At 51.3% G+C, this 230,686-nt stretch carries 200 protein-coding genes, 7 tRNA genes, 6 rRNA genes and 1 riboswitch (1 of these 214 running past the window's edge); of the genes, 122 read left to right on the top strand and 91 right to left on the bottom strand.

Annotated elements, in window-relative coordinates; all coding sequences use genetic code 11:
• Positions 1 to 210: 210 nt before the first annotated feature.
• Both AB8809_RS23165 and gorA read left to right on the top strand, forming a co-directional pair.
• Entirely contained in the window at positions 211 to 1,053 is an 843-nt protein-coding gene (locus AB8809_RS23165) for a 23S rRNA (adenine(2030)-N(6))-methyltransferase RlmJ (protein WP_015842271.1), read from the top strand.
• 128 nt (positions 1,054 to 1,181) lie between these two features.
• Entirely contained in the window at positions 1,182 to 2,534 is a 1,353-nt protein-coding gene (gene gorA / locus AB8809_RS23160; protein WP_300996710.1) for a glutathione-disulfide reductase, read from the top strand.
• Positions 2,535 to 2,641: 107 nt separating this feature from the next.
• Here gorA and AB8809_RS23155 read toward each other — a convergent pair whose 3' ends face one another.
• Together AB8809_RS23155 and AB8809_RS23150 are read right to left on the bottom strand one after the other, a co-directional pair.
• The gene (locus AB8809_RS23155; RefSeq protein ID WP_015842269.1) at positions 2,642 to 2,929 is read right to left on the bottom strand and encodes a type II toxin-antitoxin system RelE/ParE family toxin; all 288 of its coding nucleotides are present in this window, start codon (positions 2,927 to 2,929) and stop codon (positions 2,642 to 2,644) included.
• A complete protein-coding gene (locus tag AB8809_RS23150) occupies positions 2,926 to 3,177 on the bottom strand; it encodes a type II toxin-antitoxin system Phd/YefM family antitoxin (protein WP_010281712.1) in 252 nt (83 codons plus the stop codon). Before AB8809_RS23150 ends, AB8809_RS23155 begins: the two co-directional genes overlap by 4 nt.
• A gap of 254 nt (positions 3,178 to 3,431) precedes the next feature.
• Here AB8809_RS23150 and AB8809_RS23145 point away from each other — a divergent pair, with 254 nt between their 5' ends.
• The gene (locus AB8809_RS23145) at positions 3,432 to 4,337 is read left to right on the top strand and encodes a siderophore-interacting protein (protein WP_349856902.1); all 906 of its coding nucleotides are present in this window, start codon (positions 3,432 to 3,434) and stop codon (positions 4,335 to 4,337) included.
• 34 nt (positions 4,338 to 4,371) lie between these two features.
• On the opposite strand, the gene dsbG is transcribed toward AB8809_RS23145, so the two are convergent.
• A complete protein-coding gene (dsbG, locus tag AB8809_RS23140; protein ID WP_181845543.1) occupies positions 4,372 to 5,127 on the bottom strand; it encodes a thiol:disulfide interchange protein DsbG in 756 nt (251 codons plus the stop codon).
• A 69-nt stretch (positions 5,128 to 5,196) separates the two neighbouring features.
• Positions 5,197 to 5,901: an SMI1/KNR4 family protein gene (locus tag AB8809_RS23135; protein WP_349856900.1), complete on the bottom strand. Its 705-nt coding sequence runs from the start codon at positions 5,899 to 5,901 to the stop codon at positions 5,197 to 5,199.
• A gap of 180 nt (positions 5,902 to 6,081) precedes the next feature.
• On the opposite strand from AB8809_RS23135, the gene AB8809_RS23130 reads away from it, so the two are divergent.
• Positions 6,082 to 6,705 (top strand): LysE family translocator, encoded by a 624-nt coding sequence (locus AB8809_RS23130; protein WP_180778779.1) that lies wholly within the window; start codon positions 6,082 to 6,084, stop codon positions 6,703 to 6,705.
• A gap of 41 nt (positions 6,706 to 6,746) precedes the next feature.
• Here AB8809_RS23130 and AB8809_RS23125 read toward each other — a convergent pair whose 3' ends face one another.
• From AB8809_RS23125 to ghrB, 9 genes are all read right to left on the bottom strand, one after another.
• Positions 6,747 to 7,058 (bottom strand): LysR substrate-binding domain-containing protein, encoded by a 312-nt coding sequence (locus AB8809_RS23125; RefSeq protein WP_349856898.1) that lies wholly within the window; start codon positions 7,056 to 7,058, stop codon positions 6,747 to 6,749.
• A 289-nt stretch (positions 7,059 to 7,347) separates the two neighbouring features.
• Complete coding sequence (locus tag AB8809_RS23120; protein ID WP_181830105.1) at positions 7,348 to 7,785, bottom strand: RICIN domain-containing protein; 438 nt, start codon at positions 7,783 to 7,785, stop codon at positions 7,348 to 7,350.
• Positions 7,786 to 8,187: 402 nt separating this feature from the next.
• Positions 8,188 to 9,321: an alkylhydroperoxidase domain protein gene (locus AB8809_RS23115; protein ID WP_349856896.1), complete on the bottom strand. Its 1,134-nt coding sequence runs from the start codon at positions 9,319 to 9,321 to the stop codon at positions 8,188 to 8,190.
• Positions 9,318 to 10,352, bottom strand: coding sequence for a putative FMN-dependent luciferase-like monooxygenase (locus AB8809_RS23110; protein ID WP_349856895.1), 1,035 nt, complete (start codon positions 10,350 to 10,352; stop codon positions 9,318 to 9,320). Before AB8809_RS23110 ends, AB8809_RS23115 begins: the two co-directional genes overlap by 4 nt.
• Position 10,353: 1 nt before the next feature.
• A complete protein-coding gene (locus tag AB8809_RS23105) occupies positions 10,354 to 12,039 on the bottom strand; it encodes an ABC transporter ATP-binding protein (RefSeq protein ID WP_349856894.1) in 1,686 nt (561 codons plus the stop codon).
• Entirely contained in the window at positions 12,036 to 12,896 is an 861-nt protein-coding gene (locus AB8809_RS23100; protein WP_181830108.1) for an ABC transporter permease, read from the bottom strand. Before AB8809_RS23100 ends, AB8809_RS23105 begins: the two co-directional genes overlap by 4 nt.
• On the bottom strand, positions 12,893 to 13,837 hold the full coding sequence (locus AB8809_RS23095; protein WP_349856892.1) for an ABC transporter permease: 945 nt from the start codon (positions 13,835 to 13,837) through the stop codon (positions 12,893 to 12,895). The genes AB8809_RS23100 and AB8809_RS23095 overlap by 4 nt, the downstream gene beginning before the upstream one ends.
• Before the next feature lie 27 nt (positions 13,838 to 13,864).
• Positions 13,865 to 15,502 (bottom strand): TIGR04028 family ABC transporter substrate-binding protein, encoded by a 1,638-nt coding sequence (locus AB8809_RS23090; protein ID WP_015842259.1) that lies wholly within the window; start codon positions 15,500 to 15,502, stop codon positions 13,865 to 13,867.
• A gap of 305 nt (positions 15,503 to 15,807) precedes the next feature.
• The gene (gene ghrB, locus AB8809_RS23085) at positions 15,808 to 16,770 is read right to left on the bottom strand and encodes a glyoxylate/hydroxypyruvate reductase GhrB (RefSeq protein WP_349856890.1); all 963 of its coding nucleotides are present in this window, start codon (positions 16,768 to 16,770) and stop codon (positions 15,808 to 15,810) included.
• 306 nt (positions 16,771 to 17,076) lie between these two features.
• Between ghrB and AB8809_RS23080 the strand changes: the two genes are divergently transcribed.
• Positions 17,077 to 19,038, top strand: coding sequence for a methyl-accepting chemotaxis protein (locus AB8809_RS23080; protein ID WP_349856889.1), 1,962 nt, complete (start codon positions 17,077 to 17,079; stop codon positions 19,036 to 19,038).
• A gap of 20 nt (positions 19,039 to 19,058) precedes the next feature.
• Here the strand turns inward: AB8809_RS23080 and AB8809_RS23075 are convergent, their stop codons facing one another.
• Both AB8809_RS23075 and AB8809_RS23070 read right to left on the bottom strand, forming a co-directional pair.
• A complete protein-coding gene (locus AB8809_RS23075; protein ID WP_256542599.1) occupies positions 19,059 to 19,532 on the bottom strand; it encodes an N-acetyltransferase in 474 nt (157 codons plus the stop codon).
• On the bottom strand, positions 19,529 to 20,092 hold the full coding sequence (locus AB8809_RS23070; RefSeq protein ID WP_349856888.1) for a DNA-3-methyladenine glycosylase I: 564 nt from the start codon (positions 20,090 to 20,092) through the stop codon (positions 19,529 to 19,531). The genes AB8809_RS23075 and AB8809_RS23070 overlap by 4 nt, the downstream gene beginning before the upstream one ends.
• A gap of 272 nt (positions 20,093 to 20,364) precedes the next feature.
• Between AB8809_RS23070 and AB8809_RS23065 the strand changes: the two genes are divergently transcribed.
• The 3 genes from AB8809_RS23065 to glyS all read left to right on the top strand — a co-directional run bounded on the left by AB8809_RS23065 (position 20,365) and on the right by glyS (position 24,291).
• Positions 20,365 to 21,171: a sulfite exporter TauE/SafE family protein gene (locus AB8809_RS23065; RefSeq protein WP_015842254.1), complete on the top strand. Its 807-nt coding sequence runs from the start codon at positions 20,365 to 20,367 to the stop codon at positions 21,169 to 21,171.
• A 126-nt stretch (positions 21,172 to 21,297) separates the two neighbouring features.
• Positions 21,298 to 22,212, top strand: coding sequence for a glycine--tRNA ligase subunit alpha (glyQ, locus tag AB8809_RS23060; RefSeq protein ID WP_010286428.1), 915 nt, complete (start codon positions 21,298 to 21,300; stop codon positions 22,210 to 22,212).
• Between the two features lie 9 nt (positions 22,213 to 22,221).
• Positions 22,222 to 24,291 carry a glycine--tRNA ligase subunit beta gene (gene glyS, locus AB8809_RS23055; RefSeq protein ID WP_194431393.1) on the top strand — a complete coding sequence of 690 codons (2,070 nt, stop codon included), beginning with the start codon at positions 22,222 to 22,224 and terminating at the stop codon, positions 24,289 to 24,291.
• Positions 24,292 to 24,349: 58 nt separating this feature from the next.
• Here glyS and AB8809_RS23050 read toward each other — a convergent pair whose 3' ends face one another.
• The 3 genes from AB8809_RS23050 to AB8809_RS23040 are packed head-to-tail and all read right to left on the bottom strand — an operon-like array spanning position 24,350 to position 27,339.
• Positions 24,350 to 25,225, bottom strand: coding sequence for a hypothetical protein (locus AB8809_RS23050; RefSeq protein ID WP_205947280.1), 876 nt, complete (start codon positions 25,223 to 25,225; stop codon positions 24,350 to 24,352).
• Positions 25,225 to 25,959 (bottom strand): OmpA family protein, encoded by a 735-nt coding sequence (locus AB8809_RS23045; protein ID WP_349856887.1) that lies wholly within the window; start codon positions 25,957 to 25,959, stop codon positions 25,225 to 25,227. The genes AB8809_RS23050 and AB8809_RS23045 overlap by 1 nt, the downstream gene beginning before the upstream one ends.
• Before the next feature lie 3 nt (positions 25,960 to 25,962).
• Complete coding sequence (locus tag AB8809_RS23040) at positions 25,963 to 27,339, bottom strand: hypothetical protein (RefSeq protein WP_349856886.1); 1,377 nt, start codon at positions 27,337 to 27,339, stop codon at positions 25,963 to 25,965.
• A gap of 403 nt (positions 27,340 to 27,742) precedes the next feature.
• Here AB8809_RS23040 and AB8809_RS23035 point away from each other — a divergent pair, with 403 nt between their 5' ends.
• The 5 genes from AB8809_RS23035 to AB8809_RS23015 all read left to right on the top strand — a co-directional run bounded on the left by AB8809_RS23035 (position 27,743) and on the right by AB8809_RS23015 (position 33,226).
• Positions 27,743 to 28,459 (top strand): DUF3053 domain-containing protein, encoded by a 717-nt coding sequence (locus AB8809_RS23035; RefSeq protein WP_349856885.1) that lies wholly within the window; start codon positions 27,743 to 27,745, stop codon positions 28,457 to 28,459.
• Between the two features lie 521 nt (positions 28,460 to 28,980).
• Positions 28,981 to 30,888: a PTS mannitol transporter subunit IICBA gene (locus AB8809_RS23030; protein ID WP_015842251.1), complete on the top strand. Its 1,908-nt coding sequence runs from the start codon at positions 28,981 to 28,983 to the stop codon at positions 30,886 to 30,888.
• 61 nt (positions 30,889 to 30,949) lie between these two features.
• Positions 30,950 to 32,098 carry a mannitol-1-phosphate 5-dehydrogenase gene (locus AB8809_RS23025; protein WP_015842250.1) on the top strand — a complete coding sequence of 383 codons (1,149 nt, stop codon included), beginning with the start codon at positions 30,950 to 30,952 and terminating at the stop codon, positions 32,096 to 32,098.
• Positions 32,099 to 32,205: 107 nt separating this feature from the next.
• Positions 32,206 to 32,772: an MltR family transcriptional regulator gene (locus tag AB8809_RS23020; RefSeq protein ID WP_015842249.1), complete on the top strand. Its 567-nt coding sequence runs from the start codon at positions 32,206 to 32,208 to the stop codon at positions 32,770 to 32,772.
• Positions 32,773 to 32,863: 91 nt separating this feature from the next.
• Positions 32,864 to 33,226 (top strand): YibL family ribosome-associated protein, encoded by a 363-nt coding sequence (locus AB8809_RS23015; protein WP_015842248.1) that lies wholly within the window; start codon positions 32,864 to 32,866, stop codon positions 33,224 to 33,226.
• Between the two features lie 117 nt (positions 33,227 to 33,343).
• Here the strand turns inward: AB8809_RS23015 and AB8809_RS23010 are convergent, their stop codons facing one another.
• From AB8809_RS23010 to fdhD, 3 genes are all read right to left on the bottom strand, one after another.
• Entirely contained in the window at positions 33,344 to 35,236 is a 1,893-nt protein-coding gene (locus tag AB8809_RS23010; RefSeq protein WP_043881849.1) for a methyl-accepting chemotaxis protein, read from the bottom strand.
• A 329-nt stretch (positions 35,237 to 35,565) separates the two neighbouring features.
• Complete coding sequence (gene sodA, locus AB8809_RS23005) at positions 35,566 to 36,192, bottom strand: superoxide dismutase [Mn] (protein ID WP_015842246.1); 627 nt, start codon at positions 36,190 to 36,192, stop codon at positions 35,566 to 35,568.
• A 235-nt stretch (positions 36,193 to 36,427) separates the two neighbouring features.
• Entirely contained in the window at positions 36,428 to 37,261 is an 834-nt protein-coding gene (fdhD, locus tag AB8809_RS23000) for a formate dehydrogenase accessory sulfurtransferase FdhD (RefSeq protein WP_349856884.1), read from the bottom strand.
• 492 nt (positions 37,262 to 37,753) lie between these two features.
• On the opposite strand from fdhD, the gene AB8809_RS22995 reads away from it, so the two are divergent.
• Positions 37,754 to 39,289: an aldehyde dehydrogenase family protein gene (locus AB8809_RS22995; RefSeq protein ID WP_180778794.1), complete on the top strand. Its 1,536-nt coding sequence runs from the start codon at positions 37,754 to 37,756 to the stop codon at positions 39,287 to 39,289.
• 203 nt (positions 39,290 to 39,492) lie between these two features.
• Positions 39,493 to 40,485 (top strand): acyltransferase, encoded by a 993-nt coding sequence (locus AB8809_RS22990; protein WP_349856883.1) that lies wholly within the window; start codon positions 39,493 to 39,495, stop codon positions 40,483 to 40,485.
• Between the two features lie 18 nt (positions 40,486 to 40,503).
• On the opposite strand, the gene xylB is transcribed toward AB8809_RS22990, so the two are convergent.
• Together xylB and xylA are read right to left on the bottom strand one after the other, a co-directional pair.
• On the bottom strand, positions 40,504 to 41,961 hold the full coding sequence (xylB, locus tag AB8809_RS22985) for a xylulokinase (protein WP_349856881.1): 1,458 nt from the start codon (positions 41,959 to 41,961) through the stop codon (positions 40,504 to 40,506).
• Between the two features lie 63 nt (positions 41,962 to 42,024).
• On the bottom strand, positions 42,025 to 43,344 hold the full coding sequence (gene xylA / locus AB8809_RS22980; RefSeq protein WP_349856880.1) for a xylose isomerase: 1,320 nt from the start codon (positions 43,342 to 43,344) through the stop codon (positions 42,025 to 42,027).
• Positions 43,345 to 43,703: 359 nt separating this feature from the next.
• Here xylA and xylF point away from each other — a divergent pair, with 359 nt between their 5' ends.
• The 4 genes from xylF (at position 43,704) to xylR (ending at position 48,832) form a co-directional block, all read left to right on the top strand.
• The gene (gene xylF, locus AB8809_RS22975) at positions 43,704 to 44,699 is read left to right on the top strand and encodes a D-xylose ABC transporter substrate-binding protein (protein WP_181845570.1); all 996 of its coding nucleotides are present in this window, start codon (positions 43,704 to 43,706) and stop codon (positions 44,697 to 44,699) included.
• Between the two features lie 120 nt (positions 44,700 to 44,819).
• The gene (locus AB8809_RS22970) at positions 44,820 to 46,361 is read left to right on the top strand and encodes a xylose ABC transporter ATP-binding protein (protein WP_181845532.1); all 1,542 of its coding nucleotides are present in this window, start codon (positions 44,820 to 44,822) and stop codon (positions 46,359 to 46,361) included.
• Positions 46,362 to 46,389: 28 nt separating this feature from the next.
• Complete coding sequence (xylH, locus tag AB8809_RS22965; protein WP_220274049.1) at positions 46,390 to 47,520, top strand: xylose ABC transporter permease XylH; 1,131 nt, start codon at positions 46,390 to 46,392, stop codon at positions 47,518 to 47,520.
• Positions 47,521 to 47,653: 133 nt separating this feature from the next.
• Positions 47,654 to 48,832: a D-xylose utilization transcriptional activator XylR gene (xylR, locus tag AB8809_RS22960; protein ID WP_015842237.1), complete on the top strand. Its 1,179-nt coding sequence runs from the start codon at positions 47,654 to 47,656 to the stop codon at positions 48,830 to 48,832.
• Between the two features lie 71 nt (positions 48,833 to 48,903).
• Here xylR and AB8809_RS22955 read toward each other — a convergent pair whose 3' ends face one another.
• Positions 48,904 to 49,479: a DJ-1/PfpI family protein gene (locus AB8809_RS22955; protein ID WP_180778800.1), complete on the bottom strand. Its 576-nt coding sequence runs from the start codon at positions 49,477 to 49,479 to the stop codon at positions 48,904 to 48,906.
• 411 nt (positions 49,480 to 49,890) lie between these two features.
• On the opposite strand from AB8809_RS22955, the gene argG reads away from it, so the two are divergent.
• On the top strand, positions 49,891 to 51,237 hold the full coding sequence (argG, locus tag AB8809_RS22950; RefSeq protein WP_015842235.1) for an argininosuccinate synthase: 1,347 nt from the start codon (positions 49,891 to 49,893) through the stop codon (positions 51,235 to 51,237).
• A gap of 268 nt (positions 51,238 to 51,505) precedes the next feature.
• The gene (carI, locus tag AB8809_RS22945) at positions 51,506 to 52,156 is read left to right on the top strand and encodes an acyl-homoserine-lactone synthase CarI (protein WP_015842234.1); all 651 of its coding nucleotides are present in this window, start codon (positions 51,506 to 51,508) and stop codon (positions 52,154 to 52,156) included.
• On the opposite strand, the gene AB8809_RS22940 is transcribed toward carI, so the two are convergent.
• From AB8809_RS22940 to AB8809_RS22930, 3 genes are all read right to left on the bottom strand, one after another.
• Positions 52,140 to 52,868: a LuxR family transcriptional regulator gene (locus AB8809_RS22940; RefSeq protein ID WP_015842233.1), complete on the bottom strand. Its 729-nt coding sequence runs from the start codon at positions 52,866 to 52,868 to the stop codon at positions 52,140 to 52,142. The genes carI and AB8809_RS22940 overlap by 17 nt on opposite strands.
• A gap of 351 nt (positions 52,869 to 53,219) precedes the next feature.
• Entirely contained in the window at positions 53,220 to 54,410 is a 1,191-nt protein-coding gene (gene pemB / locus AB8809_RS22935) for a pectinesterase PemB (RefSeq protein ID WP_349856878.1), read from the bottom strand.
• 649 nt (positions 54,411 to 55,059) lie between these two features.
• On the bottom strand, positions 55,060 to 56,022 hold the full coding sequence (locus tag AB8809_RS22930) for a LysR family transcriptional regulator (RefSeq protein WP_349856876.1): 963 nt from the start codon (positions 56,020 to 56,022) through the stop codon (positions 55,060 to 55,062).
• Positions 56,023 to 56,120: 98 nt separating this feature from the next.
• Between AB8809_RS22930 and AB8809_RS22925 the strand changes: the two genes are divergently transcribed.
• A complete protein-coding gene (locus tag AB8809_RS22925) occupies positions 56,121 to 57,671 on the top strand; it encodes an MFS transporter (protein ID WP_349856875.1) in 1,551 nt (516 codons plus the stop codon).
• Between the two features lie 124 nt (positions 57,672 to 57,795).
• On the opposite strand, the gene AB8809_RS22920 is transcribed toward AB8809_RS22925, so the two are convergent.
• Positions 57,796 to 58,137, bottom strand: coding sequence for a GlpM family protein (locus AB8809_RS22920; protein WP_015842229.1), 342 nt, complete (start codon positions 58,135 to 58,137; stop codon positions 57,796 to 57,798).
• A gap of 208 nt (positions 58,138 to 58,345) precedes the next feature.
• Here AB8809_RS22920 and AB8809_RS22915 point away from each other — a divergent pair, with 208 nt between their 5' ends.
• From AB8809_RS22915 to AB8809_RS22855, 13 genes are all read left to right on the top strand, one after another.
• Positions 58,346 to 59,353: a 3-oxoacyl-[acyl-carrier-protein] synthase III C-terminal domain-containing protein gene (locus AB8809_RS22915; protein WP_349856873.1), complete on the top strand. Its 1,008-nt coding sequence runs from the start codon at positions 58,346 to 58,348 to the stop codon at positions 59,351 to 59,353.
• The gene (locus AB8809_RS22910) at positions 59,350 to 60,378 is read left to right on the top strand and encodes an NAD(P)-dependent oxidoreductase (RefSeq protein WP_349856872.1); all 1,029 of its coding nucleotides are present in this window, start codon (positions 59,350 to 59,352) and stop codon (positions 60,376 to 60,378) included. The genes AB8809_RS22915 and AB8809_RS22910 overlap by 4 nt, the downstream gene beginning before the upstream one ends.
• Entirely contained in the window at positions 60,371 to 61,177 is an 807-nt protein-coding gene (locus tag AB8809_RS22905) for an MBL fold metallo-hydrolase (RefSeq protein WP_349856871.1), read from the top strand. Before AB8809_RS22910 ends, AB8809_RS22905 begins: the two co-directional genes overlap by 8 nt.
• Positions 61,174 to 62,460, top strand: coding sequence for a F390 synthetase-related protein (locus AB8809_RS22900; RefSeq protein WP_349856870.1), 1,287 nt, complete (start codon positions 61,174 to 61,176; stop codon positions 62,458 to 62,460). Before AB8809_RS22905 ends, AB8809_RS22900 begins: the two co-directional genes overlap by 4 nt.
• On the top strand, positions 62,460 to 63,113 hold the full coding sequence (locus AB8809_RS22895) for a phosphatase PAP2 family protein (protein WP_349856869.1): 654 nt from the start codon (positions 62,460 to 62,462) through the stop codon (positions 63,111 to 63,113). The genes AB8809_RS22900 and AB8809_RS22895 overlap by 1 nt, the downstream gene beginning before the upstream one ends.
• Positions 63,114 to 63,117: 4 nt before the next feature.
• Positions 63,118 to 64,242 (top strand): sterol desaturase family protein, encoded by a 1,125-nt coding sequence (locus tag AB8809_RS22890; RefSeq protein WP_349856868.1) that lies wholly within the window; start codon positions 63,118 to 63,120, stop codon positions 64,240 to 64,242.
• Complete coding sequence (locus AB8809_RS22885; protein WP_349856867.1) at positions 64,235 to 65,374, top strand: acyl-CoA desaturase; 1,140 nt, start codon at positions 64,235 to 64,237, stop codon at positions 65,372 to 65,374. The genes AB8809_RS22890 and AB8809_RS22885 overlap by 8 nt, the downstream gene beginning before the upstream one ends.
• The gene (locus AB8809_RS22880; protein ID WP_349856939.1) at positions 65,374 to 66,471 is read left to right on the top strand and encodes an acyl-CoA desaturase; all 1,098 of its coding nucleotides are present in this window, start codon (positions 65,374 to 65,376) and stop codon (positions 66,469 to 66,471) included. Before AB8809_RS22885 ends, AB8809_RS22880 begins: the two co-directional genes overlap by 1 nt.
• A gap of 56 nt (positions 66,472 to 66,527) precedes the next feature.
• Complete coding sequence (locus tag AB8809_RS22875; RefSeq protein ID WP_349856866.1) at positions 66,528 to 67,457, top strand: lysozyme inhibitor LprI family protein; 930 nt, start codon at positions 66,528 to 66,530, stop codon at positions 67,455 to 67,457.
• 288 nt (positions 67,458 to 67,745) lie between these two features.
• A complete protein-coding gene (gene aldA, locus AB8809_RS22870) occupies positions 67,746 to 69,185 on the top strand; it encodes an aldehyde dehydrogenase (protein WP_015842219.1) in 1,440 nt (479 codons plus the stop codon).
• Positions 69,186 to 69,396: 211 nt separating this feature from the next.
• Positions 69,397 to 70,557 carry an FMN-dependent L-lactate dehydrogenase LldD gene (lldD, locus tag AB8809_RS22865; RefSeq protein ID WP_205947267.1) on the top strand — a complete coding sequence of 387 codons (1,161 nt, stop codon included), beginning with the start codon at positions 69,397 to 69,399 and terminating at the stop codon, positions 70,555 to 70,557.
• 113 nt (positions 70,558 to 70,670) lie between these two features.
• Entirely contained in the window at positions 70,671 to 71,171 is a 501-nt protein-coding gene (locus tag AB8809_RS22860) for a GrpB family protein (RefSeq protein ID WP_349856864.1), read from the top strand.
• Positions 71,172 to 71,264: 93 nt separating this feature from the next.
• Positions 71,265 to 72,464 (top strand): AI-2E family transporter, encoded by a 1,200-nt coding sequence (locus tag AB8809_RS22855; protein WP_043881847.1) that lies wholly within the window; start codon positions 71,265 to 71,267, stop codon positions 72,462 to 72,464.
• Positions 72,465 to 72,474: 10 nt separating this feature from the next.
• Here AB8809_RS22855 and AB8809_RS22850 read toward each other — a convergent pair whose 3' ends face one another.
• Together AB8809_RS22850 and AB8809_RS22845 are read right to left on the bottom strand one after the other, a co-directional pair.
• Positions 72,475 to 72,585 carry a DUF596 domain-containing protein gene (locus tag AB8809_RS22850; protein ID WP_257981980.1) on the bottom strand — a complete coding sequence of 37 codons (111 nt, stop codon included), beginning with the start codon at positions 72,583 to 72,585 and terminating at the stop codon, positions 72,475 to 72,477.
• Positions 72,586 to 72,596: 11 nt separating this feature from the next.
• Positions 72,597 to 72,983 (bottom strand): hypothetical protein, encoded by a 387-nt coding sequence (locus tag AB8809_RS22845; RefSeq protein WP_349856863.1) that lies wholly within the window; start codon positions 72,981 to 72,983, stop codon positions 72,597 to 72,599.
• A 113-nt stretch (positions 72,984 to 73,096) separates the two neighbouring features.
• Between AB8809_RS22845 and AB8809_RS22840 the strand changes: the two genes are divergently transcribed.
• The gene (locus AB8809_RS22840) at positions 73,097 to 73,642 is read left to right on the top strand and encodes a hypothetical protein (protein WP_349856862.1); all 546 of its coding nucleotides are present in this window, start codon (positions 73,097 to 73,099) and stop codon (positions 73,640 to 73,642) included.
• A 47-nt stretch (positions 73,643 to 73,689) separates the two neighbouring features.
• Here AB8809_RS22840 and AB8809_RS22835 read toward each other — a convergent pair whose 3' ends face one another.
• A complete protein-coding gene (locus AB8809_RS22835) occupies positions 73,690 to 74,247 on the bottom strand; it encodes a hypothetical protein (protein ID WP_349856861.1) in 558 nt (185 codons plus the stop codon).
• A 262-nt stretch (positions 74,248 to 74,509) separates the two neighbouring features.
• On the opposite strand from AB8809_RS22835, the gene AB8809_RS22830 reads away from it, so the two are divergent.
• Both AB8809_RS22830 and AB8809_RS22825 read left to right on the top strand, forming a co-directional pair.
• Positions 74,510 to 74,872 carry a hypothetical protein gene (locus AB8809_RS22830; protein WP_342413478.1) on the top strand — a complete coding sequence of 121 codons (363 nt, stop codon included), beginning with the start codon at positions 74,510 to 74,512 and terminating at the stop codon, positions 74,870 to 74,872.
• Between the two features lie 565 nt (positions 74,873 to 75,437).
• Entirely contained in the window at positions 75,438 to 75,917 is a 480-nt protein-coding gene (locus tag AB8809_RS22825) for an Hcp family type VI secretion system effector (RefSeq protein ID WP_039550285.1), read from the top strand.
• A 17-nt stretch (positions 75,918 to 75,934) separates the two neighbouring features.
• On the opposite strand, the gene AB8809_RS22820 is transcribed toward AB8809_RS22825, so the two are convergent.
• From AB8809_RS22820 to ycjG, 12 genes are all read right to left on the bottom strand, one after another.
• On the bottom strand, positions 75,935 to 76,132 hold the full coding sequence (locus AB8809_RS22820; protein ID WP_182100935.1) for a hypothetical protein: 198 nt from the start codon (positions 76,130 to 76,132) through the stop codon (positions 75,935 to 75,937).
• Complete coding sequence (locus AB8809_RS22815; protein ID WP_182100936.1) at positions 76,129 to 76,824, bottom strand: hypothetical protein; 696 nt, start codon at positions 76,822 to 76,824, stop codon at positions 76,129 to 76,131. The genes AB8809_RS22820 and AB8809_RS22815 overlap by 4 nt, the downstream gene beginning before the upstream one ends.
• Positions 76,825 to 77,078: 254 nt before the next feature.
• Complete coding sequence (locus AB8809_RS22810; RefSeq protein ID WP_015842204.1) at positions 77,079 to 77,942, bottom strand: YicC/YloC family endoribonuclease; 864 nt, start codon at positions 77,940 to 77,942, stop codon at positions 77,079 to 77,081.
• A 91-nt stretch (positions 77,943 to 78,033) separates the two neighbouring features.
• Positions 78,034 to 78,942, bottom strand: a complete 909-nt coding sequence (locus AB8809_RS22805) for a LysR family transcriptional regulator (RefSeq protein ID WP_015842203.1) — start codon at positions 78,940 to 78,942, stop codon at positions 78,034 to 78,036.
• 204 nt (positions 78,943 to 79,146) lie between these two features.
• Positions 79,147 to 80,094: an isoaspartyl peptidase/L-asparaginase gene (locus tag AB8809_RS22800; RefSeq protein WP_349856860.1), complete on the bottom strand. Its 948-nt coding sequence runs from the start codon at positions 80,092 to 80,094 to the stop codon at positions 79,147 to 79,149.
• 59 nt (positions 80,095 to 80,153) lie between these two features.
• Entirely contained in the window at positions 80,154 to 80,975 is an 822-nt protein-coding gene (locus AB8809_RS22795) for a M55 family metallopeptidase (protein WP_015842201.1), read from the bottom strand.
• Positions 80,976 to 81,001: 26 nt separating this feature from the next.
• Positions 81,002 to 82,078 carry a P1 family peptidase gene (locus tag AB8809_RS22790; protein ID WP_369986825.1) on the bottom strand — a complete coding sequence of 359 codons (1,077 nt, stop codon included), beginning with the start codon at positions 82,076 to 82,078 and terminating at the stop codon, positions 81,002 to 81,004.
• Between the two features lie 8 nt (positions 82,079 to 82,086).
• Complete coding sequence (locus AB8809_RS22785) at positions 82,087 to 82,986, bottom strand: ABC transporter permease subunit (RefSeq protein ID WP_015842199.1); 900 nt, start codon at positions 82,984 to 82,986, stop codon at positions 82,087 to 82,089.
• Positions 82,987 to 82,994: 8 nt separating this feature from the next.
• Entirely contained in the window at positions 82,995 to 83,915 is a 921-nt protein-coding gene (locus tag AB8809_RS22780; RefSeq protein ID WP_014913740.1) for an ABC transporter permease, read from the bottom strand.
• A gap of 18 nt (positions 83,916 to 83,933) precedes the next feature.
• Positions 83,934 to 85,475 carry a glutathione ABC transporter substrate-binding protein gene (locus AB8809_RS22775; RefSeq protein ID WP_349856859.1) on the bottom strand — a complete coding sequence of 514 codons (1,542 nt, stop codon included), beginning with the start codon at positions 85,473 to 85,475 and terminating at the stop codon, positions 83,934 to 83,936.
• Between the two features lie 88 nt (positions 85,476 to 85,563).
• Positions 85,564 to 87,435 (bottom strand): ABC transporter ATP-binding protein, encoded by a 1,872-nt coding sequence (locus AB8809_RS22770; RefSeq protein ID WP_015842197.1) that lies wholly within the window; start codon positions 87,433 to 87,435, stop codon positions 85,564 to 85,566.
• A 44-nt stretch (positions 87,436 to 87,479) separates the two neighbouring features.
• Entirely contained in the window at positions 87,480 to 88,445 is a 966-nt protein-coding gene (gene ycjG / locus AB8809_RS22765; protein WP_349856935.1) for an L-Ala-D/L-Glu epimerase, read from the bottom strand.
• 444 nt (positions 88,446 to 88,889) lie between these two features.
• Here ycjG and rph point away from each other — a divergent pair, with 444 nt between their 5' ends.
• Both rph and pyrE read left to right on the top strand, forming a co-directional pair.
• Positions 88,890 to 89,606, top strand: a complete 717-nt coding sequence (gene rph, locus AB8809_RS22760; RefSeq protein ID WP_180742057.1) for a ribonuclease PH — start codon at positions 88,890 to 88,892, stop codon at positions 89,604 to 89,606.
• A 205-nt stretch (positions 89,607 to 89,811) separates the two neighbouring features.
• Positions 89,812 to 90,453 carry an orotate phosphoribosyltransferase gene (gene pyrE, locus AB8809_RS22755; RefSeq protein ID WP_015842194.1) on the top strand — a complete coding sequence of 214 codons (642 nt, stop codon included), beginning with the start codon at positions 89,812 to 89,814 and terminating at the stop codon, positions 90,451 to 90,453.
• A 187-nt stretch (positions 90,454 to 90,640) separates the two neighbouring features.
• Here the strand turns inward: pyrE and slmA are convergent, their stop codons facing one another.
• The 3 genes from slmA to coaBC form a co-directional block, all read right to left on the bottom strand.
• Positions 90,641 to 91,237 (bottom strand): nucleoid occlusion factor SlmA, encoded by a 597-nt coding sequence (gene slmA / locus AB8809_RS22750; protein ID WP_015842192.1) that lies wholly within the window; start codon positions 91,235 to 91,237, stop codon positions 90,641 to 90,643.
• Between the two features lie 114 nt (positions 91,238 to 91,351).
• Positions 91,352 to 91,810: a dUTP diphosphatase gene (gene dut / locus AB8809_RS22745; protein WP_349856858.1), complete on the bottom strand. Its 459-nt coding sequence runs from the start codon at positions 91,808 to 91,810 to the stop codon at positions 91,352 to 91,354.
• On the bottom strand, positions 91,788 to 93,065 hold the full coding sequence (coaBC, locus tag AB8809_RS22740; RefSeq protein ID WP_369986820.1) for a bifunctional phosphopantothenoylcysteine decarboxylase/phosphopantothenate--cysteine ligase CoaBC: 1,278 nt from the start codon (positions 93,063 to 93,065) through the stop codon (positions 91,788 to 91,790). The genes dut and coaBC overlap by 23 nt, the downstream gene beginning before the upstream one ends.
• A gap of 153 nt (positions 93,066 to 93,218) precedes the next feature.
• On the opposite strand from coaBC, the gene radC reads away from it, so the two are divergent.
• The 5 genes from radC to AB8809_RS22715 all read left to right on the top strand — a co-directional run bounded on the left by radC (position 93,219) and on the right by AB8809_RS22715 (position 96,608).
• Complete coding sequence (gene radC, locus AB8809_RS22735; RefSeq protein ID WP_015842189.1) at positions 93,219 to 93,884, top strand: DNA repair protein RadC; 666 nt, start codon at positions 93,219 to 93,221, stop codon at positions 93,882 to 93,884.
• A gap of 237 nt (positions 93,885 to 94,121) precedes the next feature.
• Positions 94,122 to 94,358 (top strand): 50S ribosomal protein L28, encoded by a 237-nt coding sequence (rpmB, locus tag AB8809_RS22730; RefSeq protein ID WP_005967968.1) that lies wholly within the window; start codon positions 94,122 to 94,124, stop codon positions 94,356 to 94,358.
• An 11-nt stretch (positions 94,359 to 94,369) separates the two neighbouring features.
• A complete protein-coding gene (rpmG, locus tag AB8809_RS22725) occupies positions 94,370 to 94,537 on the top strand; it encodes a 50S ribosomal protein L33 (RefSeq protein WP_002442576.1) in 168 nt (55 codons plus the stop codon).
• 221 nt (positions 94,538 to 94,758) lie between these two features.
• Complete coding sequence (mutM, locus tag AB8809_RS22720; protein ID WP_349856855.1) at positions 94,759 to 95,568, top strand: bifunctional DNA-formamidopyrimidine glycosylase/DNA-(apurinic or apyrimidinic site) lyase; 810 nt, start codon at positions 94,759 to 94,761, stop codon at positions 95,566 to 95,568.
• Between the two features lie 50 nt (positions 95,569 to 95,618).
• Positions 95,619 to 96,608 (top strand): glycosyltransferase, encoded by a 990-nt coding sequence (locus AB8809_RS22715; protein WP_349856853.1) that lies wholly within the window; start codon positions 95,619 to 95,621, stop codon positions 96,606 to 96,608.
• A 5-nt stretch (positions 96,609 to 96,613) separates the two neighbouring features.
• Here the strand turns inward: AB8809_RS22715 and coaD are convergent, their stop codons facing one another.
• From coaD to rfaD, 8 genes are all read right to left on the bottom strand, one after another.
• Positions 96,614 to 97,102: a pantetheine-phosphate adenylyltransferase gene (gene coaD / locus AB8809_RS22710; RefSeq protein ID WP_349856931.1), complete on the bottom strand. Its 489-nt coding sequence runs from the start codon at positions 97,100 to 97,102 to the stop codon at positions 96,614 to 96,616.
• A gap of 38 nt (positions 97,103 to 97,140) precedes the next feature.
• Positions 97,141 to 98,418: a lipid IV(A) 3-deoxy-D-manno-octulosonic acid transferase gene (gene waaA, locus AB8809_RS22705; RefSeq protein ID WP_349856852.1), complete on the bottom strand. Its 1,278-nt coding sequence runs from the start codon at positions 98,416 to 98,418 to the stop codon at positions 97,141 to 97,143.
• 84 nt (positions 98,419 to 98,502) lie between these two features.
• Entirely contained in the window at positions 98,503 to 99,276 is a 774-nt protein-coding gene (locus tag AB8809_RS22700) for a glycosyltransferase family 2 protein (protein WP_349856851.1), read from the bottom strand.
• Positions 99,277 to 99,420: 144 nt separating this feature from the next.
• Positions 99,421 to 100,668, bottom strand: coding sequence for an O-antigen ligase family protein (locus tag AB8809_RS22695; RefSeq protein WP_349856850.1), 1,248 nt, complete (start codon positions 100,666 to 100,668; stop codon positions 99,421 to 99,423).
• Between the two features lie 61 nt (positions 100,669 to 100,729).
• Positions 100,730 to 101,809 carry a putative lipopolysaccharide heptosyltransferase III gene (rfaQ, locus tag AB8809_RS22690; protein ID WP_369986816.1) on the bottom strand — a complete coding sequence of 360 codons (1,080 nt, stop codon included), beginning with the start codon at positions 101,807 to 101,809 and terminating at the stop codon, positions 100,730 to 100,732.
• Positions 101,810 to 101,831: 22 nt separating this feature from the next.
• Positions 101,832 to 102,794: a lipopolysaccharide heptosyltransferase RfaC gene (gene rfaC / locus AB8809_RS22685; RefSeq protein ID WP_349856847.1), complete on the bottom strand. Its 963-nt coding sequence runs from the start codon at positions 102,792 to 102,794 to the stop codon at positions 101,832 to 101,834.
• A complete protein-coding gene (gene rfaF, locus AB8809_RS22680; RefSeq protein ID WP_349856846.1) occupies positions 102,791 to 103,858 on the bottom strand; it encodes an ADP-heptose--LPS heptosyltransferase RfaF in 1,068 nt (355 codons plus the stop codon). Before rfaF ends, rfaC begins: the two co-directional genes overlap by 4 nt.
• A gap of 23 nt (positions 103,859 to 103,881) precedes the next feature.
• Entirely contained in the window at positions 103,882 to 104,814 is a 933-nt protein-coding gene (gene rfaD / locus AB8809_RS22675) for an ADP-glyceromanno-heptose 6-epimerase (protein ID WP_015842179.1), read from the bottom strand.
• Positions 104,815 to 105,056: 242 nt separating this feature from the next.
• Here rfaD and AB8809_RS22670 point away from each other — a divergent pair, with 242 nt between their 5' ends.
• Positions 105,057 to 106,253: a glycine C-acetyltransferase gene (locus AB8809_RS22670; protein ID WP_349856844.1), complete on the top strand. Its 1,197-nt coding sequence runs from the start codon at positions 105,057 to 105,059 to the stop codon at positions 106,251 to 106,253.
• Positions 106,254 to 106,263: 10 nt separating this feature from the next.
• Positions 106,264 to 107,295: an L-threonine 3-dehydrogenase gene (gene tdh, locus AB8809_RS22665; RefSeq protein WP_015842177.1), complete on the top strand. Its 1,032-nt coding sequence runs from the start codon at positions 106,264 to 106,266 to the stop codon at positions 107,293 to 107,295.
• Positions 107,296 to 107,345: 50 nt separating this feature from the next.
• Here the strand turns inward: tdh and AB8809_RS22660 are convergent, their stop codons facing one another.
• Positions 107,346 to 108,293, bottom strand: a complete 948-nt coding sequence (locus AB8809_RS22660) for a divergent polysaccharide deacetylase family protein (RefSeq protein ID WP_349856843.1) — start codon at positions 108,291 to 108,293, stop codon at positions 107,346 to 107,348.
• Between the two features lie 2 nt (positions 108,294 to 108,295).
• Positions 108,296 to 109,597, bottom strand: a complete 1,302-nt coding sequence (envC, locus tag AB8809_RS22655) for a murein hydrolase activator EnvC (protein ID WP_349856842.1) — start codon at positions 109,595 to 109,597, stop codon at positions 108,296 to 108,298.
• A 371-nt stretch (positions 109,598 to 109,968) separates the two neighbouring features.
• On the opposite strand from envC, the gene AB8809_RS22650 reads away from it, so the two are divergent.
• From AB8809_RS22650 to AB8809_RS22610, 9 genes are all read left to right on the top strand, one after another.
• Complete coding sequence (locus AB8809_RS22650) at positions 109,969 to 110,400, top strand: rhodanese-like domain-containing protein (RefSeq protein WP_015842174.1); 432 nt, start codon at positions 109,969 to 109,971, stop codon at positions 110,398 to 110,400.
• Positions 110,401 to 110,603: 203 nt separating this feature from the next.
• Positions 110,604 to 111,074 carry a protein-export chaperone SecB gene (gene secB / locus AB8809_RS22645; protein WP_014913761.1) on the top strand — a complete coding sequence of 157 codons (471 nt, stop codon included), beginning with the start codon at positions 110,604 to 110,606 and terminating at the stop codon, positions 111,072 to 111,074.
• A complete protein-coding gene (gene gpsA / locus AB8809_RS22640) occupies positions 111,074 to 112,093 on the top strand; it encodes an NAD(P)H-dependent glycerol-3-phosphate dehydrogenase (RefSeq protein WP_015842173.1) in 1,020 nt (339 codons plus the stop codon). The genes secB and gpsA overlap by 1 nt, the downstream gene beginning before the upstream one ends.
• A 267-nt stretch (positions 112,094 to 112,360) precedes the next feature.
• Positions 112,361 to 113,182, top strand: coding sequence for a serine O-acetyltransferase (gene cysE / locus AB8809_RS22635; RefSeq protein ID WP_015842172.1), 822 nt, complete (start codon positions 112,361 to 112,363; stop codon positions 113,180 to 113,182).
• Between the two features lie 310 nt (positions 113,183 to 113,492).
• Positions 113,493 to 114,131, top strand: coding sequence for a lipid IV(A) palmitoyltransferase PagP (gene pagP, locus AB8809_RS22630; RefSeq protein ID WP_349856840.1), 639 nt, complete (start codon positions 113,493 to 113,495; stop codon positions 114,129 to 114,131).
• A 409-nt stretch (positions 114,132 to 114,540) separates the two neighbouring features.
• Positions 114,541 to 115,020 (top strand): Hcp family type VI secretion system effector, encoded by a 480-nt coding sequence (locus tag AB8809_RS22625; protein WP_015842170.1) that lies wholly within the window; start codon positions 114,541 to 114,543, stop codon positions 115,018 to 115,020.
• A 16-nt stretch (positions 115,021 to 115,036) separates the two neighbouring features.
• Positions 115,037 to 115,753, top strand: a complete 717-nt coding sequence (locus tag AB8809_RS22620; protein ID WP_194431423.1) for a hypothetical protein — start codon at positions 115,037 to 115,039, stop codon at positions 115,751 to 115,753.
• Positions 115,754 to 116,086, top strand: coding sequence for a DUF2645 family protein (locus AB8809_RS22615; RefSeq protein ID WP_349856839.1), 333 nt, complete (start codon positions 115,754 to 115,756; stop codon positions 116,084 to 116,086).
• Between the two features lie 132 nt (positions 116,087 to 116,218).
• Positions 116,219 to 117,118 (top strand): carboxylate/amino acid/amine transporter, encoded by a 900-nt coding sequence (locus AB8809_RS22610; protein WP_180778835.1) that lies wholly within the window; start codon positions 116,219 to 116,221, stop codon positions 117,116 to 117,118.
• Here AB8809_RS22610 and metR read toward each other — a convergent pair.
• The gene (metR, locus tag AB8809_RS22605) at positions 117,024 to 117,959 is read right to left on the bottom strand and encodes an HTH-type transcriptional regulator MetR (protein ID WP_180778836.1); all 936 of its coding nucleotides are present in this window, start codon (positions 117,957 to 117,959) and stop codon (positions 117,024 to 117,026) included. The two genes, AB8809_RS22610 and metR, sit on opposite strands and share 95 nt — an antisense overlap.
• A gap of 104 nt (positions 117,960 to 118,063) precedes the next feature.
• On the opposite strand from metR, the gene metE reads away from it, so the two are divergent.
• From metE to AB8809_RS22590, 3 genes are all read left to right on the top strand, one after another.
• Positions 118,064 to 120,334 carry a 5-methyltetrahydropteroyltriglutamate--homocysteine S-methyltransferase gene (gene metE, locus AB8809_RS22600; protein WP_349856838.1) on the top strand — a complete coding sequence of 757 codons (2,271 nt, stop codon included), beginning with the start codon at positions 118,064 to 118,066 and terminating at the stop codon, positions 120,332 to 120,334.
• Between the two features lie 532 nt (positions 120,335 to 120,866).
• On the top strand, positions 120,867 to 122,489 hold the full coding sequence (locus AB8809_RS22595; RefSeq protein WP_349856836.1) for a methyl-accepting chemotaxis protein: 1,623 nt from the start codon (positions 120,867 to 120,869) through the stop codon (positions 122,487 to 122,489).
• A 751-nt stretch (positions 122,490 to 123,240) separates the two neighbouring features.
• Positions 123,241 to 124,902 (top strand): methyl-accepting chemotaxis protein, encoded by a 1,662-nt coding sequence (locus AB8809_RS22590; protein ID WP_015842163.1) that lies wholly within the window; start codon positions 123,241 to 123,243, stop codon positions 124,900 to 124,902.
• 102 nt (positions 124,903 to 125,004) lie between these two features.
• Here AB8809_RS22590 and AB8809_RS22585 read toward each other — a convergent pair whose 3' ends face one another.
• Positions 125,005 to 125,832, bottom strand: coding sequence for a dienelactone hydrolase family protein (locus AB8809_RS22585; RefSeq protein WP_015842162.1), 828 nt, complete (start codon positions 125,830 to 125,832; stop codon positions 125,005 to 125,007).
• Between the two features lie 46 nt (positions 125,833 to 125,878).
• Complete coding sequence (locus AB8809_RS22580) at positions 125,879 to 126,556, bottom strand: YafY family protein (RefSeq protein ID WP_015842161.1); 678 nt, start codon at positions 126,554 to 126,556, stop codon at positions 125,879 to 125,881.
• 87 nt (positions 126,557 to 126,643) lie between these two features.
• Here AB8809_RS22580 and AB8809_RS22575 point away from each other — a divergent pair, with 87 nt between their 5' ends.
• From AB8809_RS22575 to AB8809_RS22565, 3 genes are all read left to right on the top strand, one after another.
• Positions 126,644 to 127,240, top strand: coding sequence for a hypothetical protein (locus tag AB8809_RS22575; protein ID WP_349856834.1), 597 nt, complete (start codon positions 126,644 to 126,646; stop codon positions 127,238 to 127,240).
• A gap of 253 nt (positions 127,241 to 127,493) precedes the next feature.
• A complete protein-coding gene (udp, locus tag AB8809_RS22570; RefSeq protein WP_015842159.1) occupies positions 127,494 to 128,264 on the top strand; it encodes a uridine phosphorylase in 771 nt (256 codons plus the stop codon).
• A 149-nt stretch (positions 128,265 to 128,413) separates the two neighbouring features.
• The gene (locus tag AB8809_RS22565) at positions 128,414 to 129,196 is read left to right on the top strand and encodes a tyrosine-protein phosphatase (protein ID WP_349856832.1); all 783 of its coding nucleotides are present in this window, start codon (positions 128,414 to 128,416) and stop codon (positions 129,194 to 129,196) included.
• An 83-nt stretch (positions 129,197 to 129,279) separates the two neighbouring features.
• Here the strand turns inward: AB8809_RS22565 and ppc are convergent, their stop codons facing one another.
• Positions 129,280 to 131,919, bottom strand: a complete 2,640-nt coding sequence (gene ppc / locus AB8809_RS22560; RefSeq protein WP_180778841.1) for a phosphoenolpyruvate carboxylase — start codon at positions 131,917 to 131,919, stop codon at positions 129,280 to 129,282.
• Positions 131,920 to 132,433: 514 nt separating this feature from the next.
• Positions 132,434 to 133,822 carry a PTS transporter subunit EIIC gene (locus tag AB8809_RS22555; RefSeq protein ID WP_015842156.1) on the bottom strand — a complete coding sequence of 463 codons (1,389 nt, stop codon included), beginning with the start codon at positions 133,820 to 133,822 and terminating at the stop codon, positions 132,434 to 132,436.
• 322 nt (positions 133,823 to 134,144) lie between these two features.
• On the opposite strand from AB8809_RS22555, the gene AB8809_RS22550 reads away from it, so the two are divergent.
• Entirely contained in the window at positions 134,145 to 135,344 is a 1,200-nt protein-coding gene (locus AB8809_RS22550; RefSeq protein ID WP_349856831.1) for a starvation-sensing protein RspA, read from the top strand.
• Positions 135,345 to 135,426: 82 nt separating this feature from the next.
• Here the strand turns inward: AB8809_RS22550 and rdrB are convergent, their stop codons facing one another.
• From rdrB to AB8809_RS22535, 3 genes are all read right to left on the bottom strand, one after another.
• On the bottom strand, positions 135,427 to 137,994 hold the full coding sequence (rdrB, locus tag AB8809_RS22545; protein WP_349856830.1) for an antiviral RADAR system adenosine deaminase RdrB: 2,568 nt from the start codon (positions 137,992 to 137,994) through the stop codon (positions 135,427 to 135,429).
• Positions 137,995 to 137,996: 2 nt separating this feature from the next.
• Positions 137,997 to 138,629: a hypothetical protein gene (locus tag AB8809_RS22540; protein WP_349856828.1), complete on the bottom strand. Its 633-nt coding sequence runs from the start codon at positions 138,627 to 138,629 to the stop codon at positions 137,997 to 137,999.
• Positions 138,630 to 138,735: 106 nt separating this feature from the next.
• Positions 138,736 to 140,295: a P-loop NTPase fold protein gene (locus AB8809_RS22535; protein ID WP_349856827.1), complete on the bottom strand. Its 1,560-nt coding sequence runs from the start codon at positions 140,293 to 140,295 to the stop codon at positions 138,736 to 138,738.
• A gap of 575 nt (positions 140,296 to 140,870) precedes the next feature.
• Here AB8809_RS22535 and AB8809_RS22530 point away from each other — a divergent pair.
• From AB8809_RS22530 to AB8809_RS22520, 3 genes are read left to right on the top strand one after another with little or no spacing between them, the layout of a single operon-like run.
• Complete coding sequence (locus tag AB8809_RS22530; RefSeq protein WP_349856826.1) at positions 140,871 to 141,998, top strand: ThiF family adenylyltransferase; 1,128 nt, start codon at positions 140,871 to 140,873, stop codon at positions 141,996 to 141,998.
• Entirely contained in the window at positions 141,973 to 143,070 is a 1,098-nt protein-coding gene (locus AB8809_RS22525; protein WP_349856825.1) for a ThiF family adenylyltransferase, read from the top strand. Before AB8809_RS22530 ends, AB8809_RS22525 begins: the two co-directional genes overlap by 26 nt.
• The gene (locus AB8809_RS22520; protein WP_349856824.1) at positions 143,067 to 145,184 is read left to right on the top strand and encodes an ATP-binding cassette domain-containing protein; all 2,118 of its coding nucleotides are present in this window, start codon (positions 143,067 to 143,069) and stop codon (positions 145,182 to 145,184) included. The genes AB8809_RS22525 and AB8809_RS22520 overlap by 4 nt, the downstream gene beginning before the upstream one ends.
• A 3-nt stretch (positions 145,185 to 145,187) precedes the next feature.
• On the opposite strand, the gene AB8809_RS22515 is transcribed toward AB8809_RS22520, so the two are convergent.
• Both AB8809_RS22515 and argE read right to left on the bottom strand, forming a co-directional pair.
• Positions 145,188 to 145,901, bottom strand: coding sequence for a GntR family transcriptional regulator (locus AB8809_RS22515; protein ID WP_015842154.1), 714 nt, complete (start codon positions 145,899 to 145,901; stop codon positions 145,188 to 145,190).
• A 54-nt stretch (positions 145,902 to 145,955) separates the two neighbouring features.
• Positions 145,956 to 147,107 (bottom strand): acetylornithine deacetylase, encoded by a 1,152-nt coding sequence (gene argE, locus AB8809_RS22510; protein WP_349856823.1) that lies wholly within the window; start codon positions 147,105 to 147,107, stop codon positions 145,956 to 145,958.
• 202 nt (positions 147,108 to 147,309) lie between these two features.
• Between argE and argC the strand changes: the two genes are divergently transcribed.
• The 12 genes from argC to hemB all read left to right on the top strand — a co-directional run bounded on the left by argC (position 147,310) and on the right by hemB (position 159,141).
• Positions 147,310 to 148,314 (top strand): N-acetyl-gamma-glutamyl-phosphate reductase, encoded by a 1,005-nt coding sequence (gene argC, locus AB8809_RS22505; protein WP_349856822.1) that lies wholly within the window; start codon positions 147,310 to 147,312, stop codon positions 148,312 to 148,314.
• 37 nt (positions 148,315 to 148,351) lie between these two features.
• Positions 148,352 to 149,125, top strand: coding sequence for an acetylglutamate kinase (argB, locus tag AB8809_RS22500; protein WP_015842151.1), 774 nt, complete (start codon positions 148,352 to 148,354; stop codon positions 149,123 to 149,125).
• A gap of 62 nt (positions 149,126 to 149,187) precedes the next feature.
• Positions 149,188 to 150,561 (top strand): argininosuccinate lyase, encoded by a 1,374-nt coding sequence (gene argH / locus AB8809_RS22495; protein WP_349856821.1) that lies wholly within the window; start codon positions 149,188 to 149,190, stop codon positions 150,559 to 150,561.
• A gap of 213 nt (positions 150,562 to 150,774) precedes the next feature.
• Positions 150,775 to 152,337 carry a DNA recombination protein RmuC gene (rmuC, locus tag AB8809_RS22490; protein WP_349856820.1) on the top strand — a complete coding sequence of 521 codons (1,563 nt, stop codon included), beginning with the start codon at positions 150,775 to 150,777 and terminating at the stop codon, positions 152,335 to 152,337.
• A 132-nt stretch (positions 152,338 to 152,469) separates the two neighbouring features.
• Positions 152,470 to 153,225 carry a bifunctional demethylmenaquinone methyltransferase/2-methoxy-6-polyprenyl-1,4-benzoquinol methylase UbiE gene (ubiE, locus tag AB8809_RS22485; RefSeq protein ID WP_015842148.1) on the top strand — a complete coding sequence of 252 codons (756 nt, stop codon included), beginning with the start codon at positions 152,470 to 152,472 and terminating at the stop codon, positions 153,223 to 153,225.
• A 12-nt stretch (positions 153,226 to 153,237) separates the two neighbouring features.
• Entirely contained in the window at positions 153,238 to 153,879 is a 642-nt protein-coding gene (locus AB8809_RS22480; protein ID WP_015842147.1) for an SCP2 domain-containing protein, read from the top strand.
• On the top strand, positions 153,876 to 155,516 hold the full coding sequence (ubiB, locus tag AB8809_RS22475) for a ubiquinone biosynthesis regulatory protein kinase UbiB (RefSeq protein WP_349856819.1): 1,641 nt from the start codon (positions 153,876 to 153,878) through the stop codon (positions 155,514 to 155,516). The genes AB8809_RS22480 and ubiB overlap by 4 nt, the downstream gene beginning before the upstream one ends.
• An 82-nt stretch (positions 155,517 to 155,598) precedes the next feature.
• Entirely contained in the window at positions 155,599 to 155,859 is a 261-nt protein-coding gene (gene tatA, locus AB8809_RS22470; RefSeq protein WP_349856818.1) for a twin-arginine translocase TatA/TatE family subunit, read from the top strand.
• A gap of 3 nt (positions 155,860 to 155,862) precedes the next feature.
• Positions 155,863 to 156,456, top strand: a complete 594-nt coding sequence (tatB, locus tag AB8809_RS22465; protein WP_040033253.1) for a Sec-independent protein translocase protein TatB — start codon at positions 155,863 to 155,865, stop codon at positions 156,454 to 156,456.
• Between the two features lie 3 nt (positions 156,457 to 156,459).
• A complete protein-coding gene (gene tatC, locus AB8809_RS22460) occupies positions 156,460 to 157,212 on the top strand; it encodes a Sec-independent protein translocase subunit TatC (RefSeq protein WP_039521955.1) in 753 nt (250 codons plus the stop codon).
• A gap of 106 nt (positions 157,213 to 157,318) precedes the next feature.
• The gene (gene tatD / locus AB8809_RS22455) at positions 157,319 to 158,101 is read left to right on the top strand and encodes a 3'-5' ssDNA/RNA exonuclease TatD (protein WP_039521957.1); all 783 of its coding nucleotides are present in this window, start codon (positions 157,319 to 157,321) and stop codon (positions 158,099 to 158,101) included.
• Positions 158,102 to 158,118: 17 nt separating this feature from the next.
• On the top strand, positions 158,119 to 159,141 hold the full coding sequence (gene hemB, locus AB8809_RS22450) for a porphobilinogen synthase (RefSeq protein ID WP_015842141.1): 1,023 nt from the start codon (positions 158,119 to 158,121) through the stop codon (positions 159,139 to 159,141).
• 60 nt (positions 159,142 to 159,201) lie between these two features.
• Here hemB and rfaH read toward each other — a convergent pair whose 3' ends face one another.
• Positions 159,202 to 159,690, bottom strand: a complete 489-nt coding sequence (rfaH, locus tag AB8809_RS22445; protein WP_015842140.1) for a transcription/translation regulatory transformer protein RfaH — start codon at positions 159,688 to 159,690, stop codon at positions 159,202 to 159,204.
• A 200-nt stretch (positions 159,691 to 159,890) separates the two neighbouring features.
• Here rfaH and ubiD point away from each other — a divergent pair, with 200 nt between their 5' ends.
• Complete coding sequence (gene ubiD / locus AB8809_RS22440) at positions 159,891 to 161,387, top strand: 4-hydroxy-3-polyprenylbenzoate decarboxylase (RefSeq protein ID WP_180778850.1); 1,497 nt, start codon at positions 159,891 to 159,893, stop codon at positions 161,385 to 161,387.
• A gap of 49 nt (positions 161,388 to 161,436) precedes the next feature.
• A complete protein-coding gene (gene fre, locus AB8809_RS22435; protein ID WP_015842138.1) occupies positions 161,437 to 162,138 on the top strand; it encodes an NAD(P)H-flavin reductase in 702 nt (233 codons plus the stop codon).
• A 92-nt stretch (positions 162,139 to 162,230) separates the two neighbouring features.
• Here the strand turns inward: fre and fadA are convergent, their stop codons facing one another.
• Positions 162,231 to 163,394 (bottom strand): acetyl-CoA C-acyltransferase FadA, encoded by a 1,164-nt coding sequence (fadA, locus tag AB8809_RS22430; protein ID WP_015842137.1) that lies wholly within the window; start codon positions 163,392 to 163,394, stop codon positions 162,231 to 162,233.
• Between the two features lie 11 nt (positions 163,395 to 163,405).
• The gene (fadB, locus tag AB8809_RS22425) at positions 163,406 to 165,595 is read right to left on the bottom strand and encodes a fatty acid oxidation complex subunit alpha FadB (RefSeq protein WP_349856817.1); all 2,190 of its coding nucleotides are present in this window, start codon (positions 165,593 to 165,595) and stop codon (positions 163,406 to 163,408) included.
• A gap of 185 nt (positions 165,596 to 165,780) precedes the next feature.
• Here fadB and pepQ point away from each other — a divergent pair, with 185 nt between their 5' ends.
• The 11 genes from pepQ to birA all read left to right on the top strand — a co-directional run bounded on the left by pepQ (position 165,781) and on the right by birA (position 177,496).
• On the top strand, positions 165,781 to 167,112 hold the full coding sequence (gene pepQ / locus AB8809_RS22420; RefSeq protein ID WP_180778853.1) for a Xaa-Pro dipeptidase: 1,332 nt from the start codon (positions 165,781 to 165,783) through the stop codon (positions 167,110 to 167,112).
• Positions 167,112 to 167,723: an IMPACT family protein gene (locus AB8809_RS22415; RefSeq protein ID WP_015842134.1), complete on the top strand. Its 612-nt coding sequence runs from the start codon at positions 167,112 to 167,114 to the stop codon at positions 167,721 to 167,723. The genes pepQ and AB8809_RS22415 overlap by 1 nt, the downstream gene beginning before the upstream one ends.
• Positions 167,724 to 167,766: 43 nt before the next feature.
• Positions 167,767 to 169,218, top strand: a complete 1,452-nt coding sequence (gene trkH / locus AB8809_RS22410) for a Trk system potassium transporter TrkH (protein ID WP_015842133.1) — start codon at positions 167,767 to 167,769, stop codon at positions 169,216 to 169,218.
• Between the two features lie 21 nt (positions 169,219 to 169,239).
• A complete protein-coding gene (hemG, locus tag AB8809_RS22405; protein WP_181845481.1) occupies positions 169,240 to 169,779 on the top strand; it encodes a menaquinone-dependent protoporphyrinogen IX dehydrogenase in 540 nt (179 codons plus the stop codon).
• 391 nt (positions 169,780 to 170,170) lie between these two features.
• Positions 170,171 to 171,710: ribosomal RNA gene (locus AB8809_RS22400) — 16S ribosomal RNA — on the top strand.
• 73 nt (positions 171,711 to 171,783) lie between these two features.
• Positions 171,784 to 171,860, top strand: a tRNA-Ile gene (locus AB8809_RS22395).
• A gap of 42 nt (positions 171,861 to 171,902) precedes the next feature.
• Positions 171,903 to 171,978 (top strand) — tRNA-Ala (locus AB8809_RS22390).
• 209 nt (positions 171,979 to 172,187) lie between these two features.
• A 23S ribosomal RNA gene (locus AB8809_RS22385) occupies positions 172,188 to 175,094 on the top strand.
• Between the two features lie 134 nt (positions 175,095 to 175,228).
• A 5S ribosomal RNA gene (gene rrf / locus AB8809_RS22380) occupies positions 175,229 to 175,344 on the top strand.
• The 16S, 23S and 5S rRNA genes sit together here with 2 tRNA genes alongside, the layout of an rRNA operon.
• Before the next feature lie 158 nt (positions 175,345 to 175,502).
• Complete coding sequence (murB, locus tag AB8809_RS22375) at positions 175,503 to 176,540, top strand: UDP-N-acetylmuramate dehydrogenase (protein WP_349856688.1); 1,038 nt, start codon at positions 175,503 to 175,505, stop codon at positions 176,538 to 176,540.
• Positions 176,537 to 177,496, top strand: coding sequence for a bifunctional biotin--[acetyl-CoA-carboxylase] ligase/biotin operon repressor BirA (birA, locus tag AB8809_RS22370; protein WP_181846243.1), 960 nt, complete (start codon positions 176,537 to 176,539; stop codon positions 177,494 to 177,496). The genes murB and birA overlap by 4 nt, the downstream gene beginning before the upstream one ends.
• 41 nt (positions 177,497 to 177,537) lie before the next feature.
• On the opposite strand, the gene coaA is transcribed toward birA, so the two are convergent.
• Positions 177,538 to 178,488: a type I pantothenate kinase gene (gene coaA / locus AB8809_RS22365; protein WP_012772929.1), complete on the bottom strand. Its 951-nt coding sequence runs from the start codon at positions 178,486 to 178,488 to the stop codon at positions 177,538 to 177,540.
• Between the two features lie 210 nt (positions 178,489 to 178,698).
• On the bottom strand, positions 178,699 to 179,247 hold the full coding sequence (locus tag AB8809_RS22360; RefSeq protein WP_320701763.1) for a GNAT family N-acetyltransferase: 549 nt from the start codon (positions 179,245 to 179,247) through the stop codon (positions 178,699 to 178,701).
• Positions 179,248 to 179,579: 332 nt separating this feature from the next.
• Between AB8809_RS22360 and AB8809_RS22355 the strand changes: the two genes are divergently transcribed.
• From AB8809_RS22355 to shiA, 14 genes are all read left to right on the top strand, one after another.
• Positions 179,580 to 179,655, top strand: a tRNA-Thr gene (locus AB8809_RS22355).
• A 17-nt stretch (positions 179,656 to 179,672) separates the two neighbouring features.
• Positions 179,673 to 179,757, top strand: a tRNA-Tyr gene (locus AB8809_RS22350).
• A gap of 129 nt (positions 179,758 to 179,886) precedes the next feature.
• A tRNA-Gly gene (locus tag AB8809_RS22345) sits at positions 179,887 to 179,961 on the top strand.
• Between the two features lie 6 nt (positions 179,962 to 179,967).
• Positions 179,968 to 180,043 (top strand) — tRNA-Thr (locus AB8809_RS22340).
• Between the two features lie 107 nt (positions 180,044 to 180,150).
• Complete coding sequence (gene tuf, locus AB8809_RS22335; protein WP_012772931.1) at positions 180,151 to 181,335, top strand: elongation factor Tu; 1,185 nt, start codon at positions 180,151 to 180,153, stop codon at positions 181,333 to 181,335.
• A 237-nt stretch (positions 181,336 to 181,572) separates the two neighbouring features.
• Complete coding sequence (gene secE / locus AB8809_RS22330) at positions 181,573 to 181,956, top strand: preprotein translocase subunit SecE (RefSeq protein WP_010285488.1); 384 nt, start codon at positions 181,573 to 181,575, stop codon at positions 181,954 to 181,956.
• A gap of 1 nt (position 181,957) precedes the next feature.
• Complete coding sequence (nusG, locus tag AB8809_RS22325; protein ID WP_005970339.1) at positions 181,958 to 182,503, top strand: transcription termination/antitermination protein NusG; 546 nt, start codon at positions 181,958 to 181,960, stop codon at positions 182,501 to 182,503.
• Positions 182,504 to 182,673: 170 nt separating this feature from the next.
• Positions 182,674 to 183,102 carry a 50S ribosomal protein L11 gene (rplK, locus tag AB8809_RS22320; protein ID WP_012772932.1) on the top strand — a complete coding sequence of 143 codons (429 nt, stop codon included), beginning with the start codon at positions 182,674 to 182,676 and terminating at the stop codon, positions 183,100 to 183,102.
• A gap of 3 nt (positions 183,103 to 183,105) precedes the next feature.
• Positions 183,106 to 183,810, top strand: coding sequence for a 50S ribosomal protein L1 (gene rplA / locus AB8809_RS22315; protein ID WP_012772933.1), 705 nt, complete (start codon positions 183,106 to 183,108; stop codon positions 183,808 to 183,810).
• A gap of 316 nt (positions 183,811 to 184,126) precedes the next feature.
• Positions 184,127 to 184,624: a 50S ribosomal protein L10 gene (gene rplJ, locus AB8809_RS22310; protein ID WP_012772934.1), complete on the top strand. Its 498-nt coding sequence runs from the start codon at positions 184,127 to 184,129 to the stop codon at positions 184,622 to 184,624.
• A gap of 66 nt (positions 184,625 to 184,690) precedes the next feature.
• Positions 184,691 to 185,056, top strand: a complete 366-nt coding sequence (gene rplL / locus AB8809_RS22305; RefSeq protein WP_012772935.1) for a 50S ribosomal protein L7/L12 — start codon at positions 184,691 to 184,693, stop codon at positions 185,054 to 185,056.
• A 327-nt stretch (positions 185,057 to 185,383) separates the two neighbouring features.
• On the top strand, positions 185,384 to 189,412 hold the full coding sequence (rpoB, locus tag AB8809_RS22300) for a DNA-directed RNA polymerase subunit beta (RefSeq protein ID WP_012772936.1): 4,029 nt from the start codon (positions 185,384 to 185,386) through the stop codon (positions 189,410 to 189,412).
• Between the two features lie 106 nt (positions 189,413 to 189,518).
• A complete protein-coding gene (gene rpoC / locus AB8809_RS22295) occupies positions 189,519 to 193,742 on the top strand; it encodes a DNA-directed RNA polymerase subunit beta' (RefSeq protein ID WP_012772937.1) in 4,224 nt (1,407 codons plus the stop codon).
• Positions 193,743 to 194,068: 326 nt separating this feature from the next.
• Complete coding sequence (gene shiA / locus AB8809_RS22290; protein WP_220274105.1) at positions 194,069 to 195,466, top strand: shikimate transporter; 1,398 nt, start codon at positions 194,069 to 194,071, stop codon at positions 195,464 to 195,466.
• Between the two features lie 94 nt (positions 195,467 to 195,560).
• Here shiA and AB8809_RS22285 read toward each other — a convergent pair whose 3' ends face one another.
• On the bottom strand, positions 195,561 to 195,752 hold the full coding sequence (locus AB8809_RS22285) for a DUF1127 domain-containing protein (RefSeq protein WP_010285501.1): 192 nt from the start codon (positions 195,750 to 195,752) through the stop codon (positions 195,561 to 195,563).
• A gap of 173 nt (positions 195,753 to 195,925) precedes the next feature.
• Between AB8809_RS22285 and AB8809_RS22280 the strand changes: the two genes are divergently transcribed.
• The gene (locus tag AB8809_RS22280) at positions 195,926 to 197,350 is read left to right on the top strand and encodes a PLP-dependent aminotransferase family protein (protein ID WP_349854434.1); all 1,425 of its coding nucleotides are present in this window, start codon (positions 195,926 to 195,928) and stop codon (positions 197,348 to 197,350) included.
• On the opposite strand, the gene AB8809_RS22275 is transcribed toward AB8809_RS22280, so the two are convergent.
• The 8 genes from AB8809_RS22275 to rsd form a co-directional block, all read right to left on the bottom strand.
• Positions 197,347 to 197,598 (bottom strand): hypothetical protein, encoded by a 252-nt coding sequence (locus tag AB8809_RS22275; protein ID WP_349854433.1) that lies wholly within the window; start codon positions 197,596 to 197,598, stop codon positions 197,347 to 197,349. The two genes, AB8809_RS22280 and AB8809_RS22275, sit on opposite strands and share 4 nt — an antisense overlap.
• A 143-nt stretch (positions 197,599 to 197,741) precedes the next feature.
• On the bottom strand, positions 197,742 to 198,863 hold the full coding sequence (gene thiH, locus AB8809_RS22270; protein ID WP_181830630.1) for a 2-iminoacetate synthase ThiH: 1,122 nt from the start codon (positions 198,861 to 198,863) through the stop codon (positions 197,742 to 197,744).
• Positions 198,860 to 199,645: a thiazole synthase gene (locus AB8809_RS22265; protein ID WP_349854432.1), complete on the bottom strand. Its 786-nt coding sequence runs from the start codon at positions 199,643 to 199,645 to the stop codon at positions 198,860 to 198,862. The genes thiH and AB8809_RS22265 overlap by 4 nt, the downstream gene beginning before the upstream one ends.
• 1 nt (position 199,646) lies before the next feature.
• Complete coding sequence (thiS, locus tag AB8809_RS22260; RefSeq protein WP_010285513.1) at positions 199,647 to 199,847, bottom strand: sulfur carrier protein ThiS; 201 nt, start codon at positions 199,845 to 199,847, stop codon at positions 199,647 to 199,649.
• Positions 199,844 to 200,623 carry a HesA/MoeB/ThiF family protein gene (locus AB8809_RS22255; protein WP_349854431.1) on the bottom strand — a complete coding sequence of 260 codons (780 nt, stop codon included), beginning with the start codon at positions 200,621 to 200,623 and terminating at the stop codon, positions 199,844 to 199,846. The genes thiS and AB8809_RS22255 overlap by 4 nt, the downstream gene beginning before the upstream one ends.
• A 1-nt stretch (position 200,624) precedes the next feature.
• Entirely contained in the window at positions 200,625 to 201,266 is a 642-nt protein-coding gene (thiE, locus tag AB8809_RS22250) for a thiamine phosphate synthase (protein ID WP_349854430.1), read from the bottom strand.
• Complete coding sequence (thiC, locus tag AB8809_RS22245; RefSeq protein WP_349854429.1) at positions 201,263 to 203,218, bottom strand: phosphomethylpyrimidine synthase ThiC; 1,956 nt, start codon at positions 203,216 to 203,218, stop codon at positions 201,263 to 201,265. Before thiC ends, thiE begins: the two co-directional genes overlap by 4 nt.
• Before the next feature lie 122 nt (positions 203,219 to 203,340).
• Positions 203,341 to 203,494: riboswitch (TPP riboswitch) on the bottom strand.
• 122 nt (positions 203,495 to 203,616) lie between these two features.
• Complete coding sequence (gene rsd, locus AB8809_RS22240; RefSeq protein WP_349854428.1) at positions 203,617 to 204,078, bottom strand: sigma D regulator; 462 nt, start codon at positions 204,076 to 204,078, stop codon at positions 203,617 to 203,619.
• A gap of 108 nt (positions 204,079 to 204,186) precedes the next feature.
• Here rsd and nudC point away from each other — a divergent pair, with 108 nt between their 5' ends.
• The 6 genes from nudC to AB8809_RS22210 all read left to right on the top strand — a co-directional run bounded on the left by nudC (position 204,187) and on the right by AB8809_RS22210 (position 208,723).
• Positions 204,187 to 204,969 (top strand): NAD(+) diphosphatase, encoded by a 783-nt coding sequence (nudC, locus tag AB8809_RS22235; RefSeq protein ID WP_012772947.1) that lies wholly within the window; start codon positions 204,187 to 204,189, stop codon positions 204,967 to 204,969.
• 148 nt (positions 204,970 to 205,117) lie between these two features.
• The gene (hemE, locus tag AB8809_RS22230) at positions 205,118 to 206,182 is read left to right on the top strand and encodes a uroporphyrinogen decarboxylase (RefSeq protein WP_180779702.1); all 1,065 of its coding nucleotides are present in this window, start codon (positions 205,118 to 205,120) and stop codon (positions 206,180 to 206,182) included.
• A 15-nt stretch (positions 206,183 to 206,197) separates the two neighbouring features.
• A complete protein-coding gene (gene nfi, locus AB8809_RS22225) occupies positions 206,198 to 206,887 on the top strand; it encodes a deoxyribonuclease V (RefSeq protein WP_349854427.1) in 690 nt (229 codons plus the stop codon).
• A 77-nt stretch (positions 206,888 to 206,964) separates the two neighbouring features.
• Positions 206,965 to 207,555, top strand: coding sequence for a YjaG family protein (locus AB8809_RS22220; protein ID WP_012772950.1), 591 nt, complete (start codon positions 206,965 to 206,967; stop codon positions 207,553 to 207,555).
• Positions 207,556 to 207,759: 204 nt separating this feature from the next.
• Positions 207,760 to 208,032, top strand: coding sequence for a nucleoid-associated protein HU-alpha (hupA, locus tag AB8809_RS22215; protein WP_005970302.1), 273 nt, complete (start codon positions 207,760 to 207,762; stop codon positions 208,030 to 208,032).
• Between the two features lie 4 nt (positions 208,033 to 208,036).
• Positions 208,037 to 208,723: a DUF1481 domain-containing protein gene (locus AB8809_RS22210; protein WP_320701791.1), complete on the top strand. Its 687-nt coding sequence runs from the start codon at positions 208,037 to 208,039 to the stop codon at positions 208,721 to 208,723.
• Positions 208,724 to 208,792: 69 nt separating this feature from the next.
• On the opposite strand, the gene purD is transcribed toward AB8809_RS22210, so the two are convergent.
• The gene (purD, locus tag AB8809_RS22205; protein ID WP_349854426.1) at positions 208,793 to 210,079 is read right to left on the bottom strand and encodes a phosphoribosylamine--glycine ligase; all 1,287 of its coding nucleotides are present in this window, start codon (positions 210,077 to 210,079) and stop codon (positions 208,793 to 208,795) included.
• A gap of 17 nt (positions 210,080 to 210,096) precedes the next feature.
• Entirely contained in the window at positions 210,097 to 211,686 is a 1,590-nt protein-coding gene (gene purH / locus AB8809_RS22200; RefSeq protein ID WP_349854425.1) for a bifunctional phosphoribosylaminoimidazolecarboxamide formyltransferase/IMP cyclohydrolase, read from the bottom strand.
• A gap of 604 nt (positions 211,687 to 212,290) precedes the next feature.
• On the opposite strand from purH, the gene AB8809_RS22195 reads away from it, so the two are divergent.
• The 4 genes from AB8809_RS22195 to rrf (AB8809_RS22180) all read left to right on the top strand — a co-directional run bounded on the left by AB8809_RS22195 (position 212,291) and on the right by rrf (AB8809_RS22180) (position 217,408).
• Positions 212,291 to 213,830 (top strand): 16S ribosomal RNA (locus tag AB8809_RS22195).
• Between the two features lie 86 nt (positions 213,831 to 213,916).
• Positions 213,917 to 213,992, top strand: a tRNA-Glu gene (locus tag AB8809_RS22190).
• Positions 213,993 to 214,251: 259 nt separating this feature from the next.
• Positions 214,252 to 217,158, top strand: a 23S ribosomal RNA gene (locus AB8809_RS22185).
• Positions 217,159 to 217,292: 134 nt separating this feature from the next.
• Positions 217,293 to 217,408, top strand: a 5S ribosomal RNA gene (gene rrf, locus AB8809_RS22180).
• A 283-nt stretch (positions 217,409 to 217,691) separates the two neighbouring features.
• On the opposite strand, the gene AB8809_RS22175 is transcribed toward rrf (AB8809_RS22180), so the two are convergent.
• From AB8809_RS22175 to AB8809_RS22150, 6 genes are all read right to left on the bottom strand, one after another.
• Positions 217,692 to 218,453 carry an amino acid ABC transporter ATP-binding protein gene (locus tag AB8809_RS22175; protein ID WP_349856799.1) on the bottom strand — a complete coding sequence of 254 codons (762 nt, stop codon included), beginning with the start codon at positions 218,451 to 218,453 and terminating at the stop codon, positions 217,692 to 217,694.
• A gap of 8 nt (positions 218,454 to 218,461) precedes the next feature.
• Entirely contained in the window at positions 218,462 to 219,556 is a 1,095-nt protein-coding gene (locus AB8809_RS22170; protein WP_349856798.1) for an amino acid ABC transporter permease, read from the bottom strand.
• A gap of 9 nt (positions 219,557 to 219,565) precedes the next feature.
• Positions 219,566 to 220,744, bottom strand: coding sequence for an amino acid ABC transporter permease (locus tag AB8809_RS22165; RefSeq protein WP_349856797.1), 1,179 nt, complete (start codon positions 220,742 to 220,744; stop codon positions 219,566 to 219,568).
• Positions 220,745 to 220,809: 65 nt separating this feature from the next.
• The gene (locus tag AB8809_RS22160) at positions 220,810 to 221,835 is read right to left on the bottom strand and encodes an amino acid ABC transporter substrate-binding protein (protein ID WP_005975324.1); all 1,026 of its coding nucleotides are present in this window, start codon (positions 221,833 to 221,835) and stop codon (positions 220,810 to 220,812) included.
• Between the two features lie 366 nt (positions 221,836 to 222,201).
• The gene (locus tag AB8809_RS22155) at positions 222,202 to 222,867 is read right to left on the bottom strand and encodes an amino acid ABC transporter permease (protein WP_010681530.1); all 666 of its coding nucleotides are present in this window, start codon (positions 222,865 to 222,867) and stop codon (positions 222,202 to 222,204) included.
• A 42-nt stretch (positions 222,868 to 222,909) separates the two neighbouring features.
• Positions 222,910 to 223,677, bottom strand: a complete 768-nt coding sequence (locus tag AB8809_RS22150) for an amino acid ABC transporter substrate-binding protein (protein ID WP_180791993.1) — start codon at positions 223,675 to 223,677, stop codon at positions 222,910 to 222,912.
• A gap of 320 nt (positions 223,678 to 223,997) precedes the next feature.
• On the opposite strand from AB8809_RS22150, the gene AB8809_RS22145 reads away from it, so the two are divergent.
• Together AB8809_RS22145 and AB8809_RS22140 are read left to right on the top strand one after the other, a co-directional pair.
• Positions 223,998 to 225,143, top strand: coding sequence for an endonuclease/exonuclease/phosphatase family protein (locus AB8809_RS22145; RefSeq protein ID WP_349856796.1), 1,146 nt, complete (start codon positions 223,998 to 224,000; stop codon positions 225,141 to 225,143).
• 68 nt (positions 225,144 to 225,211) lie between these two features.
• Positions 225,212 to 225,613, top strand: a complete 402-nt coding sequence (locus tag AB8809_RS22140; RefSeq protein WP_349856795.1) for an ASCH domain-containing protein — start codon at positions 225,212 to 225,214, stop codon at positions 225,611 to 225,613.
• Between the two features lie 71 nt (positions 225,614 to 225,684).
• On the opposite strand, the gene AB8809_RS22135 is transcribed toward AB8809_RS22140, so the two are convergent.
• The 3 genes from AB8809_RS22135 to AB8809_RS22125 all read right to left on the bottom strand — a co-directional run bounded on the left by AB8809_RS22135 (position 225,685) and on the right by AB8809_RS22125 (position 227,733).
• Entirely contained in the window at positions 225,685 to 226,749 is a 1,065-nt protein-coding gene (locus AB8809_RS22135; RefSeq protein WP_349856794.1) for a methylated-DNA--[protein]-cysteine S-methyltransferase, read from the bottom strand.
• On the bottom strand, positions 226,733 to 227,509 hold the full coding sequence (locus AB8809_RS22130) for an isocitrate lyase/phosphoenolpyruvate mutase family protein (RefSeq protein WP_012772961.1): 777 nt from the start codon (positions 227,507 to 227,509) through the stop codon (positions 226,733 to 226,735). The genes AB8809_RS22135 and AB8809_RS22130 overlap by 17 nt, the downstream gene beginning before the upstream one ends.
• A gap of 65 nt (positions 227,510 to 227,574) precedes the next feature.
• Positions 227,575 to 227,733, bottom strand: a complete 159-nt coding sequence (locus tag AB8809_RS22125; RefSeq protein WP_196219331.1) for a hypothetical protein — start codon at positions 227,731 to 227,733, stop codon at positions 227,575 to 227,577.
• 209 nt (positions 227,734 to 227,942) lie between these two features.
• Here AB8809_RS22125 and AB8809_RS22120 point away from each other — a divergent pair, with 209 nt between their 5' ends.
• The 4 genes from AB8809_RS22120 to AB8809_RS22105 all read left to right on the top strand — a co-directional run.
• Positions 227,943 to 229,166, top strand: coding sequence for a site-specific integrase (locus AB8809_RS22120; protein ID WP_349856793.1), 1,224 nt, complete (start codon positions 227,943 to 227,945; stop codon positions 229,164 to 229,166).
• Positions 229,163 to 230,038 carry a DUF6387 family protein gene (locus tag AB8809_RS22115; RefSeq protein ID WP_349856792.1) on the top strand — a complete coding sequence of 292 codons (876 nt, stop codon included), beginning with the start codon at positions 229,163 to 229,165 and terminating at the stop codon, positions 230,036 to 230,038. Before AB8809_RS22120 ends, AB8809_RS22115 begins: the two co-directional genes overlap by 4 nt.
• 109 nt (positions 230,039 to 230,147) lie before the next feature.
• Positions 230,148 to 230,372 carry an AlpA family phage regulatory protein gene (locus AB8809_RS22110; RefSeq protein ID WP_349856791.1) on the top strand — a complete coding sequence of 75 codons (225 nt, stop codon included), beginning with the start codon at positions 230,148 to 230,150 and terminating at the stop codon, positions 230,370 to 230,372.
• A gap of 7 nt (positions 230,373 to 230,379) precedes the next feature.
• On the top strand, positions 230,380 to 230,686 hold the start of the coding sequence (locus tag AB8809_RS22105; RefSeq protein WP_349856790.1) for a phage antirepressor KilAC domain-containing protein. It continues 404 nt past the right edge of the window; the window shows 307 of its 711 coding nt (coding positions 1-307); it begins with the start codon at positions 230,380 to 230,382; the stop codon falls past the right edge of the window.

Raw genomic sequence — 230,686 nt, 5'->3', positions numbered from 1 at the left:
TGCGATCGTACTTTATGTACCTGAATATCGGTAGCTTTCAATCGAACGAAAAACGGCCATGTTTCACAATTTACTGATTTCATACGATAAAAATGGCGAGTTTGCGGAGCGGTTCGCAGGGTGAAGCGTTTGGCGGGATATTTTCCGCCGCAGACGGTTATACTGTCAGCTAATCGACGTTATTTATAAAAACTTCACCGGAAAGCAAGAATGCTAAGTTACCGCCACAGTTTCCATGCCGGCAATCACGCCGACGTGCTGAAGCACACCGTTCAGAGCCTGATCATCACTGCCCTGAAAGAGAAAGAAAAACCTTTCCTGTATCTGGATACCCACGCGGGTGCCGGCCGCTACCAGCTCAGCGGCGAACACGCCGAGCGCACGGGCGAGTATCTGGATGGCATCGCGAAAATCTGGCAGCGTGACGACATTCCGGCTGAACTCGAACCTTACATGCAGGCCGTACACACCTATAACCACAACGGCCAACTGCGTTATTACCCCGGTTCCCCGCTGATTGCGCGCCAGCTGCTGCGCGAGCAGGACAAGCTTCACCTGACCGAGCTGCACCCTAGCGATTTCCCGCTGCTGCGTAATGAGTTCCAGAAAGATTCGCGTACCAAAGTACTGCGCGACGATGGCTACCAGCAGTTGAAATCACAGTTGCCGCCGCTTTCTCGTCGCGGTTTCGTACTGATCGATCCACCGTATGAGTTGAAAACGGACTATCAGGCTGTGGTGAAAGGTATTCAGGAAGGGCATAAGCGTTTTGCCACTGGCGTCTTTGCGCTGTGGTATCCGGTGGTGCTGCGTCAGAATATCAAACGTATGCTGAAAGAGCTGGAAGCCACGGGCATTCGCAACATTCTGCAAATTGAGCTGGCGGTGCTGCCGGATAGCGATCGCTACGGTATGACGGCGTCGGGCATGATTGTGATTAACCCGCCGTGGAAGCTGGCATCGCAGATGAAAAGCGTGCTGCCGTGGCTGCATAGCGTGCTGGTACCGGAAGGCACCGGACATACGCTGGTGGAGCAAATCGTACCGGAGTAATGCACACGGTTGTGGTGGGGGAGCCGGTCGGTTTTTCCTATCGCAACCATAGGCATAACCTTTATTCGGCATAGGGCTCTGGCGTTACACTCTAGGCAAATTTTATTCACTTAAGCATGGATACACTGATGACCAAACACTATGACTACCTTGCTATTGGCGGCGGCAGCGGCGGTATCGCATCTATCAACCGCGCGGCGATGTATGGACAAAAATGTGCGTTGATCGAAGCGAAATATCTGGGCGGCACCTGCGTCAACGTCGGCTGCGTGCCGAAGAAAGTGATGTGGCATGCGGCGCAGATTGCCGAAGCGATCCATCAGTACGGCCCTGATTACGGGTTCGATACCACGGTGAACCAATTCAACTGGGGTACGCTAGTTAAGAACCGTAGCGCCTATATCGATCGCATCCACCAGTCGTACGATAACGTGCTGGGCAAGAATAAGGTCGATGTCATCCACGGTTTTGCCCGCTTTGTCGATGCGCACACGGTGGAAGTGAACGGCGAAAAAATTACGGCTGACCATATTCTGATCGCAACGGGTGGTCGTCCGGTTCATCCTGATATTCCCGGCGCGGAGTACGGTATTGATTCCGACGGCTTCTTTGAGTTGGATGCGTTGCCGAAGCGTACCGCGATTGTCGGTGCAGGCTATATCGCGGTGGAAATTGCTGGCGTGCTGAACGGACTGGGGTCTGAAACCCACCTGTTTGTACGCAAACACGCGCCGCTGCGCAGCTTTGATCCGTTGATTGTCGACACGCTGGTGGAAGTGATGAACACCGAAGGGCCGACGTTGCATACCGAGTCGATCCCGAAAGCGATTGTGAAGAATACGGATGGTAGCCTGACGCTGGAGCTGGAAAACGGTCAGTCACAAACCGTCGATTGCCTGATTTGGGCGATTGGTCGCGAACCGGCGACGGATAACCTGAACCTGAGCGTCACCGGCGTAGAGCTGAACGACAAAGGCTACATCAACGTCGATAAGTTCCAGAACACCAATGTCCCTGGTATTTACGCTGTTGGCGATAACACTGGTGCCGTCGAGCTTACGCCGGTTGCCGTCGCGGCGGGGCGTCGTTTGTCCGAACGTCTGTTTAACAACAAGCCGGACGAGCATCTGGACTACAGCAATATCCCAACCGTCGTCTTCAGCCACCCGCCGATTGGCACCGTTGGGCTGACCGAGCCGCAGGCGCGTGAGCAGTACGGCGACGATCAGGTGAAAGTGTATAAATCTGCCTTCACCGCGATGTACACCGCCGTCACACAGCACCGTCAGCCGTGCCGTATGAAGCTGGTCTGCGTGGGCAAAGAAGAAAAAATCGTCGGCATCCATGGCATCGGTTTTGGTATGGACGAAATGCTGCAAGGCTTCGCGGTCGCCGTCAAAATGGGCGCGACCAAAAAAGACTTCGACAACACCGTCGCCATCCATCCGACTGCGTCAGAAGAGTTTGTGACAATGCGGTAATGATGTTGGTAAGGAAAGCGAGCCTGACGGCTTTTCTGGAAGGTGAAAACATGCTGGCTGAATAGTGAACTATTTGCCGGCATTTTTTTATTCTCAGGTTAATGCGGTTATCTCATTCGCTCACTCGCCAAATGATAAACGCCACTACGTTCACGTTTACCTACCGCCACTACGGCGATAATCAATACATCGTCAATGACTTCATAAACCAAACGAAAGCCTGATGCTCGGAGCTTTATTTTGTAGCAGTCCTTCATCCCCCGTAACTTTGCCGAAGGAATATGGGGATTTTCGCAGCATTTTTTTAGTTTTTTGGCAAATTGCTGCTGGATGGTTTTATCGAGTTTGAGCCATTCTTTCAGCGCATCTTCCCTGAATTTGACGCTATAGCTCATAGGAAACTATCCAAATCCACGTCAACCAGCGGCTGGTTTTTGCGTTCACCGATTAGCTTAACCAGTTCCTGGTCGTCCAGCGCATCCAGCATTTTTTCGTAAAGATCCGCAGGAATGCAATAAAACGCAGGCTGGTTGCGGTTCAAAATAGCGACAGGTAGACCGTCGCCAGCATTGACCGTCGCCATCGGGTTCTTTTTCAATTCACTGACGCTGGCACTGGTATCACTCAATATAATATTCGGCATGGTAGACCCTTTATGACCGATTAACAGGTCTTTAAATTAATCAATCAAAGACCTGTTAACAAGTCTTTTGATAAGTTTTTATGCTCGCTCAGCATGTCCTCCGGCCTACGCAAGGGAGAAAATGCTGCTTTTATCATGACATTCATCTGAATGGTGATAATGATTATCGTTAGTATTTTGTTTATGGTAAGTTGCGGTAATGGGTTTTATCCCGCTGACCGATTTTCCCTTACAAAACATATGGCTTTCTCACTATGTCTTTAGCTAACCGCACAACGTCTTCAGCCTATCGGTTGTTCAACTTACGCCTCGAGAGTAAGACGTTGCTCTCACCTTCATTAGCTCGCTGTGTGTTCACCGGCCCGGAAGTGCGTCAGATGAAACTGGATGCGCCGGATCAGCGCATCAAGCTGCTGTTCGCCAGTGAAAGCGGGGAGCTGACGCCGATGGCCGTGAGCGATACCTGGTATCAGGATTATCTGGCGCTGCCGCGTGAGCGTCGCCCGATTTTGCGTACCTATACGCTGCGTTCCGTCTCACAGGAATCACAGCAGGCAGCGATCGATTTTGTGCTGCACGGTGATACCGGGCCAGCTTCAAGCTGGGCGAATCATGCTAAGCCGGGCGATGCGCTACAGATTGTTGCGCCTAATGCGGAGGCTGATGGCGACAGCGGCGGCTATGAATGGGCACCGCACGATGGCGTTGAGCAGGTGTTGCTGATTGCAGATGAAACGGCACTACCTGCGGCAATGGGGATTCTTGAACAATTGGCGAGTCAGTCTTCTCCACCGTCGGTGCAGGCTTTTTTTGAAGTGCCGAAAGCGGCTGACTGCGTAACGTCGGGCGATTTCCCGTTTGCGCAGATTCACTGGCTACCGCGTGAGGAAACCGGCAGTACAGTATGGGGTGAACGCCTGCTGGCAGCGGTGCAACAGGATGTAAAAATCCCTACCAGCGCCTGTACCAACCGCGATGAAATCGCGCAGGAGACGCCGGAAGACGAGCTACTGTGGGAAAGAGCAACAGCGCATCGCCCGTTTTACGCTTGGGTGGCGGGAGAGTCTTCTGCTATCAAACGGCTGCGCCGCTATCTGCTCGACGAGCGCCACCTTGATAAAGAGACGATCAACTTTATGGCGTACTGGTCGCATCGTTAAGAGACAACGGCAGGAGGGAGATTCCCTCCTGTGTTTATTTCCCCATCATCTCTGCCAGTTGCTTTTCATCTGGTAGCCCGACGACCTGCTGTAGTTCACTCTTATCATTCAGGTAATAGATAGCGGGCGTGACGTTTGCGCCGAGTTCATCCATCAGCCGCTGATTGTGCTGAATGTTATTCCAGATGTCGCGTGATGAGGACTCGGGGAACGGAGGCACCGTTTTACCATTCGAGAGTTCATACTCATGCCAGGCTTTGGCCGGATCGCTGGCGGCAAGAATGGCTGCGGCATAACGTCCGCTTTCCGGTTTGATGACGCCGACCAGCAGCGTTTGCAACTGCACTTTTCCTGCTTTCACCCACGGCTGCGCCTGCTGCCAGAACTGTTTGCAGTACGGGCAAAATGGGTCGGCAAAGACGATGATTTTACGCGGCGCATCCTTTGAGCCTTCGGTGATAAACGGTGCCTGCTGTAATTTCTGCCACATCTCCCGACCAGCAGGTACATACACTTCCTGCTGAATCAGCGCTTCGCTCAGGTTGTTGCCGTGTTCGTCGTACATATAGCCCGAAATAGCATGCTTACCATCCGGCGTTAAGTAGATGGTCACCCCCACGCCCTGATAGCTGCCCAACCAACCTTGCACGCCGCCGGGTGCGGTGAACGGTTTGATGATCGTAATGCCCTGTTTTTCGATACTCTTCACCGCGTCCGGCAGGGCATCCTGCGCCAGTGACGATGCGGAAAGCGTCAATAGGGAGAGCGTGAGGAAGACGCGTTTTATCATGTTATTACACCTGTATCGTGAATCATTGCCTGCCGGATAGCGTAGCGGAAGGTAATCGGCTGGGGGAGCTTATTTACGCTTCTTGAACCAGGACCAGATTGATTTTCCTGATGTTGCTGGGGGGCTTGCTGGCGATGGCGCATCGTCAAAAATGGCGGCCAATGCATCGAGGAAATGGTATTTCTCTGGACGCAGCGTGTTGAAACTCCGGCCTCCGTCATCCTCAAGACGGATATTGACGTTGCCAGCGTTGAGTTCCCCTATCATCCACTGGAGAAAGGCATCGAGACTGGGGGCGATGGCTATTTTTCTTTCTTCGTCGCGTCCACAGTTGATTACCTGTCCACGCGTACCTTGTACATCGGGATCCAGATCGACCGCCAGATAGTTGCCGCCCCAGTCATAGGCGAAGGGAATCCACAGTGGATTGGCATAGACGGGCTTCACGTAGTGAGGAGGCGTAGATGACATACCGTAATTCAAGCTGGTGAGATCGTCATCGCTTGATGTATTCACAATTTCTCGCCATCCATCGACTTCTTGCATGACACTAGCCAGCGGTAAAAAGCTCATGCCATACCACAGGCCGGTATTTTGTTCCATACGCTGCCCGTTGTGCCAGCGGTACAGCGCGAGAAAGTCATCCGGCACTGCCACGCCGATGTGTTGTATAAAAGCGTCGAGCTCGTTTTGCGTTGCGCCGGGGTTTAGGTCTTCTACTACTTCAGGTAACTGATTGATTAACCAGCTTTCTAGATCATCGAGTCTGCGCATCTCATTTTTCGCTGTCGTGGGGTGATGTTGCGTTGCATGGCCGGCTGAAGAGATGGATATAACCATGCCCTATCGTCTATGAGGTAGAGATTACTATAAGATAGCGCGTCCGCTCACTTGCCTCATTCTCGATAAGGATGATGCGTTTTGTGGTTTTCCCTGCTGGAGTGATGAATTACCGTGACGTTGACCGAATCGCTGATTGCTTTTACGTTTGCCGCGACGATATTAACCCTGACGCCGGGTTTGGATACGGCCTTGATTTTACGCACCGCGACCGTTGAAGGCAGTAAAAAAGCCTTCCATGCCGCGTTTGGTATTCAAGTCGGCTGCCTTATTTGGGGCGCGATGGTGGCGTTTGGTCTGGGGACGCTGATTGCGGCGTCGGAGCTGGCCTATAACATCCTGAAATGGTGCGGTGCGGCGTACCTCTGCTGGCTGGGTTTGCAAATGCTCCTGAAGCCCAGAACCGAGCTGGTGATGGCGGCATCACAAGACGCACCAAAGCATCAGAACTGGTTTCTCCGTGGCATGTTGGGTAACGTACTCAATCCGAAAATCGGCGTGTTCTATGTTTCATTCCTGCCGCAATTTATCCCTGCCGGCCATTCGGTCGTGTTGTGGACTTACCTGCTCGTTCTTATTCATGTCGTCATCGGCACGCTGTGGTCGTCTACGCTGATTGCTGCTACGCGCCCGCTGTCGCGTTTTCTACGGCGCGGCGCGGTCGTGAAATGGATGGACCGAACGACGGGCGTTCTCTTTTTGGCATTCGCCGCGCGTCTGGCTTTGTCCCGGCGGTAGGGCGGTATTAGCATCGATATTATCGATAAACCCCCCGTATCTCAGAGCCCGCCGAACAGTAGCGCGATGAGCGTGAGGATCTCTTTACTGAGCGGCTGCCCTTTCTCTTCGGTCAACAGATAGAGCGGGGTGGTGCGTCTTTCCCCTTGTTGTAACGGCAGTATTTGTAATTCGCCGTACGCAATGTGTTCTGCAATTCGTGCTTCCGGCAGCCAGCCGTAGCCCACCTGATGCAAAACGGCCTGAGTAGCGGCTTCAAACGTGGTGAATGTCCAACTCTTGGCAGAGGAAGGCTGCGTATGCGGCGTCGTGCGCGTAACGATGCAGTGAGACAGCGACTCGCACGCTTTCAACTGCTCTGGCGTTTCATTACGCAGAACTTCAGTCAGGTGGATACATTAAGATTTCATGGATAGAACTGGCGGGAATGGACGTCAGCCTGATTCGCTATCGTAGAATTTTAGGGAAAGGAACGAATCAGACAATGGTGAAGCAGTGATAGAATAAGTGCATCGTATTAATTTTAGATAATTTATTTATTATCAAGTCATGCTTATAAGCAGATTATAAAAACCAAAAACCATCTTATTTGAATAAGATGGTTTTTAAACTGATGTTGTGTGCTATATATGTCGATTTGTTTTATTCGCTCGCTAATGCAGAGATTCTATCAATAGGGGTGAATTTCCATTGCTGAGCGATTGAACCATTAAATTCATATAGCTGAACACGTGTTCCTGCACCACCACGGGTATCATCGTCGATAACATAGGATTTATTCGCCTGACTCAAAATAAAATCATGCTTGCTTGCAAAATCCCATTTTTGAGTTGGTTCATTTTTATTGGTTAACTGCAAAACGATATCTGTACCGTTAGTAATCGCTTTGTTTTTAATTGCCAGCGCTAGAGTTCCGTTACTCGCCGCCAGTGAAATTACCCCTGTGCTGCTATCCAAATTCCACAGGATTTTATCGAGAGAAGAGTCTGCACGGAGAAGAACGGCTTTGGCATCTTTTATCTGATCGGAGACACCTAATGCCAGTGTTGTATCTGCTGCATATTTTAAAATACCAATCATAATAATTTCCTTGCTATTTGGTTTAGTCGATAGTTTCTGACTGATTTAATTTAGCCAGTGATTAAACTGTAGTTTAATTTGTTTTTTTGCCATTCATTTCGTTGGTGAAAAATAACAAGTATTTGGTTTTTATATTTATTTAATTTTTTATTTTAAAATTTATTGTTTTTTATGTGAGTTTTTATGTGGGTTATTTGTTAAGTATTTTTGATTGTATAATGATGGATTTAATTATGTGTGTGGTAATCGTTTTTATATTCAGTGTATTCTTCGATGGATATATTTTATTAAAAATAATTCAGTCTATTTTGTTATTTAGTAAATAAGAATGTCATGAGGATAAGAATTTATTCCGAATGGTGCGGTCTGTTGGCTGAGGTAATAAAACAGACCGCTTGAGGATTAATGCTCTGGCCAGAAGGGTTCGCCTAGCGTCAGCATCAGTCGGTTGGCCCATGAGAAAAAGGCGGCTGACTGCACCACATCGACGATCTCCAGCGTATCTAACCCCTGTTCTTGCAGTTGCTTCAGATCGTTTGCGTTGACCTGCGCGGGCGTGGCGGAAAGGCGAGCCGAGAAATCGATAATTGCCTGCCAGCGTAGGCTTTGACCGATACCCAAATCACCGCCGGGAACGACATCCAGCAGCCGCTGCACATCGCTGTCCTGTTTGGAAAGCTGGCTGGCTTTACGTGCGTGTACAGAGGCGCAGTAGATGCAGCCGTTGACCTTGCTGGTGACGGCAGCGATCAGTTCGCGTTCTTTGCGCGGCAGGCCACCAGCGGTATAGAAAATCCCTTTATCCGTCAGCGTGCGCTGTTCCAGCACCGGAAGATTGCGGCCTAGCAGACGGAAATAGTCTGAATCGGTGTGGCCGAAGCGCGCCAGAATCGCCTGTTCATCGGCATTGAATTCGGCCAGCGGTTTGGGCGCGATCCACGGTTCCCAGCCCAGTTCTGCCTGAGTAAACGCCTGCGGCGCGGATTTGCCGCTGTGCGTCTGCGGTTGGGTATGCCACTGACCCGCAACAGCGGCCTGTGAATGCGGCTGGCCGACGCGGTGGCTGGCAATCAGGCGATAGCCACGCAGTAGCCGACTTTGAAAATTCACAAACGCGATGAGCTGCGACAGCGTCACGATATCGTCTACCGACCAGCCCGCATGTTCCAGCGCGCTGACGTGGGACGCCGAGGCGTGTACGGGGGTTTTCGTCAGGCGTTCGGCATGATCCAGCGCCAGCTGTAGCGCGGGTGTCAACGCGGGTTCCGGGAAGTCCGACAGCCGCTCGGCATAAAAACGCTGCAATTGCTCATCCTGCTGCCAGCCGCTGATCTTGGTCGCAAACCAGAAGCGCAGCGATAGCGGCAGCGTCGCGTCGTCTGCGGCGTTGGCGTTAAACAGCGCCTCGTAGCTGCCCTGAGTGTGGCGTGTCGCCGCATCACGGGTTTTTCTGGCTGCCGCGAGGGCGGAGTCTGGGCTAATTTCGGCCAGCGTATCCAGTACGTCAGGGGTGTGTAACGTGTTAGCGTGCGTCATGCAATCTCCTGCCCGATCGGGCTTTTCTGTTTGACGGCGGGTCTCCAGCCCAACGCGGGAGCCACCTGAGTGGCAATCAGTTCAAGCGAGCGCAGAATTAGCGCATGCGGCGGATCGATGGAGTGCACCTGGAATGTCACATCGGTCGCACGCTCCAGCGAGCTGTCTGCCCGAAGTGACGCGATGACATCCTGCGCGGTGCCGACATGGCTATCAAAGGAGGCGATCAGCGCTTCTATCGAGTCGTGAGGGATCGCACGGAACGTGCCGGAACGGGCGGCGGAACGAGTAAGCCCTTTCTCTGCCAGAGTCAGCGCTAATTGACGATCGTCAGCCACAAAAACGCTGCGTGAGCTGAGAATGCGCGGTGTGACGCCCGTAGGCAGTGCGGCCAGGTAGGCATCGATCATCGGGTTTTGCAGGTCAGTCAGCGTGGCGTCCGGGAAATGTTCTGGGCGCGGCTGGGTACGAGAGAGCATCAGGCCATCGCCTGCTTTACCGGCTCGTTCCGCCCCCTCGATGGAAAACGTAGCCTGCCAGACACGCTTATCCAAATGCGGGGCGGCAGGGTAGAGCTGATTACCGTCTTCGCTTAGGGCTTCTCCCCGCCATGCGGCGCGCAGTTTCTCCAGATAGCGCCCGAGGATCTGCCCGCGTTGCGCGCTGTCATGACCAAACGCGGCAAATGAGGACGGCGTGCCGCCGGAACCTACGCCGACTTCCAGTCTGCCGTTGCTGAGTAAATCAAGCACGGCGGTATCTTCCGCCACGCGCAGCGGCTCTTCCATTGGCAGCGTAATAACGCCAGTACCGAGTTGGATGCGCTGAGTGCGCGCGGCGACCAGCGCCAGAAACACCAGCGGTGAAGGTAGCCCGCCTTCATCAGCGTGAAAGTGGTGCTGCGCGACCCAGGCGCTGTCGAACCCGAGTTGTTCGGCTTTGACGATCTGTTCCGTCGCCAGCCGATAGCGCTGCTGGGCGGAGGTGTCATCCAGCAGCCGCGTGAAAAATCCCAGACGTTTCGTTGTCATTCTACTGTCCTTGGTTTAGTGCCACTTTGGTTTCAGAGTGATGCGGACGGGCAAAAGCCGGGTGTTGCTGCCCGGGGATGGCCTCGATGAGTTCACGGGTGTAGCGATGTTCGGGATGGGCGAAGATCTGCTCTACCGGGCCGGATTCAAGCTGCTTGCCGTGGTACAGCACGGAAACGGTGTCGGCGATCTGGCGTACGACCGCCAAATCGTGCGAAATGAACAGGTATGTCAGCCCAAGTGATTCCTGTAATTCAGCCAGCAAACGTAGAATCTGCGCCTGCACGGTGACATCCAGCGCCGAGACAGCCTCGTCCAGCACCAGTACCTGCGGTTCCAGCACCAGCGCCCGGGCGATGGCGACACGTTGTCGCTGGCCGCCGGACAGCTCACGCGGCTTGCGTGACAGCAACGCGGCGGGCAGGGCGACGCGCTCGAACATCTCATGAATTTTTTGCTCCCGCTGCGCGGCGGTATGGCGATTAAAATTGCGCAGCGGTTCCTCGACGATGTCGTATAACCGCTGTGAGGGATCGAGTGAACCAAAGGGATTTTGGTAGACCAACTGAATTTTCTGCCGGAACTGCCGTAGCGCTTCGCCTTTCAGGTGAGTGATATCGGTGCCGTCGATCAGAATGCGCCCGGCGCTGGGGTGATGAAACCCGAGCAGGCTGCGTGCCGTGGTGGTTTTACCCGAGCCGGATTCGCCGACAATGGCGTGCGTTGTGCCGCGTGCCACGCTGAAAGAGACGTCATCCACGGCCCGAAAATGTTCCCCTTTACGACCCGATAAGGGGAAGGTCTGTACCAGATTTTCGACCGAGACAATGATGTCGGATGCATGGTTGCGCGGTGGACGCGGCGTTGGGTTAAGCGACGGCACGTTCGCCAGCAGCGTGCGGGCATAGTGGCTTGAGGGCGCGCTTAGCACCTCAAGCGTTGGACCCTGTTCCTGAATGTAGCCGTTCTGGAAGACCAGCAGCCGATCGGCACGCTCGGCCGCGACCCCCAGGTCGTGCGTAACGAACAGCACCGCCGTCCCATTTTCGCGTCGCAGTTCATCAAGCAGATCGAGAATACGTTTCTGCACGGTGACATCCAGCGCGCTGGTGGGCTCATCAGCAATAATCAGCGCAGGTTTTAGCGCAATGGCAATCGCGATCAGGACGCGTTGTTTCATACCGCCGGACAGCTCGTGCGGATACTGTTTCGCTCGCAGCTCCGGCTGGTTTAGCCCCACGCGTTCCAGCAGCGCCAGCGTTTTCTGGCGGATAGTCTGGCGATCTTCCCGCTGATGAATGCGCAGAATTTCGTCCACTTGCTCGCCGATGGTCTGCACCGGATTCAGGGAACTGGTGGGATCCTGCGGGATCAGGCTGATCTGCGCACCGCGCACGCTGTCCAACCGCTTCTGCGACCAGTCGCTGATATCCACGCCGTTGAGCCGAATGGCGCCGCGTGTTAACCGTCCGTTCTCGGCCAGCAAACCGATAACCGCCTGTGCGGTGGTGGTTTTCCCTGAACCGGATTCCCCCACCAGTGCGACGACTTCACCGGGCTGAATATGAAAAGAGACGCCTTCCACGACGGTCTGCTCACGATCGTCACTACGGTAGGCAATCGTGACGTTTTCCAGAGCCAGTACGGGCACCGCCGAGCTGGTTTGTAAGCTGGCTGACAGGCTCATCGTTCCGTCCTTCTGATCGATTGGCTGATGCGGTTGGCGGACAACACAACGAGTACGACAACCAGACCGGGGAAGGTGGTTAACCACCACGCGGTGGCAATGTAGTTGCGGCCTTCGGCGATCAGCAGTCCCCATTCCGGCGTGGGCGGTGGTGCGCCGTAGCCGAGGAAGCTCAGCGTGGAGATGGCCAGAATCGCACTGCCGAATTGCAGCGCGGCAAAGGCGAAAACGGTGGTCAGTGAGTTCGGCAGGATGTGCCGCCATAACACGCTGAAAAAGGTGCCGCCGCTGCCATAGGCGGCTTCGACGTAGTCGCTGTGGCGCACGCGCAACACTTCTGAACGTACCAGCCGGGTGAAGCTAGCGACGGAGGTGACACCCACGGCAATCGCGGCGTTAACCGTGCCGAAACCCAACAGAATGATGACGCTCAGTGCCAGCAGCAGGCCGGGAATAGCCAGTAACACATCAATGCTGCGCATCACGACGCTATCCAGCCAGCCGCCCACCGCGCCCGCCAAGAGACCGAACAGGCTACCGAGCACCAGACCCAGCCCGACGGCGATAACGGCACCGGAAAGCGAGTGCACGGCGCCATAAACGATGCGCGCGTAGAGATCACGTCCCAGCTGGTCGGTGCCGAGCCAGTAGTCGGCGTCGGGTGCCAGCCGCTGTGCGCCCGCGATGCCCTCTGTCGGGCTATAGCCAGTAAACCAGCCGGGGAACAGCGCCCAAAGCGCGACGGTCAGCATCACCAGCCAGGCCAGCAATAGCCCCGGTTGGAAGGCGTAGCGACGCAGTAGAGGCCGCTTGCGCAGAAGAGGAAAGGTGATTTTTTCCAGCTGTACGGTAGTCATAGCGTGGCTCCTGGCGTTTTTTTCAGGCGCGGATCGAGAAGGGGATAGAGCAGGTCGACGGCCAGATTGACGACAACAAAGGCGGCAGCGGAAACCAGTACGATGGCCTGCAATACGCTGCTGTCCTGATAGTTCACAGCTTCCTGCGTCAACTGACCGAGTCCGTTACGGCCAAACACGGTTTCGGTAATCAGCGCTCCCGCAATCAGTTCGCCCAACAGCAGGCCAGCGATGGTCAGCGTGGGCAGCATCGCGTTGCGGGCGATATGTCGCCACAGCACGCCGCTGCGGCTGGCTCCTTTGGCGCGGGCGACGGCAACAAACGGCTGGGTTTGTACCTGATCGATGCTGCGCATCAGCACCTGAGCCAGCGGGGCGGAGATCGGTAGCGCCAGTGTGAGAACCGGTAAAATCAGCCCTTCCCATTCGCCGGGGTTAATCACCGGAATCAGCCCCAGACGGAAAGAGAAAATCTGAATCAGTACGATACCGAGCCAAAAGGTTGGGACGGAAATAAACAGCGACGGCAACGATTGCAGCGTGCTTCGTAGCCACTGAAACGGCGTCAGCGTCGATAAGAACGCCAGAGCAAACGCCAGCAGGCCAGCAGCGATGAAGCCCAGCACCGCGAGCAGCAGCGTGGGCGGCAGATTCGCGGCAATCAACTCGGTGACTGGCACGCCCGCCTGAAGAGAGAGGCCGAGATCGCCACGCAGTATCTGGGCTATCGCATGAAAATATTGCGTGAGTACCGGCGTATCGGCACCGTAAGACAAACGCAACTGCGCGATCTGCTCGGCACTCAGGCCGAGCTCCGGGTTTTGGAACTTGATCAGTACAGCATCACCCGGCATCGCCTGAAGCAGGATAAAAGACAGGGTAAATGCCGCCCACAAGACGAGCAGTGCCTGACCGATGCGCAGTGCCAGATATCGGTTCATGATGATCGCTTCCCTCTTTCTTCCGCGTTACTTATCCAGCCAGGTGTTGTAGAAACTCGGGCGACCGACGGCTTCAAACGCGATGCCTTTTGTCGTGGGGGCGCCGGCAAACACCTGCGGTTCTTCAAAAATGGGAATGACGTAGGCCTGATCGATCAGGTAGTTCTGTACCTCCCCGACCAGCGCCAGCCGCTTGCTGCGGTCGGTTTCAGCGGCGATGCCATCCAGCAGCGTATTCAGATGCGGATCAACAAAGTCCTTCACTTTGTCGCTGGAGCCACCTTTTTGCAGCAGGACGTTACGTACCGTCGGGTAATATTGGCTTTTCAGTACATCTGGGTCGGCACGGCCTACCATCGCTGGTGCAACGCCAGTTTTCAGCGGATCGAGGCTATCGACGGTTTTACTGCCCGCATCGCCCGCCAACACGTTCAGCTTCACGCCGACTTTTGCCCACTGCTGGGAAACCAACTGTAAGGTTTCTTTGTTCTGCGGCTGTGGCAGCGATTCATAAGCGGTCAGTTCCAGCGTTTTACCGTCTTTTTGCCGCAATCCCTGCGAACCGGTTTTCCACCCCGCTTCATCTAACAGTTTGTTGGCCTGCGCGGGATCGAAGGTGAGCTTGCTAGAGAGATCGACATAGCCTGCGGCGGTTTTGGCCAGCGGTGACGTAGCCTGTGGGTAGTTGTCAGAGAACAGCGTATTGATGATCTCTTTGGTGTTGGTGGCGTGCAGCAGCGCTTTACGCACGCGGATATCGGCGACCAGCGGGTTGTCCGGGCGGAAAACCACGCTGTTATTGACGCCGCGCGTAGGCGGGGCATAAAGATTGAAGTTCTGACTTTGCACCCGCTTTTCATCGTAGGCCTGAATCTGACGAATGAAATCCGCCTGACCGGATACCAACGCGCCAATACGTACGCTGTCTTCCGGGGTCACCAGATAGGTAATGCCGTCCAGATAGGCGCGTCCCTGATGCTTCGATTTAACCGGTGCCCAGTTGTAATCCTTACGGGCGGTCAGTTTCAGTTCGCGTCCTAGTTTCTCGCTGCTCACGACGAATGGACCGGAACCAATAATGTTTTTGGCATTGCCTAACTGATTGAAATTGCGCTCAAGCGTGCTGAGAGATACCAGACCGGAACCGATCGCTGAGGTGCCTTGCAGAAAGCCTGGAGAGGGCTTCTTAAAGTAAAACTTCACTGTGAGCGGGTCGATGACTTCACTGCGCAGGTAGTTATTGATGACTTCTGAAACCGGCTGGTTGAGCGCTGTGTTCCCCAAACCGTAGGTATCAAAGTTTTTCGCTACCGCGTTGGCATCCAGCGGAGTGCCATCAGAGAAGCTGATGCCGGGACGAATCTTGAACGTGTATTCGGTGTTATCCGCGTTGACGGTCCAGGATTCCGCAACCCACGGCTCGATCTCCAGCGTTTCCGGGTTCTGGTACGTCAGTTTGTCGGTAATCTGGTTGAGAATGCCGCCGTTCGGGTAAAACCCGCCTGCGGGCGTATAGAGATTGGTGTGTGCTTGCTGTTCCAGATAAATCAGCGTGCCGCCGATTTTCGGTGTGTCGTTCGCTGCCTGTGCACTCAGTGCACCGCCCAGAAGGAGCAACGAGGCAAAAATAGTGAGTTTCTGATGAGGATGCAAAAAAGTCGCCACGATGGTTGTTCCTACAGGTAATGGTTTTTATTAACGTTCTGTTTTATCAGGTGAATGTGCGGATCGGTTGCGTCCTGAAACGGGGAAATATGGCGGGGACGTTAACCGTTCGTTACAGCCGATACTTCCATAGGCAGTAGGAAACAGCAAAGAACAAAACTGGCATTGGTTATCCAGTTTTTAGGTAGGGAGAAGGGCGGTTTTTTGCGGAAAATAGCTGCGTTTCGCGTGTGATGGCGGGTTTATTGAGTGTGAGGGTAGCAGCGCTGCAAGCACGTCGTCGCAGCGCTAAGATCGCCTGAGGACTATTTCAAAACCTGCGGATTCACGCAGTTTTCTTTCACCTGACCGCTTAGGGCGGCAATCAGGTTATCAACGGCGCAGGCGGCCATATCGTAGCGTGTTTCGTGCGTGGCAGAACCGATATGTGGCAGCGCCACGACGTTAGGTAAATCCAGCAGCGGAGAATCGACGGGCAGCGGTTCTTTGACAAACACGTCCAAGCCTGCGCCCTGAATGGTTCCTTTCACCAGCGCTTCCGTCAGCGCGTCTTCATCCACGACAGCACCACGACCGATATTAATCAAAATGGCGCTGGGTTTCATTTTTGCCAGCTGCTCACGCCCAATCAGATGATGTGTTTCCGCCGTGAGTGGCAGCGTGATACAGAGGAAGTCAGACTCGGCCAGGAGCGTATCGAGATCGCAATGGCGAGCATTAAAGCGCTGCTCTGCTTCGGCGTGATGGCGGCGAGCGTTGTACAGAACCGGCATGCTAAAACCAAAGTGGGCGCGTTGTGCGACTGCCAGACCGATGCGACCCATCCCCAGAATGCCGATGGTCTTATGGTGAACGTCAGTGCCAAACCAGTCGCTGTCAACGCCACCTTTCCATTCGCCTGCTTTAACGCGTTCGGCCACTTCCACGACCCGTCGTGCGCTGGTGAGCATCAGCGCCAGAACCGTATCCGCCACGGTTTCTGTCAGCACGGTTGGGGTATGCATGAGAATCACCCCTTTTTCATTCAGTGCGTCGACGTTAAAGGTGTCGTAACCGACAGAAATGGTGGAGGCCGCACGTAAGCGTGGGGCGTGTTGCAGGAAGTCTTTATCGACTTTACCACCGGAACCAATGATGCCTTCGGCCGTTGCCAGAGCCGGGTGGTCGAGTGAAGGAAAGGCGTCAAGCTCAGTGACGGTGAAGTGTTGATCTAAACGAGCGCGTAGGTCGTCAGCAATTTTTTTATACAGGATAACGCTAGGTTTCATCACAAACTCCAGCAGATTAAGGAAGTTAACGTAGAAATAGCTCCTCGAATAATCGCGTAGCTGGCGAGAGACTGCAAGCGATACCGCCCCTGCATCTGCCCAAGGTTAATCGCAATTAATGGGGGATTTGCACGATGGATAGGATGAACGATCGCAGACCGATGCTTAGCGTGAGATTTTTATTTTTTGATTAATATATTTCCTTTGTGATTGCTGTCACTCATTTTCAGATAAAGCCTTACCGTGAAAAACCGATAACCCTATTTACGGGGATGTTTTAGAAATGGTGTTGTTACGGGGGCGGAAATGCATTTTTTTACCAGAGTTATGAGCAACCTTAAGGTTTCTCATAAGCTGTATGGCGGGTTTGGTATTGTCCTGCTGTTAGTGATGATGGCGTCTGGTGTTGGCGCTGTACGATTTTTTATCATTCACGATCTGTATGTTAAAACGACTATTTTGAATGAAATGAATCACTATCTCGATCAGTCAAAAATGGCGAGAGTGAAATATTCATTCACCTTTGCGGATGACAATATCAAGAATCTGAATACCTATATTAGTCAGGCAAATCAGCAAAAAGAAAAAGCGAAAGCGCTAACGTGGGAAGAGGGTTATCTCTCTGATTTTAATAATCTTGATCAAGATTTTAAAGATTATGATACCGATCTGAATACCCTGAAAGCCGCCGCCAATGCGGTCGTCGCGACAGCAAAAAAAATCGGCCAGATGAATGCCTCTGATGCATTAACGGCATTTATGACCAACTTTCCCGTCAGCGCGGATGAAAATGCGTTGGCGATGCAGAAAGACGCGTTCTCACTGCTGTTTCTGAAACTGGTCAACAGCACTTATATCTTACAAAAAGAGAACAGCGAAGCCGCGTTTAATGCACAGAAACAGGTCTATGCTGCCTCGAAGGCATCCTACGATGCGCTGGCATCGTCGGTTAGTGGCGATCGTCGTCGCGTCGTGGATTCGTTTTGGCAAGCATTTGAAAATTATCATCAAACGGCAGAGCAGTATTACGTACAACTCGGTCAGCTAAAGACCACAGATGTTAAATTCCGGGCAACCGGAGACAAAATGACGAGTGATATCGGCAATATTCTGCAAAAGCTCGGCGCGAAGAATGATGACATTATCAATAGCTCCGTACTGCAAACGCTGGTTTTAGGGGCGATAGCCATCGTATTCGGGTTATTGATCGCCTGGTCTGTCACGCGACAAATTACCCGACCCATTATTACCAACCTGAAGCTGGCGGAACGCATTGCGAGTGGCGATCTGTCCGCCAATGTTACGGTAGAGCGGCATGATGAGCTGGGGCAACTCACGACGGCAATGATGGTGATGACGGAGAAACTACGTCATTTAATGACTGATATTCGTCAAAGCGTGTACAGCGTTGAAAGTGCTGCTTCTGATATTGCCGTAGGCAATAATGATTTGTCATCACGTACCGAGCAGCAATCGGCGGCGATTGTAGAAACCGCAGCCAGTATGGAAGAGTTAACGGCTACGGTGAAGAACAATGCCGATAATGCCCGACATGCCAGCCAGATTGCCGGAGAAGCCTCAACCAATGCCAATCGCGGTGGGGATATTATTAACCGTGTCATTAACACTATGAGCGATATTTCGGGGAGTTCGAAGAAAATCTCTGATATTACGAGCGTCATTAATAGCATCGCTTTCCAGACCAATATTTTGGCATTGAATGCGGCAGTAGAAGCGGCGCGTGCCGGAGAGCAAGGACGGGGATTTGCGGTGGTTGCCAGTGAGGTGCGCAGTCTTGCCCAGCGCAGCTCTCAGGCGGCAAAAGAGATCGAAAGCCTGATTTCAGAGTCGGTTTCTCGCGTGGGTGCCGGAACAGATCTGGTTTCTCAGGCGGGAACGACGATGGATGACATTGTGGCTTCCGTGAGCCGAGTGAATGACATCATGGAGGAAATCTCTTCGGCATCGGATGAGCAGAGCCGCGGGATTGCACAAATCGGCAGTGCTGTCGCTGAAATGGATACGACCATTCAGCAGAATGCCGCTATGGTGAGTGAATCCTCCGTCGCGGCGAACTCATTGCAGGAACAGGCCTCGAAGCTGGCAAAACTGATGTCAGTTTTCCGCATATCCGATACGGATGTTGCCGGTCTGCCACGACTGCAAGGCTCGGGCACCGGTAATAGCAACTCGGGCAATAAGACAACGGCTCGTCTGCCAACGCTCGCATCGCGGGATAACGGCAGCGATAACTGGACAACGTTCTGATCGCTCGCTGAGTCGATGGCTCAGCGGTGATCGACGGAATCGGAGGGAGCGGCATTTACGGCTCCCTCATTCGCCCACTGCATGATCAGCGCCGTGGCTTGTGTATCCTGATTAACATTTTCCTCAACGATGATGAACCCCTGCTTATGGTAGAACCGGCAGGCGCGCGTATTCTGCTGATACACTTCCAGACTGAGTAAGGGAAACTGTGCCTGAACATGCTGGATGAGTAAGGTGCCAATCTGCTTTCCATAGTAGGCTTCTTCCACAAACAGTGCGCCGATGAACCGTGCTTCCAGCACGCTGATAAAGCCGATAAGGCTTCCTTGCTCCTCATAAACCCAGGTTTGCGACTGGGGAATATAGACGTCGCGTACCGCACTGGCGCTCTCTCGCCAGTAATCTTGACGAATAAACGGATGCGCCAGAATGGTGCTCTTTAGCCAAAGCTGCATCAGCGGTTCGAGATCGCGGTCGCAGTAAGGGCGGATCATGACGCGCTTTCCTGATGACAAAAACAGTCGGTGACATGGTCGTTGACCAATCCACCTGCTTGCATGAAGGCATAGCAGATAGTCGAACCGATAAATTTGAAGCCGCGTTTCTTCAGGGCTTTGGACATGGCATCTGAAACGTCCGTTTTAGCTGGGACTTCTGTCAGTGACGCGGGATGATTGAGACGTGGCTGGTGTCCGACAAAAGACCAAATGAAGTGCGAGAAGCTCTCTCCTTGGCTCTCCATTGCCACCCACACTTTTGCATTGGTGATAATGGCCTCGATTTTCCCGCGATGGCGGATAATACCGCTGTCCTGTACCAGCCGTTCTACGTCATCCTGCGTCATTTGTGCGACTTGCTCAGGGTTGAACTGGTGGAAACAGCGGCGATAGTGTTCGCGTTTTTTCAGAACCGTGATCCAGGAAAGGCCAGCCTGCTGGCCTTCCAGACACAGTAACTCAAACAGCTTCTGGCTGTCGGTACAGGGCTTTCCCCACTCGTTATCGTGGTAATCCTGATATAAGGTGTCTTGTGTAACCCAGCCGCAGCGTTGCATGCCTTTCTCCTGATTATGGTGATGCCGTTGATTGTAAGGCGGTCTGTCGCAATGTGGTGTGATGATGGCACTTAAAGTGCTGTATGGGCAACCAGTGTTTTGCGGGCGTGCTCGCAGATATGAAAGATCGCTGGCGGATGGGGCGGAAAGTCGTCGTGGAATCATGAATAATGTTTTGCCAGCAGCCCAGAGCGGTTTATTCGCTCAGGGCTGCTCATTGGCTCAGGGTTGTTAAATCAAAAATAAGAAAAGCAGACACAGGGGTACAGGGAATGGCAGTGGAGTGGATTGCAGCCTATCTGGCATTAGGTGCGGTGGTAGGCTTTATGGCGGGCTTATTGGGCATTGGCGGCGGCGGCATTATGGTGCCGGTGCTGACGGCGCTGTTTGCTGCACAAGGTGTGGAGAATACACATCTGGTGCATTTGGCGTTGGGAACATCAATGGCGGCGATTGTCGTCACGGCGATTTCCAGCTTGCGCACGCATCATCAACATCAGGCGGTGCTGTGGCCTGTCGTGATGAGGATTACGCCAGCCATCCTGATCGGGACATTCGCGGCCACCTGGCTGGCGACGCTGTTGCCGACGCGGGCGTTGGCGATCTTTTTCTCCTGTTTTATGGCTTACGTTTCGCTGCAAATGGTGCTGAATATCAAGCCAAAACCGCAGCGCCAGTTGCCCGGTACGGCAGGCATTTCACTGGCGGGGTTGGTGATTGGTAGCATATCAGCGCTGGTGGCGATTGGCGGTGGGTCGCTCACGGTGCCGTTCCTGACGTGGTGCAACGTTCGTATTCAGCAGGCGATCGGCACATCCGCAGCGGTTGGGCTACCGATTGCCGTTTCCGGCGCGTTGGGCTACCTGATCAACGGCTGGTCGACGACCGGATTGCCTGACTACAGCGTCGGCTATGTTTCTCTGCCCGCCGTTTTCCTGATTTCCGCCGTCAGCTTTTTCACCGCACCTGTCGGTGCCCGTCTGGCGCATCGTCTGCCTGTGGCAACGCTGAAAAAGGCCTTTGCGGCATTGTTACTGCTGCTAAGCCTGAAGATGTTGCAGACCGTTTTTTCCGGCTGATCCCGGAATTTGAAAGATGATAACGGGGATTTGCACTTGTTACCGCATTCTGGCTGTATATCTTGCGGTCAGAGGGTATACTGGCGCATTCCTTATAAATCCACTTGTATCGCGCGCGAATCCAACATGCAAAAGTTTGATACCAAGACCTTCCAGGGCCTGATCCTGACATTACAGGATTATTGGGCTCGCCAGGGCTGCACCATTGTTCAACCATTGGACATGGAAGTCGGCGCAGGCACTTCACATCCTATGACCTGCCTGCGGGCACTGGGGCCGGAGCCAATGGCCGCCGCCTATGTGCAGCCTTCTCGTCGTCCGACCGATGGGCGCTACGGCGAAAACCCGAACCGCTTACAGCACTATTACCAGTTTCAGGTCGTCATTAAGCCATCACCGGACAATATTCAGGAGCTGTACCTCGGTTCTCTGAAAGAGCTGGGTATGGATCCGACCATTCACGATATTCGTTTCGTGGAAGACAACTGGGAAAACCCGACGCTGGGTGCCTGGGGTCTGGGCTGGGAAGTCTGGCTGAACGGTATGGAAGTCACGCAGTTTACCTACTTCCAGCAGGTTGGCGGTTTGGAATGTAAACCGGTGACGGGTGAGATCACCTACGGTCTGGAACGTCTGGCGATGTACATTCAGGGCGTTGATAGCGTTTACGATCTGGTCTGGAGCGATGGCCCGTTAGGTAAAACCACCTACGGCGACGTGTTCCATCAAAACGAAGTCGAGCAGTCGACCTACAACTTTGAACACGCTGACGTTGATTTCCTGTTCAGCTGCTTCGAGCAATATGAGAAAGAAGCGCAGCACCTGCTGGCGCTGGAAAAACCGCTGCCTTTACCGGCTTACGAACGCATTCTGAAAGCGGCGCACAGCTTTAACCTGCTGGATGCGCGTAAAGCGATCTCGGTTACCGAGCGCCAGCGCTACATTCTGCGTATTCGTACCCTGACCAAAGCGGTTGCGGAAGCCTACTATGCCTCGCGTGAGGCACTGGGTTTCCCGATGTGTAATAAGAAAGAGAGCTAAGAGGCAGCCATGACTGACAAGACTTTTCTGGTGGAAATTGGCACGGAAGAGCTGCCGCCGAAGGCTCTCCGTAATCTGGCAGAATCCTTTGCCGCTAATTTCACGGCGGAGCTGGATGCCGCCAATCTGGCGCACGGTGAGGTGAGCTGGTTTGCTGCGCCGCGCCGTCTGGCGCTAAAAGTGGCACGCTTAAGCGCTTCTCAGCCCGATCGTGAAGTAGAAAAACGCGGCCCGGCGATTGCACAAGCATTTGATGCTGAAGGGAAACCCACCAAAGCGGCAGAAGGCTGGGCGCGTGGCTGTGGCATCACCGTTGAGCAAGCTGAGCGTTTGACGACCGATAAAGGCGAGTGGCTGCTGTATCGCGCCCACGCGAAAGGCGAGCAGGCGCAGGCGCTGCTGGCTGGCATGGTAAGCACCGCATTATCGAAGCTGCCAATTCCAAAGCTGATGCGCTGGAGCGACAAAGAAACGCAGTTTGTGCGTCCGGTACATACCGTAACTATGCTGCTGGGTGATGAATTGATCCCCGGTCAGGTATTGGGTATCCATTCTGCTCGTACCCTTCGCGGTCACCGCTTTATGGGTGAGGCTGAATTCACGATTGATAGCGCCGACCAGTATCCGCAGATTCTGTTGGAGCGCGGCAAAGTCGTCGCCGACTACGATGCGCGTAAAGCGAAAATCAAAGCCGATGCGGAAGAAGCCGCACGCAAGATTGGCGGTAATGCCGATCTGAGCGACAGCCTGCTGGAAGAAGTCACCTCGCTGGTGGAATGGCCAGTGGTGCTGACCGCGAAATTTGAAGAAAAATTCCTCGCTGTGCCGTCCGAAGCGCTGGTTTACACCATGAAAGGTGACCAGAAGTATTTCCCGGTTTACGACAACAGTGGCAATCTGCTGCCGAATTTCATCTTTGTTGCCAACATTGAATCCAAAGATCCACAGCAGATTATTTCCGGTAACGAAAAAGTGGTGCGCCCGCGTCTGGCGGATGCTGAATTCTTCTTCAATACCGACCGCAAAAAGCGTCTGGAAGATCACCTGCCGCGTCTGGAAACCGTTTTGTTCCAGCAGCAGTTGGGTACGCTGCGCGACAAAACCGATCGCATTCAGGCGCTGGCGGGCTGGGTAGCTGGTCAGATTGGTGCTGATGTGAATCACGCGACGCGTGCGGGGCTGCTGTCCAAGTGTGACCTGATGACCAACATGGTGTTTGAATTCACCGACACGCAGGGCGTGATGGGAATGCACTATGCGCGCCATGATGGCGAAGCAGAAGATGTTGCCGTCGCGCTGAATGAGCAATATCAGCCGCGCTTTGCGGGCGACGAACTGCCGTCTTCTGCGGTGGCCTGTGCGCTGGCGATTGCCGACAAGATGGATACGTTGGCAGGGATTTTTGGCATCGGCCAACACCCGAAAGGTGACAAGGATCCATTTGCGCTGCGTCGTGCCGCCCTTGGTGTACTGCGCATCATCGTCGAAAAACGCCTGCCGCTGGATTTGCAGACGCTGACCGAAGAAGCGGTGCGTTTGTATGGCGCCAAGCTGACTAACACCAACGTTGTGGATGACGTGATTGAGTTTATGCTCGGCCGTTTCCGCGCCTGGTATCAGGAAGAAGGCCACAGCGTAGATACCATTCAGGCGGTATTGGCGCGTCGTCCAACTCGTCCGGCAGATTTCGATGCCCGCGTGAAAGCCGTCAGCCACTTCCGTTCGCTGGATGCTGCTGCAGCGCTGGCTGCGGCTAACAAGCGCGTTTCCAACATTCTGGCGAAATCCACCGATACGCTGAACGAGAGCGTCAACGCTGCCGTATTGAAAGACGCGGCGGAAATTACGCTGGCAACTCACCTTGTTGTACTGCGCGATAAACTGACGCCACTGTTCGCTGAAGGCCGCTATCAGGAAGCGCTGGTTGAGCTGGCCTCACTGCGTGAACCTGTCGATGCATTCTTCGACCAGGTGATGGTCATGGCAGAAGATGAGCAGGTGCGTGTGAACCGCCTGACGCTGCTGAGCCAACTGCGTGAGCTGTTCTTGCAGGTAGCTGATATTTCCGTGCTGCAATAACGACGATAGCGTTACGTAATCTTTCCCCGGGTTGGAAACGGGCTCGGGGAAAGATCGTTTAGCTTGCAGCGAAGGCCATTTCACCTTTTATTTGAATGAATGATGTTAGTTGGGGACTATTTTTCATATGGCCGTGATTGTCTTGATTTGAATGACATTCAATGCAAAGTGCTTGTAAATTGTTTTTGTTATTATTATTTTTTTGTCCATCGCGGTGGTGGACATGTAAAAATTTATTTAAATCTTTACGTTCAAGAATTATTTTGCAAATTGCACATTGCCAATTAACTGACTCTCGATATTGTTTTGATATTATCTGGAAATCTTTGGAGTAATCATTAATCGGAGCAGTAACGTCATTATGCTCGACATTGTACGTCGTTGCTGAATTTGGATAAACGCTAAAAAACTCTCTTAGATCAAAAGTAGAAAAAATATTTTCTCTATCCTGATATTTTCTAGAGTAGTTTTTCCAATTTAATGTTTCGAGACAAAATTTACATACATCTAAACTTTCCTCTCTAGTGATCCACTCTGTTTTTTCAGTATTCTGTGATTTTATTGTAAAAATACCGTCACTGCGGGTGGCTGCAACGTATCTTCCACTTTTATTATTTTCCCACATTCTTTGTAATGTTTTACAGTTTGCCAAGTGATATTTTGGCAAACTCATACTCCCACCATAAGATGCAACATCTCTTATATGAAGAATAACGCGTTTATCTTTATAATTAATAGTGTTGTCACTATTAATTTCTATTTCTAATATATCAATGTCTTTTCCTGTTGTTGAAAGTATTTTATCAAGAACAAGTGCGTCCATTTTTATATTAGCAATTGGTGGGATAATCTCCGCTTTCATTTCCTTGCGTAGCTTATTGAAAATTGGCGATTCAAGAAAATCGGGAAGTTGAGAGACGAGAAACGAATCCATTATATTTTACTCCCTTTTTCTACAATATTGGCTACCTGGCGTTCAACATTCGTCCTGACACGAAATTCTACTCGTTGAGAACGCGCACTATCTTCAACCTGCTCTGGGGATGTGATCGTTTTCCCTTCTTTATCAATGGGCTTTGCTGAAGAAAACCCAATGGCGCGAACGTGATTTTTAAACCAACTTAAGGTACTTTTAGAGTCTGAAACAGCGGGCATATTCATAATATATGACAGAGTTGTCCGAGTTCTTGACTGAGACAGTTCCATGTTATGGAAATAAGCATCATTTTCACTTACACCAGTTCGCCACATCGTTGATGTATGTCCCTCAATGCGTATTTCCTCAATATTATTGATATATTTTTTATCAGTCATAATACTAAGGTAGCGAGGAATAAATTCATCTAAGATACTTTTAAATTCCGGTTTTAGCTCAGAGGAACTGGTCGTAAATAAAATATTTGGCTCTTGAAACCGCACTGTTAGATCTTCGTCGATTGTCGCGTGCCAACGTTTTAGATCGTCCTTGAATTCATGCTGTAAGGCTTGGCCGAGCCCTTGTAGGGTATTCTTATATACTGATGGGATTTTAACCATCTCCTGTACTTTTATCATATAGACAACGGAGATAAGTAAAAATATCATCATCAGGGAGGTCATTAAATCACTCAGGCTAATCCAAAAATCCTCTTTATCTGCTTTTGGGCGAGCCAGTAATGGGTTACTCATCTGTTATCCCCTTAAATTCTCTGATAGACGTACGACATCTCTTAGTTTTTCTGTTAGAGGATCGTAATCTTGTACAAATTTAGAGGACAGCGCTCCTAATTGTTGCCCGAGGCTATCGAGAGATTTTTTCAGCGCAGCAGCTAAGGCTGCATCTAATGTTTGAACTTGTTGTTCCGTTTTCTTACTCAGCTCGACAATATTATTCGTAACATCTTCATTGTGTCGCTGCATATATTTAGTGAGATCTTGAGAAAGACGTACTATTTGTTCTTGTAGCTCTTTTCCTGTTTGCTGAACAGATTTTTGCATTTCCTGATTTTGATTTTTTATCGCATCGGACATAGCTTTCGAGCTACCTATCATCTGGTTGCTAAAGTCTGCTGCTGAGGATTCCAATGTTTGCGTTACAGTATAAATACTATCTCCAATGACTGTGGCAGAGGCTGTAGCCCCGTTTCTCACATCCTCTATAATAGCCATGATTCCTTTTTCTATTTCGGGGATGCCTGTTTTTGATGATTCAATTAATTCTGCTAATTGTTTTAGATTTTCTTCTATACCTTTTTCTAAACTGGAGGCTGTACCAATCGTTTGATGAATATCTCTTGCAACTTGAGTAAACGATTCGGATTGTGTCATTATTTCGGTAAAGGATTGGGCCGCTTGCTGCATATTCGTAGTTGTTTGAGTTTGTTGCTCAATCATCTCTCGCATTTGCAGACTGTATTGTTGTTGCCATCCATTTATTTTACCGACAGCTTCATTTAACTGTTTGAAGTTATCGCCAAATTGCTCACCAATTTTCTCATTAAAATCATGAATAACTTCTTTTAATGCTTCAATTAATGCTTTTGAGTTGTTTTCAGTTTGATTTTTTGCAAACTCAGTAAATGCATTATGTATATTGGTCAGTTGAGTACTTTGATTACTGCTCATTTTTTGTATCTCTGCTAGCAGAGAAATACTATTTTTCTCTGTAGTAGAGTGTAATAGTTTAATCGATTCTGTAGAAAACTGTAGGTGTTGAACAATATCGTCAATTGTTGAATCAGTGGGTATCGGTTGATTGTTTTTTGTCCTTACACCACGAAACGCATAGCGCCATTTTATAATCAATGCGCAAGCAACACCTACAAAAGAGGCCCAAAATGCAGTTTTGATGCCATTAATCAGCGTAGGTAAGCTATTTTCCACATCATTCATATCGAATGATGCCAAGCCTAACGCAATCCCAAGGAAGGTTGCCAATATTCCTATAGTAATGAGGATCCCTGGTGACTCATGGGCTTTCTTCTCGGTAAAATTCCAGTTGCTATAAATGAAGTAGGCAAGGATTACAGCAATAAAAAACCATGTATCAAGGGGTAATATACTAAGCATAGAGTAGTCAAATTGTCCGTTTATTAAAAATAAAGCTATCGTGCTAAAAGAGTCACTTTTTATTTATTTAAGGTAGTAAATTGTATATTCGTTACCTTGTTAATAGTTTCATTTTGCAATCTATTTTTTCATATTGTCGAGTAACCTCATATTTTGGCGATTTTTATTATTCGGATGAAAAATGCGAGATGAAACGCAATTTTAATAATATGTGTTCGATTAAACAATAACCATACTGGTTTTTATTTCTCTTGAACGCCAGACCTGGCCTTTTTCTGCACAGCCAGCCTGATTCGACTATGCTTATGTCGTAGAAAATCTTGTCATGGAAAATCCAACGTCGGCGTGTTTCTGTCTGAAGAAGGCACGGCTGGCGGGGCAGTAAGCATAACAGGAGTAGGGAATGAGAAGGCTGATGATGTACCGTTCACGCTGGCTGCTGCCAGTTCTGGTTATTCTGGCGGCATTGCAGTTGGCTGCCTGTGGTGACAGCGAAGCGGAGCAGCGGAAGGCATTCATTGCATTCCTGCAAAGCGCACAGTCGCAGCAGGATGGGACGCTGCCCGCATTGACGGAAGAGCAGAAGAAGAGTTTTGGCAATTTTGCCAACGATTATGCGATTTTAACCACCTTTTCTCAGCAGTTTAATCAAGCCGTATCCGGCAGTCTGACGCCGATGCTGGGGCAAATTTCCCGTATTCGTGTCCCTAAAGACTATCTGACACAGCGTGATGGCCTTCGGCAATCTATCGGGGCAATGAACCTGCTGAGTCAGCATGTGCAGGCGGCGAAAGTGCAGGCGGACAATGCTCATCGGACGCTCAAGCAGCCTGAAGAGGTGCAGATACCCTATGAGCGGTTGTATGCACGCACGGTAATACAGCCAACCAACGCGCTGTTACCCGCCATTCCTAATGCCATTGCCTTCGCACAGAGCCTGACTCAAATCGGCGATTTCCTTCAGGTTCAGGGCGATCAGGCTGTGTTTAATGGCGCGTCTGTGCAATTCCGTACGCCGCAGCAGGTCGCGCAATATAACGGCATGGTGGCGGCGTTACCGATGCAACAGCAGAATTTAATAAATGCGCTCAGAGGGGTAAATGGCGTGAATTATCCCTAACCGTGTCGTTTTAGCGATGCGCGGTGACAGAGAGACATTCTGGATAAGAGGACTATGGGCTGGCGAGAGGGTAAAAATAAATTGTGACCAGTATCACATAAATAAAACAAATACAGCTCACTAAAATGTGATGCGTATCACATATAAGGGGCTGTGTTTATCTGAAATTTGGTTTAGTTTTTCATTTTTAACGGTTTTTTGTGAAGTAAATCACCTATTTGTATCGTTGATGTAGGGTGGTTGTGTGATTTTTGTCACATTCCCGCCATGGAGTTGCGGTATGAAAACAGCGTGTTAGAGTCCGCGCTGCATACAGTAATACTGACGGAAGCAATCGGTGTTTTTGTAACCGATATGTCTATAACAGCCGAGGTTTTGGTCACCGCTGATAGCTCGGTAAAAAATAAGACTGTCGGTTGTTGTTGCTAACCATCGCTGCAACTAACACATATTGCCACGCCGTCTCACGATAATTACCACGCGCTCTTATTGTCAGCGCGTTTCAATAGGGGTGTGTTTTTATGCTTTCACCAGATATTAAGATCAAAGTGCAAAACTTTGGTCGCTTCCTCAGCAATATGGTCATGCCCAATATTGGCGCTTTTATCGCCTGGGGTATTATTACCGCTCTGTTTATTCCTACCGGCTGGATTCCCAATGAAACGTTGGCGAAGCTCGTCGGCCCGATGATTACGTATTTGCTGCCATTGCTGATTGGTTATACCGGCGGACGTCTGGTATTCGGTGAGCGTGGTGGCGTGGTCGGTGCAATTACGACGATGGGTGTGATCGTCGGGACCGACATCCCGATGTTCCTCGGTGCGATGATCGTCGGTCCATTGGGCGGCTGGGCGATCAAACGTTTTGACCGCGTGGTCGACGGTAAAATCAAGAGTGGCTTTGAAATGCTGGTCAACAACTTCTCTGCCGGTATTATCGGTATGTTGTTGGCAATTCTGGCATTTTTGGCAATCGGTCCACTGGTTGAAGTGTTCTCTCAGGTGCTGGCTTCCGGCGTTAACCTGATGGTACAGAACAACCTGCTGCCGTTTACGTCCATCTTTGTTGAACCCGCGAAAATTCTGTTCCTGAATAACGCCATTAACCACGGTATTTTCTCACCGCTGGGCATTCAGCAGGCGACGGAAACGGGCAAATCTATTTTCTTCCTGATCGAAGCGAACCCAGGCCCAGGTATGGGCGTGCTGATGGCTTATATGTTCTTCGGTCGTGGTAACGCGAAAGAGTCAGCGCCAGGTGCGGCGATTATCCACTTCCTGGGCGGGATTCACGAAATCTACTTCCCTTATGTCCTGATGAATCCGCGTCTGATTATCGCGGTGATTCTGGGCGGGATGACCGGCGTGTTTACGCTGAGCGTGCTGGGCGGCGGTTTGGTTTCTCCTGCGTCACCGGGCTCCATTCTGGCGGTGCTGGCGATGACGCCAAAAGGTGCTTACTTCGCTAACCTTGCGGCCATTGCGGCGGCCTTCGCGGTCTCCTTCATCGTGTCGGCGATTCTGCTGAAAAGCACCAAGCAAAAAGAAGAAGACCTGAGCGACGCAACGCGCCGCGTACAGGAAATGAAAGCGTCTGCGAAAGGTACGGCGGCGAGCGCTGGCGTCAGCGGCGATATGAGCACCGTGCGTAAAATCATCGTAGCCTGTGACGCCGGTATGGGTTCCAGCGCGATGGGTGCGGGAGTGCTGCGCAAGAAAGTGCAGGATGCCGGGCTGACCAACATTTCGGTAACCAATAGCGCGATCAACAGTCTGCCGGACGATGTCGATCTGGTGATTACGCACCGTGACCTGACCGAGCGTGCGATGCGTCATGCGCCGCAGGCACAGCATATTTCGCTGACCAACTTTCTTGATAGCGGCCTGTATAGCGACCTGGCAGCGCGTCTGGTGGCTGCGCAGGGTGCCGCGAAGCCTGAAACCGTTGCGACGCCTGCGCCGGCTGTAGCCGATACGCAGACGAACCTGTTCCAACTGGGGGCGGGTAATGTGTTCCTGAATCAGCATGCGACACACAAAGAGCAGGCAATCCGTTTCGCTGGTGAGCAACTGGTGAAAGGCGGCTACGTCGAGCCTGAGTATGTTGAAGCGATGCTGGAGCGCGAGAAGCTGACCTCTACTTATCTGGGCGAATCGATCGCGGTACCGCACGGTACGATTGAAGCGAAAGATCGCGTACTGAAAACGGGCGTGGTTTTCTGTCAATACCCTGAAGGGGTTCGCTTTGGCGATGAAGAAGATGAGGTTGCACGTCTGGTTATCGGTATCGCTGCCCGTAACAACGAACACATTCAGGTTATCACCAGCCTGACCAACGCACTGGATGATGACGCTGTCATTGAACGTCTGGCGCATACGCAGGATGTTCAGGAAGTACTCGACTTACTCTCCGGTAAAAAGAGTGCCTAATTGATGTGGCTAGTGCCGCCTTCGGGCGGCCTCTTTTTATGTTCTTTTAAGGTTATGTCTCATGAAAGCATTACATTTTGGCGCGGGTAATATTGGCCGTGGATTTATTGGGAAGTTGTTGGCGGATGCCAACGTCGAACTGACATTCGCTGACGTCAATCAGCCGTTGTTGGATGCCCTGAACAGCCGTAAAAGCTATACAGTGCGGATTGTGGGCGATAACACACGCCTTGATACCGTTAGCAACGTGAGTGCCGTTCACAGCGGTAGTCAGGATGCCGTCGCGCTGATTGCCGTGGCCGATCTGGTGACCACTGCTGTCGGGCCGCAGATTCTGGAAAAAATCGCTGGAACTATCGCTCAGGGGCTGGTTAAACGTCATAACGACGGTACTACCCGGCCGTTGAACATTATTGCCTGTGAAAATATGGTGCGCGGCACCAGCCAGTTAAAACAGCATGTGTTGAAACTGCTGCCGGAAGGTCACCAGGAATGGGTTGTCGAGCATGTGGGATTTGTCGATTCCGCAGTGGATCGCATCGTTCCTCCTTCCGAAGCGGGCAGTGATGATGTGTTGGCGGTGACGGTAGAAACTTTCAGCGAATGGATTGTCGATAAAACCCAGTTCTGCGGTGAGCCGCCAGCGATTCCCGGTATGGAACTGACCGACAACCTGATGGCGTTTGTCGAACGTAAGCTCTTCACGCTTAATACCGGCCATGCGATTACGGCCTACCTCGGTCAGCAGGCGCGTCATCAAACGATTCGCGATGCGATTCTTGACCCAAAAGTCAGAGCCGTAGTCAAAGGCGCAATGGAAGAGAGTGGCGCAGTGCTCATCAAGCGCTACGGCTTTGATGCGGATAAACATGCTGCTTATATCAATAAGATTCTCAGCCGCTTTGAAAACCCTCATCTGCATGATGATGTAGAGCGTGTTGGCCGTCAGCCGCTGCGTAAACTGAGCGCAGGCGACCGTCTGATCAAGCCGCTGCTGGGAACATTGGAGTACCATTTGCCGCATGACAACCTGATTACCGGCATTGCCGCCGCGATGCATTATCGCAGCGAGCAGGATCCGCAGGCGCTGGAACTGGCGGAGTTACTCCGTGCTCAGGGGCCACAAGCGGCGCTGGCGCAGATTTCTGGTCTGGATGCTGACAGCGAGGTTGTCGCGCAAGCAGTGAATGTGTATAACGCCATGCAGTAATCGGCGCGTCTCGTCACCGGTCTTTTCGACACGGTGTAAAAGGTATAGGCGACGTCGGGGATGGGATGTCGCCACACCTGCCGGTAAGCATGCTACCGAGATGGGGTATGCTGTGTGCGGGTTTAAAGGGTCGAGAAGTGACGATGGAAGAAACACAGGCGTTTGAAAACCGGGTTCTGGAAGCGCTGAACTCAGGGAAGACCGTGCGCGATTTTATGCTTTGTGCCGTTGAATTGCTGGCTGAAGCGGTCAGTATCCTGATGTTGCAGGTGTTCCGTAAAGACGACTATGCAGTGAAATATGCCGTTGAACCCTTGATGACAGGAACGGGCCCGCTGGGTGACCTGTCTGTGCGCCTGAAACTGATTTATGGTCTGGGAATGATCAGTCGTAAAGAGTACGAAGATGCAGAGCTGTTAATGGCGCTGGGTGAAGAGCTGGCGCATGACGATCGGCATTACCGTTTTACCGACGATGAAATTCTGGGCCCCATCGGCGAACTGCATTGCGTTACGGCGCTGCCCGCAGAGCCAGCTTTGCCGCAGGGAGCTGACGCTGCCGATCCGCTTCTGGTGAACATGCAGCAGCAGCGCTATCAGCAGATGGTGCGTTCCACGCTAGTGTTATCTCTAACTACTCTGATTGCGCAAATTAGCCTGAAAAAGGCGTTTTAACCCTATTCCTCGGTATCACGTCACTGCGTCAGCCAAGAGTATAGTGTATGCTGTGCTCCGCATTATTCTCCCGTTATACAGGTTATCTTTTATGAAAGAGCAGGAAAAAGCAGAGATTAAACGCCTTAGCGACCAATTGGATAAGCTGACGCGTAAGCAGGCCACGCTGCTGGCACAAGGTGATGCTGAAGCTATCGCCCTCAATATGGAAGCGCGTGAGAAGCTAACGGTCGAAATTGAGCGCCTGCGTAACGTGAGAGAACAGAAACTCAGCAAAGAAGCGCAGAAACTGGCGAAGCTGCCTTTCAGCCGTGCGATTACTAAAAAAGAGCAGGCTGATATGGGGACGTTGAAGAAAAGCGTTCGCGGTTTGGTGGTGGTGCACCCGATGACCGCACTGGGGCGCGAGATGGGCTTAACAGAGATGACGGGCTACGCGCCGAAACCGTTCTGAGGTTTGTTTCTCTGCGCCGACAGAAGCTGATGATGGACGCGTTAGCGTAATGGATTCGTTGATGAAGCCCCTGTTTAACAGGGGCTTTGTTGTTTCTGGTACGTCGCTGTTTGGATATTAGCGCGGTGCGTGCAGACGATGCGTTGGGTTGGTAAATGCGATACTGGCAGGCGTCTCATCGTGCTGCGTGTTGGCCAGACGGAAGACGGAAACCGCCTGCTTCAGCAACCGTGCCTGTTCTTCCAGCGAGTCGGCGGCAGCAGAGGATTGTTCAACCAGCGCGGCGTTCTGCTGCGTGGTGCTGTCCATCTCCACAATCGCCTGGCTAACCTGACTGATACCCCGGCTTTGCTCATCCGATGCGGTGGCAATTTCACCCATGATGTCATGCACCTGTGTGATCGAGGTGACGATATCGTTCATCGTTTTTCCAGCGTTGCCGACCAGCGTCGCACCGTGCGATACCTGATTAACTGATTCAGAGATCAAGCCTTCGATTTCCTTCGCGGCTTGAGAACTGCGCTGTGCCAGATTGCGGACTTCGCTGGCAACCACGGCAAAGCCACGGCCCTGTTCACCGGCGCGAGCGGCTTCCACCGCGGCGTTCAATGCCAGAATGTTGGTCTGGAAGGCGATGCTGTTAATGACGGACGTGATTTCCGCGATACGTTTAGAGCTGTTCTCAATCGCGGTCATGGTTTGCACCACGTTATTCACCTGCTCGCCACCCTGTTTGGCCGTTTGGGAAGCGCTGATTGCCAATTTGTTGGCGTGGTGTGCGTTATCCGCGTTTTGCTTAACTGTCGCGGTGAGCTGCTCCATGCTGGCGGCGGTTTGTTCAACGGCTGCAGCCTGTTGCTCGGTGCGTGATGACAGGTCTGTATTGCCTGCGACGATCTCGCTGGAAGCATTAGAAATCTGGCTGACGCCGACGCGAATGTCGTCGATCATATTGTGCAGGTTGTCGTTCATTTTCGACATCGCACTCATCAACTGACCCAGCTCATCCTTACGCGTCGTGTTGATGGACATGGTGAGGTCGCCTGTCGCGATTTTTTCAGCCATGTTCAATGTGTTGCCCAACGGTGTGGTGATCTGGCGTGAAATGAACCAGGAAATCAGCAGACCAAGCAGCAGCGTAATCAGCGCCGCGATGCTCATTTGCAGCGTGGCATTGTGAATATCAGCCTGTGACGCCGCCAACTGATCGCTAAGCAGGGATTTCACCACGATGTTCAGCTGTTCGGCGACAGCCTGCATTTGCCCCGCCTGCGCCATTTCCTCCTGATAGGCTGGCATATAGGCCAGAACCTGCTCTTCATAGTTGTTCATGATCGTCATAACCGGTGCCAGCGTTTCACGCTGTTCGGCAGACAGACTCTGATACAGGAAGGTCAATGACGTTTGTGCCGCGTTGATGGCATCCGTCAGTTTTTCTTCGGATTCTTTATTGGTAGAAAGTAATAAACCACGAACGTGGTAGCGGACGGCAATCAGTTTTTGGTTCAGGTCGGAAAGTAATAATTGCAGGTTCGTGCTGTTGTTGTCTGTCTTTAATTGATCGTTGAGATCTTGTAGGGGTTTTTCCGTGGTTGAAATATTCCAGCTTTTTCTTACGGCATCCTTTTTGCTCACGGCATTAATATAATTATTTTGTTTTTCCTGATAGCTGGTAATTAATGTGGGGATGCTGGCTATTTTCTTGGCGTCGCTTTCAGGCCAGTGAAATTCTTTTGCTTTTTCAGCGAGTTTACTGACGCTGGCAATATGCTCAATGTTCCTTTTTATATCATCTGGGTTATAAGTGGTGCCGTATAATGCGCGGTAATATTTAGCCTGGTTAATTTCATCATTGATATTGTTGCTTAAATTAACTTTATCAATACTGTCTTTCAGCGAGCTAATATGCATAATGCCCGCACCGGCAATCACCATGGTCATCAGCAGAATCAGGAAAAAGCCTAATCCTAATTTTTTACCGACTTTTAGATTGTCAAAATTCATAGCCATCACATCCCACCACTATATCTTATTGAGTCAAATTCACTATCCTGATGCACACTTGATTAGCGGTGCTAGCATCTCGGATTACCGCTTGCCAAGCCTATTTTTGCAAAACAACATGATAAAAACCCGCAGTAGATATCGGCACTTTACTCTGGAACTTTACGCGCCAGTCAGCGGCGGCCTGTCGGGCAAGAGACAATGATGAACCAAATATTGCCAACGTGCATGCGGTTTGAAGTATGACGGATATAAAAAAACTGGAATAACAGACTGTTATTCCAGTTTTTATTCAAACGCAGAAGGTGCCTGATGAGATCAGGCATCCAACGGTTTTATTTTTTCGCGCTGGCGAAACGAGCTGCTGCTTCGTCCCAGTTCACCACGTTCCAGAATGCTTTCGCGTAATCTGGGCGACGGTTTTGGAATTTCAGGTAGTAAGCGTGTTCCCATACGTCCAGACCGACGATTGGGTAGCCAGAAGTACCAGAAATTGCTTCACCCATCAGCGGGCTGTCTTGGTTTGCAGTAGAGACTACAGCCAGTTTGCCGTCGTCTTTCAGCACCAGCCAGGCCCAGCCAGAACCAAAACGGGTTGCTGCTGCTTGCTCAAATTTCTCTTTAAATGCATCAACGCTGCCGAAATCACGTTCGATGGCGGCTTTCAGGTCGCCAGTCAGCGTCGTGCCTACTTTCAGGCCTTTCCAGAACAGGCTGTGGTTAGCATGGCCACCTGCGTTGTTACGCAGTGCTGCTTTTTTCTCAGCAGGAACTTTATCCAGTTGGGCGATCAGTTCTTCAACAGACAATTTAGCCAGCTCAGGCAGAGATTCCAGCGCGGCATTAGCATTATTGACGTAAGCCTGATGGTGTTTGGAATGGTGAATTTCCATCGTCTCTTTGTCGAAATGCGGTTCCAGTGCGTCATAAGCATAAGGCAGCGATGGCAGTGAATAACTCATGTTTAGCATCTCCATGGTAAAAAAATGTTACGGCACTGTTCTATGAGTACCGCGTAAGCAATACGTTCATTATAGTTAATTAAATGATATTGAAAATGATTATTCTCGTTCTGATGCCATGAACCATATTGTTTTACCTCATGATAACAAACGGTTATGTCATTATTGCATGATGTAAAAACAAATTAATCTATACCCTACCGCCTGTAAACCACGCTAACCCTGACGGCGTCGTTTACTCGCTTAGGCGCTGCGGATGCGTGTAGATCGTCGCGTGTCCTGGTCGACAAAAACCGACCAGCGTCAGGTTGCAGCGCTGGGCGACCTCAACCGCCAGTGACGTTGCTGCCGAGACAGCAAACAGGATTTCCACGCCGCACATGGCGGACTTCTGAACCATTTCATAGCTGGCGCGGCTGGAGACCAGCGCGGCGCCCTGTTGCCACTCTTGTTTTGCTCGAGCACCCAGCAGTTTATCCAGCGCGACATGGCGACCGACGTCTTCGCTCCCCCCGCACAGCGTGCCGTCTGGCGCAACCCAACTTGCGGCATGGGTGCAACCCGTTACCTGACCAATCTTCTGCACATCGCGCAGCCGTACCAGTGCGTTTTCAAGTTTGCTGAGGGAAAAGGTCTGCGTGAAGTGCAGGGGGGACACCGGCTTGCCGATCTCTGCGAGTTGCTCCACGCCACATACGCCACAGCCTGTGCGGCCATCCATTGCCCGGCGTCGTTCTTTTAGCCCGGCAAAGCGTCGGCTGGAAAGCTCAATTTGTACTTCGATGCCGTTACAGGCGGGCAGAACATCAATCCCGTAGATATCTGCTGGTGATTGAATAATGCCTTCAGACAAGGAAAACCCGAGGGCGAACAGTTCCAGTTCTTTCGGCGATGCCATCATGACGACATGCGATATGCCGTTGTAGACCAAGGCAACGGGCACCTCTTCTGCCAGCCAGTCAGGCTGCGGCTGATGCAGCGAGTCAGGATGATAGACCGAATGTTGCGTTGCGCCTTCAAGGGCGGTATCCGCGCGTAAATGAACCCCTTCCACCTGAAATACCTGCATGTTAGTAACCTTGGAAATTAAAAGTATTATACCCGTCATACTTCAAGTTGCATGTGCGTTGGCTGCGTTACTCGACACACTAGCGTGTGTCTCACCCCGTTGGGGCCGCTGCAAGCAGCGTTCAAACCTGCCTCTGGCAGATTTGTCAATCACCCGAATCACTTACTCAAGTAAGCTCATCGGGACTCCTTCGCTTGCCGTGTTACGATGCTCATTGATGAGCATCGCCCTAAAGGGCTAACGCTTCGCGTTATTCAAAACGAATACGTTTTGTCCTGAAACTCGAATTATTTAGGGTATACCTCACCGTGTCTGAAGGGATGCGACTTTTTCTCGCAAGAAACTGTGCGTCAACTCGAAGAGTTGTCTTCTTCTTTGGCCGAATCCTGTCGCTAACCTCATACCCCGTATAGGCTTAATTTAACTGCTTACTGTTTGCCTCTTTTTTCACTGCGGCACGGCCGCTCATCCGGAAATGAAAAGGAGACTGAAATGGCGCACGATAATTTTGAAGGCCGAGCCGCATCTGATGAATACGGCTCTCTCAACCTGAAAAAACGCTATGACAATTTTATCGGCGGAGCCTGGGTTCCACCTGATGCGGGTCAGTATTTTGTCAATTTGACGCCAGTAACGGGTCAGCCGATGTGTGAAGTAGCCAGTTCGTCAACGCGAGATATTGACCATGCGCTGGATGCCGCGCACAAGGCGAAAGCGGAATGGGGTGGCCTGTCGGTGCAGGATCGGGCACTGGTGCTGAACCGTATTGCCGACCGAATGGAACAAAACCTTGAGCTTCTGGCGAAGGTGGAAACCTGGGATAACGGCAAACCGATACGCGAAACCAGCGGAGCGGATGTGCCGCTGGCGATTGATCACTTTCGCTATTTCGCGGCCTGTATCCGGGCGCAGGAAGGGGCGATCAGTGAAATTGACGGCGATACCGTGGCCTACCATTTTCATGAACCTCTCGGCGTTGTCGGGCAAATCATTCCCTGGAATTTCCCGCTGCTGATGGCCTGTTGGAAAATGGCGCCTGCGCTGGCTGCCGGTAACTGTATTGTGCTGAAACCCGCCAAACTGACGCCGATGTCGGTGCTGATTTTGATGGAGCTGATTCAGGATCTGCTACCGCCGGGTGTCATTAATGTCGTTAACGGGTCGGGAAGTGAAATTGGTGAATACCTGGCGACGTCGAAACGCGTTGCGAAAGTTGCTTTCACCGGGTCGACTGAAGTGGGCCAGCAGATCATGAGCTATGCGGCGCAGAATGTGACGCCGGTAACGCTGGAACTGGGCGGTAAATCGCCGAATATCTTCTTTGCTGATGTGATGGATAAAGAAGACAGCTTCTTTGACAAAGTGCTCGAAGGTTTCACGCTGTTTGCCTTCAATCAGGGAGAGGTTTGCACCTGCCCGAGTCGCGCGCTGGTGCAGGAATCGATCTACGATCGCTTTATGGAACGAGCAATCAAGCGCGTTGAGGCTATCCGCATCGGCAATCCGCTGGACAGCAACACCATGATGGGTGCACAGGTGTCAGCAGGCCAGCTCGACACCATCCTTAACTACATTGATATCGGTAAGAAAGAGGGCGCACGGGTGCTCACGGGCGGTCAGCGCAAGGCGATGCCTGGTGGGCTGGCAGAGGGGTACTATCTGGAACCGACGATATTGTTCGGTAAAAACAGTATGCGCGTCTTCCAGGAGGAAATTTTTGGACCAGTATTGGCGGTCACGACCTTCAAAACGATGGATGACGCACTGGAGATAGCCAACGACACGGAATACGGTCTGGGGGCTGGCGTGTGGAGCCGTAACGGTAACATCGCCTACCGAATGGGGCGCGGTATTCAGGCCGGACGCGTCTGGACCAACTGTTATCACGCCTATCCGGCGCATGCGGCGTTCGGGGGTTACAAACAGTCCGGTATCGGGCGTGAAAACCATAAAATGATGCTGGAACATTACCAGCAAACCAAGTGCCTGTTGGTGAGTTACTCTGATAAGCCGATGGGGCTGTTCTAACGGCATACGTCCTTCAAACCCTGCGCGCCTGCCTGTGTAGGTGCGCAGACATAGCGTACATTGATGCGGGTTTCCCGTATGAATCCGTCCTTATCACTCAGATTTGCCCGATTGTTGATAGCTGATCATTGATAGTTGATTGTGCCAGCGCTTAACAACGGCTACGCTGTTTTGAATAGCGCTTTGCTTTCAAGAGGTTGTGCATGACGGATAAGATCGGCTGGATTGATAACCTGCGGGCGCTGGCCTGCATGATGGTCGTTCTGATTCATAGCACCACCTACTATATTACTGCGGGCGGCACGCCGGGCGACGGACACTGGGATGTGGCGAATATTCTGAACTCTGCCTCGCGCGTCTGCGTTCCGCTGTTTTTCATGATCTCGGGTTACTTATTTTTTGGCGAACGCAGCGCGGGGAAAAAGCATTTCCTGCGTATCGGTTTATGCCTGCTTTTTTATAGCACGGTCGCGCTGATCTATATTGCGACGCTCACGCCGATTAATGGCTTGAATTCATTGCACCATGCACTGCAAAAACCGGTCTTTTATCACTTATGGTTTTTCTACGCCATTATCGTGATTTATCTGCTCTCCCCGCTTATTACCATCAAGCCCGTATCGGGCAAATATTTAGCGGTCTTGATTGTCTTATTGGCCGTTGTCGCTAACCCCAATACGGGGCGGGTGGAATTTGAAGGGTTTAAGTTACTGCCTGTGAATCTCTATATTTACGGCGATACGTTTTACTATGTGCTGTATGTCGCGCTAGGGCGTGCGTTGGGGATGTTGGATGTGCCAAAGAAAGTCGCGCTGGCCGCTATCCCATTCTTTATTGCCTGTGTCGCGCTGGTCGCAATGGGGACGAAGCACCACACATTATTGAACGATACGTTTACTCAGACATTTTACATTTACTGTGGCCCGCTGGTGTTTCTGGCTGCAGTCAGCCTTCTCGTGGTGTTTAAACATTACTGTAGCCAGCGGATTTTACCGGGATTTGCCACTATTTCGCGTCATTCTTTGGCGATTTACGGCTTCCACGCGTTGATCATTCATTATCTGCGAACGCATGACGTGGCACTGCCATCCCACCCAGTTCTCGACATTTTGTATGTTTTCGCCATCGCGTTAGGTGCCAGCCTGTTGCTGTCGATGGCGCTACAGAAAATCGATGTGCGGCGCTGGGTGAGCTGACGATTCGGACGAACGGTGTCACATCAGCGGGCTAAGCTGTTGGTAGAGGGCTCTAAATGTGCGTCTCCGCTCGGCATAGTCGGCGTGACGCTGGGGATCCGGTTGATGAACCTGCTCCAGCGGTAACGGCGGCAGCAGGTCTGCCAGTGGCGTATGCGGATGCATGGCGATCTGTGCCAGACGTGCTGCCCCCAGCGCCGGACCAACGTCTCCTCCCGTGCGGTATTCCAGCGTTTGACCGCTGATATCCGCCAGCATTTGTCGCCAGTAGGCGCTGCGAGCACCGCCGCCAATCAGCGTGATGCTATCGGGTTTTAGCCCGGTCATATGCAGTGCGTCCATGCCATCGGCAAGCGCAAACCCCACGCCTTCCAGTACCGCTTTTGCCAGTTCCGGGCGACCGTGTTGATGGGTGAGCCCCCAGAATGCGCCTTTGGCATCGGGATTATTGTGCGGTGTACGTTCGCCGGAGAGATAGGGTAAGAACCACACTGGCGTTATTGTGTCATCGACTGGTGTCGAGGCGACTTCCTGCAACAGCGCGGGTACGCTCTCTGCGTGCGTCAGACGGGCAACCCAGTCGAGGCAGGATGCAGCGCTTAACATCACGGACATCAAGTGCCAGGTATTCGGCAGCGCGTGGCAGAAACTGTGGACGGCATGCTGTGGGTTGCTGAGAAAGCCGTCGCTGACAGCAAAGTAAACGCCGGATGTGCCGAGAGACAGCATTGCCTGTCCAGCTTGATATAGGCCAACGCCAATGGCTCCCGCCGCATTGTCCCCACCGCCAGCAATTACGGGGACGGGTTCCATGCCCCAGCGGCTGGCGATATCAGGCCGCAGATAACCGGTAATCTGATTGCCTTCATACAGTGCGGGCATATGTTCGCGGCTCAGCGCGCAGGCTTCCAGCAGCGTGTCGCTCCAGTCTCGTTTGGCGACATCCAGCCAGAGTGTGCCGGCTGCATCGGACATATCGCTGGCAAACTCTCCCGTCAGACGCCAGCGCAGATAGTCTTTTGGCAGCAGGACTTTGTCGATTTGGCGAAAGATCTCGCTTTCGTTTTCCTGCACCCATTTCAGTTTGGGCGCGGTAAAGCCCGGCATCATCAGGTTACCGGTAATCTGGCGCGATGTTGGCACCTGTTGCTCCAGCGTGCGGCATTGGGCCGCGCTGCGTCCGTCATTCCAGAGGATCGCGGGGCGTAGCACGTTCTGGCGGGCGTCCAGCAAGGTCGCCCCATGCATTTGCCCGGTTAGCCCCAGTGCTTTCACCGCACGAAGGTTGTGCGTCGCTGCTAATGCCTGTAACGCCCGATCGGTTGCCTGCCACCAATCTTCAGGTGCTTGCTCTGACCAGAGCGGATGCGGGCGGGAAATGTTCAATGCGGCGCTATGGCTGGCAACCACCTCGCCTGCTTCATCCAGCAGGATGGCTTTCACACCGGACGTACCCAGATCAATACCGATATACATAGTGGCTCCTGATAAGCCTCTGCGACAGGGGGTAGCCTGCCGCAGTAGATGAACGTATCGTTTTTAACCAAAGAGGTGGCGGTTGACCAGATTTTCCAGCAATTCCTGCTGACCACTCTGGTGCTGTGGTGCCAACTGATGGCTTTCTGCATAGTGGGCAAGTGATTCCAGCGAGGCCTTGCCTTGCAGGATTTGCTGACCCAGTTCTCCGTTCCAGCCTGCATAGCGTTTAGCAACCAGCTGATTGAGTTTATCATCTTCAATCATTCTGGCTGCGGCCTTGAGCGCCAGTGCCATTGTATCCATCGCGCCGATATGCGCGTGGAAAAGGTCATAGCGATCGGTGCTTTGGCGACGAACTTTGGCGTCAAAGTTCAGCCCACCCGTCGTGAAGCCACCCGCCTTGAGAATTTCATACATGATCAGCGTGTTCTCTTCCACGCTGTTAGGGAACTGATCGGTGTCCCAGCCGAGCTGCGGATCGCCGCGGTTCGCATCGACAGATCCGAATACGCCCAGTGCGACAGCGGTGGCGATTTCATGATGGAATGAATGGCCTGCCAGCGTAGCGTGGTTGGCTTCCACGTTGACTTTAATCTCTTTTTCCAGCCCAAACTGTTTCAGGAAACCATAAACGGTGGCGACATCGTAGTCGTACTGGTGCTTGGTTGGCTCCTGTGGCTTCGGCTCGATGAGCAGCGTGCCCTGAAAGCCGATTTTGTGTTTATGTTCGACGACCATCTGCATGAAGCGGCCGATTTGTTCACGCTCCTGACGCAGGTCGGTATTAAGCAGGGTTTCATACCCTTCACGCCCGCCCCACAGCACATAGTTCTCGCCACCCAGTTTTTTGGTCGCGTTCATTGCCGTGAACACCTGCGTAGCCGCCCAGGCAAAGACATCTGGGTCAGGGTTGGTGGCCGCGCCTGCGCCATAGCGAGGATGGGTAAAGCAGTTGGCGGTGCCCCACAGCAGCTTCACGCCGCTATCCTGCTGCTTTTCCGCCAGCACATCGGTGATAACCGCAAAATTATGCAGATACTCTTTCAGTGAGTTTCCTTCCGGTGCGATATCGACGTCATGAAAGCAGTAGTAAGGCACGCTCAGCTTTTGAAAGAATTCGAATGCGATGTCCGCCTTGCGCTTCGCTAGCTCCAGCGCATCGCCTGACTGTTGCCACGGCCGAGCAAAAGAGCCGACGCCGAACATATCCGCGCCGTTCCAGCAGAACGTGTGCCAATACGCGACGGCAAAACGCAAATGGTCCGCCATTCGTTTCCCAAGAATTTCCTGATCGGGATTGTAGTGACGAAAGGCGAAGGGATTGCCGCTTTGGCTACCTTCATAACGGACTTTTTCGATCTGTTCAAAATAGGCTTGCATCGTTAACTCCTTAGAAACCACCCAGACGGAAGAGATGGGAATGGGATTAATTTTCGGAGTGGATGAAGGTTTCCTCAATTACGTTATTTCACACTGAAATTCAGAGAATTATTAAATGTGCGCTGCGTCGCAAAAAATAACGGTATTTACTCTGAATACGCTTCGCAAGGTGTAACAAGGTGAAAATGTGACTCGACAATAAAATATGACCCGTATCAAAAAATGGAAATTAAACCAAAAAACATAATTGGAGGATAAAAATCTGTAATTGATGGAGGGATGTTTAGCGACAATACTCATCTGGCTATTGCTATTGGAGTCTTAGGCCCTGCATCTTAAATAAAAAAAGGTACGCTATGATGAAAGTTAAACATTTTTTACTCTCAGCTTGTGCCGTATTCACTTTAGCTTGTCAGCCCGGATTCGCGAAGGACGTTAAAATAGGCATGGCGATTGACGATCTACGTCTTGAACGCTGGCAGAAAGATCGCGATCTTTTTGTTGAGCAAGCCAAAAAGCAGGGTGCTGATGTGTTTGTTCAATCAGCAAACGGCAATGAGGCCACGCAGATTTCTCAAATAGAAAACATGATCAATCGCGGTGTCGATGTCTTGGTTATTATTCCTTATAACGGTCAAGTGCTTGGCAATGTTATTGCGGAAGCAAAACGTGAAGGAATAAAAGTGCTTGCTTATGACCGCATGATTAATAATGCGGATGTGGATTTTTATATTTCATTTGATAATGAAAAGGTTGGTGAGCTACAGGCGAAATATCTCGTCGATAAAGTGCCCGGCGGAAACTATTTCTTAATGGGCGGCTCACCTGTTGATAATAACGCGAAGCTGTTTCGTCAGGGGCAAATGAAAGTGCTCACGCCGCTGATCGAAAATGGGAAAATAAAAGTGGTCGGCGACCAATGGGTTGATGCCTGGTTACCAGAGAATGCGCTGAAAATTATGGAAAATGCGCTAACGGCGAACAGCAATAAGATTGATGCTGTTGTCGCATCGAACGATGCGACGGCGGGCGGGGCGATTCAGGCGCTTGCCGCACAGGGACTGGCTGGGAAAGTCGCCATTTCCGGTCAGGATGCCGATCTGGCCGCAATCAAACGTATTGTGGCAGGCACGCAAACCATGACGGTCTATAAACCGATCAGCAAGCTGGCCAAAGATGCCGCAGATATCGCTGTGGCGCTGGGTTCCGGCAAAACGCCGGAGTCTAATGCTAAATTAAACAATGGGTTGAAAGATATCCCTTCCTTCTTACTGACGCCGATTCCCGTCGATAAATCCAATATCGATTCCACCGTCATTGCCGATGGCTTCCACAAAAAAGCGGACGTGTATTAACGCACGTCGCAGCCACTAGAGTTCAGGATGCAGGAAAGACGTTCATCGAGCCACGACACGAGGTTGTGGCTCGCCACTGTCGCAGACGAGGTCTGAGATACCTGAATCACGGAGGCCTTGATGCCACATCTGTTGGAAATGAAAAACATCACCAAGGCGTTTGGCGCGGTGAAAGCCGTCGATAATGTCAGCCTGACGCTGGAGGCAGGTCAGGTTTTGTCGCTGTGCGGCGAGAATGGCTCGGGGAAATCTACCTTGATGAAGGTGCTGTGTGCCATCTATCCGCATGGCAGCTATGAGGGGCAGATCGTGTTTTCCGGTGACGAACTGCGCGCCAGCCATATTCGCGATACGGAGCAAAAAGGCATTGCGATTATTCATCAGGAACTGGCGCTGGTGAAAGAGATGACGGTGCTGGAGAACCTCTTTTTGGGTAACGAATGGACGCGTTTTGGCGTAATGGATTACGACAATATGTACCTTCGCTGCCAGCGTATGTTGGAGCAGGTCAAGCTGGCCGTCGATCCGAATACCAAAGTGGGTGAGCTTGGATTAGGCCAGCAACAGCTGGTGGAAATTGCCAAGGCTCTGAACAAGCAGGTGCGTCTGTTGGTGCTGGATGAGCCCACTGCGTCATTGACCGAACGTGAAACCGCAATCCTGCTGGAGATCATCCAGGATCTGCGCGATCACGGTATTGCCTGCATCTATATCTCGCACAAGCTCAACGAAGTTAAAGCCATTTCCGATGTGATTTGCGTGATTCGTGATGGGAAACCTATTGGCACGCGCCCTGCGGTCGAGCTGAGCGAAGACCAGATCATTGCCATGATGGTGGGACGGGAACTGACGGAGCTCTATCCCAATGAACCGCATACCATTGGTGAAGAAGTGCTGCGTGTAGAACACCTTACCGCCTGGCACCCAGTTAATCGCCACATTCGCCGGGTGGATGATGTCTCGTTTGCACTGCATCGAGGTGAGATTCTCGGCATTGCCGGACTGGTGGGGTCAGGGCGTACGGAAACGGTGCAATGCCTGTTTGGTGCCTATCACGGTCGTTGGCAGGGCGACATCTTTATTGACGGCGAGCAGGTGACCATCAGCAATTGCCAGCAGGCGATGGCGCAGGGTATTGCGATGGTGCCGGAGGATCGTAAGAAAGATGGCATTGTCCCGGTGATGAGCGTCGCGCAGAACATGACGCTGGCGGCACTCGATCAATTCACTGGGGCATTTTCCATGCTGGACGATGCGCGTGAACAGGACATCATCCGGCAGTCGCTAGCGAATCTGAAGGTGAAAACCTCCAGCCCGGAACTGGCGATCGCCCGGCTTAGCGGCGGAAACCAGCAAAAAGCGGTGCTGGCGAAATGTCTGCTGTTGAAACCCCGAATTCTGATTCTCGATGAACCCACGCGCGGCATTGATATCGGTGCCAAGTATGAAATCTACAAGCTCATTAATGCGCTGGTAAAACAGCATATTGCCGTCATTGTCATCTCTTCTGAGCTGCCCGAAGTGCTGGGGCTGAGTGATCGGGTGTTGGTGATGCATCAGGGGCGTATCAAAGCAGATTTGATCAATCGTGATTTAACCCAGGAACAGGTTATGGAAGCTGCATTGAGGAGTGAACATCGTGCTGAAAACATCGCAGTCTGAACAACAACATGTCGCTGGCTCTGTCTCGATGCTGCAACGGTTGAAAAGCATCAATCTTCAGGTCTACGTGATGATTGCCGCTATCATCGCCATCATGCTCTTTTTCACCTACATGACCGACGGGGCATATCTCAGCGCGCGTAACCTCTCCAACCTGTTAAGGCAAACGGCGATCACCGGCATTCTGGCGGTCGGTATGGTGTTTGTCATTATATCCGCTGAGATCGATCTGTCGGTTGGTTCGATGATGGGGCTATTGGGCGGCGCAGCGGCGATTTTTGATGTCTGGTTTGGCTGGCCTTTACCGTTGACCATCGTTGTGACACTTGCGCTGGGATTGCTGCTTGGCGCGTGGAATGGCTGGTGGGTCGCCTACCGGAAAGTCCCTTCTTTTATCGTGACGCTGGCGGGGATGCTGGCTTTTCGCGGCATTCTGATCGGCATTACCAATGGGACGACGGTTTCCCCGACGAGTGAAGCGATGTCGCAGATTGGGCAGAGCTATCTGCCTTCCGGCATCGGTTTTATGTTCGGTGCTATCGGGCTGATGGTGTTTATTGCCTGGCAGTGGCGTCGGCGCAGCAGCCGTGCGCGATTAGGGTTACCAATAAACCCACCCGCGGGAGATATTGGCCGCCAAACGGTGACGGCACTGGTGGTGCTGGGGGCGATTTATCTGCTGAATGACTATCGTGGTGTGCCAACGCCGGTTCTGGTACTGACGCTGTTGATGCTGGGCGGTATTTTTCTGGCGACGCGAACCGCATTCGGCCGCCGCATTTATGCCGTGGGCGGGAATATCGATGCTGCTCGCTTATCGGGTGTGAATGTCGAGCGCACCAAAATGGCGGTGTTCGCGATTAATGGTCTGATGGTCGCGGTCGCCGGGTTGATTCTCAGCTCGCGATTGGGGGCGGGTTCGCCATCCGCCGGAAACATTGCCGAATTGGATGCGATTGCCGCCTGCGTGATTGGTGGCACTAGTCTGGCGGGCGGTATCGGCAGCGTGGCGGGCGCGGTGATGGGGGCATTTATCATGGCGTCGCTGGATAACGGAATGAGCATGCTGGATGTGCCGACCTTCTGGCAATACGTCGTCAAAGGCGGAATCCTGCTATTGGCGGTGTGGATGGATACCGCAACAAAGCGGCGCGTATGACGTGATGTGGAGGTTGTGGAGGAAATACGTGGCGGCTCGCAATAATCAGCAAATTATTTTGGCCTCTGGGGGCGCTGTGCTATTCAAGGAAGAAGACTTTCAAGGAACTTGCGATTAATGAGTGCCGACTGCCATGTTTGAAAAACGCTATCGCATCACGCTGCTGTTCAACGCCAACAAAGTGTATGACCGTCAGGTGGTTGAAGGAGTTGGCGAATATTTACAGGCTTCTCAGTGTGACTGGGACATCTTCATCGAAGAGGACTTCCGTTGCCGCATTGATAACATCAAAGAGTGGCTGGGAGACGGCGTGATTGCCGATTTTGACGATGGTGAGATCAAGCAACTGCTACAGGATGTGAATGTGCCGCTGGTGGGCGTTGGCGGCTCCTACCATCGCCCCGAGGATTACCCGCCTGTGCATTATATCGCGACAGATAATTATGCACTGGTGGAAAGCGCGTTTATGCACCTCAAAGAGAAAGGGCTGAACCGCTTTGCCTTTTATGGCCTGCCAGTATCGGGCGGGAAAGGCTGGGCACAGGAGCGGGAATACGCTTTTCGACAGCTGGTTGCGGCAGAAAAGTATCAAGGTGTGGTGTATCAGGGAATGGAAACGTCGCCGGATAACTGGCAATACGCGCAAAACCGGCTGGCCGACTGGGTGCAGGGGCTTCCGCCGCAGACGGGGATTATCGCGGTGACCGATTCGCGCGCGCGCCACCTGTTGCAGGTCTGCGAACACCTGAATATTGCCGTACCGGAAAAGCTGTGCGTCATCGGGATCGATAACGAAGATCTGATTCGCTACCTGTCACGCGTCGCGCTCTCGTCGGTGGCGCAGGGTACGCGCCAAATGGGATATCGCGCAGCGAAGTTGCTGCATCAGCTGTTGTTGAACCAGACCGATTTGCCGCTGCAACGTATTTTGGTACCGCCAGTTCGGGTGGTGGAACGTCGCTCAACGGATTATCGCTCTGTGCACGATCCTGCTGTTATTCAAGCCATGCACTTTATCCGCTATCACGCCTGTAAAGGGATTAAGGTCGAGCAGGTGCTGGACGCGGTCGGGATTTCCCGATCGAATCTGGAAAAGCGCTTTAAAGATGAAGTCGGCCAGACGATCCACGGTGTGATTCACGCGGAGAAGCTGGATCGGGCGCGCAACTTGCTGATATCGACCTCACTCTCGATTGGGGAGATCTCGCTAATGTGCGGCTACCCTTCGTTGCCCTATTTTTATGCCGTCTTTAAGAAAGGGTATGACATCACGCCGAAGGAGTACCGTGAGCGTTATGGCGAAGGTTATTAAAAGGATTGGCTCAGGAAGGCGCGGCGGTGCGCGCCTTATCATTGGAGTAGTGAGGAGAGTCTGGTGAACGGTTACGCCGGCACGCGCCAGTAATCGTAATCGATATGCTCAACCTGGAAGTTGGCGTTCTCTTTGTCTCCAGTCAGACGGCTGGCGATGGTAAAGGCAAAATCGAATGTCACGCCTAACCCCTTGCCGCTGATCAGATTGCCGTCTTCCACGACTTTCTCGTCAACATAAACGCCATCGGTCACATCCTGCCATAACTTGCCGGAGCAAACGTAGCGACGGCCTTTTAGCAGGTTGTTACCACCCAGTACGCGTGCGGCCGCAGAGCACAATGGGCAAATCAGTTTTCCCGCCTCGTCATGGCGACGGATAAATTCGACAACCATTGGGTTGGCAGCCAGGTTTACCGTTCCCTGTGGGCCGCCGGGAATGACCACGGCATCAAACAGCGTGTCCTGGTTTCTTTCCAGCAGAGAATCGGCAAACATACGAATATTGTGATAACTGTGCAGTTCCAGTCTGTCATAGCATGACAGCATGGTGACTTCTATCTTCATACGGTGCAGTACATCAATCACCATGATCGCTTCTGCTTCTTCAAACCCAGGGGCCAGCAGAACGGCGACTTTCTTAGACATAGCATCTCCAGCAATATGCAAGGGAAGGTGTTAACCGCAAGAGGATAGCAAAGAAATTCCGACAAAATGAAACGATGTTTTATTAATGTCGAGTGGGTCGCGTAAACGATTTTTGCTACTTAGCCTGAAGCGAAGATAGCGCTATACTTGCTAACTTGGTCGTGAATCGGCCACGAATTTTTTTACACGAAAGCATGACTCTTCTCTTCCTGTCCCGCCAAAAAGATGTTTAAATTATCACTCACTTATTTTGCATAAATATGCATTTGTGAGTGTGTCGATTTTGGTTATCGACCGGCCCGTTTGATGTAGGATGTGCACAGGGCCCAAACGCTCATTAATGCATGGCGTAACATAATGGTGTGGGCTGCGAGGCTTCTATCCATAGATCTTTCGAGCAGGGATATATTTATGACAACGATTCTCAAGCATCTTCCGGTTGGTCAGCGTATTGGTATTGCGTTCTCGGGTGGTCTGGATACCAGCGCCGCGCTGCTTTGGATGCGTCAAAAGGGCGCGGTTCCTTATGCGTATACCGCAAATCTGGGGCAGCCAGATGAGGATGACTACGAGGAAATCCCTCGTCGGGCTATGGAATATGGTGCAGAAAATGCCCGCCTTATCGATTGCCGTAAGCAACTGGTTGCTGAAGGTATCGCTGCGATTCAATGTGGCGCATTCCACAACACGACGGCAGGCGTGACCTATTTCAACACTACGCCGCTGGGCCGTGCCGTTACCGGTACGATGCTGGTTGCTGCGATGAAAGAAGATGGCGTGAACATCTGGGGTGACGGCAGCACCTATAAAGGCAACGATATTGAGCGTTTCTATCGCTACGGCCTGCTGACCAATGCTGAACTGAAGATTTATAAACCGTGGCTGGATACCGATTTCATTGATGAACTGGGTGGCCGTCAGGAGATGTCCGAGTTCATGTCGCAGGCAGGGTTCGGCTATAAAATGTCTGCCGAGAAAGCCTATTCTACCGACTCCAACATTCTGGGTGCGACGCACGAAGCGAAGGATCTGGAATTCCTGAATTCCAGCGTCAAAATCGTTAACCCGATTATGGGCGTGAAGTTCTGGGATGAGAATGTCAAAGTTCCGGCAGAAGAAGTAACCATTCGCTTTGAGCGTGGTCATCCGGTCGCGCTGAACGGCAAGACCTTTGCTGATGATGTCGAACTGATGCTGGAAGCGAACCGTATCGGTGGACGCCACGGTCTGGGGATGAGCGATCAGATCGAAAACCGTATCATTGAAGCGAAAAGCCGTGGCATCTATGAAGCCCCGGGAATGGCGCTGTTGCACATTGCCTATGAGCGTCTGGTTACTGGTATCCACAACGAAGACACCATCGAGCAATACCACGCCAATGGTCGTCAACTGGGTCGCTTCCTGTATCAGGGTCGCTGGTTTGATTCTCAGGCGCTGATGCTGCGTGATGCTTCTCAGCGTTGGATCGCCAGCGCCATCACTGGCGAAGTAACGCTGGAACTGCGTCGTGGCAATGATTACTCCATCATGAATACCGTGTCTGACAATCTGACCTACAAACCAGAGCGTCTGACCATGGAGAAAGGCGACTCGGTCTTTTCGCCGGATGACCGTATCGGTCAGCTGACCATGCGCAATCTGGATATCACGGATACGCGTGAAAAACTGTTTAATTATGTTGAAACGGGCTTGCTCTCTTCCTCCGCTAGCACGGGTCTGCCACAGGTAGGCCAACTGCAGGATAAAACAGAGAAGTAACGTGCAGATTGAGTAATATAAGGATCCGGAATCGTCTCGCGTTTCCGGATTTTTTTTATCTGTTTATCATATATTTATGTTTGGTTTTCTCGCGGCGTTTTTTCATGTATGAACTCTTGCTGACAATGCAGGTTGCATCTGTACAACCGCCGTGGAAAGGGACAAAATACCTATAAATAATCAGCCAGGGTAATAGTCTGAAGGCGAAGGATCTATGAGATGGGGTATCGTTTTTGGGGTTATGTATTAACTTTTCAATGGAGGAAAAATGTTAGAGATATTTGATGTAAATCACGCCTTGCTGTCAGAAACGAAATCAGAAGAGCTATTTACCCTCAGAAAAGAGACGTTTAAAGATCGACTGAATTGGGCTGTGAATTGTACTGATGGAATGGAATTCGATCAGTATGATAATAATAATACGACTTATCTTTTTGGCATAAAAGATAACACGGTTATTTGTAGTCTGAGATTTATCGAAACAAAATACCCTAACATGATTACCGGGACATTTTTCCCTTACTTCAAGGAGATCAATATCCCTGAAGGGAATTATCTGGAATCTAGTCGGTTCTTTGTGGATAAATCACGAGCAAAAGATATCCTCGGCAATGAATATCCAATTAGTTCTATGCTGTTTCTTTCAATGATTAATTACTCAAGGGATAAAGGTTATGATGGAATATATACGATAGTGAGTCACCCTATGCTAACGATATTAAAACGTTCTGGCTGGGGAATCCGCGTTGTCGAGCAAGGTTTATCAGAAAAGCAGGAAAGAGTGTATTTAGTTTTCCTTCCCGTTGATGATGAGAATCAGGAAGCATTGGCGCGTCGTATTAACCGCAGTGGAACATTCATGGGCAACGAACTGAAGCAGTGGCCTCTACGAGTGCCTGCCGCTATTGTACAGGCTTAATGAGTTGTAATTCAACGCCGAGCCTGATGGCATGCTTGGCATTCAGGACACCAAGTTTTTTCACAACGTTGCCGATATGAAATTTTACCGTACTGGTTTTTATGCCGAGAATAATCGCAACTTCCAGATAGGTTTTACCCATACTGGCCCAGTAAAGAATTTCATTTTCTCGTTGAGAGAACATTTCTTTATTATTTAATTGTTTCTTACTTTCAATCATCTCTCTGCAAAGAGAGATGATTTTTTCATATGCATCAATTAACAGCATCTGAAAGGTGTCTTTCTTCTCTTCAATGAATTTTTCAACATTATCTGGATATGAACTGTCTACGATAATAGATAACATAGCCAAATTGTCACCATGATCGTGAAGCACAAAAGTATATCCGTTAATAATATTATATTTTTTAGAGAGATCAAATATCTTGGCCAGTTGCAATCGGGTGTTAATAACGAGACTTTTCTCCCAAGAGAAAGGCGATATCTTATTAAATGAAGCAAGAACAACAGGGTCGATATGCTGGTATTTGTTTTCTTTATAGAGGTTAACCCATTCATCGGGATAACTGGAAATGATGATCATTTGAGAAGGGTTCTTCTTATTGAGAACCATAAAAGAGAATTTTATGCCGTCGTAGCGATCCAGGTTTTTGTTGAAATGCTTTTTAATTACCCTGCTTATTATTTCGCTATCGGTGAATAATGGCGACATCTCATGACCTCAGTCTGAAGAATCAACATCCTTGTAATAGAAAAGTATATACCTACACCTGTACCTAAGTCTAATTGTTATGGGTGAGTGAAAAAACGTACAATTATAAGATAAGTCTGCAGACGTAATTAACATAATTCATATGCATTTAAATTCTGTTGATGATTGGCTAACATCAGGGAATGTTAATTCAGTCGACTTCATCAATAACATCATAAAAATCGGCGATTTTTTTTATCTACAGCCGTGACGCTTTACTGAGCTATCTCATGCTCCATCACATTAGAAAGATTAATCTGATTTCTGCACCTGCAACATTTTTCTTCATGTTGTGCTCGCCTTCGCGCTCTCTCATGCTTCGTTGATATTGTTGTATTCCCACAGCCGGTTGAAATGTACATCGTCGAGATTGCGGGTTGAATCCGCATTACCCGAGAAAGGACGCGCAGTGGTTGCGGCCGCTCCCCACGGCTGTTCTCTGTCATAGCTGGCGTCAATCGTGCTGTCGCGAATCACTAACTGGCCATTTGCCGTCTGACCCGGCTGATATCCCGTTTGCCTTGCACCCTGATCCCAGGCGCGGCCTAATCTGGCCTTTCTTACCCCGCTGAAGCCTTCGTCACCCGTAAAGCGGCACTGCGTTGCCAGAAAACCATATTGAACCCACGGCATGCTGTCAGGCGCAAAGACATGGATATCTTTCGCTCCACGGCTGGAAACCGTATGAAAGTGGACATGCTCGAATACTGCGGTTGCCCGCCCAAAAACGTAGTCGACATCCCCCTCGATGTAGCTGTCTTTAATGTAGGCGCGGCTGTAGCGATCCGTGACGTACTCGTTGCGAAGGTTGCTGGTATTGACGAAAAACGTATCCTGACGGCCGATGAGGCGGACCTTTTCAAGCTGCACCTTATCGCCGTCGGTGCGCAGCGCGACGGCCTGATGCGCGCGGCTATCTACCGAATCCAGCAAGGTATTCACCACCGTCAGGTTCTTCATCTGGAAATTGTCGCTTTGCGACCAGACCACGGCGGCACAAATGGTATCAATCGTTGCGTTCTGCTTTGACGCACAGAGATCGTACATATACCAGGCGGGATCGCCGGGCTGATATTCACCGTGAGGATTCACCGCTTCCCGGTAGGTTGTAGGTGAAAACATCGAATCAAGCGCGAGTTGAATCACCACGTCATTCGGTTGTTCTCCCGCTCCAAATAACGTCAGCGGTGGCGCATCGGCGGGGATGTAGACCGTGCCGGTATAGGTGCCTGGTAGCAATTTAATCGTAATGTGCGACTGACCCTGCGGTGCCCGCAACGCGGCGTTTATCGCCTGTTGAACATGAGTGTGTGTTGCGCCATCTATACCGATCTGTGGCCCGACAACCCACGGTGTAGCCAGTTCGACCGCAATGGGCGTGGGAAGCCAGACGTCAGTATCAGTGCGGTGCGGAGTAAAATAGTGCAGTAGCGTGAAGCGACTCGCTTCCTGTTCGGAAAGAATGGGGCGATGAACCGTGCCGGGGTACGTCGTTTTTATCATGATCTTATCCTGCTGACGGCGCTATCGGCGAGAAAAGGGATGTCATCGTTATATGCGCTTTCGTAAGATGATGGAGGTGTCCTTTCTTGCCAGGTCAATCAGTATGTTTGATGCTGTAGCACTGATGCTATAGGTATCCTCTTTATCTCTGGCATTGTTCACAGATTTTGCCAAACAGAATAAAAGTACTTAGTTCTACTGGTAATATGATTACGCTATTTTTGTATTGAAATAATATTTATCTATCAAATAATTACCACGATTTTTTATTAAGCCTGCATGAATCATTTTTCAGGCCGACTGTGTTCAACGGCACAACGCTTATTTCCTGCATATTTTCGTAAGTCACTTATTAATAAGTCTGTTATTACTACGCTAAAGGTGAGCTGCATGGCTGGAGCATATGCACATCTCGCCGTTGTTAATATTGCGAGTGAAATAGAGCGGCTGGAAGAAGCGAAAGCCCCTAAGGGAGATATCCTCGCATTATTGCGAGAGTGATAGCGTATATCGGAAATTTTTTGTTTCAGCATGACTCCAGCCCGGTAGCAGGTCGAATGGCTGGATCTGGATAAATCTGGCCCACATTGCCGAGTATCTGACCACCTTGCTGCGTGCGGGTGAGGTGCCTGGGTGGTCCAGATAACCGTCAGTCAGCTGATTTGTGGTTTAGCCATGGCGTTGCGTTAAGCTCCGATGCAATCCAGTCGCCAAACGCCCGTGTCTTAGCAGGAACTAATCGTGCGGATGGATGCACCAGATAGATCGTCTCGCTGTTCTCCACGGGATGGTCGGGCAGCACTGGCACCAGCCGACCGCTGCACAGTTCCGGGCCAGCCAGCCAGTCGGACACCATCGCAATGCCGACACCGGAAACGGCGGCTTGTACGAGGCTTTGCGCATCGTCCGTGACCAGCGGGCCTGTGATCCGAATCGCTGCCGTTTTGTCACCATCGCGCAGGTGCCAAAGGGGATGCGAGGCCAGACGAGAGAATCCCAGGCAAGCGTGCTGGCCAAGATCGGCAGGCCGGGAAGGCATACCGCGTGCTTGCAAATACGTGGGCGATGCGCAGAGCATACGCCGCGATGGCGCGAGCCGACGTGCTACCAGCCTGCTGTCGGTCAATGTTCCGATGCGGATGGCCACATCGAAAGACTCTGCCACCAAATCGACATAGCGATCCTCAAAAGCGGTTTCCACGACCAGATCAGGATAGGCAGCCAGGAACGCCGGAAGAATCGGTGCGATCCACATTCGGCCAAAGGTCGCAGGCAAGGCGATGCGCAGCGTGCCGCGAACGCTGGCCGCTGCCGCTGTGGTGTCCTGCTCGATCGCCTGCAAAACATTCAAGGCACCACGCATGCGCTGGTGGAAGGCTTCACCCGCTTCCGTCAATGCCAGCCGTCGCGTGGTGCGCTCCATGAGCCGTACTCCCAGACGCTTTTCCAATGCCGTGACGCGCCGCGAGAGAATGGAGCCATCGCGTCCTAACGCCTGACCCGCGGCGGTGAATCCGCCATGCTCGACGGCGGCCAGGAAAGCCGCGATCTGTTCGAATTCGGTGCCGTTCATCTTTGCATTATTTGCATCATTCATTTGCGATAAAGCCATATTATCAATTTCTGATGAATTAATTAACCTATAGAACAATCGTCAAGCCCTCGATTTTATGCGCATCCGGCGCGGACGGAGGGCGCATCGGAGTTGTTATGGAGAAGACACGTTCGGCGGTCGCGGTTGACGACCGATACAAGGTACTTGCGGCGATCTGCGTCTCCGCGATCATCATCCCTTTGGTATTCACTGGCCCGGCGATTTCTACGCCAGCGGTCGGGCGCGACCTGGGCGGAGACCAGTCCACCTTGAGCTGGATCGTCAACGCCTACGCTATCGCATTCGGCGGTTGCGTCATGGCGGCGGGTGCCATCGGTGACCAGATCGGCCGCAAGCGATGCTTCGTCGTGGGACTCTGGATCTTCGTCATCACGTCGTTACTGATCGGCCTGACCCCGAACTTGCTGCTGCTCAACCTGCTGCGCGCCGCCGAAGGTGTCGGCGGTGCTCTGGTGCTGACTTCGGCCACTTCGTTGCTGGCACAGGAGTTCGAGGGCGCAGAACGTACTCAGGCTTTCAGCTTTCTTGGTACCGCATTTGGCGTCGGTCTTGCGTTCGGGCCAATGGCCTCGGGATTCCTGATCGAGCATTTGGGTTGGCGTTCGCTCTACTTCGCCATCGCGTTGATTGCGTTCTTGATCCTGCTCTTGGGGACACGGCGGATCAGAGAGTCCCGTGACCCGGAGGCGCAAGGTATTGACTGGCTGGGCACCGTACTGTTCACGGCCGCGCTGGTGTCGTTGACGTTCGGCATCGTGCGGGGGCCGCAAGATGGCTGGGTGAGCCTGCGCGTGTTGCTGTTGCTGGGTGGTGCTGTCCTGCTGCTTGGTGTCTTCGTCACCGTGGAACTGCGGCGTCCGTGTCCCATGCTGGAGCTGTCCCTTTTCCGCTATCCGCGCTTCATTGGGGTGCAACTGCTGCCAGTGGCAACGGGTTTCAGCTTCATCGCCCTGATCGTTTATGTGCCGATCTGGTTCATCGCCATCCAGGGGCGGGATGCGTTCACGGCTGGTCTGGCGATCCTGCCGCTGACTGCGCCGATGCTGGTGGTGCCGTTGCTGGCCGGACGGATGGCCCAGCGTGTCTCGCCCGGCCTACTGTCGGGGATCGGCTTCCTTCTCTCCGCGCTCGGTGCTTGGCTGTTGATGCGCTTGTCGCCTGATGGAAGCCTATGGTCAATGGCGATTCCCATGCTGCTGGTCGGCATCGGCAATGGTCTGCCGTGGGGGTTGATGGATGCTTTATCGGTGAGCGTGGTTCCCAAGGCACGCGCAGGGATGGCCGCCGGCATCTTCACCACCATGCGCGTAGCAGGAGAAGCTATCGCCATTGCGGCCATCGGTGCCGTATTAGTTGGCTTAACGGCGGCGAATTTACGTACGGCAGCAGAGGTAGGGGCGATTTCGCTACCGGAAGGTGCTACGGCGATTGCCAGCCAGATCGGAGCCAGCGGTGGGCACGGTACTTTTATCGGTAGCGGCGGCGCGATGGACGGGGCTGTCATTGAACTTGCTCATCGCGCTTACACATCAGCTTTCCACAGCATCTTTGGCGTGCTGGCCGTACTCTCGATCCTGACTGCCATAGTCTGCATTGTGACACTACGACAGTCAGCCGATCGGCAAGATACAGACTTGGAGTCTTGAGCTGCTCAGTTCAGGAACCACTCAGCCACCATAGGAAGCCGTTTCATATAGATTTCCGGCCATCAGGCTGTTCTCGTTTATCGCCTGATGCCGGCCCTTCTTTGCCTGCTCGCTGTTTTTACACTTAATTCCCCTGATACCACGTCCAGACCTTGATCAGCAGTGCCGCTGACACACTCCAGCACACGACCGCGGCGAGCAGCGCCTGTGGCAACTTCATCCACGCGGTAAAGTAATAAAGTGAGATGAGATAAACCAGATAAGGAATAACGGACCAAATGCCAAACAGGATGGTGGCGCGTAGCGCCTCCAGCCCGCGCTCGGTGCCAACGATATAATGGGCAATCAGCGCGAATGTGGGAAATAGCGGCACCAACCCGGCAATATAATAGTTTCGACTTTTCGCCAGTACGCTGATGAGCAATACGATCAACGCGCCAATAACCGATTTGATAAACAATGACATAAGTATAACTTCTGGCTTAATTAAGCATCGTGAATGCACAGAGAATAGCGAAAAAGTATCGGGATGGAATAGTGTTACCGCACAGCTTAAGATTTCAATTCGTGGTGATTTCGTTATTCTTAGCAGAAGAATGAATAAATACTACGCACGATAGCCTTATCGTACGCAGGTAAAACGATAATAAATCTGGAAAGGATTGATATTGAAGATGCAACGTCACGCATTCACTAAGGGATTGGTTCCACTAAAGATTATTTCTACCGGCAGTGCGCTTCCTGCGCAGCGGGTGACCTCGGCTGAATTAGATGTGCGGCTCAATAAACCTGCTGGTTATGTCGAAAGCCGTTCCGGTATTCTCTATCGCCACCATGCGGACAATCATGCCAGCCAGGCCGAACTCGGTGTCGCGGCATTAAATGATGCGCTGACGCGGGGCGTTATTTCTCCGGCTTCCATTGACCTGCTGCTGTTTGCTTCTGCGATTCCCATTCAGGCGCTGCCTTATAGCGCCAGCCATGTATTAAAAGCGTCGTCTTTGCCGAAAGGGACAGCCTGTTTTGATATTAACAGCAGCTGCGTCAGCTTTATTTCCGCGCTTCAGGTGGCCGCTGGGCTGTTAAATACCGGCGCTTATCGACGCATTGCCATTGTGTCTACCGAACTTGCGTCGCGCGGTATTGATTGGGATGACGAAGAATCGTCGCTGATTTTTGGTGATGGTGCCGCGTGCGCGATTGTCGAACGCGGTGATGGCCACAGCGGTATTGCTGCATGTCTGCTGGAAACGTATCCGAAGGGCAATGAACTGTGCCAAATCCGCGCAGGCGGCACCTTGCGTAACCCGCGTGCAGGGATGGAATTGCATGACTTTCTGTTCCATATGCAGGGAAAACGGCTGTTCAGGCAGGCTTCTGCACTGATTGAGGGCTATCTGCAACGGCTGCTGGAGGCGAGTGGTTTCACGCTTGAGCAGATGGCGGTGGTGGTTCCGCATCAGGCCAGCCACCTGTCGCTGGAACACATGCGTAAGCGACTGGCGATCCCGACGGAAAGACTGATTGATATTTACCGCTATCACGGTAATCAGGTGGCGGCCTCAATTCCAACGGCGCTGCATCACGCCATCGTGACGCAACGCCTGCCTGAGGGGGAGCCCGCCATGCTGGTCGGCACGGCTGCCGGGTTGACGCTGGGCGGGATGGTTCTGATCCCATGAGAGTCTTCGTCACGGGTGCAACCAGCGGGCTGGGGCGTAACGCGGTGGACTGGCTGCTTCAGGCTGGGCATCAGGTGCTGGCGTGCGGGCGCGATCGCACGGTAGGCAAACAGCTTGAAGCTCAGGGCGCACAGTTCATCGGTATCGATTTGGTGGAAACCTCGGTAGACCTGTTTCGATCGCTGATGGCGGGCTGTGACGTGGTCTGGCACTGTGCCGCGAAATCATCGCCGTGGGGGCAATATCGCGATTTTTATCAGAATAATACCGAGGTGACGGCACGCCTGGCCGACGCCGCTGGGCAGTTGGGTATCCCGCGTTTTGTGCACATCTCCACGCCCGCGATTTACTTCGATTACCAGCACCACTTGAATATTGATGAAAGCTACCGCGCGGCGCGTTTTGCCAATCACTATGCGCAGACCAAATTTCTGGCGGAAGAGCGACTTCAGGCGCTGACGTCACGCTACCCGCAAACCACCTACGTGATTCTGCGCCCGCGCGGTCTGTTTGGTCCGCATGATCGCGTGATTCTGCCGCGAGTGCTGGAGCAGATCGCGGTGGGCGGCGGCGTGTTGCGACTTCCGCGCGGTGGTGAGGCGCTGCTGGATCTCACGTTTGTCGGCAACGTTGTGGAAGCGATGGCGCTTGCCAGCGAGCGAACGGGGTTAGTGTCTGGTTCGGTGTACAACATCACCAATCATGAGCCCGCACGCCTTGTCGATATGCTGGAGCAACTGCTGGCAGGGCAATTGGGGATGCATTATCGCGTCAAAGCGGTGCCGTATCCGTTGTTGCACACGGTGGCAGGTGGTATGGAGCTGCTCTCGTGCTTTAGTCGGAAAGAGCCGCTGCTAACGCGCTACAGTGCGGGAGCGGTGAATTTTGATATGACGCTCAGCGCGAAGAAAGCCAAACAGGAACTGGGGTATCAGCCGCGTTTCTCCCTTCAGCAGGGCATTGAGCTGACCGGCGACTGGTTCAGAGCGCATCTTGCACAGCGGAGCACGGACGGACATGGCTAATATTTCAACGTTTGAAGTCGGGTACTGCCTGCATCCAGGCTGTATGGCGCTGCGTGGCGCGGGGTGGAAGGTATGCCGTTTTCCGGCACGCGTCTGGATGCTGGAGAGTCAGGGTAAGCGCTGGTTGTGGGACACCGGCTATGCGCAGCATTTTACCGATGCCACGCGATCCGGCCTGTTCCAGCTGTACCGCAGAATGACGCCGGTGCATTTTGAGACGAAAGACACGCTGATTCACCAGCTACATGGGCAGGGGATTCAGCCTGCGGACATCGACGGCCTGATTATTTCCCATTTTCATGGCGACCATATTGCAGGGCTGCGGGATTTCCCCGACGTCCCGTTTATCTGTTCGGGACTGGGATGGCAGCAGACGCGGAATCTGCGCGGTTTCGCCGCTCTGAAACGGGCGTTTGTGCCTGCCCTGATCCCTGAGCATTTCGAGCAGGCGCTTCAGTTTGTCGAAAACTTCCCGCTTACCGATCTGCCAGCCGAGCTGGCACCCTTTACGCAAGGTTATGCGCTGCCGGGTAGCGATAAAGAGATCGTGCTGGTGCCACTGCCCGGTCATGCCGCCGGACACCTCGGCGCGTTTGTGCTGACTGAAAATGGCTGGGTGCTGCTGGCAAGCGATGCCGCCTGGTCGCCGCACAGTTATCGCGAAGGCCGCGGGCCGTCGCGTTTGGCGAATCTGGTGATGGACGATCCAAAAGCCTATTACCACACGTTGGATCAGCTACATCAGTTGCACCTGAACGGACAGGTTGAGATTCGACTGTGCCATGAGGGCGACCTATGATTCCGCTGATGACCCTCTGGCACTATTTCCGTGCCAGACGCCTCACCTTTTCTACTCGTCAGGGGCTTGAACACCATCAACAGCGCCAGCTTGCTCGCTTTGCACGGCGGGTGCTGGCGCGTAGTCCCTATTTCCGCCCGTACTGCCAGCTTCCGATTACCTCCTGGCCGATGATGGATAAAGCCGTGATGATGGCCGAATTCGATCGGATGAACACCGCGGGGCTTAAGCGGGATGAACTGCTCGCCTGCGCGCGCCGCAGTGAGGAGGATCGTGACTTCACGCCGAATGTGAACGGGTTCAGCGTCGGGCTGTCGTCCGGCACCTCCGGGCAGCGTGGGCTGTTTGTCGTTAGCCCGCGTGAACAGCAGGTGTGGGCGGGGGGCATGTTGGCGAAAATGCTGCCGGACGGCTTACGTGCTGGCGAGCGGGTAGCGCTGTTCCTGCGGGCGGATAACAATCTGTACCACAGTGTGGATAACCGCTGGCTCAGTCTGTCGTTTTACGATCTGTTTGCGCCGTTTTCCGAACATGTTTCGCGGCTGGAAACGTGGTCGCCGTCGATTATCGTTGCTCCTGCACAGGTGCTGCGCGAGTTGGCGCTGGCGGTGCAGCGCGGTGAACTGCGCCTGTCTGTCAAAAAGGTGATTTCCGTGGCCGAGGTGCTGGAGCCGCAGGATAAACAATTGCTCCAGCAGGTTTTCGGGCAGGTGGGGGAAGTGTATCAGGCGACGGAAGGCTTTCTGGCATCGACCTGTGAACACGGTACGCTGCATCTCAACGAGGAATTTGTGCACATTGAGCCGCAGTGGCTGGATGACGAACGCTTTACGCCCATCATTACCGATTTCACCCGCAGCACGCAGCCGATTGTGCGCTATCGGCTGGACGATGTATTGGTGAAGCAAAAAACACCCTGTGCGTGTGGCCGGGTGACGATGGCGATTGCCCGCATCGAAGGGCGCAGCGATGACTGCCTGCGACTGCCGGATAGTCACGGTGAGCCTCAGACCGTGTTTGCGGATCTCTGTAGCCGGATTATTGCCAATGCGCTGCCGCTACATGCCGACTATCGGCTGGTGCAGCAGGGGGAAACGACGCTGCGTTTGTCCGCCGCGTGCAGCCTACCGGAGCTGGAGGCCTGTCGGGACAGTCTGGCGCAGCAGTTTGCGTTGCAGGGCATTGAGGTGTCGCGTCTGCGGTGGCAGTTAATCGCCGGTGAGATTGCGCCAGCATTGACGCAAAAGCGCAGACGGATTACCCGCCTGAAGGGGGACGTATAATGCGACTTCCTCAAAGCACGATGCTATTACGGCTGAAAGCGCTGCTCTTCGGCTGGGGATCGGTCGGCGTGGTGTATCAACTGAGCGCGCAGTTTCAGGGGCAGGGAACGGTGCTGCCGACGTCATTCATTGATGAATGGATTCCCTTTAGCCCCTCGGCTATCTGGCTGTATCTCTCCTTTTTCATCATCGTGCCGCTGTCTTATTTATCCTGCCCGATAGCACGTCTGGCGGGGTTACGCCGGGCAACGCAGCTCACTGCGTTAATCGCGGGCGCGGTGTACCTGATTTTCCCGACCACGATGGTTTATCCTCAGGCTGTCGGGGACGATTTTTCCACTCGTTTGCTACAGCTTTTGCAGCGTATCGACTCACCGCAGAATTGCCTGCCGTCGCTGCATATTGCGCTAACGGTGCTGGCAGTTTGGGCGATGAGCGATAACCAGCAGAAGGTGAAAACCGGTGTGTATCTGCTGTGGGGGATGGCGATTGCCTTTTCCATCCTGCAACTACGTCGGCATCTGTTCATCGATCTGGTGACCGGGGCGATGTTGGCGGGCATGACCGGATGGATTTTTCTGCGTAGCCGGGAGACGGTGACGGCAGTTTCCCCACGAGCCCCGCTGCCTAACGATAAGCGCCATCAGGAATGAAATCATGATCGATTTGGCATTACCCATTGTCTTCATGCTGGTTGTAGTGATTGGTGAAGCGCTGGTTCTACAGTGGATGCGGCGTGAGACGGTGAACTGGCATGACGTGGTGTTCAACCTGAACTCAGGGCATATCATGCTGTGGCTGTTTCGCAGCGTGGAGATTTTTTGCTATGGCTATGTCGCGGCGCATTTCAGTTTGGGCTGGGTGGAAACCTGGCCACCGGTACTGATGTGGTTGTTCGCGCTACTCGCCTGGGATTTCGGCTTTTATTGGCTACATCGCCTGCACCATACCTTTGGCGTGCTGTGGGCGGTACATGTGGTGCACCATCAGGGCGAACATTTCAATCTGTCGCTGGGCGTGCGTAACTCCTGGTATTCCTCGCTGACCTCGATTCCGTTCTTCCTGATTCTGGCGCTACTTGGTGTGCCGCTGTACGTGTTTATCACCGTCTCCATCCTGCATTACAGCGTTCAGCTCTTCAACCATAACGCCATGACGCCCAAACTGGGCTGGCTGGAAAAGGTGCTGGTGACGCCAGCACACCATCGCGTCCACCACGTGAACGATCGCGCTTATGCCGATAAGAACTTCGGCGGCACCTTTATTTTTTGGGACAAGCTGTTCGGCAGCTTTTGCCCACAGTTGCCCGACACGCCTTTTCGCTATGGCGCAGGCAAAGACAGGCCATCAAACAATCCGTTTTGGGCCAGTAACCTGCCTTTTATGCAGTACCTGAAGCTGTCGGTGCGCCGTACGCGTCGGGCAACGTTTCACTGTACGCCAGTGGCGTTGCTTACCGGTGCGATGCTGCTGTTTGCGCTGGTCGTCGGTTATGTCTATCTGTATGGCTACGGTTATGAGTCCGCTAATCTGCCGCAGGTGGCGCTTTTCCTGCTGCTGGTGAGCGGGGCGGTCGCGTTGGGCGGAATTTCCGAAGGGCGGCGCTGGGGCATTTACGTTTGGTTATTCGTGGTGTTGCTATTCCCTGCGGTGTTTCTTGTCTATCTGGGCTGGGAAGCGCTTTACTGGAAGATCGCCATGTTGGCACTGGCGCTGCACGGGCTGGCGATGGTGTTCGGCTGGGGTCGACATCCTCTGACTGGAGAGCATGACAATGGCTAATGACCTTCCCGCCAGACCGTATCCGGCGCAGGGTGAACAGGCCTTTCATCGGGCGTTACAGCGCGAAACGTCGGCCTACCTGCGTGCTAATCACGATCATCGCTTTGCCGATAGCGGTCAGTTCGTGAAGGCCGGATTACTCTTTTTAGGCTGCATCGCCTGTTATTCCCTGAGCTTGATACAGCAGACGGCATGGGCATTCTTCCTGAGCTATTTTTCTTTCATCATGCTGTCGATGGTATTGAATATCATCGTGAATCATGACGCCTCCCATAATACGTTTTTCCGTAATCGAACGCTCAATCGCATCGTCGGGCGGATCGTGACGCTGCCGTTAGGCATCGATCCTGACTACTGGCGGTTGCGTCATGTGGACTTCCACCATATTTACCCGAATGTGGAGCATTACGATCTGGATACGGAAGAGAATGGGATTTTTCGTCAAACGCCTTTCCAGCGCCACCGTGCCTACATGCGCTATCAGCACCTTTACTGGCCGCTGGTGGCCTCCCTGTCGCTCCCCTATATCGCCTGGGTTTTTGACTGGGCCGATCGGTTGGGTAAAACCCCCGTTAACGCTCGTTCCGTGCAGTCAGGCTACCGTGGGTGGATGATTTTTATCGGCAGTAAAATCGGTCATATCGTGCTGCTACTGGTGATTCCTATCGTGGTGGGAGCTGCACAGGGCATTAGCCCAGGCATCGTGCTGTTAAGTTATTTGCTGGGCCAGATGTTGGCCTCACTGCTGGTGGTCTTTTTACTGCTGGGGTCGCACTGGGCGGAAACGGAATTTTATGCCGTGACCGATACGGAGGCCATGCCCCTGGGCTGGTATCAGCACAACTTTGCAACCGCCTGCGACTGGCTACCGACGCCGCGCTGGCTTGCGCACTGGACGGGAGGGCTGCACTTACACCTGACGCATCATCTTTTTCCGGGGTGGCACCATCGTCATTACCCTGCGCTCGCCGCTATTTTACGGCGCCTTGCCGCCGAGCATGGTATGGACTATCGCTGCATTACCTACCGCGAGCTATTGGCAAGCCAGCGTCGGTTTTTAAAATCGATGGGGGAAGGTTGCGATCAACGCACAGCGCAACGTGCCGAGGAAGAGGGAAGGGAGGAAGGATGATGCCCGCACCGCTGAAGCCGCTCCGCTATGAACAAGGTCGCGATCTGGCGTTACATCGAGCGCTGATGAAGGCGGCGAATGACTATCTGGCAGAAACGGGCGATCACCGTTTTGCCAACGCCGGATTTATCGGCAAGATGCTGTTTCTGGTGGCGCTGTGTCTGACGTTTTATGGCTTCAGCCTCCGGCAGATGACGCTATGGGGTTTTGCCGGCTGCTATTTTGGCTTTATTTTTACCGCTATGTTTCTGGCGGTGAACGTGGTGCATGACGCCTCGCATAACGTCTTTTTCCGGCAGCCGTGGGCGAATCGCCTGCTCAATATCGTAGTGAGTATTCCGCTCGGTATGGATTCCGACTGCTGGCGAGTGAGGCATGTGATTTTCCATCATGCACACGTGAATGTGCAGTACTACGACCTCGATATCGAAGAGAACGGTGTCTTGCGTCAATCGCCCTACCATCGGTTTCGCTTTTTTATGCGCGCCCAGCGCTATTACTGGCCGCTGGTGGCATCACTGACCTTCCCCTGCATCATCTGGTTTTTTGACTGGATCGATCGCGCGGGGAAAACGCAGGTAACGCGCAATATGACGCTTCAGGGTGTGAAGGGCTGGGGCATTTTCCTGCTTTCAAAAGCACTGCATGCCCTGCTGGCGCTGGCGATCCCTTACTGGCTGTTGTCGCCGACCATCATTAGCGTCGGCTCGCTGCTGCTGGTGTATCTGCTGAGCCAGATGCTGTCGTCGCTGATTTTTGTTGTCCTGATTCTGGGGTCGCACTGGGCAAAAGGAACGTTCTATCAGGCACCGGAAGATGGGTTATTCCGACATGGTCGCTATCAGCACACCTTTTCTACCACGGTGGATTGGTCTACCCGTCCCGCCTGGCTTGGTTATTGGCTAGGGCAGCTCAATATGCACCTGACCCACCATATTTTCCCCAACTGGAATCATCGGCACTATCCTGCGCTATCCAAAATTATTGCGGACGTCGCCCCGCGTTATGGCATTGATTATCAATGCATTACGTTGAAGGTGATTTTGGTTGAGCAGCAGCGGTTTCTTAAAAAGATGGGAAAGGGCAGCGAAAAATAACCATTACCCATTTTATCAGCTAGTTAGGTTTTTTATTTTTCAGGGAGCGATACGTTATGCGTTATTTATCTCTGGCCGTTTCATCCCTGCTGTGTCTTTTCACCTCATCCGTCTGGGCGATGGATTGCAGCAAGGCCAGTACAGACAGCGAGAAAATGATTTGCGCCAGCAGCCGCTTACAGCAGCTTGATACCGTCTTGAACAAGGCCTATCAGGGTTACGTGAAACAAGCAGACAAAGCGCAGGCGCGTCAGGAGCAGCGCGCCTGGTTGGCCGAACGTGACCGCTGTCAGGATGACGTTTGTCTGGGGAATGAGATGGTTTCCCGTATTCAGGCGCTGTCCGGTAGTGAAAATATCTCCCTGATTACGCAGGCATCAGACCAGTGGGACTTTGTGCTCAGTGTGGCGACGTGCGATCTCGACTCTTCTTACTCAACTTGTGAAGGCCCCGGCACGCTGGATATCTTTAAGAAAGGACGCGGCGACCTGTTCCAGCGTATCACGATGGAAAATATGTTCATCGAACTGAACAATAAAGGCGAAGTGACGGCGAATCTGATCGAGGTTTATGGTGAGAACAACAGTGGGCTGGTGATTGATGACGCTAACTTCGATCACCACGCGGATATTATGCTGCGCAATGGCAATAGCGGCGCTTACGGCGGGCCGTCTTACGATGTGTTCCTGTTCGATGTGGAAAAGCAGCAGTTTACCCAGAATGCGCCGCTGACCGAATTAGCCAGCTCCAACCTCGGCCTGTTCGAGATCGATGAAAAAAGTAAGACCATCACCACGTTTACCAAAAGCGGCTGCTGCTGGCACCAATGGTCGACCTACCAGATCGCTAACAATAACCCCGTCCTGATTGCCGAAACCACGGAAGCCTACTCCGAAGAGAAACAGGCGATGGTGGCCACCACTCGCGAACTGGTGGGCGGCACGTGGAAGGAGAGGGAAGAGATCGTTAAAACCGACGAACCCTAAGGTTTTCCTGCTTGAGAGACGGCGCCGTCGTTGAATGCGGCGCCTGTCACTGCTTCGCCTATTCCCCCATTGTCGTTATTCCCCAGCGTTCTCCGAGACTTTACAAAAGTGTTACGTCAGGCGTGCTCAGCATGGCTTTTTTGCCACTTGCTAGACTGAGATGGCAGCCATGAAAAGGTAAATGCCGCGCAAATCGCGCAGCATGGCAAAACTTCACAAAAAAAACGTGTTTTTTTAACAACTCGTTTATGCGTTGTATTCCCTTACCCTACTTTGGAGACGCCTGACATGAGCACCACCCAGAAACGTATGTACATCAACGGTGAGTTTGTTGAAAACAGCAGCGGGAAGTGGATTGATGTGGTGAATCCGGCCACAGAGCAGGTCATTTCGCAGATCCCGGAAGGCTCTGCTGACGATGCGAAGAGAGCGATAGACGCGGCAGAGGCCGCACAGCCGGGCTGGGAAGCGCTGCCTGCGGTTGAACGCGGCGTCTGGCTGCATAAGATCGCCGACGGTATCCGCGAGCGCGAAGCCGAACTGACCGATACCATCATTGCAGAAGGCGGTAAAACGCACGGTCTGGCGCAGACGGAAGTGCTGTTCACCGCTGACTACCTCGACTACATGGCGGAGTGGGCGCGCCGTTATGAAGGTGAAATTATTCAGAGTGACCGGCCGAACGAAAACATCTTCGTTTTCCGCAAAGCGATTGGCGTCACGACCGGTATTCTGCCGTGGAACTTCCCCTTCTTCCTGATTGCGCGTAAAGCGGCGCCTGCGCTGATCACCGGCAATACCATCGTCATCAAACCGAGCGAAATTACACCGAATAATGCAGTGATTTTCGCCGAAATCATTCACAAGATTGGTCTGCCGAAAGGCGTCATCAATTTCGTGACCGGCTACGGCCCGACGGTCGGGCAAGAGCTGGCCGCTAACCCGAAAGTCGGCATGGTTAGCCTGACTGGCAGCGTGGCGGCGGGGATTGCGACCATGACGGCGGCGGCGCAGAACGTCACCAAGGTGTCGCTGGAACTGGGCGGTAAAGCGCCAGCTATCGTGATGGACGATGCCGATCTCGATCTGGCCGTGAAAGCGATTGTCAGTTCCCGCGTCATCAATAGCGGGCAGGTGTGTAACTGCGCCGAGCGCGTTTACGTACAGAAAGGCATTTACGACGAATTTATCGCGCGTATTAAAGCTGCGATGGAGCAGGTGACTTTCGGCAACACGGCGGAGAAAAAAGCGCTGGATATGGGGCCACTGATCAGCGCGGCGGCGTTACAGCGTGTGGAAGACAAAGTCGCAAAAGCGGTATCGCAGGGCGCGAAAGTGTTGCTTGGTGGCAAGCGAGAAAGCGGTACGGGCTATTTCTACCCGCCCACGCTGCTGGTGGACGTGAAACAGGAGATGCCGATCATGCACGAAGAGGTGTTTGGTCCGGTGCTGCCCGTCGCCACCTTCGACACGCTGGAAGAGGCGATTAAAATGGCAAACGACAGCGAATACGGCCTGACGTCATCGATCTATACTCAAAACATCAACACCGCGATGAAAGCGCTGAAAGGGCTGAAGTTCGGCGAAACCTACATCAACCGTGAGAACTTCGAGGCGATGCAGGGATTCCATGCGGGCTGGCGTAAATCCGGTGTAGGTGGCGCGGACGGCAAACATGGCTTGCAGGAATACCTGCAAACGCATGTCGCGTACCTTCAATTTCACTAACAGGTAATTTCACCAAAGGTAATGCCGATCGTTTAAGCATCGAGATACACGGGGCGACCACTGGGGTGAGGTGTCCCTGCGGGAACCTCCCCCTGTGTTTCCCCTAAAAACGGGCTTACGTGAACAGCATAATTTCACTAAAAGCAGCTCCAGTAACGGTCATTACTGACCGCAAGAATGACACCAACAAGAAGAAGGATGGGAAAGGACGATGATCATCTCTGCTTCAACGGACTACCGGGCGGCGGCGCAGCGTAAGCTGCCGCCATTTCTTTTCCACTACGTCGATGGCGGTGCGTATGGCGAGCACACGCTCAGGCGTAATACCGCCGATCTGGCGGATATCGCGCTGCGTCAGCGTATCCTGAAAAATGTCTCCGACCTTAGCCTGGAAACACAGCTGTTTGGCGAAAAACTGGCGATGCCGGTGGTGTTGGCGCCCGTTGGCCTGACTGGAATGTACGCCCGACGCGGCGAGGTGCAGGCCGCCCGTGCGGCGGCGCAGAAGGGCATACCCTTTACGCTGTCTACCGTCTCTGTCTGCCCGATTGAGGAGGTGGCACCGACTATCGAGCGGCCGCTGTGGTTCCAGCTCTATGTGTTAAAAGATCGCGGTTTTATGCGCAACGTGCTGGAGCGCGCGCAGGCCGCCGGGGTCAAGACGCTGGTATTTACCGTGGATATGCCGACGCCGGGCGCGCGCTATCGCGATGCGCACTCTGGCATGAGCGGCCCGAATGCGGCGATACGCCGTGTTTTGCAGGCGATGGTGCATCCACAGTGGGCATGGGATGTTGGCCTGAACGGTAAACCGCACGATCTGGGCAACGTTTCCGCCTATCGCGGCACGCCGACGACGCTGGAAAACTATATCGGCTGGCTGGCGGAGAATTTCGATTCCTCTATTTCCTGGCAGGATTTGGCGTGGATCCGCGAGATGTGGAAAGGGCCGATGATCATCAAAGGCATTCTTGACCCGGAAGATGCCAAAGAAGCCGTGAAATTCGGTGCAGACGGCATCGTGGTCTCTAACCACGGCGGTCGCCAGTTGGACGGCGTGCTATCGACGGCACATGCGCTGCCAGCCATCGCCGATGCGGTGAAAGGCGATATCACCATTCTGGCGGATTCCGGTATTCGTACTGGTCTGGACGTGGTGCGCATGATTGCGCTGGGGGCGGATAGCGTGATGCTCGGGCGCGCGTTTGTCTACGCGTTAGCGGCGGCGGGCGAAGCGGGCGTGGTTAACCTGCTGAACCTGATCGAAAAAGAGATGCGTGTGGCGATGACGCTCACGGGTGCTAAGTCGATTGCTGATATCACCACCGATTCGCTGGTGCAGGCGACTCAGCGGCGTTTGGATGGCCTGTAAGCCCCCATCAAGCGGCGAGACGCTTCCTCTCGCCGCGTTTCCCGATGGCTTTTGAATCGTCCCCTGAACGTTGATACCCTTTACACGATAAGGCCGTGTTGGGAGAGCAGTGAATGGGTGGACGGACAATTACCGTAGTGGATTACGATCCACAGTGGGCGACAAATTATGCAACGGCGGCAAGGGAACTCACGCAGGCGCTCGGCGAAGTTGTGGTAAATGTGCATCACATCGGCAGCACGGCCGTGCTGGGGCTATCCGCTAAGCCGTTGATTGATATGCTGCTGGAAGTGGTTTCGTTATCCGCTTTGGACAGCTTCGATCATGTCATGGTCGATCTGGGCTATCGTCCTCGTGGCGAAAACGGAATAGCGGGACGTCGTTACTACACCAAAGGTGGCGATGTGCGCACGCACCATCTTCACGCTTTTGTTGTGGGTGATGGGCATATTCAGCGGCACCTGGCTTTCCGGGATTATCTGCGGGCAAACCCAGCCGTATGTGCCGAGTACACGGCAATAAAACGCGCCGCTGCACTGGCGTGCGACGATGATGCTGCCGTGTATAGCCAGTTAAAAAATGACTTTATTGCCACTCATGAGGCGCTCGCCTAGCCGTTTCCTCAGCACTATGCGCTCTTTCCGGTATTGCAAACGCCCCACTTCGTTCTATATTTCGAGAGCAGATTGAATGAAGGGGAAATCGTTGTGAATATTAAAGGGCTTACGAAGGGATTCTTCATCCTTATCTTATTTGTCGTCACGCTGGCGTTTTTTGACATACTGGCACCGTATTATTCCGCCATCTTGTGGGCGGCGGTGTTGGCCGTCATCTTCCATCCGCTGAAAAGCAAAATTCGGCAAAAACTGAATGATCGCAACGGTGTTGCCTCGCTGCTGACGGTGCTGATCATCTTCCTGATCGTCTTCATTCCATTGGGGGTCATTGTCTCCTCGCTGGTGGTTGAGATTAACGGGGTTTATACCCGATTGCAGGACAGCAATACGCAATTCCCGGTGGTGCTGGCGGAGCTGCTTCAACATCTGCCGAAGTGGGCGCGGCATTTCCTGGCGGAGCACAATCTGGATAACGCCGCCAAAATACAGCAAGAGCTGTCTCAGGTCGCGCTGAAAGGCGGGCAATATCTGGCGGGCAGCGTGTTACTGATCGGCAAAGGCACCTTCACCTTCTTCATTGGTTTCGGGGTGATGCTCTACCTGCTGTTCTTCCTCCTGAAAGACGGTTCCTATCTGGTAAACCTGATTCTGGAATCGCTGCCGCTTTCCACCCATGTGAAGCACCACCTGCTGGTGAAGTTTGCCGCGGTATCCCGGGCGACCGTAAAGGGCACCGCCGTGGTGGCGATTGTGCAGGGGACGCTGGGCGGCATTGCATTCTCCATCGCAGGGATAGAAGGTAGCCTGCTGTGGGGCTCGCTGATGGCGTTCCTGTCGCTGATTCCTGCCGTGGGCTCGGCGATTATCTGGGTGCCTGCTGCGGTCTTCCTGTTCGCCACGGATATGCTCTGGCAGGCGATCTTCATTGTCGCGTTCTTCGTGCTGGTGATTGGGCTGGTGGATAACATTCTGCGTCCGCTTCTGGTGGGGAAAGACACCAAAATGCCGGATTACCTGATTCTGATCGCCACGCTGGGCGGCATGGAAATCTACGGGATTAACGGTTTTGTGATTGGTCCGCTGATTGCTGCGCTGTTCATCGCCTGCTGGAACATCCTGTCCGGGCGTGACAATCAGGAAAATATTGAAGGTATCGACGAAGATTTTATCGAGGAAGGCCGTCTTTACGCGAGTACGATCACTCCCGAAGAGGCCGATGCCGCGGTGAACCAAACGGCAGATGATCGGGCTGTAGAATCTCAGAGTGTGGAGAATAAGAAGGCTGAGTGAGTCGCCTGCGCTAAGTCCAAATCTCTTGCCCTTCGGGCGTGATCCACACCACGCCTGCGGGGGCTTTGGCTAAGAACCACAGGCCAAATTCGTCTTTTGTCCCCTCTTCAGCACGCGTCAGAGGCTCAGATTTCAGCGCGTGGGGTCATACGCCTTTGCCTCGACGTCCCACGGTATGCTGTGGTCGTCGACCGCGACGTACCATTCACAGTGTGTCAGGGCGAGGCGTATTTCGGATAAACACTGGCACCAGTGCTGCACGCCAACCCAGGTGGCTTCCTCGTCATTATTGGGAAGTGTGGTTGAGCCAGAAAACACGATCCCTTTTCTGAATACGTTACCGGTTTTCACGTTGAGGGCGAAATCAAAGGATTCCCAATTCAGGCCCTCGCCAGTCGTCAGGTATTTCTCAATTTTTTCGTCAACGGAATGGCGTCGGATAATCTCCTTTACGGCAGAGATCTCTTGTGGGCTCAGGGATTTTTTGCGTCGCGCGGTGTAATAGAGCGAAATTGCCATGTTGCCTCGTTTATTAATAGTGTTTAAGGTGAGGTAATCCAGAATCAATTTTCGAATAAAAAACGACGTAAAATAATCAGGATGTTCTGATTTTATAAAGGTAAGGGATGGTTATGTTTGGGAAAATGCTTCTGATTGGAATGGGCGCGGTATTACTTAGCGGATGTTCGGTCGCAACCTATAGCCATAAGCTGGAAGATTATCAGGGTGCTGATCGTGTGGGTATCACGTTCGATAATCGCAATCTCGACTATATTCGCGTTTATCCGACGACTGACAGATGTATTAATATTGATGCACCAGAAAATGGCTATACCAATAATGCATTTGGGTTCCAAACTAAACTCAATAATAAAGAACTCGGCTTCCCAGCTATTCCAGAAACACCAACGATGATTCGTGAATTTTGGGTCAGCGCGCAACACAATATTGCAGTCAGAATGATTGCTGCGAATGGTGGATTTAGTTCCGTGACCTTTAAGCCCGTGGTGGGGAATTACTATTATGTTACTGGTAAATTTGTTGATACTTATTCGCCACGCCGCATTGAAGTCTACGAAGTGTTCAAGACGGAAAAAGGTTACTACGACCGTCGCCCCGTCAAAGATTTGATGCTGAAAAACTGCGGTGGATTTGATTCCAGAGTGCATAAGTTTTAATGCTGCTACTCGGCCAGACGCGATCTGTCTGGCCGCCTTCACTATGTTTAGGTGAGCTGTTTCCCGGAAAACGTGCCGGCATACCAGGCATCCATCACCGACAGCAGGTTTTTCACTTCTTCGACGGTCAGGCCATAAGAATTCGCGTTTTCATGCGGTTTAACGACGAGCAGCGGAACATCGGCACGCGTGTGCAGGTAATCGAACTGATATTCCACCTCTGTGTTGTAAAACAGACTTCCGCCAACGTTTCCGGCCTTACGTAATTGCTTGATCTGTTTATCTTGCGCATTCGGATCTTCTGCCCAAATCAGGAAATCACGCAGCGGCTGCGTCTGGCGTGCAAAATCATCACGCGTGAAGCCGAAATAGGCATAACGCTTTCCTACCACTAACGCAATTTTGCTCTTATCGTCAGTAATCCTGACATTAAAAGATCGCTTATCCACTGTGCAGTCACGAAACTGCGGTTTGTAATCACAGGCAGAAAGATTCTCTGCTTCATAAACTTCATAAAGACGCATCGTGGCGTATTTATCGAAGGTGGTGAGCGCCTTGCAGCCGGTTAACACAAGAAGAATAACGGGGAGGACGAGGTAACGCATGGCGGTTGTTTTTCCCTGTTTTGTTGCGGGTGAAGATATTCCTGAGATGGCATTAAGTGGTGACGGTGGTGTCGATAAATGCCATATGGCCTAGGGATAGGTAGTCAAAAGCACTATGCTTTAGAGCTTATTTGATTAAATAAAACTCTAGCTAATAATATATCTGTCATGGGTTGCCGATATGCAATTTATGATGCTTTCGTAAAAATATCACCTTAATTTATAAAGATTCTCTATCAATCGAAGACAGGAGTAAATCATTATGAATACCTCTAAAGTTGTTCGAACATTATTAGTTTCCTCTATTTTTATTTTTACCTCTACTGTTGCGCATGCGGGCTATCTGGATTTTTCATCAAACTGGAATGCAGTAAGCACTGTAGACATGAGTAAGCGCTCAGCTGAAAACGTTGTTAAACAATGTCCTACGGTCAGTGCTTATGCCAACATGGCAGGATCGACAACGGGTGCGATGGTCGTTGCTGGTCCCCATACTACGGCAACTGATAAAAATATGCATTTAACGGTAAGATTGTATAAAAATAATAAACATGAGAAGTCATGTCATGTTTATATTAATACTAAGCAGCAATACACTAGCTGTAATTGTGAATACACATCCTGATTTTATTTTGATTAAATTCTAAGACCCATCCTTTTCATTTTAAGGAAATATAAATTCAATCAACGCCATTGTATTGATATCTTGGATATGGATGGGTCACTAATATAGTTACTATTTTTATTCCAGATTTTATATTAAATGCCAAGAATAAATAGAAATCCTGATGCTTTTGTCAGAGAAGGTATGCTGAGTTTTCTGCTTATTCCCCACTGTTGCCATATCGAAAAATCAGTGATTATTTGATATGTAAAAGTCGGTTGAATAACGTTTTTGTATCACAGCTAGATGATTAATAATGTTGGAAGAATAGAACGAATTTACGTAAGTGAGAAAATCATGACAAAGATAGACTGATAAAATTATTAAAAAACGTCAGGAAGGTCGGCTGTCGATTATAATAGTATTTGTTGTAAAGGGTATCCTTTAAGCGATATTTCATGATTCATGAAATTACACGAAAACATTGGGTTTTTTATTTTAAATACTCACCTTAGGGCGTATTATATCCATGCAGTTGATACTACGGTTTTGTGCCGTAGAGTGGGATTTTTTGTATGGAGGCATAATGTCCAACCTTATTTATCTTAGCGTTACCGGGGAAAAGCAGGGACTGATATCAGCAGGTTGTTCGTCGCTGGATTCTATTGGAAACAAGTATCAATCCGCACATGAGAATGAAATTTTTGTTTATGAGTTGGTGAATAACATTAGTCGGGAAGAAAATATTTCTCTTCTTCCTGTAGAAATCAGAAAACCAATTGATAAAGCCACACCACTTTTCGCTCAGGCAATTAATGATAAGGAAAAACTGGAGTGCGTTTTTTCTTTCTATAGAACGGCTCAATCTGGTGGGAATGAACTTTATTTTAAGATGAAGCTTCGGGATGCGCTTATCAGCAATATCCGTTTTTTCTATCCTAACTCACTGACACATAATGAAGTTCAGCCACAGGAAAGCGTATCATTCAAATTTGCTTCTATTGAATGGGAACATGTTATTGCAAGAACAAGTGCATACATGCTTTGGCAGAATGTAGCCTACTGATAATATTAAAGGCCGATTTACTTTCGGCCTGATTTTTTTGAAAAGAATTTTACGTCAACATAAACAATAATGACAATAGAAAGAATAGTCAGTTTTCCCCAATGCTCAGGGATGAATTCGTAGAATAAAACACCTAAACCAATCATTAGCGCCATCGTGGTATATGTGTTAATAAACTCTTTAGCTGCATAAGAAAATATTTTCTTTAAGCTCATTTTTTTAGAATTCCATTTATTGCTTCTGTGATATCGATTTTGTCATAGGGATTTCTTGGCACGTAGGGGGACAGGCGTTCTTCAAATACGAAGTACAACATTTCAACCTGCATAGCATAGAGAGACCAATATAGCTCTGGGCATACATTATGTAGGTGTCGTGCAGACATCGCGGCTTTCTGAACCTTGCCATGAAAAGTGAGAGCACTTAATCCTATTAGTGAGTATTTATTAATCGATCGGCGAATCGATAGTGAAAAATTTAGCGAAGATGCAATATGTTTTGCAAGCAGATAAGCAACTGACATTTTTATTGCTCTATTTGTAGTCATGTCTGAAGCAATTGATATACCTAATATAGCTTTAGCTATTAATTTTTGCTCTCTTTCCTCAGTATCTTTTAATAAAATTTTTATATAAGCAACTAGAATATCAAGTATTACATCTCTTCTTTTGTATATTTGCTTTATGGCAAGGTACATCCTTCCATTTTCAGATTTCAATTGCTGACAATCGTCATTGTATTTCTCTATAAAACAAGATGAATACCATGTCACTCTTTCTATTCCACTATACAAATCAGAAGCAATGCTTACGGTGTTTTCTTTAAATTTATGCGCAATGCTATCTAAGTGAGTGGCGAGAGCTCTTTCAGATTCCATTTTGTATTTTAAATAATCTGATAATTGCATTACATATCCCTTTTACAAATTTTTTCTCCTTTTATGCAGGCAGCTTACCCGAATAACTGGCAATATTTCAATGTTTTTGCTTGTCTGATAATTTGCATTCTACTAATTATAGGGCGAAAGTATTGTTTTTTGAGAGAACACGATAATATATCCTGATATAAATAAAATTTATTTTTTTTATCGATTATGATGAAAAAGCCCGCGATATCGCAGGCTTCTTGGTTTTTTGACAGCAGGTGATTTTTCGTGAATCGTTACTCGATATTCTGAATCTGTTCCCGCATTTGCTCGATCAGTACTTTTAACTCAATAGCTGACGCGGTGACGTCGGCGTTGATGGATTTCGAGGCCAGCGTGTTCGATTCGCGGTTGAATTCCTGCATCATGAAGTCGAGGCGGCGGCCGACGGCTTCTTCTTTTTTCAGGATTTTGTAGGTTTCTTTAACGTGAGCGTCGAGGCGGTCGAGTTCTTCGGCGACATCGACGCGCTGCGCCATCAGCACCAGTTCCTGTTCCAGACGGTTATTTTCCAGTTGTACCTGTGCATCTTCCAGCTTGCTTTGCAGGCGCTCACGCTGCCAGAGCAGGATGTTCGGCATCTGGGCGCGGACTTTGACGACTTCGGCGCTGACACCCGCCAGACGCTGTTCGATCAGCGCTTTCAGCGCGTTGCCTTCGCTTTCACGCGCGGCGATGAAGTCATCCAGCGCGCCTTCCAGTGCGGTCAGCAGTTCGGCGCTGATAGCGTCCAGATCCTGCTCTTCCGCCGACATCACGCCGGGCCAGCGCAGGATATCAACTGGGTTGATTTCTCCTTCGTCGCTCTGCATTTTGACCCAGTTGGCGGCCTCAACAAGTTGCTTCGCCAGTTTCTCGTTCAGAATCAGCGCACTTTGCGCACTCGGGTCGAGCTCAAAACGCAGGTTGCATTCGATTTTGCCACGGGTCAAACGGGCGCGAATGCGCTCACGGGCGACGGGTTCGAGGCTGCGGAATTGTTCCGGTAAACGAAGATAGGTTTCCAGATAGCGCTGGTTAACGGAACGAAGTTCCCAGGCTGCGCTTCCCCAGTTGCCCTTGATTTCTCGGCGGGCGTAAGCGGTCATGCTGCGAATCATTGGTGCATACCTGTTAAGCAAATGATGAGGGGATTATAGCGTTGGGCTCCCGCAGGGGATAGAAAAAACCATCCGTGGTGTCTGTCGTGAATCAGGCGGCGTTAAGCAGGGCTTCGTTTTGTCTGGCGATGTCGCGACAGCGATTTTTCATCATCTGTTTCAGTTGCAGCGTTGCCTGTGACTGCGGGTTATCACGACGGCTGATCAGCGTGACTTCAAAAGGCAGCGGCTGGTCGATAGGGACGATTTTGAGCTGGTCGGCATAGCGGCAGGCGGTAAAGAGATCGACAATGCCCGCACCACCGCCCGCCAGCACCATGTCGGCGATCACCGAGTAGGTTTTGATATAGAGCGACGCCGCCGGCTGTAGCGCTTTGTCGCGCAGCGCACGGTGTACCACCTGACCGAGCGGGTCCTGATGCTGCATCATCAGCAGGTTGTTGTTGCACAGCCATTCCAGCGATACCGGGCCGTTTATCGGGCTATTTTTCGGCAGTAGGGCAACCATCGTGGATTGGAACAGTGGCTCAGCCAGTAGCTCAGACGGCACCTGCTGACCAAAGATCAGCGCGAAATCGAGCTGGTTTTGCAGGATGTTCTGGCACAGCGTGCTGAAGTGTTCGGTGACGAGTTCGACATTAACCGAGGCTGCTTGCTTATGAAATTCCACCAGCGTTGGCGCCACGATCATCTGCCCGAACGCGTGTGCTGCACCCAGCCGTACGGAGTGTGCCTTGCTGGTTTTGATTTGTTCGGTAAGGGAACTGATGCTTTGCAGATGGCTGAAAAGCTCCTGCACTTTCGGGATGAGGCGCAGCCCTTCTTCGGTGGCGACCATCCCCTGGGTTCGACGTTCAAACAGGGAAAAACCGAGCTGCTGTTCCGCGTGATTCAATACCCGACTGACGTTGGGCTGTGAAACGTTGAGCAAACGGGCGGCGCCGCTGATGGTGCCTGCCTGAACAATGGCCTGGAAGATTTCAATATGGCGTAATCGCATGGTTGCAGGCTCCGGCTGACGCTTTCTGGTGAGCATCGTATGAGTAATAACCAAAAAGTCTGCAATTATTACGCCAGATTATAAGGCCGCGATGAATGGTCGATAGATAAACGATGAGGGTGCGTTGTGCACCATTTTGATGCCCAATAATGGTGCGATTGCACCGATATTGGGCGATTTGGCTCTGTTTCGGCGGCTGATAGCTTAACGATAGATATCGGCGACGGGGGTTTCTCCCACGTAGCCGTAGCCGCGGTACATGCCTTCACTGTTAAACGGCAGGGCGATATTGCCCGCTTTGTCGACGGCAATCAGCCCACCGCTGCCGTCCATCCGCACCAGTTTCTCCATCACGACGCGATCGCTGGCTTGCTGTAGCGTGAGTCCGGCGTATTCCATCAGCGCCGAGACATCATAAGCGGCGACAGCACGCATAAAGACTTCGCCCGTACCGGTGCAGGAAACGGCGACCGTCTGGTTATTGGCGTAGCAGCCTGCGCCGATAATCGGGCTGTCGCCCACGCGTCCGGCCTGTTTGTTGGTCATGCCGCCCGTTGAGGTGGCTGCCGCAAGATTTCCTGCGCTGTCGAGCGCGACCGCGCCGACGGTACCAAATTTACGGTCGGGATCGATAGGGTCGCTCTGGCCGTCGTGGTCGAGAATGACGCGGCCCGCGCCTGCCTGCGCGTTATGCAACTGTTGGCGACGTTCGTCGGTGGAGAAAAATGCAGGGTCAACCCTTTCCAGACCGTGCTGTTCTGCAAATGCTTCCGCGCCGTCAGCGGTAAACATCACGTGCGGACTTGCTTCGAGAACGGTGCGGGCTGCCAGAATCGGGTTACGGATATGGCTGACGCAGCTCACCGCGCCAGCATCAAGCGAACGTCCGTCCATGATGCTGGCGTCCAGTTCGTGGGTTTCCGCGTGGGTGAAGACTGAGCCGTGTCCGGCGTTGAACAGCGGGCACTCTTCCAGCAGACGGACGGCCTCCGTCACGGCATCCAGCGCACTGCCGTTTTCGGCCAGAATGCGTTGTCCGCTGGCGACAATCTCGGACAGCTCGGCCAGATAGCGCTGTTCTTTTTCAGGGCTCATGGCCGAGCGGGTCAGCGCACCAGCGCCACCGTGGATCACAATCACGGGTTTCGTCATGCGATAAATTCTCTTTTCAGTCGGTTTACGCCTCTCTAAAAGAGGCGGATAGACCGGAATCAGTTTTGCGTTGTCGCCAGATAGGAAAACGCGCCCAGCAGGCTGGTGATTTCCCGCATGCTCTGCGCCGTATAACCTACGGTTATGGCATCCAAACGTTCAACGCTCGGCAGCAGACAGAATAGATCGGCCAGTACCGGTTTTGCCACCATCAGTTCGAGACGATAGGGCGCCTGAATCCGCGAATTCAGCGTCTGGTGGGCTTTTTCTACCGCCGCTTTTGCCGCGTCACGAATCACCTGACGCGCCTGTTCGGTGCTGAGGGATTCAGCCGCGTGCTGCGAGATGGCGCGTTTGACGCAGGCGTAGTCGGTGGCGGGGTAGTAGCGGGCGATCCAGCTCTGGAGCGTGTCGTCTCCACTGACCAACCAAAGTGGCGTCTTCTGTTCTACGCCAGCGGCAGCGTAGATGTCGCTCTCGCCCATGATTTCACCGTTGATACGCACGCGGTAGAACGCACGCCCGTTGATGGTATGCGACAGCACGCCAAACTCGCCCGCCGCGCTGTGGTAGCCGATGAACATCAGGCCGTCGAATTGCTGCTGTTCCAGCCCTTCAACCATCGAATAGCCGCGCGGTTTGCCCTGTACCAGCCGGGCGCGAGGGTCGATGTTCTCTGCGCGCAGGTTGACCATCGCCGCGTGGCTGTCGGCAACAACGACTTCTGTTGCGCCACCCGCGAACGCGCCGTCAATCGCGGCATTCACTTCCTGCTCCATTAGGCCGCGTGCCAACTGGTATTCCGCGGTGCCGGGGCTGCACTGCTCAGGGCGCATGACGCCCGCGATCCCTTCGATATCAGCAGAAATAAACACTTTCATAATCAGTTTCCTACGGAAGAATGGGCTTATGGATAAAGCGCTGCGGCCAGCCGATCCAACGCCTGTGGCAGCGTCGGGCGATGATGGCCGCGAAAACCGGTCACGGCGTCAGCCTGAAGCATGGCGTCGAGCACCGCGTGTTCGGTGGCGTCGGCGGCGGCGCTTAACAGCGGTTCAAGCTGCGCATCCTCCGGCGGCTGTGGCTGTGGGCGGGTAGAGAACGCGACGGCGATATCACCGGAACCGTGTCCCCAGTAACTGCCGAGTCGACCAAGCCCTGCGCCAGCGCGTTTGGCGATGCGCTTCAGCTGACGGGCGTCGAGTGGGACATCTGTTGCCATGATAATGATGATCGATCCGGCATCCTGCTGTGGCGCAAGCTCCGGCAGGATGGGCGCGATAGCGTTGCCCATCTGCACGCCGTCCAGCGTCAGTGAGGAAAGCGTACCGAAGTTTGCCAGCACCAGTACGCCGAGCGTGGCGTTCAATTCGGGGATCAGGCGTGATGCGGTGCCGATGCCGCCTTTCAGGCTAAAGCAGCTCATTCCGCGTCCTGCACCGACGCTGCCGCGAGCGAAGCGGTCTGCTGCACTGTCCAGCGCCTGTCGTGCCATGTGCTCTGTCACCGCCAGCGCCTGAATGTCGTTCAGCCAGCCGTCGTTGCACTCCAACGCCAGCGGGTTCACCGTCGGCAGCGTGCGACCCAGTTCAGGATTACGGGCAATGGCGTCGCGCACCAGCGTGGTAAACAGCGTGCCGGTCGCCAGCGTGTTGCTGAGCAGGATGGGCGTTTGCAGCTGTCCCAGTTCCTCAATCTGTACTAGTCCGACGGGCTTGGCGAAGCCGTTCAGCACTGCAGCGCCGCAGGGCAGAGGCTGGATGAACAGGTTCTCGCCGGGCGGCACAATCGCCGTGACGCCGGTTTGCACTTCCCCAGCCGCCAGCGTGTAGTGGCCGACGCGCACGCCTGCCACATCACTGATACTGTTCTGTGGTCCGCTAGCCGAGCGCGGCGTACCCAACTGCCGCGTCGTTTTCCAGCGTTGTAGCAACAGCGCCTGCTGCTGTTGGTGATAGTCGTTTATCTGGTGATCGCCGTGCATCGCCTTCCTCAGCTTTTCAGTTTGGGATCGAGCGTATCACGCAACGCATCCCCGAGCAGGTTAAACGCCAGCACGGTAAAGAAAATCGCGAGGCCGGGGAACACGCTGACGTGCCAGGCGCCTGCCATCATCAGGCTGCGGCTCATCGCCAGAATATTGCCCCATTCCGGTACGTCCGGTTCTGGGCCAAGGCCGATGAAGCTCAGCCCTGCCGCCGTCAGGATGCTGGTGCCGATACGCATGGTGAAATAGACGATCACGTTAGGCAGCGTACCGGGCAGGATGTGGCGCATCAGTATGATGCGATCCGGTGCACCGGCACAGCGTACCGCTTCTACATAGGCTGCCTGTTTCAGCGATAGCGTAGAGGCTCGCACGATTCGCGCGAAGACTGGTACGCTGAAGACGGCGACAGCGATAATCACGTTATTCAGGCCAGGGCCGAGGATGGCGACGACCGCAATCGCCAGCAGCATGCCGGGGAAGGCGAACAGCACGTCGGAACCGCGCATGATCAGCGTATCCACCCAGCGGCCGTAATAGCCTGCCAGCAGGCCGAGTACGATGCCGACCAGCATGCCGAGCGTGACGGAAAAGATACCGATGTATAACGAGATGCGTGCGCCGTAGATGATGCGGCTCATCACATCGCGTCCGAGATCGTCGGTGCCCATCCAGTGCGCTGCTGAAGGCGGTGAAGCCAGCGCCGTCCAGTCAGGCTCCATCGGGTTCCACGGTGCCAGCCAGGGCGCGAAAATCGCAACCAGTACCAGCAGCAGGACAAAGCCGCTGGACACCAGCGCCATTGGGTTACGGATAAAGACCTGAACGAAATCGCGCCACGGCGAACGTATCGTCTCTTCATCAAGCGTGGCTGCGGCCACGACGGGTTCGGAAGGCAGGTTCATCGTGTCTCCTAACGTAGGCGAATCGCCGGATTGACCACCGCGTACAGCAGGTCCACCAACAGGTTAATGACAATAAATTCAAACACGAACAGCATGACCAGCGCCTGAATGACCGGCTGATCCTGCGTCTTGATCGATTCAATCAGCAGCCAGCCCAATCCCGGCCAGCTAAATACGCTTTCTACCACGATGGAGCCACCGAGCAGGAAGCCGAATTGCAGCCCCAGCATGGTGATGACCGGAATCAGCGCGTTACGCATCACATGCTTCCAGGTGACCAGCCGATTGCGTAGCCCTTTGGATCGCGCGGTGCGCACGTAGTCTTCCTGTGCGACTTCCAGAAACGCGGAGCGGGTAAAGCGTGCCATGACGGCGGCTACCGAGGCCCCGAGCGTTAGCGCGGGCAGAATGATGTCGCTGGGCTGATTAAAACCGCTGACGGAAAAGACGCCGAATGGCATGGCCACAAACTGAATCAGCAGCAGGCCGAGCCAGAACGGAGGCATGGAAATTCCGCCAACCGCGAAGCTCATCAGCGTCCAGTCCTGCCATTTGCCCCGCTTGAGCGCGGATACCACGCCAATCAGCAGGCCGAGCAGCACCGACCAGACGAAGCCCGCCAGCGCCAGCCACATGGTAGGCATAAAGCTCTTGCTGATGACGTCGATGACCGGCTGCTGGGTGCGGTACGTCACACCCAGATCGCCGCTGAACAGGCCGCCGAGCCAGTGGACATACTGCTGCGGCAGTGGGTCATTCAAGCCTAACTGTTGACGAGCGGCTTCCACCGCCTCAATCGTCGCATCAGCACCCGCGTAAATACGTGCCGGATCACCCGGCAACAGCTTGATAAAACCGAACACTAACAGGGAGACCACCAGCAGAACCGGGATCATTTCCAGCAAACGTCGGACGATATAAGCAAACATGGCGTTCTCCCTGACCGATTACTTAAATTCAGCCTGATCGAAGATCAGCGAGCCGTCTGCTAGCATGTACACGCCGTCGAGGTTCTTGGTTTTACCGACAATGTTGTCCGGTGTACCCAGGAAGACCACAGGCGCGTCCTGCCAAATCTGGCGCTGGGCGTCAGCGTAAGCGGCGGCACGTTTGTCAGCATCGGCGGTGGCCAGGCCGGCGGTAATCGCTTTATCTGCTACCGGGTTGCTGTAATAGGAGACGTTGTACGCGACCGGCACCCAAGACTCGGTGGCGAACAGCGGACGCAGCGCCCAGTCGGCATCACCGGTGGATGGAGACCAGCCGTTGTAGAACAGGTCAAATTCGGCATCTTTCGGATCTTTCACGCCAAACAGTTTGGCGTTACGCATCCCGGAGTCCATCGGTGTGACGGTGACTTTGACGCCAACCTGCTCTAACTGTTGTTTGAAGAACTGCGCGCTGCGGATGTAGTCGGTGCGGTTCGTCGTCCACAGTTTCAGGTTCAGGCCGTTGGCATAGCCGGCTTCTTTCAGCAGCGCCTTAGCTTTCTCTGGGTTGTAGGTGTAGTTAGGTGAGGTTTGACGCGCGAAGAACTGCACGTCCGGTGCCATCGCGGATGTAGCAGGAACGCCCATACCGGCAAAGCCCACTTTCAGCCAGATGTCGCGGTTGATGGCGTAGTTAAGCGCCTGACGCACGCGGATATCGTTCAACGGCGGACGCAGGTTGTTCATCGCCAGCCAGAATTGATAGATGCTCGGGTCGCGCTGAATCGCCAGCTTGCTGTCGCTTTGTACGGTGGCGATCAGATCGGAAGGCAGCGGATACACGGCATCAACCTGACCGGATTTCAGTGACGCCACGCGGGTGGAATCTTCCGGCGTCGGGTAGAAGGTCACGCTGTCGACTTTCGGCCAGCCTTTCTGCCAGTAGTTGTCGAATTTTACCAACTTCACGTCTTTACCCTGCTGCCATTCGGTGAACTTGAATGGACCGGTACCGACCGGGTGTACGCGCAGCTGTGCTTCGTCTGGGTATTTCTTCAGGGCTTCCGGGCTGTGCATGACGGCAGACGGGTGCGCCAGCGTGTTCACAAAGGCACCGAAGGATTTGTTCAGCTCGATTTTAACCTGCGTCGGCGACAGCACGGTGACGGTTTGCACCATGTTAAACAGGCTGTTGCGCTTCAGACCTTTGCTCTGATCGGCCAGACGGTCGAGGTTGGCTTTAACGGCGTCGGCGTTGAACGGTGCGCCGTCCTGGAAGGTGATGCCTTCACGCAGCGTTACGACGAATTCGGTGGCGTTATCGTTACTGGTGTAGCCCGTCGCCAGACGCGGTACCAGCTTCATTTTATTATCGAACTGGAACAGACGCTCGAAGATGCCGCTCTGAATGGAGTAGCTCAGCGTGTCCGAGGTGTCGTGTGGGTCGAGCCCGGTGATGTCGGCATAGATAGAAATGCGAAGGTCTTGCGCCTGGGCAACAGCCGCCAGACACAGTGAGAGCCCGAGGGCAACGGCAGAGCGGCGAACAAATGGCTTCATGGTTATCTCTCCTGGTCAGCAATTAACGTGTGTTGTGTTTATCAATATGTCGTGTTTTTTCGCTATTCTTTTGTAACTACATCGTGTTTCAGGCTGCCGATTCGTTGTCGGCGACCCAGTGCTGCGGCGCGACCTCTCGGTAGCGCGTTTTGGCGACGGTCTCACCTGCTTTACGCAAAGGAGAGGGGATTTCGCTGTCGTCAAACTGGCGTGTACCGCGACGCGTTGGATCGGCAATTGGAACTGAGGCCAACAGGCGGCGGGTATACGGATGCTGCGGATCGTTAAACACCGACTGGCGCGGGCCGATCTCCACAATCTGGCCTAGGTACATCACCGCGACGCGGTTGGCGATGCGCTCAACAACGGCCATATCGTGCGAAATGAAAATCCACGACACGCCGGTTTTCTTCTGGAGATCCATCATCAGGTTGACGACCTGTGCCTGAATCGACACATCCAGCGCTGAAACGGCTTCATCAGCAATGATGACCTGCGGCTGTAGCGCCATCGCGCGAGCAATCGCGATACGCTGACGCTGCCCGCCGGAAAATTCGTGCGGATAACGGCGTGCGTGCTCAGGCAGCAGGCCGACGCTTTTTAGCAGCGCCTGCACCTGTGGTGTCGCTTCTTCCAGTGATTTCACCAATCCGTGGAGCAGCAGCGGTTCGGCGATGGTAAAGCCGACAGTCAGGCGCGGATTGAGTGAGGCATACGGGTCTTGAAACACCATCTGCATTTCCCGACGCAGCGGCTGGAAGTCACGCTCTTTCATCTGGGAAATTTCGTTGCCCTGAAAATGGATGCTTTCGGCTTCGCTCTGTACCAGACGTAGCAGGGCGCGTCCGGTGGTGGATTTGCCACAGCCACTTTCCCCAACGATAGCCAGCGTTTCGCCCGGCCAGACATTAAAATCGATCTGTTCTACCGCGTGAACGTGGTGAGTTACGGTGGACAAAATCCCGCTGCGCATCGGGTAATAAACCCGCAGCCCGCGAATATCTAACAGCGGCTCGGCGTCATAGCGTGCGGTGACCTGTTCAATATTCTCTGGGTCGGCAGCCTGCCCTAGCAGTGGGAAACGCTTCGGCCAGAGGCTGTCGCGCATGTCGCCCAGTTTCGGTACCGCGGCCAGCAGTGACTGGGTATACGGGTGCTGTGGTGCGGCAAAAATCTGTTCGACGGTGCCTTGCTCCACGATTTCGCCGCGATACATCACCACCACGCGATCGGCGATTTCCGCTACCACGCCCATATCGTGCGTAATAAACAGCACCGCCATGTCGCTCTGTTGTTGCAGGTCGCGCAGGATTTGCAAAATGCGCGCCTGCACGGTGACGTCCAGCGCAGTGGTCGGTTCATCGGCAATCAGCAGTTGTGGGTCGCAGGCCAGCGCCTGTGCGATCATCACGCGCTGGCGCATCCCGCCGGACAGCGAGTGCGGGTAGCTTTTCATCACACGGTCGACATCCGCGATACGGACCTTGTGCAGCAATTCACGGGCTTTTTTGTCCGCGCTGGCGGCATCGCAGATCTTATGGTCAAGCAGCGCTTCGGTGAGCTGGTCGCCGACTTTCAGCACCGGATTGAGCGAAGTCATCGGTTCCTGGAAAATCATGGCGAGATCGCGACCACGCAGCTTGCGGCGTGCTTCCGCTTTCATGCTCAACAGATCATGCTGCTGGCCGTCGCGTGCGGTAAAACGGAGCGCGCCGCGTTCGATGTTGGCAGAGTCCGCCAACAGCCCCATCACGGTGAGTGACGTCACGGACTTGCCTGAACCACTTTCGCCGACCACGGCGACCACTTCCCCTTTATTGACGGTAAAGGAAATGCCTTTTAGCGCCTGATGCGTGCCGGAACGGCCGCTAAAGCTGACGCTCAGGTCGTCGATTTCCAGCACAGGTCTGGGGGCGTTACCGGGTGCTGTGGCGGCACCCGCGTGCATGATATCCGTCATGGTCACTCCGGTTGAGGGTTGTAGGGTTACTGCGGTTGAGGACGTCATAGCCAGATTCGGCCAAGGTTATAGGTCAGATAAGGCGAGCTGTCGGCGGCCAGCCAGATAGGACCATCGAGATCGACATGTTCGGCATCGGCAGCGACGGGTAGGGCGGCTTCCATCGCCATTGATGAGCCCAGCGTACAGCCGACCATAATGCGCAGGCCGTGAAAGTGAGCCTCACGCACCATCGCCAGTGCTTCGGTCAGCCCGCCACACTTGTCCAGCTTGATGTTGATCATGTCGTAACGACGACGCAGCCCGACGATATCACCGCTGTGGCGGCAGCTTTCATCCGCGCAGATGGGAATCGGGTGGGCAAAACGCTGTAAATCCTCGTCTTTACCGACAGGCAGTGGTTGCTCAATCATGGCGACCTGATAGGGCAGCAGCGCCGTGGACAGGCTATGTAAATCCAGCCCGCTCCAGCTCGCTCTCGCGTCGATAATCAATCTGGCGTTGGGCGCGGCGGCACGAATGGCGGCGACTTTCTCCAGAATCAGTTCGCGATCCAGTTTAATTTTCAGCAGCAGTGCGCCGTGGGAAACAGCATTGGATGCGGCGGCGGCCATTTTCTCCACGCTGTCGAGCGCCAACGTTTGCGCACAGACCATGGAAGTGGGGGGATGAATATCGAGGCGCTGCCACAGCGTCTGTTTTTCCAATGCGGTATTGAGCCGCCACAGCGCGCAGTCCAATGCATTTCTGGCTGCGCCCGGCGCTAAGTCTTTCTGGAGTTGTTCGATGGTCAGGCCGTGTTCGATTGCCTCACGGATCGCAGAGAGCTGGTGACATACGCTGTCGGCGGACTCACCATAATGGGCGAGCGGCGTACATTCGCCTTGCCCAATAAATCCTTTTTCTTCCAACGCGACGCGGATAACGGTAATCGCGCGACGCGTACCGTTTTCAGCCGCCATAGGACGGGCTAGTGGCAGATTGACGGTTTCAATTTGCATATGCCGCATCATGATTTGTTCTCATCAACGCTCAGGGGATGAATGGACTATTTCATGATGCATCATCACTGACGAATACTTGTTTATGAGTAGGGTATAACCTGAGGTTATGGCATAAGAATAAGGTATGGCTGGTGACGAATTAATCGCTTCTGTTGCAAATTTATCGCGGCTGGCGCAGGGTAAGATTAGGCAGCGCGCGACGAAAACCGTATATACCCGTCATACTTCAAGCTGCATGTGCGTTGGCTTCCCTTAAATACTCGGCCCGTCGTGGGCCTCGCCCTGAAGAGCCGCTGCAAACAGCGTTCAAATCTGCTCCCGACAGATTTGTCACCCCAGTCACTTACTTTTGTAAGCTCCTGGGGACTCGTGCGGTTGCCATCTTCCTGCAACTCGAATTATTTAGTGTATAATGCGCGCCAGTTTTCATTGACCCGCCGGAGATGAGCCATGCGCCCAACAGGCCGAAGTGCACAGCAAGTACGCCCCCTTAAATTGACCCGTCATTACACGAAACACGCCGAAGGTTCCGTTTTAGTCGAATTTGGCGACACCAAAGTGTTATGCAATGCCACGGTAGAAGAGGGTGTTCCGCGCTTTCTGAAAGGCCAGGGGCAAGGATGGGTTACCGCCGAATACGGCATGCTGCCGCGCGCGACGCACAGCCGTAACGCCCGTGAAGCCGCCAAAGGCAAGCAGGGCGGGCGGACGCTGGAGATTCAGCGCCTGATTGCGCGCTCCCTGCGTGCAGCTATCGACCTGAAAGTGCTCGGCGAATACACCATTACGCTCGACTGCGATGTATTGCAGGCGGACGGCGGTACGCGTACGGCGTCCATCACCGGTGCCTGCGTGGCGCTGGCCGATGCGCTGAACCAGATGGTGGCCAACGGCAAGCTGAAAAAGAACCCGATGAAAGGCATGGTCGCCGCGGTTTCCGTCGGCATCGTGAACGGCGAAGCGCTGTGCGATCTGGAATATGTGGAAGATTCCGCCGCTGAGACCGACATGAATGTGGTCATGACCGAAGACGGTCGCATGATTGAAGTGCAAGGGACCGCCGAAGGCGAACCGTTCAGCCATGAAGAATTACTCTCCCTGCTGGCGTTAGCCCGAGGGGGAATCGATACCATCGTTCAGGCGCAGAAAGCCGCCTTAATCGATTGATTTTATAAGCGACCAATTGGTCGCTTTTTTATACCCGTCATACTTCAAGCTGCATGTGCGTTGGCTTTCCTCGCTCACCCCAGTCACTTACTGGTGTAAGCTCCTGGGGACTCACTGCGTCGCCGCCTTCCTGCAACTCGAATTATTTAGGGTATATATAAATGACCAACAACATGATTAACCCGTAAGACGAGGAGATGCAGTAATGAAAGCCTACCAGCGCCAGTTTATTGAGTTTGCACTCAGCAAGCAGGTATTGAAGTTCGGCGAATTTACCCTGAAATCCGGGCGCATCAGCCCCTATTTCTTCAATGCCGGGCTGTTTAATACCGGGCGCGATCTGGCCTTACTGGGGCGTTTTTATGCGGAAGCGCTGGTTGATTCCGGTGTAGAGTTCGACCTGCTGTTTGGACCAGCTTACAAAGGCATTCCAATTGCTACCACTGCGGCGGTAGCGCTGGCAGAACATCACGATCGCGACCTGCCATACTGCTTTAACCGCAAAGAAGCCAAAGATCACGGCGAGGGCGGCAGTCTGGTCGGCAGCCCATTACAGGGTCGCGTGATGCTGGTGGACGACGTGATTACGGCGGGGACGGCGATTCGCGAATCGATGGCAATCATCAGCGCACATGGGGCAACGCTGGCGGGGGTCATGATTGCGCTGGATCGTCAGGAGCGCGGTCGCGCTGATTTGTCTGCGATTCAGGAAGTGGAGCGCGACTATCAGTGCAAGGTGATTTCGATTATTACGCTGAAGGAGCTGATTGCCTATCTGGCGGAAAAACCAGAGATGGCGGCGCATCTGGATGCGGTGAAAGCCTATCGTGAGCAGTTCGGGGTTTAACAACGGTGTGAGTCAGGAGCCCGCCAGCGATGTCTGTCGGGTTCTTATACCCGTTATACTTCAAGCTGCATGTGTGTTGGCTGCGTTTAGTCACCCGAATCACTTACCTGAGTAAGCTCATCGGGATTCCCTCTCTTGCCGCCTTCCTGCAACTCGAATTATTTAGGGTATAAATTAAGGATGGTGCTTAGTTCAGCTGTGCGGCCAGCAGCGGCCAGCGGGTGTCGAATTCTTGCGTTGGGCGATAGCGGAATTCAGAGCGAATGAAGCGCGACAGCATCCCTTCGCAAAACGCTAACAGCTGGCTAGCCAGCAGCGTTTCGTCATGCTGGAAGCCTTTACCATCACGTAGCTTATGCTCGCGTAGCACCTGACGAAGCTGTGATTCAATGCGCTCAAACAGCTGGTTGATGCGATCCTGTAAGCGATCCTGTTCAAACATCAGCGCGTGACCGGTCATGATGCGAGTCAGACCGGGATTGCGTTCCGCAAACCCTAAAATCAGCAGCAAAATCAGACGAAGACGATTAAACGTTTCTTTTTCGTCTTGCAGAATCAGGTTAATGCGGGTGGTCAGGCTATCCTCAATAAATTCAATCAGGCTATCAAACATCCGCGTTTTACTGGGGAAATGTCGGTAGAGCGCCGCCTCGGACACGCCGACGTTCGCTGCCAGTTTTGCCGTGGTGATGCGTTGGCTGCCGTCGCTGGATTCCAGCATTTGTGCCAGCGCCTGCAAAATTTCCTCGCGGCGGTTCCTTTTCGTACTTTCTTTTTCTGCCATGTCTGAAAAGACCCTTGCTAAATATTTGACTGACAAGCACCCGGTAGCGCCACAGTCGCAATAGCACGCTGTGGCTTATATGAATTTTTTACACTATGGGGTGGCTGGAGCGCGTTAGCTACGGCCAGAGTGGCCGAAGCCGCCTTCTCCACGTTCGCTGCTGATGAAATCTTCGACCAGATTAAATTCGGCCTGCACGACGGGCACAAAGACCATCTGTGCGATACGCTCACCCGGCTCCACCGTAAACGTTTGTTGACCACGGTTCCAGACGGAAACCATCAGTTGCCCCTGATAGTCCGAATCAATCAGCCCAACCAGATTCCCCAGCACCACGCCGTGTTTGTGGCCTAGGCCGGAACGAGGAAGGATGACCGCCGCCAGCCCGGTATCGGCAATGTGAATCGCCAGTCCGGTTGGAATCAGGGTCGTTTCCCCTGCTTTGAGTTCAATCGCCTGATCCATACAGGCACGCAGATCGAGCCCGGCAGAACCCGGAGTGGCATAGGTTGGTAACGGGAATTGTTGCCCAACGCGTGGGTCAACAATCTTAACGTCGATTTTTTTCATCATAACGGCTGATAATCTCGTCGATTAATTTTTGGCCAAGAAGACGTTTGTCGCACTGCGGCAACGGCATGTCTCCATCGTGCCAAAAAAGGTGTAACGCATTGGTTTCACTGTTAAAACCATGCCCGGAAAGAGAGACGTTGTTCGCGCAAATCAGGTCCAGCTTTTTACGTGCCAGTTTTTGCCGGGCGTATTCTTCCACATTCTGGGTTTCGGCAGCAAACCCGACAACATAAGGACGATTTTTCGTCATGGCTGCGACACCGGCGATAATATCTGGATTTTTGACCAGAGTGAGAGTCATTTCATCGCCCTGCTGACTCTGTTTTTTGATCTTCTCATCGGCGATATGTTTGGCGCGATAGTCGGCAACCGCAGCGCAACCGATCACAATGTGTTGCTGTTCCGCATGTGCCATGACCACGTGTTCCATCTCCAGCGCGCTGCCGACGTCAATACGTGTGACGCCCTGCGGCGTGGCGAGCGAAACCGGACCGCTTACCAGAGTGACATTTGCGCCACGGGCAGCCGCGGCCTGCGCGATAGCAAAGCCCATTTTTCCGGAGCTATGATTGGAGATAAAGCGAACCGGATCCAGCGCTTCTCTCGTTGGCCCGGCGGTGACCAGAATGTTCAGATGTTGCAGATCGTTGATGGCAGAAAAATGACGCTGCGCTAACCCGACAATCTCCAGCGGGTCAATCATGCGGCCCGGCCCAACGTCGCCACATGCCTGGCTGCCGCTATCCGGTCCCCAGATCGGTAAACCGCGAGCGGCCAGCGTGCGCAGATTGTCCTGCGTGGGCTCCGCGCGATACATCTGTTGATTCATCGCAGGGACAACCGCGATAGGGGCGGATGTCGCCAGACAAATCGTGGTCAGCAGGTCGTTTGCCATGCCCGCAGCGACGCGGGCGATCAGATCGGCGGTGGCAGGAGCGAGAATGACTAAATCAGCCCATTTCCCCAGCTCGATGTGACCCATCGAGGCTTCCGCCGCAGGGTCGAGTAGGTCGTCTGATACTGGGTAGCCGGAGACGGCTTGCAGCGTGAGCGGGGTGATGAAAGCTTTAGCGGCAGATGTCATGACAACCCGTACATCAGCTCCAGCGTCGCGCAGGCGCCGCACCACTTCTGGGCACTTGTACGCGGCGATGCCGCCGCTGATACCCAGCACGATTCGTTTGCCGGAGAGTGCATTCAGGCTGGAAAATTCCGTCATCATCATGGTCCGATTGAAAGTCAGAAGATGCGCCATTTTACCATAACCTTGCAGCCAGATAGGAATCTTAAGGTTGTCGCTGTTGCTTCCCTAAGAAGATTGCGAAGCGCCTCGCAGCCTTTTAGTACCGCTATCGTCCTGTTTTTACGAGCGTGACATGATGACATCGAGCGGTATAGGGAGAGTGCGATGGGCTGGGAAAAGGGATTGGCACCGCGTGAAAAGCTGGTGCGTTTAGGGGCTGAATCGCTGACGGATGTCGAATTGCTGGCGATTTTTTTACGCACTGGGCTACCGGGCGTACATGTGATGCAGCTGGCAGAGGATTTGCTGGTGCAGTTCGGATCGTTATATCAACTGATGACGGCCGATCAGTCCGCATTTCGTACCGCCAAAGGGGTGGGAATATCAAAATATACGCAAATCAAGGCGATTGCGGAGCTATCGCGTCGGCTATTTTTCTCTCGTCTGGCGAAAGAGGATGCGATGCTGAATCCTCAGGCGACAGGTCAATATCTGCAATTATTGCTGTCCCGGCGTGAGCGTGAGGTTTTTTTAGTTCTGTTTTTGGACAATCAGCATCACGTTATTCGCCATCAGGAGATGTTTGTTGGTACGATTAACAGCGTGGAAGTACACCCGCGTGAGATTGTACGTGAAGCGCTAAAGGCTAATGCCGCCGCGCTGATTCTGGCGCATAATCATCCGTCGGGAAAAGCGGAGCCGAGTCAGGCTGACCGTGCGATAACCGAACAGATTGTTAAGGCCTGTCTGTTAATGGAGATCCGCGTGCTCGATCATTTGGTGATTGGACATGGCGAATACGTTTCTTTTGCCGAGCGCGGCTGGATTTAACAGATATTTCCGCGATCCAATGGGATCTTTAGCTGTTCGGGACTTGAGCACTTACGCTTCAGAGCGTATACTACGCCACCTTTGAGAATCTTGGGTGTGGCGTTAAGAGCCTATCTCAGCAGGTTTATCCTGATGACAGAGTCTTTTCAGTGAAGTTGCTGAGATGGGCTCTAAAGCCTGACGAGGCGGCCAAACCCTATACGAAGCTCGAGCTGATTTGATTTTTGGAGAATAGACATGTCCCGAGTCTGCCAAGTTACTGGCAAGCGTCCGGTGGCCGGGAACAACCGTTCCCACGCACTGAATGCGACCAAACGCCGTTTTCTGCCGAACCTGCATTCACACCGTTTCTGGGTTGAAGGCGAGAAGCGCTTTGTAACACTGCGTGTATCTGCTAAAGGTATGCGTGTTATCGATAAGAAGGGTATTGAGACGGTTCTGGCCGATCTGCGTGCCCGTGGTGAAAAGTATTAAGGAACTGAATCATGGCTAAGGGTGTTCGCGAGAAGATCAAGCTGGTTTCTTCTGCTGGTACTGGTCACTTCTATACCACTACGAAGAACAAACGTACTAAGCCGGAAAAATTGGAACTGAAGAAATTCGATCCAGTTGTCCGTCAGCACGTTGTCTACAAAGAAGCTAAAATTAAGTAATTTCTGCTTCTTGATAAAAACCCGGCCTTGGTCGGGTTTTTTTTCGTCATGTGCCAGCTAGCGTGTCGATTTGGTTTAACTGTTATGTGGTAAATACTGCGGGTAAAATTAAAATACGCCGGCAGTGACCCCGTTTCCCGTCGTATCCCCTGTCTTACGGATTGTCACAGAGGGTATCCTGTTGCTTATGCTAATGTAGCCACCTTTATCAGGAGACGCACATGCCTGAATTACCTGAGGTTGAAACCAGTCGTCGGGGAATTTCACCGTATCTTGTCGATCACACCATTCTGTATGCTGAGGTCAGGAACACGCGCCTGCGCTGGCCGGTGTCGGGTGAGATCCTCTCGCTGAGCGATGAGCCGGTGCTGAGTGTGCGTCGGCGGGCAAAGTATCTGCTGATTGAACTCACGCGTGGTTGGATTATTGTGCATCTCGGCATGTCTGGCAGCCTGCGAGTGTTGCCGGAATATAGCGAGCCGGAGAAACACGATCATGTTGATTTGGTGATGGACAGCGGTAAGGTGCTGCGTTACACCGATCCACGACGTTTTGGTGCCTGGCTGTGGACGGATAATCCAGAAACTTGCTCGGTCTTGGCGCATTTGGGGCCGGAGCCGTTAGAGGCGGAATTCTCCGCAGATTATCTCTATCAGGCCTCACGCGGCAAAAAGACGGCAATCAAACAGTGGATTATGGATAACAAAGTTGTCGTTGGCGTAGGCAATATCTACGCGAGTGAATCGCTGTTTGCTGCTGGCATCCACCCTGACAGAGCGGCCGGATCGTTAAATGAAAGCGACGCAGCCGTATTAGTGAGCGTGATTAAACAGGTGCTACAGCTTTCGATTGAGCAGGGCGGCACGACGCTACGCGACTTTTTGCAATCTGACGGTAAACCCGGCTATTTCGCGCAGGAACTACGAGTCTATGGCCGCAATGGTGAACCGTGCCGGACATGTGGAACACCCATCGAAACCGCGAAACATGGGCAGCGCAGTACGTTTTTCTGTCGCCGCTGCCAGAAGTAATACTATTTTTCAGTTTTATAGACTAAATATAAAAAATCTCAGAGGGAATTATGAGTCGTGTGGATATTAGCGTCATTGTTCCGATATATAACTGTGAAGAGTACATCAAGACTCTTTTTTTGTCGTTGCTTGCTCAGGAAAATGTCTCTTTTGAAATTATTGCGGTCAATGATGGTTCCACAGATGGCAGCCTGGTGAAATTGAATGAGATAGGCAAGTTGGCTACGAATTTGATTATTATAAGTCAGGAAAATAGAGGACTATCTGAAGCGAGAAATACAGGAATTCGGCACGCGAATGGAGAGTGGATTGCATTCGTTGATGGCGATGACTGGTTGGAAAAAGGTACGCTATCGACATGGCTTGAAAACGTTAAGGAACAACGTCTCGATCTATTGATAGGTAACGGTTTCAAGTTTAGTGAAAATCCTGAGCAAGAAATAAAAGAACCTATTCAGACGAAGCAGCCATGGGGTGAGGTAATCAGCGGGGATGAATGGATTATTCGCAGTGTAAAACATAACGAATGGTGCCACTTTGCATGGTTGCAGCTAATACGCCGCGATATCATTTTACTGAATGAGTTAAAATTTATTCCAGGCATGATGCACGAAGACATTCTATGGACAGCGAATTTAGCGTTGTTAGCCAAGCGAGTCGGTTTCTGTGAAAATATGAGTTATGGTTATCGCGTTGGCAATACGAATTCGATCACAAAATCATCATCCATTGAGAAAATAACACGTAGGGCAAGTAGCTATATTGACATCATGCAGGGTCTGATCGCTCTCGCTACTCGGAAAAAAGATAACGTTATTTTAAATAAAGCGCTAATTCGCCATGCGAATCGAGAGAGTCGTCATTTCTTTGGTCTGTTGCGTAAAAAAATATCATCGCCTGCTATCCGACAGCAACTATCTGAGAAATTTATCTCTACGGGGATGGGCGGCAATTTATTTAAAGGAATGACGTCATTTAATGATTTTTGGTATGCCCTGCGTTTTTATTTTACGGTTTATCAATACTCAAAGAAAAAATGATTCTTCTAGCTCTTCGTTGATAGTTTGTTTTGCAAGGCACTCACGATGGCATCGGGCAAGAAATGTGATACGTCACCGCCGTGACGAGCCACTTCTTTGACCAGTGAAGATGAAATAAACGACCACTCTTCTGACGGCATCAGAAAAACGCTTTCGAGCGTCGGCATCAGGTGGTGATTCATCTTTGCGAGCTGGAGTTCATATTCGAAATCGGCAACGGCTCGCAAACCGCGTACGAGAATATTGGCGTTTTGCTGCTGTGCGAAGTGCGCCATAAGATCGCTGAAGCCGATGACGTCGACATTCGATAGATGCTCTGTCGCGCCTTTTGCCAGCGCCACGCGTTCATCCAGTGTGAAAAGTGTCTGCTTGCTCGGGCTGGCGGCGATGGCCAGCACCACATGGTCGAACAGTCGTGATGCCCGCGTAAGCAGATCCAAATGGCCATTGGTTAATGGATCGAACGTTCCGGGATAAATCGCTTTGGTTGTCATCACGTCAGCCCTTCATTCAATGTATGGTAGCGACTGCCTTACTGTGTCCGCTGGGGCAAATAAGGTTCCAGAAGCGTAAGCAGCATCTGTAGTGCGCCCTGATTCTGGTGTAACACTTCCACGGCGTGTCGACCATAGTAGAGGCGATAGTCTTCGTCGGCGAGCAGTTTCCCTACTTCTTTGCCAAGTGAGTCTGCATCGGTCACGGTAATCAACCCGTCGGCCTGATCTAGCTTGTTGCAGATATCTTTGAAATTGAACGTATGTGGTCCCATCAATACCGGAATAGCATGGGCTGCGGCTTCTAACGGATTATGTCCGCCCCGTTCAACCAGACTGCCACCCACAAAAGCCAGATCGGCGATGCCGTACAGCAGCATCAGTTCGCCCATGGTGTCTCCAATGACCACCTGAGTATTGGCAGAAGGCTGTTCACCACTGCTGCGCAGCGTGTAGGAGAAACCCAGATTCTCTGTTAACGCCTGTGTCGTGGAGAAGCGTTCCGGGTGGCGAGGCACAAGAATTAGCAATAAGTCAGGATAGGTGGCAAGCAGTTGTCGGTGAGTCGCCAGAACGATCGCTTCTTCACCTTCATGCGTACTAGTGGCAATCCATACTGGACGATGTGGCGCCCATTGTCGGCGTAATGTAATGGCTCGGGCCGCCAGTTCTGGCGTCACGGAAATATCAAATTTGAGGCTGCCGGTCACTTTCAGGCTGGAGCGCTTCAGGCCAAGATCGATAAATCGATTCCCATCTTCCTGATTCTGCGCAGCGACGAGGGTAATGCGGCGTAGGATATGACGCATTAGCTTCCCGATCTTTTTATAGCCTGCAGCAGAACGTTCTGACAGCCTGGCATTCGCAATGACCAGCGGAATCTCGCGTTTATGCAGCTCTGCGATCATATTAGGCCACAGTTCGGTTTCCATTATGATGACGATTTTCGGACGAACCTGGTCAAAAAAGCGTTTCAGAGCGCAGGGTAAATCATAAGGCAGATAAACGTGATAGACCGTGTCGCCAAAAGCGGAGCGCACGCGCTCGGAGCCGGTTGGCGTCATGGTTGTTACTGTGATCGGCAGATTGGGGTAACGATGGCGCAGAGCTCTCACCAAAGGAATGGCGGCCAGCGTTTCACCCACCGAAACGGAATGCAGCATGATACCGTCTGGCTTAACCTTCTCTGCACAAAAACCGTAACGTTCACCCCAGCGCCGACGATAGGCGGGCGCTTTACGGCCACGAAGCCACAGGCGAAGCCAAATCAACGGTTGGATGAGGTACAGGATAATGGTGTAGAGAGTTTGTAGCATAAGGTTTACTGTTATCGGTTATCGCTGGGGTGATTTTATCGGGTTAGTGAGGATAAGGCTATGTTTGGTGGTATCACCCGTTCCTCACAACTTTATATTATTACGGGACCATAACCCAGCGTATTTATTGAATGTGTACTGTGCATTAATAATCGCGAGTAGAAAACCGTGTTTCCCATCTAAAAAACCGGCACGTAATATCCAGGTTTTTAAGAATGCCGAAGCAGTATGCGTCAGGATACTCAGGTAACGGCATTTTTTCCCCTGACGGTGTCGTTCTTCCGCCCATGCTGAAGCGTAGCGTAACTGTTTCTGTTGAAAAGCAGCGAAGTCTCGGCAGGTTAAATGCAATAAATCACCTGATAGATGCGTCAATGTGGCTGAGCCATAATCAAGAGATTCGTGCACGCTGTTGTCGTTATAGCGGTAGCGCTGATTCGCATAGAGGCGGATAACGTTATCGGGATACCATCCGCTATGTTTCATAAAACGACCAAGGAAAAAATTGCGCCGTGAGCAGTGGTAAACCGTATTATCGTCAGCGTCTGAGGCAGCAAGCACGGCTTCGATTGATTGCCGCAATTCGGGCGTCACTCGCTCATCAGCGTCAATCATGAAAACATAATCACCGCTGGCATAATTCTGCGCGCGCTGTCGCTGCTTGCCATATCCCGGCCAGTCGTCGTGTTGATAGACTTTGGCACCGTATTGATGCGCGATCTCTACCGTGTTATCTGTGCTGCCGGAATCGACGACAATGATTTCATCTGCCCATGCGACAGACTGGAGGCAATCGGCGATCAGCTCTGTTTCATTTTTGGTAATCATGACAACGGATAAACGTTTATGCGTGTTCACTATATGCCCTATGATGCTGGAAATGATGGAACAGGCAGAGAAAGGCGTTCTCTTGCCGCCTAAGCGTTAAACCCAATGGCACCGGTGTTTTTAAGTGCCATTGAGTGAGCAGCATGATGCTAACGTAACGCTATTCTGACGTAATTATGAAGCTGCGCCGTGCTGTGGCGCTGCGTTTTTATTGCGCTTCAGCAGTGGAATATGCTTTGCCAGCAGGAGTGCGGTCAGAATCACAAACAGGTGGCCTTCGGTTGAGTCCAACAGGAATGAGTTAAAGAGATTACCACTTAAATAAATGACCAGAAGCGTAACAAAAATGCTTTTCTCTCGAGGTGGCTGGTTCCATGCGGCGATAGCAAAACTGGCCATCCATAAAAGGAATATGACAAGGCCGACGGCACCATTCTGTATCGTTTCCAGTAAATACTGGTTGTGTGGGTTATTTACGCTGTAGCCTGTTTCAGGGTTGTGGTACCAGAAACTTCCTGCGCCGTTGCCCAACAGCGGAGCCTGCTCAATTAATTGCGCAGCCTGTAAAATAAATGCGGTGCGTTGCCCCATTGAGCTATCACAAGCAGAATAAGCATCGCCCGTTTTTTGCTGTAGACAGTTTTGTATTTCGTGGACACCAAGTGTAATGCGTTCGGCTGCGCGGTTAGGAATCGTAAACAACAGGCCAATGACGACAATGCCAGAGCCTAGTGCGAGCAGGGCCTGACGCGGTTTCAGAGAGAGCAATGCCCAAGCGCCAATACCTGCAATAAGGGCGATGTATCCGATTCTACCTTGCACCATAAACAGTATATTGCAGCAAGCGACTAGTGCTAATAGCAGGTAACCGATTCGTCCAGATCCCTGGCTGATTCTGGCTCGCTCAAGCCAGAGAAATACGGCCATGGCCATAAAAAAGTTTTGAGTAATCTGTAGCTTAAAAACGGTCGGGTTCGCAGGGTCGATATGCCCAGGAAATAGATGAAACAAACCGCCAGCGATACTCAGTGCAAGGACAATACCATTTCCCAAGAGAAAGCCGCTGAATAACGCCTTGCTCTGTGCTGATTGGAGCACAAAGAATAAAGCAAGAGGCAGGATGTACAGCAGCTTCTTATATTTTTCGACCATCTCCGGCCCTGCCTCATGATGATGAGTGAGCAGGGATAGCGCTAATAAGCCGATCATCAACGCGGGGAGGATCACCATCGGATGAATAATCATCTGACGCCAATACTTCATATCCCGGTATTTCAAGACGCAGATGAGCGCCAGGACCAACGCGACTTTCAACAGTTGATTAGAAAGCGGCAGAGAAAGCCCAAGCAAGAAGGCGGTAATCGTGGGGAAATTTCTCTTATCGGCGTCCGTAAAGCATGCGGGCAAAAAATCAAGTTTCATACAATCTCACAGGTGTAAAAAGCGACTTGTTGGCGTCTTCTTTATTTACATATTAAGGGGTTTAGGAAAGCCACTTGCTGGTCGCAGCAATCACGTCAGAGACCGGAATGGCATCAAGGTAACGCTCCTGTGTGTTGGTATCAATTTCCTCGGGCTTGGGGAGTGGGCGATAGTCGCCAGCCCATAATAATGTGTGTGGTGCCTGCCATGGATGCCACTGTTTCAGGTTGCTCGGGCCAAATAGCGCAACAGACGGCGTTTGTCGTGCTGCCGCCATGTGCATCGGTGCAGAATCCACGCCGATAAATAACTGTGCTTTATCAATCAGTATCGCGAGCTGAGGCAATTCCAGTTGTCCGGTCAGATTTACAATCTGCTCCGGGTTTGCCACGTTGTTGATGATGCTTGTCGCTATCTGCAATTCTTCGGCTGATGTCCCGCCAGCAAGAACCACGCGTTTTCCCTGATTTGTCAGATGATCAATTAATGCTGCGAAAGAGAGCGCAGACCAGGTTTTGAACGCCCAGCGAGCCCCTGGGTGGATCAATATGTAGTTAGATAGGTGGTACTGTTCGAGCAATTGGCTGACATGTTTTTCATCCTCCGGTCGCCAGAACATCTTCACTGAGGTATCCGTCTCAGGAAATTCCAAGGGGGCGAGGATAGAAAGATTGTTTAAAACAGTGTGTTGCTCGTTGTGTTGCGTCGTCTCAACCAACATATCATGGCAAGACTTCCATAAGAGGTTGTCCCTCTTTGGCCAACGGAAGCCAATGCTAATCGCAGGGGTGAGGAATTTACAGTAAAGTGCAGCGCGCCATTGATCGGAAAGATTGATGATGAGGTCGTATTGTTGTGCTTTCAACGCTTTCCAAAGCGTACTTTCTCCATGCCATTGTGCACGGATACCTTCATGTTTGAGATTCCTGTCAACGGTTAAACAGGTGTGAACATCTGGATTGCCGGATAGCATGACTTCTGTACCGCTATAAACCAGTACATCAATCTGGGCACTCTCGTAATGCTGTTTCAGCGTCCCTAATAACGGGGTGGTCAACAAGACGTCACCGAAATGCCGTAGTTTGATGACCAGAATTCGCTTAATGCGTTCTCTGGCTAGCCGTTTTTCTTTCGAATGCATATGCATTACCAAAACTCGTCGGTTATATAAGAGATTGTAATTGTTGAAAGATTGCTTGAGGTGAAATTGTATCCATGGAATTGTCACCAGACATTTCCACCACCTGATTCATCCCGTAGCCGCCAATCAGACCCGGGTCGGTTGGCCCATATAAGGTGATATTTGGACGATCCAGCGCTGCCGTCAGGTGGCTAAGCCCGGTATCGACGGAAACGACGGCTTTGGCGCCTGCTAATACCTCAGCGACCTGTTGCAGCATGAGGCGCGGTAAGACCTCAACGTGGGGGAACCCTTCCGCCAGCCGTAACGCGCGCTGGTGCTCATGTTCCGCTCCCCAGGGAAGTTTGATGCGTAGTCCGCTCGGTGCCAATAGGGCAATCAACTCGCGCCAGTGCGCTTCCGGCCAGTGTTTTTCATCGCGCGTTGTGGCGTGGAGAAACACCAGGTAGCGGTTGGCGTCTGCGGGCGGCTGGGAGGGGAAGCGCGAGGCAATGGCATAATCGCCGCGCTCGGCGGGTTTCCGATAGCCCAAGCTGGCGGCAAACAGTTCGCGTACGCGCTCAACGGCATGCTGTTGACGGCTGATCGGATGGCGATAGTTATAAAACCAGCTTGCCAGCGGCTCACGCGCGTTCTTGCAATCCAATCCGTGTTTCTTTCCATTGGCGAGTCGCGTTACCAGCAGCGCGCTTTTAATCAGCCCCTGCGCATCGATAACCGCATCATAGCGGTGCTGGCGTAGCTGGCGTTTAAAGTCTGCACGCTCCTGACGTGTCGGGGCGCTGAACCAGCTTTTGCGCCAGCGGCGTATCGCCACCGGAATAACGCGGGAAACCGCCGGGTGCCAACTGGGGATTTGCGCGAAACCTTCTTCAACCACCCAGTCGAACTGAATACCGGGTATAACCTGCATCGCATCGGTTAAGGCCGGTAACGTATGCAGCACATCACCCATCGACGATGTTTTCACGATCAGCACTCTCATGCGTCTGCTCCCGGCAGCGGGTTTTCTCTTTGCGTGAAATAGTTATTGAGCGCGCTGAGCACGCGTTCGGGCTGAATGTCGATCAAACTCTGGTGATAGCCTTGTTCAGCATCCCCTTTGCGCACACGGTGATAGCCGGTGATCAGCCGAATCACCTCGGCCTGATGGGACAGCGGCGGGGTAAAATCGGGGCTGCTCGGGCCGTAAAGCGCAACAAGCGGACGATGAAGCGCCGCAGCAACGTGCATGAGCCCGGAGTCGTTGCTGACGACGGCGTGGCAGGCGGCAATCAGCACCACTGCCTGTTCCAGCGAGGTTTTTCCCGCCAGACTGGCGCAATGTTGTCGTGCGTCTTCCGTCAATCCCTGAAGAATGTCGTCACAGGCTGAACGGTCATTGGCTGAACCGAACAGCGCGATCTGGTAGCCGCGCTCAATCAGTGATTGCGCCAGCGCAGCATAGTGATAATGCGGCCACCGTTTGGCGGGACCGAATTCGGCACCGGGGCAAAAGCCGATGATGGGGCGTGCATCTCTGAGGTCGAAGGCCTGCCTCATGTCCGCAATTTCGGCCTGATTGACCTGTAACTGTGGCCACAGTAACGGCTGCGGCAGATCCTCAGCACGACGAATACGGCTACTGTCATAAGCTAATGCGGCGTAACGCTGAACCATCAGCGGGAATGCCGCCTTATCCAGCACGCGTAAGTCGTTCAGCAGCCCGTAACGCATTTCTCCGCGCCAGCCTGTGCGCTGCGGAATGTTGGCAAAGAACGGGACAAGCGCGGATTTAAAGGAGTTGGGCAGCACGTAAGCGCGATCGTAACCTGCATCGCGCAGCGATACGCCAAGACGGCGACGTTCGCCCAGCTCAAGTGCGCCGTGACCTAGCGGCATGGCTAACGCCTGATTGACTTCCGGCATACGTGCCAGCAGCGGACGGCACCAGGCTGGCGCCATCACGTCAATAACCGCTTCCGGGTGTTCAGCCTTCAACGTGCGATAAAGGCTGTGCGACATCATCATATCGCCGACCCAGGAAGGGCCGATGACCAAAATTTTCATACCGCTTATGAATCCTTATTTGATTAAACGGTACGGTTCAGCCAGGCCATATATTCCGCCACGCCTTCGGCGACGGTTTTGAACGGCTTGTCATAACCTGCGGCACGCAAGTTGGTGAGGTCAGCCTGAGTGTAGGCCTGATAGCGACCTTTCAGCTTCTCGGGGAACTCGATGTATTCCACGCCGCCTTTCTTGTGGAACGCAAGCGTAGCGTCGGCAACAGCCTGGAAGGATTCGGCACGGCCAGTACCGCAGTTGAAGATGCCGGAAACACCGTTTTGCCAGAACCATAGGTTGACGGCTGCGACATCACCGACGTAGACGAAGTCACGCTTGAAGTTCTCGCTACCGGAGAACAGCTTCGGATTTTCACCCTGATTGATCTGGTTGTTCAGATGAAACGCGACGCTCGCCATGCTGCCTTTGTGACCTTCACGAGGTCCGTAGACGTTGAAATAGCGGAAACCGCAGATCTGCGATTCTGCTTCAGGGAGAATTTCACGCACGTACTGATCGAACAGGAATTTGGAGTAGCCATAGACGTTCAGCGGCTGCTCGTACTGACGTTCTTCGATAAAGTTATCGTTGCGACCACCGTAGGTTGCGGCGGAAGAGGCATACAGGAACGGAATGTTGCGATCGAGGCAATAGTGCAGCACATCTTTGGAATACTGATAGTTGTTATCCATCATGTACTTGCCATCCCACTCGGTGGTGGAAGAGCAGGCACCCTCATGGAATACGGCATCGATATCGCCCAGATCGTCGCCTGCAACGATGCTGGCGATAAAGTCTTCCTTATCCATGTAATCTGCGATATCCAGATCGACCAGATTGACGAATTTGGTGCCATCTTTCAGGTTATCGACAACCAGAATGTCCCGATAGCCGATGTCATTCAGAGATTTTACGATATTGCTGCCGATAAAACCGGCACCGCCAGTAACGATAATCATGGGCGCGACCTTTGTTAATCTTGCTGGTGAGGCACCGCGCCCCACACTGTTTATGACCGCTATAATAGCATTTCATTTTACCGCAAGCAGCCAGAGCTTAATTTATCCCGTGTTGCGCCAACTTTTTTAAGATGATTCAGGCCGTGACGAAGCCAGCATTTTCAGACTGTTTACCCCGCATTTCTGCCCACATCCGCTAGCTTAAAAACCATAAAGCGATCTTTGTATGGGAGAGTAACGCTATGCCTGCCGCATTTTATCAACAACTTACTACACAAATTATGGCAGCTCGCACCGAAGGGGTGTTCAAGGAGGAGCGCATCATTACCTCTGCGCAGCAGGCTGAAATTGAGGTGATGGACAGCAACCGCCTGCTCAACTTCTGCGCCAATAATTATCTTGGTCTGGCGGACAGCCCTGAGCTGATTGCCGCCGCAAAAGCCGGATTGGACAGCCACGGTTTCGGCATGGCCTCGGTGCGCTTCATCTGCGGCACGCAGGATATCCATAAACAGCTGGAGCGTAAGCTGGCGGATTTTCTGGGAATGGACGACGCGATTCTCTATTCCTCCTGTTTTGATGCCAACGGCGGGCTGTTTGAAACGCTGATGGGGCCGGAGGATGCGATTATTTCCGATGCGCTCAATCATGCCTCAATCATCGACGGTATTCGGCTATCGAAGGCGCGGCGCTACCGTTATGCCAATAACGATATGAACCAACTGGAAGCGCAACTGCAACTGGCCAGAGCGGAAGGAGCAAGGCACATCATGATCGCCACCGATGGCGTGTTCTCGATGGATGGTGTGATTGCGGATTTGCAGAGGATTTGCGATCTGGCGGATCGTTATGATGCGCTCGTGATGGTTGATGATTCCCATGCGGTGGGATTTGTGGGTGAACAAGGACGCGGAACGCATGAATACTGTGGGGTGATGGAGCGTGTCGACATCATTACTGGGACGCTAGGCAAGGCGCTGGGAGGCGCGTCGGGTGGTTATACGGCAGGCAAACGTGAGGTGATCGACTGGCTGCGCCAGCGCTCTCGGCCCTATCTGTTTTCCAACTCGCTTGCGCCAGCCATTGTTACTGCGTCGCTCAGCGTGCTGGATCTGCTGGAAAGAAGTGGGGAACGGCGTAAGCGGCTGTGGGAAAACGCCCGTCTGTTTCGTGAAAAGATGGCTGCCGCTGGGTTCACCTTGGCGGGGGCCGATCACGCCATTATCCCCGTAATGCTGGGTGAGGCACAGTTGGCGCAGGATTTTGCTCAGGCGCTACAGCGGGAAGGCGTGTACGTCGCAGGCTTTTTCTATCCTGTGGTTCCCCTCGGTCAGGCGCGCATTCGTACGCAAATGTCGGCCGCTCATACGCCGCAGCAAATCCAATTCGCCGTTGAGGCTTTTACCCGCGTGGGCAAACGTCTGGGTGTGATCATCTGAGGAAATCGTCATGAAAGCATTGGCAAAATTGCGGCCGGAAGAGGGCATCTGGATGGTGGACTCCCCCACGCCGGAGCTCGGGCATAACGACATCATGATTAAAATTCGCAAAAGCGCGATTTGCGGAACGGATGTGCATATCTATAACTGGGACGAATGGTCGCAGAAGACCATTCCCGTTCCGATGGTTGTCGGGCATGAATACGTGGGAGAAATTGTCGCTATCGGTCAGGAGGTTAACGGTTTTCATATTGGCGATCGGGTCTCTGGCGAAGGACATATTACCTGCGGATATTGCCGCAACTGCCGTGCCGGGCGGCGTCATTTATGCCGCAATGCCATCGGCGTCGGAGTAAATCGCCCCGGTTCATTCGCGGAGTATCTGGTGATTCCTGCCTACAACGCGTTTCGCATTCCCGACAATATTTCTGACGAGCTGGCCGCCATTTTCGATCCTTTCGGTAATGCGGTGCACACTGCGCTTTCTTTTGATTTAGTGGGTGAGGATGTCTTGATTGCTGGCGCAGGGCCGATAGGCATGATGGCGGCGGCGGTGTGTCGTCACGTTGGCGCAAGAAACGTCGTGATTACCGATGTGAATGCGTACCGTCTGGATCTTGCCAGGAAAATGGGGGCAACGCGGGCCGTCAATGTGGCAGAGGAAAGGCTGGCTGACGTCATGATAGAACTGGGCATGACCGAAGGGTTTGATATTGGGTTAGAGATGTCGGGTGCGCCATCGGCCTTTCGCGCCATGCTGAAAGCGATGAACCACGGTGGGCGCATCGCCATGCTGGGTATTCCGCACGAACCGATGTCGATTGACTGGGGAGAGGTGATTTTTAAAGGGCTGTTTATCAAAGGTATCTACGGACGGGAAATGTTCGAAACCTGGTACAAAATGTCGGCGCTGATTCAATCCGGGCTGGATTTGTCACCGATTATCACCCACCGCTTTCACATTGATGAGTTTCAAAAAGGCTTTGATGCCATGCGCTCGGGTCAATCTGGCAAGGTTATTCTCAATTGGGACGAGAGATAACCCTGCCGCCGCGAGTCAGCGTGATGACAAAAGGGAACGTGTCACTGAAACTACGGTTGTTTGTGCGTTTCGGTTTCTGCCGGTGCCACCCAGGTTTGCCAGCGGTGTTTGATAAACATCACTGGGGCGCTTTCCCGAATGCTGCTGCTCACTAGTTTGAAGAACATATCGTTCTTGACCGGTTCTGGCGGCTGCTTGACCCGACACTGCGGTATGCCACGGAACGGATTACGTGGTTTAACCGGCTGTTGCGGCTGAGGCTCGTACTGCCGCGTCGGCTCGTTCAGCAACTGGCTGGGGCGGACTAAGACGATATCGGCATCCAGCGTGGGCAGCATCTGCTGCAAAACGCGGATGGTTGAAGGATGTGGATGCCCGATAGCGATAGCTGAACCGCTGCGACGGGCAATTTGCACCGCGCGGGTAAACTGCTTACGAATCTCGGCTTCGTTTTGCGAATCATCCAGAAAGACTTTGCGTTTGATGACTTTGACGCCCGTTCCTGCCGCAGCCTGACTCGATTGGCTGCTGCCAATGGTCATGCTATCAAGGAAGTAGAGCTGATAGGCGCTCAGCGCCTGCATGACTTTTTGCATGCCGGGCAGGCTGGCGGTCATCGCGCTGCCCATATGATTGTTCAGCCCCACAGCGTAAGGCACGTTATTGACCGATTGGCGAATGATGCGCTGAATTTCATCGCTGCTCATGTCCGGGCGTAACGTGTCACGCTCCAGCGGCTGCTTGCTCATCGGTGCCATTGGTAGATGGATCAAGACTTCTCGCCCTTGCTGGTGGGCTTTTGTCGCCATGTCGCGGGCGTATGGCGCGTTGGGTAATACCGCGACAGAAATCGCCGTTGGCATTGCCAGAATCTGGTTCTCATTATGCGGACGATAGCCGAAATCATCGATGACGATGGACAGTTTCCCTGCCAGCGCGAAAGGAGACAACGCGAGCAGACTCAATGCCAGTAACGGTGTTTTGGTTAAATATGACAAGACTATCTTCCCAGCCAAGGTTGTGGGTTGACCGCCTGACCCTGACGACGGATTTCAAAATACAGCCCGGGCTGGCTCTGCCCGCCGCTGGTACCAACCAGCGCAATAGGTTGACCGGCTTTGACCTGAGCGCCAACGGAGACCAGCGCGCTCTGGTTATAGCCGTACAGGCTCATATCGCCTTTACCATGCTGCACAACAACAACTAACCCGTAGCCCTGTAACCAGTCGGCCATCAGTACGGTGCCGTCGGCGATGGCTTTCACTTCTGTTCCTTCCGGTGCGGCAATCACCAGACCTTTCCAGCGCAGTTCGCCCTGTAGCGGTTCGCCGAAGCGGTGTTCGATGCGGCCGTTAACCGGCCAGATGGCTTGACCTGAAGGTCGCCCTAAACCGCCGGTTCGCGCCATGAGTGAGCGTTCACCTTCAGTCGGTTTGTAGCTGCTGCCGCTGCGTTTGGCCTGTTCTTCTTTGGCGCGAACCTTGGCGGCTTCACGCGCTTCCCGTTCGGCACGGGCTTTCGCTTCTCGCTCGGCGCGGGCGATCTGGTCGCGCAGCCGGGTTTCATTCTGGCGCAGCTCCGTCAGTTGTTGCCGATCTTTTTCCAGCGAGCTTTCCAGCGTCGACAGCGTTTTCTTCCGATCGGACTGCGCCTGCTCCAGCGTCTGCTGTTGCTGCTGCTGGTCACTCAGCAGCGTTTTTTGCTGCGTCTGTTTTTGTTCCAACTGACGTTTTTGGTCAGCCAGTTCCACACGGGTTTGCTGTAAGTCGTGGATAGATTTCTGGCGTGCTTCATTCAGGTAGCCGAAGTAGGCGAGGATGCGCTCGTTGCGCTGGCTTTCCTCTCCGCTCAGCATTAATTGCAGCGCGCTGTGCTGACCTTGCCGGAAGGCGGCGTCGAGCTGGCGGGAGAGCAGCGTTTGTTGCTTATTCTGCTGAGACTGTAGCTTTGCGATAGAGGCGCTAAGGCTGGTTAGTTCTTTATTTAGCGTGGACAGCGTATTGCGCGTTTCATGCAGTTGGCGACTGGCCTGAGAGATAGACTGCTCTTGCTTTTTCAACTGCTGGACTAACGCACTGCGCTGCTTTTGTTGTTCCTGAACGCTTTTTTCTTTCGCGGCGATATCTTGTTGCAGGGTCTTGAGCTGTGCCTGATTATCTTCCGCCTGGCTGAGCGCGGGCAACAGCAAAACGCCAACGCAGAGTGCGCTGACGCAGCGGGTGAGCAGCCTTTGTAATGCGGATAAATGGCGATCGGCGCTACATGCCACTCGACTCTGTACAAATAACGCGTTTTTACTCATAGCGGTGAATTATTCCACGATGAACAGCGGCTTACCAGTTGTCTCTTGTCTGATTTCTATTTCCAGACGTGACAAGCATGGCACAAAGACGGGCATCTATGCGCATCAATAATGGATAAATGGAAAGCTCTGCGCATAAAATGAGGGAATGGCATTATTTGGTACGCCAGTTTCTGTGGCTGGCTATCTCTTGCTGGCGCTTACGGGCTTGCGCTGGGATAGCCTCAAACATCTATCCTGGTAATTTTTGGGTATCGCGCCGCAGATTCGATACGCTATGTTGGCTTACTGGCTGTAATTGCCGTATCGCGCAGGTATACTCAGGAACCTTTATTTTTGTTGCTTAACTGATCCGGGAGCCGTTACACCCCATGCAAGAGATTATGCCATTTGTTAGCAAGAACCCTATTTTGAGCATCGCCTGGGTTGCGCTGTTGGTTGCGGTAATTGTACTTACTGTGAAGAGTAAACTGTCGAACGTGAAAGAAGTGGTTCGCGGTGAAGCGATCCGACTGATTAATAAAGAAGATGCTGTCGTCGTTGATATCCGTAACCGTGATGATTATCGCCGTGGCCATATTGCCAGCGCATTTAACCTGTTGCCGAACGACATCAAAAACGGCAGCGTAGGTGAACTTGAAAAACATAAGTCGCAGCCGATTATCGTGGTATGCGCCAACGGCCTCTCTTCACGCGAAGCGGCCGAGAATTTGCACAAAGCCGGTTTTGAGCGTGTGCAGGTATTGAAAGACGGCCTGGCTGGCTGGAGCGGTGAGAATCTGCCTTTAGTCCGCGGCAAATAAAACGGTTTGTGGTAAAACTATCCTCGTCGTGCCGTATGTGATAGGTCATAGTGTGATCGGTCATATGCAGCGAAAATGGCAACGATTTGGCAGGATAACCGACAGGCTGATTGCAGTACGACAATGACATAAATGTGCTGACGTCCGCCTACTTATGACGACGGAAGACGTCAAGAAAATCTAACAAAAGGGTATTACTTAACATGTCTGAACAAAACAACACAGAAATGGCTTTCCAAATCCAGCGTATCTACACCAAAGATATCTCTTTTGAAGCGCCGAACGCGCCTCAGGTGTTCCAGCAGGAATGGCAGCCGGAAGTAAAACTGGATCTGGATACGGCGTCCAGCCAACTGGCTGATGACATCTATGAAGTTGTTCTGCGCGTGACCGTAACGGCTTCTCTGGGCGAAGAAACTGCGTTTCTGTGTGAAGTTCAGCAAGGTGGTATCTTTACCGTTGGCGGCATTGAAGGAACTCAACTGGCGCACTGCCTGGGTGCTTACTGCCCGAACATTCTGTTCCCTTACGCGCGTGAGTGCATCACCAGCCTGGTTTCTCGCGGCACCTTCCCGCAACTGAATCTGGCTCCGGTTAACTTTGATGCGCTGTTCATGAATTACCTGCAGCAGCAGACCGAAGGTGAAGGCGCTGCGCAGCATCAGGATGCCTGATGAACGCGTCTGACGCTTCCATGACCGTCATCGGTGCCGGTTCATACGGCACCGCTCTGGCCATTACGCTGGCGCGTAATGGCCATCGAGTCGTGCTGTGGGGCCACAACCCCGCGCACATTCAGGCATTACAGGCCGCTCGCTGTAATCAGGCATTCCTGCCTGATGTCCCTTTCCCCGATTCACTACAGTTGGAAACCAATCTGGGGCAGGCGCTTGCTGCCAGCAGAAACGTGCTGGTTGTTGTGCCGAGCCATGTGTTTGGTGATGTTCTGCGTCAGTTGAAACCGCATTTGCGTGCCGATGCGCGTATCGTGTGGGCGACGAAAGGGCTGGAAGCGGAAACGGGACGGTTGTTGCAGGATGTCGCTCGCGAAGCGCTGGGCGAAACCATTCCGCTCGCGGTGGTATCCGGCCCGACATTCGCTAAAGAATTAGCAGCTGGCATGCCGACGGCTATTGCTCTGGCATCGACGGACCGTGAATTTGCTGACGATCTGCAACGTCTACTGCACTGTGGAAAGAGCTTCCGCGTATACAGCAACCCAGATTTTATCGGTGTGCAGCTGGGCGGGGCGGTGAAGAACGTCATTGCTATCGGTGCCGGGATGTCTGACGGCATTGGGTTTGGCGCAAATGCACGCACCGCATTGATCACCCGTGGGCTGGCTGAAATGACTCGGCTTGGTACGGCGCTGGGGGCGGATCCCACCACCTTCATGGGGATGGCTGGGCTGGGCGATCTGGTGCTGACCTGTACTGATAATCAGTCCCGTAACCGACGCTTTGGTATGATGCTGGGGCAGGGAATGGATGTGCAGAGCGCGCAGGATAGCATTGGCCAGGTTGTTGAAGGGTATCGCAATACAAAAGAGGTTCTGGCATTAGCGCAGCGCTACGGCGTTGAAATGCCGATTACCGAACAACTCTGGCAAGTTCTCTATTGCGGAAAAGACGCCCGAGAGGCGGCACTGAGCCTGTTGGGGCGCACGCGTAAAGACGAAACCGCCAAATTATAAAACACGTCGTTCTATGCTCTAAATAATTCGAGTTTCAGGAAGGCGGCAAGAGAAGGAATCCCGATGAGCTTACTCAGGTAAGTGACCCGGGTGACTGAACGTAGCCAACGCACATGCAACTTGAAGTATGACGAGTATATGCTGGGCTTCCTAATCTTGGAGGCTCATAGTATCTTCATTTTCTTGTATGTGAGCGGTGGTGCTAATCAGTCCGCCGTTTGAGAACAGATATACGTTGTGGTGTGTGGCATCTCGGAGAGTATGGCAATGTCGACAGAAGAACTGGAACTGGTCTGGACCAATATCAAGGCAGAAGCGCGCAGTCTCGCAGATTGTGAACCGATGCTGGCCAGCTTTTTTCATGCCACATTGCTGAAACACGAGAATCTGGGGAGTGCGCTGAGCTATATGCTGGCGAATAAGTTAGCCAATTCGATTATGCCTGCGATTGCTATTCGTGAGGTGGTCGAAGAAGCCTATAGCGCCGATCCACAGATGATCGTTTCTGCCGCGCGCGATATTCAGGCGGTCTGCCTGCGCGATCCAGCAGTAGATAAATACTCGACGCCGCTACTCTACCTGAAAGGGTTTCATGCATTACAGGCGTATCGTATTGGTCACTGGCTTTGGTCGCAGGATCGTCAAGCGCTGGCGGTCTATTTCCAGAACCAGATCTCGGTCTCTTTTGGTGTCGATATTCACCCAGCGGCGAGAATCGGCTGCGGGATCATGCTCGATCACGCAACCGGTATTGTGATCGGCGAAACCGCCGTCGTTGAAAATGATGTCTCCATTCTGCAGTCCGTGACGCTGGGCGGTACGGGCAAAACCAGTGGCGATCGTCACCCTAAAATTCGCGAAGGCGTAATGATTGGCGCAGGCGCGAAAATTCTGGGGAACATTGAAGTCGGCTGTGGTGCGAAAATTGGTGCCGGTTCTGTCGTGTTGCAATCCGTTCCTCCACACACGACGGCGGCAGGTGTGCCAGCTCGTATCGTCGGTCGCCCGGAAAGCGATAAACCCGCTATGGATATGGATCAGTATTTCAACGGCATCAATCGCGGTTTTGAATACGGTGATGGCATCTAACACCCGTGGTGTAGGTGATTCACCGTCTCTTGCTATCTATCCCGAAAAGGTTCTCCATCAGAGCATAAACCACCAACAAATAAGGTGTTTTTTTGTTATTCTTCCTAAGAAACATCTGAAAACCACGCTGAATTCACTATCTATTTAAGTACAGCCACTGTTTATCCCTTCATAATAGGCTGCTTTAGTTTCCTGTTGATGTAGGCAGGTTGCGTAAACTGAACTATATATTTTGGTAACAACCAAGAATAGCTTTGCCTGGATTACCTTTTTTTGAATGGAATCGTGACGCCGTTACAGAGAATCTTATATGTATTTGAAGCGAACTTTAATCACGTTGAGTTTGATTACACTACCCATTGTTCCTTTTTTGAGCTACGCAGCAGAAAGCATAAATAATACGAGCAGCACCGAAAATCTTGCCCCTGTCACGGTGGATTCCAGTGATCCGGTATCGGATAAGCAGGGGGAAAGCTGGTGGCAGAGAAGTAAAAATAACCTGTCCACTACTTGGAACGCGCCGCAGAGCCACGATATTTATATCCCGGCGATTACCTGGCATAACCGCTGGACATACGATAAAGAAAAGACTGATAGATATAATGAAAGGCCGTGGGGCGCGGGTTACGGTGTTTCCCGTTTGGATAAGGATGGGGATTGGCACGGGATTTATATCATGGCTTTTAAAGATTCCTTTAATAAATGGGAACCTATCGGTGGCTATGGTTATGAAAAGCGTTGGCGGCCAACCAGCGATCAGGATTTTCAACTGGGTCTGGGTTTTACGGCTGGCGTAACGATGCGTGATAACTGGAACTATATCCCTATTCCGGTTTTGTTGCCTTTGGCATCGATAAGCTATAACAAGCTCTCTTTCCAGGCGACTTACATTCCCGGTACATACAATAACGGCAATGTTTTCTTTGCATGGTTAAGATGGCAGATTTAGTAGCCTTTTCTTTTCATCAAGAATATTTTGATGTAAAGAAATGAATCCTAATACAGCCTGTTAACGATCCCGTATTACTGGGGTCGTTACTGCTTCGAACGGTACTATATCTATAGTATAGGTTAACGAAATCGTATCACTCCACAATGATTTACTAAGCATTTATATTTATTAATACTATTATAATTTTTATTATATGGCGTAGTTATTGAGTTTTTTATTGACGAAACTATAATCAGTCATTAGTTTGGGTTTGTTAAATTCCGGATAAAAATTATAGTATGCTATAGTTTGGTGATATTTATTAATCATGGATGTATCTAATAGATATTTAAAGTGTATTTTTAACGCATTCTATTAATGAGTAAAAGTAAGGTTTTATGGATTAACTGAGATAAAGGGATTTTATATGGCAAATAATATTTATCTAACGTTGACGGGAAATCAACAAGGGAAAATATCTGCTGAGTGTGGCACCATCGACTCGATTGGTAATAAGTATCAGATAAGGCATCAAGACCAAATTTTTGTTTTGCAATTCGATCATGCTATCAGTCGTAACCAAAATATTAATCATCAACCTATAACGTTCTGTAAACCCATTGATAAATCATCTCCGCTCTTGGGTAATGCTATAGCAAATAATGAAAAACTTGAGCTTTTGTTCGACTTTTACCGAACCGCGCAGACTGGAGTACAGGAGAAATATTATTCTGTTAAACTTATTGGAGCAGTTATAAGAAACATTGCCGTTTCCTATCCACACGCTTTAACCCATGCAGAGAACCAACCAGAAGAAATGATATCTGTTGCTTATCAAAGCATAGATTGGCAACACCACATTGCTGGAACTGGTGGCTATAGTTTATGGGAAGAACAGGTGTATTAATATAAAAGGAACGATGGTGAAAGAAAATATTATCGTAAGAAATAAATTTTGTGATATTTCTAAAGTTAGATTTAGAAAATGGGACGAAATTGATGTTCTTTTCTGGAAGTTTGGTAAAAGCAATCCTGAAAGAAAGAGTGGTGGGTATTATTTAAATGCATATAAAGATTCATATATTCAGTACAATAAAGAAAAAATAATAAAGTACTCCCATCAGGCTGGAATCCTTCCTGAGCTACTCGGTGGTGTTGCTTGGATTGAGTCCGGTGGAATGCCAGAAGAATATAAATTTCAGGTTTTTGAGATAAAACGGATTTTGAGATTAAAGTCATCCCCTGAAAATAAAACCTCTTTTGGTTCTGTTGCTATGCAAATTCAAGTTGCAGCGAGAACGTTAGGATTAAATCCGGACACTTTGACGACGCGAGATCAGCTTGAATTAGCTACTTGTCTGATGGAGGACGATTTTAATCTCTGGATTGTTGCCCAGCATCTAAGAGATATGATTCTCTATGATTATCCTGATGTAGCAGCGCTTTACTTGAATGATGAACAGTACATGATGGCAGGAGTCCGTTACAACCGGGGTATACAGAGAAAACTGAGTGAGTTTATTCGTTTCATTGATGCTAAACCGGAACGTGGTTCTATTGAGTTCGACTACATTTCTTATGGAATACGGTTACTGCAAATTAGAAACCATATAAGAAAACTTCTGGGGCTTGATATCTGAATGAAAATACGTAAGGGAAATATCGTAGATGTTATCACTATGGTGGGGTATTTTTTATTCGCCTATTTTATAATGGAGTTACTTTCGATCAACAAATATGACTGGATGATGGAGCCGGGAGACTCTATCTGTAGTATTCCCCATCAGTCTTTCCGTAATCGAACTTTACAGGCAGGGGCGGCGGCTCTATTGTTAGTGACGCCTTTATTTATTGCATTAGCACGTAATCTTTACATTAAAAATCGCTATAAAACAGTTTATTACATGATTGGTATACTGTGCGTCACGGTATACGGTGGCTGGCTTTTTTTTGGTCGATTTGCGCTATGCTAATCGATGAATTTTGTCAGAATGGTCCGATGCTTTCATTTGTCTATTATTTACCCTAATGTAAACCACATTGACTGAAATTCATTCAGTCATCTCCGTTACAATGGCGCTACTTTTTTCTAAGCGGATGCTGTTGTGCCATTACTTACTATCACCACTATCTTGTGGGCATTTTCATTCAGTCTGATTGGCGAATATCTTGCGGGTCAGGTTGATAGCTGGTTTTCTGCGATGTTCCGTCTGACGGCGGCGGCAGTGGTGTTTTTGCCATTTTTACGCCTGCGCGGCTATGCGCCACGCGTTATTTTCTTGTATCTGTTAGTGGGTGCTTGCCAACTGGGTATCATGTACCTGTTCGTGTTCCAGGCTTACCTGTACCTGACCGTACCTGAGTTTTTACTCTTTACGGTGATGACGCCGCTGTACGTCACGCTGATTTACGATCTGCTCGCTCGGCAGCGCTTGCGCTGGGGCTATGTCATGAGCGCTCTGCTGGCGGTATTCGGCGCAGCCGTTATCCACTATCACGGCGTGAGTGAGCATTTCTGGTGGGGATTCCTGCTGGTGCAGGCGGCTAACGTATGTTTTGCAGCAGGTCAGGTTGGCTATAAGCGCTTGATGGAGCTCTATCCGGTGCCGCAGCACTGTGCATTTTCCTGGTTTTATCTGGGGGCGGCGATCGTGACGATAACCGCGTGGTTGCTCTTCGGCAATCTGGATAAATTACCCACCACAACCTTGCAGTGGGGCGTGCTGGTCTGGCTGGGGATTGGCGCTTCCGGCCTGGGTTATTTCATGTGGAACTACGGCGCCACTCAGGTGGATGCCGGAACGCTCAGCATAATGAACAACTTTCATGTGCCTGCTGGGCTCTTGGTCAACTTCGCTATCTGGCATAAAACGCCAGACTGGCTGAGTTTTATCGTGGGAACGGTCATTATCACGTCCTCGCTGTGGGTACACCAGCGTTGGGTCGTGAAGCGTCCTTCACAAACGGTAAGTGCTCACAAGCGTGCTGACGCGCCGAACGAATAAACGCATCAATCACCGGTTGGCGCTGCTCTCCGTCGCGGACGGCGGCGTACAACCGGCTCCACAGTCCATCACCCAGCGATTTGGTGACAATCAGCCCCTGACGCTCGAAACTTTCCACCACCCAGTGCGGTAGTGCGGCGATGCCCATGCGGGCGGCAACCATCTGAATCAGCAGCAGCGTATTATCCACGCTTTTCAGCGCAGGGCTGACGCCTGCCGGCTGCAAAAAGTGACGCCAGACGTCCAGACGCTGCCGCTGTACCGGATAGATCATCAGGGTTTCGGCGGTGAAATCCTCCGGTTCGATTTTCTCTTTCTGAGCTAGTGGATGCTCGGGAGCCAGCGCCAGCCTGACTTCAAAATCAAACAGAGGCGAATAGTGCAGGCCACTGCGCGGCATGATGTCGGAGGTCATGACCAGATCCAGCTCGCCTTGCTGGAGCGCTGGCTGAGGGTCGAATGTCACGCCCGATTTAAAGTCCATCGCCACCTGCGGCCAATGTTGATGGAACTCGTCTAGCGCAGGCGTCAGCCACTGAATACAGCTATGGCACTCAATAGCCAGACGCAGCGTGGTTTGGTGCGGCTCATGGCAGGCCTGCAACGCCTGCTGGATCTGTGGTAACACCTGCTCTGCCAACTGCAACAGAATGTCTCCCTGAGGCGTAAAGCGCAGCGGCTGGCTTTTGCGCACGAATAGCCTGAACCCAAGGCGTTGTTCCAGATCGCTGAACTGGTGGGATAACGCCGATTGAGTTTGGTGAAGCGCAGCGGCAGCGGCGGCTAACGATCCGGTATTGCGCAGTGCTTGCAGCGTTCGCAGGTGTTTGAATTCGATCATGAGAGTCCTTCACAGTGACAGTGAATAAATTGCGCTTGTGGTTACTACACTACCTGCGGATTATGGATGTGTAAACATCTGGACGGCTAAATGAGGAATTAACGATGGCGATTGTGAATCACACACTGGGTTTTCCGCGCGTTGGATTACGCCGTGAACTGAAAAAAGCGCAGGAAAGCTACTGGGCAGGTAACGCGACACAGGAAGAGTTGCTGACCGTTGGACGCGAGCTGCGTGCGCGTCATTGGCAACAACAGAAGGATGCTGGCGTTGATCTGCTGCCGGTGGGTGATTTCGCCTGGTACGACCATGTACTGACCACCAGTCTGCTGCTGGGTAACGTACCTGCTCGTCATCAGAATGAAGACGGTTCGGTCGATCTGGATACGCTGTTCCGTATTGGTCGTGGACGTGCGCCAACGGGTCAACCCGCTGCGGCGGCGGAAATGACCAAGTGGTTTAACACTAACTACCACTACATGGTGCCGGAGTTTACCAAAGGGCAGCAGTTTAAGCTGACCTGGACACAACTGCTGGATGAAGTTGATGAAGCACTGGCGCTGGGCCATAAAGTGAAGCCCGTTCTGTTAGGCCCGGTTACCTACCTGTGGCTGGGTAAAGTGAAAGGTGAGCAGTTTGACCGCCTGTCGCTGCTGCAGGATATTCTGCCGGTTTATCAGCAGGTGCTGGCTGAGCTGGCGAAACGCGGTATTGAGTGGGTGCAGATCGATGAGCCTGCACTGGTGCTGGAATTGCCGCAAGCGTGGCTGGCCGCGTTTAAACCGGCCTACGATGCACTACAGGGGCAGGTGAAACTGCTGCTGACGACTTATTTTGATAGCGTTAGCCAGAATCTGGAAACGATTAAGGTGCTGCCGGTTCAGGGACTGCATGTCGATCTGGTTCACGGTAAGGATGATGCCGCTACGCTGAGCGCCCAACTGCCTGCTAACTGGGTACTGTCTCTGGGGGCGATTAACGGCCGTAACGTTTGGCGAGCCGATCTAAGTAGCTGGTTCGAGCGTCTGCAACCGCTGGTGGGGACGCGCGATCTGTGGCTGGGCAGCTCCTGCTCGCTGCTGCATAGCCCTATCGATCTGAGTGTGGAAGTGCGTCTGGATGATGAAGTGAAGAGCTGGTTTGCCTTTGCGATTCAGAAATGTGCGGAGCTGTCACTGTTGTCTCAGGCGCTGAACAGCGGCAACGGTCAGGCTCTGGAAGCCTACAGCGCACCGATTCGCGCCCGCCGTACCTCGACGCGTGTGAATAACGCCGCCGTTGCGCAGCGTTTGGCAGCGATTACCGCCCAAGACAGCCAACGTCAGAACGTCTATTCGGTGCGTGCAGAGGCTCAGCGTGAGCGCTTTAATCTGCCGGCATGGCCGACGACCACGATCGGTTCTTTCCCGCAAACCACTGAAATTCGCGGTCTGCGTCTGGATTTCAAGCAGGGCCGTCTGGATAGCAATAACTATCGTACCGGTATTGCCGAGCACATTAAGCAAGCGGTGATTGAACAAGAGCGTCTGGGTCTGGACGTGCTGGTGCACGGTGAAGCCGAGCGTAACGACATGGTGGAGTATTTCGGTGAGCATCTGGATGGGTTTATCTTTACCCAGAACGGCTGGGTGCAGAGCTACGGTTCACGCTGTGTGAAGCCGCCAGTCATTATTGGTGATGTAAGCCGTCCAGAAGCGATCACCGTTGAGTGGGCGAAATACGCACAGTCCCTGACTGACAAGCCAATGAAAGGCATGCTGACAGGCCCGGTGACCATTTTGTGCTGGTCGTTCCCGCGCGAAGACGTCACGCGTGAAACCATCGCTAAGCAGATTGCTCTGGCGCTGCGGGATGAAGTCGCGGATTTGGAAGCCGCAGGTATTGGCATCATCCAGATTGACGAACCGGCACTGCGTGAAGGTCTGCCGCTGCACCGCTCTGACTGGGACGCGTATCTGTCCTGGGCTGTGGATGCTTTCCGCCTGAATGCCGCCGTGGCGAAAGATGATACGCAGATCCATACCCATATGTGTTACTGCGAGTTCAACGACATCATGGATTCTATCGCCGCGCTGGATGCAGACGTGATTACGATTGAAACCTCCCGTTCCGACATGGAATTGCTGGAGTCGTTTGAAGAATTCGAATACCCGAATGAAATCGGCCCTGGCGTTTATGATATCCACTCCCCGAACATACCAAGCGTGGAATGGATAGAAGCCCTGCTGAAGAAAGCGGCGCAGCGTATTCCCGCTGAACGCCTGTGGGTGAACCCGGATTGCGGTCTGAAAACTCGCGGCTGGCCGGAAACGCGTCAGGCTCTGGCGAATATGGTTCAGGCAGCACAGCGTTTGCGTGAACCCAGTAATGTTTAATTGCTGATGGCATCAGGGAGGCAATGGCCTCCCTGATTTTTATATCTTACGAATAGATAAAGTTCGCATTATTTCCTCCTCTCAACTTATTCTTATTTCTCCGTCGTGTTTTCTTCCTTCCCGAAAATTAACGATATTGTCTTTCCTTTAATAAAATTGCCGTGTTATCCCGCTTGTTTCTCTGCATCGACTAGCTGGTTATTTGTCAAAAATGAATATTCATCCACTATCGACATCTCTATTTATTAAAGGATTTAATCAACGCCGTCATAAAGCTCAGAAATCTTGTGCCGATAAGGTAAACGGCATGGAGGTGGCTCAGGATGTATGAATAGCGCGAAGTTTCTTGTATTTCTCTAACGCTTTACTGATGTTAAAAGTGCGCCTGTAATTACTCTCTTATGAGTATTTAATATACCCATAAAGCATATTTATTTTCCCGGATAATGATTATTTTCCCCATTCTGCGAGGTTATTAGACGATAACTGTGCGCAGTAGTCATTATTATGTATTACCTAAAAGGAGTGAGATGTGAATTTAGCGAATTGGCGTATTGGCTATCGATTAGGAGGCGGGTTCGCCATCTTAATCCTGATGCTGTTTACCGTGAGTATTTTTTCTCTGTCCAAACTTTCTGGTTTTCAGGATGGCGCCAGAGATATCGTCAAAGACGTTTACCCACAAACGGTGGATGCTAATGACCTCATCGATAATGTGAATGGGCACTTTGTCGCTTATTTGCAGATGATGCTGGTATCCGGCCAGGAACAGCGGCAGGGATATGTCGATCGGATTATGGCGTACCGCAAGGAGATTAGTCGCCTGCTTGATAATCTGGAAAGGAATACCTCAGGAGAGCTTGCCCGCAAGCAGGTAGGGGTTGTCCGCGGGTTTCGTGCTGAGTTCATCAAGTCCGGCGATAAAATTATTAGTGATGCACTGGCGGGTAATAACGACGTCGCCGTAGCGGAATTCAATAACACCCTGAACGTGATTCAGCGCAATTACCGCGACTCGGTGAAGCAGTTGGTGAACTACCAAAATGATGCGATGGATAACTCTGTCGAAACCATGGCTGAGGTGTACAACAGCACTCGCATGATTTTACTGCTTATTTTGGCTCTGGGTGCGGTATTTGGAGCGCTGATTGCCTGGGCGATCACGCGTAGCGTAACCCGCCCGATAGCGCAGGCGCTGCAAGTGGCAGACAGAGTGGCGCAGGGCGATTTGACCTCACACATCACGGTGACCAGCAAGGATGAGACCGGGTTGCTGCTGCAATCGTTAGATCGCATGAACACCAGTTTGAGTTCGATTGTCGGCCAGGTTCGTGATGGGGCGGAAACCATCTCGACGGCAGCGTCGCAAATCACGGCGGGTAATCAGGATCTGTCATCGCGTACCGAAGAACAGGCGAGTTCGCTGGAAGAAACGGCAGCTTCAATGGAGCAATTGGCCTCTACCATCAAAAACACGGCTGAGAACACCCAACAGGCGACGGAGATTGCCAATAAGGCGACTGGTGCAGCGAAACAGAGCGGCGATGTCATGCTTTCCGTGACACAGAAAATGCGCGGTATTCGTGATTCGTCCCAGCGTATGGCGGAGATCATCGGTGTGATTGACGGTATTGCGTTCCAGACCAATATTCTGGCGCTGAACGCAGCGGTTGAAGCGGCGCGTGCAGGCGAGCAGGGGCGTGGTTTTGCGGTGGTAGCGGGAGAAGTCCGTTCACTGGCGCAGCGCAGTGCGACCGCCGCGCGGGAGATTAAGGATTTGATCGACGACTCCGTGGGTAAAATTCGCGAAGGCATGGATCTTGTCGATACCGCTGAAGAAACCATGGGCGGGTTGACGGCCCATGTGAAGGACGTACACGACATTATCAGCGAGATTTCGCAGGCTAGTCGTGAACAGAGTGAAGGGATTAACCAGATGAATCTGGCGATTGGGCAGATTGATACTACGACCCAGCAGAACGCGGCTCTGGTTGAAGAATCCGCCTCTGCGGCTCTGTCTCTGCAAGCACAGGCTTCCGTTCTGGCGGAGGCCGTGAGCGCGTTCAAAATACAGTCTTACAGCGGTAGTAATGGCGGATCTTATGTGCCGATGCGCACACCAACGCTGTCTCTGGCACTAGCAAGTAAAGAGTAAATTTACGGCTATCGTTTGATCGCGTTGCAGCGCAGCGCCTACCTCTATAGGGGAGCAACCGCTCCCCTGATTCGCTCTATATAGGGTATATACCCTAAATAATTCGAGTTGCGTGAAGGCGGGCAACGCACAAGCAGCTTGAAGTATGACGGTATAGAGCAAATATGATTTTTTCTCTTCTTATTCAGCTTGTTATTCTTTACTAAGAAATATTCTCATCTCTTTATTTTTAATATCAAATATGTCTGACTATCCTTTTATGTAATTGAGGCGTTATTCATGTTAATTATTGGTTGATTAATCTGTGATTTTTCCGATCGAAACTTAACTTTCGATAGTTAATATCTATTTATTGTATGTTTTTGAATGATTTAAACGATCAATTTGTAAAGTTCAGAAACACATTGCCGATAAAGATGGATAACACAGGAGCGGCCATGGCTGCATGAGTCCGGAGAGGGAAGACCACTATTATCACTTCAATCACGCCTCTGCGGTCTTATCAGTTGTATTTGTAGCATTGTTAGATTTATTTCCACTTTTGCACCTCAACACCCGAGGGAAACTATTTGATTTTTGATAGCGCCTCTCATGCTGAGAGCGTGCGTAAAAATGCCTGCCTTAAGGTATCTCTGGCGCGTCAGAAGGCTTTTCCCCTTCGGAGCGTCAATCATTCTCCGCCCTGTGGTTCCATCAAGCTGCGACATGTGCGCAATTGACATTGCTATGCATTACCTAAAAGGAGTGAGACATGAGTTTAGCGAATTGGCGTATTGGCTATCGACTGGGAGCCGGATTTGCCATCCTGATTTTGATGTTGTTTGTCGTGAGTATTTTTTCCCTGTCTAAGCTATCCAGTTTTCAAGATAGTGCCAGAAGTATTGTGAAAGATGTTTACCCTCAAACTGTTGATTCTAATAGCCTTATCGATAATGTGAACAGCATTCTGGTGGCATATCAGCGGCTGATGCTGGTTTCGGATCAGACGCAGATCCAGACAAACGTCGCTCGCGTGAACGAATTCCGTCAGGAGATTGGCCGCCTGTTGGACAAGCTGGAAAGCCAAACCGTTGAAGAGCGTTCCGTTTCCCAACTGCGTGATATTCGCGCGATTCGTAACGAATTTTTGAAATCCGGTGACAAAATCATCAGCGAAGTGGTGGCGGGCAACCGGGATGCGGCGATTGAGGAGTTCAACAACAACCTGAATGTCACCCAGCGTCAGTACCGCGATGCGGTAAGACAACTGGTTAACTATCAGGATGATGCGATGGACACCTCTGTTGAAGCCATGGCTGAGGTATACAGCGAAACCCGTATTATTTTGCTGCTTATTTTGGCGTTGGGCGCCGTATTTGGGGCGCTGATTGCCTGGTCAATTACGCGCAGTGTAACCCAACCGATTCAGCAGGCTTTGCAAGTAGCAGACCGAGTGGCGCAGGGCGATCTGACCTCGCGCATCACTGTTACCAGCAAAGATGAAACCGGATTGCTGCTGCAATCGTTAGATCACATGAACACCAGCCTGAGCACGATTGTCGGACAGGTACGTGATGGGGCGGAAACTATCTCGACAGCAGCGTCGCAAATCGCCGCAGGTAATCAGGATCTGTCAGCGCGCACGGAAGAACAGGCCAGCTCGCTGGAAGAAACCGCTGCGTCAATGGAACAGCTGACATCCACCATTAAAAACACGGCGGAAAACACCCAGCAGGCGACGGAGATTGCGAATAAAGCCTCTGGTGCAGCGAAGCAAAGCGGTGATGTTATGGTTTCCGTGACGCAGAAAATGCGCGGCATTCGCGATTCATCCCAGCGTATGGCGGAGATCATCGGTGTGATTGACGGCATTGCATTCCAGACCAATATTCTGGCGCTGAACGCGGCGGTTGAAGCGGCGCGTGCGGGCGAACAGGGGCGTGGTTTTGCGGTGGTGGCAGGGGAGGTTCGTTCTCTGGCACAGCGTAGTGCGACTGCCGCGCGGGAGATCAAGGATTTGATCGACGACTCCGTGAGCAAAATTCAGGAAGGCATGTCGCTGGTGGATACAGCTGAAGAAACCATGGGCGGGTTAACGGGCTATGTGCGGGATGTGAATGAGATTATCAGTGAAATCTCGCAGGCCAGCCGTGAACAGAGCGACGGGATTAACCAGATGAACCTGGCGGTGGGACAGATTGATACCACGACCCAGCAGAACGCGGCTCTGGTTGAAGAATCTGCCTCTGCGGCCCTGTCTCTGCAAGCACAGGCCTCCGTTCTGGCGGAAGCGGTAAGTGCGTTTAAACTTCTGTCTTATGGCAGTGGTAAAACCGCCTCGTATGCCTCAGCGCCAGTGCGCACGCCAACGCTGTCTTTAGCGCCTGCTGCTGCGAAAGATCAGGGTAATAACAGCGACTGGACGTCGTTCTAAGGCTGCCTGACTTTGTCATGTGGTAAAACGATAAAACACAAACGCCACCGACCTCCGGTGGCGTTTTAGCGAATAGCTAAGTACGAAAACGGTGTGGTGACGTTACGCCACGCCGTTTTTCTGGAACCACGCCAGCATACGCTGCCAGCCGTCTTGTGCAGATTCTTCATGGTAGCTTGGCCGATAATCGGCATGGAAAGCATGGCCGGCATCGGGGTAGACGATGATATCTGCCTCCGCATTGGCAGCGCGTAGCGCCTGCCGCATGATATCAACCTGTGTCAACGGAATCCCTTCGTCCTTCGCGCCATATAACCCCAGCACAGGGGCTTCCAATTCCGTTGCAATATCGACCGGATGTTTGGGGCTATTCAACGTTTTCTCACCCGTAAACTTACCATACCAGGCAACGGCTGCCTTGAGCTGCGGGTTGTGCGCGGCGTAGAGCCAGGTGATGCGTCCGCCCCAGCAGAAACCGGTGATCGCCAGCTTACTGGCATCACCGCCCTGTTTAATCGCCCAGTTGGCCGTGTGATCAAGATCGGACAGCACCTGTGTATCGGGCACCTTATAAACCAGCTCGGTCAGGATTCGCTGAATATTGTCATATTGGCTGGGGTCACCCTGACGAAAATACAGCTCTGGCGCAATGGCCATGTAGCCCTGTTTGGCCAGCCTGCGGCACACGTCCTGAATATGTTGATGAACGCCGAAAATCTCCTGCACCACCAAAACGATAGGAAGCGGCTTCTCATGATTTGCCGGTCTGGCGATATACGCGGGCAACTGCTCACCCTGAGAAGGAATGGTGGTTTCACTGGCAATGATACCGACAGAATCTGTGGTAACGATGGAGGAGGTCTGCGGCTCCACTGCTGGGGATAGCCCCTGGGGAAGATGTTTGAAGGTCGTCTGTTCATCAGTCTTCATTACGCGCTCTCCTGTTATCGATGAATCGTAGTTAGCCGTATTCTGCCTACAGCGTATTGAGATAGTCTTCGAAGCGTTTCCCTTTCTCTGGTCTGAAGTATAGGCCGGTCTCCGCCACGGAAGTGATGTTATCGACCCTTAGATTGCGAAAGTCTGAGCGAGTTTCACACCATATCGTGAGTAACCACACGGCATCAAACAGGGTTAACCCGAGAGGACGAGCGATTCTATCGCTCTCTCTGCCTTGCAGGTCAACATAGGCAATACGTAGTTGAAGCTTGTTACGGATAGCAAGGCGAATAAAAGCCAGGTGTTTTATGGCTTTCTCACTTTCCTCGGTATGTCGGGAAACCGCTCTGAGAGGAAGCGACTTATAGCTATCAGATTTTTTGACATCAATCACGGCGCTGATTTTTGCTGAAACCCGTCTGGCTGCTGCGGAAAGCATGTCATCGCCCCTGGCACCTATCAGCCGCATTCCCAGCATAATGGCGTCCAATTCATCTGGATCAAAATTCAGCGGGGGCAGGAAGTAGTCTTTTTCAAGTAGGTAACCGAGCCCCGATTCTCCGCGAATAGGGGCGCCGATGGTTTGTAGTGCCGCCATATCCCTGTAGATCGTTCTGACCGATACATTCAACGCTTGGGCTAATATTTCCGCTGATACCGGGTGCACACGGCCGCGAAGATGATCGAGTAGAGAGAATAGCCGAATAGTTTTCATGAGAAGAGAGTACACCACCCTGACAAGTTCTGTCAGGGTGGTGTAATACGATTCGGGCTTCATATCATCATGATTACGGAGTTCACAATGGCTACCCCATGTTACGAAATCGTCACTTATACAGTGAAAACCCAGCAAGAGGCCGATGCAGCGCGCGTATCAGCACAACGTCTGTTAAAGCATTTCCCTGGGTTTATCGACTGGATCGCATTTTCAGGCATCGATATTTCCGCCGAGCGTGTCGATCTTGTGGTGTGGAATAGTCTTGAAGCAGCACGTGCTGCGGCAAAAGCGGTTGAAAGCCAACCGGAATTTTCCTGCTTCAGATCTTCGGTCAGTGCGCTGCACAGCATGGGGCACTATACCGTTCAAATGGCGGACGCACCGCCAGTAACAAGCAGAGGCGGTATCGAAATAGGGCGATTTCGTCTCAAGCAGGGGATTCAGGAGAGTGACATGCGCCAGGCATATAATCAGATGGTAGAACGTCACCTTTCACTTCAGCCGGGCTGGAAAAGCCAGCATTTAGTCAGTCTGGATAATGGCGTTTTTATCGATCTCGCCTTTGCCGACAATCAGCAGTACGCAGAAGCCATTTGTGCATCCTGGCAAGGGGAAATTCTATGTGATGCCTTTCTGGCAATGATTGAACCAGAGAGTATTGAGTTTGGTTCGTTGTCGTAACTGATAAGGCTAAAGAATCTACACTAGAAGACAATTAAGCGGCAAAAATGCATTCATCACCTGATAAATAGTGATTCATATCACGTTTTTTATGTATGTTGATGTTTGTTTCTTTTTTATAGGTGATTTTAGTCACTTAAAAAAACGTAATGATGCGCTAGAGTCTTTTTATTAAACGGACGCTCATAGACTACGTTATGAGGCGTCCGGTGTGATTTCTCTGAATACCCAATTGATTGCCCGGGAGGCAGTTATGTCTACATCTGATGTGTTCCATCTTGGTCTGGTCAAGAACGATTTACAGGGTGCGACGCTGGCTATCGTGCCCGGCGATCCTGAGCGTGTCGAAAAAATTGCTCGCCTGATGGATAACCCGGTACATCTGGCGTCACACCGTGAATTTACGTCCTGGCGTGCGGAACTGGACGGCAAGGCAGTCATTGTTTGCTCGACCGGTATTGGCGGCCCGTCAACGTCCATCGCGGTAGAAGAGTTGGCACAGCTCGGCATCCGTACTTTCCTGCGCGTCGGTACAACAGGGGCGATTCAGTCTGGTATCAATGTGGGTGATGTGCTGGTGACCACTGCCGCCGTCCGTCTTGACGGTGCAAGCCTGCACTTCGCGCCGATGGAATTCCCAGCCGTGGCTGATTTCGGCTGTACCACTGCGCTGGTGGACGCAGCGAAGGCGTCGGGGGCGGCGTTGCACGTGGGCATCACGGCGTCTTCTGATACGTTTTACCCGGGTCAGGAACGTTACGACACCTTCTCTGGACGCGTGGTGCGTCGCTTCCGCGGTTCGATGGAAGAGTGGCAGAGCATGGGCGTGCTGAACTATGAAATGGAATCTGCCACGCTGCTGACCATGTGCGCCAGTCAGGGGCTAAAAGCGGGCATGATCGCGGGCGTGATCGTGAACCGTACCCAGCAGGAAATCCCGGATGCAGCAACCATGAAGCTGGCCGAAACCACCGTGATCAAGGTGTTGCTGGATGCCACACGCCGTTTGTTAGCGGCTGAATAAGCACAAAAGTTGATGTTATTTTGGGCTGGTCATCGCAGAGACCAGCCTTTATCCTAATCACTTGTTCTGGTTTATTGGGTTAACCTGCGACGCGCTCTGCGTGTGTAATACGGTTGCCTTGCTCGCCTTTCAACCTCGCAAGGAGATGTATGACCGAACCAATGTTGCTTCATCCCTCTTTATTACCGCTGGACGGCGGAATCAACTTCCGTGATTTAGGCGGTAACCGTGCTGCTGATGGGCGGCTTATCCGACACGGTAAACTTTTTCGCTCCGGCTCGCTGGATCTGCTGAGTCAGGCTGACTGCGAACATCTTGCGGGTGTGCCTATTTCCCATGTGGTGGACTATCGGGATGCCGATGAAATTGCGCAGAAGCCTGATGTCTTGTGGACGGGCGCTAATTATCACGCCTATCCGGCCAACCCATTGCGTCACGAAGTGACGGCCAATCTGGACTCGCTGGGATCTGATGTGCTGGCGGCGTTTGATTCCCGGGCGTTTATGTTGGAGCTTTATCGCCGTTTGCCTTTCAATAATTCTGCCTATAAACAGCTGGTGTCGCTGCTATTACGGCCAGATGAGGGCGGGTTGGTACAGCACTGTGCCGTGGGTAAAGATCGTACGGGTATTGGTTCAGCATTAGTGATGTTTGCGCTGGGTGCGGATGAACAGACGGTAATGGAAGATTACCTGCTGACGGAAACAACGCTGACGCCATTTCGCCAGCAACTGTTGACGCATTTGTCGGCAACGCTGAATGAGAAAGCGCTGGGACAGTTCTCTTATGTGCTGTCGGTGCAGGAAGAGTTCATCGTGACGGCGTTGCAGGCTATCTACGAACGACACGGCTCGATCGATAGCTGGCTTGAGGTGGAATACGGTCTGGATAATCGTGCGCGGAACTATTTGCAGGATAAATATCTGGCGTAAGGTTCTGTTTTAGGCCGGTCGACTGACCGGCCTTTGTTTTGTTGTGTATAGTTTTGCTGTGTGTAGCTTTGCTGCCTGGGTGATTAACCCGTATTACGCATACCCGCTGCAACACCGGCGATGGTGACCATCAGCGCCAGCTCCAGATCGGCATCCGGTTTTTCCTGCTGACGTGAACGATGCAGCAACTCTGCCTGCAACACGTTCAGGGGATCGGTGTAGACGTTACGCAAGGCGATCGATTCCGCGATCCACGGCAGATCCGCCATCAGGTGATCGTCGTTAGAGATCGCCAGCACGATGTTGATGTCGGCGGCCAGCTGATCGCGCAGCTGTTTCCCTAACGGCCACAGCTTCTCTTCGACCAGACGCTGATCGTAATATTCCGCCAGCCACAGGTCGGCTTTGGCGAACACCATCTCCAGCATACCGATACGCGTTGAGAAGAACGGCCAGTCGCGACACATCTCTTCCAGCTGTTCCTGTTTGCCGTCATCCACCACTTTCTGCAACGCGGCACCCGCGCCGAGCCAGGCTGGCAGCATCAGACGGTTCTGCGTCCAGGCGAAAATCCACGGGATAGCGCGCAGGCTTTCTACACCGCCGTTCGGACGACGCTTGGCCGGACGTGACCCCAGCGGCAGTTTGCCCAGTTCCAGCTCTGGCGTCGCAGCGCGGAAGTAAGGAACGAAATCCGGGTTCTCACGCACGTATCCACGGTACATATCACAGGACACGCGGGACAGTTCATCCATCACCTCGTGCCATTCTTGTTTTGGTTCCGGTGGTGGCAGCAGGTTCGCTTCCAGAATCGCACCGGTATACAACGCCAGACTGCTGATGGTGACTTCCGGCAGGCCGTATTTAAAGCGGATCATCTCGCCCTGTTCGGTCACGCGCAGGCCGCCTTTCAGGCTGCCCGGCGGTTGTGACAGCAGCGCGGCATGAGCCGGCGCGCCGCCGCGACCGATGGAACCGCCACGTCCGTGGAACAGCGTCAGTGCGATACCCGCTTTCTCGCAGGTTTTGATCAGGGCGTCCTGTGCACGGTACTGCGCCCAGGAAGCGGCCATCACGCCCGCGTCTTTTGCAGAGTCGGAATAACCGATCATGACCATCTGCTTGCCCTGAATAAAGCCGCGATACCAGTCGATGCTTAGCAATTGCGTCATGACATCATCGGCGTTGTTCAGGTCGTCCAGCGTTTCAAACAGCGGCGCGACTGGCAGAGCAAACGGGCAGCCCGCTTCTTTGAGCAGCAGGTGAACGGCCAACACGTCGGAAGGCGTGCGTGCCATTGAAATAACGTAGGCGGCGATAGAGCCCTGCGGCGCTTTAGCGATGACCCGACAGGTATCAAGCACTTCTTTGGTATCCGCACTGGGTTCCCAGTAGCGCGGCAGAAGCGGGCGCTTGGAGCTAAGTTCGCGGATCAGGAAGGCTTGCTTGTCGGACTCTGACCAGCTTTCGTAGTCGCCCAGACCCAGATAGCGGGTAATTTCAGCCAGCGCTTCGGTGTGACGGGTGCTTTCCTGACGGACATCGATGCGGACCAAAGGCACGCCGAAGCAGCGCACGCGACGTAGCGTATCCAGCAGGCGACCATCGGCGATGATGCCCATGCCGCAGGATTTCAGCGATTGGTAACAGGCGTGGAGCGGTTCCCAAAGCTGTTCGTTGGTAATCAGCAGGTCTTTGGGGGGCAGACGTTCTTCGCCTGTCAGACGCGCTTCCAGATAGCTCAGCGTACTGCTCAGCTGTGAACGCAGTGATTTCATGATGGCGCGGTACGGTTCCTGGACTTCGCTACCACCAGCCAGCTCCAGCAGCTCCGGCGTACATTCGGACATCGACAGCTCGGAAACCAGCACCTGAATATCACGCAGGAACAGATCGGCGGCTTTCCAGCGGCTGAGTAACAGCACATGGCGAGTCACTTCCGCCGTCACGTTCGGGTTACCGTCACGGTCACCGCCCATCCAGGAAGTAAAGCGCACCGGAACGGCGTCAACGGGCAGACGGTAGCCGAAAGCCTGTTCCAACTGCTCATCCAGCTCGCGTAAAAACGCGGGGACGCCTTCCCACAGGCTGTTTTCCACCACGGCGAAGCCCCATTTGGCTTCATCTACCGGGGTAGGACGAATTTTACGGATCTCATCGGTGTGCCAGGACTGCGCGATCAGCTGGCGCAAGCGACGCATGATCTGATTGCGTTCATAATCAGCCAGATCGTTATGGTCGAGCTGCTTGAGGCAGGTATTCACTTCCACCAGCTTGTGGATCAGCGTCCGGCGGGTAATTTCGGTCGGGTGTGCGGTCAGCACCAGTTCGATCGACAGCGATTCCACGGCGTCACGGATATCTCGCTCGGTCAGATCTTTACTTTCTTTCAGACGCTCAAAGGCGCTGGAAAGCTGTGCCGGGTTGCTCGCTGCCTCACCGTGCGGTGAAATCGTATGATATTGCTCAGCGGTATTGGTCAGGTTAAGGAACTGGCTGAATGCGCGGGCAACGGGCAACAGTTCATCGTTAGACAGGTTTTGCAGCGTGGTCAGCAACTCCTGACGATGTTTTTCATTACCTGCGCGGGAAGACTTTGACAGCTTGCGGATTGTTTCGACTTTATCAAGGATATTTTCACCCAGCGCTTCCTTGATGGTGTCGCCGAGCAGTTTGCCGAGCATACTGACGTTACTGCGCATTGCGGAATATTGTTCGTTCATAGTTACCCTGACCCATCCCTACCATTTTTGTAAGTTTATTTCACTTGACATATTTTGACGCACTGCCTCCATCTAGCCACGATAAGGCGGGTTCGTCAATTGACGATTTTTTCTTCTCCTTATTCTTTGTACTTGCATTAAGGCGGGCTTGGCAATTTGTGAAATTTAATTACAGGGGCGCGGATATTAGGCTAACTAATATACTCGTCATACTTCAAGTTGCATGTGCGTTGGCTACGTTACTCGACACACTAGCGTGTGTCTCACCCCGTTGGGGCCGCTGCAAGCAGCGTTCAAACCTGCCTCTGGCAGATTTGTCAGTCACCCGAATCACTTACCTGAGTAAGCTCATCGGGATTCCTTCGCTTGCCGCGTTACGAGGCGCATAAATGAGCCTCACCATGCGGGCCAACGCTTTGCGTTGTTCAAAACGCTAACGTTTTGTCCTGAAACTCGAATTATTTAGAGTATCGCGGAGGGGGGATGGCGGGGCGCAACGGCCCCGCGAGTGCGGTTACGACTGTTTGGAGGCTCTGACAACCAGGATGTAGGTCAGCGTGAAGGAAAGCACGATGGCGATGGCCATGCCGGAAACGGCGTAGCTAAAGTACGGGCCGATGTAGGCTGGCAGGCTGAAAATACTCGAGAGAATGTAGCCATACAGCCGGACACCGAAGAACGCGATAAAGGCCGACGCAATAGAGCTGGCAACGGTGGCGGCGATAAACGCTTTTTTGTACTTGGTCAGCACGCCGAAGAGTGCGGGTTCCGTGATTCCGAGCAGTGCAGACACCCCAGCAGACAGCACGACAGATTTATCCTGACGGGTTTTGGCGTGGAAATAGATGGCAAACGTGGAACCTGCAATCGCCATGTTAGCCATACACATCATCGGCATCAGCATATCAAAACCCTGATCGGCGAAGTTTTGCAGCGCAATAGGCGTCATGGCGTGATGCATACCAGTCAGGATGGCGACAGGCCGAATTGCACCCACCACGAAACCGGCAAAGATAGATGACACATCGAACAGGCTCTGAATAAACAGCGCCAGCAGTTTACCAAGGTAGATCCCGAATGGCCCGATCACCGTGAGCGACACCAGCGCGGTGATAAACAGCGTCAGCGTTGGCGTAAATACGGTTTTCAGCACCGAAGGCATTATGCGATCGACCCAGCGGTGGATATAGCTCAATGCCAGCACGGAGAAAATGACCGGGATGACGCTGGCAGAGTAGTTGAACACCGAAATGGGCAATATGCCCATGAAGTAAAACGCGCTGACCGCATCGGGGCTGTGGCTGGCTAAGGCTTTCGCCGCTTCCATCAAAGACGGATACATCAGGCAGGCCGCAACGGCCGCCGCCAGATATTCGTTCGTTTTAAATATCTTGGCAGCCGAGACCGCAAGGAAGAACGGAAGGAAATAGAACACACCGCTGGCGATCAGATCGAGGACGATCACCGTATCGGTTTTCGCGGAGATCACTTTCATGGCGATCAATCCAGCCAGCAGCCCTTTGATCATCCCTGCGCCAGCGATGGCGGGAACGATCGGGCCGAACACGCCAGAAACTGTATCCATGAACAGCGAAACCAGCCCCTTTTTTGACTTCTGCGCGTCTGGCTGCGCTGGTGCGTCGGAGGAAAGTGCCGTCGGGGAAAGCTGTGCGCTCAGCAGTTCGTAATACTCGTTGACCTGTGGCCCGATAATAATCTGAAATTGCTCACTTTGGTGTTGAGCACCTAATATTCCTGGCAGATTCTTGATGGCCTCAGTTTGCACTTTACTTTCATCAATTAAATCAAACCGAAGCCGCGTCATACAGTGCCAGGCTTTATTAATGTTTTCGTTTCCGCCAACCAGTTTAATGATTGACTGAATAACGTCATTTTTTCCCATGGAATAAACCCCCAACATGACCTTATGTTATTTTTGGCCGAATTATTTCCTCAGATAGTAAAATCTTAAAAAATAAAAAACAAACCAATAAAACATGAGATTCATCACATGATTAGCCTGTAAAGGAGTGTTTATTGCAATTATTCCATAATTGGTCTGGTTTTTTTATCAATTAGATGGATTTTTCAAACCAAAATAATTATTTTAAATAAGAGATTTACAATAAAAGAAAAAATAAGTAGAAAACAAAAAAGAAACTGATTTTTAGACTGCATCTTTACCGGTTATCGCTATTCCGGGAAATGCGTCGGAGGATATTTTTTTGTTACCGACAATCATTACTGACATTGAATGTCTTGTTACCCGCCCTGACCGCCATAATTTAGTGACGGTGGTGGTTCGTACAGATAAAGGTATCACGGGTTATGGCTGTGCGACCTTCCAGCAGCGCCCGCTGGCTGTAAAAGCGATGGTCGACGAGTACCTCAAACCGCTTTTAGTCGGAAGGGATGCTAACCATATCGAAGATCTCTGGCACATGATGATGGTTAACGCCTACTGGCGTAACGGGCCGGTGATCAACAATGCGGTGGCGGGCGTCGATATGGCGCTGTGGGACATCAAGGGCAAGCTGGCGGATATGCCGCTCTATCACCTGTTTGGTGGGAAATCCCGCGATGCGATCGCGGCCTACAGTCATGCTGCCAGCGATACGCTGGATGGGCTGTATCAGGACGTAGAACGGCTGTATGCGCAGGGTTATCGCCATATCCGCTGCCAGTTAGGGTTCTATGGTGGCAATCCTGACGCGCTGCACAGTACGCGCCAGCCAACGGAAGGAGCCTATTACGATCAAGATCAGTACATGGCTAACACGATCGGCATGTTCCGTGCGTTGCGCGAGAAATACGGCGATCGTTTCCACATTCTGCATGATGTCCATGAGCGCCTGTTCCCGAATCAGGCCGTGCAGTTCGCCAAAGCAGTAGAAGCCTATCGTCCCTATTTCATCGAAGATATTTTGCCGCCTGCGCAAAACGAGTGGCTGGCGCAGATCCGCAGCCAGAGCGCGGTGCCGCTGGCGACTGGGGAGCTATTTAATAATCCTGCCGAGTGGCAGAATCTGGTGATTAACCGGCAGATTGATTTCATTCGCTGCCATGTCTCACAGATTGGCGGGATTACACCTGCACTGAAGCTGGGTGCGTTCTGTCAGAACTTTGGCGTTCGGCTGGCGTGGCACTGCCCACCGGATATGACGCCTATCGGCGCGGCGGTCAACATTCACCTCAATATCCACCTGCACAATGCAGCCATTCAGGAGTTTGTCGCTTACCCGGAAAATACCCGTAAGGTCTTCCCGCAGGCGGTAGAGCCGGAGAATGGCTATCTGTATCCGATTGAGCGCCCCGGCATTGGTGTCGGGATCGATCTGGACGCGGCGCGGCAGTTCCCCGTCGTCTATCGTCCGCACGAATGGACACAGAGCCGCCTGCCTGATGGCACGATGCATACGCCCTAAGCCAGCGTTACGGCGACTGGCGGAAGGTTAGGTTATCGAGGTTGACGCCTTGCCCATAAGAAGCAAGGCAATGTTGAGCGAGTTATTCTTGTGAATAGTCGGACTTCATGTTTTGTTTTATGTGGTTGGTTTTAAAAAGCGAAACACCTTTTTCCCGTATCGCCGAAATCCATATGTCAGCCATCCAGCTACCAATATCAAAGCACCGTATGGCGGTTTCTCTCATAATACGGTGTTCGTTCGCTATGGTGGTTGGCATGAGGGCACTGTCATCAGTATTAATACAGATTGATAATGGTCCAGAGCGTAAACCATAGCGATTATATTTTCCGCCAGGTTTCAACCAATCCGGTTGTGGCGGGTTCCAGCGAAACAGAGGATGCTCGTGGTATTTTTCAAGACGCCCAATATAAATATTTGAGGTTGGGCATGCTTCAATGACCAGGCCGAGTCGACTGTATTTTTCCATCAGAAAATCCTGTATTGCTTCGTACAACCGAAGTTCTCCTGATGAAAGTAGATCCTCATCTTCTTGTATTTGGGGCGAAAAACACTCTCCGCTGTCTGGTTGGCAGTTAACGGAAATGATACGGTTGATCCAGTCTTGTTCATGTTCTTCTAGCCCACTATTCAGATAGCGTTGCCAGAGCGTTTTTGCTGTTTTACGATCTTTATCGTTCCCCTTATCTTCCAGTAACAACGCTATATCAGGGGCCCACTCCGTGCGATTAGCCAAATCAGCCTGCATATCCTGATAATCAATCCAGTTGCGCCTTAACAACCAGGCACGATAAAGTTGATTAGGTGTATAGATATCGTTGAATATCTGCTGTGACCAGTGATGAATTTTGTCACGTAGCTGGTGCATCACTGGAATATGTTCAACAGTATGTTGAGAGAGCTGTACTGCCTGATGGTACGCCCACACTAAATTATCCAGATGTTGCCCCGCAGTAAGATACGCACGGCGTTGGCGTTGTGCCCAAAGCGTGACATCTATCCCCAGTGCTAACCCGTGTCCGATTCGATCCCCTTCACGTAACTGACAAAACTCTACCGCTTCGTCTATCGCCCGAAGGCCACTGAGCAGGTGGCTGTAATCCTCACCGGCGTGTACGGTAATGAAAGGGCGTGGCAAGCGAATGGATGACAACATGCCAGCGGGGTGTTTAGCGGCGCGTAATACGCGCAAAACGGGAGCAAACACTTCGATGGGCAGTTCATTTTCATTACCTGCAACATCATAGCCACGCACCAGACGGCGTACATCAATGGTTTTTGCTGGCTGGTTGATATCCGGCTGGTAGGGAACTTCCTGAAGCGTCACTGATGCCGAGAACTTTTCAAACTCGCGGATTTGCTGTAATAATTTGGTGCGAAAATATTGCCAACGTTTATCGTATTGAGATGAGTTTTTAGGGATGCTGCGGGTAAAATGAACGACTAAATGTGCTTGTTCAGGCACATGCCAGCGCTGGTGTTGTGCAAAAAAATCTCTCAGCTTATGGTGATAAATATTGGGTCGCCGTTCAATATCTCCTATCACTTCGTCCGGTGAGACGCGATATTCACGCGATACAGTAGCGGATAGATCGTAACGCACGACCTGCCCTTTGGAATAGGACTTATTGGCGCGGCGAATGTCTGTAGTGAAAAATTCAACAAACTGACCTAATCCAACCGCAGAAACTACCATATAGTTACGCAGAATCATACAAGCTCGAATCAGGTTATCCAGGCCGCTTTGATAACTGACAGTGCGTCTTTGTAGCATTAGGCCGCAGCAGAACAAGAGCCATCGCTGGTGACCGGGGTAGTCGGTTGGCGATGCGGCATGATGCAGTAACCGTTGTTGGGCATTATTGACACCATAAGACTCAACGTACTCACGCAGCAGCCACTTTTGCTGTTCGGGCAGACCAAGTGAGGTGAAATCGATCTCTGCTGTTGTGCCGGAGTAAATCTGTTCCAGCAGACCGGCGCTGTACCCTGCAATCCACACGGGTAACTGGTTTTTCTTCAGGCGTTCACTTTCAAACAGGCGATACTCTTCACGCTGTGGCCAGATGAGCGTCGGTTTTAAACGCGCATCTCCCATCATAAAACTGAGCATGGATAATGAGGTATAGCCATGTCCGTTAAAGTGCACATGGTTATCGGCATAATGCGTATCGCTTTGGTCTGCGGGAAACGCAAAGGCGCACTGACGTGTGGTCAATAGCGTAACCAGCTCCCATTCATCCAACACCTGCTGTTGCACTAATTGCACATAAGCACGGGCAATGATCCACGCGGGGTCAATCACTGAGCAGAGTTTTAGCCAAGCATCCAGATGCTCCTGACGGACTTCAAAACAGTCTCCTTGCCAAATGAGAAAGGTATCAGCAAGCTGAGCGAATAGGCTGAAACTATCCTGTTGAGCGGAGGGTAATCGCCACTGTTCCAGATTACTGGCAATATCCTCTTTACGCAGATGGCTACCAAAAGAAAATTGGTAGTCTTTTACTGCCAGAGTCAACAGACGTTTTTCTTCAGAGGTCACATCCAGATTGATGACTTGGTGAATATGCTGTTGCAAATGGAAATGAAATAGCCTGTCCGATGCCAGATAAGCACAAGGCACGAGCCAACGTGGATCTTGGGTATACATTGCTAGGCCTTCCGTGCAGGGTTAAGCTGTATACGGTAATTTGAAGTTTCTTTACATTCTTCTGTCAGTTTAAAAATCGGATGTTCCCACATGATTTCAAGTAGCTGGCCAATATCAGACAATGGTTCTTTCGCCACATTTTTTAAAAATGCCTCAGGTTTTTCTGTATTTATTTCTAAAATATTAGAGAAGTTTATTTTTATATTTTTGTTTGAATTGAAAAAGTCATTTCTATTTTCTATTTTTTCTGATGGGTCAGTGATTGCAACATCTATGAACATTATTTTATTGGTATTCATACAGCATAATAGAGAATTCATGAAAATATATTCAAATCGACGCAATATATGATTTAAATGTTCATTTTTAGTGTCATTTATGTTTTTTAACTTCATCCTATGGAGTTGTGAGAAAACATTATAAAATACTTCAACCAATAATGGAATTAAATTTTTGTTTTTAAATGCCTCAAGTGAATTTCTATTTTTATTAATCCATTCAATGATGTCATGAGTTATTTTATTTGAAATAGATAAGTCGACATTTTCATTTTTAATGTTTTTAAGACCGATATCATCAGTATCAAAAACTAAGTGTGAAAAAAATGGATGACGTTTAAAAATTTCCGATAACAACCCATGGTGATATTCTTCTTTTATATTGTTTGTGACTGATAATAACGACCAAAATAGAATTTCAAATGCGCGACCAAAAAGAACTTCATAACGATTATTTTCGTTTTCATGCGTGTAAATTAATTTTATTTTTTTTCATTCCTTCTTTTTCATTTTTTAAATCAAAAACTCTGCTCTCGAAATAAAATTTCTTAAACTCTACCGGAGGCATTTCCCACAATGTGTTAACTTGGCTGACTCTTTCTATTGAGGAGTTCTCTTTATCGATATTCTTGTTGTCATTTTTTATTCCATTAACTATTCTGCGATAACGATTTTGCATTTCATAGTAGTTATGCTCTCCCCAAGAATATACCTCACTCTGCATTATTGGGTTGAATGATATTAATTTATAAAGAGAGAACTCTTCTGGATTTGATATTTCATGCATATAAAGATATGATATGGAATCGACCAACGCTTGTCCTTTCCTTTTTATTTCTGCGAATCCTTTAAACCGTTGCCATAATTTATTATTATCTTCTATATTATTAATATTTTTTAAATCAATAGGATGAAATAACCTTACGCGCTGCACTAATTCTCGAGAATTTTGGGGTTCCAACCATCCCGTTTTGCTTGCCACCTTAATTTTTTCTCTATATTCGGCATCATGGCAAAAGGCATAAAATAATGAAATAAATTTTTCGTGGTACGTTTTATACTCTTCTGGTTTATTATCTTTGCTCCCATTATATTGTATAGATAAGTTGGGTAATAGTTGGATTATCGGTTGAAGTGGTAGTCGGTTCTGAATCGGAAAAATTTTTGTCAGATAGGCATGTGATAGATTTTTGGCTGCTGTTTTACCCTCTTCAAAATTACTGGCATCTTTATTTTTTGCTAGAATACTTTCAAATTCCATTGTGGTGGTATGCTGGTAAAGATCGTCATCACCGCTCACGATAGGTAATATTAACGGACAAGAAAGTAAGCAGCGGATCTCATCCAAGACACCAAATGCTTTATCGATCTTCATGTCAAGGTCATCAATAGGGAGTACCAGAGCATCGCAATCCAGTATATTTACACTAGCGATTAAGAACTGATGAAAGTACCGTTCTAGATGGATACCGGAACGGTACTTTTGAATACGGTCAATTCCCCTAAGATCTTCAAAATCAGATTTTTTTCCTAATGCATTTGATAGCTGTTTTAATGTCTGTAGAAATGTATCTTTATAACACTCTTTATGGACAAAATTTTTAAATTTCTGCTCTACTGCTGCATAAATCGATGCAACCACTACCTCAGAGAAATTATCTTCGATATGTAGCAATGTAGGATCTATGGTGTCAATGAAAAATAATTTAGGTGGATTTGAACGATATTCTTTTTTTTTATTCCAAATACTTTCAATATTACGTAAGAAAATTGTTTTCCCAGCCCCTCGAGTGCCACTGATAAAAATGGCATGATGGTAACAGCTTAATTTTTCTTTCTGATCTTTGCTATCTACTCTCTTTTCCTTATATTCCTTTGCTGTAAGCCCCATTTCTCTTAGTCTATCGGCTAATCTCGCGCTTGCTGCCTGTTGCCACAAACCACTATTTTCCACTGTAGAATTTTCTGAAATAAAGTCGCTTTCATATTCATTCAAATCGAGGTCAAGAATTATTCCTTCCATGATAATTTCACTCCTAATTATTTTTTATGAAATAATAATTAAATGTATTTAATGTAGAAGGTTAAACTAACATAAAAAACGTATCTGAAGTTATATTAATAAATTTTTAATATCACAATGAAATTAATAGCTTGGTAAATATTTATCTTAAACATTATCTATTATATCGGACGTGAGCATTTAATCAACGACGCCAATATGCTAGCATCTTACTGATAGCCGTTTTGTGTTCCTATCATCGTCTTCGGGCTGAGGTCTTTTCTTTTTATCGAATATGCGTTAAAGAACAGATCTGAATCATGTAACTGATTAAAATATAAAAGGTTTTATCATGGAATGTTTAGATTTGTCATTTGAGGTCGTTAGCAACACTAATGCGACAGCACAGTATACCGGTGGGTGTTCCGGCGAACGTAGCGATTGCTGCACGCGAGTTTGCACGCGCGCAGGCAATGATGACCAAAACTCCGGTCTTGATGCGTGGGAGAAGTACCTTGAGGTGAATGCTGGTGTGCTTCAGTATTAATCTCTAGTTTGGAATCGCCCTTAACGGGCGATTTTATTAGGAAGAAGGGATGAATAGCAGAAAATATAAAATAAAAGAAACGGTTGATGTTTTTATATCAGAGAATGAGCAGCGCAGTACTGTTCTATTAACGTTCCATATTATGACTACGCGTGACAGAATAGAAATAAAAACGAATAAGAATGTTGCGAGTTTTATTGCCAACTTAGATGGTGAGAAAAGTATTGATGATATTATTCATTCCATGGGAAATCTTCGACTGGATGAGATATCTAAACTGATGGATTTTCTTCTAAATCAGCACCTAATTTTCGATGTGGAAAATAAAGAGAATGATAATTTACGCTTCTCCAGGCAAATTACATTTTGGGATGATTTTGTTCTGGATCGTTCAGGGAAAGAAACACAATCTATCTTAGAAAATAAAAAAATTGTTTTATTTGGTTGTGGTGCCGTAGGCGCTAAAATTATTGAGATTCTTGTTCGTGCAGGTATTAATAATGTCACGTTGATAGATTATAAATCCATGTCCGCTTCGAATGCAGTAAGACATTGCTATTATAGTGATGATTACATTGGAAAGCCTAAGGTAGAGGCGCTTTCTGAGTTCTTAACCAAGATTAATAAAAATATTAAAATTCATACAAGCTTTGAGAAATTTGTACCTAATAGTGATTTATCAACCTTAATTCCTGATGATGCTGACTTAGTTATTAACACATGTGATGAGCCTTATATAGGCCATACTTCATTGAAGTTGGGACGATATGCTCAATCAAAAAATATACCATTTTATGTTGCTGGCGGATTTGATGCCCATTTGATGAGCTCTGGGGAGTTAATTTTTCCACCGAGAACGCCCTGTATTGACTGTGCACAGAGCACTTTTTCAAAGGCATTAAAAGAGTGGAAGCCAGTTTACAGTATGGTAGAGAGCCAGTATTCGGCCTCTTTAACTGCAGCGCAGAGTAATCACTATATTCCTGGTGGTCCAGGGGGGCTGGCAATGATGAGCGGTTTTTCCGCTAATCTATGTTGTATGCAGTTGTTACACTTTCTTTTAGATGACTCCGCATTTTCTTACAATAATCATCGCCATGAATATCTTCCAAACAGCGGTCTGATGACTCAATTCGAATTGGTAAAGCAAAATGGATGCAAAATCTGTAATGGATAATTTTAGATTGCGTCAAAGTGTTGGCATTGTTGTTCAAGACGACATGGTGGAATTTTTTAAATCTAATGTCAGAGAAAGTGTAAAGATAAAAATTAAATTCCCAAAATTAATTTCTCTGTTACAAATGTTTGATGGAAAAACCTCATTAAAATCAATAGTAGAAAAGTTTCCTGGCTTGAATGTTGAACAGCTCGAAAATATTGCTAATTTTTTAAATGTAAATAATGTCCTGATTCACCAGGACTGTTCATATCCTGATGAGATTACGGATAATAAATATAGATTGATTAATACATTTGAAGATTACTGTCATACAACCAGTGAAGTGCTTTCCTGTATTAATCGAATTAAATCCTCAAAGGTTATGATTGTTGGTGTTGGCGCAGTCGGGAGCAATGTGGCAACCTATTTTGCGCATTGTGACGTAGGAACACTGCTTTTTGTTGATCATGACGGTGTTGATCTCAGTAATTTACATCGTCAATATTTTTTTGAGAATGATATTGGAATAAAAAAAAGTGAATCGCTATGTGAAAGTTTAAAAAATATTTCACCGAATATTAACGTTGAAACGATTTTTGATACGATTGATGATGGCTTCTTTCAAAGAAATGAATTGCCATTGGATATTGATTTAATTATTAATTGTGCTGATGAACCTAATGTTGATTATACTAGCAAAATAATTTCATCTTATTGCATGCTTCATCGTATACCGCATATTGTCGGCGGTGGATATAACTTGCATCAAACGTTGATTGGCCAGACTATTATCCCCTATGAGACGTCATGCTTTAACTGCTTTAATCGTTATTTAAATCAAATAAACAGCAAAGATCTCGCTAATGTTAAGAAATTACATCGAACAAAGCGTAAGCTGGGATCGTATTCTCCATTATCTGGCATGGCCGCAAGCCTTGCGAGTCTGGATGCAATAAAATTACTCAGTGGAAAGAAAGAATATTTGCAACAAGCAAGCAAAAGAGTTGAGTTTAACCTACGGACGCTATCTTTTAATGTCAAGGATGTTCCCCGTGATCCGCTGTGTGAATGGTGTGGAGATAAAAAATGAGCGAAATTATTTTTGAAGGTATAGAAACACACAATCTGAAAAATATAAGTGTTAAGATACCAGTAAATAAAATAACGGTTATCTATGGGCGCTCAGGTGCGGGGAAAAGTTCTTTAGCATTCTCATCCATTTATCAATTATGTAAAGATGAGTTTGATGCCATAGAGAATGGTTATTTGAATGAGGGTGATTATAAGATTACACACTATGATGGGTTAAAGTCAGCAGTTGCGTTGCCGCAGCGAAATACGAATAATAATCCTCGTTCAACAATATATTCATATTTAAATATTCCACAAGCATTGTCGTCGTTAAAGGTTAAGAGTAATTTATCAATACCTGATTATCATCAGCTAAAATTGAATAAGTATGAGAATGCTTGCACACATTGCTTTGGCCGTGGTGAAGTTGAGGTGGTTGATGAGGGTTTGTTAATAAATGAAAATTGTCGATTAGATGAGGGGCCTTTTTCATGTTGGAACGGTGGGCCTCTATCTGATTATCGAAAACAAATTTTATTATCTTATTGTCATAGGGAAGGGATAAATATAGAAAGAACCTTCTCATCGCTCTTAAAAAAAGAAAAAGATCTTATTCTTTACGGAATGGAAGCAAGCGGAAAATTATTAGTAAAATATAATCATAAAGGGAAAATAAAGAAAAAAGAATGCTATTATGAAGGTGTAGTGCCCTATGTATTCAGTCAAGAAAATAGTAAATACAAAAAAGAAGTAACGTGTCCTTCATGTAAAGGCATTAGAATAAATAAAAAACTATCAAGTTTAAATATTATAACATTAAGTTTTGATGATTTTCTATCATTGCCAATATCAAAATTATGCACGGTGCTTGAAAGTGATTTTAGTGAATCAACATTGTTTAGAGTCTTATCCTCAATTAACAATATCGGGTTAGGATATTTGAGTTTATCACGATCGATTCCTAGCCTTTCAGGTGGTGAATTGCAAAAACTCATGTTTAGTCGGTTACTGACCTCAAATACAACCGGTATGCTTATTGTTATTGATGAAATATCATCTCAGATTAACCCTGTGGATTACCCTGATATTTTATCAAAAATACGGAAAATAGCAGAAAAGAATACTGTAGTACTAGTGGAACATAGCCAGTACTTTATTGATCATGCAGATAAAACTATTCATATTGGTAAGTTCGCAGGTTCTGCGGGTGGCGAAATATGTGAAGATGAAATTATTCAACCATTAAAAAACACAAATAGCAGGAATAAAATTTCTGACTTCCATCATTTTAAAGATCTTAATAAAAATAATATAATTAATCAAAATGTAAGCTTCCCGAAGGGAGGTGTTACTATTTTTTCTGGAATATCGGGTTCTGGAAAATCATCTTTGGCGAAGGCTATCCTTGATGCTACTGAATCAACTTACATTAGCCAAAAATTACCCTCTTATACTGGCCGTTCTTCAGTGGCATCTATAGCTGGATTAAATAAATCTATTGCCAGCTATTTTGCAAAAAAAACAGGAGTAAATGATGTTTTTTTTCTTCCTGGCATAGATAAAAACGGGCATGGAGGCAGGTGTAAGGTCTGCGAAGGTAAAGGTGTTATAAAATATGAAAGAGGGTTTGAAAAAGACATCTACATTACTTGTCATGAATGTAATGGGATGCTTTTTGATGCACACTTGGATGAGGTAAATATGGATGTCAATGGTATAAATATCATTGACATTTATAATACTGAGTTGAAGGATCTTCTTAGCTATTTTAACGATCCAAAAATTGATCACATACTTGTGACGCTCGACACCTTAGGATTATCTCATTTAAAACTAAATAGAAAAACGCAATCACTCTCTGGGGGAGAGATGCGTAGAATAAAGCTGTGCGAGATGTTATCGAAAAAAAGGAAAAGTAATAAGCTACTCTTTATCGATGAGCCAACTGCTGGCCTTGATCCCGAGACAGCGTCGAAAGTCTTGGATTTTATCTACCAAAAAGCTTCGTTATTTGGTGCAATCGTCGTGATTGAACATCGGCCTGAGGCGGAAGATTATGCTGACTTTAAGGTCTCTATTGGTCCAGGTTCCGGTGAACAAGGTGGACAAATCTTGGCTCAGGAAAAAATTTAAGTCTTACGGCGACTGGCGGAAGGTTAGGTTATCGAGGTTTAAGGGGATGACGTAGGTACAGGTGTAGTTGATGTCGATGATATCGCTCGATTCGTACACGCGACCGCCCTGTAAAATGCCGCGATTAAGAATATGCATCGCGGCCGTGCCTTTCTTGCAGTCCAGCAGCTCAGCCTGAGCTTTGGTGACGTTCACTGCCTGATAATGCGTCAGGTAGTGTGAAATCGCATAGCCCTTGCTGAGTACATACTGCTGAATAGAACCTTCAATAATCTTCTGATTCATCTCCGGGAAGTCTGCGGCAGGCATTTTCGATATCTCGATCTGTACCTTACGGTTATCGACATAACGTAATCGGCTGAATTCCCAGATAAACTCTTTATCACTGATAGCAAATACCTGCTGCTCCTCTCGGTTCGGCAGGCGCTTATGTAGGCTAAGCAGGCGGGATGAAATCTGATTAAATTTCTTTTCGGTAATCGAGTTGTACACCAGCGGGTTACTGCGTACGCCCTGATTAATAAAATTACCTGAACCCTGCACCATATGGATCGCACCAATACTGGCGAGCTTTTCCAACGCCTGGCGGATAGTGAAGCGTGACACACCGTATTCCTCCGCCAACTGGCGTTCCGGCGGCAGCTTTTCCGGCAGTGGGTCGGTGTGCTGATAGATTTTGCTCAGTAAATCCTGCGCGATGAAATCTTTCTTTTTCATGGACGGTCTCAAAATAGCCCTGCCAGCGTAGCTGACAAGGCCGTTTGCGTTGGATCAGTGATGGCAGAAGTGGTGAATCACCTGCGAAATCAGCTCCCGCGTTGGTTTGATAAACTTGGTATCAATGTATTCATCCGGCTGGTGCGCCTGTTCGATCGATCCCGGCCCCAGAACCAGCGTCGGGCACAGGGTCTGAATAAACGGCGCTTCGGTGCAGTAGTTCACGATTTCCGTTTTCGTCCCCAGTAACTTCTCTACGACCGAGACCAAGCGGTGATCCGGTGGGCATTCATAGCCAGGAATCGGCGGGTGCAGTTCGCTAATGGTCAACCGACCCGGCCAGCGCTGGCTGACGGGCTCAAGCGCTTCTGACAGCAGTCCGTCCAGATCGTTAAGCGTGATACCCGGCAGTGGGCGGATATCCATATGCAATTCACAGCAGCCGCAGATGCGGTTAGCAGCATCGCCACCGCGAATGTGGCCGAGATTCATGGTGGGGTGAGGAATGTGGAAAATCGGGTTGTGATAGCGTTCCTGTAGGGTGTTGCGTAGCACCAGCAGGTGGGAAATCGCCTCATGCATCAGCTCAATCGCGTTCACGCCGCGTGAAGGATCGCTGGAATGGCCGGACTGTCCCTGAATACGGATCGCGTTGGACATATGGCCTTTGTGTGCCCGCACTGGCTGCAACGAAGTCGGTTCGCCAATGATGGCGCAGTCCGGGCGAATCTGCGTAGATTCGGAGAAATATTTGGCACCGGCCATGGTTGTCTCTTCATCCGCTGTCGCCAGCACATAAAGCGGCTTCGTCAGTTTGGTCGGATCGATATCGCGCAAGGCATCCAGAATAAAGGCAAAGAACCCTTTCATATCCGCGGTGCCCAGACCGTACAGCTTATTGTCGTGTTCGGTCAGCGTGAAAGGGTCGCGCGTCCAGCGGCCGTCGTCGAACGGGACGGTGTCGGTGTGCCCTGCCAACAATAAGCCACCTTTTCCTTCACCAATCCGCGCCAGCATATTAAATTTATTGAGGGTGCCGGGAACCGGTTGGACCTCTACATGGAAGCCGAGATCGCCGAACCAGCCTGCCAGCAGGTTGATTAAGGTATGATTACTTTGATCGAGCGCGCTGTCGGTGGCACTGATGGACGGTGTAGCGATCAATGCCCGATATAGCTCAATAAAAGGGGGTAAATTCATCTTCACTGTTGACAGCCTCTGGTTAGGATAGTATCAATATTCATGCATTTATTTTGAATAAAAATACAATATTGCTCGGCGAAAGGAAACCCAAAGGTACGGCGATGGCGATTCGTCACTTTCACTGAGTTTCGCGGGTGAACAGCGTACCGACGCTGGTGAGCCCTGTTACCTGTTCCATAGATAAATAAGAAGGTATACGGATCCCATGCTGAATACGCTGATTGTTGGTGCAAGTGGTTATACCGGCGCTGAGCTTGCGCTCTACCTGAACCGTCACCCACAGATGAACATAACCGCTTTGATGGTTTCTGCGCAAAGTGTCGATGCAGGAAAATTGATTTCTGATTTACATCCGCAGCTCAAAGGCATCATCGACGTACCGGTAAAACCGCTGACCGATGCTGAAGAAGCAGCGAAAGGCGTGGATGTCGTTTTTCTGGCGACTGACCACAAAGTCAGCCACGATCTGGCCCCGGTTTTTCTGGCAGCTGGCTGCACTGTTTTTGATTTGTCCGGCGCGTTCCGCGTACAGGACGCCGAGTTTTATCGTCGCTATTATGGTTTTGAGCATCAGCATCCTGACTGGCTGGCAAAAGCGGTTTATGGGCTGGCCGAATGGCGCGCGGAAAGCGTAAAACAGGCACAACTGATTGCCGTTCCGGGCTGTTATCCCACGGCCGCGCAGCTGGCGCTGAAGCCGCTGCTGGACGCACAACTGCTGAATCCGGCTCAGTGGCCAGTGATTAATGCCGTCAGCGGCGTGAGCGGGGCGGGGCGTAAAGCGTCAATGACCAACAGCTTCTGCGAAGTCAGCTTTCAACCGTACGGCATTTTCAACCACCGCCATGAGCCTGAAATTTCAACGCACCTCGGCACCCCGGTGATCTTCACACCGCATTTGGGCAACTTCGCCCGCGGCATTCTGGAAACCATCACCTGCCGCCTGCAATCGGGTGTAACCCAGCAGGATGTCGCCGAAGCCTATCACAACGCCTATCACGATAAGCCACTGGTGCGTTTGTATGATAAGGGTGTTCCGGCGCTGAAATCTGTTGTTGGCCTGCCGTTCTGCGATATCGGTTTCTCCGTTGACGGTGAGCACCTGATCGTGGTGGCAACCGAAGATAACCTGCTGAAAGGCGCAGCGGCACAGGCCGTGCAATGCATGAACATTCGTTTTGGTTTCCCTGAAACCCAATCGTTAATTTAATGACTACTGGTCCCGACATTTCGAGGCGTGAAGCATAATGAATCCGTTAATTATCAAGTTAGGTGGCGTTTTACTGGATAGCGAAGAAGCGCTGGAGCGTCTGTTCACCGCGCTGGTGGCTTACCGTCAGGAACATCAGCGCCCTCTGGTGATTGTGCACGGCGGCGGCTGTCTGGTGGATGACCTGATGAAAAAGCTGTCGCTGCCTGTTGTGAAGAAAAATGGCCTGCGTGTCACGCCTGCCGATCAGATCGATATCATCACCGGTGCGCTGGCGGGGTCTGCTAACAAAACGCTGCTGTCATGGGCGAAGAAGCATGACATCAACGCGGTCGGCCTGTGTCTGGGCGATGGTGGCAGCACGACGGTCACGCAGTTAGATGAAGCGCTGGGCTTTGTGGGTAAAGCGGAAGCGGGATCGCCTGCGCTGCTGAACACGCTGCTGTCTGCGGGTTATCTGCCTGTCGTCAGCTCTATCGGGATTACGGCGCAGGGCGACCTGATGAACGTCAACGCCGATCAGGCGGCGACGGCGCTGGCGCAAACGCTAGGCGCGGATTTAATCCTGCTGTCTGACGTGAGCGGCATTCTGGACGGTAAAGGTCAGCGTATTGCCGAAATGACGGCGGAAAAAGCCGAACAGCTGATTGCTCAGGGCATCATCACCGATGGCATGATTGTTAAGGTTAACGCCGCGCTGGATGCCGCTCGTGCGCTGGGTCGTCCGGTTGATATCGCCAGCTGGCGTCATGCTGAACAGCTACCTGCGCTGTTCAACGGTGTGGCGATTGGTACGCGTATTCTGGCGTAAGTCGTTTCTGGGTATGGCATGATGCCATACCAACGTAAATGATATTTTTGGGAGTAAGGGTTATGGCTTTGTGGGGCGGTCGGTTTAGTCAGGCAGCAGATCAGCGTTTTAAACAATTTAATGACTCACTGCGGTTTGATTACCGTCTGGCGGAACAGGACATCGTTGGCTCGATCGGCTGGTCGAAAGCGCTGGTGACGGTCAATGTGCTCAGCGAGCAGGAGCAGCAACAGCTGGAACAGGCGCTGAATGCGCTGTTGGTTGAGGTACAAGCTGACCCTGAGATGATCCTGCAAAGCGATGCAGAAGACATTCACAGCTGGGTTGAACAGCGTCTGATCGAGAAAGTGGGCGATTTAGGTAAAAAGCTGCATACCGGTCGTAGTCGTAACGATCAGGTCGCCACCGACCTGAAACTCTGGTGTAAGGCGCAGATTGCAGAACTGCTGCTGTCGGTACGTCATCTGCGTCAGGCGCTGGTCACGACGGCGGAAGCGAATCAGGATGCGGTAATGCCGGGTTACACCCACTTGCAGCGCGCACAGCCGGTGACGTTTGCACATTGGTGTCTGGCTTACCACGAGATGTTGGCGCGTGATGAAAGCCGTCTGGAAGATACGCTGAAGCGTCTGGATGTCAGCCCGCTGGGCTGTGGCGCACTGGCGGGAACGGCTTATCCGATTGACCGTGAGCAGTTAGCTGGCTGGTTGGGTTTTGCATCCGCCACGCGTAACAGTCTGGACACGGTTTCCGATCGCGATCATGTACTGGAACTGTTGTCCGATGCTTCGATCGGCATGATCCACCTGTCGCGTTTTGCCGAAGATCTGATCTTCTTCAACAGCGGTGAAGCGGCGTTCGTTGAGCTGTCTGACCGTGTGACATCCGGTTCTTCCCTGATGCCGCAGAAGAAAAACCCGGATGCGCTGGAGTTGATTCGCGGTAAATGTGGCCGCGTACAGGGTGCATTGACCGGCATGATGATGACACTCAAAGGCCTGCCGCTGGCGTATAACAAAGACATGCAGGAAGACAAAGAAGGGCTGTTTGACGCGCTGGACACCTGGCACGACTGCCTGATGATGGCGGCGCTGGTGCTGGAAGGCATTCAGGTGAAACGTCCGCGTTGTAAAGAGGCCGCTGAGCAAGGCTACGCGAACTCGACAGAGCTGGCGGATTATCTGGTCGCAAAAGGCGTCCCATTCCGTGAAGCGCACCATATCGTGGGTGAAGCGGTGGTTGAAGCCATCCGTCAGGGTAAGGCATTGGAAGCACTGCCGCTGGCCGATCTGCAAAAATTCAGCGCCGTGATTGGCGAGGATGTCTACCCGATTCTGGCGTTGCAATCCTGTCTGGATAAGCGTGCTGCACAAGGTGGCGTGTCACCGCAGCAGGTCGCTAAAGCGATTAGTGATGCGAAACAGCGCTTAGCCTAAGTTGTGCCTCTCTTTCCCCCAACGTGGTGTTCCTCGTTGGGGGAATTTCAGTGTTACCCCTCTGATTCTTCTGCAAATTATCGTATGCCCATACTCATATGGAATGCGGCTCGCATTTTTCTGCTCAACCTACTCCCCATCAGAATTGTTTCTGGACATCCATACAGTATCATTTTACCTTGACCGACAGCGTGAAAGGCCTGCGGAGGCAAAGTGGATATCAGCATATTTTATGGTCTGGGCGGCGGCGCGGTGGGGCTACTGATAGGGTGGTTGATTGCCTGCCTGATTCATCAACAGAAGCTGTCGCAGCATGGCACCGAACAGCGGTTGCTGGCACAGACATTACAGCAGACTCAACAGTCGCTCAGCGAACAGCAGCAGGCAAGGCAATTGGACGAACAGCGGCTGCGGCAAAACGAGCTGGAACTGCGCACGGTTCACGCTCAGCTTTCTGCCAGCCATGAAAAGCTGCAACAGCTGAGTGAGCTCCGCGCAGAGTGCGTGCAGTTAAATCAAGAACTGAGGACGCTACGTGAAATAAATAGCGCGCAGGAAGCTGAGCTGCGGGAAGTCACCATTCGGCTGGAAGAAACCCGTATGGCGGCGGAAGAGAAGCAGCGGCTTCTGGCAAATAGCGAACAGCGGTTGACGACGCAGTTTGAGAATCTGGCGAACCGGATTTTTGAACACAGCGGGCGCAAGGTGGATGAGCAAAATAAACAGAGTCTGGATAAGCTGTTGATGCCGCTGCGTGAACAGCTTGATGGCTTCCGCCGTCAGGTTCAGGACAGTTTTGGTGCGGAAGCGCGTGAGCGCCACACGCTGGCGCATGAAATCCGCAATCTGCAACAGCTTAACGCGCAGATGGCACACGAGGCCATCAACCTGACGAAAGCGCTGAAAGGCGATAACAAAACGCAGGGTAACTGGGGCGAAGTGGTTCTCAGCCGCGTGCTGGAAGCTTCCGGCCTGCGTGAAGGCTATGAGTATCAGACACAGGTCAGCGTGCAAACAGGGGCGAATAGCCGCCTGCAGCCGGATGTCATTGTGCGTTTACCACAGGGCAAAGATGTCGTGATCGATGCCAAGATGTCGCTGGTAGCTTATGAGCGCTATTTCAATAGCGATGATGACATCGAACGTAATGCGGCGCTGAACGAACATTTGCTCTCGGTACGCAGCCATATCAGGCAACTGAGTAGCAAAGATTACCAGCAGCTTCCGGGGCTGCGTTCGCTAGATTACGTGCTGATGTTTATCCCGGTCGAACCCGCTTTTCTGGTCGCTATCGATCGCCAGCCCGAATTGATTAACGAGGCGCTAAAGCACAATATTATGCTGGTCAGCCCGACCACGCTGTTGGTGGCGTTACGTACCATCAACAACTTATGGCGCTATGAACAACAGAGCCGCAATGCACAGCACATCGCTGAAAAAGCATCACGGCTGTACGATAAGCTGCGGTTGTTCGTCGATGATATGGAAGCGATGGGGCAGAGTCTGGATAAAGCACAGGGCACTTATCGTCAGGCGATGAATAAACTTTCCTCTGGGCGTGGTAACCTTATTGGCCAGGCTGAGGGGTTTCGCGCGCTGGGCGTTGAAATTAAACGCACGATCAGCCCGTCATTGGCTGAAAAAGCAACGGCCCATGAGCACGCTGAACGTGATGAATTAACGGGTTCAGCCGCCCCCGACGGTGTCTCACCACCTGTGAAAGCAGAGAGTGAAGCAGCAGAAACCCCCTCCGCTAACCGTACTAACTCGTACTAAATCGATATGGATTTCGCGGGCTTGGCATCCATGCTATGCGAAATTAGTGCAGTGGGGTTTTTATCTGGGTCTGGTACACTCTCACCATAAATGGGTAGACCCGAAATTTGACTGAAATAGTAGGCGGATAAGATGGCAAGTGAGCAGGAGAATACGGCCGACTTTGGTTTTCGGACTGTCGCCAGGGATGAAAAAGAAGTCATGGTGGCTGAAGTTTTTCATTCTGTAGCAGCAAAGTATGACTTGATGAATGACCTGATGTCCTTTGGTATCCACCGTATCTGGAAGCGTTTCACCATTGAATGCAGTGGGGTAAGACGTAACCAGCGTGTGCTGGATCTTGCCGGAGGAACAGGGGATTTAACCGCAAAATTCTCCCGTATGGTTGGTGAAGGTGGTGAAGTCATTCTGGCAGACATCAATGCATCCATGCTGAAAGTTGGCCGTGAGAAACTGCGTAACAAAGGCATTATCGACAACATCAGCTACGTGCAGGCCAATGCAGAAGCGCTGCCGTTCCCTGATGACTTCTTCGACTGCATTACTATCTCCTTTGGTCTGCGCAACGTGACGGACAAAAACAAAGCGCTGCGCTCAATGTACCGTGTTCTGAAGCCGGGTGGTCGGTTGCTGGTGTTGGAGTTTTCCAAGCCGATCATTAAACAGCTGAGCACCGTTTACGATGCGTATTCATTTCATATCCTGCCGAGGATTGGCGAAGCCGTGGCGAGTGATGCCGGGAGCTACCGCTATCTGGCGGAATCTATCCGCATGCATCCCGATCAGGAAACGCTGAAAGGGATGATGAGCGATGCCGGTTTTGACAGTGTTAACTATTTCAACCTCACTGGTGGAATCGTTGCACTGCATCGTGGGTTTAAATTCTGATTGGAAATGCCAATGCTGATAACGTCTTTTCTGACTGCTACGCTGGAAACCGCGCTGAATCAGCTGCTTTTTCACGATACTGTTTCTGGCGATCGTCGTTTTTCTTGCGATCGAAGCATGAAGTCTGCCCGCCAGCGCTTACAGGGAAAAACACTTCAGATCGAGCTGGCTGAACTGGATGTGCCTCTGGTGCTGGTGTTTAACGAACAGCGCCTGGACGTTGTCAGCCAGTGGGACGAATTGGCGGATTGCCGCCTGAAAACACGCGTTCCGGTTCTGATGAAATTACGCGATCGTCAACAGCTATCGTCGCTGATGCGCAGCGGCGAACTGGTGATTGAGGGTGATATTCAAGTCGTTCAACAGTTCATTGTGCTGGTTGATCTGGCGGAGTTCGATCCTGCGGAATGGCTGTCTCCCTACCTGGGCGATATTGTTGCTCAAGGTCTTAGCCAGACGGCACAGAAAACCCTGAGTTTCCTGAGACGGTCATTACATCAGCAACAACATTTCCTGTCCGAGACGTTAACGGAAGAGTGGCGACTGGCACCGGGAAAACTGGAAAATGCCTGGTTCCATGAGGAAATTGTTGCGCTGGATAAATCCGCCGATGTGTTGTCCGAACGGCTGGCAAAGCTGGAGGCTTTACGATGACACCCAGTGAATTACGCCGCCTTTACAGCATTGTGCGTGTGCTGTTGAGCTATGGTCTGGACGAGCTCATTCCTAAAATGCGTCTGACGTTTCCGCTGCGTGCGGGGCGCCGTCTGCTGTTCTGGTTACCCAATCGTCACCGCAACATGCCTTTAGGGGAACGTCTACGTTTGGCGCTCCAGGAACTGGGGCCCGTGTGGATCAAGTTCGGACAAATGATGTCTACGCGCCGCGATCTCTTCCCACCAGCTATCGCCGACCAGTTGGCGATGTTGCAGGATAAGGTTGAGCCGTTTGATGGCAAGCTGGCTCGCGAGCAAATTGAGCTGTCGATGGGGGGGATTCCTCTCGAAGAGTGGTTTGATGATTTTGACATTAAACCGCTGGCTTCTGCCTCAATTGCACAGGTGCATACCGCCTGTCTGAAAAGCACGGGAAAAGAGATCGTTATCAAGGTTATCCGCCCGGATATCTTGCCTGTCATCAAGGCGGATATGCGCCTGATGAAGCGCCTAGCTGGCTGGTTGCCTCGTCTGTTGCCGGATGGTCGTCGCCTGCGGCCGCGTGAAGTGGTGCTGGAATACGAAAAAACGTTGCTTGATGAGCTGAATTTGCTGCGAGAAGCAGCCAATGCCATTCAGCTGCGGCGGAATTTCGAGAACAGCCCGATGCTGTATGTGCCGGAAATCTATTCGGATTATTGCAGCGAAGGCATGTTGGTGATGGAACGCATCTACGGTATTCCTGTTTCTGATGTCGATGCGCTGAAGGCCAATGGTACAGATATGAAGCTGCTGGCAGAACGCGGCGTTCAGGTTTTCTTCACGCAGGTATTTCGCGACAGTTTCTTCCATGCGGATATGCATCCCGGCAATATCTTTATCAGCTACGAGCACCCGGAAGACCCCCAATATATCGGCATTGACTGCGGGATCGTCGGTTCGTTGAATAAAGAAGATAAGCGCTATCTGGCCGAGAATTTCATCGCCTTCTTCAACCGTGATTATCGTAAAGTCGCCGAACTGCATGTGGACTCGGGCTGGGTGCCTGCGGATACCAATGTTGCTGATTTTGAATTCGCTATTCGTACGGTCTGTGAACCGATCTTCGAGAAGCCGTTGGCGGAAATTTCGTTCGGCCATGTATTATTGAATTTGTTTAATACGGCACGCCGCTTCAACATGGAAGTACAGCCCCAATTGGTGTTGCTGCAAAAAACGCTGTTGTATATTGAAGGCGTTGGTCGGCAGCTTTATCCGCAGCTCGATCTGTGGAAAACCGCCAAGCCGTTTCTGGAAACCTGGATGAAGCAGCAGGTCGGTTTACCTGCGGTTTTCCGTGCGCTCAAAGAAAAAGCGCCGTTCTGGGCCGAAAAACTGCCGGAAGTGCCTGAATTGTTTTATGACGGGCTGCGTCAGCATAAGATGTTAAAGCACAGCGTCGACCAACTGGCCTATGAGTTGAAAACGCAGCAGGCGCGTCAAGGACAATCACGATATCTTTTGGGTATTGGCGCAACGCTGCTAATCAGTGGTACGTTGTTACTGATCAGCCGTGTTGAAGCCGATATGGTTCCCGCAGGGCTGATGGCAGCAGGAATTGTTACCTGGATTATCGGTTGGCGTCGAACTCGTTGAAGCAGATCATGATGCACGCCAGAATTACCCGATATAATAATAGGAATTCTGTCGTTCCCCTTTTTGAAAAGAGGTAAATGTTATGGGTGGTATTAGTATCTGGCAGTTGCTGATTGTTGTCGTTCTCGTCGTGCTGGTGTTCGGGACCGGAAAATTAAAAACACTGGGTTCAGATTTGGGGGCGTCCATCAAAGGTTTTAAGAAAGCGATGGGTGATGATCAAGCCTCTAATCATGCAGATAAAACTCAGCAAGATGCGGATTTTTCGACTAAGTCGATCACTGACCACCCATCAGAAACCAAACAGCATGATACGAAGAGCCAGAATAAAGAGCAGGTGTAATCTGTGTTCGATATCGGTTTTGGTGAATTGCTATTGGTGATGGTTCTTGGCCTGATTGTTCTCGGGCCGGAGCGTTTACCTGTGGCAGTCAAGACGGTTGCAGGCTGGATCAGGACGCTGCGTGCGCTGGCGTCTACCGTTCAGAATGAGCTGTCGCAGGAGCTGAAACTCCAGGAGTTTCAGGAAAGCCTGAAAAAAGTCGAAAAAGCCAGTTTGCAGAATCTGTCGCCTGAGTTGAAAGCCTCAATGGATGAACTCAAAGAGGCGGCGGAAGCGATGAAACGTGGCTATACCGAAACAACGTCGCCGCAAAAGTCGGATGGTCACCAAAAGTCAGACGATCAGAACGCGACGTCGGAACAGCCTCGTAACGCTCCGCTAAACGATCCTGAAGCGGCCTACGATGGCGTGATTGAAGTAGAAACCGCAGTACGTCCGGCAGACGGCCAGCCTAAACCTGAAAATGGTGCTGCTGCTGAACATCACCATGATAGCGACAGCGCTGCACGTGCTGAAGCTGTCGGCAACGATAATGTCAAACCTGAGCAGTCCCAGTCTTCTGCTGTTTCTGCCCGCCAACCGAGCGATAGTCGTTAGTTTATGGCCGATGAAGATACTCAACCGCTAATTAGCCACCTGATTGAGCTGCGCAAACGGCTACTGAACAGCATTATCTGTGTGCTGGCGGTATTTGTTGTGCTGGTGTTCTTTGCCAATGACATTTACCAGGTGGTTTCCGCCCCGCTCATCAAGCAATTGCCTGCGGGTGCCAGCATGATTGCGACCGATGTCGCCTCGCCTTTCTTTACACCGATAAAGCTGACGATGATTGTCTCAGTGTTTGTTGCTGCACCGCTGGTGCTGTATCAGGTGTGGGCGTTTGTGGCTCCTGCCCTGTATAAACACGAGCGTCGTTTAATGATGCCGCTGTTGGTCTCCAGCAGTTTGCTGTTTTATGCGGGTATGGCATTCGCGTACTTTGTGGTGTTCCCGCTAGCGTTTGGCTTTTTTGCTAAAACCGCGCCCGTTGGCGTGCTGATTGCGACCGATATTAATAACTACCTCGATTTTGTTATGGCACTGTTCATGGCGTTCGGGGTATCGTTTGAAGTGCCGGTTGCCATTGTTCTTCTCTGCTGGAGTGGTGTGGTGACGCCGGAAGATCTGAAAAGAAAGCGCCCCTATATTCTGGTTGGCGCGTTCGTTGTTGGCATGCTGCTAACGCCGCCGGATGTTTTCTCACAGACACTGCTGGCCATTCCCATGTATCTGCTGTTTGAAATCGGCGTCTTCTTCTCACGGTTTTACGTTGGCAAAGGCCGGCGGACTGAAACCGAAGAGCCATCGCAGTAACAAACGGTTTCCTGCGGTAGGACGGTAAAATGACCTCTCTTTGAGAGGTCTTATTTTTTTATTCGCCAGAGTGAAATCGGCGAACGGTCACGAGCAGGTAAGAGTCATGTTTGATATTGGCGTTAACCTAACCAGTTCTCAGTTTGAAAAAGACAGAGAGCAGGTCGTCATTCGGGCGAAGCAAGCGGGTGTCAGTGGTATCTTGATCACTGGAACCAACGCTCAGGAAAGCCAGCAGGCCATGTTACTGGCGCAAGCCTATCCCGATTATTGCTGGTCAACGGCGGGTGTTCACCCACACGATGCCAGCCAGTGGAATGATGCTGTCGCCGAACAGATTCATCACATGGCAAGCGCCGACTGCGTGGTTGCCATCGGCGAATGCGGGCTGGATTTCAACCGTAACTTTTCGACGCCAGAAGAACAGGAACGAGCATTTAGCGCGCAACTAGCGATCGCGGCTGAACGGTCTATGCCGGTTTTTCTTCACTGTCGTGACGCGCATTCCCGTTTTATCTCTTTGCTCACACCCTGGCTGAACCGGTTGCCTGCAGCCGTGGTTCACTGTTTTACCGGCAATCGTCATGAATTAGATGAATGCTTAGCTGCGGGATTGATGGTGGGCATTACCGGCTGGGTTTGCGATGAGCGTCGCGGGCTGGAGCTACGTGCTTTACTGCCGCATATTCCTGCCGATCGGCTGTTGGTGGAAACCGACGCACCTTATCTGTTACCCCGGGATTTACGCCCTAAACCGGCATCCCGCCGTAACGAACCCTGTTATCTGCCTCATATTATTCGCCAGATTGCGGAGTGGCGTGGAGAAGATGCCACATGGTTGGGACAGACAACAGATGAAAATGCCCGCCGGGTTTTCCGGCTGGCCTGATTCAGGAGAATAATGACATGAGCACTGCTTTTCCCGGCACTTTTCCCGGCCGACGTATGCGTCGCATTCGTCGCCATGATTTCAGCCGTCGCCTTGTTGCTGAGAATCAACTGACGGTGAACGATTTGATTTATCCCGTTTTCGTAATGGAAGGGACAAATCATCGTCAGGAAGTGCCTTCAATGCCGGGGGTATACCGGATGACTATCGACGTGCTTCTGAAAGAAGCCGAAGAGATCGCTAAGCTTGGCGTTCCGGTGCTGTCGCTGTTCCCCGTTATTGAAGCGGATAAGAAATCGCTCTATGCCGAAGAAGCCTATAACTCGGATGGCTTGGTTCCCCGCACGATCCGCGCGCTGAAAGATGCCGTTCCTGAGTTGGGTTTGCTGACGGATGTGGCGCTCGATCCCTACACGACGCATGGGCAGGACGGGATTATTGATGAAGACGGTTATGTGGTTAACGATGTCACCAAGGAGATTTTGGTGCGTCAGGCGCTGTCTCATGCTGAAGCCGGAGCCGAAATTATTGCGCCCAGCGATATGATGGATGGTCGTATCGGTGCTATCCGCGACATGCTTGAAGCGCAGAACCTGATCAATACCCAGATCATGGCGTACTCGGCTAAGTATGCATCGTGTTACTACGGGCCTTTCCGCGACGCTGTGGGTTCAGCCAGCAATCTGAAAGGCGGCAACAAGAAAACCTACCAGATGGATCCCGCCAACAGCGATGAAGCCCTGCAGGAAATTGCGCAGGATTTGCAGGAAGGTGCGGATATGGTGATGGTGAAACCGGGCATGCCTTATCTGGATGTGGTGCGTCGCGTCAAGGATACGTTCGGCGTACCGACCTTTGCCTATCAGGTCTCTGGCGAATATGCGATGCACATGGCGGCGATTCAAAACGGCTGGTTACAGGAACAACCAGTGGTGATGGAGTCTCTACTGTGCTTTAAACGTGCGGGTGCAGATGGAGTGCTGACCTATTTTGCCAAACGTGTCGCTCAGTGGCTGCACGATCAACACATGCAACGCTAAGACTGCCTCATCCGGCGCGGTATAAACGCGCCGGATAGGGTTAAAGAAGGAAGCATCAGGCTAGGCTTTGCGAAACTCGCGGTTATCGATGCTCTGCCTGACCTGCTTGTTCAACATATTCAGCAACAGCATCGACCGAGCTTCGCCATCAGGTTCGGTGTAAATAGCCTGAAGACCAGAGAAAATACCGTCGGTGATGACCACGCTATCGCCGGGCTGCGGCGTCAGCGGATCAGTGATAACCTGCAAGGGACGAAGTGACAACTCATCGATAACCTGCTGCGGAATGGTCGCGGGTAGTGCGCCAAATCGCACGAAATTGCTCACCCCACGCGTTGCGCTGATGGTGGTGGTGTGGATACGTTCGGGATCGAATTCCACAAACAGATAGTTTGGGAACAGCGGCTCACACACTTCCGTTCGTTTACCACGAACGATTTTATCTAGCGTGATCATCGGGCTCACGCAGGTCACATCCTGACGTTCCAGATGCTCTTTCGCGCGCAGCAGTTGACCACGTTTACAATACAGTAAGTACCAGGCTTCCATAATTTCGCAGACTTATGATTCCGACGAGCAAGCATAACAAAAGCGAGCACGGATAAAAAATTTTCGGCAGATATTTTTGTTACCACATTATGGTAATCGGATTCTTGATGGTGATTGGATTCTTACCATAAATAGGCGCTGCGGGAAGCGACAGGTGGGTGAAGAGACTTTATAATAGCCACAACGATAGACTGCCCCCGATGAATAGCATGAAATACCGTGACTTACGCGAATTCCTCTCGCTGCTGGAAGAAAGAGGGGAGTTGAAACGCATTACCCAGCCCATCGATCCTTACCTTGAAATGACGGAAATTGCTGACCGAACACTGCGTGCGGAAGGCCCGGCTCTCCTGTTTGAAAACCCCAAAGGCTATGACATGCCAGTGCTGTGCAATTTATTCGGCACGCCGAAACGTGTTGCATTGGGAATGGGGCAAGAAGAGGTCAGCGCACTGCGTGAGGTAGGTAAACTGCTGGCGTTTCTGAAAGAGCCGGAGCCGCCCAAAGGGTTCCGCGATCTGGTGGATAAAATGCCGAAGTTCCGTCAGGTGCTGAATATGCCGACGAAGCGACTGTCTTCGGCGCCGTGTCAGGAACAGGTTTGGCAGGGTGACGACGTTGACCTACGTCGGATTCCGGTGATGCAGTGTTGGCCGGAAGATGCCGCGCCGCTCATTACCTGGGGGCTTACCGTGACGCGGGGGCCGCACAAAGAACGGCAGAATCTGGGGATCTATCGCCAACAGGTACTGGGTAAAAATAAACTGATCATGCGCTGGCTATCTCATCGTGGTGGCGCGCTGGATTTTCAGGAGTGGTGTCAGGAAAATCCCGGACAGCGTTTTCCGGTGTCTGTCGCATTAGGCGCTGATCCCGCGACGATCCTCGGTGCGGTGACGCCTGTCCCCGATACGCTATCGGAATATGCCTTTGCGGGTTTGCTGCGCGGGCACAAGACCGAAGTGGTGAAGTGCCTATCGAACGAACTGGAAGTACCCGCCAGTGCAGAAATTGTTCTGGAAGGTTATATTGAACCCGGAGAAATGGCGGCTGAAGGACCTTATGGTGACCATACCGGCTATTACAATGAAGTCGACCACTTTCCGGTCTTTACCGTCACGCATATTACTCAGCGTCAGAATGCCATTTATCACTCGACGTACACGGGGCGGCCACCGGATGAGCCCGCTGTACTGGGCGTGGCGCTGAACGAAGTTTTTGTGCCAATCCTGCAAAAGCAGTTTCCTGAGATTGTTGATTTTTATTTGCCACCGGAGGGTTGCTCTTACCGTCTGGCGGTCGTTACCATGAAGAAACAGTACGCGGGCCATGCTAAACGCGTCATGATGGGCGTCTGGTCTTTTTTACGCCAGTTCATGTATACGAAATTTGTTATTGTCTGCGATGATGACGTTAATGCCCGTGACTGGAACGACGTGATATGGGCGATCACGACGCGTATGGATCCGGCACGTGATACGGTATTAGTGGAAAATACGCCGATCGACTATCTTGATTTCGCCTCGCCGGTTTCTGGCCTGGGTTCCAAAATGGGCCTGGATGCCACCAATAAATGGCCTGGCGAGACACAGCGCGAGTGGGGACACCCTATCAAGAAAGACCCACAGGTTTGTGCCCGCATCGATGAAATATGGGACGAGTTGGCCATTTTTAGTGACAGAGAGCCCCGGCGTTAGCGGCTGCCCTGTTCTCGGTTTTGCTTTTATGACCCTATAGAGGGAATGCATGACAACATTGAGCTGTAAAGTGACTTCGGTCGAAGCCATAACCGATACGGTCTATCGCGTTCGTTTATTACCTGAAGCGCCGTTTTCCTTTCGGGCTGGCCAGTATTTGATGGTGGTGATGGGCGATCGAGACAAACGTCCTTTCTCACTGGCATCGACCCCGATGGATAAAAATTTTATCGAATTGCACATTGGGGCGTCCGAACTGAATCTTTACGCGATGGCCGTAATGGAACGTATTCATAAGGAAAAATCCCTGACGGTCGATATTCCGCACGGCGAAGCCTGGCTGCGGGAAGAAAGTACGCGTCCGCTGGTGCTGATTGCGGGCGGAACCGGATTTTCATACGTGCGTTCTATCCTGCTGACCGCGCTGGCGCAGCAACCCAATCGCGATATCTCCATTTACTGGGGCGGGCGTGAATCCCAGCACCTGTATGATTTAGCCGAGCTGGAAGGCTTCGCGGCCAAGCACCCCAACCTGCGGGTGGTGCCGGTAGTAGAACAGCCGGAGGCCGGATGGAATGGCAGAACGGGCACCGTTCTGAGCGCGGTATTGCAGGATTACGGTTCGCTGGCAGAGCAGGATATCTATATTGCTGGTCGCTTTGAAATGGCGAAAATTGCACGTGAGCGTTTTTGTAACGAGCGCGGTGCGCTGGCTGCTCACATGTTCAGCGATGCGTTTTCGTTTATTTAAAACGGTCGATGGCAGTCAGAATGTAAAAGTAAAAATCCCACGTCTGTGGGATTTTTGGTTTCTGGTATAGCTCTGGCAAAATGCGCCTATATTCAGACGCGCTCAAACACCGTTGCAATACCCTGTCCCAGCCCGATGCACATTGTCGCCACGCCAAACTGAACATCGCGGCTTTCCATCAAATTAATCAATGTGGTAGAGATGCGTGCGCCTGAGCAACCGAGCGGGTGACCTAGCGCAATCGCACCACCGTTGAGATTGACCTTTTCATCGATCTGTTCCAGCAAACCCAGATCTTTAATGCAGGGTAGCGTCTGGGCGGCGAAGGCCTCATTGAGCTCAAAGAGGCCGATATCGGACAGGCTCAATCCTGCCCGTTTCAGCGCCAGTTTTGTCGCCGGAACCGGGCCGTAGCCCATAATCGAGGGATCGCAGCCAACTACGGCCATCGCCCGGATGCGAGCCCGTACGGGTAAACCTAATGATGCCGCGCGGGATTCGCTCATGATCAACATGGCTGCTGCACCATCGGACAGCGCCGAGGATGATCCGGCCGTCACTGTGCCGTTAACCGGATCGAACGCCGGTTTGAGCGCCGCAAGGCTATCGACGGTGGTGTCTGGGCGAATGACTTCATCATAATCGAAGCGTTGCAGTGCGCCGTCTGCATCATGCCCTGCCGTAGGGATGATTTCATGGCGAAACGCCCCTGACTGGGTGGCGTGATGGGCCCGTTGGTGTGAGCGAGCGGCGAACTGATCCTGCATCTCACGGCTAATATTGTGCATACGCCCCAGCATCTCGGCCGTGAGCCCCATCATTCCTGCCGCTTTAGCTATGGTGCGGCTCAGTCCCGGATGAAAATCGACGCCATGATTCATCGGCACATGTCCCATATGCTCAACGCCACCGATTAAGCAAACGTCCGCGTCGCCAACCATAATGGTGCGGGCAGCATCGTGGAGCGCCTGCATGGAAGAGCCGCACAGCCGGTTAACCGTAGTCGCGGGGACATTCATCGGGATTTCTGCCAGCAAGGCAGCATTGCGGGCGACGTTGAACCCTTGCTCCAGCGTCTGTTGCACACATCCCCAATAGATATCGTCGATCTCACGGGCGTCCAGCGCCGCGTTACGGCTTAATAGGCTGCGCATCAGGTGTGCGGACAGGTCTTCGGCTCTTACCTGACGGAAGGCACCACCTTTGGAGCGTCCCATCGGCGTGCGAACGGCATCAACAATCACTACCTTTTCCATATTTCCTGTCCTCATGCCGGTTGACCGTGGGAAACGTCCGCGTGTGGCGCGACCGATGGGTAATAGCTTTCATTGCTTCTGGCTTTTTGCTGCAAGCCGTCTGGCACCTGATAGATTGCGCCGAGGTGCGCCAACTGTTGCGCCATCTCGACATAACGTTCGCTGCCCAAAGTGTCCAGATAGCGGCAGGCGCCGCCGTGGAAGGGAGGGAAGCCCAGCCCGTATACCAGCGCCATGTCCGCTTCGGCCGGGCTGGCGACGATGCCTTCCTCCAAACAGCGTGCGACTTCATTAATCATCGGGATCATCATACGAGCGATAATATCTTCTGCACTGAACGCTTTTGTCGGTTGGCTAATGTCTTTAAGGAGCGTGTTTACGGCTTCATCCTGCTCTTTACGCGGCTTGCCTTTGCTATCGGTTTGATAGCGGTAGAAGCCCTGACCGTTTTTCTGCCCAAAGCGCTGATGCTCAAACAATACATCAATCGCATCGCGGTAATCTTTTGCCATACGCTGTGGAAAGCCAGCAGCCATGACGGCCTGAGCATGGTGAGCGGTGTCAATGCCGACTACATCCAGCAGATAAGCTGGGCCCATCGGCCAACCGAATTTTTTCTCCATGACGTTATCGATCTCGCGGAAATCGGCACCGTCTCTGAGCAGTAAGCTGAATGCAGCAAAGTAGGGGAACAGCACCCGATTCACGAAGAATCCGGGGCAGTCGTTCACGACAATCGGCGTTTTCCCCATTTTGCTGGCGTAAGCCACTACGCTGGCGATGGTGCTGTCGCTGGTTTTAGGGCCGCGAATAATTTCGACCAGCGGCATGCGGTGTACCGGGTTGAAGAAGTGCATTCCGCAGAAATTTTGCGGCCGTTTTAGCGATGCGGCGAGCGAAGCAATCGGGATGGTGGAGGTATTCGAAGCCAGAATCGTATTCTCGCTAACGTGCGATTCAGTTTCGGCGAGTACACTGGCTTTGATTTTTGGGTTCTCAACCACGGCCTCAACCACGATGTTGGTGCGCTCAAAGCCGGTGTAATCCAGCGTTGGCTGAATGCTGGCCAGAATCGTCGCCATTTTCATTCCATCCAGCTTGCCTCGTTCCATTTGTTTATTCAGGAGCTTGGCGGCTTCATTCATCCCCAGCGCAAGCGGCTTCTCATTGATATCTTTCATTCGAATCGGCACGCCTTTGAACGCGGATTGGTAGGCAATTCCGCCGCCCATAATGCCTGCACCCAGAACGGCCGCTTGCTGCGGCACCGGTGTCTCGCCAATCAACTTCTTCGCTTTACCTTTAACATACTGATCGTTGAGGAAAATGCCGACGAGTGCCCGAGCTTCATTGGAACGCGCCAACTGAACGAAGTGCTGCGTTTCGAGTTGCAATGCGTCATCGCGCGTCATGGTCGCGGCGGCTTCGATAGTTTTGACCGCTAACATGGGCGCTGGATAGTGCTTCCCGGCGGTTTGTAGCACCATCGCTTTGGCGGTGGTAAAGCTCATCATGGCTTCAATCTTATTGAGCTTCAGCGCTTCAAGTTTCGGGCGCCGATAAGCCTGCCAGTCCAGTGAGCCGTTAATCGCCTGTTTCAACATCTTGATGGCAGCGGGAACCAGTTTGTCATTGGTCACCACGGCCTGAACCAGTCCCACTTTTAAGGCATCGGCTGCGCTGACGTCTTTACCGGCGGCGATAATTTCCAATGCGCTATCTGTACCCAGCAGGCGCGGCAATCTGACCGTGCCGCCAAAACCCGGCATGATCCCTAGCTTCGTTTCTGGTAAGCCGATACGCGCATCCGGCGTCGCTAAACGAAAGTCGGTTGCCAGTACACATTCACAACCGCCTCCCAGTGCATAGCTATTAATCGCGGACAGCGTGGGAACGGGTAAGTCCTCAAGGCGGCTAAAAATGCGGTTGGCGAAGACAAGCCATTCATGCAGCTTTTCGGCCGGTGCGGCAAAAAGGGAAAGGAATTCCGTGATATCGGCACCGACAATAAATGCAGGTTTGTCAGAGCGTAGCAGTAAGCCCTTCAGATTCGGCTGTTCCGCCAGAACGTCCAGCGCCTTACCCAGGCTGGCAACCGTGCGGGTATCTAGCTTGTTTACGGAGCCAGGGGCAGAAAATACCAGCTCGGCAATGCCGTCCTCAAGCCAGTTAAGGTAGAGGGATTCACCTTGATAAAGCATGTTTATCTCCGCTGTTTGTGTGAGTGATCTGGTATGACCAGATAATCGAATTGTGGTTTTAATGTTAATTTTTTGCAAACGAGAGATTAATTTTTTGCCGAATCGATCACAAAGCACCGGACGCTGCCCTTGGGGGATGCCTGTGTTAAAATGGAGAGATCATGTCGTGACGTACAAGGATACTCATGGAAAAGCTGGCTTCTTTATATCATCACCATCTGGCGACGCTGCAAGCGCGTGCCCAGACGGTTTTAGCGCGCCATCAGCTTGATGCATTACTGATTCATTCTGGTGAGCTGTTGACCGTTTTTCTGGACGATCACGACTATCCTTTCAAGGTTAACCCACAGTTTAAAGCCTGGGTGCCCGTCACGCAGGTGCCGAATTGCTGGCTATGGGTTGATGGCGTTAATCCACCGAAGCTGTGGTTCTACTCACCGGTGGATTACTGGCATAACGTAGCGCCGGTTCCTGAGAGTTTCTGGACTGAAGAAATTGATATTACCGTGCTGCGAAATGCCGATGATATTGGGCAACTGCTCCCATCGCAGCGTGAGCGTGTTGCCTATATCGGCTACGCACCGCAACGTGCGCAGGATTTAGGGATTCGTGCAGATAATATCAATCCTCAGGGCGTGCTGGATTATCTGCACTACCATCGCGCTTATAAAACCGATTACGAGCTGGCCTGCATGCGTGAAGCGCAAAAGACGGCTGTTATCGGTCATCGGGCGGCGCATGAAGCGTTTCTGTCCGGTATGAGCGAATTTGATATTAATCTGGCGTATCTGACGGCTACTGGTCATCGTGATATCGATGTCCCTTACGGCAATATCATTGCGCTAAATGAACACGCTGCGGTGTTGCACTATACCCAGCTCGATCATCAGGTGCCTTCCGATGTCCGCAGCTTCCTGATCGATGCCGGAGCTGAATATAACGGATATGCCGCCGATCTGACGCGTACCTATTCCGCGCAGAGCGACGGCGCATTTGCCCTGCTGATTAAAGATCTCAATCAGGAAATGCTCGCATTGATTGATACCGTTCAGGCGGGAGTACGCTATACCGATTACCATATTCAGATGCATCAGCGGATTGCGAAGCTGCTGAAATCACATCAGCTGGTGCGAGACATCAGTGAAGAGGCGATGGTGGAGCAGGGACTTACGTCGCCTTTCCTGCCGCACGGTCTTGGTCATCCGCTAGGGTTGCAGGTGCATGATGTCGCTGGGTTTATGCAAGACGATCGCGGCACACATCTGGCGGCACCGTCTCAATATCCTTACCTGCGTTGTACCCGTGTACTTGAACCCGGTATGGTCATGACGATCGAACCGGGCATCTATTTCATCGAGTCCTTACTCGCTCCGTGGCGCGAGGGCGAATTGCGTCAACACTTTGACTGGCAAAAAATCGATGCGCTGAAACCGTTTGGCGGTATCCGTATTGAGGATAATATTGTCATTCATGACGGGCGTGTGGAGAACATGACGCGCGACCTGAATCTGGCCTGATGCAAGCGTATCCAATCCCTGCTGCGCCAGTGAGCTTCAGCGAGGAAATCAAGAAAAGCCGCTTTACGACGATCCTGGCGGCAACGCCAGGAATCGACGCGGCAAAAGCGTTTATCCAGCACGTCAGGGAAGAACACGCCTCGGCGGGCCACCACTGCTGGGCGTTTGTTGCGGGTGCGCCCGATGATTCGCAGCAACTGGGTTTTTCTGACGATGGTGAGCCTTCCGGCACGGCAGGTAAGCCGATGCTGTCGCAACTGATGGGAAGTGGCATCGGTGAAATTACGGCTGTGGTGGTGCGCTACTATGGTGGAATCCCGTTGGGCACCGGTGGGTTGGTGAAGGCCTATGGCGGTGGCGTTCAGCAAGCGCTGAAGCTGATATCGCTGCAAGAGAAAGTGTTGCAAAAAGAGTATGGCTTACAATGTGACTATGCACTGTTGCCTCAGGTGGAATCCCTGATCTTCCAGCTTGGCGGAAAGGTTTTGCATAGTGAGTATGGTGTGGACGTCGTATTGCGGTTCTCTATCCCCGTTAGGGGAACCGAGGAAGCGGCAATGAAATTGCGTGATTTAAGCCGCGGTGCGTTGCATTTATTGCCGATTCCATAATAATCCCAGCGCTTTTTCATGAATCATTAAGGAATTCCTCGCGATGCACTTGCGCGCCATAACTCGTATTGTCGGCCAGTTGGTTATCCTGTTTTCTGGGACGATGGTTATTCCCGGACTGGTGGCGTTAATTTATCGTGATGGCGCAGGCCGGGCGTTTACGCAGACCTTTATTGTCGCGCTGGCGATTGGCATCATGCTGTGGCTACCAAACCGCAAACAGAAGCATGAACTGAAGTCTCGTGAAGGGTTCCTCATCGTTGTTCTCTTCTGGACGGTGCTGGGAAGCGTCGGTGCACTGCCTTTCCTGTTTGCTGAACATCCTAATCTGGGCGTGACGGATGCTTTCTTCGAGTCGTTCTCTGGGTTAACGACAACGGGTGCAACCACGTTGGTCGGACTGGATTCTCTGCCTAAAGCTATCCTGTTTTATCGACAAATGCTGCAATGGTTTGGTGGGATGGGGATCATCGTACTCGCCGTTGCCATCCTGCCGATCCTTGGTGTTGGTGGGATGCAGCTTTATCGTGCGGAGATGCCGGGGCCGTTGAAGGAAAACAAAATGCGCCCGCGTATTGCCGATACGGCAAAAACGCTGTGGCTGATTTATCTCTTACTCACCATCGCCTGCGCTGTCTCGCTTTGGCTGGCTGGGATGCCGGTATTTGATGCGATTGGGCACAGCTTCTCTACGGTGTCTGTCGGCGGGTTCTCCACTCACGATGCCAGCATCGGTTACTTCAACAGCCCAACGATCAATACCATCATCGCGATATTCCTGCTGATTTCCGGCTGTAACTTTGGCTTGCACTTTGCTCTGCTGAGCGGCCGCAGCCTGAAGGTATACTGGCGCGACCCAGAATTCCGCATGTTTATTTTTGTTCAGCTGTCGCTGGTGGCCGTATGTACGATTGTCCTGTGGTTCCACCACGTTTATGACAGCGGTATGCAGACAATCAATCAGGCATTTTTCCAGGTCGTTTCCATGGCGACAACGGCAGGGTTTACGACAGACAGCATCGCATCGTGGCCGCTTTTTTTGCCGGTTTTGCTTCTGTGCTCTGCGTTTATTGGCGGATGTGCGGGCTCAACAGGGGGCGGTCTGAAAGTGATCCGTATCCTGCTGCTTTTCCTGCAAGGATCGCGTGAGCTGAAGCGTCTAGTGCATCCGAATGCCGTTTATACGATTAAGCTCGGTCATCGGGCGCTGCCAGAACGTATCCTTGAAGCCGTGTGGGGATTCTTTTCCGCATATGCGCTGGTTTTTATTGTCAGTATGCTGGCCGTCATTGCGACAGGCGTTGATGATTTCTCCGCATTTGCCGCGGTCGCTGCCACATTGAATAATCTGGGGCCGGGGCTAGGTGTTGTCGCCGAGAACTTTACGTCGATGAATGATACGGCGAAATGGATTCTCATAATGACAATGCTGTTTGGTCGTTTGGAAGTGTTCACGCTTTTAGTGCTGTTTACGCCAACCTTCTGGCGCGAATAGTCCCCATAAGGATAAAGAACAATGAAAGCTTTGATCGTGTTTTCGAGTCGGGATGGGCAAACAAGAGCCATTGCCTCATCTATTGCAAATACGCTGAAAGGAACCCTGGAGTGTGATGTTGTTAATGTACTCAATGCGAATGATATCGATCTTGGCCAATACGATCGGGTGATGATTGGGGCATCGATTCGATATGGGCGCTTTCATCCTGCGGTAAATCAATTTATCCGTAAACACCTGGATTCTCTGCAACAGTTGCCCAGCGCATTCTTCTCCGTGAACCTCACTGCACGTAAGCCAGAAAAGCGCACAATACAAACCAATGCTTATACACGTAAATTCCTGCTGAGCTCTCCGTGGCAGCCAGATTTGTGTTGTGTGTTTGCGGGTGCTCTGCGCTATCCACGTTACCGATGGTTTGATCGGGTAATGATTCAACTGATTATGCGTATGACGGGGGGCGAAACGGATAGCACGAAAGAGATTGAATATACGGACTGGCAGCAGGTTGCCCGTTTCGCACAGGATTTTGCCCAATTAGCGGCGAAAAATCCCGCATAACGGCGTCTTTTACTGCGCTTTGCTGAAAAAATCCCCATTCGAAAATTATTTTGCATTTAGCGCTTGTCAGGCGGCGAGAAGTCCCTATAATGCGCCTCCACTGACACGGCAACTGCGACTTACGAAGTTGGTGTGACAGAAAAAGATTCAACGAAGGCGGTCAGTAATGACTTGACTTCACAGCGGAAACGCATAATATATGCGGCCCGCGCCACGGAAGATGTGGCACTGCTCTTTAACAATTTAATCAGACAATCTGTGTGGGCACTCACAAGACCGTATCTTAACGATATAAAAAGTCTTGAAGAGTGAACAACAGTAAATTCATTACGAATAAACAGTTTTAATTCTTTGAGCATCGCTGACGAGTTCAGCAAATCAAACAAATCTTAAATTGAAGAGTTTGATCATGGCTCAGATTGAACGCTGGCGGCAGGCCTAACACATGCAAGTCGAGCGGTAGCACAGAGAGCTTGCTCTCGGGTGACGAGCGGCGGACGGGTGAGTAATGTCTGGGAAACTGCCTGATGGAGGGGGATAACTACTGGAAACGGTAGCTAATACCGCATAACGTCTTCGGACCAAAGAGGGGGACCTTCGGGCCTCTTGCCATCAGATGTGCCCAGATGGGATTAGCTAGTAGGTGAGGTAATGGCTCACCTAGGCGACGATCCCTAGCTGGTCTGAGAGGATGACCAGCCACACTGGAACTGAGACACGGTCCAGACTCCTACGGGAGGCAGCAGTGGGGAATATTGCACAATGGGCGCAAGCCTGATGCAGCCATGCCGCGTGTGTGAAGAAGGCCTTCGGGTTGTAAAGCACTTTCAGCGGGGAGGAAGGCGGTGAGATTAATACTCTCACCGATTGACGTTACCCGCAGAAGAAGCACCGGCTAACTCCGTGCCAGCAGCCGCGGTAATACGGAGGGTGCAAGCGTTAATCGGAATGACTGGGCGTAAAGCGCACGCAGGCGGTTTGTTAAGTCAGATGTGAAATCCCCGAGCTTAACTTGGGAACTGCATTTGAAACTGGCAAGCTAGAGTCTTGTAGAGGGGGGTAGAATTCCAGGTGTAGCGGTGAAATGCGTAGAGATCTGGAGGAATACCGGTGGCGAAGGCGGCCCCCTGGACAAAGACTGACGCTCAGGTGCGAAAGCGTGGGGAGCAAACAGGATTAGATACCCTGGTAGTCCACGCTGTAAACGATGTCGATTTGGAGGTTGTGCCCTTGAGGCGTGGCTTCCGGAGCTAACGCGTTAAATCGACCGCCTGGGGAGTACGGCCGCAAGGTTAAAACTCAAATGAATTGACGGGGGCCCGCACAAGCGGTGGAGCATGTGGTTTAATTCGATGCAACGCGAAGAACCTTACCTACTCTTGACATCCAGAGAACTTAGCAGAGATGCTTTGGTGCCTTCGGGAACTCTGAGACAGGTGCTGCATGGCTGTCGTCAGCTCGTGTTGTGAAATGTTGGGTTAAGTCCCGCAACGAGCGCAACCCTTATCCTTTGTTGCCAGCGGTTCGGCCGGGAACTCAAAGGAGACTGCCAGTGATAAACTGGAGGAAGGTGGGGATGACGTCAAGTCATCATGGCCCTTACGAGTAGGGCTACACACGTGCTACAATGGCGTATACAAAGAGAAGCGACCTCGCGAGAGCAAGCGGACCTCATAAAGTACGTCGTAGTCCGGATTGGAGTCTGCAACTCGACTCCATGAAGTCGGAATCGCTAGTAATCGTAGATCAGAATGCTACGGTGAATACGTTCCCGGGCCTTGTACACACCGCCCGTCACACCATGGGAGTGGGTTGCAAAAGAAGTAGGTAGCTTAACCTTCGGGAGGGCGCTTACCACTTTGTGATTCATGACTGGGGTGAAGTCGTAACAAGGTAACCGTAGGGGAACCTGCGGTTGGATCACCTCCTTACCAAGAAGATGTGCGTTAAGTGAAGTGCTCACACAGATTGTCTGATGAAAATAACGAGCAGAAATACCTTAATAGGCTTGTAGCTCAGGTGGTTAGAGCGCACCCCTGATAAGGGTGAGGTCGGTGGTTCAAGTCCACTCAGGCCTACCAACTCTTCCGTGAGTGGTATCTAAGGTATCTGTAAGCAACGATGGGGCTATAGCTCAGCTGGGAGAGCGCCTGCTTTGCACGCAGGAGGTCTGCGGTTCGATCCCGCATAGCTCCACCATTAAAAAGACTTCAGAGCGTATTGGAAACAGTATGCTGCGAAGTATTTTGCTCTTTAACAATCTGGAACAAGCTGAAAATTGAAACATGACAGCTGAACGTGCGTTGATACCTTTGGGTGTCGATGGCGATGCAGTCTGTCAATGAGTCTCTCAAATAATCGCAGCGCGACAGTGACTTTGATTTATCAAAGACACCTTCGGGTTGTGAGGTTAAGCGACTAAGCGTACACGGTGGATGCCTAGGCAGTCAGAGGCGATGAAGGGCGTGCTAATCTGCGATAAGCGTCGGTAAGCTGATATGAAGCGTTATACCCGACGATACCCGAATGGGGAAACCCAGTGTGTTTCGACACACTATCATTATGTGAATACATAGCGTAATGAGGCGAACCGGGGGAACTGAAACATCTCAGTACCCCGAGGAAAAGAAATCAACCGAGATTCCCCTAGTAGCGGCGAGCGAACGGGGAAGAGCCCAGAACCTGAATCAGTTTGTGTGTTAGTGGAAGCGTCTGGAAAGTCGCACAGTAAAGGGTGATAGTCCCGTACACAAAAATGCACAAGTTGTGAGTTCGATGAGTAGGGCGGGACACGTGACATCCTGTCTGAATATGGGGGGACCATCCTCCAAGGCTAAATACTCCTGACTGACCGATAGTGAACCAGTACCGTGAGGGAAAGGCGAAAAGAACCCCGGCGAGGGGAGTGAAATAGAACCTGAAACCGTGTACGTACAAGCAGTGGGAGCATCCTTCGGGGTGTGACTGCGTACCTTTTGTATAATGGGTCAGCGACTTATATTCTGTAGCAAGGTTAACCGAATAGGGGAGCCGCAGGGAAACCGAGTCTTAACTGGGCGTTAAGTTGCAGGGTATAGACCCGAAACCCGGTGATCTAGCCATGGGCAGGTTGAAGGTTGGGTAACACTAACTGGAGGACCGAACCGACTAATGTTGAAAAATTAGCGGATGACTTGTGGCTGGGGGTGAAAGGCCAATCAAACCGGGAGATAGCTGGTTCTCCCCGAAAGCTATTTAGGTAGCGCCTCGTGAACTCATCTTCGGGGGTAGAGCACTGTTTCGGCTAGGGGGTCATCCCGACTTACCAACCCGATGCAAACTACGAATACCGAAGAATGTTATCACGGGAGACACACGGCGGGTGCTAACGTTCGTCGTGAAGAGGGAAACAACCCAGACCGCCAGCTAAGGTCCCAAAGTCATGGTTAAGTGGGAAACGATGTGGGAAGGCATAGACAGCCAGGATGTTGGCTTAGAAGCAGCCATCATTTAAAGAAAGCGTAATAGCTCACTGGTCGAGTCGGCCTGCGCGGAAGATGTAACGGGGCTAAACCATGCACCGAAGCTGCGGCAGCGACACTTAGTGTTGTTGGGTAGGGGAGCGTTCTGTAAGCCTGCGAAGGTGGCCTGTGAGGGTTGCTGGAGGTATCAGAAGTGCGAATGCTGACATAAGTAACGATAATGCGGGTGAAAAACCCGCACGCCGGAAGACCAAGGGTTCCTGTCCAACGTTAATCGGGGCAGGGTGAGTCGACCCCTAAGGCGAGGCTGAAAAGCGTAGTCGATGGGAAACAGGTTAATATTCCTGTACTGGGTGTTACTGCGAAGGGGGGACGGAGAAAGCTAGGTTATCCGGGCGACGGTTGTCCCGGTTTAAGCGTGAAGGTGGGTGACTTTGGTAAATCCGGGTCATCATTAACACTGAGGCGTGATGACGAGTCACTACGGTGATGAAGTAACTGATGCTACGCTTCCAGGAAAAGCCTCTAAGCTCCAGGTAACACCGAATCGTACCCCAAACCGACACAGGTGGTCAGGTAGAGAATACTCAGGCGCTTGAGAGAACTCGGGTGAAGGAACTAGGCAAAATGGTGCCGTAACTTCGGGAGAAGGCACGCTGATGGTAAGTGAAGTGACTTGCTCATGGAGCTGAAATCAGTCGAAGATACCAGCTGGCTGCAACTGTTTAATAAAAACACAGCACTGTGCAAACACGAAAGTGGACGTATACGGTGTGACGCCTGCCCGGTGCCGGAAGGTTAATTGATGGGGTCAGCCGCAAGGCGAAGCTCTTGATCGAAGCCCCGGTAAACGGCGGCCGTAACTATAACGGTCCTAAGGTAGCGAAATTCCTTGTCGGGTAAGTTCCGACCTGCACGAATGGCGTAATGATGGCCAGGCTGTCTCCACCCGAGACTCAGTGAAATTGAACTCGCTGTGAAGATGCAGTGTACCCGCGGCAAGACGGAAAGACCCCGTGAACCTTTACTATAGCTTGACACTGAACCTTGAGCCTTGATGTGTAGGATAGGTGGGAGGCTTTGAAGTGTGGACGCCAGTCTGCATGGAGCCAACCTTGAAATACCACCCTTTAATGTTTGATGTTCTAACGTAGACCCGTAATCCGGGTTGCGGACAGTGTCTGGTGGGTAGTTTGACTGGGGCGGTCTCCTCCCAAAGCGTAACGGAGGAGCACGAAGGTTAGCTAATCCTGGTCGGACATCAGGAGGTTAGTGCAAAGGCATAAGCTAGCTTGACTGCGAGAGTGACAGCTCGAGCAGGTGCGAAAGCAGGTCTTAGTGATCCGGTGGTTCTGAATGGAAGGGCCATCGCTCAACGGATAAAAGGTACTCCGGGGATAACAGGCTGATACCGCCCAAGAGTTCATATCGACGGCGGTGTTTGGCACCTCGATGTCGGCTCATCACATCCTGGGGCTGAAGTAGGTCCCAAGGGTATGGCTGTTCGCCATTTAAAGTGGTACGCGAGCTGGGTTTAGAACGTCGTGAGACAGTTCGGTCCCTATCTGCCGTGGGCGTTGGAAGATTGAGAGGGGTTGCTCCTAGTACGAGAGGACCGGAGTGAACGCACCACTGGTGTACGGGTTGTGATGCCAATTGCATTGCCCGGTAGCTAAGTGCGGAAGAGATAACCGCTGAAAGCATCTAAGCGGGAAACTTGCCTCGAGATGAGTCTTCCCTGGGCACTAGATGCCCCTGAAGGGCCGTTGAAGACGACGACGTAGATAGGCTGGGTGTGTAAGCGTAGCGATACGTTGAGCTAACCAGTACTAATGACCCGAGAGGCTTAACCTTACAACACCGAAGGTGTTTTGTGAGACGACTCATAGAGAACGATATTCAGCTTGTTCAAAGATTGGTTCTGATGGTTACGGAGATGACAAAGAAAAAAGTCATGTTAAGTAACGGTCGGAATAAAACAGAATTTGCCTGGCGGCGATAGCGCGGTGGTCCCACCTGACCCCATGCCGAACTCAGAAGTGAAACGCCGTAGCGCCGATGGTAGTGTGGGGCTTCCCCATGTGAGAGTAGGGAACTGCCAGGCATCAAACAAGTGGAAAGCCCCTGTCGGAAGACAGGGGCTTTTTGCTGTGCGCGTTGCGGAGAGTACTTCTTTACGCGTGTCCCGTGGCGAAAGACCGCCGATAATCTTGCGTAGATCAGGTAGACTATGTGATATCTGAATTCGTAGGTATTTCTATCATGGCGTCGAGCATTATTTCATTAAAGTCTTATAACTCTTTCTCATTACCTGTTTCCGCATCTTGTATTAAGGTTGCGGATACTCAGGAGAAATTGATTGAAGGATGGCGCGTCGCCAGCGCATTACAAGAGCCGATTTTATTGCTAGGGGAAGGGAGTAATGTCCTTTTTCTTGAGGATTTTTTAGGCACTATTCTGTTAAATCGGCTCAAGGGTATAGATATTCGAGAAGAAAGTGACGGCTGGTATATTCATGTCGGTGCTGGCGAGAACTGGCATCAATTAGTTGAATATACGCTCAAGTGTGGTATTGCAGGGTTAGAGAATCTGGCATTAATCCCTGGATGCGTGGGCTCTGCACCGATACAGAATATTGGTGCGTACGGTATCGAATTACAGCATGTTTGTGATTATGTTGACGTGTTGGATCTGACTGAAGGTAACGTCATGCGTTTTACCTCCGAGGAATGTCAGTTCGATTACCGTGAAAGCATATTTAAGCATCAATACCGCTCTGGGTTTGCGATTATCGCAGTAGGGCTCTTTTTAAAGAAAGAGTGGAACCCGATACTTAACTACGGTGATTTGGTCAAGCTGGACCCTACAACTGTTACGCCACAGCAGATATTTGATTCCGTATGCCATATGCGCCGCAGTAAACTTCCGGATCCTACCGTAACAGGTAATGCCGGTAGCTTCTTCAAAAACCCAATAATTACACCGCAGCATGCTGAACGTGTTTTACGAGAGTATCAGGATGCCCCTCAGTATTTACAAACCGATGGCAACGTTAAATTGGCCGCTGGATGGTTGATCGATCAGTGCGAGCTTAAAGGGTTTCAGCTTGGTGGTGCGGCTGTACATGAGAAACAGGCATTAGTTCTAATTAATAAAAATAATGCAAAAAGCTCCGATGTTGTCGAATTAGCACGTTATGTCCGCAGTCAGGTTGCTGCAAAATTCTCCATAGAGCTGGAGCCTGAAGTTCGCTTTATTGCTGCACATGGTGAGGTCAATGCCATCGAGGTATTATCATGAAAGATATTACGGTTCCTCTTAAACTAATTAAAATCCTCTCTGATGGCGAATTTTATTCCGGTGAATTACTGGGTGAAATGATGGGGATGAGTCGAGCGGCGATTAACAAACATATCCAAACGATACGTGATTGGGGAATAGATGTTTTTACTGTGACGGGTAAGGGCTATTCATTACCAGCACCTATGCAGTTATTGGACGAAGACGTTATTCTTAAGCACCTACCGGAAGGTGGAGTGACAGTCTTACCTGTCGTTGATTCTACTAATCAGTATATTTTAGATCGATTGGATATTTTATCCTCCGGTGATGCATGCCTTGCTGAATATCAGCAATCTGGGCGTGGTCGTCGAGGTCGGCAATGGTTTTCGCCCTTTGGGGCGAATTTATATTTATCCTTATATTGGCGTCTAGAACAGGGGCCAGCCGCGGCTGTTGGTGTTAGCCTGGTTATCGGTATCGTAATGGCAGAAGTACTTCACAAGCTTGGTGCTGATGGTGTCCGAGTCAAATGGCCCAATGATTTATATCTGAAGGATAGAAAATTAGCAGGTATTCTTGTCGAGCTTACCGGAAAAACAGGGGATGCGGCTAACCTGGTCATTGGCGCGGGCATTAATCTACAGATGAGAGAGCCCGCTCCAGATACGATTAGTCAAGGCTGGATAAATTTACAAGAAGCAGGTATAGATATTAATCGCAATACACTCGCTTCGACTCTTATTTCTGAATTAAGAGGGGCTCTGGCTATCTTTGAACTACAAGGCCTTGAGCCATTTATTCCCAGATGGGAAAAATTGGATAACTATTTTAATCGCCCGGTTCGTTTGATTATCGGTAATCGTGAAATATATGGAATCGACCGAGGAATAGATCGTCAAGGGGCGCTGCTCTTAGAAAACGATGGGTTGGTCACGCCATATATTGGTGGGGAGATTTCTCTGCGTGGTGCGTGAAAAAAAGGGGGGTAACCCCCTTTTATATATTTATTCGCTTTTCACTTTCTCAATCGCACACATTCAACGGCATGATTAGCGCTTTTAGTCATAATCAGACTGGCTCTCTCCCGTGTGGGTAGAATATTTTCTTTTAGATTAAGTCCGTTTATTTCCTTCCATAGTTGAGAAGCAATACCGACAGCTTCTTCTTCTGTCAATTTTGCATAGTTATGGAAATACGAATTTGGATTTGAGAATGCACCCTGCCTGAATTTCAAAAAACGATTTATATACCATGTTTGTAGTAGTGTTTCTGGTGCATCGACATAGATAGAGAAATCAACAAAGTCAGAGACGAAAACTCTATGTGGATCATGTGGATAGTCCATTCCACTCTGTAGAACATTCAAGCCTTCTAATATTAAAATATCAGGTTGTTCCAACACTTTATTGTTATTAGGAACGATATCGTATGTTAGATGAGAATATGTTGGAGCGGTGACTTTGTGTGTTCCTGATTTTATATCAGAAACGAATTTTACTAGGCTATGCATATCATATGATTGCGGAAAGCCTTTTTTCTTCATCAAATCACGTTCTTTTAACACCTTATTTGGATGAAGAAACCCATCGGTTGTAATGAGCTCTACACTGCGATGTTCCGGCCAACGGCTTAATAATGCCTGCAGCACACGGGCTGTGGTACTTTTTCCGACGGCGACACTACCCGCAATACCGATTATGTAAGGTATCTTTTGGCCATCAGTCCCTAAGAACTGCTCGAGTACCGCCTGACGGCGTAAATTAGAGCTGATATAGAAATTAAGCAGGCGAGATAGCGGCAGATAAATTTCTGCGACCTCGTCTAATGAGAGGTCTTCGTTAATCCCTTTGAGCTTAACGATTTCTTCCTCTGTCAGCGTTAACGGGACGGAATCGCGCAAGGCGGCCCATTGGCTGCGGTTAAATTGTAGATATGGCGTGGCCAAGGATTGCTCTCTATTGCTCATAAGTCGTGTTCTGCCTGCTTCACAGGTAAGAAAAGGGACTCTCAGCCAGCGAAGAAAACGGGCTATTAGTCTAGCCAACGCTATGATCGCGACACCTTTTCTTATGTAATAAATTTTTGATAATGGGCAGGTTAACACTTTGCTGATAGAAAGAAGAAGAGAAAATCGGTTCTGTACCCGATGCTTCTATGTTGATGCATCGGGTACATGCTAGCTGGCGATTGCTTTACCTAATCCATTCACGGCAAAGAGGCGCTTATAATAGATAGCGGTTGGATGGTAATAGCCATCGGGCGTGCATGCGTAATCAGGCAATTCTCCCAGATGTCGATAGCCTAATGCGCGGTAGAACGCTTCTGCTGGGGAGCCTGCTTGAGTATCTAAGTAGAGTAATCCCCTCTGCTGGAAAAGCGCGTGCTTTTCCAGTAAATGAATGAGCTGTCGGCCTACCCCGGTTCTCCTTGCTCGGCTATGAACTAATAGCTTTTGAATTTCAGCTCTGTTTCTTCCGTTTGGTTTTTGACATAACTCCAACTGTACGCTTCCGACGATACCTTCCTCGTCGCGTGCGACCCAAAGTATGCGTTCACCGCTGGCGACAGATATCTGTAAGCTATGAAAATATTCAATAGCTTCTTTGTGGTGTAGGGGCGATTGATATCCAACAGAGGCACCTTTCTCTACGGCATCTATCAATAGATTGGCCAGTTCTTCACGATAGACAGGTAAGGTTGCCGCATTGAGTTGAACTGTTTTCATCGTATTTTTCCTGTTCGTCAGACATTTCCTTCTAATAAGCAAAATGCATTCCAAGTCTATTTTCTTAGAAAAGTGAGCAAAATAGCATCTGTCAGTGCGGAGTCTGCTCCCCCAGAGGGCAAAAACTTCATTATTGGTGCAAGAGACATATGAGGGAAAGTTGATGGCGAATCCCCCGTTTTATTAGATGGAACTGGTGGTTCTTTGCGCTAATTCTGACTGCCACTCTAGATTTATGGCTGAATTTGGATAAAATCTAAGCGATAGCGCATTTTACGCAATTTTTTTGTTGCATCGAGCGTTCTGTCTACCTAGAATGCGCAGCACTTGAAGCCGGCTTAGCTCAGTAGGTAGAGCAACTGACTTGTAATCAGTAGGTCACCAGTTCGATTCCGGTAGCCGGCACCATCAAGTACAAAAAATCAGGTGGGGTTCCCGAGCGGTCAAAGGGAGCAGACTGTAAATCTGCCGTCACAGACTTCGAAGGTTCGAATCCTTCCCCCACCACCAAATTCAATCTTGGAAACAAGATAATCGATACGGTAGTAAGAGTAAGCCGGATCGAAGAATGCGGGGCCTGTAAGTATCATTCCCCAATTTCAAAATCTACAGAAAAATTAGGTAGCCGAGTTCCAGGATGCGGGCATCGTATAATGGCTATTACCTCAGCCTTCCAAGCTGATGATGTGGGTTCGATTCCCACTGCCCGCTCCAAGATGTGCTGATATAGCTCAGTTGGTAGAGCGCACCCTTGGTAAGGGTGAGGTCGGCAGTTCGAATCTGCCTATCAGCACCACTTCCTTTTCCTCCTCCTGATTTTCTTTCTGTGAATAAATTCAGCAAGCTATCGCTTGGTTGATGTGGTGATACCACCGATTTATCCGTGTCTTAGAGGGACAATCGATGTCTAAAGAAAAATTTGAACGTACAAAACCGCACGTTAACGTCGGTACTATCGGCCACGTTGACCATGGTAAAACAACGCTGACCGCTGCAATCACTACCGTTCTGGCTAAAACCTACGGTGGTAACGCACGTGCATTCGACCAGATCGATAACGCACCAGAAGAAAAAGCACGTGGTATCACCATCAACACGTCTCACGTTGAATACGATACCCCGTCTCGCCACTACGCGCACGTTGACTGCCCAGGACACGCCGACTATGTGAAAAACATGATCACCGGTGCTGCTCAGATGGACGGCGCTATCCTGGTTGTTGCTGCGACTGACGGCCCAATGCCTCAGACGCGTGAGCACATCCTGCTGGGTCGTCAGGTTGGCGTTCCTTTCATCATCGTGTTCCTGAACAAGTGTGACATGGTTGATGACGAAGAGCTGCTGGAACTGGTTGAGATGGAAGTACGTGAGCTGCTGTCTCAGTACGACTTCCCAGGCGACGACACCCCAGTGGTTCGTGGTTCAGCTCTGAAAGCGCTGGAAGGCGAAGCTGAGTGGGAAGCTAAAATCATCGAACTGGCAGAGCACCTGGATTCTTATATCCCAGAGCCAGAGCGTGCAATTGACAAGCCGTTCCTGCTGCCAATCGAAGACGTATTCTCCATCTCCGGTCGTGGTACCGTTGTTACCGGTCGTGTAGAGCGCGGTATCGTTAAAGTTGGTGAAGAAGTTGAAATCGTTGGTATCAAAGACACCGCGAAATCTACCTGTACTGGCGTAGAAATGTTCCGCAAACTGCTGGACGAAGGCCGTGCGGGTGAGAACGTTGGTGTTCTGCTGCGTGGTATCAAGCGTGAAGAAATCGAGCGTGGTCAGGTACTGGCTAAGCCGGGTTCAATCAAGCCACACACCAAGTTCGAATCAGAAGTGTATATCCTGAGCAAGGATGAAGGCGGCCGTCATACTCCGTTCTTCAAAGGCTACCGTCCTCAGTTCTACTTCCGTACGACTGACGTAACGGGCACCATCGAACTGCCAGAAGGCGTAGAGATGGTAATGCCGGGCGACAACATCAAAATGGTTGTTACCCTGATCCACCCAATCGCGATGGATGACGGTTTGCGTTTCGCAATCCGTGAAGGCGGCCGTACAGTAGGCGCGGGCGTTGTTGCTAAAGTTATCGCTTAATCGCTGATAACGTTTGACGCGACACGCGATAAAAGGGCATCATTTGATGCCCTTTTTCTACGCTGTCATGGTAGAACCTATCTCATCAGCGATTGTGAGATATAATCATTGGTGAGATAGGCTCTGTAGATACGGCGTAAATACCGAATTATTCGTTTTACAGAACATCTTTCGGTTTGGTTGCCCCGTGGTTACGGGGCAAAGTTATTTGTCTGAATCATTGTGACAGGTTGGTTTATGAGTGCGAATACCGAAGCTCAGGATAGTGGGCGTGGCCTGGAAGTGATTAAGTGGCTGGTAGTAGGTGCCTTGCTGGTTGTTGCGATTGTTGGCAATTATTATTACCGCGAATTTAGTCTTCCCCTGCGTGCATTGGCCGTTGTTATCCTGATCGCCGCAGCCGGTGGTGTGGCACTGCTGACCACGAAAGGCAAAGCAACCGTAGCGTTTGCTCGCGAAGCGCGCACTGAAGTGCGCAAAGTAATTTGGCCGACTCGTCAGGAAACGTTACACACCACGTTAATCGTTGCCGCGGTGACTGCCGTGATGTCACTGATTTTGTGGGGACTGGATGGTATTCTGGTCCGTTTGGTATCGTTTATCACTGGCCTGAGGTTCTAAGATGTCTGAAGCTCCAAAAAAACGTTGGTACGTCGTTCAGGCGTTCTCTGGTTTTGAAGGTCGCGTAGCACAATCACTGCGTGAACATATCAAACTCCATAATATGGAAGAACTGTTTGGCGAAGTCATGGTTCCTACTGAAGAAGTAGTCGAAATTCGTGGTGGCCAGCGTCGCAAGAGCGAGCGCAAGTTTTTCCCTGGTTATGTCTTGGTACAGATGGTGATGGAAGATGCTAGCTGGCATCTTGTACGCAGCGTACCTCGCGTTATGGGGTTCATTGGCGGTACTTCTGACCGTCCTGCGCCAATCAGTGACAAAGAAGTGGATGCGATTATGAATCGTCTCCAGCAGGTTGGTGACAAACCTCGTCCTAAAACGCTGTTTGAACCGGGTGAAATGGTTCGTGTTAACGACGGTCCATTTGCTGACTTTAACGGTGTTGTTGAAGAAGTTGATTATGAGAAGAGTCGCCTGAAGGTGTCTGTCTCTATCTTTGGCCGTGCAACGCCAGTTGAGCTGGACTTTGCTCAGGTCGAAAAAGGCTAATTATCCGACAGGACCTGTTGGAAATAGCTACTTGCCTATGGCGCGAAATTAACCTATAATTTCGCGCCTTTTGTTTTTCAGGTGTCTTAATGGCGGCATGGCGGCTGAAACGTAATACAAACCACGGGGAGCCTTTCGCTAGGCGCTATTACCCAATTGAGGAAAGTTAAATGGCCAAGAAAGTACAAGCCTATGTCAAGCTGCAAGTTGCAGCTGGTATGGCTAACCCAAGCCCACCGGTAGGTCCGGCTCTGGGTCAGCAGGGTGTGAACATCATGGAATTCTGTAAGGCGTTCAATGCTAAAACTGAAAGCGTTGAAAAAGGTCTGCCGATTCCTGTTGTTATTACCGTTTATTCTGACCGTTCTTTCACCTTCGTTACCAAAACGCCTCCAGCAGCTGTTCTGCTGAAGAAAGCGGCTGGTATTAAGTCTGGTTCCGGTAAGCCGAACAAAGACAAAGTCGGTAAAGTAACGAGCGCTCAGGTTCGTGAAATCGCAGAAACTAAAGCTGCGGACATGACTGGTTCTGACGTAGACGCCATGGCGCGTTCTATCGCAGGTACCGCTCGTTCCATGGGCCTGGTAGTGGAGGATTAATAAATGGCTAAGCTGACCAAGCGCATGCGCGTGATCCGTGACAAAGTTGATGTAACTAAACAGTATGACATCAACGAAGCTGTTGCTCTGCTCAAAGAGCTGGCCACTGCTAAATTCGTAGAAAGTGTAGACGTAGCTGTTAACCTCGGCATCGATGCACGTAAATCTGACCAAAACGTTCGCGGTGCAACCGTTCTGCCTCACGGCACCGGTCGTTCTGTTCGCGTAGCTGTCTTCACCCAAGGTGCAAACGCTGAAGCTGCTAAAGCTGCTGGCGCTGAATTCGTGGGCATGGAAGATCTGGCTGAACAGATCAAGAAAGGCGAAATGGGCTTTGACGTCGTTATCGCATCTCCAGATGCAATGCGCGTTGTTGGTCAATTGGGTCAGGTTCTGGGTCCACGTGGCCTGATGCCAAACCCGAAAGTGGGTACTGTAACACCTAACGTTGCTGAAGCTGTTAACAATGCTAAAGCAGGTCAGGTTCGTTACCGTAACGACAAGAACGGTATCATCCATACCACTATCGGTAAGGTTGATTTCGACTCTAACAAATTGAAAGAAAACCTGGAAGCCCTGCTGGTTGCGCTGAAAAAAGCAAAACCATCTCAGGCGAAAGGCGTGTACATCAAGAAAGTTAGCCTGTCTACCACTATGGGCGCTGGCGTTGCTGTCGACCAGAGCGGTCTGAACGCTGCTGCTAACTAATAGCTTTTGTTCCGCTTTACTCGGGTGTGAGATTTACCTATAATTTTACGCCCGTTGTTCCTGAAGTGGGATAACGCAAGAATTTTCGGTTGGAGCCTGGCCTATCCAGGCCTCCGTCCAAGACCGCAGGTGTTTCGAAAGAAACTTAATCTTCCTGCGTAGACGGTGACAGAGCCTAAATAACGTTTTTCTTTTTTATAAAGAATAATTTTTTACTGGATTCTGCTCACCGTGTTTTAACGCTTATCTCTAATTTTGGCGATAAGTGAAGTGAGTTCCGGAGATTTTCTCCGGCTAAATCCAGGAGCAAAAGCTAATGGCATTAAATCTTCAAGACAAACAAGCGATTGTTGCTGAAGTCAGCGAAGTAGCCAAAGGTGCGCTGTCTGCGGTTGTTGCGGATTCCCGTGGCGTTACCGTTGATAAAATGACCGAACTGCGTAAAGCAGGTCGTGAAGCTGGCGTTTACATGCGTGTTGTTCGTAACACCCTGCTGCGCCGCGTCGTTGAAGGCACTCAATTTGAATGCCTGAAAGACACGTTTGTTGGTCCGACCCTGATTGCATATTCTATGGAACACCCGGGCGCTGCTGCTCGTCTGTTCAAAGAGTTCGCGAAAGCGAATGCAAAATTTGAGGTCAAAGCTGCAGCCTTTGAAGGTGAGCTGATCCCGGCGGCTCAAATTGACCGTCTGGCAACGCTGCCGACTTACGAAGAAGCACTGGCACGTCTGATGTCGACCATGAAAGAAGCCGCTGCAGGCAAACTGGTCCGCACTCTGGCTGCTGTTCGCGATGCAAAAGAAGCTGCGTAATAGCGCTTTCTTTTCTAACGCACTTGCTAACGTATAAACTATTTCTGATTCTTAGGAACAATTGTTATGTCTATCACTAAAGATCAAATTCTGGAAGCAGTAGCAGCTATGTCTGTAATGGATGTTGTTGAGCTGGTTTCTGCTATGGAAGAAAAATTCGGTGTTTCTGCTGCTGCTGCTGTAGCTGTTGCTGCTGGCCCAGCTGAAGTTGCTGAAGAAAAAACTGAGTTCGACGTTGTGCTGAAAGGCATCGGCGCTAACAAAGTTGCTGTAATCAAAGCTGTTCGTGGTGCAACTGGTCTGGGCCTGAAAGAAGCCAAAGATCTGGTTGAATCTGCACCAGCAGTTCTGAAAGAAGGCGTGAGCAAAGATGACGCTGAAGCACTGAAAAAATCACTGGAAGAAGCTGGCGCAGAAGTTGAAGTTAAATAAGCCAATCTTTCAGGTTGCAGCCTGATTTATTAGGCTGATGGCTGGTGACTTTTTAGTCACCAGCCTTTTTGCGCTGTAGGGTATCAATGGGATTTCACACTGTTTAGCCATTGATTTCTCCCAATATTTTTTTCTATTGACGACTTAATATACTGCTTTCCTGCATTGGCTCCTTGCCTAAGCAAGAGCAGCGAAATGGTTTAAGAGTAATAGAAAGACGTATTACGGAAAGTTGTCTATTTTCCGACCAACGTAAATAGTGTTGCATGAACTGTCCTTGTTAGGGCAGACAGAGTGGTTCGACTTGTCAGCTAGCTGAGGAACCCTATGGTTTACTCCTATACCGAGAAAAAACGCATTCGTAAGGATTTTGGTAAACGTCCACAGGTTTTGGACATACCTTATCTCCTTTCTATCCAACTTGACTCGTTCCAGAAGTTTATCGAGCAAGACCCGGAAGGTCAGTACGGTTTGGAAGCTGCATTCCGTTCTGTTTTCCCCATAAAAAGCTATAGCGGTAATTCAGAGCTGCAATACGTTAGCTATCGCTTGGGCGAGCCAGTATTTGACGTTAAAGAATGTCAGATCCGTGGTGTGACGTTCTCTGCGCCGCTGCGCGTTAAACTGCGCCTGGTGATCTACGAGCGCGAAGCGCCTGAAGGCACCGTTAAAGACATCAAAGAACAAGAAGTTTACATGGGCGAAATTCCGCTCATGACCGATAACGGTACCTTCGTGATCAACGGTACTGAGCGCGTAATCGTGTCTCAGTTGCACCGTAGTCCTGGTGTGTTCTTCGATAGCGACAAAGGTAAAACCCACTCTTCAGGTAAGGTGCTGTATAACGCACGTATTATTCCTTACCGTGGTTCCTGGTTGGATTTCGAGTTTGATCCGAAGGATAACCTGTTTGTTCGTATCGACCGTCGCCGCAAACTGCCTGCGACCATTATCCTGCGTGCGCTGGGTTACTCCACCGAGCAGATTCTCGATCTTTTCTTCGATAAAATTGTCTATGAAATCAATGGCAATAAATTGCAGATGGATCTGGTTCCTGAGCGCCTGCGTGGTGAAACCGCCTCGTTTGATATCGAAGCGAACGGTAAAGTTTATATCGAAAAAGGCCGCCGTATCACTGCACGCCATATCCGTCAGTTAGAGAAAGACGGTATTGAACGCATTGAAGTGCCTGTTGAATATATCGCTGGCAAAGTTCTGTCCAAAGACTATATCGACGAGAGCACCGGTGAACTGATCGGCGCAGCTAACATGGAGCTGTCGCTGGATCTGCTGGCTAAACTGAGCCAGTCTGGCCACAAACGTATTGAGACTCTGTTCACTAACGATCTTGATCATGGTGCATACATGTCTGAAACCGTGCGTGTCGATCCGTCAAACGATCGCCTGAGCGCACTGGTTGAAATCTATCGCATGATGCGTCCTGGTGAGCCGCCAACGCGTGAAGCAGCAGAAACGCTGTTCGAGAACCTGTTCTTCTCTGAAGACCGCTACGATCTGTCTGCGGTTGGTCGTATGAAGTTCAACCGTTCTCTGTTACGTGATGAGATCGAAGGTTCTGGTATCCTGAGCAAAGATGACATCATCGAAGTGATGAAGAAGCTCATTGATATCCGTAACGGTAAAGGCGAAGTGGACGATATCGACCACCTCGGCAACCGTCGTATCCGTTCCGTCGGCGAAATGGCAGAAAACCAATTCCGTGTTGGTCTGGTGCGTGTAGAACGTGCTGTAAAAGAGCGTCTGTCTCTGGGCGACCTCGATACGCTGATGCCACAGGACATGATCAACGCCAAGCCGATTTCGGCTGCCGTGAAAGAGTTCTTCGGTTCTAGCCAGCTGTCACAGTTTATGGACCAGAACAACCCGCTGTCCGAGATTACGCACAAACGTCGTATCTCTGCATTGGGCCCAGGTGGTCTGACGCGTGAACGCGCCGGCTTTGAAGTCCGTGACGTACACCCAACTCACTACGGCCGTGTTTGTCCTATCGAAACGCCGGAAGGTCCGAACATCGGTCTGATCAACTCCCTGTCCGTTTATGCGCAAACGAACGAGTATGGTTTCCTTGAAACCCCATATCGTCGTGTGCGTGACAACGTGGTGACGGATGAGATCCATTACCTGTCTGCGATTGAAGAAGGTAACTTCGTTATCGCACAGGCAAACACCAATTTGGACGAAGAAGGCCGCTTCATCGACGAACTGGTTACCTGCCGTAACAAAGGCGAGTCCAGCTTGTTCAGCCGCGATCAGGTTGAATACATGGACGTTTCCACACAGCAGGTGGTTTCCGTCGGTGCATCCCTGATTCCGTTCCTGGAACACGATGACGCCAACCGTGCTCTGATGGGTGCGAACATGCAACGTCAGGCCGTTCCGACCCTGCGCGCTGATAAGCCGCTGGTTGGTACCGGTATGGAACGTGCTGTTGCGGTTGACTCCGGTGTAACTGCCGTAGCCAAACGTGGTGGTACAGTACAGTACGTGGATGCATCCCGTATTGTAATTCGCGTTAATGACGATGAAATGTATCCGGGCGAAGCCGGGATCGACATCTATAACCTGACCAAATATACCCGTTCTAACCAGAACACCTGCATCAGCCAGATGCCGTGTGTTTCTCTGGGTGAGCCGGTAGAACGTGGTGACGTTCTGGCAGATGGCCCGTCCACCGATCTGGGTGAACTGGCGCTGGGCCAGAACATGCGCGTGGCATTCATGCCATGGAATGGTTACAACTTCGAAGACTCCATCCTCGTTTCCGAGCGTGTGGTTCAGGAAGATCGCTTTACGACTATCCATATTCAGGAACTTGCCTGTGTGTCTCGTGACACCAAGTTAGGGCCTGAAGAAATTACTGCGGACATCCCGAACGTGGGTGAAGCAGCACTTTCCAAACTGGATGAGTCCGGCATTGTTTACATCGGTGCGGAAGTGACCGGTGGTGACATTCTGGTTGGTAAGGTTACGCCGAAAGGTGAAACTCAGCTGACGCCAGAAGAAAAACTGCTGCGTGCGATCTTCGGTGAGAAAGCGTCTGACGTTAAAGACTCTTCTCTGCGTGTACCAAACGGTGTTTCCGGTACGATTATCGACGTACAGGTCTTTACCCGCGATGGCGTGGAAAAAGACAAGCGTGCGTTGGAAATCGAAGAAATGCAGCTGAAGCAGGCGAAGAAAGACCTGACTGAAGAATTGCAGATTCTGGAAGCGGGCCTGTTTGCACGTATCCACGCTGTGCTGGTTTCCGGCGGCGTAGAAGCCGACAAACTGGACAAACTGCCGCGTGAGCGCTGGTTGGAACTGGGTCTGACTGATGAAGATAAACAGAATCAGTTGGAACAGTTGGCAGAACAGTATGATGAGCTGAAGCACGAGTTTGAGAAAAAACTCGAAGCTAAGCGCCGTAAAATCACTCAGGGCGATGATCTGGCACCAGGCGTGCTGAAAATCGTTAAGGTTTATCTGGCTGTTAAACGTCAGATCCAACCGGGTGACAAAATGGCAGGTCGTCACGGGAACAAAGGTGTTATCTCCAAGATCAACCCGATCGAAGATATGCCTTACGATGAGAACGGTACGCCGGTCGATATCGTACTGAACCCGCTGGGCGTACCTTCACGTATGAACATTGGTCAGATTCTGGAAACCCACCTGGGTATGGCTGCGAAAGGTATCGGCGAGAAAATCAACGCCATGCTCAAGCAGCACGAAGAAGTGACTAAACTGCGTGAGTTCATCCAGAGAGCCTACGATCTGGGCGACGATGTGCGTCAGAAAGTCGACCTGAGCACTTTCTCAGACGAAGAAGTTATGCGTCTGGCTGAAAACCTGAAGAAAGGTATGCCAATTGCAACGCCGGTATTCGACGGTGCAAAAGAGAAAGAAATCAAGGAACTGTTGCAGATGGGCGGTATCCCTACCTCCGGTCAGATTACCCTGTACGATGGACGTACCGGTGAGAAATTTGAGCGTCAGGTTACAGTGGGCTACATGTACATGCTGAAACTGAACCACTTGGTTGACGATAAGATGCATGCTCGTTCCACCGGTTCTTACAGCCTGGTTACTCAGCAGCCGCTGGGTGGTAAGGCTCAATTCGGTGGTCAACGCTTCGGTGAGATGGAAGTGTGGGCGCTGGAAGCTTATGGTGCAGCTTATACCCTGCAAGAAATGTTGACCGTTAAGTCTGATGACGTGAACGGCCGTACCAAGATGTATAAGAACATCGTGGATGGCAATCATCAGATGGAACCAGGCATGCCGGAATCCTTCAACGTATTGTTGAAAGAAATCCGCTCGCTGGGTATCAACATCGAGCTGGAAGAAGAGTAATCCCAGCTCGTTGTATTGCTGGCATTCGTCATAGGGACACCTGAATTGTGTTTTTAACGGCATGGTTCAGGTGTCTATCAGGTCTAACTCCGACAGGAGCCAATCCGTGAAAGACTTATTAAAGTTTCTGAAAGCGCAAACTAAAACCGAAGAGTTTGATGCGATCAAAATTGCTCTGGCCTCGCCAGACATGATCCGTTCGTGGTCTTTTGGTGAAGTTAAAAAGCCAGAAACCATCAACTACCGTACGTTCAAACCTGAACGTGACGGCCTTTTCTGCGCCCGTATCTTTGGGCCGGTAAAAGATTATGAGTGCTTGTGCGGTAAGTATAAGCGCCTGAAACACCGCGGTGTTATTTGTGAGAAGTGCGGCGTTGAAGTGACCCAGACTAAAGTGCGCCGTGAGCGTATGGGCCACATTGAGCTGGCTTCTCCGACTGCGCACATCTGGTTCCTGAAGTCACTGCCTTCCCGTATCGGTTTGCTGCTGGATATGCCGCTGCGTGATATCGAGCGTGTGCTTTATTTTGAATCTTATGTCGTGGTTGAAGGCGGCATGACCAACCTTGAGCGCCGTCAGATCCTGACTGAAGAGCAGTATCTGGATGCGCTGGAAGAGTTTGGTGATGAATTCGACGCGAAAATGGGCGCCGAAGCGATCCAGGCTCTGCTGAAGAACATGGATCTGGAGCAGGAATGCGAGCAGTTGCGTGAAGAGCTGACCGAAACCAACTCCGAAACCAAACGTAAGAAGCTGACGAAGCGTATTAAACTGCTGGAAGCATTCGTACAGTCTGGTAACAAACCAGAGTGGATGATTCTGACCGTTCTGCCGGTACTGCCGCCAGATCTGCGTCCGTTGGTTCCGCTGGATGGCGGTCGTTTCGCGACTTCCGACCTGAACGATCTGTATCGTCGCGTGATCAACCGTAACAACCGTCTGAAACGTCTGCTGGATCTGGCTGCGCCAGACATCATCGTACGTAACGAAAAACGTATGCTGCAGGAAGCGGTTGATGCACTGTTGGATAACGGCCGTCGCGGTCGTGCGATCACCGGTTCTAACAAACGTCCTCTGAAATCTTTGGCCGATATGATCAAAGGTAAGCAGGGTCGTTTCCGTCAGAACCTGCTCGGTAAGCGTGTTGACTACTCCGGTCGTTCTGTAATCACCGTTGGTCCATACCTGCGTCTGCACCAGTGTGGTCTGCCGAAGAAAATGGCACTGGAGCTGTTCAAACCGTTCATCTACGGCAAGCTGGAACTGCGTGGTCTTGCTACCACCATTAAAGCCGCCAAGAAAATGGTTGAGCGTGAAGAAGCCGTCGTATGGGATATCCTGGACGAAGTCATCCGCGAACACCCGGTCCTGCTGAACCGTGCACCAACACTGCACCGTTTGGGTATCCAGGCATTTGAACCGGTACTGATTGAAGGTAAAGCAATCCAGCTGCACCCGCTGGTTTGTGCGGCATATAACGCCGACTTCGATGGTGACCAGATGGCTGTACACGTACCGTTGACGCTGGAAGCCCAGTTGGAAGCGCGTGCGTTGATGATGTCGACCAACAACATCCTGTCCCCTGCGAATGGTGAGCCAATCATCGTTCCTTCTCAGGACGTGGTATTGGGTCTGTATTACATGACGCGTGACTGTGTTAACGCCAAAGGCGAAGGCATGGTGCTCACGGGTCCGAAAGAAGCTGAACGCGTTTATCGTGCCGGCCTGGCCTCTCTGCATGCGCGCGTTAAAGTGCGTATCACGGAAGAGATCAAGAGCATCGAAGGCGATGTTACGCATCAGACGTCGATTATTGATACGACTATCGGCCGTGCCATCCTGTGGATGATCGTACCGAAAGGTCTGCCGTACTCGATCGTTAACCAGCCTTTGGGCAAGAAAGCGATCTCCAAAATGCTGAACACCTGTTACCGCATTTTGGGTCTGAAGCCGACAGTTATCTTCGCTGACCAGACTATGTACACCGGTTTTGCTTACGCGGCGCGCTCTGGTGCTTCCGTAGGTATCGATGACATGGTTATCCCGGAGAAAAAAGCCGAGATTATCGAAGAAGCCGAAACCGAAGTTGCCGAGATTCAGGAGCAGTTCCAGTCCGGTCTGGTTACTGCGGGCGAACGCTATAACAAAGTGATCGATATCTGGGCTGCTGCGAACGAACGTGTTGCGAAAGCGATGATGGAAAACCTGTCCGTTGAGGATGTGGTTAACCGTGATGGCGTGGTTGAGCAGCAGGTGTCTTTCAACAGCATCTTTATGATGGCCGACTCCGGTGCGCGTGGTTCTGCGGCACAGATTCGTCAGTTGGCGGGTATGCGTGGTCTGATGGCGAAACCAGATGGTTCCATCATCGAGACGCCAATTACCGCAAACTTCCGTGAAGGTCTGAACGTACTCCAGTACTTCATCTCGACGCACGGTGCGCGTAAAGGTCTGGCGGATACCGCACTGAAAACGGCAAACTCCGGTTATCTGACTCGTCGTCTGGTTGACGTTGCGCAGGATCTGGTTGTGACCGAAGACGATTGTGGTACCCATGAAGGTATCATGATGACGCCGGTTATCGAGGGTGGTGATGTTAAAGAGCCACTGCGTGAGCGCGTACTGGGTCGTGTAACGGCTGAAGACGTGATCAAACCGGGCACGGCGGATATTCTGGTTCCACGTAACACGCTGCTGAACGAGCAGTGGTGTGACATGTTGGAAGAGAACTCCGTTGATGCCGTTAAAGTACGTTCCGTTGTAAGCTGCGAAACCGACTTTGGCGTGTGCGCCAATTGCTACGGTCGCGATCTGGCTCGTGGTCATATCATCAACAAAGGTGAGGCCATCGGGGTTATCGCGGCACAGTCCATCGGTGAACCGGGTACACAGTTAACCATGCGTACGTTCCACATCGGTGGTGCGGCATCGCGTGCGGCAGCTGAGTCCAGCATTCAGGTGAAAAACAAAGGTAGCCTGAAACTGAGCAACGCGAAGTTCGTCGTGAACAGCAACGGTAAACTGGTTATTACTTCACGTAATACCGAACTGAAACTGATCGACGAATTCGGACGTACTAAAGAAAGCTATAAAGTGCCTTACGGTGCGGCAATGGCGAAAGGCGATGGTGCAGAAGTTAGCGGTGGCGAAACCGTAGCTAACTGGGATCCACATACCATGCCAGTTATCACCGAAGTGAGCGGTAACATTCGCTTCACCGATATGATCGACGGCCAGACGATTACTCGTCAGACCGACGAACTGACCGGTTTGTCCTCTATCGTGGTTCTGGATAGTGCAGAGCGTACCGGTAGCGGTAAAGACCTGCGTCCGGCACTGAAAATCGTTGATGACAAAGGTGAAGACGTACTGATTCCAGGTACGGATATGCCAGCTCAGTACTTCCTGCCGGGCAAAGCGATCGTGCAGTTGGAAGACGGCGTGAAAATCAGCAGCGGTGATACTCTGGCGCGTATTCCTCAGGAATCCGGCGGTACCAAGGATATTACCGGTGGTCTGCCACGCGTAGCCGACCTGTTCGAAGCCCGTCGTCCGAAAGAGCCGGCTATTCTGGCAGAGATCAGCGGTATCATTTCCTTCGGTAAAGAAACCAAAGGTAAACGCCGTCTGGTGATTTCTCCGTTGGATGGCAGCGATGCTTACGAAGAGATGATTCCGAAATGGCGTCAGCTCAACGTGTTCGAAGGTGAAGTGGTGGAACGTGGTGACGTGGTTTCCGACGGCCCAGAGTCTCCGCACGATATCCTGCGTCTGCGTGGCGTACATGCAGTAACGCGTTATATCACCAACGAAGTTCAGGAAGTTTACCGTCTGCAAGGCGTTAAGATTAACGATAAACACATCGAAGTTATCGTTCGTCAGATGTTGCGTAAAGGCACCATCGTTAACGCAGGTAGCACCGAGTTCCTGGAAGGCGAACAGGCAGAAGTGTCTCGCATCAAGATTGCCAACCGTCAGTTGGAAGCGGATGGCAAGATTACGGCAACGTTCAGCCGCGATCTGCTGGGTATTACCAAAGCATCTCTGGCGACCGAGTCCTTCATTTCTGCGGCATCGTTCCAGGAAACCACTCGCGTACTGACCGAAGCCGCTGTTGCGGGTAAACGTGATGAACTGCGTGGCCTGAAAGAGAACGTTATCGTGGGTCGTCTGATCCCAGCGGGTACGGGTTATGCATACCATCAGGATCGTATGCGCCGCCGTCAGGCGGGTGAAGCGCCAATCGTACCTCAGGTGAGTGCCGATGAAGCTTCTGCTAACCTGGCAGAACTGCTGAACGCAGGCTTTGGTAGCAGCGACGACGAATAAGTCTCTTTACGCTGTACTACCATGCGGTAAATAACGAAAACCCCGGCTATTATGGTCGGGGTTTTTTTATGGTGCCAGCCCTATAGATGCTCGTGGTCAAGCCGTCACAAGTGACGTTAAAAATTGATGGAAGGCGTCCTGCCTTCCACACTGTGGGCCAACGCGATGCGTTGTTAAAAAACGCTCCCGGCGTTTTATATCATCCTGAAATTTTTTATAGCGCACATCCCTGTGCGCTACCTAAAGGCCGTCGCAAGCGACGTTAAAAATTTCTTCCTGAAATTTTTTGTTGTACAGTAGTGTAAAGTAAATAGAACGGAACCGACATGGACACCTCAACTACGCCAACACTCTCACAGCCTGGCGGCTCAGTACCTCATCAGGATGATTCAATTTCATCTGACAAAACCCTACAAACACAGTCAGTAAGCCATTCTCAGAATAAAGCGAAACGTGCCGCCTGGGGCAGTTTTGTGGGTGCCGTGGTGGATTGGTATGATTTCTTGCTGTACGGAATTGTTGCCGCTCTTGTATTTAATACCGAATTTTTCCCGCAGGTCAGCCCGACAATGGGGACGCTGGCAGCATTTGGTACGTTTGGCGTGGGTTTTCTGTTCCGTCCGCTTGGCGGTATGGTGTTTGGGCACTTCGGCGATAAGCTGGGTCGTAAACGGATGTTGATGATCACGGTCTGGATGATGGGCATTTCCACCGCGCTGATTGGCCTGTTGCCGTCGTTTGACTCCATCGGTTGGTGGGCGCCAGTGCTGCTGGTTATGCTGCGAGCCATTCAGGGCTTTGCTGTCGGTGGCGAATGGGGCGGTGCGGCGCTGTTGGCGGTAGAGAGCGCGCCAAAGAAGAAGAAAGCCTTTTACAGCAGCGGCGTACAGGTTGGCTTTGGGGTCGGGTTATTACTGGCTACAGGGTCGGTCTCGCTGGTTAGCAATTTGACGACCAACGAAGAATTTATCACCTGGGGCTGGCGTTTGCCGTTCTTATTCAGCCTGATTCTGGTTGCGATTGCCTGGTGGGTGCGTAACGGGATGGATGAGTCTCAAGAGTTTGAGGCGAATAAGACTCTGGGAGAAAGAGCTAACAAATTGCGTTCTTTCCCTATTATGGAAGCACTGCGCCAGCATCCGAAAGCCTTTCTGCTGATTATTGCGCTACGGCTTGGAGAACTGTTGACGATGTATATCGTCACCGCGTTTGCGCTCAATTACTCCACCACTCATCTTGGGCTATCGCGGGATATTTTCCTGAATATCGGGCTGCTGGTGGGGGCGATCAGCTGCGTGTCTATTCCTTTCTTTGCCTATCTGGCGGATAGCTTTGGCCGACGTCGGATCTACGTTACTGGTGCGCTGATTGGTGCCGCGAGTGCAGTGCCGTTCTTTATGGCGCTGGAAAGCCATAACACGCTGCTGATTCTGTTCTTTGCCATCATGCTGGCGAACATTGCCCACGATATGATTGTTAGCGTACAGCAGCCGATGTTTACCGAGCTATTTGGTACCGCTTATCGCTATAGTGGAGCGGGGGTGGGTTATCAGGTTGCCAGCGTGGTCGGCGGCGGATTTACGCCTTTTATCGCTGTTCTGCTGGTGCAGTTTATGGATGGTTCATGGCACGCCGTGGCGGCTTACCTCGCCATTGGCTGTTTGCTGTCGGCGATTGTCGGGATGCAAATGAAAGCAAAATCGGCGGATGCCTTACCTCACTAACTTCTTCATCGCTGTAATCCAAAATGCCGATACAGATGCAGCGTCTGTATCGGCATATTCTACTGTGTTTTATCTATTGTTTTCTGGGGCGTTGTTATCTGAATCGATCGAGATCGCTTCGCTTCAGCCCGATATCTTTAAGCCCGTCATCGCTCATATTCCGTAGTATCTTCAGCGTTTGTGCTCTTGCCCGCCAGGCTTTCCACAAGCGGTACGGCAAAATAAGCATTAGCCAGAACGGTGACTCGCGGAACGGTTTTTGTGATCGATTCTCATGAAATTCCATATTTTCCCCCTCGCCAGTGAATGATCGCTATGATGGGGCGAAAGGCATTTTCAATACAGACGCAAAAAATTCATTTTTTTAGCATACAGATTGTGTGATATTGCATCTGAATGGTGATTTTTATTTAAATCTGTACTGGTTGCTGCTGGGAATCTTGATAGAGGACGATACTGATGACGCGTTATCAGCACCTTGCTGGGTTGTTAGAACAGCGGATCGAACAAGGGTTATACCAAAGTGGAGAACGCCTGCCTTCTGTACGGGCGCTGAGTACAGAACATGGTGTAAGCATCAGTACCGTACAGCAGGCCTACCATCTGCTGGAAACTCGGCAGTTGATTATGCCGCAGCCGCGTTCGGGATATTTTGTCACGCCGCGTAAGGCCACGCCGCCTGTACCCGCGCTAACGCGTCCTGCCCAGCGTCCGGTTGAGATCACGCAGTGGGAGTCGGTACTGGAGTTGGTGAACGTGCGTCTGGAAACGAACGTGCTGAAATTTGGTAGCGGAATGCCGGATGTAAGCCAGCCGACCATCAAACCACTGTGGAAAGAGATGGCTCGCCTCTGCCAGTATCAGGATCCTCGTATCTTACAATATGACAGCGTATATGGCGTGCCTGCGCTGCGTGAACAGATTGCCCGTCTTACCGTGGACTGCGGCTGCCAGCTGACTCAAGATGATATTGTGGTCACGACCGGATGTCAGGAAGCTCTATTTGTCGCTGTCCGCGCCGTTTGTCAGCCCGGCGACATCGTGGCCGTTGAATCACCCGCTTTTCCGGGCACGATGCAGATCCTTCGCGGGCTGGATATCAAAGCGATCGAGATCCCAACCGATTCAGTAACGGGGATCAGTCTCGAAGCATTGAGGCTGGCGCTGGATCAATGGCCGATCAAAGCCGTACTGCTGGTGCCGAGCTGCAATAACCCGCTTGGTTTCATCATGCCAGACGCCCGTAAGAAATCGCTGGTGACGCTGGCGCAGCATTTCGATATCGCCATTATTGAAGATGATGCCTACGGTGAGCTGACCTATGAATATCCGCGTCCCCGCGCGATAAAGTCGTTTGATGAAGATGGGCGTGTGCTGTTGTGCAGCTCATTTTCAAAGAACCTGGCGCCCGGTTTGCGCGTGGGTTGGATCGCTCCGGGGCGCTATCTGGAGCGGGTGATCCATACAAAATACATCAGTACAGGATCGACGGTGGTGCAGCCTCAGCTAGCGGTGGCTGAGTTTATTCGCCAAGGGCACTATCAGCCTCATCTGCGCCGCATGCGCGCCCAGTACAAAGCTAATCTGAGTACGTTTACCTGCTGGGTGCGCGAGTATTTTCCGTCCAATATTTGCGTCAGTCGTCCGCAAGGGGGATTCCTGATGTGGATTGAACTGCCCGAATATTTTGATTCGCTCAAGCTCACCCGTGAGGTCAGAAAATCAGGCATACAGATCGCCGCAGGGTCGCTCTTCTCTGCCTCAGGGAAATACCGCAATTGTATTCGACTCAACTATGCCAATCGTTTCACGGAAGAGATGAGGGAAGGGCTGCGTATCGTGGGCAGTGAGGTTGCGAAGATGATGGATACGCCTCCTGGCTAGAGCGCCTCCGAGAGTGTTAGGGAAGGGCCGATACGGGTAAGGATAAGCCCCGTATCGGCGGGTTGATGTGCAGAACCGATGAGTGGCAAACGGCTCCGGCCAGCAAGCGCCGTAATGCTCAGGCCTGCCAACGACGCTACTGTATTCTTCGTCACGGATCGTGGCGATAGGCCGAATGTCATGTTGCGCGGCGCTATCCCAAGAATGTTGTCTTCCGTGTAATTCTCACTTTGGCTTGCGAGCCGCATCCCAAATCCTGTGTATCACTTATTCCGATCGCTTAAGCTTCGAGATACGAGGGCTACCACGGTGCGAGGTGCTCTGCAGGAACCTCATCACCGTGTTTCCCTCTCACTGACGATTAAGTGAACATTATCAAACGTATCCCGCCTTATCTGCCCAAATAGCCGTCCCAGTCTTTCCATACTGGTTGAAGACCTGCACGCACGATGGCCTGCGCTACGTCTTCAGGACGCCGTGAATCGTGGGGAGAAAATTGTTCCAGTTCAGGATGGTCATCGGCGTAGCCACCCGGTTGGGTTTTGGAGAAGGCGCTGACGTTGTTAATCGCGATAGGGATCGCATGATCGCGAAAGAACGGTGATTCACGTGTGGACAGCGACAATTCAATATCCGGCGCCAGCAAGCGGAATGCGCAAATCACCTGCATCAGCTGTGCTTCATCCATTAACGACGCCGGTTCAATGCCGCCTGCACAGGGGCGCAGGCGAGGAAACGAGATAGAATACCGGCTCTGCCAGTAGCGTTGTTGCAAGTGCAACAGGTGCTCTGCCACCATGTAGCAGTCGGTACGCCAGCTATTGGACAGGCCGATTAAGGCACCCAACCCGATCTTGTCGATCCCGGCACGGCCAAGCCGATCCGGTGTGGCAAGCCGCCAGTGGAAATCCTGCTTTTGTCCTTTTAGATGATGCAACTGGTAGGTCGCCGGATGATAGGTTTCCTGATAGACCATCACACCATCCAGCCCCAGTGCTTTTAATTCGGCGTACTCGTCCTGCGACAACGGCTGAACTTCGATCATCAGGGAACTGAAAAGCGGCCGGATTAGTGGAAAAACGCGCCGAAAATAGTCCATCCCCACTTTACGCTGGTGTTCACCTGTGACGAGCAGCAGGTGCTCAAACCCGAGTTCTTTGATAGCGGCGCATTCACGCAAGATCTCTGCCTCATCCAGCGTTTTACGCTTGATGTGGTTGCTCATCGAAAAGCCGCAGTAGGTACAGTCGTTAGAGCACAGATTGGACAAATACAGCGGGACATAGAAACTCACCGTATTGCCGAAACGCTGGCGGGTGAGCTGCTGCGCCCGCTGGGCAAGCGGTTCCAGATAGGCGCTGGCGGCAGGTGAAATGAGCGCCATAAAATCGTCACGCGTCAGGTGTGGTGCAGTGAGCGCCCGTTCAACATCCTGTGCGGTTTTGCCGTTGATGCGTAGCGTCAGGTCATCCCAGTCGAGCTGTTCCCAGACGGTTTGAAAATCGACGCTCATCTCACCGCCCCTTCCGTTTGCTGATGCAGAAAACCGGTGAGCGGGCTGGTGGCGCTGGCGACAAACTGCTTACTTCCCAGACCGGCCTGACGAGCAAGGCCACCAGCCTCGACTGCCAGCCGGAAGGCGCGCGCCATCGCGACGGGATCGTGAGCAACAGCGATGGCCGTGTTGACCAGCACGGCATCTGCTCCCATTTCCAGCGCATCGGCCGCCTGGCTGGGGGCGCCAATGCCTGCATCGACAATCACCGGAACGCGTGCCTGTTCGATGATGATGCGGAGAAAATCACGCGTTTGTAGCCCCTGGTTGGAGCCAATCGGTGCACCGAGAGGCATCACCGCCGCGCAGCCGACTTCTTCCAGCCGTTTGCACAGTACCGGGTCGGCTCCGCAGTAAGGCAGTACCGTGAATCCTTCTTTTACCAGCTGTTCAGCGGCCTTCAGCGTTTCGATGGGGTCGGGCAGCAGGTATTTTACATCGGGATGAATTTCCAGCTTCAGCCAGTGAGTCCCCAACGCCTCACGTGCCAGACGCGCTGCAAAAATGGCTTCGTCAGCGGTTTTGGCTCCTGACGTATTCGGCAGCAGCTTAATGCCGAGCTGGCGTAGCGGGGCGAGAATGGCGTCATTGCCGCCGTTCAGGTCAACGCGTTTCATCGCCATGGTAACCAACTGCGAACCGGAAGCCTCGAGTGCCGCCAGCATCAGTTCTGGCGTGGCGAATTTTCCGGTGCCAGTCAGCAGCCGTGAAGTTAATGTCGTATCGGCAATGTGCAGCATGTCATCCTCCCGCGATTGCCTGAAAAAGCAAAATATCATCACCGTCCTGGACCTGATGCTGTGACCAGGTGGCGTGCGGGATAATGGTCTGATTGATAGCCAGCGCCGTGCCGGGCTGGAGCCGGTTTATCTGGCTTAGCAGCGCTTCAACCGTGATGGCCTCTGGGAATTCAAAGGGCTCATCATTCAGCGTGATTCTCATGCTGCTCCCCCACAGACTGAGCAATGGGGGGCACGCGTGAGCTGGAGCGTGTTCCAGCTCTGCTGTTTGCCATTGAACATTCTCAGCTTGCCATCCAGCGCAGACGGCATACCTGCCAGCAGCTTGATCGCTTCCAGTGCCTGAAGTGTGCCAATTACGCCGACCACCGGACCCAGCACGCCTGCGGTACGGCAGTTGCGTTGTGGTTCGGTCGTATCGGGATAGAGGCAGGCGTAGCAGCCAGAGTGATAAGGCGGCGTGAAGACCGCGAGCTGACCGCTGAAACCGACGGCGCTTCCGCTGATGAGTGGCTTGCCTGCGCGAAAGCAGGCGGCGTTAACCGCGTGGCGAGTGACCATGTTGTCGCTGCAATCCAACACCAGATCGACGCGGCTGACAGCGTTATCTAATGTTTCACCGCTAAGCCTTTCAGTGAGTGCGATGGCTTCCGAGTGCGGATTTAACGCCTGTAGCTGACGCTGTGCCAGCACGGCTTTGGGTTTGTCGGTGTCGCTGGTGCGATACAGAATCTGGCGTTGCAGGTTGCTGATATGCAGTGCGTCATCGTCGGCAAGCAGCAGCGTGCCGATCCCTGCGGCAGCCAGATAGAGCGAAGCGGGCGCGCCCAGCCCACCCAGTCCGACTAGCAGAACGCAGGCGGCTTTGAGCTTATCCTGACCTTCCGGGCCAATATCTTCCAGCATGAGTTGACGGCTGTAGCGCATGAACTCGCTATCGCTCAGTCCGGCTGGCGTAGAGTGGTGATGCGTTACCATGTTATGCCTCCCGTCCTTCAATCATCCTGAGCAACGTTGCCGTCGCCTGACGCCAGTCCGGTGCCTGCGTAATGGCACTGACGACAGCAATGCTGCCGACGCCCGTTTTCAGCACCGCAGGGACTCTATCGATGCTGATACCGCCAATAGCCACGGTGGGAAAACGGTCTTGCAGATCGGTGATGTGGCGCGTCAGTTCAGCGAGCCCCTGCGGCGCTGATGGCATGTCTTTGGTTTGCGTGGGGAAAATATGGCCCAGTGCGATGTAGGACGGGTTTATCGCCACCGCGCGCGCCAGTTCACGATCGTCGTGCGTGGAGATGCCTAAGCGCAGACCCGCTTGTTTAATCGCGTCCAGATCGGCGGTGTCCAAATCTTCCTGACCCAAATGTACGCCGTACGCCTGATGTTTTACGGCTAATTTCCAATAGTCGTTGATGAAAAGCTGCGCCTGATAGCGACGACCCAAGGCGATCGCCTGGATCACATCGGCTTCGGCTTGTTCATCTGACCGATCTTTGATTCTTAGCTGGATTGTTTTCACCCCGACGCCGAGCAGGCGTTCGATCCACTCCACGCTATCGACAACGGGATAGAGCCCCAGCCGCTGTGCCGTTGGGGCAAAAGGCGTCGAGTCCGTCATTGGTTTTCCTCGGCTTGCAGGCTGGTGGCGCTGTGATACAGCTCGCTGCCGCGAGAGCGGAATTCCTGCGACATCTGTGCCATGCCTACTTCAATCGGTTTGGCTTCCGCTTCCTGTTTTGCGGCGTAGTCGCGCACTTCCTGTGAGATCTTCATCGAGCAGAATTTAGGGCCGCACATAGAGCAGAAGTGGGCGACTTTACCGGATTCCTGCGGCAGCGTTTCATCGTGGTAGGCGCGGGCCGTTTGGGGATCGAGCGCCAGATTGAACTGGTCTTCCCAGCGGAATTCGAAACGTGCTTTCGACATAGCGTTATCACGGATCTGCGCCCCAGGATGACCTTTTGCCAAATCTGCGGCGTGGGCGGCGATCTTGTAGGTAATTAGCCCCTGCTTAACGTCTTCTTTATTGGGTAAGCCAAGATGCTCCTTCGGCGTGACGTAACAGAGCATCGCGCAGCCGAACCAGCCGATCATGGCGGCGCCAATACCGGAGGTGAAGTGATCGTAACCCGGTGCGATATCGGTGGTTAACGGGCCGAGCGTATAGAACGGGGCTTCATGGCAGTGCTCCAGTTCTTCGGTCATGTTGCGGCGGATCATTTGCATTGGAACGTGGCCGGGGCCTTCGATCATCACCTGTACGTCGTATTCCCAGGCGATTTTGGTCAGCTCGCCCAGCGTATGCAGCTCGGCAAACTGGGCTTCGTCGTTAGCATCCTGAATAGAACCGGGGCGTAAACCATCACCCAGTGACAGCGCGACGTCATAAGCGGCGCAGATTTCACAGATTTCACGGAAGTGTTCGTACAGGAAGCTCTCTTTGTGATGCGACAGGCACCACTTCGCCATAATTGAGCCACCGCGCGAAACGATGCCGGTCAGGCGTTTGGCCGTCATCGGCACGTAGCGCAGCAGCACGCCGGCGTGGATAGTGAAATAGTCCACGCCCTGTTCCGCTTGCTCCAGCAGCGTGTCGCGGAACATTTCCCAGTTCAGGTTTTCCGCCACGCCGTTAACTTTTTCCAGCGCCTGATATATCGGTACGGTTCCGATTGGCACGGGACTGTTACGCAGAATCCACTCGCGGGTTTCATGAATATAGCGGCCGGTTGAGAGATCCATCACCGTATCCGCGCCCCAACGGGTAGACCAGACCAGCTTTTCCACCTCTTCTTCGATGGAGGATGTCACGGCGGAGTTACCGATGTTGGCATTAACCTTCACCAGAAAATTGCGTCCGATAATCATCGGCTCTGATTCTGGGTGGTTGATGTTGGAAGGGATGATGGCGCGCCCGGCGGCCACTTCCTGACGGACAAATTCCGGTGTGATGTTCTCTGGCAGGAGGGCGCCAAAACTTTGCCCTGGATGCTGCTGACGCAGCACGTCGGTGCGAATACGCTCGCGTCCCATATTTTCGCGAATGGCGATAAATTCCATTTCGGGGGTAATGATTCCCTGTCGCGCATAGTGGAGCTGGGTGACACGTTTGCCTGCTTTGGCACGCAGAGGCCGTGGCAAGTGTTCAAAGCGCAGATGATCAAGCCCCGCATCTGCCAGACGTTGCTGGGTGAAATCGGAGCTGACGCCAGAGAGCGCCTCGGTGTCGCTGCGTTCTGCAATCCAACTGGCGCGCAGCTTCGCTAAGCCAATGCGGACATCGGGTTGGGCTGCGGGGTCGCCATAAGGCCCTGACGTATCGTAAACCGGGATTGGTTCATTGGGCTCGTACTGGGGGTTGTCTTTGCTGCCGCCGAGTAGCGTCGGGCTGAGCTGAATTTCCCGCATCGGTACGGCGATATCGTCGCGCGAGCCCGTAAGATAAATGCGTTTGGAATTGGGAAAGGCCGTTCCCTGTAAGGTTTCAATAAACTGCTGGGCGGCGGCACGCTGCTCGCGGCGACCCGATTTTGACGACACTGTGTTTATAGACAAGGGTTCTGTAGACATAGCAAGTTCCTGTAAGACGTAAAGGGAAGATTGCTTGTCTGGAGCCGGAGGGAGTAATAATGATATCGAGTCTCAGCGCAGAAGATATGTGCAAATACGCAGCCTTGGGCTCAATCTCAATGAGGTGCATTACTCTTGTTCCCTTCGCAGGTATTAACCCGATCAGGTTCCGCGGATCCCGAATTAACGGTCTCAGCCTGTGCGCTCATAGGTTTCGTAAAACGATTGATTTCGTCAAACAAAACACGAGCACGCTAGGCACTCCGACAAGATTTGCCCGTTTCTTAAACGGGCGAATAAAACCCCTACACTGTATGACGACAAAACACGGATGTCAAAGCATGCTGGTTTTGCCTGTACAGCGTATAGCGATGTTCTTAAATAACGCTAAATGACCGCTAGTTGTCGTAAACCAGACGGATCATGTTGTCTTCTAACGTAAAACGCTCTTCCAGAGCTTCACCGACGCTGGAAAGCGCCTGCTGAAATTCGAGGCAGTTATCATGGTCGATGGCCGTCGCCAGATGGTTATCGTAAAACGTCATGATTTGCTGCGTGTTGCTTTGCAGGGCGAAATCGAGCTGGGTGGAAAGCGCTAAGAGCTGTTCGCTGTGTGTCGCTGCTTCATGCAGCATCTTTTCGTATAAATGAAAGTGGCCAGTAGAAAGGTAATCCACCAGATTCTGGCAAAAATTATCCAATGCTTCTTCATCCAGAAGAGAAAGCGCTTCCTTGTTCGGCTTGATGCCAACTAAATGATAGTAAGCCACCAGAAGCTGCTTACGCGCTTGTAGCCATTGGTCGATTAACGCATTATTGCCACCAACGTATTCAGTCAGACTTTGTAGCTGGTTTAGCATTGTTGACTCCGTGAACGGTAAGAAATAACTGAAATCCCAGTTATAAAACTTATGTAATCACTCTGAATGTAAAATGCCAGTGAAGTGGCAGTGGAGCAATAAAAAGATATGGAACAGACGCTAAAAGGTGATGAAACCGGCTGGTGGGTGGTTAGCGATGCGGTACAAATCTGGCTGCCCCAGGGAGAATTACCGTGCGGAACCGCGACGAAATGGTCGCTACAGGGGAAAACGGCTCGCCAAATTGGCGAATGGCAAGAACAGCCTGTCTGGCTGGTGTGTCAGGGGCGTGATACCGATATGGCATCGGTTCGCCAACTGCTCGATCAGGACGTGGGGCTATTCCAACTGGCGGGACGCGGTGTACAGCTGGCTGAGTTCTATCGCTCTCATCGTTTTTGCGGTTACTGCGGTCATGAAATGGTGCGGAGTAAAACGGAACTGGCGTGCTTATGCCACCACTGCAAAGAGCGTTATTATCCGCAGATCGCGCCCTGCATCATCGTCGCGATTCGTCGTGGCGAGGAAATCTTGCTGGCGCAGCACAACCGACATCGCGGAAACATGTACACCGTGCTGGCCGGGTTTGTGGAAGTGGGCGAAACGCTGGAACAAACGGTTGTACGTGAGGTGATGGAAGAGAGCCAGGTTCAGATAAAAAACCTGCGCTACGTGAGTTCGCAGCCCTGGCCCTTCCCTCATTCGTTGATGATGGCGTTTATGGCTGAGTATGCGGGTGGTGAAATCAAGCACGACCCGAAAGAGCTGCGTGATGCGGGCTGGTTCCGCTATGACCAACTCCCGCAGCTTCCGCCGCCGGGCACCGTGGCGCGTCGACTTATCGAAGATACGGTGGTGTTGTGCCGCGCTTATCACGAGAACGAAGGCTGACGTGATACTATTTGCGCCATGAATGGCACGCGTACATAACGTACTGGCGTCATAACGTATTCGTTTTATAAAGCGTTCGTTTTATAACGCATCCGTTTCATCACATCTATCCGGTGTCGAACCGCCGTGAGGTTGAAAGGAAAAGAACATGACTGATCTGAAAAACGATCGCTACTTGCGGGCGTTATTGCGCCAACCCGTTGATGTCACCCCGGTATGGATGATGCGTCAGGCGGGGCGTTATTTGCCTGAATATAAGGCAACGCGCGCGCAGGCGGGTGATTTTATGTCGCTGTGTAAAAACGCAGAACTGGCTTGCGAAGTCACGTTACAACCTTTACGACGCTATGCGCTGGATGCGGCGATCCTGTTCTCCGATATCCTGACTATTCCTGACGCCATGGGCTTAGGGCTCTATTTTGAAGCAGGGGAAGGCCCACGCTTTCACTCTCCCATCACGTCTCATGCCGATGTAGTTAACCTGCCGATTCCCGATCCTGAGCAGGAACTCGGTTATGTGATGAACGCAGTGCGGACGATCCGTAAAAACCTCGCCGGTGAAGTACCGTTGATCGGTTTCTCGGGCAGCCCGTGGACGCTGGCGACCTATATGGTTGAAGGCGGTAGCAGCAAAGCATTTACCGTCATCAAGAAAATGATGTTCGCTGAGCCTAAAACGTTACACCTGTTGCTGGATAAGCTGGCTGATAGCGTCATTCTTTATCTCAACGCGCAAATTCGCGCTGGCGCGCAGGCGGTCATGGTATTCGATACCTGGGGCGGCGCGTTGAGCGGACGTGACTACAAAGAATTCTCCCTGCGGTACATGCATAAGATTGTTGATGGTTTACAACGTGAGAACGAAGGTCGCCGAGTGCCTGTGACGCTCTTTACCAAAGGCGGAGGCCAGTGGCTGGAGGCGATGGCAGAAACGGGCTGTGACGCGCTGGGGCTGGACTGGACGAGCGATATTGCCGACGCACGCCGTCGGGTCGGCGATAGAGTGGCGCTACAGGGTAATATGGATCCGTCGATGTTGTATGCCGATCCTGCACGGATCGAACAGGAAGTGGCATCGATCCTTGCTGGATTTGGGCAAGGTAACGGACATGTTTTCAATCTGGGTCACGGCATTCATCAGGACGTGCCGCCGGAGCATGCGGGCGTGTTTGTTGAGGCCGTGCATCGGTTGTCCCGCCCTTATCACGCATGATTCACAGGGGGTGATGTGATTGATACACAACAGCTGCGGGCGGAGCAACTGGCCCGCGCTTCTGATGTGATTCGGCACGACGATTTACCTTTTGAGCAGCCTGCGTTTATCGCGGGTGCGGATGTTGGCTTTGAGCAAGAAGGGTCGGTAACTCGCGCGGCGATTGCGGTAATGCGCTATCCTTCGTTGGAGCTGGTAGAATACAAGATTGCGCGTATCAGCACGACGATGCCCTACATCCCCGGTTTTCTTTCGTTTCGTGAATGCCCTGGGCTGTTAGCTGCGTGGGGGCTACTTGAACAGAAGCCGGATTTGTTGTTTGTCGATGGGCATGGGATTTCTCACCCACGGCGTCTCGGCGTTGCCAGCCATTTTGGTTTGCTGGTCGATGTTCCGACGATTGGTGTGGCAAAAAGTCGGCTGTGCGGTCGATTTGAACCGTTGGCGGAGAGCGTCGGCAGCCAGCAGCCGTTACTGGATAAGGGTGAGCAGATTGGCTGGGTATGGCGCGGCAAAGCGCGCTGTAACCCGCTGTTCGTGGCGACGGGGCATCGAGTCAGTCAGGACAGCGCATTGCACTGGGTACAATCCTGTATGCGTGGCTACCGTTTACCGGAGCCGACCCGTTGGGCTGATGCGGTTGCATCGAATCGCCCCGCATTTGTGCGTTGGCAGCGACAGCAAGCCGCTAACGTATTGTCGTAAAACTTTAGGAATTCAGGCATAGGGCGTCATTGTTATTTCAGGTACACTGCCGTCCGTCGCTGTTAATGAGCATAAAAATGTTACGTAACCCCATTCATTTACGTCTGGAAAAACTGGCAAGCTGGCAACATGTCACTTTCATGGCATGTCTTTGTGAACGTATGTATCCCAATTACCACGAATTCTGTCGTCAAACAGAGTTTGGTGATGCGATGGTTTACCGCCGCATTCTCGATTTGGTATGGGAAACATTAGTGGTTAAAGATGCGAAGGTTAATTTCGATAGCCAACTGGAAAAGCTGGAAGAAGCGATTCCCGCCGCGGAAGATTATGATCTTTACGGAGTCTATCCGGCTATTGATGCCTGTATCGCGTTGGGTGAGTTAATTCACTCACGCTTGAGTGGTGAAACGCTGGAACATGCGATAGCCATTAGCGAAACGTCTATCCGCACGGTTGCCATGTTGGAAATGACGCAGGCAGGCAAAGAAATGACCGACGATGAGCTAAAGGTTTTGCCTGCAATTGAAGAAGAATGGGACATCCAATGGGAGATTTTTCGCCTGTTGGCGGCTTGTGAAGAACGCGATATTGAGCTGATAAAAGGGCTCCGTTCCGATCTGCGCGAGGCCGGAAGTAGTAACATCGGGATAAATTTGCATCAATAACGCGATAAAACGTGATTTAAGGCCTGAAATGGCCTGTCTTTAGGCTTCACATTCGCACCCTGTCTGGTCTACATTTGGGGGGCGTAAAAAAAGTGGCTGTCGGTGCGTGTATGCAGGAGAGTGCTACCACACCCTGAAAAGGGAAATGGCATATCCGTCGCACTCGATGCTTAGCAAGCGATAAACACACTGTAAGGATAACTTATGAATAAGACTCAACTGATTGATGTAATTGCGGACAAAGCTGATCTGTCAAAAGCACAGGCTAAAGCAGCTCTGGAATCAACTCTGGCGGCAATTACCGAGTCTCTGAAAGAAGGTGATGCAGTACAATTAGTTGGTTTTGGTACGTTTAAAGTCAACCATCGTAATGAGCGCACTGGCCGCAACCCACAAACCGGTAAAGAAATCAAAATTGCTGCTGCCAACGTGCCAGCGTTTGTTTCTGGCAAGGCTCTGAAAGACGCTGTTAAATAAGCCCATGTCGGTTAAAAGTTTAAGCAGAGGGGCGTTTTCGCCCCTTTTGCTTTTACGACGCTGGTGTGGCGTAGGCCTCATGCTTACTGCTGTGGTGGCCTGTAGTAGCCGCACCGCACCGCCGGAATTTTTCGCCAGCGGTTACGTAGCCGATCGCGGTATCGTGCGTTTGTGGCGTAAAGACGATGCGCAGAATACGACGGCGTTGACCACCGTGTTCAACCCGCTTCAGGGCAATGCGCTGGTGGTGACTCGCTATACGTTCCAGCAGGACAAGCTACGCGAGATACAGCGTAATCAGCTTGGGACGCAAAAAGAAGATATGCGTTTGCGCTTTGCAGAAGATGGAACCGTCAGCTTTATGCAGCGGCAACTTGCTGAAAGACGTGAATCGGTTTCTGATGATGATGTTGCGCTCTACCAGTTTGATGCTAAGCGCATGCTGGAGTTGAGCGATGTCCTGCGTGCAGGCAAGGTGATCTTAAAACAAGGGAAATGGCTGGAAGGCCAGGTGCAGTCTTGCGACGGCACGGTGGTTCGCCCTGATTTTGACAATGATTCGCGTGAATGGATCGCGGAGCAAAAAATGCATGCAACGCGTCCGCTAAATGTCGCATGGCTGGAAGCGCCGGAAGGAACACAGTTATTGCTGGTGGTGGAGGATGATGTCTGCCAGTGGCAGCCTAAATAGCGATTAAAAAACCCGGATTTCTCCGGGCTTCAGTATTGATCAGACAATCGTTTATCGGAGCATGGCTTATCAGGCTTGCTCGCGCTCAATGGCACGATAGCCGATGTCTTTGCGACAGAATACCCCTTGCCACTGAATACCCGCTGCTATTTCATAAGCGCGTTGCTGCGCTTCAGCCACGGTATTACCCAATGCGGTGACGCACAGTACGCGGCCGCCGCTGGTAACGACATTAATACCGTTCAGCTTGGTACCCGCATGAAAGACTTTGCCATCTTCTGCATCCTGCTGCGGTAAACCGGAAATCACATCGCCCGTGTTGTAGTCAGCCGGGTAGCCGCCTGCGGCCAATACCACACCCAGAGACGGACGATCATCCCAGACGGAATCTTTCTGATCCAGCGTGCCGTCACAGGCTGCCAGACACAGTTCCACCAAATCGGAACGCAGACGCAGCATAATTGGCTGTGTTTCTGGATCGCCAAAGCGACAGTTGAATTCGATCACTTTTGGCTGACCATCGGCAGAAATCATCAGGCCTGCATACAGGAAACCGACGTAAGTATTTCCCTCTGCAGCCATGCCGTTTACGGTCGGCCAGATCACCTGATCCATCACGCGCTGGTGGATTTCATCAGTCACGACCGGAGCTGGAGAATAAGCGCCCATGCCGCCAGTATTTGGGCCCGTATCTTTATCTCCAACGCGTTTATGATCCTGACTGGTTGCCATCGGCAGCACATTCTTGCCATCCACCATCACAATGAAGCTGGCTTCTTCGCCATCAAGGAATTCTTCCACCACGATACGGTGTCCGGCATCGCCGAATGCATTGCCCGCCAGCATATCCTGAATGGCGTTTTCTGCTTCCTGCAACGTCATGGCGACAATAACGCCTTTGCCTGCGGCTAATCCATCCGCCTTGATGACGATAGGCGCACCTTTGCGGCGAACATAAGCCAGCGCGGGTTCAACTTCAGTGAAGTTTTGGTATTCCGCTGTTGGGATATTGTGGCGTGCCAGAAAATCTTTGGTGAAGGCTTTAGAGCCTTCCAGTTGTGCTGCGGCCTGCGACGGACCAAAGATTTTTAGACCTGCGCTCTGAAACGCATCCACCACACCGATAACTAACGGTGTCTCCGGGCCAACGATGGTTAAATCGATGTGGTTCTCTTGCGCAAAAGCGACGAGCGCTGGAACATCAGTTGCGGCGATATCAACGTTGGTCAGCGCGGCTTCAAGTGCGGTGCCCGCATTTCCCGGAGCGACATAAACGCGTTTCGCCAGTGGTGACTGTGCGGCTTTCCAGGCCAGCGCGTGCTCGCGTCCGCCATTACCAATTACTAAAATGTTCATTTCGGTCAGCTCCAAAATTAATGGCGGAAGTGGCGCATGTCGGTAAAGATCATCGCAATGCCGTGTTCGTTGGCGGCAGCAATAACTTCATCATCACGAATGGACCCGCCCGGTTGAATCACGCAGGTAATACCAACGGCAGCGGCGGCATCAATACCATCACGGAATGGGAAGAATGCATCGGAGGCCATGGCGGAACCTTTTACTTCCAGCCCTTCATCACCCGCTTTGATTCCGGCGATTTTCGCTGAGTAAACGCGGCTCATCTGACCGGCGCCTATCCCGATGGTCATGTTATCGCGTGCGTACACGATCGCATTGGATTTAACGAATTTAGCCACTTTCCAGCAGAAGAGGGCATCGCGTAATTCCTGCTCGCTCGGTTGGCGCTCTGTCACGACACGCAGTTGAGACGCGTCGACCATACCCAAATCGCGATCTTGTACCAGCAAACCGCCGTTGACGCGTTTGAAATCCAGACCAGGAACACGTTGCTGCCAGCTACCACTGGTCAGGACACGTACGTTTTGTTTGGCTGCGGTCACCTTCAATGCGGCCTCACTGGCAGATGGCGCAATAATCACTTCGACAAACTGACGGCTGATAATAGCCTGTGCGGTTTCTTCATCCAGCTCGCGGTTGAAAGCGATAATGCCGCCGAATGCAGATGTCGGGTCGGTTTTATAGGCGCGTTCGTAGGCATCAAGAATTGAGCCGCCAATGGCGACGCCACAGGGGTTCGCATGTTTAACGATAACGCAGGCTGGTTCGGCAAATTCCTTCACACATTCCAGCGCTGCATCGGTATCGGCGATGTTGTTATAAGACAGCGCCTTTCCTTGTAACTGCGTAGACGTGGCGACAGATGCCTCGTGAAGATTCTCTTCTATATAGAAGGCAGCTTGCTGATGGCTGTTCTCGCCGTAGCGCATGTCCTGCTTTTTGATGTAGTTCAGGTTCAACGTGCGTGGGAAGTTACCTGATGGTTTATCGGTTTCGCCGTGGTAAGGCGGAACCAATGCGCCAAAGTAGTTGGCAATCATGCTGTCGTACGCTGCAGTATGTTCGAAGGCTTTAATCGCTAAATCGAAACGGGTTTCGTAGGTCAATGAACCTTCGTTGGCGTCGATTTCATTAATAATGGCGCTGTAGTCGCTGCTCTTGACCACAATAGCCACATCTTTATGGTTCTTGGCGGCGGAGCGAACCATCGTCGGGCCGCCGATATCGATATTCTCAACTGCATCTTCTAATGTGCAGTTCTCACGGGCAACGGTCTGGGCAAACGGATACAGATTCACAACGACGATATCAATCGGCTTGATGTCGTGCTGCGTCATGATCGCATCATCTTGATCGCGTCGTCCCAGAATGCCGCCGTGTACTTTCGGGTGCAGGGTCTTTACACGCCCATCCATCATTTCCGGGAAACCGGTGTAGTCAGAGACTTCTGTCACCGCTAAGCCAGCATCGGCCAGCAAACGGGCGGTTCCTCCGGTTGAAAGGAGCTCGACGCCACGGTGGGACAGAGCTTGAGCAAATTCGACAATACCTGCTTTGTCAGAAACGCTGAGCAGAGCGCGGCGAATTGGACGGCGTTGTTGCATGATGATGTTATCCCCTGGATTTGGGTAGTCAGTAAAGAACGGTATGTGAATATCGTCTTTGTCAGAGCAATAATTGCGGAATAAAGAGAAATATTCAGTTAGCGTTCGCAAAAACACGACGATTTTGAACGGGGTGAATTGTAGCGAAAACGTTTGCGTGATGCTCGTCAATTTTTGAGTAGAATGCTTTCTGTGGATAAGTTTGTGCAAAAAAAGGTATAAGGCGGGGTTTTGCTGTGGAATGCAGCAAACAGTCATTTTTCTTTAAAATACCTATTGCGACAGGTCGAGAAGTCCCTATAATGCGCCTCCATCGACACGGCGCTGTGAATCACAACCGGGTCGGTAAAGAAAGAGAAAACGCTTTAAAATAAGCGTTGACTCTGAAGGTGAAAAGCGTAATATACGCCACCTCGCGAAGCGGTTAAGGCTGCAACGCACTGCTCTTTAACAATTTAATCAGACAATCTGTGTGGGCACTCACAAGACCGTATCTTAACGATATAAAAAGTCTTGAAGAGTGAACAACAGTAAATTCATTACGAATAAACAGTTACTAATTCTTTGAGCATCGCTGACGAGTTCAGCAAATCAAACAAATCTTAAATTGAAGAGTTTGATCATGGCTCAGATTGAACGCTGGCGGCAGGCCTAACACATGCAAGTCGAGCGGTAGCACAGAGAGCTTGCTCTCGGGTGACGAGCGGCGGACGGGTGAGTAATGTCTGGGAAACTGCCTGATGGAGGGGGATAACTACTGGAAACGGTAGCTAATACCGCATAACGTCTTCGGACCAAAGAGGGGGACCTTCGGGCCTCTTGCCATCAGATGTGCCCAGATGGGATTAGCTAGTAGGTGAGGTAATGGCTCACCTAGGCGACGATCCCTAGCTGGTCTGAGAGGATGACCAGCCACACTGGAACTGAGACACGGTCCAGACTCCTACGGGAGGCAGCAGTGGGGAATATTGCACAATGGGCGCAAGCCTGATGCAGCCATGCCGCGTGTGTGAAGAAGGCCTTCGGGTTGTAAAGCACTTTCAGCGGGGAGGAAGGCGATGAGATTAATACTCTCATCGATTGACGTTACCCGCAGAAGAAGCACCGGCTAACTCCGTGCCAGCAGCCGCGGTAATACGGAGGGTGCAAGCGTTAATCGGAATGACTGGGCGTAAAGCGCACGCAGGCGGTTTGTTAAGTCAGATGTGAAATCCCCGAGCTTAACTTGGGAACTGCATTTGAAACTGGCAAGCTAGAGTCTTGTAGAGGGGGGTAGAATTCCAGGTGTAGCGGTGAAATGCGTAGAGATCTGGAGGAATACCGGTGGCGAAGGCGGCCCCCTGGACAAAGACTGACGCTCAGGTGCGAAAGCGTGGGGAGCAAACAGGATTAGATACCCTGGTAGTCCACGCTGTAAACGATGTCGATTTGGAGGTTGTGCCCTTGAGGCGTGGCTTCCGGAGCTAACGCGTTAAATCGACCGCCTGGGGAGTACGGCCGCAAGGTTAAAACTCAAATGAATTGACGGGGGCCCGCACAAGCGGTGGAGCATGTGGTTTAATTCGATGCAACGCGAAGAACCTTACCTACTCTTGACATCCAGAGAACTTAGCAGAGATGCTTTGGTGCCTTCGGGAACTCTGAGACAGGTGCTGCATGGCTGTCGTCAGCTCGTGTTGTGAAATGTTGGGTTAAGTCCCGCAACGAGCGCAACCCTTATCCTTTGTTGCCAGCGGTTCGGCCGGGAACTCAAAGGAGACTGCCAGTGATAAACTGGAGGAAGGTGGGGATGACGTCAAGTCATCATGGCCCTTACGAGTAGGGCTACACACGTGCTACAATGGCGTATACAAAGAGAAGCGACCTCGCGAGAGCAAGCGGACCTCATAAAGTACGTCGTAGTCCGGATTGGAGTCTGCAACTCGACTCCATGAAGTCGGAATCGCTAGTAATCGTAGATCAGAATGCTACGGTGAATACGTTCCCGGGCCTTGTACACACCGCCCGTCACACCATGGGAGTGGGTTGCAAAAGAAGTAGGTAGCTTAACCTTCGGGAGGGCGCTTACCACTTTGTGATTCATGACTGGGGTGAAGTCGTAACAAGGTAACCGTAGGGGAACCTGCGGTTGGATCACCTCCTTACCAAGAAGATGTGTGTTAAGTGAAGTGCTCACACAGATTGTCTGATGAAAATAATGAGCAAAAGCGTCAACAAAGTACGGTGTCGTGTCCCCTTCGTCTAGAGGCCTAGGACACCGCCCTTTCACGGCGGTAACAGGGGTTCGAATCCCCTAGGGGACGCCAGCGCATCCGACCATTCCGGTGAAAGCGGGGGTCTTCAGTAAGTCAACTACTTACCTCATATCTTAAAACTGATTAGCAATAGTCAGGGTTTAAGATATTGCTCTTTAACAATCTGGAACAAGCTGAAAATTGAAACATGACAGCTGAACGTGCGTTGATACCTTTGGGTGTCGATGGCGATGCAGTCTGTCAATGAGTCTCTCAAATAATCGCAGCGCGACAGTGACTTTGATTTATCAAAGACACCTTCGGGTTGTGAGGTTAAGCGACTAAGCGTACACGGTGGATGCCTAGGCAGTCAGAGGCGATGAAGGGCGTGCTAATCTGCGATAAGCGTCGGTAAGCTGATATGAAGCGTTATACCCGACGATACCCGAATGGGGAAACCCAGTGTGTTTCGACACACTATCATTATGTGAATACATAGCGTAATGAGGCGAACCGGGGGAACTGAAACATCTCAGTACCCCGAGGAAAAGAAATCAACCGAGATTCCCCTAGTAGCGGCGAGCGAACGGGGAAGAGCCCAGAACCTGAATCAGTTTGTGTGTTAGTGGAAGCGTCTGGAAAGTCGCACAGTAAAGGGTGATAGTCCCGTACACAAAAATGCACAAGTTGTGAGTTCGATGAGTAGGGCGGGACACGTGACATCCTGTCTGAATATGGGGGGACCATCCTCCAAGGCTAAATACTCCTGACTGACCGATAGTGAACCAGTACCGTGAGGGAAAGGCGAAAAGAACCCCGGCGAGGGGAGTGAAATAGAACCTGAAACCGTGTACGTACAAGCAGTGGGAGCATCCTTCGGGGTGTGACTGCGTACCTTTTGTATAATGGGTCAGCGACTTATATTCTGTAGCAAGGTTAACCGAATAGGGGAGCCGCAGGGAAACCGAGTCTTAACTGGGCGTTAAGTTGCAGGGTATAGACCCGAAACCCGGTGATCTAGCCATGGGCAGGTTGAAGGTTGGGTAACACTAACTGGAGGACCGAACCGACTAATGTTGAAAAATTAGCGGATGACTTGTGGCTGGGGGTGAAAGGCCAATCAAACCGGGAGATAGCTGGTTCTCCCCGAAAGCTATTTAGGTAGCGCCTCGTGAACTCATCTTCGGGGGTAGAGCACTGTTTCGGCTAGGGGGTCATCCCGACTTACCAACCCGATGCAAACTACGAATACCGAAGAATGTTATCACGGGAGACACACGGCGGGTGCTAACGTTCGTCGTGAAGAGGGAAACAACCCAGACCGCCAGCTAAGGTCCCAAAGTCATGGTTAAGTGGGAAACGATGTGGGAAGGCATAGACAGCCAGGATGTTGGCTTAGAAGCAGCCATCATTTAAAGAAAGCGTAATAGCTCACTGGTCGAGTCGGCCTGCGCGGAAGATGTAACGGGGCTAAACCATGCACCGAAGCTGCGGCAGCGACACTTAGTGTTGTTGGGTAGGGGAGCGTTCTGTAAGCCTGCGAAGGTGGCCTGTGAGGGTTGCTGGAGGTATCAGAAGTGCGAATGCTGACATAAGTAACGATAATGCGGGTGAAAAACCCGCACGCCGGAAGACCAAGGGTTCCTGTCCAACGTTAATCGGGGCAGGGTGAGTCGACCCCTAAGGCGAGGCTGAAAAGCGTAGTCGATGGGAAACAGGTTAATATTCCTGTACTGGGTGTTACTGCGAAGGGGGGACGGAGAAAGCTAGGTTATCCGGGCGACGGTTGTCCCGGTTTAAGCGTGAAGGTGGGTGACTTTGGTAAATCCGGGTCATCATTAACACTGAGGCGTGATGACGAGTCACTACGGTGATGAAGTAACTGATGCTACGCTTCCAGGAAAAGCCTCTAAGCTCCAGGTAACACCGAATCGTACCCCAAACCGACACAGGTGGTCAGGTAGAGAATACTCAGGCGCTTGAGAGAACTCGGGTGAAGGAACTAGGCAAAATGGTGCCGTAACTTCGGGAGAAGGCACGCTGATGGTAAGTGAAGTGACTTGCTCATGGAGCTGAAATCAGTCGAAGATACCAGCTGGCTGCAACTGTTTAATAAAAACACAGCACTGTGCAAACACGAAAGTGGACGTATACGGTGTGACGCCTGCCCGGTGCCGGAAGGTTAATTGATGGGGTCAGCCGCAAGGCGAAGCTCTTGATCGAAGCCCCGGTAAACGGCGGCCGTAACTATAACGGTCCTAAGGTAGCGAAATTCCTTGTCGGGTAAGTTCCGACCTGCACGAATGGCGTAATGATGGCCAGGCTGTCTCCACCCGAGACTCAGTGAAATTGAACTCGCTGTGAAGATGCAGTGTACCCGCGGCAAGACGGAAAGACCCCGTGAACCTTTACTATAGCTTGACACTGAACCTTGAGCCTTGATGTGTAGGATAGGTGGGAGGCTTTGAAGTGTGGACGCCAGTCTGCATGGAGCCAACCTTGAAATACCACCCTTTAATGTTTGATGTTCTAACGTAGACCCGTAATCCGGGTTGCGGACAGTGTCTGGTGGGTAGTTTGACTGGGGCGGTCTCCTCCCAAAGCGTAACGGAGGAGCACGAAGGTTAGCTAATCCTGGTCGGACATCAGGAGGTTAGTGCAAAGGCATAAGCTAGCTTGACTGCGAGAGTGACAGCTCGAGCAGGTGCGAAAGCAGGTCTTAGTGATCCGGTGGTTCTGAATGGAAGGGCCATCGCTCAACGGATAAAAGGTACTCCGGGGATAACAGGCTGATACCGCCCAAGAGTTCATATCGACGGCGGTGTTTGGCACCTCGATGTCGGCTCATCACATCCTGGGGCTGAAGTAGGTCCCAAGGGTATGGCTGTTCGCCATTTAAAGTGGTACGCGAGCTGGGTTTAGAACGTCGTGAGACAGTTCGGTCCCTATCTGCCGTGGGCGTTGGAAGATTGAGAGGGGTTGCTCCTAGTACGAGAGGACCGGAGTGAACGCACCACTGGTGTACGGGTTGTGATGCCAATTGCATTGCCCGGTAGCTAAGTGCGGAAGAGATAACCGCTGAAAGCATCTAAGCGGGAAACTTGCCTCGAGATGAGTCTTCCCTGGGCACTAGATGCCCCTGAAGGGCCGTTGAAGACGACGACGTAGATAGGCTGGGTGTGTAAGCGTAGCGATACGTTGAGCTAACCAGTACTAATGACCCGAGAGGCTTAACCTTACAACACCGAAGGTGTTTTGTGAGACGACTCATAGAGAACGATATTCAGCTTGTTCAAAGATTGGTTCTGATGGTTACGGAGATGACAAAGAAAAAAGTCATGTTAAGTAACGGTCGGAATAAAACAGAATTTGCCTGGCGGCGATAGCGCGGTGGTCCCACCTGACCCCATGCCGAACTCAGAAGTGAAACGCCGTAGCGCCGATGGTAGTGTGGGGCTTCCCCATGTGAGAGTAGGGAACTGCCAGGCATCAAACAAGTGGAAAGCCCCTGTCGGAAGACAGGGGCTTTTTGCTGTGCGCGTTGCGGAGAGTGCTGTATATATATCCGCTGCCTGCCAGCAGTTCGTATGACAGACAGGTGAATGGATGGTTGTTGAGGATGCAGAAATCCATTTTTTACCAGCGACTATTCAATGGCTTAGTGTGAAAGCTGTCTACCTGATGTCGCCCGTACTCATGAAGCTATAGCGAGAGCTATTTACTGGTGCTTTGGGGAAAGCCTGCGTGGATACGCAGGCTGATTGTTCTGGATTAGTGCAGGATCTGCGAGAGAAATGACTGCGTGCGTTCTGAGCGAGGGCTGGAAAAGAAGATATCCGGTGGTGCTTGTTCCACGATCTCTCCCTGATCCATAAAGATCACCCGGTCAGCCACGGTTCTTGCGAACCCCATCTCATGCGTTACGCACAGCATCGTCATTCCATCTTGTGCCAGCCCCAGCATGGTATCTAACACTTCTTTCACCATTTCAGGATCCAGCGCGGACGTCGGTTCGTCGAACAGCATAATCTTGGGCTTCATGCACAGCGAGCGCGCGATGGCCACACGCTGCTGCTGCCCTCCGGATAGCTGCCCTGGAAATTTATGCGCATGTGCGGCGATACGCACACGTTCCAGATAGTGCATTGCCAGTTCTCCCGCTTCTTTCTTCGGCATATTGCGCACCCAGCATGGCGCCAGTGTGCAGTTTTGCAACACGGTTAAGTGGGGGAAAAGATTGAAGTGCTGAAAAACCATGCCGACTTCAGTGCGAATTTTTTCGATATTGCGTAAATCGTTATTCAACTCAATACCGTCAACAACAATCCGACCCTGCTGATGTTCTTCGAGATGGTTAATACAGCGTATGGTGGTTGATTTCCCCGAGCCGGAGGGGCCGCACAGCACAATGCGTTCCCCCTGTCGGACCTGCAAATTAATATCTTTAAGCACATGAAATTGCCCGTACCACTTATTCACATTTTCTAAGGTAATCATGTGATCGGTTGATTGAGTTAATGCAGTCTGATTCATGGATGGCCTCAGTGTGACTTGTGTCCGGTGTTAAAACGACTTTCCAGATGTTGGCTATAGCGCGACATGCTGAAACAGAAAATCCAGTAGACCATAGCGGCGAAGACATAGCCTTCCGTCGACATGCCCAGCCAGGTGGGGTCAACCGTTGCCTGTTGGATGCTGCTGAAGAGATCGAAAAGGCCGATGATGATCACCAGACTCGTGTCTTTAAAGAGCGAAATAATGGTATTCACCAGGCCTGGGATAACCATTTTCAGTGCTTGCGGGAGAATGACCAGCCCCTGCATGCGCCAATAGCCTAAGCCCAGAGATTCAGCGGCTTCGTACTGCCCTTTAGGTAGCGCCTGCAAACCTCCGCGAACGACCTCGGCGACATAGGCGGACTGGAATAAAATAACGCCGACTAGCGCCCTGAGCAGTTTGTCGATCGTGGTGCCTTCCGTTAAAAACAGTGGCAGCATCACGGATGACATAAAAAGTACGGTGATGAGTGGTACGCCGCGCCAGAACTCGATGAAGACAACGGAAAGCATACGAACGATCGGCAGCGTGGAACGTCGCCCTAATGCGAGCAAGATGCCAAGCGGTAAGGCACCCGCGATACCCACGGCGGCGATAATCAGCGTTAACGTGAGCCCGCCCCACTGATAGGTTTCCACTCGGCTGAGCCCACCAAAACCGCCGTAAAGCAACCACCAGGCAATGAGCGGATAAGCCACTGCCCAGACGGCAATGTAGCGTCCGCGATAGGGGATACTTTTCAGGAACATCGGCAGGATACTGAGTAGTGCGATGGTGAGGGCAAAGTTGATGCGCCAGATCTCCGCTGCCGGGTACAGGCCATACATAAAATGCCCAAATCTAGCGTGAATGAAGACCCAACAGGCGCCGTCACGCGTACAGTCATTACGGGTGGTGCCAATCCAATTTGCCTGAAAGATCGCCCAATTGAGCAGAGGCGGTATGGCAACCCACAATAGCCAGAGGCAAAACAGCGTTAACAGGCTATTACTGATACTGGAGAAGAGATTACGCCGTGCCCACTGCATCGCTCTGAACAGAGAAGACTGACGGCCTTGCGTATAATGGTTCATCGTCATGACGTCCTCTTAGCGTTCGACTAATGCGATCTTGCGGTTATACAGGTTCATCAGCAGCGAGATCAGCAGACTGATAATGAGGTAGACCGACATGGTAATGGCGATGGTCTCAATGGCCTGACCGGTCTGATTGAGCACCGTTCCCGCGAACAGCGACACCATATCGGGATAGCCAATCGCGGCAGCCAGCGAAGAGTTTTTCACAATATTCAGATACTGGCTGGTCAGTGGAGGAATGATGACGCGTAGCGCCTGTGGGAGGATCACTTTGCGCAGCGTAACGGGATTCGGTAATCCGAGAGAGCGTGCCGCCTCGTGTTGACCGTGAGAAACTGATTGGATGCCTGAACGAATGATCTCGGCGATAAACGATGAGGTGTAGACCGACAGGGCGACGGTTAATGCCGCCAGTTCAGGGATAAGCACCATACCGCCGCGGAAATTAAACCCTTTTAATTCCGGCATGTCCCAGTGAAAGGCCGCGCCAAAAATCAGATGGCTGAGTGCACACAGCCCAAGCAACAGGCTTAGTGCCAGCGGCCAGGTTCTGCGTGGCTGACCGGTTAACGCATGATAGCGCTGGTTACGCCGAAAAACGCCCCATGTCACGACCAACGTAATAATGAGAGAAAGAAAAAATGGCGCTGCACCCGGCCCCAATTCAGGAGAGGGCAGATAGAAGCCACGATTGCTGAGAAAGGCGACATCAAAGGCGCTGATTGACTGACGTGGTCCCGGCAGATTTCGCAGTACGGCAAAATACCAGAAGAAGATCTGCAATAGCGGCGGGATATTACGGAATATCTCAATATAAACGTTAGATATTTTCCGTAATAGCCAGTTATCGGACAACCGGGCAAGGCCAACGGTAAAGCCGAGAATCGACGCAAACACGATACACAATGCCGAAACCAGTAGCGTGTTGAATAGCCCAACAAGGAAAACACGGGCGTAGGTGTCGCCTTGTTGATAGTCAATCAGGTGTTGGACGATGCCAAAGCCAGCGCTTTTATTCAGGAAATCGAAGCCAGAGGTGATGCCCCTCTGTGCCAGATTGGTCACGGTGTTGTGCAACAGGTAGGCTGCGACAGCCAATACAGCGATAACAACGACAATTTGATACAGCCAGGCGCGCACCGCTGGATTAGTCAGTGATAAATCACCTTTTACGGTTGGGCGTTGTAGCATGCTGGAACCTCGATACGGGGTACTGAGGGGCGCAGCAATACACTGCGCCCGGTTTTTTCTGATAATTAACGTACCGCTGGCGCGTACTGGATCCCGCCTTTGTTCCACAGTTCGTTCAGGCCACGCTTAATTTTCAACTCGCTGCCCATACCGACATTACGTTCAAAGATTTCGCCGTAGTTACCGACCTGTTTGATGATTTTGAATGCCCAGTCGTTCGGTAATTTGAGATCTTTACCGTAGCTGCCTTCGTGACCAAGCAGGTGGGACATATCTGGCGTGGTGGGTTTTGCTGCCAACTGGTCGACGTTTTTGGAGGTCACACCCATCTCTTCGGCATTCAGCATCGCGAACAGTGTCCAGCGGACGATCGAGAACCACTCTTCATCACCACGACGTACCACCGGGCCCAGCGGCTCTTTAGAGATGACTTCTGGCAGGACGATAAATTCGGCAGGTTTGCTCAGCTTGATACGTAGTGCGTACAGCTGTGACTGGTCTGATGCCAACGTATCGCAGCGGCCAGATTCCAGCGCTTTGGCACTTTCATCAGAGCGGTCGAACGTGACAGGTGTGTACTGCATCTTATGGGTTTTGAAGTAGTCAGCGACGTTCAGTTCGGTATCGGTACCCGCCTGAATACAAACGGTTGCGCCGTCCAGCTCTTTGGCGCTGGTTAAGCCTGCTTTGTTGTGCGTCAGGAAGCCAATGCCGTCGTAGTAGGTGACGCCGGTAAAGAGCATGCCCATGCCGCCGTCACGGGAGGAGGTCCAGGTCGTGTTGCGTGACAGCACGTCAACTTCGCCGGATTGCAGCGCAGTGAAACGCTCTTTTGCCGTCAGCGGCGTATATTTGACTTTATTGGCATCGCCGAATACGGCGGCAGCAAGTCCGCGGCACACGTCAACATCAATACCGGAGTATTTGCCGCTGGCGTCTGCATAGGAAAAACCGGGCAAGCCATCGCTGATACCGCATTGCACAAATCCTTTCTTCTGAATGGCGTCCAGCGTTGCACCAGCATGGGCTTGATTGATTGCGGCAAAGAGTGACGCGCCAGCAACCAGAGTAGAAATCACTATTCTTTTCATAATCATCCTAGCGTCTAAAGTTATTTGCTGTTTTTGAAGTACACAATAAAGGTGCACCCTACCTGTCTGTCGGGATGCCGACGTGAGCAGAGCGAAGCAAATAAAATGCCAATTCTCTATTTGATTGATAAACAAGACGAAAATGAAGGGTTATTGATCTAAGTAGGTAATTCTAAATAGGTATGAGCGCACCGTGATAAATGCAAAGCGGGTGATGCGCCCTTTTTTGGTGCGTCAAAATGGAGAGCGCGAGATGCCTTCAGTCACTCTACGCGTTTATCAGATGTGGAGAACAGTGAACAAGGCTGAATATTAAGTCGGAGGGGGCATCAGCCCAGCGGTGGCGTGGGCTGATATCGGGAAATGTTAGTGTGTGATGTGGCGCTGATAATACTTTTCGAGCTTAACCTGTAGCTGGCTCAGCACGGTGCTGAACATCAGATAAATCAGCGCAGCCTCGACATACAGAATCAGAGGCTCATAGGTCACGGAAACGATGCGTTGAGCGGATAAAAACATCTCAGGTACCGTGATCACTGCGGCCAGCGACGTATCCTTGATTAAGGAAATAAACGTATTGGAGAGCGGCGGTAGTGACACAAAAACGGATTGCGGGAAGATAACCCAACGAATCGCCTGCCTGCCGTTCATACCGAGAGAATAGGCGGCATTCCATTGGCCTTTCGGGACAGACAAAATGGCCCCACGGACGATCTCCGAGCTATAAGCGCCCACGCTGATGGTGAAACCAATGAGTGCAGCAGGGAAGGCATCCAGAGTAATCCCCGCGCTGGGCAGACCATAAAAAATCAGGAAAAGCTGCACTAGTAACGGTGTGCCACGAATGACCCAAACGTAGAAATCACCCAGCCATTTCAGCGGCTTGGGGCCATAAAGGCGAACCAGCGCGATGATAATGCCGAGGGCTAAGCCAAAGATGAAAGACAGAATCGCCAGAGGGACAGTAAATTTAAGTCCCGCAGAAAGCAGACTCCAAAAGGAGTCTGCCATGAGTTGTAGCCAAGGCGGCATGAAAACGAGCTCCGATAACGGTATGCGCTGATAACAGTGCGATTATTGAGAAACATCCTCCCCGAAGTATCGCACAGATATCGTTTTATAGGTGCCGTCTGCTTTGATTTCATCCAGAGCTTTATTCAAGGCTTCCACCAGTGGTGCCTGGTTTTTGCGCACCAGAATCGCGGAAGGTTCGCCGTCTTTTGAGGTCGCGGCAATCTTCACGTTGGCATCCGGTTTCTGCTTTTTGAAATCCAGGAATGACAGATTATCGTTTAACGTGGCGTCAGCACGACCGCTGAGAACCAGATCCAGCGACTGGTTAAAACCGTCCGTCGGCACAATGTCCGCACCGTAGCTGGTGGCTTGCTTAGAGTAATTACTGGTCAGGCTCTGAGCTGCTTTTTTGCCTTTCAGATCGCTGAAATCTTTGAGGGTGGTGTTATCGCCACGGACAACCAGCACCGCCTTGGAATCGATATACGGCTTGGAGAAATCATACTTGGCCTGACGCTCTTTGGTGACGCCAACCTGATTGATGACCGCATCGTAGCGCTTGGCATCAATACCGGCGATTAACCCGTCCCAACGCCCTTCAATAAACTGGGCTTTCACGCCGAGTTTTTCTGCCACCGCACGGCCAATATCCACATCGAAACCAACCAACTGGCCTGACTTATCATGATAGGTGTAAGGCGCGTAGGTGCCTTCTGTGCCGATCTTGAGAACGCCTGCGGACTTGATGTCGCTAAGGTCATCGGCATGAGCGAATACGCTGGTAGCAAGCAGGGCGCTGGTCAGTAAAGCAAAACGTATTTTTTTCATTATGAATTCCTGTGAATAGAGTGCGGTCATGCGCTTATAACTTTTGTTAATAACGAATCTACGCGACAAAACATCTGTTTATAAATCACGTTGTGTGATTATTTATATCAGAAGTGAATATAGTACTTATGGTGTGCGTACTGTTGTCGCGAGTCTTACTTTTGTAGTGAATATAGTGCGTCTAACACGTTTTAACCATGTTGAGTTAAAGAACGATAGAAAAAGTCTATCGCTGCCGGGAATGTTGCCCAACTGTCACAATGGGCTTCTATTCTCAAAAGGACATCATTGCTTTTGCCACTACCTAGCAGGAGACAACAATGAAGATCCGTATCGCCAGCTATAACGTCGAGAACCTGTTCCACCGTAGCGCGATTCTCAACCTCCCCGATTCCAAACAGATTGACGCCTTGTTGCAGCAGGTCAGGCAGTTTCAGCATCTTCTTGAACAGCCTCAATATGACGATGCCCTGAAAGATCGAGTGTTCCGCCTTTCTATCGCACTGCGCCCTTATATTGATATCCGTACTGACGCAGGCACGTTGGGGCGATGGAAAAAGGAGGACGCCGGCACCGGATTCAGGATCAACAAAAGCTGCCATGGTCGTGGAGATTGGATCGGCGAAATCGTGTTTAAGGCGCAGGAGTTCAGCAGTCAGCAGCGTAAGAATACGGGCAAGATTATTACCCTGCTTAATGCCGACATTCTGTGCGCCGTTGAGGTCGAAAATATGGACGTCCTGCGTGATTTCAACAATCAGGTACTGGGGGACAGTAAATTCAGCCAGTTCGTGATGATCGACAGCCCGAACGATCCGCGCGGTATTGATGTCGCCTGCCTGACGCGCTATCGGATTGCTCAGCTCCGCACGCATATTTTTGATGCCGGAAAGCGTTTCGATCCCGTATTTAGCCGTGATTGTCTCGAAGTGACGCTGGATGCCGGTCTCAAACAGCCGATTTATATTCTATGTAACCATTTCAAAAGCCAGAGCGGTCAAACGGAAGAAGAGCGGCAGCGTGGGGCAGAGAAGCGTCGCGATCAGGCCGAACGCGTCGCGGAGATTGTGCAACAGACTTACGATCTCAAGAAGGACTACGTGGTCATTCTCGGCGATTTGAATGAAGATTCGTCAAACCCCTGGCACAGTTTGGCTCCGCTGTTTTCTCTGTCGGATTTACACCCAGTTATCGACCCTGAACGCCCGGAAAAAGAGCGCTACACCTACTATTTTGCTGGCGGAAAGAAAGGGGCTCGGTTAAACCAACTGGACTACATTTTTTTATCTGCGCCGCTGCATCAGGCGGTGGTGGAGTGGGGTGTCGAGCGTCGTGGCATTTATAATATCGACAAGATTGCCGCCGAAGAGGGCGCGGAACCCGTTACGCCGCTACCCGAAGTTACCTCATGGGACACGGCTGCGTCCGACCATGCCGCGCTCTGGGTAGAAGTGGATATTACCTGATGCTCGCTTTATGACTATCATGGCGTGAGAACACAAAGCAATCATAGCCATATAAACAGAGGAAGATGATGAGTAAGCAAGGATTAGAGCAATACCCAGATGCGCTGCGCTGGTCATTTGGTGACAACCCCGCGCTGGCGGATGAATTGCTGCAACTGGTACTGGAAGGGCATAAAACCGCAACCTGTAGCTCGTATCACGCGTTTAAAAACGAGGAAACGCCACAGGTCGGCGATTACAACATCGTTCTGGACGGTGCCGGACAGCCCTCCTGCGTGATTCGGACGCGCTCGTTAACGCTGGTGCGCTACTGCGACGTCACCGCCGAGATGGCGTCGAAAGAAGGCGAAGGCGACAAAAGCCTGACTTTCTGGCGCGAAGGCCATCAGACGTTTTTCGAACGAGAAGGCACCTTCGCCCCGGATATGCTGCTGGTGTTTGAAGAATTTGAGCTGATCGAGGTGTTTTGATTCTGGGTTAGCCGTGGCTTAAGCCGACCGCGTTTTATCGCTTATCGCCATGCGCTGGAAGCATTCTAGGCTTAGCTTTCCGTCGGATGATTAAGCATTGTTTTTTCATGCTCAATGAGCCATTTTTTGCGCGCAATACCGCCGCCATAGCCTGTCATCGTGCCATCCTTGCCGATAATTCTGTGGCAGGGAATGACGATCGCTACCCGGTTTGCACCGTTCGCCGCAGCTACCGCTCGTACCGCATTGGGTTTCCCTATCAGCCCGGAAAGCGCCTGATAGTGCGAGGTTTTGCCATAAGGAACAGCACGTAGTTCCTGCCAAACGGTACGCTGAAAGTCACTGCCTGGAGTATCGAGCAAAAGAGTAAACTGTTGGCGTGTGCCTGAAAAATACTCGCTAATCTCTTTTTCTGTTTGCCGGGTATGATTATTTTCACCTGACATTATTCGAGCATTGAGCAAGCGCTGAAGATCGCGAAATTCGGTCTCCAGCATGCGACGGTCAGTAAATTCCAGCAGGCAAACACCACGTTCGGTGGCACAAACAAACATCGGGCCGAGCGGCGTGGTAAAACGGTGAATCATAATCATCTGGCTTTGTTCGGTTGGGCTCACGCCAGTGAGACGTTTATAGGTGTAGCCAAAACCGCTTAATGATTCGTAGCCGCTATCAAATGCCACCTCGGTCGCATTACGCCCACCTTTGAGTTCCTGAAGTGCGATATTCACTCGCTGCATGCGCTGGAAAGCCTGAAAGGTAATACCGTGATTTTGCAGAAACCACCGCCGAACCCGCTCTGGGCTGATGTCGTGTTTACGAAGCTCTATGTCGCTGATACGTGTTTTAGGATTGGCGCGCACGAGTTCAAGCGCTTGTTCAATTAAACGTGGTGCGCTATGCGCGTTTTCCGTTGGTCTGCACACTTTGCAGGGGCGAAATCCTGCATCCAGCGCAGATTTAACATCCTTATAAAACTCGACATTTTCACGTTTCGGTTTTCGTGCCCGGCATACGGAAATACAAAATACGCCCGTTGTGATTACACCAACGAAAAATACCCCCGTATAGCCTGAATCGCGCTCAAGTAGTGCCTGATACCAGACATCGCACTGGTCATTATCGAGAACTTTCATCAACAAATACTCCTGCAAATGACTGTTGCGACTGGATAGTGAGCATTATGTTTTTAAAGGTTGATTGAATGGCGGAATGAACAAAATTACCCATAGAGAGGCGATTGACACCGAGCGTCTTCAGCCTGTCGAAAGCCGGGAGGTCTGGCATGCACATGACGTTGAGTGGCAAATTAATCTCCCGAGAAATGATCGCAATATCATTTTCAGATGTTAGGCATGGAACAAAAAGGCCGTCTGCACCAGCCTCTTCATATAAGCGACCGCGTAATAGTGTTTCCTGTAGTGCCTGCTCATGACCAAGAAGAAAAGTATCAGTACGAATATTAAAGAACAATTGGTCATTCTCTATGGTCAACGCATGACGAATCTCTTTTAATGTTCTGCTAAAGGCTACGGCATCATCAAGTTGTCTGACACCATTAACCACCCTGCTATCCTCAAGGTTTACACCAACCACGCCGAGTGAGGCGAGACGCTTAAGATTAACGGTGATCTCACTTGCTGTTCTACCAAACCCTGCTTCAACATCAACGCTTAATGGTAGGTGACTGACGGATTTGATACGCGTGACGATGTATAGCAATTCATCAAATGACATCGCTTCTCCGTCCTCGTAACCTAACATAGCGGCAATGGCTGCGCTTGAGGTTCCCAGGGCTTGATAGCCTGCATGCTGAGCGGCAATAGCACTGCTCGCATCCCAGACATTGGCGATGAGTAAGGGGGGGCTTTGATGATGACGTTCAGTGAAGTTCATGATTATCTCCTTTACGATATATGGGACGCATCTTGAACACCCGACGACACTCTCACAACCGAAAATCAGACGACCATTTTTTGCAAATTAATCATGGCTGAATCATCTGCACCGACGCTTTCATGCGTCAATCCGCTCAGCGCATCCACGCTAAGGCTGTTGTTGCCTAAATAGAATGCAAAGAAAAAGGCGCTTAACCCAAGAGGTAAAGCGCCTTTTTTCAAATGCTTAACTGATTAGTATCAGTTCATGCCGTATTTTCAAAACCTACGTTTTTTACGGTTCGCACCTGTTCATTGTTGTTTATTCATCATATTGATATAAAACGATAATATTCGTTTTGTTGTTTACCTTTGTTCATTGCCATTCATAGAGTAACATTGACATGTGTAGTCAGTGGTGTAGTCAGTGCTGAATATGAACTGAGGTTTTTATGGCTGGTGGAACAAACAAACTAAGTGACACATCGCTGCGCAAGATGGTGGGGAGAGAAAGCCCCGGAGATAGCTTCTATGCCGATGGTGATGGGTTAAGTATCAAAGTCTCTAAGATTGGTATCATGACCTGGTATTTCACATTCCGGATTGGTGGCCGTTCGGCTGCACCTCAGCGAATAAAGTTGGGTAACTATCCTGATCTATCCCTTAAAGCAGCCAGAGATAAGCGGGAGCAATGCCGCGCCTGGTTAGCTGAAGGTAAAAATCCACGCCACCAGTTAAGCATCACTACGCAAGAAAGTCTTAAGCCGGTTACTGTTAAAGAAGCGTTGGAATATTGGATCAGAGAGTATGCAACCCACAAACGCGCCAATGTTGGTAAGCACATTGAGCAACTAAAAAAACATATTTACCCCTACATCGGTGATTATCCGCTTTCAATGTGTGAAACCCGCCATTGGTTGGAGTGTTTCAGCCGTGTGAGGTCTGAGGCTCCCGTCGCTGCTGGCTATCTTCTCCAGATGTGCAAACAGGCGCTTAAATTCTGCCGAGTGCATCGCTATGCAGAGAGTAACGCCCTTAACGATCTGACCATTGATGATGTAGGAAGAAAGCAGAATAAGCGCGATAGGGAGCATACGAGGCAGGAGCTGGCTGATATCTGGCGAGAGAGTTCTGGGCAAAGATTTAAACCCTACTACGCTTCACTGCTGCATCTGCTGGTGGTGTTTGGTTGCAGAACGCAGGAATTACGTTTTTCTCGGATCAGCGAATGGGATTTAGGGGATTGGGTTTGGACTGTGCCGAGAGAACACAGCAAGGGTGGAGAAAAGATAGTGCGGCCTATTCCGGAAGCTATCCGGCCATTTGTTGTGGCGTTGTGCGATCAGCACAAAGATAGCGGCCTACTGCTGGGAGAGATAAAGACGCCGGAAGCTGTCAGCCAGTGGGGAAGGGGTATCTACAAGCGTCTGGGACATTCAGAACCGTGGACGCTTCACGATTTGCGCCGAACGTTCGCCACCACGCTAAATAATATGGGTATCGCTCCCCATGTTGTTGAACAACTGCTGGGGCATACGTTGGGTGGTGTCATGGCGGTTTACAACCGTAGCCAGTACCTACCAGAAAAACTCGACGCACTGAATAAATGGATGGATAGGCTTTCCCTGCTATCTGGAAATCATGAAAACATTATTTTGATGAAGGTAGCAAAATGAGCATGAGAATTAAAAGTAAAAGAGATTTGCCAAAAGAGTTTGACCTCTCAAAATATGAAGGGTTGGAGTCAATGCCCGATAAAGACCTTTTTAGACAGTTATATTGGCGACTAGATTGGAAAGATGGAGGTTTTGATGATGAACTTGCAACATATTATATGGAGCACGGGAAAAATTTACCTCTGTTTGACCATGATCCATTTGGAGAAATAAAGCTTGAAGTTTCTAGCGCTTATTATGAACAGAACAAAGAATCTGAGGACTTCAAAAAAAGATATCATGACCATTATCAGGATAAGAAAACATTATCCACCGGCTATGGAGTTGGCCTGCTTTCTCGAATGGAAGTTATGTATCTTTCACAAGCAAGCGATCATAAGGGGAGAAGGAAGGGTAAGCCTTTCTGCATTCCCGATGACGAAGTAAGAGAGATGTTAAAGGATGACCCCGCTAATCACGGGCTGGTGATGTCACATGCTTCAGAGTCTGTTAATGTAGTTATTGAAGGCATTAATCTCTACACTTCAGTTGACTTGTCTGTTCCTGATGAAATATTGCTGGGTGATTTTAAAAAACTATTACCAAAATGGCGTGAAGAATTAGGAATTGAAGCCGAGGAAATAAAATTGACCAACTTATGGTCGGTCGTTCGAAAAAAAATAATTGAATATAACGTACTTCCTTACATTGATTTGCTTACGTGGGCTCGAATCAAAGGTGTATCTATTCCCGGTGGAGTGCTTGCGGTTTCGCTTTTCCCTGATGGAGAAAAAGAACAATTTGCTATCGTTCAGACCATCAGACCTTTTATAGATAGATTGATGACTTATGAATCCTTAGAAAAAATCAAAAGAGAAATTTCTAAAGAATAAAATCCCCTAATCATCCAAAAGTAGATTTGGAGATGTTTTTACACGGATGTTTGTACGATTTATTTAATTGAAGATGCTCTCGAACGTTAACGAACGAGGGCATTTTTTTATGAACCAATTCAAACATCACCAGCAGCCAGCAGAACGAGTAATCCGCGAGGCTGAATGTCGCCAGTTGACCGGAATTTGTCGTACCACGCGTTACATAATGGAAAAAGAAGGGGTATTCCCCGCACGCCGCAAACTTGGTGGGCGCTCTGTGGGGTGGATGCTTTCCGAAATATTGGAATGGCAGCGCCAGCAGCCAAAAGTAACAACACATCCTATCGCGTGAGGTGTCTATGAGCATTGTTATCCCAGGCACCGAACCGTTAAGAATGACGAGCAGGGAAATTGCCGAACTGACAGGCAAAGAGCACAAGAACGTCAATGCCGATATTCGCCGTATGCTAGATGAGCTGGGAGAAGATGCGCTGAAATTTCAGCGTATCTATCCCGACAGCATGAATCGCCAGCAGACGGAGTACTATCTAGACCGCGAGCACACCGAATGTCTCATCACTGGCTACAGTGCCATTCTCCGTATGCGTGTAATCAAACGCCTCCGAGAGCTGGAGAACGCCAGTGTATTACCTGCCGATTATCCAC

This window comes from Pectobacterium aroidearum, from assembly GCF_041228105.1.
GTDB lineage: Bacteria > Pseudomonadota > Gammaproteobacteria > Enterobacterales > Enterobacteriaceae > Pectobacterium > Pectobacterium aroidearum.
This window is presented reverse-complemented; position numbering and strand designations above follow the sequence as displayed.

Excerpts from the sequence above, each read along its gene's own strand:
- AB8809_RS23165 (WP_015842271.1), top strand. The coding sequence starts at position 211 with ATGCTAAGTTACCGCCACAGTTTCCATGCCGGCAATCACGCCGACGTG.
- gorA (WP_300996710.1), top strand. The coding sequence starts at position 1,182 with ATGACCAAACACTATGACTACCTTGCTATTGGCGGCGGCAGCGGCGGT.
- AB8809_RS23155 (WP_015842269.1), bottom strand. The coding sequence starts at position 2,929 with ATGAGCTATAGCGTCAAATTCAGGGAAGATGCGCTGAAAGAATGGCTC.
- AB8809_RS23150 (WP_010281712.1), bottom strand. The coding sequence starts at position 3,177 with ATGCCGAATATTATATTGAGTGATACCAGTGCCAGCGTCAGTGAATTG.
- AB8809_RS23145 (WP_349856902.1), top strand. The coding sequence starts at position 3,432 with ATGTCTTTAGCTAACCGCACAACGTCTTCAGCCTATCGGTTGTTCAAC.
- dsbG (WP_181845543.1), bottom strand. The coding sequence starts at position 5,127 with ATGATAAAACGCGTCTTCCTCACGCTCTCCCTATTGACGCTTTCCGCA.
- AB8809_RS23135 (WP_349856900.1), bottom strand. The coding sequence starts at position 5,901 with ATGCGCAGACTCGATGATCTAGAAAGCTGGTTAATCAATCAGTTACCT.
- AB8809_RS23120 (WP_181830105.1), bottom strand. The coding sequence starts at position 7,785 with ATGATTGGTATTTTAAAATATGCAGCAGATACAACACTGGCATTAGGT.
- AB8809_RS23115 (WP_349856896.1), bottom strand. The coding sequence starts at position 9,321 with ATGACGCACGCTAACACGTTACACACCCCTGACGTACTGGATACGCTG.
- AB8809_RS23110 (WP_349856895.1), bottom strand. The coding sequence starts at position 10,352 with ATGACAACGAAACGTCTGGGATTTTTCACGCGGCTGCTGGATGACACC.
- AB8809_RS23105 (WP_349856894.1), bottom strand. The coding sequence starts at position 12,039 with ATGAGCCTGTCAGCCAGCTTACAAACCAGCTCGGCGGTGCCCGTACTG.
- AB8809_RS23100 (WP_181830108.1), bottom strand. The coding sequence starts at position 12,896 with ATGACTACCGTACAGCTGGAAAAAATCACCTTTCCTCTTCTGCGCAAG.
- AB8809_RS23095 (WP_349856892.1), bottom strand. The coding sequence starts at position 13,837 with ATGAACCGATATCTGGCACTGCGCATCGGTCAGGCACTGCTCGTCTTG.
- ghrB (WP_349856890.1), bottom strand. The coding sequence starts at position 16,770 with ATGAAACCTAGCGTTATCCTGTATAAAAAAATTGCTGACGACCTACGC.
- AB8809_RS23080 (WP_349856889.1), top strand. The coding sequence starts at position 17,077 with ATGCATTTTTTTACCAGAGTTATGAGCAACCTTAAGGTTTCTCATAAG.
- AB8809_RS23075 (WP_256542599.1), bottom strand. The coding sequence starts at position 19,532 with ATGATCCGCCCTTACTGCGACCGCGATCTCGAACCGCTGATGCAGCTT.
- AB8809_RS23070 (WP_349856888.1), bottom strand. The coding sequence starts at position 20,092 with ATGCAACGCTGCGGCTGGGTTACACAAGACACCTTATATCAGGATTAC.
- AB8809_RS23065 (WP_015842254.1), top strand. The coding sequence starts at position 20,365 with ATGGCAGTGGAGTGGATTGCAGCCTATCTGGCATTAGGTGCGGTGGTA.
- glyQ (WP_010286428.1), top strand. The coding sequence starts at position 21,298 with ATGCAAAAGTTTGATACCAAGACCTTCCAGGGCCTGATCCTGACATTA.
- glyS (WP_194431393.1), top strand. The coding sequence starts at position 22,222 with ATGACTGACAAGACTTTTCTGGTGGAAATTGGCACGGAAGAGCTGCCG.
- AB8809_RS23050 (WP_205947280.1), bottom strand. The coding sequence starts at position 25,225 with ATGGATTCGTTTCTCGTCTCTCAACTTCCCGATTTTCTTGAATCGCCA.
- AB8809_RS23045 (WP_349856887.1), bottom strand. The coding sequence starts at position 25,959 with ATGAGTAACCCATTACTGGCTCGCCCAAAAGCAGATAAAGAGGATTTT.
- AB8809_RS23040 (WP_349856886.1), bottom strand. The coding sequence starts at position 27,339 with ATGCTTAGTATATTACCCCTTGATACATGGTTTTTTATTGCTGTAATC.
- AB8809_RS23035 (WP_349856885.1), top strand. The coding sequence starts at position 27,743 with ATGAGAAGGCTGATGATGTACCGTTCACGCTGGCTGCTGCCAGTTCTG.
- AB8809_RS23030 (WP_015842251.1), top strand. The coding sequence starts at position 28,981 with ATGCTTTCACCAGATATTAAGATCAAAGTGCAAAACTTTGGTCGCTTC.
- AB8809_RS23025 (WP_015842250.1), top strand. The coding sequence starts at position 30,950 with ATGAAAGCATTACATTTTGGCGCGGGTAATATTGGCCGTGGATTTATT.
- AB8809_RS23020 (WP_015842249.1), top strand. The coding sequence starts at position 32,206 with ATGCTGTGTGCGGGTTTAAAGGGTCGAGAAGTGACGATGGAAGAAACA.
- AB8809_RS23015 (WP_015842248.1), top strand. The coding sequence starts at position 32,864 with ATGAAAGAGCAGGAAAAAGCAGAGATTAAACGCCTTAGCGACCAATTG.
- AB8809_RS23010 (WP_043881849.1), bottom strand. The coding sequence starts at position 35,236 with ATGGCTATGAATTTTGACAATCTAAAAGTCGGTAAAAAATTAGGATTA.
- sodA (WP_015842246.1), bottom strand. The coding sequence starts at position 36,192 with ATGAGTTATTCACTGCCATCGCTGCCTTATGCTTATGACGCACTGGAA.
- fdhD (WP_349856884.1), bottom strand. The coding sequence starts at position 37,261 with ATGCAGGTATTTCAGGTGGAAGGGGTTCATTTACGCGCGGATACCGCC.
- AB8809_RS22995 (WP_180778794.1), top strand. The coding sequence starts at position 37,754 with ATGGCGCACGATAATTTTGAAGGCCGAGCCGCATCTGATGAATACGGC.
- AB8809_RS22990 (WP_349856883.1), top strand. The coding sequence starts at position 39,493 with ATGACGGATAAGATCGGCTGGATTGATAACCTGCGGGCGCTGGCCTGC.
- xylB (WP_349856881.1), bottom strand. The coding sequence starts at position 41,961 with ATGTATATCGGTATTGATCTGGGTACGTCCGGTGTGAAAGCCATCCTG.
- xylA (WP_349856880.1), bottom strand. The coding sequence starts at position 43,344 with ATGCAAGCCTATTTTGAACAGATCGAAAAAGTCCGTTATGAAGGTAGC.
- xylF (WP_181845570.1), top strand. The coding sequence starts at position 43,704 with ATGAAAGTTAAACATTTTTTACTCTCAGCTTGTGCCGTATTCACTTTA.
- AB8809_RS22970 (WP_181845532.1), top strand. The coding sequence starts at position 44,820 with ATGCCACATCTGTTGGAAATGAAAAACATCACCAAGGCGTTTGGCGCG.
- xylH (WP_220274049.1), top strand. The coding sequence starts at position 46,390 with ATGCTGCAACGGTTGAAAAGCATCAATCTTCAGGTCTACGTGATGATT.
- xylR (WP_015842237.1), top strand. The coding sequence starts at position 47,654 with ATGTTTGAAAAACGCTATCGCATCACGCTGCTGTTCAACGCCAACAAA.
- AB8809_RS22955 (WP_180778800.1), bottom strand. The coding sequence starts at position 49,479 with ATGTCTAAGAAAGTCGCCGTTCTGCTGGCCCCTGGGTTTGAAGAAGCA.
- argG (WP_015842235.1), top strand. The coding sequence starts at position 49,891 with ATGACAACGATTCTCAAGCATCTTCCGGTTGGTCAGCGTATTGGTATT.
- carI (WP_015842234.1), top strand. The coding sequence starts at position 51,506 with ATGTTAGAGATATTTGATGTAAATCACGCCTTGCTGTCAGAAACGAAA.
- AB8809_RS22940 (WP_015842233.1), bottom strand. The coding sequence starts at position 52,868 with ATGTCGCCATTATTCACCGATAGCGAAATAATAAGCAGGGTAATTAAA.
- pemB (WP_349856878.1), bottom strand. The coding sequence starts at position 54,410 with ATGATAAAAACGACGTACCCCGGCACGGTTCATCGCCCCATTCTTTCC.
- AB8809_RS22930 (WP_349856876.1), bottom strand. The coding sequence starts at position 56,022 with ATGGCTTTATCGCAAATGAATGATGCAAATAATGCAAAGATGAACGGC.
- AB8809_RS22925 (WP_349856875.1), top strand. The coding sequence starts at position 56,121 with ATGGAGAAGACACGTTCGGCGGTCGCGGTTGACGACCGATACAAGGTA.
- AB8809_RS22920 (WP_015842229.1), bottom strand. The coding sequence starts at position 58,137 with ATGTCATTGTTTATCAAATCGGTTATTGGCGCGTTGATCGTATTGCTC.
- AB8809_RS22915 (WP_349856873.1), top strand. The coding sequence starts at position 58,346 with ATGCAACGTCACGCATTCACTAAGGGATTGGTTCCACTAAAGATTATT.
- AB8809_RS22910 (WP_349856872.1), top strand. The coding sequence starts at position 59,350 with ATGAGAGTCTTCGTCACGGGTGCAACCAGCGGGCTGGGGCGTAACGCG.
- AB8809_RS22905 (WP_349856871.1), top strand. The coding sequence starts at position 60,371 with ATGGCTAATATTTCAACGTTTGAAGTCGGGTACTGCCTGCATCCAGGC.
- AB8809_RS22900 (WP_349856870.1), top strand. The coding sequence starts at position 61,174 with ATGATTCCGCTGATGACCCTCTGGCACTATTTCCGTGCCAGACGCCTC.
- AB8809_RS22895 (WP_349856869.1), top strand. The coding sequence starts at position 62,460 with ATGCGACTTCCTCAAAGCACGATGCTATTACGGCTGAAAGCGCTGCTC.
- AB8809_RS22890 (WP_349856868.1), top strand. The coding sequence starts at position 63,118 with ATGATCGATTTGGCATTACCCATTGTCTTCATGCTGGTTGTAGTGATT.
- AB8809_RS22885 (WP_349856867.1), top strand. The coding sequence starts at position 64,235 with ATGGCTAATGACCTTCCCGCCAGACCGTATCCGGCGCAGGGTGAACAG.
- AB8809_RS22880 (WP_349856939.1), top strand. The coding sequence starts at position 65,374 with ATGCCCGCACCGCTGAAGCCGCTCCGCTATGAACAAGGTCGCGATCTG.
- AB8809_RS22875 (WP_349856866.1), top strand. The coding sequence starts at position 66,528 with ATGCGTTATTTATCTCTGGCCGTTTCATCCCTGCTGTGTCTTTTCACC.
- aldA (WP_015842219.1), top strand. The coding sequence starts at position 67,746 with ATGAGCACCACCCAGAAACGTATGTACATCAACGGTGAGTTTGTTGAA.
- lldD (WP_205947267.1), top strand. The coding sequence starts at position 69,397 with ATGATCATCTCTGCTTCAACGGACTACCGGGCGGCGGCGCAGCGTAAG.
- AB8809_RS22860 (WP_349856864.1), top strand. The coding sequence starts at position 70,671 with ATGGGTGGACGGACAATTACCGTAGTGGATTACGATCCACAGTGGGCG.
- AB8809_RS22845 (WP_349856863.1), bottom strand. The coding sequence starts at position 72,983 with ATGGCAATTTCGCTCTATTACACCGCGCGACGCAAAAAATCCCTGAGC.
- AB8809_RS22840 (WP_349856862.1), top strand. The coding sequence starts at position 73,097 with ATGTTTGGGAAAATGCTTCTGATTGGAATGGGCGCGGTATTACTTAGC.
- AB8809_RS22835 (WP_349856861.1), bottom strand. The coding sequence starts at position 74,247 with ATGCGTTACCTCGTCCTCCCCGTTATTCTTCTTGTGTTAACCGGCTGC.
- AB8809_RS22830 (WP_342413478.1), top strand. The coding sequence starts at position 74,510 with ATGAATACCTCTAAAGTTGTTCGAACATTATTAGTTTCCTCTATTTTT.
- AB8809_RS22825 (WP_039550285.1), top strand. The coding sequence starts at position 75,438 with ATGTCCAACCTTATTTATCTTAGCGTTACCGGGGAAAAGCAGGGACTG.
- AB8809_RS22820 (WP_182100935.1), bottom strand. The coding sequence starts at position 76,132 with ATGAGCTTAAAGAAAATATTTTCTTATGCAGCTAAAGAGTTTATTAAC.
- AB8809_RS22815 (WP_182100936.1), bottom strand. The coding sequence starts at position 76,824 with ATGCAATTATCAGATTATTTAAAATACAAAATGGAATCTGAAAGAGCT.
- AB8809_RS22810 (WP_015842204.1), bottom strand. The coding sequence starts at position 77,942 with ATGATTCGCAGCATGACCGCTTACGCCCGCCGAGAAATCAAGGGCAAC.
- AB8809_RS22805 (WP_015842203.1), bottom strand. The coding sequence starts at position 78,942 with ATGCGATTACGCCATATTGAAATCTTCCAGGCCATTGTTCAGGCAGGC.
- AB8809_RS22800 (WP_349856860.1), bottom strand. The coding sequence starts at position 80,094 with ATGACGAAACCCGTGATTGTGATCCACGGTGGCGCTGGTGCGCTGACC.
- AB8809_RS22795 (WP_015842201.1), bottom strand. The coding sequence starts at position 80,975 with ATGAAAGTGTTTATTTCTGCTGATATCGAAGGGATCGCGGGCGTCATG.
- AB8809_RS22790 (WP_369986825.1), bottom strand. The coding sequence starts at position 82,078 with ATGCACGGCGATCACCAGATAAACGACTATCACCAACAGCAGCAGGCG.
- AB8809_RS22785 (WP_015842199.1), bottom strand. The coding sequence starts at position 82,986 with ATGAACCTGCCTTCCGAACCCGTCGTGGCCGCAGCCACGCTTGATGAA.
- AB8809_RS22780 (WP_014913740.1), bottom strand. The coding sequence starts at position 83,915 with ATGTTTGCTTATATCGTCCGACGTTTGCTGGAAATGATCCCGGTTCTG.
- AB8809_RS22775 (WP_349856859.1), bottom strand. The coding sequence starts at position 85,475 with ATGAAGCCATTTGTTCGCCGCTCTGCCGTTGCCCTCGGGCTCTCACTG.
- AB8809_RS22770 (WP_015842197.1), bottom strand. The coding sequence starts at position 87,435 with ATGACGGATATCATGCACGCGGGTGCCGCCACAGCACCCGGTAACGCC.
- ycjG (WP_349856935.1), bottom strand. The coding sequence starts at position 88,445 with ATGCGGCATATGCAAATTGAAACCGTCAATCTGCCACTAGCCCGTCCT.
- rph (WP_180742057.1), top strand. The coding sequence starts at position 88,890 with ATGCGCCCAACAGGCCGAAGTGCACAGCAAGTACGCCCCCTTAAATTG.
- pyrE (WP_015842194.1), top strand. The coding sequence starts at position 89,812 with ATGAAAGCCTACCAGCGCCAGTTTATTGAGTTTGCACTCAGCAAGCAG.
- slmA (WP_015842192.1), bottom strand. The coding sequence starts at position 91,237 with ATGGCAGAAAAAGAAAGTACGAAAAGGAACCGCCGCGAGGAAATTTTG.
- dut (WP_349856858.1), bottom strand. The coding sequence starts at position 91,810 with ATGATGAAAAAAATCGACGTTAAGATTGTTGACCCACGCGTTGGGCAA.
- coaBC (WP_369986820.1), bottom strand. The coding sequence starts at position 93,065 with ATGGCGCATCTTCTGACTTTCAATCGGACCATGATGATGACGGAATTT.
- radC (WP_015842189.1), top strand. The coding sequence starts at position 93,219 with ATGGGCTGGGAAAAGGGATTGGCACCGCGTGAAAAGCTGGTGCGTTTA.
- rpmB (WP_005967968.1), top strand. The coding sequence starts at position 94,122 with ATGTCCCGAGTCTGCCAAGTTACTGGCAAGCGTCCGGTGGCCGGGAAC.
- rpmG (WP_002442576.1), top strand. The coding sequence starts at position 94,370 with ATGGCTAAGGGTGTTCGCGAGAAGATCAAGCTGGTTTCTTCTGCTGGT.
- mutM (WP_349856855.1), top strand. The coding sequence starts at position 94,759 with ATGCCTGAATTACCTGAGGTTGAAACCAGTCGTCGGGGAATTTCACCG.
- AB8809_RS22715 (WP_349856853.1), top strand. The coding sequence starts at position 95,619 with ATGAGTCGTGTGGATATTAGCGTCATTGTTCCGATATATAACTGTGAA.
- coaD (WP_349856931.1), bottom strand. The coding sequence starts at position 97,102 with ATGACAACCAAAGCGATTTATCCCGGAACGTTCGATCCATTAACCAAT.
- waaA (WP_349856852.1), bottom strand. The coding sequence starts at position 98,418 with ATGCTACAAACTCTCTACACCATTATCCTGTACCTCATCCAACCGTTG.
- AB8809_RS22695 (WP_349856850.1), bottom strand. The coding sequence starts at position 100,668 with ATGAAACTTGATTTTTTGCCCGCATGCTTTACGGACGCCGATAAGAGA.
- rfaQ (WP_369986816.1), bottom strand. The coding sequence starts at position 101,809 with ATGCATTCGAAAGAAAAACGGCTAGCCAGAGAACGCATTAAGCGAATT.
- rfaC (WP_349856847.1), bottom strand. The coding sequence starts at position 102,794 with ATGAGAGTGCTGATCGTGAAAACATCGTCGATGGGTGATGTGCTGCAT.
- rfaF (WP_349856846.1), bottom strand. The coding sequence starts at position 103,858 with ATGAAAATTTTGGTCATCGGCCCTTCCTGGGTCGGCGATATGATGATG.
- rfaD (WP_015842179.1), bottom strand. The coding sequence starts at position 104,814 with ATGATTATCGTTACTGGCGGTGCCGGTTTTATCGGCAGCAATATCGTA.
- AB8809_RS22670 (WP_349856844.1), top strand. The coding sequence starts at position 105,057 with ATGCCTGCCGCATTTTATCAACAACTTACTACACAAATTATGGCAGCT.
- tdh (WP_015842177.1), top strand. The coding sequence starts at position 106,264 with ATGAAAGCATTGGCAAAATTGCGGCCGGAAGAGGGCATCTGGATGGTG.
- envC (WP_349856842.1), bottom strand. The coding sequence starts at position 109,597 with ATGAGTAAAAACGCGTTATTTGTACAGAGTCGAGTGGCATGTAGCGCC.
- AB8809_RS22650 (WP_015842174.1), top strand. The coding sequence starts at position 109,969 with ATGCAAGAGATTATGCCATTTGTTAGCAAGAACCCTATTTTGAGCATC.
- secB (WP_014913761.1), top strand. The coding sequence starts at position 110,604 with ATGTCTGAACAAAACAACACAGAAATGGCTTTCCAAATCCAGCGTATC.
- gpsA (WP_015842173.1), top strand. The coding sequence starts at position 111,074 with ATGAACGCGTCTGACGCTTCCATGACCGTCATCGGTGCCGGTTCATAC.
- cysE (WP_015842172.1), top strand. The coding sequence starts at position 112,361 with ATGTCGACAGAAGAACTGGAACTGGTCTGGACCAATATCAAGGCAGAA.
- pagP (WP_349856840.1), top strand. The coding sequence starts at position 113,493 with ATGTATTTGAAGCGAACTTTAATCACGTTGAGTTTGATTACACTACCC.
- AB8809_RS22625 (WP_015842170.1), top strand. The coding sequence starts at position 114,541 with ATGGCAAATAATATTTATCTAACGTTGACGGGAAATCAACAAGGGAAA.
- AB8809_RS22615 (WP_349856839.1), top strand. The coding sequence starts at position 115,754 with ATGAAAATACGTAAGGGAAATATCGTAGATGTTATCACTATGGTGGGG.
- metR (WP_180778836.1), bottom strand. The coding sequence starts at position 117,959 with ATGATCGAATTCAAACACCTGCGAACGCTGCAAGCACTGCGCAATACC.
- metE (WP_349856838.1), top strand. The coding sequence starts at position 118,064 with ATGGCGATTGTGAATCACACACTGGGTTTTCCGCGCGTTGGATTACGC.
- AB8809_RS22590 (WP_015842163.1), top strand. The coding sequence starts at position 123,241 with ATGAGTTTAGCGAATTGGCGTATTGGCTATCGACTGGGAGCCGGATTT.
- AB8809_RS22585 (WP_015842162.1), bottom strand. The coding sequence starts at position 125,832 with ATGAAGACTGATGAACAGACGACCTTCAAACATCTTCCCCAGGGGCTA.
- AB8809_RS22580 (WP_015842161.1), bottom strand. The coding sequence starts at position 126,556 with ATGAAAACTATTCGGCTATTCTCTCTACTCGATCATCTTCGCGGCCGT.
- AB8809_RS22575 (WP_349856834.1), top strand. The coding sequence starts at position 126,644 with ATGGCTACCCCATGTTACGAAATCGTCACTTATACAGTGAAAACCCAG.
- udp (WP_015842159.1), top strand. The coding sequence starts at position 127,494 with ATGTCTACATCTGATGTGTTCCATCTTGGTCTGGTCAAGAACGATTTA.
- AB8809_RS22565 (WP_349856832.1), top strand. The coding sequence starts at position 128,414 with ATGACCGAACCAATGTTGCTTCATCCCTCTTTATTACCGCTGGACGGC.
- ppc (WP_180778841.1), bottom strand. The coding sequence starts at position 131,919 with ATGAACGAACAATATTCCGCAATGCGCAGTAACGTCAGTATGCTCGGC.
- AB8809_RS22555 (WP_015842156.1), bottom strand. The coding sequence starts at position 133,822 with ATGGGAAAAAATGACGTTATTCAGTCAATCATTAAACTGGTTGGCGGA.
- rdrB (WP_349856830.1), bottom strand. The coding sequence starts at position 137,994 with ATGTATACCCAAGATCCACGTTGGCTCGTGCCTTGTGCTTATCTGGCA.
- AB8809_RS22535 (WP_349856827.1), bottom strand. The coding sequence starts at position 140,295 with ATGGAAGGAATAATTCTTGACCTCGATTTGAATGAATATGAAAGCGAC.
- AB8809_RS22530 (WP_349856826.1), top strand. The coding sequence starts at position 140,871 with ATGAATAGCAGAAAATATAAAATAAAAGAAACGGTTGATGTTTTTATA.
- AB8809_RS22525 (WP_349856825.1), top strand. The coding sequence starts at position 141,973 with ATGGATGCAAAATCTGTAATGGATAATTTTAGATTGCGTCAAAGTGTT.
- AB8809_RS22520 (WP_349856824.1), top strand. The coding sequence starts at position 143,067 with ATGAGCGAAATTATTTTTGAAGGTATAGAAACACACAATCTGAAAAAT.
- AB8809_RS22515 (WP_015842154.1), bottom strand. The coding sequence starts at position 145,901 with ATGAAAAAGAAAGATTTCATCGCGCAGGATTTACTGAGCAAAATCTAT.
- argC (WP_349856822.1), top strand. The coding sequence starts at position 147,310 with ATGCTGAATACGCTGATTGTTGGTGCAAGTGGTTATACCGGCGCTGAG.
- argB (WP_015842151.1), top strand. The coding sequence starts at position 148,352 with ATGAATCCGTTAATTATCAAGTTAGGTGGCGTTTTACTGGATAGCGAA.
- argH (WP_349856821.1), top strand. The coding sequence starts at position 149,188 with ATGGCTTTGTGGGGCGGTCGGTTTAGTCAGGCAGCAGATCAGCGTTTT.
- ubiE (WP_015842148.1), top strand. The coding sequence starts at position 152,470 with ATGGCAAGTGAGCAGGAGAATACGGCCGACTTTGGTTTTCGGACTGTC.
- AB8809_RS22480 (WP_015842147.1), top strand. The coding sequence starts at position 153,238 with ATGCTGATAACGTCTTTTCTGACTGCTACGCTGGAAACCGCGCTGAAT.
- ubiB (WP_349856819.1), top strand. The coding sequence starts at position 153,876 with ATGACACCCAGTGAATTACGCCGCCTTTACAGCATTGTGCGTGTGCTG.
- tatA (WP_349856818.1), top strand. The coding sequence starts at position 155,599 with ATGGGTGGTATTAGTATCTGGCAGTTGCTGATTGTTGTCGTTCTCGTC.
- tatC (WP_039521955.1), top strand. The coding sequence starts at position 156,460 with ATGGCCGATGAAGATACTCAACCGCTAATTAGCCACCTGATTGAGCTG.
- tatD (WP_039521957.1), top strand. The coding sequence starts at position 157,319 with ATGTTTGATATTGGCGTTAACCTAACCAGTTCTCAGTTTGAAAAAGAC.
- hemB (WP_015842141.1), top strand. The coding sequence starts at position 158,119 with ATGAGCACTGCTTTTCCCGGCACTTTTCCCGGCCGACGTATGCGTCGC.
- rfaH (WP_015842140.1), bottom strand. The coding sequence starts at position 159,690 with ATGGAAGCCTGGTACTTACTGTATTGTAAACGTGGTCAACTGCTGCGC.
- ubiD (WP_180778850.1), top strand. The coding sequence starts at position 159,891 with ATGAATAGCATGAAATACCGTGACTTACGCGAATTCCTCTCGCTGCTG.
- fre (WP_015842138.1), top strand. The coding sequence starts at position 161,437 with ATGACAACATTGAGCTGTAAAGTGACTTCGGTCGAAGCCATAACCGAT.
- fadA (WP_015842137.1), bottom strand. The coding sequence starts at position 163,394 with ATGGAAAAGGTAGTGATTGTTGATGCCGTTCGCACGCCGATGGGACGC.
- fadB (WP_349856817.1), bottom strand. The coding sequence starts at position 165,595 with ATGCTTTATCAAGGTGAATCCCTCTACCTTAACTGGCTTGAGGACGGC.
- pepQ (WP_180778853.1), top strand. The coding sequence starts at position 165,781 with ATGGAAAAGCTGGCTTCTTTATATCATCACCATCTGGCGACGCTGCAA.
- AB8809_RS22415 (WP_015842134.1), top strand. The coding sequence starts at position 167,112 with ATGCAAGCGTATCCAATCCCTGCTGCGCCAGTGAGCTTCAGCGAGGAA.
- trkH (WP_015842133.1), top strand. The coding sequence starts at position 167,767 with ATGCACTTGCGCGCCATAACTCGTATTGTCGGCCAGTTGGTTATCCTG.
- hemG (WP_181845481.1), top strand. The coding sequence starts at position 169,240 with ATGAAAGCTTTGATCGTGTTTTCGAGTCGGGATGGGCAAACAAGAGCC.
- murB (WP_349856688.1), top strand. The coding sequence starts at position 175,503 with ATGGCGTCGAGCATTATTTCATTAAAGTCTTATAACTCTTTCTCATTA.
- birA (WP_181846243.1), top strand. The coding sequence starts at position 176,537 with ATGAAAGATATTACGGTTCCTCTTAAACTAATTAAAATCCTCTCTGAT.
- coaA (WP_012772929.1), bottom strand. The coding sequence starts at position 178,488 with ATGAGCAATAGAGAGCAATCCTTGGCCACGCCATATCTACAATTTAAC.
- AB8809_RS22360 (WP_320701763.1), bottom strand. The coding sequence starts at position 179,247 with ATGAAAACAGTTCAACTCAATGCGGCAACCTTACCTGTCTATCGTGAA.
- tuf (WP_012772931.1), top strand. The coding sequence starts at position 180,151 with ATGTCTAAAGAAAAATTTGAACGTACAAAACCGCACGTTAACGTCGGT.
- secE (WP_010285488.1), top strand. The coding sequence starts at position 181,573 with ATGAGTGCGAATACCGAAGCTCAGGATAGTGGGCGTGGCCTGGAAGTG.
- nusG (WP_005970339.1), top strand. The coding sequence starts at position 181,958 with ATGTCTGAAGCTCCAAAAAAACGTTGGTACGTCGTTCAGGCGTTCTCT.
- rplK (WP_012772932.1), top strand. The coding sequence starts at position 182,674 with ATGGCCAAGAAAGTACAAGCCTATGTCAAGCTGCAAGTTGCAGCTGGT.
- rplA (WP_012772933.1), top strand. The coding sequence starts at position 183,106 with ATGGCTAAGCTGACCAAGCGCATGCGCGTGATCCGTGACAAAGTTGAT.
- rplJ (WP_012772934.1), top strand. The coding sequence starts at position 184,127 with ATGGCATTAAATCTTCAAGACAAACAAGCGATTGTTGCTGAAGTCAGC.
- rplL (WP_012772935.1), top strand. The coding sequence starts at position 184,691 with ATGTCTATCACTAAAGATCAAATTCTGGAAGCAGTAGCAGCTATGTCT.
- rpoB (WP_012772936.1), top strand. The coding sequence starts at position 185,384 with ATGGTTTACTCCTATACCGAGAAAAAACGCATTCGTAAGGATTTTGGT.
- shiA (WP_220274105.1), top strand. The coding sequence starts at position 194,069 with ATGGACACCTCAACTACGCCAACACTCTCACAGCCTGGCGGCTCAGTA.
- AB8809_RS22285 (WP_010285501.1), bottom strand. The coding sequence starts at position 195,752 with ATGGAATTTCATGAGAATCGATCACAAAAACCGTTCCGCGAGTCACCG.
- AB8809_RS22280 (WP_349854434.1), top strand. The coding sequence starts at position 195,926 with ATGACGCGTTATCAGCACCTTGCTGGGTTGTTAGAACAGCGGATCGAA.
- AB8809_RS22275 (WP_349854433.1), bottom strand. The coding sequence starts at position 197,598 with ATGCGGCTCGCAAGCCAAAGTGAGAATTACACGGAAGACAACATTCTT.
- thiH (WP_181830630.1), bottom strand. The coding sequence starts at position 198,863 with ATGAGCGTCGATTTTCAAACCGTCTGGGAACAGCTCGACTGGGATGAC.
- AB8809_RS22265 (WP_349854432.1), bottom strand. The coding sequence starts at position 199,645 with ATGCTGCACATTGCCGATACGACATTAACTTCACGGCTGCTGACTGGC.
- thiS (WP_010285513.1), bottom strand. The coding sequence starts at position 199,847 with ATGAGAATCACGCTGAATGATGAGCCCTTTGAATTCCCAGAGGCCATC.
- AB8809_RS22255 (WP_349854431.1), bottom strand. The coding sequence starts at position 200,623 with ATGGTAACGCATCACCACTCTACGCCAGCCGGACTGAGCGATAGCGAG.
- thiE (WP_349854430.1), bottom strand. The coding sequence starts at position 201,266 with ATGACGGACTCGACGCCTTTTGCCCCAACGGCACAGCGGCTGGGGCTC.
- thiC (WP_349854429.1), bottom strand. The coding sequence starts at position 203,218 with ATGTCTACAGAACCCTTGTCTATAAACACAGTGTCGTCAAAATCGGGT.
- rsd (WP_349854428.1), bottom strand. The coding sequence starts at position 204,078 with ATGCTAAACCAGCTACAAAGTCTGACTGAATACGTTGGTGGCAATAAT.
- nudC (WP_012772947.1), top strand. The coding sequence starts at position 204,187 with ATGGAACAGACGCTAAAAGGTGATGAAACCGGCTGGTGGGTGGTTAGC.
- hemE (WP_180779702.1), top strand. The coding sequence starts at position 205,118 with ATGACTGATCTGAAAAACGATCGCTACTTGCGGGCGTTATTGCGCCAA.
- AB8809_RS22220 (WP_012772950.1), top strand. The coding sequence starts at position 206,965 with ATGTTACGTAACCCCATTCATTTACGTCTGGAAAAACTGGCAAGCTGG.
- hupA (WP_005970302.1), top strand. The coding sequence starts at position 207,760 with ATGAATAAGACTCAACTGATTGATGTAATTGCGGACAAAGCTGATCTG.
- AB8809_RS22210 (WP_320701791.1), top strand. The coding sequence starts at position 208,037 with ATGTCGGTTAAAAGTTTAAGCAGAGGGGCGTTTTCGCCCCTTTTGCTT.
- purD (WP_349854426.1), bottom strand. The coding sequence starts at position 210,079 with ATGAACATTTTAGTAATTGGTAATGGCGGACGCGAGCACGCGCTGGCC.
- purH (WP_349854425.1), bottom strand. The coding sequence starts at position 211,686 with ATGCAACAACGCCGTCCAATTCGCCGCGCTCTGCTCAGCGTTTCTGAC.
- AB8809_RS22175 (WP_349856799.1), bottom strand. The coding sequence starts at position 218,453 with ATGAATCAGACTGCATTAACTCAATCAACCGATCACATGATTACCTTA.
- AB8809_RS22170 (WP_349856798.1), bottom strand. The coding sequence starts at position 219,556 with ATGACGATGAACCATTATACGCAAGGCCGTCAGTCTTCTCTGTTCAGA.
- AB8809_RS22165 (WP_349856797.1), bottom strand. The coding sequence starts at position 220,744 with ATGCTACAACGCCCAACCGTAAAAGGTGATTTATCACTGACTAATCCA.
- AB8809_RS22160 (WP_005975324.1), bottom strand. The coding sequence starts at position 221,835 with ATGAAAAGAATAGTGATTTCTACTCTGGTTGCTGGCGCGTCACTCTTT.
- AB8809_RS22155 (WP_010681530.1), bottom strand. The coding sequence starts at position 222,867 with ATGCCGCCTTGGCTACAACTCATGGCAGACTCCTTTTGGAGTCTGCTT.
- AB8809_RS22150 (WP_180791993.1), bottom strand. The coding sequence starts at position 223,677 with ATGAAAAAAATACGTTTTGCTTTACTGACCAGCGCCCTGCTTGCTACC.
- AB8809_RS22145 (WP_349856796.1), top strand. The coding sequence starts at position 223,998 with ATGAAGATCCGTATCGCCAGCTATAACGTCGAGAACCTGTTCCACCGT.
- AB8809_RS22140 (WP_349856795.1), top strand. The coding sequence starts at position 225,212 with ATGAGTAAGCAAGGATTAGAGCAATACCCAGATGCGCTGCGCTGGTCA.
- AB8809_RS22135 (WP_349856794.1), bottom strand. The coding sequence starts at position 226,749 with ATGAAAGTTCTCGATAATGACCAGTGCGATGTCTGGTATCAGGCACTA.
- AB8809_RS22130 (WP_012772961.1), bottom strand. The coding sequence starts at position 227,509 with ATGAACTTCACTGAACGTCATCATCAAAGCCCCCCCTTACTCATCGCC.
- AB8809_RS22120 (WP_349856793.1), top strand. The coding sequence starts at position 227,943 with ATGGCTGGTGGAACAAACAAACTAAGTGACACATCGCTGCGCAAGATG.
- AB8809_RS22115 (WP_349856792.1), top strand. The coding sequence starts at position 229,163 with ATGAGCATGAGAATTAAAAGTAAAAGAGATTTGCCAAAAGAGTTTGAC.
- AB8809_RS22110 (WP_349856791.1), top strand. The coding sequence starts at position 230,148 with ATGAACCAATTCAAACATCACCAGCAGCCAGCAGAACGAGTAATCCGC.